The sequence below is a fragment of the Microbacterium hydrocarbonoxydans genome (assembly GCF_900105205.1).
Taxonomy (GTDB): domain Bacteria; phylum Actinomycetota; class Actinomycetes; order Actinomycetales; family Microbacteriaceae; genus Microbacterium; species Microbacterium hydrocarbonoxydans.
The window spans coordinates 394,553-619,088 of the sequence record NZ_FNSQ01000005.1; the positions used below are offsets into that span (position 1 = coordinate 394,553).

The window sequence follows — 224,536 nt, forward strand, 5'->3', positions numbered from 1 at the left end:
CGGCGGGCGGCACCCGAAACCCGGCCCCGAAACCCGGCCCCGAAAACCCGTCCCCGAAAACAGGAAGAACGCCCGAGGTCAGGAGAATCCGGTGGGATTCGTCCTGATCTCGGGCGTTCGTCCTGCGCTCAGCAGGATGCTGCGCGGCAGAAGGCAGAGCGGATGCGGCTCAGAAGCGCGCGCGCAGAGCCTCACCGAGCGATGCGTCGACGTTCGTCCAGTACTGGAAGAACCGCTCGCGGATCGCGTCGATCGTGATGCCCTGGCCCTGGCCGGTCAGGGTGTCGAGGAAGCGCGCCCGCTGCTCGTCGTCGAAGACCGTGCGGTACAGCGTGCCCGCCTGGCCGAAGTCGTCGTCGTCCAGGTGCAGGGTCGCCGCGGCGCGGATCAGCTCGCCGTCCGACTCCCAGCTCGCCTCGACGCCGGCGGCCGGGTCGGCCGTGGGCCCACCGGCCGCACCGTAGGAGTTCGGCGTGTAGACGCGGTGCTCGGCCGGGTTGAACTTGTACTGCATCTGGCCCTCGTGCATGTAGTTGCGCACTTCGGCCGCGTGCGGCTGGTTGACCGGCAGCTGGTTGTAGTTCGCACCGATGCGGTAGCGCTGAGCATCCGAATAGGCGAACACGCGAGCCATGAGCATCTTGTCGGGCGAGATGCCCGTGCCGGGAACCTGGTTGCCGGGCGAGAAGGCGGCCTGCTCGATCTCGGCGAAGAAGTTCTGCGGGTTGCGGTCGAGCGTGAACGTGCCGACCTTGATGCGCGGGTAGTCCTTCTTCGACCAGGTCTTGGTGAGGTCGAACGGGTTGAAGCGGTAGGTCTTGCCCTCTTCATACGGCATGACCTGCACGTAGACATCCCACGAGGGGGCGTCGCCGCTCGCGATCGCGTCGAACAGGTCGCGACGGTAGTAGTCGGCATCCGATCCGGCGAGCTTCTCGGCCTCTTCGGCGCTCATCGCCTCGACGCCCTGCTTCGAGAGGAAGTGGTACTGCACCCAGAAGCGCTCGCCGGCGGCGTTGACCCACTGGTAGGTGTGCGATCCGTAGCCGTTCATGTGGCGCCAGCTGCGCGGCAGGCCACGGTCGCCCATGAGGTACGTGACCTGGTGGGCGGACTCGGGGGAGAGGGTCCAGAAGTCCCACTGCATGTCGGCGTCGCGCAGACCGGAGTCGCCGAGGCGCTTCTGCGAGTGGATGAAGTCCGGGAACTTCATGGCGTCGCGCAGGAAGAAGGTCGGGGTGTTGTTGCCGACGATGTCGAGGTTGCCCTCGGACGTGTAGAAGCGCAGCGCGAAGCCGCGGACGTCGCGCCACGTGTCGGGGGAGCCCTGCTCGCCAGCGACCGACGAGAAGCGCAGCAGCGTCTCGCTCTGAGCGCCCGGCTGGAAGGCCGCGGCACGGGTGTAGGCCGAGACGTCCTCGGTCACGGTGAACGTACCGAAGGCTCCGCCGCCCTTGGCGTGCGGGTTGCGCTCCGGCACGCGCTCGCGGTTGAACGACGCGAGCTTCTCGACGAGGTAGCGGTCGTGCAGAACGGTGGGGCCGTCTGCTCCGACGGTGAGCGAGTGGGCATCGCTCGCGACGGGGGTACCCGTCTGGGTGGTGGTCGCCGGGGTCGGCGTGGTCGATGGGTCGGTCATGTTCTTCTCCTTCTGCGCGCAGGCACGACGACGATGCTCCCGGGGTCGGGAGAGGCGGCGGATGCTACTGCGCGGCGTTCTGGCAACTGGGGCACAGGCCCCAGAAGGTCACTTCGGCTGTCTGGACGGTGAATCCCCCCGCCGAAGACGGGGTGAGGCACGGCGCTTCGCCGACGACGCAGTCCACATCGCCGACCGCACCGCATCGGGTGCAGACGACGTGATGGTGGTTGTCGCCGATGCGCCGTTCGTAGAGCGCCGCGGAGCCTGCCGGTTCGATCCGGCGGAGCAGCCCCGCCGTCGTCAGGTCCGCGAGGATGTTGTGCACCGACTGGATCGACGTCGTCGGCAGCACCTCGGACACGGCGCGGTAGACCCGCTCCGCATCCGTGTGGGCCATGGACTCCATGACCTCGAGCACCGCGACGCGGCCGGCGGTCGCCCGCAGCCCCGCCTCATGCAGTGCGGAGTCGAAGTCGGTGTCCATGCCTCCACCGTATCCGTTCTTTTGAATTACTCAAAAGAACGGCGTGTCGGGCGCGGCGTGCGGGAAGATCAGGACTCCGACGGCGCAAGGGGCAGCTCGAGGCCGTAATTCCAGGTCAGGATCGCCGGCTGCTCGCGATAGAAGCTCAGCACAGACACCGATCCGGCATCCAGGGTGATCTGCGCACCGAATCGCGGAGCGAGGCGCAGGTAGACCGCGGTGAGGATGCGGAGGAAGTGGCCGTGCGCGACCAGTGCCACATCTCCGTCGACGAGTGCGGGCAGAACCCGGGTGAGCACGCGCGATGCCCGCGCTGCCACCTCCTCGACGGTCTCGCCGGGCGTCTTGCCCCGGATCACACCGTGGGTGAAGGCGCTCCAGTCGTAGCCGAGCTCCTCGCGGATGTCCTTCGTCGTGCGCCCCTCGTACCCGCCGTAGTCCCACTCGACGAGGAGCGGATCGACCTCGGCGTGCAGCCCGGCGAGCTCGGCCGTCCGGCGGGCGCGTTCCAGGGGCGAGCACAGCACGAGGGAGAAGTCGTAGTCCGCGACCAGCTGTCCCGCACCACGGGCGAGATCCTCGCCGCGGGGCGTGAGGGGGATGTCGGTGAGCCCGGTGTGGAATCCCGCCTTCGACCACTCCGTCTCGCCATGGCGCAGTAGCACCAGCTTGCCGGTCGGGTTGTCGGGCGAGGGGTGGTCGGGCAGCGGATCGTTCATGGTCACTCCGTCACCGTAGTCCGAACGCATCCCGGGCGGACACCCCTGCGTGACACGCCCACCACAGGACTCACCGCGTGATCGTGAAGCCTCCGCCGCGCACGCGCACCTTCCCGCCCTGCACGGCCTGACCGCGTGACGACCCCTCGGCGTCGTATGCGTGTCCTGACCCCGCAGCGAGGGGCGCGACCCGCTGATCGCGCCGCGTCCCGTTCGCATACAGCACGGCGGAACCGGATGTCGTGGCATACACGGCGTTCACCACAGCCGGCTGGATCACGAGGGCGTCGAGTCGCACATCACCGCGGCTCGTGCAGCGCACGGTGACCGGCTCCGCAGGCAGATCGCCGCCGAGCAGCTGCGGAACGAGCATGCCGTCGGCCTCGGTCAGGCCGCGGTCGCCGGTCCCGCCCGCAGGGATACGACTGCTCCACAGGCGTCGGCGCCCACGGAACACCTCCCACACGGCATCTCCGGCATCCGCCTTCTGCCTCCAGATCAGGCCGTGCAGGATGCCGCCCGCCTCGGTCACGTCGAACTCGACCGACTCGCCCGCGGGAACCCGCACGTACGCTCCGCCTGACAGGTTGCCCTCGCCGGTCCATGCGCCGCCCTCGGGACGAATCACTTCGCATCCGGCCGAGAGCCGCGCGTTCTCCGCGTCGATCACCCGCAGCCCCGAGAACGACGAGAGCCCCGTGATCGAGGTCGCGATGCGGGCGATGTCGCGGTTCGCGTCGAGCAGCAGCATCGTCAGCAGCCCGTGGATCGTCGATTCAGCGCCGGAGTTGCGATTCACGCGCCCATCCGTCTCGATGCCGTCGAATGTGACGCCGGTGGCCGGGTCGTAGACGGGGATGCCGGCCGTGTTGGCGCCGAAGAACCAGCCGGCCACGAGCCCGGCGAGCACTCGCAATCCCTCGCCGCCGACGGTGGCAGCCTGTACCGCACCGGCCACGCGACCGTGCGCGCCGTACGCGATCTGCGCTTCGGCGGGCAGTGGCGCCCAGGCATTGTGCGGTCCGCCGGAGGCGAGCACCTGAGGCGTGAAGCTCCCGGCATCCGACACTGCGGCGGCGGTCCAGGCTCGCTGCCGCAGCAGGGCACCGGCCCGAGCCAGAGCCTCCGGCGCGGCGGCGCCCCACGCGTGCCAGAACCCGAGTGAGCCGGTCCAGGGCAGGACAGCGCCGAACGGCCAGCCCTTCGCCGGGTCGGTCGCCATCGCGGCGACACCCTCGCCGTAGGTCTGCAGGGCGCGGCGACTGCGCGTGTCGCCCGCCTCGGTGGCCGCGGCGAGCCCGAGCATGGCCTCTGCCGTGGCATCCGCTCCGCCGGCGATCAACCAGGCAGGCAGCCGCCGGCCATCGCTGCGCACCCACTGTCCGGCTCGGGCGAGCGATTCTCGCTCGAGCGCGTCGAGGCACGAGTGCAGCCGCTCGAGCAGGAACGCCGCGAACGCCCGATCCTCGCGACGGAATGCCGCGTACCCCTCGCCGAACGCCCACACCGTGCGCGCCAGCCAGTACGACTCCGCCGAGTCCGACGGGTCGGGCAGCTCGACGGGGATCGCGCTGGGGGTGAGCGTGCCGTCCTCCTGCTGCCACAGCACCACCCGTCCGGCGTTCTCGCCGCTCGCCGTCTGCAGGAACGCCAGCGATCTCAGCACCTCACGCGCCTCCTCGCGGGCCTGCGCGTCGCCCGTGGCCTTCCACTCCCGCAGGAACACGACGGCGGCCCGGGCGATGTCATCCGCGTTGTAGGCACCCTGCGACCAGTAGCCGCTCGTCGGATCCTTCGTGCCCCCGCCGACCGGGCGGTATCCGCCGGCGCCATCGGTGTCGGCATACGTCCACGGTGCGAGCACGGTCGGCGAGGCGTCGATGTCGTACGTCGTGTGGGTGGCGGTCGCCGTGATCGGCACCTCGGCGAGCAGGAAACGCAGGTGAGCGAGGTTCGTCAGCCGCGCGCCTCGAGCTGACCCGGTCGGCAGGGTGCCGAGCGGCACGCGAGAAGCGGATGCCGAGGCCTGAGCTCCGGCCGGATCGAGGGGCAGCAGCGCCAGCGCCGAGGTGGCGGCAGCCGCACTCAGGAAGGTCCGTCGGGAGATGGCCATGGTCTCATTCCTCGCTCGTGCTCGCGCTCGTGCTCGTGCTCGTGTCGTCGCCCTCGCTGTCGCCTTCGCGGAGGGCGCGACCCCACGGCTGGGCGGGGTCGTGGATGGCGACGGCCAGTGTTGTATCGGACTGTCCGTAGTACGCGAACCACCGGCCCTGGAACTTCACGAGCCCCTCGACGAATGTCACGTTCGACACCAGACCGTGCATGTCCTCGAACGTCTGCGGGCGCAGCCACGGCTCCTGCAGACGGGCGATGACCTTCGTCGGCTCGTCGGGGTCGATCGCGATCTGTCCGCAGCGGTAGTCGACGTCGACCGAGCCGTCGTCGTGCACGGTGCGGGTCGCGCCGTTCGTGAGGAACACGAGCAGTCCGTTGTCGGCGAGCACGGGCGAGGTGCCGATCTCGACGAGCGCCTCGTCCCAGGTGCCCGGGGTCGGCGAGTACATCGGTTCGGTGTCGGCCGTCCCCGGCGTCCAGTGGATTAGGTCGTCGCTGGTCGCCCAGTAGATCGCCCCCTCGCCGAAGTACATCCACCACTTGCCGTGCATCTTCTGCGGCACGATGACGCCGGCCTTCGACCAGTTGAACCCACGCGGATCCATGGTCTTGAACGTGTCGAAGTCGTCGAACAGCGGACCGTGCTTCGTCCAGGTGCGCAGATCCGTCGAGGTGGCGAGGCAGAGCTGCGCGCTGCGCCGATCCCACCCGGTGTAGGTCAGGTAGTAGGTGCCGTCGATCAGCGCGATGCGCGGATCCTCGCATCCGTAGCGCTCGTAGTCCTCCGACGGCGAGAGGATGGGGGCGTCCTCGCGCGTGAAGTTCACGCCGTCGCGGGACCGGGCGATGCCGATGTGCGAGACGATGTCGTCGGCGTGCGCGCGGTACAGCAGCACGACCTCGTCGCCGTCGACGAGCGCGGCCGGGTTGTAGAGGTTCGCGGACTCCCAGCTGTCGCCCTTCGGACGCAGGATGGGGTTGCCCTCGTAGGGGGTGAAAGGGCCGAGGGGGAAGGATGCTCCGGTGAACATGGATGCCTTTCTGGCTAGCCTTTGACGGCCGCGCCGAGGTCGGTGGCTCGGAAGAAGCGCTGGAACACGATGAAGAGGATCACGACGGGGAACGCCAGGGCGGTCGCGCCGGCGAGGATCGCACCGTTGGGGTTGGCCGTCGACTGCGCGACGTTGGAGATGTAGTTCGCGAGCGACACCGCCAGCGGCTGCAGCGACGCATCCTTCGTGATGAGGAAGGGCCAGAGGAACTCGTTCCATGGACCGATGAAGGTCACGAGCACGACGGTCACCAGGACCGGTCGGATGAGCGGGATCGCGACGGAGATCAGCAGTCGGATCTCGCCGGCGCCGTCGATGCGGGCGGCCTCGAAGATCTCCACCGGCAGCGCCTTGAAGAACTGGGTGAAGATGAACACCGCCGTGGTGTTGATGAGGAACGGCAGGATCATGCCCAGGTACGAGTCGCCGAGGCCGTAGCTGCGCGTGATCTGCACGTAGAGCGGGATCATCAGCAGCTGGAACGGCACCATCTGCACGAGGAGCATCAGCACCCAGATCACGCCGCGACCGCGGAAGTCGAGTCGGGCGATCGCGTACCCGGCCAGCAGCCCGAACACGACGGTGCCCAGCAGCACGCCCGCGGTGAAGATCAGCGAGTTGAGCAGGGAGCCCGCAAGATCGATGCGGGAGTCGATCGCGAGGAAGTTGTCGACCGTCCATCCGCCGGTCGGGAAGAGCTCGCTGGGCGAGTTCGTCGGATTCTCCTGGAAGGCCCCGACCAGCATGAAGTAGAACGGGAAGGCGAAGCCGATGGCCGCGACCGTGAGCAGGATGAGGCTCAGGATGCGGGGCAGTGAACGCGTGCGTCTCATGGTCATCGCTCCCTGGTTGCGCGGTTGGCGGCGAGCGACAGCATCCCGACCAGGACCACGAGGATCATGCCGATGGCGGCCGCGGTGTCGGGGTTCTGCTGCTGGATGCCCAACTGGTAGATGAGCAGCACCGGCGTCGAGGAGGCGCCGTCGGGGCCGCCGCCGTTCGTCAGCAGGTACGGCTCGGTGAAGAGGTTCGCTCCCGTGATGATCGACAGGATGAGCACGAGCGTGGTGGCGCTGCGGACCCCGGGAACCGTGACGTTCCAGAAGCGCGAGAATGCTCCGGCGCCGTCGGTCTCGGCCGACTCGTAGAGCTCCTTCGGCACGTTCTGCAGCGCAGCGAGGTAGAGCAGGATGTAGAACCCGAGCTGCTTCCACGTCACGTAGAGCGCGATCATCGGCATCGCCAGGCCGCTGTTCACCAGCCACGACGGATCGGGGGCGAGCGGGCCGAGGATCGTGTTGATCAGACCGTTGCCCGAGAAGAGCAGCATCCACACGCCGACGAGCGAGACGCTGGCCGTCAGATACGGCACGTAGAACGCCACGCGGTAGGCGGCGACCCAGCGGATGCCGGTGTTCAGCGCCGCGGCCAGCACGAGGGAGAGCACGGCTGTCAGCGGCACGTTGATGACGAGGAAGATCAGGGTGTTGCGGAACGAGCCGAGGACCCGTGGATCCGTGAGCACGGTGACGAAGTTGTCGAAGCCCACGAAAGGGCGCTCGACCTCGACGTTCGGGGCGGTGAAGAAGTAGTCGTGGAAGGCGATGTAGACCGCGAACCCCAGGGGATACGCGAAGATCGCGATCACGAAGATGAAGTACGGCAGCGCGAAGAGGCCGCCGAGCGGTTGGGCACCCAGCAGGCGCGTGCGCAACCGCGCCTTCTGTGGTCGCCCCGTGGACGGGGCCGGGGCGGCAGTGCCCCCGGCCGCGTCCGCGACGGCGTCGTCTCGGAGCGTCATCGCAGGCTCATCACTCGGCGACGAGGTCGTCGATCTTGGTCGTGGCGTTCTTCAGGAAGTCGTCGACCGACTCCTTGCCGAAGATGACCGCGGCGGAGTACTCGTCGCGGAATGCCTGCCAGGCCTCCACCGAGTTCGGGATGCTGGGCACATCGGCGGTCGCCTCGGCCTGCTCGGCGAACGCCACATAGTTCGGGTTCGCGTCGAAGTAGTCGGCGTACGTCTCGGTGAGATCGGTGCGCATCGGCATCTGACCGGTCGCCTCGAGGAGCTGTCCGTCGCTGTCGACGCTCGTCGAGAACTTCAGGAACTCCCATGCGGTGCCCTGGTTCTCGCACGCGGTGAACATCGAGACGCTCTTCGAGTCGGCGAAAGTCGTCGGGTTCTCGCGGCCGTCGCTGGTCGGGACGGGCATGAACCCGACGTCGACCGTCTCGGCGTACGACGGGATGGCCCAGGGCCCTGCGAGCTGCATGGCGGTGGTGCCGGCGGACATCGCATCGTCGGTCGAGGCCTCGTTCGGCGAAAGCTTCTCGTCGTAGAAGGTCTTCCAGAACTCGGCGACCTCGCGTCCGGCATCCGAGTCGACCGTCGCCTTGCCGTCTTCGACGAGCATGGTGCCGTCTGTCTCGGCGAGGTAGAGCGGGTAGAAGTCGAACCAGGGCTGGTAGAACTCGCTCGTCGGCGCCGGCCAGATCGCGCTCTGCACGCCGGATTCGACGATCGCCCGCGACCCCTCGAGGAACGCGTCGTACGTATTCATCTGCGGGTCCTCGGGATCGATGCCCGCGGCTTCGAACAGCGCCTTGTTGTACATGACCATCACCGGGTTCGACTTCCACGGCAGCTGATAGAAGCTGCCGTCGGTGGCGTACGACTCGACGTCTCCACCGCGCTCGGTGATGTAGTCGCTGCCGCCCTCCATCGTGCTGAGGTCGACGAGTCCGCCCTGCTTGACCCAGCCCGAGACGGCGGCCGGGGCCACGTTGTAGACGAGGCAGGGCGCGGTGCCGGCGGTGATCGCGGCGGTGATGGCCTCCTCCGACGACGAGCCCGCAGGGATCTCCTGGGCGTTGACCTTCTCGTCGGGGTGCTCGGCGTTCCAGGCGTCGACGACGGCAGTGCCCCAGGCGACCTCCTGCTCGTTGTTCGACAGCCAGATGTCGATGGGGCCGGTGGCGCCGGCGGACTCCTCGCCGCCCCCGCCTCCTCCGGCCGAGCATCCGGTGACGATGAGAGCGGTGACTCCCAGGAGCGCAGCTGCGCGGATCTTCTTCTTCATGGTGTCCTCCTTGACGCGATGTTTTCGGGTGATCGTCTAGCGGGTCGTGCTCTCCGTGCTCGTGCTCGTGCCCGTGCTCGTGCTCGTGCTCTGGCTGCTCGTGGTCGTGCTCTGGCTGCTCGTGGTCGTGCTCGTGCTCTCGCGGAAGTGCACGACGTTGCAGTCGACGACCTCGGTGCGCGGGTCGGAGCCGAGGATGTCGGCCTGCAGCAGTCGGGCTGCCGCACGTCCGCGTGCGGCGGGCCCCGACGAGACGCTCGTCAGGGCGGGGGAGAGGTGGGCGGAGAGGTGGTCGTCGTCGAAGCCGGCGATGGCGAGGTCTCGGGGGATGCTCAGGCCGTTCGACCGGGCGTACGACAGCCCGGCGATCGCCATGGTGTCGTTCGAGTAGAGGACGGCGGTCGGGCGGTCGGCGAGCTCGAGGAGCTCTGCCGTGCGGGCACGTCCGCTCGCCGCGGTGAAGTCGCCTTCTCGCAGCAGGGCATCGGTTCCGACCGCGTCGGTGTAGGCATCCGCGCGGACTCGCGAGTGCACGTACTCGAGTGGGCCCGAGACGTGGGCGATGCGCTCGTGACCCTGAGCGCGCAGGTGGGCGATGATCTCGCGCACCGGCTCGGCGTCGTCGGTGCGGACGCAGGAGAACCGGGTGGGCTGTTCGTAGGCTCCGACCAGGACGGCCGGCAGGCCGAGCTCCTCGAGCAGCGGCACGCGCCAGTCGTCGGTGCGCAGGTCGAGCAGCAGGGCGCCGTCGGCGCGACCGTGGCTGAGTGCGCGGTAGGTGCGCTCCTCGGCGGCGCGGTCGGGCACGACCTGCAGGATCAGCGCCGTCTCGGTCTCGGCGAGCACCGATTCGACGCCGGCGATGAAAGCAGGGAAGAACGAGTCGTTGGCGATGACCTCGGGGTCGCGGGCCAGGACCACGGCGATCGCGTTGGCGGTCTGCGTCGCCAGGGAACGGGCACTCTGACTGGGCACCCAGTTCAGCCTCTCGGCGGCCGCGAGGACCTTGGCCCTGGTGTCGTCGGAGATGGGCCGCTTGCCGCTCATGGCGTGCGAGACGGTGGCCTTGGTGACGCCGGCCTCGCGGGCGACGTCGGCGATCGTCGTGCGGCTCATGCCACCTCCTCGTGGTGTAGGCCCTCGGCATCCGGTCGTGCATCTAACCGGTTTGACGAATGCGGGTGAGGCGAGTGTAAACCGGTTTGACGATCGGGGTCAAGGGGTCCTGTGTCGATCCCTTGCCCGTTGTTCCGGTTCCCGGTTCCCGGTTTCCGGTCCCCGGTCCCCGGTTTCCGGTCCCCGGTTTCCGGTTCCCGGTTCCGGTTCCCGGTCCCAGATCGCGGAGGTTGCCCCGATCTGCACAGGAAAACGCCGAATGGGTCCGCGAATCGGGACAACCTCCGCTGATCGGGACAAGCCGGAGAAGGGCCGGGACAGGCGAGACAGCGAGCCGGATGCCGGGATACGGCCGGGAGAGGACAGGCCTTTCCGCGGTCCGGGTCCCTGTTCCTGGTTCTCGGTCCCGGATTGCGGAGGTTGCCCCGATCTGCACACGGAATCGCCGCAAGGGTCCGCGAATCGGGACAACCTCCGCAGAACGGGACAGGCGAAGACGGGAGCGGCAGAGGCGGGGCCAGCGGGTCGACCGCCGGGGAGAGGGCCGAAGAGCGCAGAGGCCTTTCCGCGGTCCGGCTCCCTTTTCCCGGTTTCCGGTCCCGAATCGCGGAGGTTGCCCCGATCTGCACACGAAAACGCCGAATGGGTCCGCGAATCGGGACAACCTCCGCTGATCGGGACAGATCGAAGACGGGAGGGACGCGGGAAGCCGGGGCGTCAGACGAAGGTGACGGTCTGCTGCAGGCGGGTGCGGATGTCGAACAGCTCGTTGCCGCCGATCGCCCTGGCACCGGCAACGCCCTGGCGCAGCACCATCGCGAGCGCACTGCGTCGCACCACCACGACCGGGACGCCGCGGCTGCTGCCGAGGGGCGTGACAGCCTGGGCCAGGTCGTCGTCGGGAAGGACGACGATCACCCCTCCGAACTTCACGCGGGCGGCCTTGGCGACGGAGCGCATGCGCGCGAGTGCCGCGGTGACGGGCGCTCGGGTTCCGAGGCTCGGGCCGGTGATCTCGCCGCGGCGGAACCCGACGACCCCGCCGAAGTCCTCGGACATCACGGCATAGAGCCCGGACGGACTGAGCACCACGTGGTCGAGCTTGTCGTCGGCATCCCGGCCGGTCGCGACGTCGTGCCACACGGTGAACCCCATGCCCAGGGCGCTCACGGTGCGGGCGGTCGCCTCTTCGGCGAGGGCGTCGGCGAGCAGGCGACGCAGATCACGCGGCGCCGAGCGCACGAGCGCGGGGTCATAAGGGTCGGGAACCTCGACACCGCGGCCCGCCCATTCGCGGATGAGGGTCAGATAACGCTCGCGCCGCCAGCCGCCGGGGTGTCCGTAGGAGCGAGCCCGCGGACGGGTGTCGGTGCGGGTCGCCGCTTGAGGGCGCCAGCCGTTCCACTCGGGCTCTGCCGGGATGCCGGGGTGCGCCCCCGAGCGCCGGTCGTACGCCGCGCGGTCCTCCGGCGTGCCGATCAGCTCCCAGGCGCGCTGCACCTGGATGAACACGGCCGCATCCCCGCCGGTGTCCGGATGCGTCTGGCGGAGGCGCAGCCGGTAGGCGCGACGCAGCTCGACGTCATCGACGGCGGGATCCACCCCGAGGACCTCATACGCCGACGCGGAGAGCGGGCTGTCGAACATCGCTCTCCTTCCGAGATCGCGGCATCCAGGATATCCGGGCGCTGTTGTGGATCAGCCCGACGATGACGGAGGACCGGCGGGCACGTCGACGATGCGCTCCTCGCCCGTCACCGGCACGACGGAACCAGCGGATGCCGCGGCGAGGCCATCGGCGAGTTCGGTCACCTGTCCCGCGGGCACCCACGCCTCGAGGGTCACCGCTGCTGCGTACCGAGGTTCGCCGAGCGTGGCCCTGTGACGCGACACCCACTCGCGCAGGAGGTTGTCGTAGCGGCCGGCCTCGGCGTGCGGAACCTCGAGCATCACCTGCGTGAGCGACTCCCGCCGCAGCAGCGATGCGAGGTCGAGGGCCTCCGACACGGCCGAGGAGTAGGCGCGCACGAGCCCTCCGGCACCGAGCTTCACTCCGCCGAAGTATCGCGTCACCACGGCGACGACATCGGTCAGTTCGCGCCGCCTCAGCACCTCGAGCATCGGCACTCCTGCGGTGCCGGACGGCTCACCGTCGTCCGACGAACGCGCCTGATCGCCGAGGAGCCCGGTCACCATCGCGCTGCAGTTGTGTCGGGCGTCCCACCACCGCTTGCGGAGGCGGGCGATCACGGCATCCGCGTCCTCGACCGATCCGACGGGTTCGACGGTCGCGATGAACCGCGACTTCTTGACCACCAGCTCGTGCTCCACCGGCGCGGCGATCGTGGCCGGGTAGCTGCGGGGCGGGGTCATCCGCCTCAGACTACCCAGCGCACGCGCCGGCTCAACGATCCACGAACGACATCTGCTGCGGGTTGTACCGGTCCCCCTGGACCCCGACGCGCTCGGCGAGCTGATCGAGATCGGCGACCTCGTCCGCCGACAGCGCGACGCCCGTCGCCCCGGCGTTCTCGGCGATGCGCGAGGTGCGGCGGGTGCCGGGGATCGGCACGATCCACCGTTCGCGGGCGAGCAGCCAGGCGAGCGCGATCTGACCGGGGGAGGCGTCCTTCGCCGTCGCGAGGGCGGCGACGTGATCGACGAGGGCCACGTTGGCAGCGCGGTTCTCCTCGCTGAATCGGGGGATCGTGCCGCGGATGTCACCGTCGGCGAAGGAGGTGCTGGTGTCGACGGTGCCGGTGAGGAACCCCTTGCCGAGCGGGCTGAACGGCACGAAGCCGATCCCGAGCTCGCCGAGCACCGGCAGCACCTCGGCCTCAGGATCGCGCGTCCACAGCGAGTACTCGCTCTGCAATGCCGTGACGGAATGCACCGCGTGAGCGCGCCGGATGGTGGATGCCGACGCCTCGGAGAGCCCGAAGTGACGCACCTTGCCCTCGGCGATCAGCTCGCCCACGGTGCCGGCGACGTCTTCGATCGGCACATCGGGGTCGACGCGGTGCTGGTAGAAGAGGTCGATCACGTCGGTGCGCAGGCGTCGGAGCGACTCCTCGGCGACCCGGCGGATCTGCTCCGGCCGACTGTCCAGGCCCACGCTCTTACCGCCTTCGATGCGCCACCCGAACTTGGTGGCGATCACGACATCGTCGCGGATCGGCTCGAGCGCTACGCCGACGAGCTCCTCGTTGACGTACGGCCCGTACACCTCCGCGGTGTCGAAGAACGTGACGCCGAGATCGAGCGCCGACCGCAGCACTCCGATCATCTCGTCGCGGGTGCCGGGGTTGGGTCCGTAGCTCTGCGACATCCCCATGCAGCCGAGACCGACTGCGGAGACCTCGAGGCCCTGTCCGAGTGTGCGTGTGTGCATCAGATGTCCTTTCGTCAGGGCCGACGCTACGCGCGTGCGCCGCGGTGAGGGAGGGGCTGTCGGAACCCCTCTCACCCCTGCTCGTTCACTACTCAGCACGGCTGAACCCGAACACACGAGAACCGGCCGATTCTTCGGAGAATCGGCCGGTTCCTGCTGAGTTGTGAACGCGAGACGCGCGAGACTACTCCGCCGAGTCGTCTCGCAGGTGCGCGATGTGGGCGGCGTGTCGGGTGAGGTGGTTCTGCGAGCGCCGCACGAACAGCCACGCCACGAACAGCAGCACGAACCAGATCGGCGTGACGAGCAGGGCGGTGAGAGTGTCGGGCTGCGTCGTCAGCGCCCAGATGATGAAGACGAAGAACGCCAGCACGACGTAGACCATGAAGATCCCGCCCGGCATCCGGAAGCGCGAGGCGGCTGCCTTCTCGGGGCGTGTGCGCCGGTAGGCGAGGTAGCTGCACAGGAAGATCGTCCACACGAACATGAAGCACACGGCCGAGACGGTGGTGACCATGTCGAACGCCGTGCCGATGTCCTTGCCCGCGTAGAGCAGCACGACGCCGGAGAGCAGCAGGATGCACGAGAGGAACAGGGCGTTCTGCGGCACGCGTCGCTTCGACAGCCGGCCGAACACGCGCGGCGCATCGCCGTCCTGTGCGAGCCCGAACACCATGCGCGAGGTCGAGTAGATGCCGGAGTTCGCGCTCGACATCGCCGAGGTCAGCACGACCAGGTTCACCACGGTCGCCGCGATGCCCAGACCGGCGAGCGCGAACATCGCGATGAACGGACTCTCGCCCGCGACGTACTCGGTCCACGGCGTGACGGCCATCAGGATCACGAGCGCGCCCACGTAGAAGAGCAGGATGCGGATCGGGATGGCGTTGATCGCCTTCGGCAGATTGCGCTCCGGATCCTTGGTCTCCGCGGCCGCGGTGCCGACGAGCTCGACGCCGACGAAGGCGAACACGGCGATCTGGAAGCCGGCGACGAAGCCCATGAAGCCGTGCGGGAACATCCCGCCGTGGTCCCACAGGTTGGCGAAGCTCGCCGTGCCCGCGTCGTGCTGGAAGCCCGTGATGATCATGACGAGGCCCGTGATGATCAGCGCGACGATCGCGACGATCTTGATCAGCGCGAACCAGAACTCCATCTCGCCGAAGGCGGCGACGCTGGGCAGGTTCAGCGCGAGCAGGATCAGGATGACCAGCAGACCGGGGATCCACAGCGGGATGCCTGGGAACAGCGCGTCCGTGTAGCCGGCGATCGCGATGACGTCGGCGACACCGGTGACCACCCAGCAGAACCAGTAGGTCCATCCGGTGAAGAACCCCGCCCACGGGCCGAGGAGGTCGCTGGCGAAGTCGCTGAACGACTTGTACTTGAGGTTCGAGAGCAGCAGCTCGCCCATCGCCCGCATGACGAAGAAGAGCATGAAGCCGATGATCATGTAGACGAAGATCACCGACGGGCCGGCGACCGAGATCGTCTTGCCGCTCCCCATGAACAGGCCGGTGCCGATAGCACCGCCGATCGCGAGCAGCTGGATGTGGCGGTTGCTGAGCGCTCGCCGCAGGTGCTGCTCGTCGTCCGTCGTGGTTCCGTCCACCTCGACGGATCCTCCGGTCTTCTCTGTCGTCATCGATCGAACCTCCGGTGTTCCTGGCCGCGAGCCGTCGCGGCATCCTTCCGACCGTACTTGCCGATCGTGGATGGTGAAGAACCGAATCGATTCGATATCCTTGTTCGACCCCCGATCATCCCCCAGTACTGCGAGCCGCTTCCCTCATGGCCACCTCCCTCACCACGGGCCGTCCGTGGCGTGTCATCCTGTCGTTCTCCATCCCGCTGCTCCTCGGCAACGTCGTCCAGCAGCTCTACCAGTTCGCCGACGCCGTCGTCGTCGGACGCCACCTCGGCGTCGAGTCGCTCGCCGCGGTCGGCGCCACCGGCAGCCTGCTCTTCCTGCTGATCGGCTTCGCCTGGGGCCTCACCAGCGGTTTCGCCATCCCGATCGCGCAGGCCTTCGGCGCCGGCGACGGCGCGGCGGTGCGCAGATCGGTCGCGACCGGCGTGATCCTGACCGGCATCACGAGCGTGGTGCTCACGGTGGTCGCGCCGCTCATCGCCGCACCCACGCTCGCGCTCCTGCAGACTCCTCCCGAGCTCATGGCGGAGGCGACGACCTTCACGCAGATCAGCTTCCTCGGCGCGAGCGCGACCATGTTCTTCAACTACCTCTCGGCGATCATCCGCGCGATCGGCGACTCCCGCACGCCGCTGATCTTCCTCACCGTCTCGTGCGCCCTGAACGTCGGTCTCGTGATCCTGATGGTCGGCCCGCTCGAGTGGGGCGTCGGCGGGGCGGCTCTCGCCACGGTCGTCGCGCAGGCGGTGTCCGTGGCGCTGTGCCTTGAGTTCGTCCGCCGCCGCCTGCCGATGCTGCACCTGCGCCGCGTGGACTGGCAGGTCACCGGCGACGACATCCGCGAGCACCTGCGCCTCGGCCTGCCGATGGGATTCCAGGCTTCGATCATCGCGATCGGCACGCTCACCGTGCAGGTCGCGTTGAACACGCTCGGCTCGGAGGCGGTCGCCGCCTACACGACGGCCTCGCGAGTCGACGGACTGGCGGTGGCGTTCCTGTCGTCGCTGGGGCTGGCGTCGTCGATGTATGCCGCGCAGAACCTCGGCGGTCGTCGGCCCGACCGCATCCGCCGCGGCGTGGTCGAGGGAACCTGGATGGCCGTCGCCGCCGGCATCGCCCTCGGCGTGATCATCATCGCGTTCGGCACGCCCATGGTGCGCCTGTTCGTGGGCGAGGGGTCGGACGAGGTCGTCAGGCTCGCCCACCTCATGCTCATCATCAACGGATGCGGCTACTGGGCGCTCGGCGTGCTCTTCGTGCTCCGCGGCGCGCTGCAGGGCCTCGGCCACACCCTCGTCCCGACGGTCACCGGTGTGATCGAGCTGGTGATGCGCGTGGGCGCGGCGCTCGTGCTCGGGGCGTTGACCGGATTCGAGGGCGTCGCGCTGAGCAATCCGCTAGCCTGGCTCGGAGCGATCGTGCTGCTGGTGCCCGCGTACGTCCGCGCCCATCGCTCTCTCGCCCGTCTGCCCGTCGACCCGGTGGAGAGCACGGAGACCTCTGCCATGGCGATCGTCGGCCCGACCGACGGCTCGATGGTGGTCGATGCAGTGGTCACGCAGCCACTGCGGGTGGTGCGCGGCTCGCGTTTCGGGTGGTTGAAGCGCCGCTGAACGGCACGACACGATTTCAGAACATCATCCTTGAGATGGATGCCCCGCATACCGACACTTCGTAATGTTGGTTGTACGGAGGGTCCGTCGACCGGGGGGGTCATGATGACGTCATCAAGGGTGGCAAACGAACTGGCATCGATTCTGGTGCCGATCGGAACTGTGGGAGCGGTGCTCGCCGCGATCTGCGCGATCGTCGCCGGCATCGCGATCATGCGCGGCGCGGCGGGGTTGGTCGGTGGAGCGGTCGGACTCTGGATTCCGAGCGCCATGCTGAGCTCCACCGCCTCATTCGCCAGCCAGTGGCTGCCACTGGTGATCGCGGGAGCGTCGCTCGTCGCGATGCTGATCATCGGTGCGATCGGTCGCGGGGCGCTGGGCGCAGGTGCGCCGGCGCGGGAGGCCGCGCGTACCGCACGTGCACAGGCACTCGCCGATGCGCCGGAGACGGTGACGGCGCCACGCGTAACCGTGGCGCCGAGCACGGGCAGTCAGCCCGCGCTCGCCGGCTGACGTCTCCGCGACGCCGGGCGCCCGCGTCACCGACCGAGCAGGCCGGTGCCGTCGCGCAGCTCGAACACCAGCTGCGTCTCCGTTCCGCGGACGACGGGGTGGATCGTGATGTGCTCGAGAACGATGTCGCGCAGCGCCGTGGCATCCTGCACGGCCACGTGCACGAGGAAGTCGTCGACCCCGGCCACGTGGAACACCTGCAGCACGCGCGGGATGCCGGCGAGGGCGTCGAAGAGCGCGGTGACCGTCGGCCCCGTGTGATTGGCGAGCCGCACCTTAATCATGGCCTGCAGCGGGTAGCCCAGTGCAGCCTCGTCGACCCTGACCCTGGTGTCGCGGATCACGCCGCGCTCGCGCAGCGCGCGGACGCGATGCGCGCAGGTCGACTCGGCGAGACCCAGCGAGTGCGCGAGCGCCTTGTTGGTGATCTCGGCGTCGCGGGTGAGGGCGGCGAGGATCTCGAGGTCGACCTCATCGAGTTGTGCTTTCGTCAACGTCCGCGCCTCCTTCGGCGAGTAATCGACTCAGAATAGCGGGATCGGCGCAAAGAGTGACGGATCCTGTCGAATCGACGCGCGACCACCGCGTTTCGGGCAACGTGAGGGGATGACTGCACCGTGGCATCCCGACACCCTCGCTGTGCGCAGCGGCCGCTCCGACCTCGAAGGCCTCGGCGTGCATGCGCTCCCCATCGACCTGTCGACGACCAACCCGCTCCCGGACATCGAGCGCGGCGGCGACTCCTACGAGGCGATGGCCATGGGCGGCCGTCCTCCCGCCGACGGCAGCATGGTCTACGCGCGGCTCTGGAACCCGACGGTCGCGCGATTCGAGGATGCGCTCGCCGAGCTCGAGCACGCCGAGGCCTCGGTCGCCTTCTCGTCGGGGATGGCCGCGATGACCGCCGTCATCCTGGCGCACGGCCCCGCTGCCGGCAAGAGTCACGTGGTCGCGGTGCGGCCGCTGTACGGCGGCACGGACCATCTGCTGGGCTCTGGACTCCTGGGGGTGCAGACGACGTACTGCGACCCGACGGAGGTGGCGTCCGCGATCCGTCCCGACACCGGCCTGGTCGTCGTCGAGACGCCGGCCAATCCCACCCTCGACATCGCCGACATCGCTGCGGTGGTCGCACAGGCCGGGACCGTGCCGGTGGTCGTCGACAACACCTTCGCCACGCCGGTGCTGCAGAATCCGATCGCACTCGGGGCGGCGATGTCGCTGCACAGTGCCACGAAGTATCTCGGTGGGCACGGCGATGTCATCGCCGGGGTCGTCGCGTGCAGCGAGGACACGGCCGAGGCGCTGCGCCGAGTGCGCGCGGTGACCGGCGGGCTGCTGCATCCGCTGGGCGCGTACCTCCTGCACCGCGGATTGACGACCCTCCCGGTGCGCATGCGCGCCCAGCAGGAGAGCGCGCGGCGCGTCGTCGAGTGGCTGCTCGATCGCCCCGAGGTCGCCGAGGTGTTCTATCCCGGAGTCGACGGCGACCCGCAGGGCATCCTCGGTCGGCAGATGCGCGGGACGGGCGCGATGATCGCGATGCGGATGCGCGGCGGGTACTCCGCGGCATCCGCCGTCGTGACGTCCACCGCGCTGTTCACGCACGCGGTCTCGCTCGGCGGCGTGGATTCGCTGATCCAGCATCCCGCTGCTCTCACGCATCGGCCCGTGCCTGCGGATGCGCGGCCGGACTCGGACGTGCTGCGTCTGTCGATCGGCCTCGAGAACGCCGACGACCTGATCGCGGATCTTGCGGGAGCCTTCTCCACTCTCCCGCCTGCGGCGGACCCGATGAAGGACCGGTTTGTGGATCAGCTACAAGGAACTGAGTCTCAAGTCTGACGGGATCTGGTTCCACGGCGCAAACCTGTGCAGCACCTGAGAGCACGCCCATACACTCGCCGGTGGCAACGACGCCACTGACCCCCGGGAGTTCTCAATGACGAGTGCAAAGCCCCACGCGCACGGAATCGGCATGCGCATCGCCGTGATCGTGCTGAGCCTGCTATTGGCCGCGATGGTGATCCTGTTCTTCCTGACCACGGGCAAGATCGCGGCCGGTGCTGCCGAGCTCGCAGACGGAACGACCACCGCGAGGGACGGATCGGCGGATCTCGCGGCAGGTGCCGGTGATCTCTCGGCCGGCGTGGATGAACTCGCCGCCGGAAGCGAGAAGCTGGCCGCTGGAGCCGACAGCGCGCACACCGGGTCGGAGAAGGTGGCAGCCGGAGCGCAGAGCGCGTCGACGGGTGCCGCGGCTCTCGCCATCGGTGCCGACACACTCGCCGTTGGCGCCTCGAACGCTGCGGACGGAGCTGCTCGGCTCAGTGCCGGCACGACGTCGGCGCTCTCGGGCGCGCAGCGGCTCGACTCGGGTGCCGCGGATCTGGATGCCGGAGCGCAGCGCCTCGTCGACGGCGCGACCACACTCTCCGCGGGAGTGAACGGTGCCCACCAGGTCGCGAACAAGCTGCTCGTCGGAGCGAACGACTTCAAGACCAAGGTCGACGCCGCGGTCCCGGCCGCCGCCATCCCGCAGCTTCAGGCCCTTGCAGACCCCACGGCGGCGGCCGCCATCAAGGGTGCGGCAGGGGGTGCGCCGGTGAACTCGCAGAAGCTCGCCGACGCCCTGAAGCAGCTGGCCGCCAGCGACGGAGCCGAGGGCACTCAGCTCGACCAGCTCGCGATGCTCGCCGCCGGTCTGGATCAGCAGGTCGACGGCATCGCCGGTGCCGCCGCAGCGGCACCCGGGCTCGCCGGGGGGACCCTCGCTACGGTCGACGCCTCGAAGAAGTTGGCCGCGGGTGCGAACGCCCTCGTGAACGGCGATGCCACCCAGGGGTGGCCGGGCACCGTCGCGCTCGTGTCTCCGCGGGGCGCGCCCGCGCTCGTCGCCGGAGCGCAGGAGCTCAAGGCGGGTACCGGCACGCTCGCCGCCGGCACGGGCTCGCTGCTCACGGGGCTGGAGTCGCTGGCATCCGGCGCGACCTCGCTGCATGACGGATCCGTGCGTCTCAGCTCGGGTGCCGCTGACCTCGACGCCGGGGCCACCGCGCTCGCGCAGGGTGCGGAGACGCTGAGGGTCGGCGCCTTCGACCTCAGTACGGGTGTCGGGGATCTGTCCGACGGTGCGGCGACCGTGGCCGCCGGCTCCGGAGAGCTGGCCGCGGGCGGAGACAGGCTGGAGGTCGGCGCGGCCGACCTCGCCGAGGGCAACGGCCTCATCGCCGATGGCTCCGGCACGCTCGCGACGGCCACAGCCGGTGCGGCGCCGTCGATGCTGCCGTGGATGCTCGTCGTCGCACTGGCGGGACTCATCGCGGTCGGGTTCTGGGTCGGTCATCGCGTCAGCCACCGCCGCGCCGTGGCCTGAGGCGCGGCCCGGCACCCGCTGTCCCGGCATCCGCTGTCCCGGCATCCGCTCGCTGCGAAGGAGATCTCTCGCTCCGAAGGAGTCGATTCCCACTCGGGTCCTTCGCTGGATGAGTTCTCCTTCGCAAGGGATACAGGGGATGCAAAGGATGCAGGGGATGCAGGGGATGCCGACCATCCGCCTTCCGGCCCCACGCTACGGAAGGCGGATGGTCCCCGTGGCCAGCCGCTCGGTCGGCATCCGATCCCGGTTGTAGGTGATCTCGCTGTATCCGTGCGGGGTGGGGGCGCCGTCCTCGTCGAGGCTCACGAAGACGATCTTCTCGATCGTGAGGATGCGCTTGCGGGTGATCATGTTGCGCGCGACGGCGCGCATGGTGAGTGACGTGGTGCCGAAATGGGTCGCCTGCAGGCCGATCTCGATCAGGTCGCCCTGCACCGCGGAGGCCTCGAAGTTGATCTCGGAGATGTGCTTGGTGACCGCGCGGTAGTTCCCGAGCTGCACGATCGCGTAGATCGCCGCCTCCTCGTCGATCCACTTCAGGAGGCTGCCGCCGAACAGCGAGCCGTTCGCGTTGAGATCCTCCGGACGCACCCATTTGCGGGTGCGGAAGTTGATGCCGTCCTCGGACCACTGCCACTCGGGTGCCTTCTTCTTCGCCATGCCTCGAGGGTAGGAGTGCCGTGAGTCGCGGGTGTTACGCGGGGGTTCCGAGGGCTGCATCCTCTCCTTCTGCCGTGGGCTGATCCGCCTCGGGCAGAGACCGTCCCGATCGCGTTCATGGCGGCGGATGCTGGGGGCATGAGCGAAGACACCCCCATCCCGCGGTTCGGACCCGATGCCAGGCGCGCGCTGTTCCACGAGCGCATCCTCGTGCTCGACGGCGCCCTCGACGACGACAACGGCACCCTGCTGATGACGCAGCTGCTGACCCTCTCGGCCGAGGATCCGACCGCCGAGATCGCCCTGTGGATCCACTCGCCCGGCGGTTCGGTGCCGTCGATGCTGGCCATCCGCGACCTCATGACCCTGGTGCCGAACGACGTGTCGACCCTCGCCCTCGGCCTCGCGTGCAGCGCCGGGCAGTTCCTGCTCTCGGCCGGCACGAAGGGCAAGCGCCGGGCACTGCCGCACGCGCGCATCCTCATGCATCAGGGGTCGGCCGGCATCGGCGGCTCCGCGGTCGAGATCGAGACGCAGGCCGACGACCTGCGCCACATGCGCGACACCGTGCTCGGGCTCATCGCGGAGGACACCGGTCAGCCCAGGGAGCGCATCTTCGAGGATTCGCTGCACGACCGCTGGTACACCGCGGAACAGGCGAGGGAGTACGGGTTCATCGACGAGATCGTCGACTCGGCGGCCCATCTGCTGCCACGACGCCGGGCGAGGGTCGGATTGGGGGCCGGCGCATGAGCGGCTACACGATCCCGAACGTCATCGCGCAGCATCCGCGGGGTGAGCGGGTCATGGACGTCTACTCCCACCTGCTCGCCGAGCGGGTCATCTATCTCGGCACCGGGATCGACGCGGGGGTGGCGAACGCGCTCATCGCGCAGCTGCTGCACCTGGATGCCGACAGCCAGGATTCCGGCATCCAGTTCTACATCAACAGCGAGGGTGGGGATCCGGGAGCCGCGCTGGCGATCTACGACACGATGCAGCACGTTCGTCCTGCGATCGCGACGACGTGCGTGGGGCAGGCGATCGGGCCAGCGGCGCTGCTGGTCGCGGCAGGTGCCCCGGGTCAGCGGGCGGCGTTGGCGCACGCGCGCATCGTGCTGCACCAGCCGGCCGGGCAGTCTCGCGGGGCGATCCCCGACCTCATCCTCGCGGCCGACGAGGTCGTGCGCGTCCGCGCCGATATGGAGGCGATCCTCGCCAGGCACAGCGGACGTTCCCTCGCAGAGCTGCGCGCCGACACCGACCGGGACCGCGTCTTCACGGCATCCGCCGCCCTCGACTACGGCCTGATCGATACCGTGCTGGGCGAGCGGGTGGTGTGAGCCGGCGGTGCCGCCGCCCGCTCGGACGCAGGACGACAGCGCGGAGGCAGGACGATGTGGCCGATTTGGTCCTGCATCCGCGCTGAAGTCCTGCATTCGGACGGGGGCAGCGGGTGAGCGTCAGGCGGCGAGGGCGAAAGCGCCCCGCACCGAAACCGACACCGTCGACGACATCGAAGCGGACATCGAAGCGGATGCCGGAGCCGTCGCCGCCTGGCGCAGCTCGTCGGACACGGCACTCGTGAGCTCGATCAGTGACGTGTCGAGGGCTCCGGCGATCGCGGCGATCATCTCGCTCGACGGCTCCTTGAGGCCTCGCTCGACCTCCGAAAGGTACTGGGGGGAGACACCGGCCTTCTCGGCCGTCTCGGTGAGCGTCTCGTCGCGGTCGTGTCGTCGGCGTCGCAGCTGATCGCCCAGCAGCTGACGCCACAGGGGTTCGGGATCGCTGCGCCGGTGCCGAGCAGGACGAGGTGTGCGGGGGAACGGGACGAGGTCGGCCATGCCTCACGATAATCCGCACCGTCGGCCCGGTTCGAGGCGTTCTGCTCAGAGCAGAACGAGCGGGCGGGTGGCGGTGCCGGGGGTCTGACTCGAGGTCACGCCTCGGTGCGCTCCGCGGCAGCTGCAGGAGTCGCGGCAGCATCCGTCGCCGCCCAGCTGGCGAGCATCCGCAGCTTCTCCTCCGATGCAGACCCCGGCTCCGTCGTGTACGTCGACATCTGCAGGCCGGGATCGGCCGGCAGCTCGAACGCCTCGTAGGTCAGCTCCATCTCGCCCACGATCGGATGGTTGATCTTCTTGACTCCGCTGCGGTGGAAGCGCACGTTGTGCGCCGCCCACAGAGTGCGGAAGCGCTCGCTGCGGGTCGACAGCTCGCCCACGAGATCGGTGAGCTTGCGGTCGAACGGATTGCGGCCGGCTTCGCCGCGCATCGCCGCCACGAGTTCCTGGGTGTTGCGCTCCCATTCGGGGTAGAACTCCTTCGCGGTCGGGTCGAGGAACGCGAATCGCGCGCTGTTCGGTGCCGGAACCGTGAAGACGGGGGAGTAGAGCGCCCGGCCGAGCGCATTGGCGGCCAGATAGTCGAAGTAGTTGTTGCGCACGATCGCGGGCGCCTCCGTCATCGCGTCGAGCAGGCGCAGGATGCTGGGGCGCAGCGTGCCCGTCTTCTTGCGCGCAGTGCGCACGACGGGCGACGCGTTGGCCGTACGAGCGAGGTCGAACAGGTGCGCGGTCTCGGCCTCGTCGAGCTGCAGTGCGCGGGCGAGCGCGTCGAGGACGCCGTCGGACACGCCGGACAGATCGCCCCGCTCGAGGCGGGTGTAGTAGTCGACGCTGACGCCGGCGAGCAGCGACACCTCTTCGCGACGCAGGCCGGGCACCCGCCGTTGCGCACCGCCGAACGCGGGAAGGCCGGCCTGGTCCGGGGTGATGCGGTCGCGCCTCGATGTGAGGAATTCGCGCACCTCGCTGCGAGTGTCCATACCTTCGACGGTACGCCCGTCTCCCCGATCGAGGGAGGTACTGATGGACTCTCCCTCGTGCAGGAGCGTCAGCCGCACACTGAAGACATGGTCATCAACATCACCCTCAACAACGGCATCGAGATGCCGGCCCTCGGCTTCGGGGTCTTCCAGACCGCACCGGACGAGACGGTCGATGCCGTCAGCGCCGCACTCGAGACGGGCTACCGCCTCATCGACACCGCCGCCGCCTACGGCAACGAGCGCGAGGTCGGCGAGGCGATACGCCGCACCGGCATCCCGCGCGACGAGGTCTTCATCGAGACCAAGGTCTGGATCAGCGACTTCGGCTACGACGAGACACTGCACGCGTTCGAGAAGTCGACCGGCAAGCTCGGTGTCGACCAGCTCGACCTGCTGATCCTGCACCAGGCGCTGCCGACGCGCTTCGACCTCACGCTCGGCGCCTACAAGGCACTCGAGACCCTGCTCGCCGACGGCCGGGTGCGCGCCATCGGCGTCAGCAACTTCATGGTGGAGCACCTCGAGGAGCTGGCGGCCGAGACGAGCATCGTCCCGGCGATCAACCAGATCGAGGTGCACCCGTACTTCCAGCAGCGTGAGGTGCAGCAGGCGGACGCCGCGGTCGGCACCGTCACGCAGGCCTGGTCGCCGATCGGCGGCATCACGGCGTACCGCCCCACCGGCGCATCCGTCTTCGACGACGAGGCCCTCACCGCCATCGCTGCCGAGCACGGCAAGTCGCCCGCTCAGGTGATGCTGCGCTGGCACCTGCAGCAGGGACGCTCCGCGCTTCCGAAGTCGGTGCGGCCCGCCCGGATCGCCGAGAACTTCGATGTGTTCGACTTCGAGCTCACCGCCGATCAGCTCAGTGCGATCGATGCTCTCGACACCGGGGTGCGCCGCGGACCCGAGCCCGAAGACGTGACGCTCGAGACCTTCGGACGGGAGATTCCGGAGGCCTGAGTCAGAGAGCGGCGGCGACTCCGGGCGTCAACTTCGCGAGGATCGCGCCCAACTGCTCCCGCTCGGCGTCCGTGAGCGGATCGAGGATCAGCGCACGGATCTGCGCCACGTGCACCGGGGCAGCAGTGCGGAGCAGCTCGCGACCGGCCTCGGTGAGCGCAGCGGTCAGTGTGCGCCGGTCGCTGCTGCACGACGTCCGGGTCACCCAGCCTCGCTCCTCCAGCGAGTCGATCGCGTGGCTGAGTCGCGACCGGCTGAGGCCAGCGATCTGCGCGAGCTCGGTCATCGGGATCGCGCGATCGCCCTGGCCCGCGAGCGTCACGAGGATCGCGTAGTGCGAGTGCTTGAGACCCGTCTCGGCTTTCAGGGTGCGGTCGAGCACCTGCGGCAGCAGCTGTACGAAGCGGATGGTCGGCAGCCACGTCGCCATCTCGGAGTCATCCAGTCGGCGATCGCTCATGATGTCACTTCCGGTCGCGGCCCTCACGCGGCGGACAGGTCGAGCGTGTGCGAGGTGTGGTCGCGCTTGGCCTCGAGGTAACGGTGGTTCGCCGCCGAGAGGTGCACGCCCGTGCGGATCTGCTCGGTGACGCGGATGCCGAGCGATTCGAGCTGCGCCGCCTTGTCGGGGTTATTGCTCAGGAGCCGGATGTCGGAGGCGCCCACTGTGCGCAGCATCTGCGCTGCGACCGTGTAGTCGCGCTCGTCCTCGCCACGGCCGAGAGCGACATTCGCCTCGTAGGTGTCGAGCCCTGCGTCCTGCAGCGCATAGGCGTCGAGCTTGGCGTAGAGGCCGATGCCCCGTCCTTCCTGGCGCAGATAGAGGAGGAATCCGCCTTCCTCGGCGATGCGCTCGACGGCTTCCCGCAGCTGCGGACCGCAGTCGCAGCGCTCGGATCCGAAGACATCGCCGGTCAGGCATTCGCTGTGCGGGCGCACGAGAGGCGCATCCCCGCCGTCGGCTGCGCGCTCCAGCGCGCCCTTCCAATCGCCGAGTCCGAGCAGCAGGTGCTCGCGGCCGTCGACGAGACCGTCGAACGTGACGACATCCGCAGTGGTCGAGAACCCGTCGGCGAAGCGCATCGGGACGCGCACCCGCGTCCGCTCGGTCGCGACCGGAACGACGGTTGAAGTTTCAATCATGTCGAGTGAAACGCGACGGACGCTGCGGTATTCCCGAAAGGGGTGCTCTGTCAGTACCTCCCGCTCCCGGCGGATGTGGCGTCTACTGGAGGGACGAGACCGAAGGAGCACCACTCATGCGTGGAGTAGTCATGTACGCACCCGGCGACGTTCGCGTCGAGGACCGCGAGAAGCCGACCATCACCCGGCCGACGGATGCCGTGATCCGCATCGCCGCGACCTGCATCTGCGGATCGGACCTGTGGCCCTACCGCGGCGCGAACGACGTCGACCACGACCCGATGGGTCACGAGTACGTCGGCGTCGTCGAGGAGATCGGCGCCGAGGTGAAGACCGTGAAGGTCGGCGACTTCGTCGTCGGATCGTTCATGGCCTCCGACAACACCTGCGAGATCTGCCAGGCCGGCTACCAGTCCCGCTGCGTGCACGTCGTGCCGATGGGGATGTTCGGAACCCAGGCCGAGTACTCGCTCATCCCGCACGCGGACGGGACGCTCGTCGCGACGCCGGGGCAGCCCGACGCCGATCTGATCCCGTCGCTGCTCGCGGCATCCGACGTGCTGGGCACCGGCTGGTTCGCCGCGGTCGCCGCGGAGGTCGGCCCGGGCAAGACGGTCGCCGTGGTCGGAGACGGAGCGGTGGGTCTGCTCGGCATCCTCGCCGCACGCGAACTCGGCGCCGAGCGGATCATCGCGATGAGCCGTCATGCCGACCGCCAGGCACTGGCGAGGGAGTTCGGGGCGACCGACATCGTGGAGGAGCGCGGCGACGAGGGCGTGGCCCGCATCAAGGAGCTCACGAACGGGCTCGGCGCGCACTCGGTGATCGAGGCCGTCGGCACGCAGGAGTCGATGATGCAGGCCATCCGCGCGACCCGCCCCGGCGGTCACGTCGGGTACGTCGGCGTCTCGCACGACGTCGCGCTGCCCGGTGAGGAGCTCTTCTTCTCGGGCGTGCACCTGCACGGCGGTCCGGCGCCGGTACGCCGCTTCCTGCCGGAGCTGATCCAGCTCATCTGGGACCGCAAGATCGACCCCGGCAAGGTGTTCGACCTCACGCTTCCGCTCGAGGATGCCGCCGAGGGCTATCGCGCCATGGACGAGCGTCGCGCCACCAAGGTGCTGCTCACGGTCTGACCCGGCCGGCGACAGCTCGATCTCGCGACAGGAGACAAGACATGCACATCGAGGAACGCATCCCGACCGTGAAGAACCCGCCCGAATGGTTCACGGGCGACGTCTGGCTCGACCCGATCATCGCCCCGCATGATGCGGACCAGCGGATGTCGGGAGGGCTCGTCCGGTTCGCGCCCGGAGCCCGCACGGCGTGGCATTCGCACGCGCGCGGGCAGTACCTGCGCGTCACCGAGGGCACCGCACTGTGCGGCACACGTGACGGAACGGTCGTCGAGGCCCGGCCTGGCGAGACGATCTACACACCGCCGGGGGAGGAGCACTGGCACGGCGCCGACGAGGACTGCTTCATGCAGCACCTTGCGCTCCTCGAGGGTGCCGACGACCCGAGGGACACCACGACGTGGCTCGAGCACGTGACCGACGAGGACTACCGCCGCCGCTGAGCCGCTGAGCCGATCCCGGTGCCGGGGTCGGAGCCGGTCCTACTCCGCGGCCGGTGCCTCGTCCCGGCGGCGCACGAGCCGGAGCTCACTGGCCAGGATGCCGAGCACGACGAGTGCGCCGCCGATCAGCGCGGTGACGGGCAGGCGCTCCCCGGCGATGCGGCCGATCGCGGCCGCCCACACCGGCTCGCCCGCGTAGATGATCGTGGCGCGGGTCGGCGAGATCGACTTCTGCGCCCAGTTCATCGTGAGCTGGATGATGCAGCTCGCCGCCCCGAGCCCGACCGCGCATCCGACCCAGATCCAGGAGAACTCCGGAACCCCCTCTCCGACGACCGGCATCGTCAGGAGTCCGAGCACTCCCGCAGTGAGGAGCTGGACGATCGTGATCCGGCCGAGGTCGATCCGGCCGGCGAACACGCTGATGAGGATGATCTCGGCCGCGATAGGCAGCGTGCTGATCATGGTGAGGATCTCGCCCGATCCCAGCGTGAGCGCGAACGCGTCAGGACCCGCGATGAGGATCAGGCCGAGGAAGGCGAGTCCTGCACCCACGAACGCCATGGCCGGTGGGCGCTTGCGGAACACCGCCCACTGGGCCAGGGGCACGAGGGGGATGTACATCGCGGTGATGAAGGCCGACGTGCTCGAGTCGATGGTCTGCAGCCCGACGGTCTGCAGGCCGTAGCCGAGATAGATCATGACGCCGATCGCGATGCCAGCGCCGATGTCACGCCAGCGGATGCCGCGCAGCGCGCTGCGGAAGATCACGATACTGATGATGCCGGCCACCAGAAATCGGATGCCGACGAAGAACCACGGACCCGAATGCTGCATCGCCCAGTGCACGAGAAGGAAGGTGCTGCCCCAGACCGCCGTGACGGCGATGAGCGCGACCTCCTGCCGACGCAGGCTCATCCAGCGGAATCGGGTGGACATCCGGTCCTTTCTCGGCGCGGCCCGGCGGTCCCTTCTCGGCGCGGCCCGGTCGAGCCTAGCGGCGCCCCGGCATCCGCCTCGAATCGTGCGAATCGGCGATGTGACCCCCGGATGGGGTCCGGTGGGCGATTCCGACGTCGTCTCGATAGCCTCGCATCATGAGCAACTTCGTAAGCGTCGAGGAACTGGTCGAACTGCGCGCATCCGGCGGACCGATCCGAGTGATCGACGTGCGATGGCGACTCGATCGGCCCGACGGCCACGCGGACTATCTGGCGGGGCACATTCCGGGAGCGGTGTTCGTTCCGCTCCACACCGAGCTCGCGACGCACGGGGAGCCGTCAGACGGCCGGCATCCGCTCCCGACGACCGCGACGCTTCAGGAGGCCGCGCGACGCTGGGGAGTGCGGAGCGGCGACACGGTGGTGGCGTACGACGACGCCAAGGGGCTCGCGGCCGCGCGCGCGTGGTGGCTGCTGCGTCAGGCGGGCGTGAAGATCCGCGTGCTCGACGGCGGGCTGAGCGCCTGGGGCGCCGCCGGTCTTCCGCTCGAGACCGACGACGTGCACCCTGAGCCGGGCGACGTGGAGCTCGAGGAGATCGGGGCCGAGGCCATCTCGATCGACGAGGCCGCGGCGTTCCCGGCCGGCGGGGTCCTGCTCGACGTGCGCGCGGCCGATCGGTATCGCGGAGAGCATGAGCCGCTGGACCCGGTCGCCGGACACATTCCCGGTGCGCGCAACGTGCCGATGGCGGCGCACCTCGACGTCGACGGCAAGATCCTCGACACGCACACGCTCCAGGCGACCTTCGCCGCGGTCGGCGTGACAAACGGCACTCCGGTCGCGGCGTACTGCGGGTCCGGTGTCACGGCGGCGCATACGGCATTGGTCCTCGACGAGATCGGGATCGAAGCCAAGGTGTTCCCCGGCTCGTGGAGCCAGTGGTCGAACACGCCGGGTCGTCCGGTGGCGCTGGGCGATCAGCCCGGCTGACGCTCAGCGTCCGTCGGCGTAGCTCCAGCTGACGCCGAGGGCGCCCGGTCCGAACGCGCGGCGCACCTGGTGCACCGAGGTGCGGCCGTCCAGCGACAGCTCTGTCGTCTTGGCGCCGTCCGGCGTCTCGACGCGCTCTTCGAGCCGGTCGGGCAGGGCGTCGGGGTGGAACCTCGTCCACACCAGCAGCTCCCGGCACTGTCGAGCGACGGCGTGCCCCGTCTCGCGCTGCGGCGGGTAGTCGGCGGGGTACTCGACCGACCACTCGACCATCGCGGTGCTCGGAGCGGCCAACGGCACCTCCAGTTCGAAGAGGACGCCGTGCACCTCCCCGTTCGGGTGCGAATAGCGGGCGGAGATTCGGCCGCCGGACACGGCCGAGATGAGCGGTGGCGGAGTGCTGATGCCCGGCGTCATCTCGAGGAACGGGATCGAGGCGACGGTGCCGACCGTCGACTGGACGATGCTGCGGGTGATCGAATACGAGACGTTGCCGGCGGCGTCGACATCGGTGACGGAATGCGTCGTCAGCTCGCGGGATGTGTCGGGGTATTCGGCGCCGAGTGCGGCGAAGGCATCCTTCACCGCCTCCTCGAGTTCGCGCTCGTCGAGGGGGAAGAGGTTGGGGCCGAGCGGTCCGGTGCGATTCGTCGTGCCGAGCAGGGCGGTGAGGGAGCCGGGCTCGAGGTGCAGCAGCTGCTCGATGTCGGTGAGCGCGGCCATCGATTGCGCGCCCTCCGGGCGGCGGGCACCGGACCTCCAGTAGCTGAGGGTGGCCATCGAGACGCTGTTGCCGCGCGCTCGAAGCTGCTCGTGCAGTCGGGCCAAAGTCAATCCACGCGCATTGATCGCGTCGCGGAGGGACGCCGCGAACGCGTCGGCGTACCGGCGGATGCCACTTTCCATACTCATCACAGCACCCCCTCCGGTATGTGAAGAATCGAACTCTAGAGTGAGCTTACGACCACACCGGCATCGCGTAGGGGACGAGGTGCTATTTCTGGGGTCTGTGGGTTGAACAGTCGTGAGCAGGGTGCCCGACCTCACGATCGTTCGACCTGACGCAGTGTCGCCCCCGTCGCTGCGTACTTTCGCGGGGCCTGACGATCGATCTGGGGAGATCCGTCCGGCCCCGCGAAGAACCTCCGTCCGCGGGCGCCGCGCCCACTCCGCGCTCCCGCGTAGACTGGGATGAATACCCCGGAGGACTCTGGATCGTCATGTCTGCCCCTGCTCGCGCGTTCACCGCGCGCCACGTACAACTGCTGCGCGCGCTCTTCGCCGCGGCCGCGGCTGTGATGATCACCTTCTCACCCGATCACTCGGCGGCCGTCGGGCTCTCGGTGTTCAGCGGCTTCGTCCTGACCACCGCGCTCGTGTTGATCCTCGCCGCGTGGCTCGTCTTTCCGGCAGGACAGCGCTGGCCCTCCGTGGTCCTCGCCCTGGTGGGCTTCGTCGCGGGCATGGCAGCCGGTGTCCCAGCTTGGCGCACGGATGATGTCTTCTTCGTCGTGGTGACCGCGTGGGCCGCCGCGACCGGGACGGTCGAACTCGTCGTCGGACTGCGCGCACGCCGCGCGGGCGATCCGGCAGCCAGGGACTCCATCACCCTCGGAGCCTTCGGCTTGCTGCTCGCGGTGCTGCTGCTCGCGATCCCCGCCGGATTCGTTCAGCCGTATGCGATCGACGGTGCCGGGGAGTTCGAACTCACCGGCATCATCCTGGGCGTGGGGATGTTCGGGGGCTACGCCGCGATCGTCGCCGTCTTCCTCGCCATCGCCGGCCTGACGCCGCAGAGAGCGGATGCGGTGGCCACCGCCCCGGCATCCGGCAACGACCCGGCTCCTGCCGGGCATGGAGGAGAGCGATGAGCGACGAGAAGCCGACCCGACGCGACATCCTGCGCCCCCTGCACCTGCTGGCGATCGCCTTGGCGTGCGGCATCTTCGCCGCAGTCGTGACGCTCGTGTCGACGGGCGCCTTCACTGCTCGCGTCAACTCGGCGATCGCGAACGGGACCTACGAGGGCCTGACCCCGATCGCTCTCGGGCTCGTCGTCGGCGGCGGTGCGTTCATCGTCACGCTGCTCTTCCTCGCGATGCTCATCCTCGTCGTCGACCCCGCTGAGGTCACCAAGACGGTCGATCGTCCCGTGCTGTACGACCGGGATGCCTCCGACGGCGCGGGCGACACCGACAGCACCGACGAGACCGGTCGCGACGCGTCCTCCTGATCGCGGGTTCGTCGGCTTCCGGCATCCGTTCGGAATAGTCCCGGCCGTGTGCGGCTTGTCCCTGTAGTGACTGCCTCGATCGACCGCGCCTCCATCGGACTCCGGTCGGAGCGCGGGCCGGTGCTCGGCGCCCTGATGCTGGCGACCGGTCTGATCGCGATCGATGCGACGATCCTGGCGACGGCGGTGCCCAGCATCGTCCGCGACCTCGGCAGCTACCAGCAGTTCCCGTGGCTGTTCTCGGTGTATCTGCTCGCCCAGGCGGTGAGCGTGCCGATCTACTCGCGCTTCGCCGACACCGTCGGGCGCAAGCCGATCATCCTGCTCGGGATCGCCCTGTTCCTCCTCGGCTCGGTGCTGTCCGGCTTCGCCTGGAGCATGACGGCTCTGATCGTCTTCCGCATCGTGCAGGGGCTCGGCGCCGGTGCGGTGGCCCCCATGTCGATGACGATCGTCGGCGATATCTACACGGTCGCCGAGCGAGCGAAGGTGCAGGGCTACATCGCCTCGGTGTGGGCCATCTCGTCGGTGGTCGGACCCGCACTCGGGGGATCTTCGCCCAGCTCGACGCCTGGCGGTGGATCTTCTGGGTCAACATCCCCCTGTGCCTGGTGGCGGCATGGATGCTGCTGCGGCGCTACCACGAGCAGAAGCAGACGCAGCGGCACCGTATCGACTACGCCGGAGCCGTGCTGCTCACGATCGGGCTCACCGGACTCATCCTCGGGATGCTCGAGGGCGGCAACGCCTGGGACTGGATCTCCGTGCCGAGCGCCGTCTGCTTCGGCCTCGGCGCTGCGGCCCTCGTCGCCTTCGGCGTCGTCGAGCGGCGCGCCGCCGAGCCAATCGTCGACCTCCGCCTCGCGGCGCGCCCGTTGATCCTGACCACGACGATCGTCTCGCTGGGCATCGGCGCGCTCATGACTGGCGTGACGAGCTTCGCCCCCGCCTACCTCGAGGGCTCGATCGGCATCGCGCCGCTGCTGTCGGGGCTGGCGGTCGCTGCGTTGACGCTCGGGTGGCCGCTCGCAGCGGCGAACGCGGGGCGGCTGTATCTGCGGATCGGGTTCCGACGCACCGCGCTGACCGGGATGTCGATCACGGCCGTCGCGACCATCGCCCTCGCCGTCGTGTCGCCGTGGCCGAACCCCTTCGTGATCGCGGGCGTCGCCTTCGTCCTCGGCTTCGGCCTCGGCTGGAGCGCGGCTCCCACCCTCATCGCGGCCCAGGCGTCGGTCGGCTGGGGTGAGCGGGGCGCTGTCACCGGCATGAACGCCTTCGCCCGGTCCGCCGGCAGCGCGCTCGGGGTGGCGGTGTTCGGGGCGATCTCGAACTCGGTCATCGCGCAGGGCGCGGGGCCCGACGACCCGGCGACCATCATCTCGGCATCCGTCTGGGTGTTCATCGGCGCTGCCGTGGTGGCGGTGCTGACCCTGCTCGCCGCAGCTTTCATGCCGCGAGATTCCGCAGGCGCGCTCTCCGGCGAGCCGCGGGCCTAGTCCCTCGCGGAGCGCGTCGAGTCTCGCGCTCCGCCGCTCCCCTCCGGTGCGGGGTCAATTTCGCATCGGAGTCGTCGGTTTGGAATGCACTTTTGGCCCCGCAGTGCGCGGGCGGCGCGCTTTTGGCCCCGCAGCGCACGGGCGGCGCGCTTTTGGCCCCGCAGCGCACGGCGCGCGGGCAGGCGCGTCCGCGACGCCGCAGCCAGCAACGCCGCGAGCCGGCCCGGAAGACTACTTCGCGAGCTGCTCCGCGATGCCCGTGTAGCTCGCGGGGGTCAGCGCGAGCAGACGCTGCTTCGCCGCATCCCCGATCTCGAGCCCCTCGACGAACGCGGCGAGGTCAGCTGCGCCCACCCGGTGTCCGCGCGTGAGCTCCTTGAGGAGCGCGTAGGGGTCGGTGATCGACGAGCGGCCGGCCACCACCTCGGCCCGGATGACGGTCTGGATGGCCTCGGCGAGCACCTCCCAGTTGACGTCGAGATCGGCGAGCAGCACGTCGCGGGACAGCGAGATCGCTCCCAGGCCGCGCCGCAGGTTGTCGATCGCGAGCAGCGAGTGGCCGAAGGCGACGCCGATGTTGCGCTGCGTCGTCGAGTCTGTCAGGTCGCGCTGCAGGCGGCTGGTGACCAGCGTCTGCCCGAGCGAGGCGAGCAGTGCGCCGGAGATCTCGAGGTTCGCCTCGGCGTTCTCGAAGCGGATCGGGTTGATCTTGTGCGGCATGGTCGACGAGCCCGTCGCGCCGGCCACGGGGATCTGCGCGAAGTATCCGAGCGAGATGTACGTCCAGATGTCGGTGGCGAGGTTGTGCAGGATGCCGCCGGCGTGACGCACGCGGTCGTACAGCTCGACCTGCCAGTCGTGCGACTCGATCTGCGTGGTCAGCAGGTTGAAGCCGAGGCCGAGGCCCTCGATGTACTCACGGGAGATCGTCGGCCAGTCGGCGTCGGGGTCGGCCGAGAGGTGCGCCGACCAGGTGCCGGTCGCGCCCGAGAACTTGGCGAGGTAGTCGGATGCCGCGATCTGCGAGCGGACGCGCTCGAGGCGCCATGCGAAGACCGCGAGCTCCTTGCCCATGGTCGACGGGGTGGCGGGCTGTCCGTGGGTGCGGGAGAGCATCGCGGCGTCGGCGTGCTCCGCGGCGAGCTCGCGCAGCTTGGCGATGACGACGTCGAGAGCCGGGAGCCAGACCTCCTCGACCGCGCGCTTCACGGTCAGGGCGTACGAGGCGGAGTTGATGTCCTCGCTGGTGCAGGCGAAGTGCGTGAGTTCGGCGATCGCGTCCAGACCGAGGGAGGACAGACGGTCGCGCACCAGGTACTCGATCGCCTTCACGTCGTGCTGGGTGACGGCTTCCTTCTCGGCGAGCCAGTCGATCTCGGCCTGTCCGAAGTCGCGGTAGAGGGAGCGCAGGCGCTCCTTGTCGTCATCCGACAGCGGGCTGGTCTCGAACAGCGACCGGTCGGTGAGGGCGATCAGCCATTCGACCTCGACCTCGACCCTGGCGCGGTTCAGGCCGGCCTCGGAGAGGAAGTCGGCGAGGCCCGTGACGGCGCCGCGATAGCGACCGTCGAGAGGGCTGAGGGGCTGCGGCGGGAGCGAAGGCTGGAAAGTCAGGGGAGTCCTCCTGATCGGGCCCCAGGGCGGCGGGGCGTGCGGGGCTGGCGAAGAGCCGGCTCGAGCTGGCGGAAAAGCCCGCGAGTCGCCGTCTCAATCATACCGAGCACCGAATCGAACATCTCGGCGCCGGCGTAGTACGGGTCGGGGACGTCCTGGCTCGCGGCATCGGGGTCGAAGGCGAGCAGCAGGGTGACCTTGCCCTCCTCGTCCTCGTTGCCCGCCCACTCGCGCAGGATGCGCTCGTGCGTGCGGTCGAGGGCCACGACCAGGTCGTTCTCGGCGAAGGATCCGAAGGTGAACTGCTTGGCACGGTGCTGGGAGCCGTCGTACCCGCGCCGGGCGAGGGAGTCGAGCGTGCGGTGATCGGCGCGCTCGCCGAGATGCCAGTCGCCGGTGCCGGCGCTGCGCGAGATGATGCGCGACCCCAGTCCCTGCCGTTCGGCGAGATCGCGGAAGACGACCTCCGCCATCGGAGAGCGGCAGATGTTCCCCGTGCACACGAAGATCACGCGGAAGGGATCCGGGGATGTCACCGTCCTATTCTGCCGGTCGAGGACGGATCGCGCGACGCCCGCGTGCTGCGCGACGGCGGCGACCGTCTCTTTCTGCACGGATGACGGTGGCGACGGGCTGCTCACGATCCCTGCGATCGCGGGCCTTTTCGGCCTCCGCAGGCGGCACGGATCGCGGATGCTGAGCGCATGTACTCCATTGCACTCCCACAGACCGGCTCCGCCGACGGCGCGTGGGCGAAAGCCCAGGCCGTCGCCGCGCTCGGCACCGCTGTCGATGCGCTCGACGATGTCGGCGCGTCGCTCGCCGTCCTCGCCTCCGACACCGACTGGCATTCCGACGGAGTGCGCGCGATGCAGGAGTCACTCGATGACCTGCGCGTGCGGACCCGTGTCGAGGTCTCCGAGACGCGTAGCCGGGAATTCGAGGCAGAGGGAGCGGACTTCTCGTGACAGGGCTGACCATCGACCACGGCGGGGCCATCGCGGTCGACCCCGACGCACTCCGAGACGTCGCTCGTCGAATCGAGGGCGTCGCCTCGCGCTACGACGACGCGCGCTCCGCGCTCCTGCGCGCCCAACGGGTCATCCTCGACACCCCGGGCTTCAGCGCCCAGGTCGACACGGTCGAGCTGTGGTCGTCGGGGCAACGCCTGGCCCGCCTCCATTCGGATTGCCAGGACACCGCCACCTCCGCGCTCCTCATGGCCGATACCTACGAGTACGTCGAGCTGCGGGCCGAGGCCGAGATGCTGTCGCTCACCGACCCGAGCACGGCGCAGCGACTCATGCGAAGTGCCGATCGGCTGGCGGCATCCGATGATCGCATCGCCGGTCTGGCCGAGGAGCTCGAAACCCAGTGGCGGGCGGAGCGGTTCGAAGGGCTGATCGGCAACATCGTGACGCCCGATATCTACGATGATGCGTTCCGAATCGCAGCACTGGTGGGCATCACCTCGGGTTTCGGCAAGGTACACCCCGGCGAGACGCTGAAGGGCACGACCGATCGCGTCTCGGTCACACCGGTGAAGACCTCGTCGCCCAGCGGTGCACCGTCGGGCATTGCGGGCGCTCTGAAACGTATGCCGGTCACCGCGGGGGCGCAGATCGCAGTCGAGAAGTACTCCTTCGCGGATGGCAGCACGAAGTACGTCGCCTATCTGAAAGGGACGCAGAGCGTCGGATGGAGCGGAAAGGAGCCGTGGGACAGCGAGTCCAACTTCGAGCTGTACACCGAGCATGACTCGGCGTCGTATCAGGCCACGCTCGAGGCTCTCGATGCGGCGGGAGCCCAGCCCGGTGACGAGGTCGACGTCGTCGCGCACTCGCAATCCGGGATGATCGCCGCGCACCTCGGGATGGAGAGCGTGTACGACGTGCAGATGCAGATCACCGCGGGCAGCCCTGTCGAACCCACCCTCGACGATGACCAGACGATCATCCAACTCGTGCACACCGATGACCCGGTCCCTGGTTTCCGAGGCGGCGGATCGCCAGAGGGCACGGGATCGGCCGACAGCATGGTCATCACGACCCAGGGCAACCCGCTCGACTCACCCGAGGACTGGCTTGTCGACGCGCACCACCTTGACACGTATATCGAGACTGCGGAGGAAGCTGATGCCTCGAGTGACCCTCGCGTCGACGCCGCGGGCGAGTTCTGGCGTGACCTCGACACGGCGGAGGTGATCGAGCGCACCGAGTACCAGGCGCAGCGGGTCGGATGATCGCCCGCGGTCAGGCTGGACGCTCAATCGCGACGGGACCGCTTGCTCTGGGGGCGCAGGATGAAGCCGAAGACGCCGTTGATCAGCGAGATGATGAGCGCAGCGAGCACTCCCCACCAGAAGCTGCCGACGGTCAGGCCCCAGCCGAAGCCGCTCGTGATCCAGGCGGTCAGCCAGAGCAGGAACCCGTTGATCACGAATCCGATGAGGCCGAGCGTGAGGATGTAGAGCGGGAAGGCGACGATCTTGACGACGGTGCCGATGATGGTGTTCACCAGGGCGAAGATCGCGGCGACCGCCAGCAGGGTCAGCACCAGCTGCAGCGTCTCGCCCGGCGCGAAGGCCTTGATCTGCACCTGCAGTGCGGGGATCAGCGTCACAACCCAGAGGGCGAACGCGTTGACGACGACTCGGATGATGAAGCGCATAGTCCGATCAGTCTCCCATGCGAGTCACTCGATGTCAGTCGAGACTCCTGCGGTAGTCAACGGGTGTGCGCTCGGAGCGCCGCAGCGATTTCGTCGAGCGAAGTCTTGCTTTGTGCGGTGCTCAGCACCAGATCGAATGCCGCATCGAGACCCATGTCGACGAGGACGCCGTTCAGCTCGAGGAACGTCATGGTCATGATCCACGAGAACCTCTTGTTTCCATCGAAGAGGGGATGGTTCTGGCTCAGTGAGGACAGGAGCGAGGCTGCCTTCACCTCGATGGTGGGGTACGCCTCGACGCCGAACATCGAACTCGACGGACGAGCCAGCGCCGAAGAGAGAAGGCCGATGTCACGGATGTGGAGACCCAGATCCTCGAGGATCCCGACAGCCTGCGGGAGCTCGAGGTACCGGGTCACGCGTCTTCCAGCTTCTTGAGCAGCTCGGAGTACCGGTCTGCCACCCCCCGCGCGATCGTCACGGCCTGCTCGGTCGTGACCTCTTCGCGAAGGAAGCGATCAGCGGCCTCGATCAGAAGGGCGTGCTTCGACGTGTGCCGCCGCTCGGCGAGCGCAGTGAGCTGCGCATCGAGTTCTTCCGGGAGTCGCACAGTCATCGCCATACCAAAATGGTACTACTCCACTCACTTCGTCGCCAGGATGCCGCGGAATCTAGACTCATCACTGTGACCGACCCGATCCTGCCGCGCATCCGCCCCGCCATCGCCGCCCTCGCGCCGTACCGCCAGGGGAAGCAGGCCGGCCCCGACGCCTACAAGCTGTCGAGCAACGAGAACCCGTTCGAGCCGCTCCCCTCGGTCGCGGCGGCCCTGCAGCACACCACGCCGATCAACCGCTACCCGGACGCGACCGCAGGCCGCCTGCGTGCCCGGCTCGGAGCGCGCTACGCCGTGGAACCCGATCAGGTGCACGTCGCCGCCGGCAGTGTGTCGATCCTGCACCAGCTCATCCTCGCCACCGCCTCCGTCGGCGACGAGGTCGTCTACGCCTGGCGCTCCTTCGAGGCCTACCCGAGCCTCCCGCTCGTCGCCGGCGCGACGGGCGTGCAGGTGCCGCTGACGGCGGACGCCCGCCACGACCTCGATGCCATGGCGGATGCCGTGACCGAGCGCACTCGCGCGGTCATCCTCTGCACCCCCAACAACCCGACGGGGCCGATCATCACGAGCGACGAGTTCGCCACGTTCGTCGAGCGCGTCCCCACCGACGTGCTGATCATCCTCGACGAGGCCTACGCCGAGTTCGTCACCGCGCCCGGCGCCGTGGACGGACTCGCGGAACGGGTCTTCGAGCGGCATCCGAACGTCGTCGTGCTGCGCACGTTCTCGAAGGCCTACGGCCTGGCTGGACTTCGCATCGGCTATGCGATCGGGAACGAGAAAGTGCTGGATGCGGCGCGGACCACCGGCATCCCCCTGTCCGTCACCTCAGCGGCCGAGAATGCCGCGATCGCCAGCCTCGACGCCGAGGCAGAACTGCTCGAGCGTGTCGCGGTCATCGTCGAGCGGCGCACCCGCCTGGTGCAGGGCCTGCGCGCGCAGGGCTGGGACGTGCCCGATTCGCAGGCCAACTTCATCTGGCTGCCCACCGGCGAGCGCACCGACGACGTCGCGGCAGCGTTCGTCGCGGCGGACCTCATCGTGCGCCCGTTCTCCGGCGACGGCATCCGCATCTCCGTCGGCGAGGAGGCAGCGGTCGACCGCGTTCTGGAGGTCGCCTCGACCCTGCGGTGAGCGCCGCGATCCCGCCTGTTCTCCGGGTTCCCGGCAGTTACGAGGACGTCCTAGGTATGCGTGACCGGGCATGCGCGCGCGGGTAGCGTGGGGGTCGTGACCTCGTCAGAGACTGAACTCGTCCGCGTCCTGGATAAGGACGGCCGCTTCGCGCCCAGTGCGTCCGCCGAGCAGTACCTGCCGTTGATCGAGGCGATCAGCGACGCCGAGCTCGAGCAGTTCTACCGCGACATGGTGGTCATCCGTGCCATCGATGTCCAGGCGACCAACCTGCAGCGTCAGGGCCAGCTCGCCCTGTGGCCGCCGAGCAGGGGACAGGAGGCCGCCCAGGTCGGCTCGGCCCGGGCCGCCCGTGCCCAGGACACGATCTTCCCCTCGTACCGTGAGCACGCCGTGACCCGCATCCGCGGCGTCGACCCGCTCGACATCATCAAGCTCATGCGCGGTGTCTCGCACGGCGGTTGGGATCCGACCGACCCCAAGAACGGCAACACGCGCCTCTACACGCTCGTGCTCGGCTCGCAGACCCTGCACGCCGCGGGCTTCGCGATGGGCCTCAACTTCGACGGTCGCTCCGGCACCGGCGACCCCGAGCGTGACGAGGCCGTGATCGTCTACTACGGCGACGGAGCCTCGAGCCAGGGCGACGTGCATGAGGCGATGGTGTTCGCCGCGAGCTACCAGGCGCCCACCGTCTTCTTCCTGCAGAACAATCACTGGGCGATCTCGGTGCCCGTCTCGACCCAGTCGAGAGTGCCCCTCGTCGAGCGCAGCGCCGGCTACGGCATCCCCAGCGTCCGCGTCGACGGCAACGACGTGCTCGCCAGCTACGCGGTCTCGCGCACGGCGCTCGAGGAGGCGCGCAGCGGCGGGGGACCGCGGGCGATCGAGGCCGTGACCTACCGACTCGGCGCTCACACGACGAGCGACGACCCGACGAAGTACCGCGGGTCCGACGAGGAGCAGTCGTGGGCGGAGCGCGACCCGATCGACCGCATGCGCGCGTTCCTGGAGAACCGCGGCGCGGCAGGGCAGTTCTTCGCGGACGTGGATGCCGAGGCGGCCGACGCCGCCGAGGACCTGCGCGCCCGCACGGTCGAGCTCGGGCCGCCGACCGCCGACAAGATCTTCGATCACGTGTACAGCGACCCTCATCCACTCATCGCGGAGCAGAAGGCCTGGCGCGAGCGGTATGAGGCGTCGTTCGAAGGAGGCGGCCGGTGACTCTCGAGACGATGCCTTTCAGCAAGGCACTCAACGCCGGTCTGCGGGCGGCGATGGAAGCCGACTCCAAGGTCCTGCTCATGGGCGAGGACATCGGAAAGCTCGGCGGCGTGTTCCGGGTCACCGAGCACCTGCAGCGTGACTTCGGCGACCGTCGGGTGCTCGACACCCCGCTGGCCGAGTCCGGAATCGTCGGCACCGCGATCGGTCTGGCGATGACCGGGTTCCGGCCCGTCATCGAGATCCAGTTCGACGGCTTCGTCTTCCCCGCATTCGACCAGATCACCACGCAGCTGGCGAAGCTCACGAACCGTCACGAGGGCAAGCTGAGTCTGCCCATCGTCATCCGCATCCCGTACGGCGGCCACATCGGCGCCGTCGAGCACCACCAGGAGAGCCCCGAGGCGTACTTCGCGCACACCCCGGGCCTGCGGGTGGTCTCGCCCTCGACTCCCAACGACGCGTTCTGGATGATCCAGGAGGCCATCGCATCGAACGACCCCGTGATCTTCATGGAGCCGAAGAGCCGCTACTGGACCAAGGGCGAGGTCGACCTCGACGGATCCGCGGTCTCCCTGCACGCCTCCCGAGTCGTGCGCACCGGATCCGACGTGACCCTCGTCGGACACGGCGCGATGGTGACGACGCTGCTGCAGGCGGCGGCGCTCGCCGAGGCCGAGGGCACCAGCTGCGAGGTCGTCGACGTGCGCTCGCTGTCGCCGATCGACTACGAGCCGATCCTCAACTCGGTGCGCAAGACCGGACGCATGGTCTACGCCCAGGAGGCGCAGGGGTTCACCAGCGTCGGTAGCGAGGTCGCCGCCACCGTCATGGAGCGCGCCTTCTACGCACTCGAGGCCCCGGTGCTTCGCGTCTCGGGGTACGACACCCCGTTCCCGCCCGCGAAGCTTGAGGGCTCCTACCTCCCGGATGCCGACCGCATCCTCGAGGCCGTCGATCGTTCGCTCGCCTACTGACCCTCGTTCGATGTTCACAATTCAGCAAGAATCAGAGCAGGCCCGACGGGTTTGCCCCGTGCAGGTCACTTCTGCCAGGTTCATGCTGAGTTCTGAACGAGGCACTCTCCGAAAGGACCGCATATGAGCACGCAGAACTTCACCCTCCCCGACGTCGGCGAGGGGTTGACCGAAGCCGAGATCGTCGCGTGGAAGGTCGCCCCCGGCGACACCGTGGCGATCAACGACGTCATCTGCGAGATCGAGACGGCGAAGTCGCTGGTCGAACTGCCGTCGCCGCATGCGGGCGTCGTCGGCGAGCTGCTCGTCGCCGAGGGCACGACGGTCGAGGTCGGCTCGCCGATCATCACCTTCGTGACGGATGCCCGTGACGACGCCGGTCCCGGGGTCATCGCCACGGCCGAGGCGCCGGCTCCCGAAGAGGGCGGCGGCTCGGTGCTCGTGGGCTACGGCTCTGGCACCGGCGCGACCTCCCGTCGCAAGCGCCCGGCGGAGCGGCCCGTCCGCTCGTCGGTCGGCGTGATCGCGAAGCCGCCGATCCGCAAGCTCGCCAAGGACCTGGGCGTCGACCTGACGACCGTCACGCCGACCGGCGCCGACGGCGAGGTCACCCGCGACGACGTCGTGACGCACGCCTCGCAGGCCAGTGTCTTCCGCAACATCGAGACCCCCGAATGGGGAGAGGTCCGCGAGGAGACCGTGCCCGCGCCGCAGAGCGCACCGGCAGGGCTCGCCCGCGGGCTGTCGCCTGCTCCGGCATCCGCTCCCGCATCCGACGACCGCACCGAGTCCATCCCGGTGAAGGGCGTGCGCAAGGCGACCTCGTCGGCGATGGTGCAGAGCGCGTACTCCGCCCCCCACGTCACGGTGTGGAAGGAGATCGATGCGAGCCGCACGATGGAGCTCGTCAAGCGCCTCAAGGCGTCGCCGGACTACGCCGACATCCGCGTCTCACCGCTGCTGATCATGGCCCGCGCCGTGATCTGGGCTGCGCGCCGCACCCCGATGGTGAACGCCGCCTGGATCGAGACCGAGGGCGGCGCCGAGATCTCGGTGCGCCACTACGTCAACCTCGGCATCGCCGCTGCCACGCCGCGCGGTCTGCTCGTGCCCAACATCAAGGACGCCCAGGACCTGAGCATGAAGGACCTCGCTCGGGCCCTGAACCGCCTCACGCTCACCGCCCGCGAGGGCAAGACGAGCCCGGCGGACCAGCAGGGCGGCACGATCACGATCACCAACATCGGGGTCTTCGGGATGGATGCCGGCACCCCGATCATCAACCCCGGCGAGGCCGGGATCGTGGCCATGGGCACGATCAGCCAGAAGCCGTGGGTCGTCGACGGCGAGGTGCGCCCCCGCTGGGTCACCACGGTCGCCGGATCGTTCGACCACCGCGTGATCGACGGCGACGGCATGAGCCGGTTCATCGCCGATGTGGCATCCGTGCTCGAGGAGCCCGCGCTGCTCGTCGAGTGAGGACGGGTCACGCCGACCAGGCTTCCGCTCGTCGCTACGGCATCCTCAGCGTCGCGAGCGTCGTGATCGACGCCGGCACGGGATCCCAGCGACGCACGCCGCGGGCGTGACCCCGGATGTCACCGCCGACGAGCTCCAGCGCTTCCGCCAGGTCGGCGACCCGGAGCCTGCGGGCAAGGGCGACGTGCGGCATCCACTCTCCGGTCGCGGTGTGCGGCGCATCCGTGCCCGGACCGAGGGCGTCGTACACCGCGGTGCGGAGCGCGAGCAGCTCAGCGGTCGGCACGACGCTGCGGGCGAGTACACGTCGGTCGCCGATGCCGAACAGCAGGGGAGCGCCCAGCGTCACGGGGAACGCAGGGAGACCCTCGAAGACCTCCGCCCCCACCGCCGGCAGCCCGATCCGGGCCCCCAGTGTGATGTGCGGGCGGTTGCTCGCAGACGTGTGCGCGGCGAGGCTCGAGAGCCCGCGTGCGGCGAGAGCCTCCCATTCGGCTCGGATCGCGGACTCGGCCGCCGGGTCGAGGAGCAGTTCGATCGATGAGGGGGGGCGCCGCGGCTCGGGTTCGCGCATCTAGTCGTTCTCGCGGCGTCGCAACTGCTCCCAGATGACGGTCCAGATGAGCCCGAGCATGAGACCGGCGGGGGCGCCGACCGCAGCTCCGATACCCGGATCGCCCGCAGCGGCACCGATACCGAGACCGATGACCGCGCCGACGGGGAGACCGAGCAGCAAGGGCACGGAAGCCATGCCGCCTCGAGGTTCGCGTCTGGGTTCCATCACGCCAACATATACGCGAGCGCCGACGCATCACGGGTGCCAGGGCGGCCGGCCGTGACGGGGATGCCCCTCAGTCGACCGCGCTGAGCCGCCGCTCGGCCAGCAGTGGCACGGCCACCTCCCGGGCGGCACGGCGGGCCGTGGCGACGGCGCCGACCGAGACGACCTCGGCGCCCAGCGTCGAGGCGAGGATCTCGGGCGCCGGCAGGTGCAGCTGTGCAGGAAGCACCTCGCGGGCCGCATCCAGCACCGGGGCGATGCTCTCGGCCACCGCCCCGCACACGATCACGCGGGAGGGGTCGTACATGCTGCCGAGCACGCCCACCACGCGTGCGAGCGTCGCTCCGACGCGGGAAGTGGTCAGCAGCGCGTCGGCATCGCCTGCCGACGCGGCCGTCAGCACGGCTCGCGGATCGATGCGATCCGCGCCCGCGAGCCGACCGATCGCGGAGTCCGACGAGATCTCGCCGCTCTCCACGGCTGCTCGCACCTGGTCCTGCAGGGCGTACCGGAGGCCGAAGGCCGAGCCGACGCCGATGATGTGGTCGAACACGACCCCCTCGCCGACCCCGCCGTGGGCGCCGTGCAGCACATGGCCGTCGACGACGACACCGCCGCCGAAACGCTCGCTGGCGAGCAGGGCGACGTAGTCGCGGCATCCGACGGCTGCGCCCGCCGAGCCTTCGGCGATCGCCGCGAGCTGGGCGTCGTTCTTGATCTCGACGACCGGAGCCCAGTCGGCCAGGACTTCGGCGAGGCCGGGGTTGGTGCGTTCCCAGAAGCCCTCGGGATGCGGGGGAGAGATTCCGGCGCGGTTCACCGGGGCGGCGACGCCGATGCAGATCGCGAGCACCGCCTCTCGGGTGACGTCGGCCTCGGCGAGCGCGAGGTCCATCTGCCCGAGGATCGTCGCCCGTCGCTCGTCGGCGCTCTGCGTCGGATCGAGATCGACGCGGTGGTGCACGCGGGTGTGGTCCTGCAGCTCGGCGACGGTGACGGCGAGGTGGGTGTCACCGGCATCCACCCCGATCACGACGCCGAGATCGGATGCCAGCACGAACCGCCTGGCGGGACGCCCTGCCCGGTAGCTCCCGGCCGCGCGGGCGTTGGGGAGCTCGCGCAGCACGCCGGCGTCGACGAGCGTGTCGATGCCGTCGATGGCGGTGGAGCGGGTCAGCGAGGTGCTCGCCATCGCCTCGGTCGCGGTGAACTCACCGGCTGCCCAGGCGAAGTCGAGGATGGCGCCGACGCTCGCGCGCCCGGTGCCGAGCCCTGCGGAGACTTCTGTCACGGGCCTTGACCTCACTCTCGTCCAGATGAGAGAGTACCCTTCATCGAAGTAAATTCGCTCACTAGATTTAGTCTGCGGATCTACAGGACGAAAGGACGACGGTGTCTGTGAAACCCCCACGCCCGGCGAAGATCGTGGCCGGTGCGGCCGCGCTCGCCCTCGTCGGCGCCGCTCTGACCGGCTGCTCGACAGCCGGCGGACCCGAGACCATCCGCTTCACGTTCAGCAAACGTGAGGCGATCGAGTTCATGACCGGTCTGGTCGCCGACTACAACGCCTCGCAGGACGATGTGCGGGTCGAGATCGACACCTCTGGTGTCGACGTGGTCTCGGCGAGCTTCGTCCGGGGCAACCCGCCCGACATCATGCTCGCCAACTACAACTACGAGATCGCGCGGTTCGTGCAGCGCTGCGCGCTCACCGATCTCTCCGACACCGAGGCCGCATCGAGCATCCGCGACGACCTGCAGCCGCTCATGGAGCAGTACGGCACCTGCGCGGGGCGCACCAGCGCCCTGCCGTACTCGGTGATGGCGGCATCCGTCATCTACAACAAGCAGATCTTCGACGAGCAGGGACTCGAGGTCCCGCAGACCTGGGACGAGCTCCTCGCCGTCGCCGACCAGTTGAAGGATGCGGGCATCGACCCGTTCTACGCCACCTTCAAGGACGACTGGACCGTCGCGCAGGGCTGGTACGACTACACCGCCGGCGGATCCGTCGACGTGATCGACTTCTTCGACGCACTCGCAGAGGAGGGCACCGAGGTCGGTCCCGACTCCGAGCGGTCGTTTCAGAAGGACTTCGCCGAGCCGATGGAGCGCATGATGCAGCTCGCCGAGGACTACACGAACGAGGATGCCCCGAGCCGAGGCTACGGCGACGGCAACCTCGCTTTCGGCAAGGGCGAGGCGGCGATGTACCTGCAGGGGCCGTGGGCGTTCAGCGAGATCGCGAAGACCGCGCCCGACCTCGAGCTCGGTACCTTCCCGCTGCCCATGACCGACGATCCCGCCGACCTCGGCGTGCGCGTGAACATGGACCTCGCGGCGATGATCCCCGAGGAGTCACGGCACCAGGAGGCGGCGAGGGACTTCCTCGAGTACCTGTTCCAGCCCGAGAACATCGAGGAGTACAACGCCTCGCAGCTCGGCTTCACACCGACGAAGGATGCTCCGGCTCCCGACGACCCGCGGGTCGAGGGGATGATCGAGTACTACGAGAACGGTCAGATCTACCAGGGGCCCTCGGTGCTCGTGCCCAAGACGCTCCCGCTGAACAACTACGTGCAGGCCATGGTGCTCGGCGCGTCCCCGTCTTCCACCCTGCGCACGATGGATGCCGACTGGGCGAGGATCGCGTTCCGCGCTCCGATCCCGTCGACCCAGGACAACGCGTCCGGTGAGGACTCCGCATCCGGCGAGACAGAGGAGTCCACGCCATGACCAACATCACGAAGCCCAACACCCCCACGACCGACACGACGGCGATCGTCACCGGAGGTGCGCGCAAACTCGGCCGCCGCAAGGGCCGCGTCGAGCCGATCTACTACCTCTTCCTGCTGCCGACGCTCGTGCTCTTCACCCTCGCGATCACCGTCCCTGGGGTGATGGGGATCTTCTTCAGCTTCACCGACTCGATCGGCATCGGGGAGTGGAGCTTCAACGGACTGACGAACTACATCGCGATGTTCAGCGATCCGGCGATCCTGCAGAGCTACCTGTTCACGTTCGGGTTCTCGATCGCCACCGTGATCGTGGTCAACGTCATCGCCTTCCTGCTGGCGGTCGGGCTGACCTCCCGCATCCGCTTCAAGACGGGGCTGCGCACGATCTTCGTGATCCCGATGGTGATCTCGGGCATCATCATCGCCTACGTCTTCAACTTCCTGTTCTCGAACTCGATCCCGGCCGCAGGGGCCGCCACCGGCATCCCGTGGCTGTCGACCAGCCTTCTCGCGAATCCCGATCTCGCGTGGGTGGCGATCGTCATCGTGACCGCGTGGCAGGCGGTACCGGGGACTCTGCTCATCTACATCGCGGGACTCCTGTCGGTGCCGGGCGAGGTCTACGAAGCCGCCAGCATCGACGGCGCGAACAAGGTGCAGCAGCTCACGCGCATCACGATCCCGCTCGTCGCGGGGTATGTCGTGATCAACGTGATCCTCGGCTTCAAGGGCTTCCTCAACGCCTACGACATCATCGTCGGCCTCACCAACGGCGGCCCAGGCACCGCCACCCGCAGCGTCGCGATGACCATCATCGCGGGCTTCAACGGCGGTGACTACGCCTACCAGATGGCCAACGCGACGATCTTCTTCATCGTTGCCGTGCTCATCTCCCTGCTGCAGCTCTCGCTGACCCGCGGAAGGAACGCACTCTGATGTCGACGCAGACACTCACCACCATCCCGGCTTCGGGCAAGAAGCCGCGCGTGCGCATGGAGCGCGTCAACTGGTCGGGCACGATCATCCTGATCCTGTGCGCCGTCACCGTGCTGCTGCCGCTGTATGTGACGATCTCGATGTCGCTCAAGACCACCGGTCAGGCGGTCGACGGCAACGCGTTCTCGTTCCCCGCGCCGTTCAGCATCGACGGCTTCGTCCAGGCCTGGAATCTCACGAAGTTCCCGGTCGGAGCGGGCATCTCGCTGCTGGTGACCGCAGGCACCGTCGTCGCGACGATCGTGCTCGCGGCCTTCGCGTCGTACGCGATCGTGCGCAACTGGGACCACCGCCTGTTCCGGTACTCCTTCTTCTACCTGCTCGCGGCGATGTTCATCCCGTTCCCGGTCGTGGCGTTGCCGCAGATCCAGCTGACCGGCCGCGTCGGGCTCGACAACCCGTTCGGGGTGATCATCCTCGCGACGATGTTCCAGCTGAGCTTCAGCGTGCTGCTCTTCACGGCGTTCCTGCGGTCGATCCCGATCGAGCTCGAGGAGAGCGCCCGCATCGACGGTGCGACCACCTGGCAGACGTTCTGGCAGCTGATCTTCCCGCTGCTCGCGCCGATGAGCGCGACGGTCGGCATCTTCGCCTTCCTCTACGCGTGGAATGACTTCATGATGCCGTCGCTGATCATCTCCGACCCGGCGCTGCAGACGCTGCCGGTGCGGCAGAACCTCTTCCAGAACCAGTTCAGCAACAACTACAACGTCGCGTTCGCCTCGTATCTGATGGCCATGGCCCCCGCCATCCTGGCCTACCTGTTCACGCAGCGCTTCGTCATGGAGGGCGTCACGCAGGGCGCCGTCAAGGGCTGACCAGCCGACCAGCCGGCCGACCGACCGATCAGCCCCCGAACCAGACCGCAATCCGAAGGAGCAACACCCCTCATGACCGATGCGCTTCTCACCGAGACCCGCGACGACACCACCGCAGCATGGTGGCGGCAGGCCGCCGTCTACCAGATCTACCCCCGCAGCTTCGCCGACGCGAACGGTGACGGCCTGGGCGACATCCCCGGGATCGTCTCGCGCGCCGACTACCTGCGTGACCTCGGCATCGACGCGGTGTGGCTGAGCCCGTTCTATCCTTCAGCGCTCGCCGACGGAGGCTACGACGTCGCCGACTACCGCGACGTCGACCCTCGTCTCGGCACGCTGGACGACTTCGACGACATGGTCGCGGCGCTGCACGAGCGCGGCATCCGCGTGATCGTCGACATCGTGCCGAACCACTCCTCCGACCTGCACGAGTGGTTCCAGGAGGCGCTCGCCGCCGGGCGCGGCTCGGCCGCCCGGGAGCGATACATCTTCCGCGAGGGGTCGGGTCCTGACGGATCGGAGCCGCCCACCGACTGGACTGCGGCCTTCGGCGGCTCGGCCTGGGAGCAGGTGGAGGACGGCCAGTGGTACCTGCACAGCTTCGCCCCCGAGCAGCCCGACCTCAACTGGGACCACCCCGAGGTGCGCGAGGACTTCCTGAAGACACTCCGCTTCTGGTCGGACCGTGGCGTCGACGGATTCCGGATCGACGTGGCGCACATGCTCACGAAGGACCTGACCGAACCGCTGCCGAGCACAGCCGAGCTCGCGCTGCTCCCGCACGACGGCAACCACCCGCTGCATGACCGCGACGACGTGCACGAGATCTACGCCGAGTGGCGTCGGGTGTTCAACGAGTACGACCCGCCCCGCACGGCCGTGGCGGAGGCATGGGTGAGTACGCCGGAGCGGCGGGCGAAGTATGCGTCGGCGGAGGGGCTCGGGCAGGCGTTCAACTTCGATCTGCTCGTCGCCGATTTCGACGCGACCCAGTTCCGCACGATCATCGCCGACAACCTGGCGCAGGCCGATGCCACGGGCTCGTCGACCACCTGGGTGCTGTCGAACCACGATGTGACCCGGCATGCGACTCGGTACGGGCTGGCTCCGCTGGGTACTCGCACGGGGGTGAAGCAGGGCGTCGAGTGGGTGGCTGCCGGCGGACCGGCCGAGCAGCTCGACCGCGAGCGGGGACTCCGCCGCGCCCACGCCGCAACGCTGCTCCTGCTCGGCCTGCCCGGCAGCACCTACCTCTACCAGGGGGAGGAGCTGGGGCTGCAGGAGGTCGCGGAGATCGGCCCTGAGCACCGTCAGGATCCGGCGTTCTTCCGCGGTGCGGAGTTCGACGGCCTCGGGCGGGACGGATGCCGCGTGCCGCTGCCGTGGACCGCATCCGGTCCGTCCTTCGGCTTCGGCACTGCGGAGGCGCATCTGCCTCAGCCGGAGTGGTTCGGGCGGCATGCGGTCGAGATCGAGGCGGCGGATCCGTCGTCGACGCTCTCGCTGTACCGCGAGGCCCTGCGGCTGCGCCATGAGCTGCAGACCGCCGAGCGGATGGAGTGGATCGAGACCGGCCGCCCCGACGTGCTGCGCTTCGCCCGCCCGAACGGGTGGCAGGTCGTGACCAACTTCGGCACAGAGCAGTTCGACCTCGGAGCGGATGCGGCGGATGTCGTGCTCAGCACGGTCGCCCTGGTCGACGGCGCGCTGCCCGGCGATGCGTCCGCCTGGATCGCCCCTGCCCTCATCGGCTGACCCGGCCCCGTCCGGTCTTGACCGGGTGCCGAATGCAGGTCGAAATCACAGATGCAGGGCCAGAGAGGGTTTTCTGGCCCTGCATCCGTGTTCTGAGCATGCAGGTGACAGGTGGGCGCGACGAGCGCCAACTTGATAATGGTTCTCATTAGCGTTTAGAGTGGGGGACATGAAGAAGCCGTTCGTCGCCCTCGCCCTCGCATCCGTCGCCGCGCTCTCGCTGGCCGGATGCTCCGCCCCCGCATCGGGAGAGGGCGATTCGGGTGCGGTGACCGTCGCTGCGAGCACCAACGTCTACGGTTCGCTCGCTGCGCAGATCGGCGGCGACCGCGTCGACGTGACCTCGATCATCAAGTCCGCGACACAGGACCCGCACTCCTACGAGGCATCTGCCCGCGACCGTCTGACGGTGCAGAAGGCCGACCTCGTCATCGAGAACGGTGGCGGATACGACGGCTTCATCGACACCCTGCTGCAGGATGCCCAGGACCCGCACATCGTCAGCGCCGTCGAGTTCTCGCACGACTTCCCCGGCAACGAGGGGCACGATCACGAGGGCGAGGAGGGCGCTGCCGAGGAGGAGCACGACCACGACCATGCCGAGGGCGAAGAAGGCCACGAGGGTCATGATCACATCGAGGGCTTCAACGAGCACGTGTGGTTCGACCCGCACACGATGATCCACGTCGTCGAGGCCATCGCCGACGAGCTCGCCGCGATCGACCCCGACGGCGAGACGGAGTTCACGGCCAACGCCGAGGAGATCGTCGCCGACCTCGAGGGGTTCGAGGCTGACCTCGAGACCCTGAAGGCGGATGCCGCCGGCGCGAACGTCATCATCACCGAGCCGCTGCCCGGCTACCTCGCCACGGCCGCCGGCCTCACCGACGTCACGCCGGAGGGCTTCGCCGAGTCGGTGGAGGAGGGCAGTGACGTCGCCCCTGCGACACTGCTCGCCACCCTCGGGGTCGTCGAGGACGGAGACGTGGCCGCGGTGCTCACCAACGCGCAGACCGGTGGCGCCGAGACGCAGCGCGTCGAGGATGCTGCGACCGATGCCGGCATCCCGGTGGTCGCCTTCACGGAGCTGCTCCCCGACGGATCGTCGTACTCTGAGTGGATGAGTGACGCGATCCAGAGCCTCGCCGACGCGCTCCAGTCGTGAGCGGCGCCGCCGACGCGCGTGCAGGAGCCGACGGACAGACCCCCGTACTCGAGGTGCGAGGGGCCGCGCTTCAGCGTGGCGACCGGGAGCTGTGGTCTGGCCTCGACCTGACCGTCGAACCCGGCGAGTTCATCGCCGTGCTCGGGCCGTCGGGGTCGGGCAAGACCACGCTGCTGCGCAGCATCCTCGGCCTGCAGCCCCTGTCGACCGGCGAGATCACCGTCGCGGGCGGCCCGGTGCGCAAGGGCAATCCGCGCATCGGGTACATCCCGCAGCAGCGTTCGCTCGCGCCGGACACGAGCATGCGGGCCCGCGACCTCGTCGCCCTCGGCGTGCAGGGCAGCCGTTTCGGGTTCCCTATCCCGCACCGCGGAGACCGCGCGAAGGTCGACCGGCTGCTCGAGTCCGTCGGCGCCGCGCACTACGCCGATCGCCGCGTGGGGCTCCTCTCGGGCGGTGAGCAGCAGCGGTTGCGGGTCGGACAGGCACTCGCCGGCGAACCCACCCTGCTGCTCTGCGACGAGCCGCTGTCGAATCTCGATCTCGCGAACCAGCTGGCGGTGACCGACATCATCGATCGGCAGCGGCGCGAGCGCGGCGCCGCAGTGCTGTTCGTCACGCACGACGTGAACCCGATCCTCGGCCGCGTCGACCGCATCCTCTACATCGCAGGCGGACGCTTCGTGCTGGGCACCCCGGAGGAGGTGCTGCAGACCCGGGTCCTCACCGAGCTCTACGGCACTCCGGTGTTCGTGCTGCGGGCCGGCGACCGCCTGGTCGTCGTCGGGGTGCCGGATGCCGAGCCGCACCACCTGCACGATCACGACCACGGGAGCGCCGCATGATCGCCCTCACCGGTCTCGTCCCCGCGGTCGACTGGAGCGATGTCTTCTCCTTCCAGGACTACGGCGAGCTCGTCGCCCTGCTCGCCAACTCGATCGTCGCCGGCGCGGTGCTCGGCATCGTCGGCGGACTGATCGGCGTCTTCGTGATGCAGCGCGACCTCGCCTTCGCGGTGCACGGCGTGAGCGAGCTGTCGTTCGCCGGCGCCGCCGCGGCGCTGCTGTTCGGCGGGAGCGTGGTGCTCGGCTCGCTCGGCGGCGCCCTGGTCGCGGCGGTCCTGATCGGCGTGCTCGGAGCCAAGGCGCGCGACCGCAACTCGATCGTCGGGGTGCTGATGCCGTTCGGTCTCGGCCTCGGCATCCTCTTCCTGTCGCTGTACGACGGACGCAGCGCCAACCGCTTCAGTCTGCTGACCGGGCAGATCGTGTCGGTGTCGAGTCCCGACCTCGGCTGGCTGCTCGGCATCAGCATCGTCGTGCTTCTCGGTCTGCTGCTCATGTGGAATCCGCTGCGCTTCGATTCGCTCGACCCCGAGTCCGCCGCCGCCCGCGGCGTGCCCACCCGAGCGGTGAGCCTGCTGTTCATGGTGCTGCTCGGACTCATCGTCGCGGTCAGCGTGCACATCATCGGCGCGCTGCTCGTCATGGCGCTGCTCGTCACCCCGGCTGCCGCGGCGATGCGCATCACCGCCGGGCCGGTCGCCGTCCCGCTGCTGGCGGCGCTCTTCGGATTCGTGTCGGCCGTCGGCGGCATCCTGCTCGCCCTCGCCGGCACCCTTCCGGTGAGCCCGTACATCACGACCCTGTCGTTCACGATCTACGTCGTGTGCTGGATCGTTCAGCGCGCCAGGGGCGGCGTGCGCCGCGTGCGGGCCTGATCGGCTCACACGCGGGCGAGTGCCTCGATGTCCTCCAAGAACTCGGCGGCCGTCTCGGCCGACACCGTGATGCGGGTACCGGCTATCGACTCCAGATAGTCGCGGGTGCTCGGTCCGTCGGGTGCGGATGCCGTCGTGCCCGAGGCGATGGCCTCTTCGAAGGCTCGCTGAGACGCGCTGCGTGCCGCGAACTCGATGTCGGCGGGCGAGAAGCCCTCTGTGCGGTCGACCAGGACCTCGATGTCGATCGCACCCGACACCTGCGTCGGGATGTACCGCAGCCAGATCGCTGCGCGTGCCGCCCGGTCAGGGAGCCCGATCGGGATCACGTAGTCGAATCGGCCATGGCGCAAGAATGCACTGTCGAGTGCCCGGATGAAGTTCGTCGCGCACACGAGCAGCCTGCCCGGCTGCTCGCGGAAGGCGGGGATGATCTTCAGCAACTCGTTCGTGACACCCTGCAGTGGAGATGGCGGCTCGCCGGAGCGCTGGGCCGCGATCTCTTCGACCTCGTCGATGAAGACCACCGCGTGCTCGAGCTCGGCGATCTTGGTGAAAGTCTCACGCAGCGCGCCGGCGAGGCCCTTCGGGTCGGCGGCGAGGCGAGAGGGGAACACCTCGACGAACGACCACTCCAGACGCGAGGCGATGGCCTTCGCAAACGTCGTCTTGCCGGTTCCAGGGGGGCCGAACAGCACGACGGCCCTGGGCGGCACGACCCCGAAGCTCTCGGCGAGCTCGGACTCGGCGAGCGGGAGCACGAGTCGCTGCTCGAGGATCTCCTTCTCGCGGCGCATCCCTGAGACCGATTCCCACAGATCTCGCGGCATCAGGCGTCCGCCCAGCTCGGCGAGCGAGGTGAGCTCCTGCCGCTGCACCGGGGTGCGGCGCTCGAAGTACTTCAGGTGATGCTTCGACTCGAAACCGCGAGCCGCGAACGCGTCGAGCCGGGTCTCGACCTCTGGCACCAGCGCCGAGAGCTTGGTGAGACCGTGCGGAGCCATGCTCTTCTCGAGCGCCGCGAGCAGCGCCGAGCCGATGCCGCGGTCGCGCCAGGCGTCGTCGATCGCGAAGAACACGACCCAGCCCTGATCGTGCGCGGCTCGTCCGACCACGGCGGCGATCACCTCGTCACGGTGCACGGCGACGATCGCGTGGTCCTTCTGGCAGGAGGCGACGACCTCGCTGAGGTCGTAGACGGGCTCGATGCCCGCGCGCTTCAGCTCTTCCCACAGGTGCAGGATGCCGCCGAGGTCGTCGTTGTGGAACTCGCGCAGTCGCCAGCCGGTCATCGGGACTCCCTCGTCTCGGATGCGGCAACCATACCGGTCCGGGCGGTGGGCTCAGAACGCGTCGCGTAATGAGTCCTCCGCGGAAGGACGGCTCCCAGGGCCCGGCAAGGGCGGCGCGCCTAGAATCGTGGGTATGGCTCAGCGGAACACCTGGCAGCGCGACCGCGTGCGCGAAGCCCTCGCCGACGCGCGAGGGTTCGTCAGTGCGCAGAATCTGCATGCCTCGCTGCGCGACGACAACACCGGGATCGGCCTCGCCACGGTGTACCGGGCACTGGCCGGACTCGCCGCCGCCGGTGACGCCGACTCGCTGCAGAGCCCCGAGGGCGAGGCGCTGTACCGCGCGTGCACGACCCAGGGCCACCACCACCACCTGATCTGCCGCAACTGCGGGCTCACCGTCGAGATCGAGGCGACCGACGTCGAGCAGTGGGCGCACCGCACCGCGGCTCTGCACGGATTCACGGATGCCGCTCACGTCGTCGACATCTTCGGCCTGTGCGCCTCCTGCACCAACAAGCGCGACGCCGAAGAGGCAGCGAACGCGTGAGCGCTCAGACCGCCACCCGGCCGCACACGCATCGGCCGACCCGAGCGCCGCGGTCGCCGTGGATCGGGGTCGGTCTCGGCGCGGCGATCGTGGCCGCACTGTTCCTCGTCGACCGGTTCCTTCCCTCGCTCTTCACCGCAAGCCTGCCGAGCAGGGCTCAGGACGGACTGACCCTCGCCCTCAGCGTGCTCATCGAGGCGCTGCCGTTCGTGATCCTCGGCGTGCTGCTCTCGATCGTCGTGCAGGTGTGGCTGCCGGCCGACGTCATCCACCGCTGGCTGCCGAAGCGCGCCTGGGCGCGTCGTGCCGTGCTGTCGCTGCTCGGGATGCTGATCCCGGTGTGCGAGTGCGGCAACGTGCCCTTCGCTCGCGGACTCATGATGCGGGGGCTGGCCCCGGCTGAGGCGCTGACCTTCCTGATCGCGGCCCCGATCGTGAACCCGATCGTGATCCTCACCACCCACGCGGCGTTCGGCTTCGATGACGGCATCCTGGTCGCCCGTCTCATCGGCGGATACCTGATCGCGAACCTGATCGGCTGGATCTACAGCCGCCACCCCTCGCCGGACTCGCTGCTCACCCAGCGCTTCATCGACACGTGCGACCGCGTCACCCACGAGCACGGCACCCCTGTCCGCCGCAGCCTCACGCAGTTCTTGGTCGAGCTGCGTGCGGTGATGCCCGCACTCGTGATCGGATCGGCGCTCGCCGGAGCCGTGCAGGTGCTGGTCCCGCGCGACGTTCTGCTGGCGATCGGCTCGAACCCGGTGCTGTCGATCCTCGCGATGATGGCGCTCGCGATGACCGTCGCCATCTGCTCGAACGTCGACGCCTTCTTCGCTCTCTCTTTCGCCTCGACGTTCTCGTCCGGTGCTCTCGTGGCCTTCCTGCTCGTCGGCCCGCTCGTCGACGTGAAGATGCTCGCGCTGATGCGCACGACCTTCACCACCCGCACGCTCGCCGGTATCGTCGGCGTGGTCGTGTTCGCGGCCTTCGCGATCGGGATCGGGGTGAACGTCTTTGTCTGAGCACATCGAGCATGCTCCGTCTCGCGCCCGCGCACTGGGCACCCGCTGGCTGGGCATCGGCCTCGCCACGGTGATCTCGGTCGTCACGCTCGGCCTCGGTCTGACCGGACGACTGAACCTCTACATCAGCCCCGAGTCGGTGTGGTTCGCGTGCGCTGCCGCCGTCGTGACGCTGGCCGGCGCGATCTGGTCGTGCACGCTGCCGCTCGGCGAAGAGGGCGACCACGGGCACGATCATGGCCACGACCACGGGGGATCGACGGCATCCGGCGCATCCGCCGATTCGGATGCGGATGCCGTCGCCAGACCCCGTCGGAGCCTCGCCCTGGCCGGCACGGTGACCGGTGGAGTGGTGGCATCCGGTGTCGTGATCGCCGCCCTCGTACTGCCGCCGGCCTCGCTCTCGGTCGATCTCGCCATGTCGCGCGTGGGCGAGCAGACGGCCCTGTTCGCGGGCGCCGACGATGTGACCCTCGGAGTGGCCGACACGGCGACGTTCGGAGTCGGCGACTGGGCCAGCGTGTTCGCCACCGCCACGAACACCGCAGCCTACGACGGCAAGACCGTGACGCTGACCGGCTTCGTCACCCCGACGGACGCCGACGGCGTGAACCTCACGCGCCTCGTCATCACGCACTGCGTGATCGACGCGCAACCGGCGACGCTGCCCGTGACGATCGACGCCGGAGAGTTCGACACCGGTCAATGGGTCGAGGTCGAGGGCACCGTCAAGGCGGATGCCGACGGCTCGCTGCACGTCGAACCGACGACGGTGACTGCGATCGACGAACCCCGGGATCCGTATGAGTACTGACGACGAGCGCCCCGAGGTTCCGCGGACGCGCGCCGAGTTGCGGGCAGCCCGCGAGGCGGAAGCGGCAGCAGCAGCGCCAGCTGCCGCCGAGGTAAACCTGCCTCCGGCGCTGAGCGATGGCGGCGAGGGGGAGCCCTCCTCCGACTCGCCGGACGAGGGCGGCGAAGCCGAGCGACACGGAACGCCTCCTGGGACGGACACACCTGTGGTCTCGCCCGCCGCTCGCCCGACAGGCGGTGAGCGGCCGACGCGTTCGACCTTCGTCGCGCCTGACGCGGAATCCACGACGACGTTCGCGGCTCACTCCGCGACCGACTATGCACCCCCCGCGCCGGTGGAGCCGAAGGCCGAGAGGAAGCCGAAGGCCGAGAGGAAGCCGAAGGCCGAGAAGCAGCCCAAGCCCGAGAAGCAGCCCAAGTCCGCGAAAGCACCCCAGCCGCAGAAGCAGGCCGAGGCGCCGAGGGACGCGGAGCCCGCTGCTCCACGCGACCGCCGGTTCCTGCTGGCGCTGGGGGCCGTGCTCGGCATCCTGGTCCTGGTCGGTGCTGGTCTCGGCGTGGTCAGTCTGACCCAGGGGCCGCGCATCACGCAGGTGCAGGTGGATCCCGCCGAGGCGATCGAGGCGTCCGGCAGCCGGGTCATCCTCACCGCCAATCAGTCCCTGGCCGCGATCGACGAGTCCCAGGTGACGGTCGAGCCGGCCGTGCCGTTCACGCTCGACGCCGCGGGTCGCGGCGTCGGCATCCGCTTCACCGTGCCGCTCGACGACGACACCGACTACACCGTGAGCGTCGCCGACGCGGTGGGCGCGGGCGGCGGGCCGAGCGCGACGCTGACCACGACCTTCACGACGCCCGCCTCGACCATGTTCCTGCTGCGCCGTGACGCGGACGGCGACGACAAGATCTTCCGTACCGATCTGACCGGGGAGAAGGCTGTCACGGTGTTCGCCGCCGACAAGATCAACGACTTCCGCGCGACGTCGTCGCAGCTCGTCGTGTCCGTCGAGGGGGACGACGGCTCCCAGCTGCTCGTGATGGACCGCGAGGGCAAGAAGCAGCGCGAGCTGCCGCTCCCGGGCGTGGGCGATGTCCGCGACATCCAGGTCTCCGACCGCGGGGGGCTGGTGGGATACAGCTACTCCGACAAGGAGCTCAGCGACACCGAGGGGCGGGCGAGCGTGCTCGTCACCCAGTCGCTGAGCGGCGACGACGAACCGGTCGTGACCGAGGTCGGCGACAAGGAGGCCAACGTCTTCGTGTGGCAGTTCGTGCCGGACAGCGCCGCGGTGCTGTTCATCGACTTCGACGGCGCGCTGTCGCTGATCGACCGCTCGACGGATGCCGGTGTGCAGTCCCTCGGGCTGGCCACGACCATCCAGGGGATCTCGCGCGGCACGTACACGGCCATCGTCGAGCGGCTGGACGGCGCGGTCGCCGAGCTGAACCTCGCCGACGGCACCGAGGTGCCGCTGGAGGCCTCCGACCCCGACTACGGCACCGCGATCACGATCACGCCGTTCCCCGGCGGCACTCTGCGCCACGTCGTGGCGCGGGATGACAGCGGCGTGCCGAGCGGCCAGGCGATCGTGCGCGTCGACGACGACGGGAAGGCGACGCCGCTGGCCGAGGTCGACTCGACCGGTTCGATCCTGCAGGCGTGCGCATCGCCCAGCGGGCAGTACGCCGCGGTCGTGATCGCGCCGAACCTCGCCGAGAATCCGTACGACCAGATGCTGCTGCCCCTGCCCGAGAACCTCGAGACGCACCTGCTCGACCTGCGCACCGGCGACGAGATCGTCGCGCTGACGGGTTTCGACGCATCGTGGTGCCAGATGGCCCCCAAGTTCTGAGCCCATGCCGACGGATGCCCTGCACCGAGCGACCCGCGCCGAGCTGAGCGGGCTGCCGGTGCATGTCGCCCCGCTGCTGCTCGGGGCGGAGCTGCGCACGGTCGTCGCAGGATCCGAGGTCCGGCTGCGACTGACCGAGGTCGAGGCGTATCACGGTCAGGGCACCGGGCCCGAAGCCGATCCCGGGTCGCACGCCCGCATGGGACGCACTGCCCGCAACGCGACGATGTGGGGCGAGGCAGGGCACCTCTACGTGTACCTGAGCCACGGCATCCACTCGTGCGTCAATGTCGTCTCCGGCCCCGAGGGTCAGGCCGGCGGAATCCTGCTGCGTGCGGGCGAGGTGGTGGCGGGAGCGGATGCCGCCGCGGTGCGCCGCCGCGCGGCGCTTCCCCTCACCGCCCCGGCGCTGCGGGACCTCGCGAGGGGGCCGGGGCGATTCGGACAGGCGGCGGGGCTGCGGCATCCGATCCACGACGGCATCGACGCGATCACCGGTGCCGAGCACGAGGGGGCCCGCGCCGAGCTGTGGCTGCGCGACGACCCGGTGCACGACGTCGCGACGGGGCCTCGTGTCGGTGTGGCCGGCATCGCAGGCACGGCGGCGTTTCCGTGGCGCTTCTGGATCGCCGGTGACCCGACGGTCTCGCCGTTCCGATGGGGGAGAGGGGCTCACGCGGCGTCCCTCAGCATCCGCGAGGCAGGCGACGACAGGGGCTGAGTTCCTGCCGTGCTAAACTGACTCTTTGTCTGCGCACACTCCTGTGCGTAGTTCGCGTGCTTCCCTTTCTTCGGCCGAGAGATCGGCGATGTGGGGTGGCGCGCAGACAAGGGATCTTGGGTGGGGCCGTCCGGCCTCACGGTATAGAAGGAGTCACCATCATGGCAGCAGTGTGCCAGGTGACCGGAGCTGTTCCCGGCTTCGGTCACAACGTCTCGCACTCGCACCGCCGGACGAAGCGCCGCTTCGACCCGAACGTGCAGAAGAAGACCTATTTCGTCGCTTCGCTCGGTCGTAAGATCACGCTCAACGTGTCCGCCAAGGGCATCAAGGTGATCGACGTCCGCGGCATCGAGAACGTGGTCAAGGACCTTCAGGCGAAGGGTGTGAAGCTCTAATGGCCAAGAAGGCTCAGGACGTACGTCCGATCATCAAGCTGCGCTCGACGGCAGGTACGGGTTACACGTACGTGACGAAGAAGAACCGCCGCAACACCCCTGACCGCCTCGTGCTGAAGAAGTACGACCCGGTCATCCGTCAGCACGTCGAATTCCGAGAGGAGCGTTGATCAATGGCTAAGAAGAGCAAGATCGCTCGCAACGAGCAGCGCAAGGTCATCGTCGAGCGTTACGCAGAGCGTCGCGCCGAGCTGAAGAAGACCCTGGTCGATCCGAACGCCACCGACGAGGCCCGCGAGGCCGCACGCGTCGGCCTGCAGAAGCTGCCGCGCAACGCCTCGCCGGCTCGCGTGCGTTCGCGCGACGTCATCGACGGCCGCCCCCGCGGTGTCCTCACGAAGTTCGGCATCTCGCGTGTCCGCTTCCGTGACATGGCACACCGTGGCGAGCTGCCCGGTGTCACCAAGTCGAGCTGGTAAGTCTCAGCAGACAAGCAGGGGCGAGGATCTTCGGATCCTCGCCCCTTTTCTCGTCAGTCCTGCCGCCTCGTAGGGCGGACTTCTCCGTGTGGGGCGGATTCATCGGGCCGAATCCTCCGCCCGATGAGGAGTTCTCCTCCCGGCAGGTTCTCCTTCCCCTTCGGCCCTCCCCCTTCGGCCCTCCCCCTTCGGCCCTCCCCCTTCGGCCCTCCCCCTTCGGCCCGCCCCTTTCCCCTCGTAGGGCGGACTTCTCCGTGTGGGGCGGATACTTCGGGCCGAATCCTCCGCCCGATGAGGAGTTCTCCTCCTGACGGGTTTTCCTGCACATGCGGTGCGAAGTGGCTCTTCCCCCCTCCCGGTGGAATCGAGCGTGGAGAAGCATGCGGCGGATGCCGTGCTCTGGGCATCATCGACGGATGGATGTCGAAGGATCTTTGGCCGCGGGACAGGGGATCGCGCGCATTCGTGCGCTGCGCCGATCGGGCGTGACGGAGTACGCCGTGAAGCGAGCCGTCCGCAGCGGCGCGGTCATGTCGGTATGCAGAGGATGGGTCGCCCTCCGCGATGCCGACCCCATGCTCATCGCAGCCGCCAAGCGCGGAGTCGTGCTCAGTTGCGTCACGCTGGCGAAGCGGAAGGCGCTGTGGGTGACGTCAGCCGGAGAACCGCACGTGGCGGCACCGGCGAATTCGGGTCACGCGAACAGTGTTCGCGGCGTGGTGCACTGGAGCATCCCCACCTTCCCGAGGGATCCCGATCAACTCGAGGATTCCGTTGAGAACGCACTCGTCCTCGTCGCTCGTTGCCAGCCGCACGAGGACGCCCTCGCCACGTGGGAGTCGGCGATCAGGAAGCACCTCGTCGACGTGGATGTGCTCTCGAGAGCTCCGCTGCCGCCGGCGGCCCGGAGACTTCTGGACGACGCGCGACCGTTCGCGGATGCCGGAACCGAGACGATCTTGCGCACGAGACTCCGGTGGCTCGATGTGCCGATCACCCCGCAGGTCTGGGTGTTCGGTCATCGCGTCGACTTCCTGATCGGAGACCGGCTCGTCATACAGATCGACGGCCGTCATCACGTCGGACCCCAGCGATCGAGCGACATCGCGCATGACGCGGAGCTGGCGTTGCGCGGGTATCACGTGATGCGGGTCAGTTATGACCAGCTCATGAACCAGTGGCCGGCGGTGCAGAACAGGATCTTGGCCGCCATCGCTCAGCGCTTACATCTCGCGGCGGGACGCGCGTGATTGGGGCCAGCGAGGGGCAGGGCAGACAAGGGCGCCACAGCGCCAGGCATCACGCGACGGATGCTGTCGCGTGCGCCACCGCCCAGGTGAGCGCGTAGTCGGCGATCTCCTCCCAGCCGTCCTGGCTGACGAGGCGATGGGTGCGTCCCGCATACTCCTTGTAGTCGACGATGGCGGGGCTGCCGCTGGAGCGGTACTTCTTGACGATCGCGCGACCGATGGCCGGCGGCACCACGTGGTCGATCTCGCCGGTGATGACGAGCAGCGGTGCGCGGTCGGCGCGTGCGTAGTCGACATGCGTGACTCCGCCCTTCTCGTTGAGCACCGAGGTCACGCCTTCGAAGAAGACCCTGTTGTACGAGTTCACCGCGTACTCCTCCCACAGCGCGTCGGATGCCCTGCGCGACAGATCGTTGCCGAACGTGAAGTGGAAGTGGCGCTTTGAGAGCGGCTTGGCTCCGTTGATGCCGAAGGGGTTCGAGAGGATCGGGGTTCCGGTCCACAGGGTCGAGAGGGGCAGCGCGGTCACGCCGGCGGTCTGTCCCGGGGCCACGCCCACGTAGGCGGCGCCGAGGCCGCGGTCGGCGAGCATCTGAGTGAGGACGCCGCCGAAGGAGTGCCCCATGATGATGGGCTTGACGGGGAGCGCGCGGATGATGCGCTCGTAGTTGTCGGCGATCTCCTCGAGCCCGATGCCCTTGAGAGCCGACGGGTCGCGGCGGATGTCCTCGACCGAGCGGTCATCGATCCCTGGCCACCCCGGGATGATCACCTCGTGGCCCTGAGCGCGGAACCGCTCGGCCCACGTGTTCCAGCTCTTCGGTGTCATCCAGAGTCCGTGGATCAGGACGATCGGGGTCTTGTCGGTGCTGTTCATGGTTTCTTCTCCTGTCTTCGCCCCGCCGTGTGCGGATGCGATACGCTGATAGTAGACCGATCGTTCTATCTAGTGCAACCTATTCCCGAAAACCCGAATCGGATGACACGATGAGAGGGATCACCATGAAGACAACGACTCCCACCTCAGCTCCGACGACGGCTCCGAAGCGGCCCAGCGCAGCCCGCGCGCGGCTGATCGACACCGCCACCAGGCTCTTCTACGAGGAGGGGATCCACGCGGTCGGCGTCGATCGCATCATCGACGAGGCCGCGGTGACCAGGGCGACGCTCTACAACCAGTTCGGCGGCAAGGAGAATCTCGTCCTCGCGTATCTGCGCAACGAAGACGAGATGCTGCGCGCGATGTTCGCTGAAGCCGGAGAAGCGGTCACGGATCCGGACCAGCTCGTCGACGCCGTGATCGAGGGCATCGCCGCCGACATCCGTCTCCGGCACACGCGCGGCTGCCCGTTCATCAACGCGGCGGCCGAGTACCCGGATGCCGACGGCGCTGTCCGGCGACTCATCGACGAACACCGGGAGTGGTTCCGCTCGACCCTGCAGGCCGTGGCCGAGCAGGCCGGACTCGAGAGTGCCGCCGATGTCGCGGCATCCCTCGTGCTGCTGCGCGACGCTGCGCTCGTCGGCGGGTACCTCGACGGAGACGAGCGGGTCACGCCGGCGTTCGAGCGCACCGCCCGCTCGGTGGTCGCGGCCCATCGCCCGCTCTGACTCCGGCTCGACCGCGCAGCGGTGACCGCCGCGGGCTGACCTGCAGCGCTTCCTGTGAAGGAGATCGTCCCCAACGAAGGACCGGATGCCGGAATCAGTCCTTCGTTGCGCGCGATCTCCTTCGCAGCCAGCGGGTCGACGCACCGCCAGCACGTGTCAAGCGACCGCCTCACGAGTCACATTCGTCACTTCTGACCCACGACACGCCGCTGAATAGTCCAAAACCCGCGAAATGACGCGGAAATGTGGGCGCTGGTTGATACATTCAAGGCGGTCACTCGACCAACGGAGGGCAGTCGCCCCCCGGAATCACCAACGATGCGACGGGAACCTCGTCGCTGGAGGATGACATGGCTGACAAGTCCATCACCAAGACCGAGCTCGTCGCGAGCATCGCTTCTGCCACCGGCCAGAGCCAGGCCACCGTCTCGGGTGTCCTCGACGCGCTGTTCTCCTCGGTCTCCGACGCTGTTGCCAAGGGCAGCAAGGTCTCGATCCCGGGCTGGATCTCGTTCGAGCAGGTCGCGACCGCAGCTCGCACGGGCCGCAACCCGCAGACCGGCGCCGAGATCAAGATCCCGGCCGGCCACCGCGTCAAGGTGACCGCTGGTTCCAAGCTCAAGGCTGCCGTCAAGTAAGACCGCACCTCTTCGAAGGCCGCTCCCGATCCGTCGGGGGCGGCCTTCGTGCTCCCGCTCCGCCACAGCCGCTTAGGCTTGAGGGGTGAGTGTCCGCACCGTGCAGAATCCGACAGCCTCCGCGTATCGCGCGGGCGGCGTCGGCATCCTGCTCGCGGCGGGCCTGATCGGCGTGCTGATCGCGCTCCTGATCGGCGGAGGCGCGGCACCGCTGCTGCTGCAGGACCCCGGTCCCTTCGTGCGGTGGGCGACCCCGATCGTCAAGCTCGTGATGAACATCGCCTCGGCGGCGATGCTCGGCTCGCTCGTGCTCGCGCTGTTCGCGCTGCGCAGTGAGGAGAAGTCGTTCGACATCGCCCTGAACACGGCCTCCGCGGGTGCCGCCGTGTTCACGGTCTCTGCCGGGATCAGCGGGTTCTTCACGTTCATGGCGGCCTTCAACCCGCAGCTCAGCGCGGAACGCGAGTTCGGGGAGCAGCTCGGACGCTTCCTGCTCGAACTGCCTCTGGGTCAGTCCTGGCTGATCACGACGATCATCGGCGCCGTCGTCACGGTGCTCGCGTTCGCCTGGCGCACCTGGACGCCCACGCTCATCACGGCCATCCTCGCCGCGATCTCATTCCTGCCGCTCGCCACGCAGGGGCACTCCGGCGAGCTGGCCGGACACAACACGGCCGTGAACTCGATCCTGCTCCACACGATCGGCGCATCGGTCTGGCTCGGCGGCCTCCTGGTCGTCGTGATCCTGCGGGGCCGTTCCGGCATCGGCACCGCGAACCTCGTGAGCCGATACTCGAGCCTGGCGATCGCGGCGTTCGCCGTCGTGGCCGTCTCGGGTGTCGCGCGTTCCGTCGTGGCGCTCGGCGACATCTCCCAGCTGTGGACGCCGTACGGCACCATCCTCCTCGCGAAGGTCGTGCTGCTGATCGCTCTCGGCATGCTCGGCGCCTGGTACCGCATCCGCCTGATCCCTCGGCTGGAAGGCTCAGGGGCGGCGCGCTGGTTCTGGATGCTGGTGCTCGGTGAACTCGCGCTGATGGGCCTCGCCTCGGGCGCCGCCGCAGCGCTGGCGCGCACCCCGCCGCCCACCGGCGAGGAGAACGCCTTCGTGCAGACGCCGGCCGAGAACCTCACCCGCTCGCCGCTGCCTCCCGAGTTCACGATCGACCGCTGGTTCACGGCCTGGGACATCGACGTGCTCTGGCTCGTGGCGGCCGGCTTCGGACTCTTCCTCTACCTCGCCGGTGTCCGTCGGCTGCGCCAGCGCGGCGACCGCTGGCCGATCCATCGCACGGTCTTCTGGGTGCTGGGCCTGCTGCTGCTGATCTGGGTCACGGGTGGCCCGATCAACGCGTATCAGGAGTACCTCTTCAGCGTGCACATGCTCGGGCACATGATGCTGTCGATGGCGATCCCGCTGCTGCTCGTCTCCGGCGCGCCGATCACGCTGGCGCTCCGCGCGGTCCACAAGCGCGACGACGGCACACGCGGTGGTCGCGAGTGGATCCTCTGGGCCGTGCACTCGCCGTTCTCGCGGGTCGTCACACATCCGTTCGTCGCGGCCGGCATCTTCATCCTGTCGCTGTGGGCCTTCTACTTCACCGACCTGGTGCGCTGGTCGATGTACGAGCACCTGGGTCACGAGTGGATGGTCGCGCACTTCCTGATCTCGGGCTACCTGTTCGTGATGAGCCTGGTCGGTGCCGACCCCGTACCGTACCGGCTGCCGTACCCCGGTCGGCTCATCACCCTGATCGCCATCATGGCCATGCACGCGTTCTTCGGCATCGCGATCATGATGCAGGAGGGCCTCATGGTGGCCGACTGGTTCGGCTCGATGGGTCGCACCTGGGGGCCGACGCCGATCGATGACCAGTACATCGGGGGTGGCATCGCCTGGTCGATCGGCGAGATCCCGACTCTGATCCTGGCGATCACGGTCGCGATCCAGTGGAGCCGCAGCGACACGAAGCTGCAGAAGCGACGCGACCGGCACGCGGACCGCACCGGGGAGGCCGAGCTGGAGGAGTACAACGCCCAGCTCGCGGCCCTCGCCGAGCGGGATCGCCGTCAGGCCGAGCGCCAAGCGCGCTGATCGGCCTGAAGCGCGCTGACCGAGCCCGAGAACGCGCCGACCGGACCCGAGAGCGAGCGGACCTAGCCGGTCGGCTCGTCGTCCGGGGATCCGACGCGGATCGACACCTTGCCGTCGGGGAGGATCGTGATAGACCCGTTCACCTGGAACTCGACATCCTCGGACACGGGCTCCACGGAACCGTCGAAGAGCGATTGGATCTCGACCTCGACGTGCGCGACGGCATCCGTCGGTGGGATCTTCCATTGCCCGCCGTCCGGCACGACGCTCACCTGCGGCTGCGTGGCGATCGACCACTTCGGCAGCGATGCGAGGCGGTTGTACACCTCGAGCCCGAACGGGCAGGCGGTCGGCTGCAGGACCTCCTGCGTCGTGCATTCGGTGAGGAACTCCTCGACCCGCTGCTGCACGACCTCGACGAAGTCCGCGGTGGGCTCGGTCTGCACATCGACCGGTGTGGTGGCGAGAGGAGTGTCGGCGAGGACGCCGGCTCCCTCCGAGGTCGAGATCGGGGTGTCGACGGTCACGGAATAGAGGCCGGGGGTGAACACCAGCATCGGCAGGGGATCGAGCGGAGCAGCCTCCGCACCCGCAGACGACACCTGGCGGCGGTCCATCTCGAAGCCGTTGACAGCGAACTGGTCGGCGCCGCGCAGGGTGAGCTCGACCACCGCGAGCGGGCTGGTCGTGAAGCGCCAGTTCGGGGTGACGCCGGCCCAGCCGTCCTGTTCGACGGTGAAGGTCGTGGTGCCCGCGTGGCCCGCGGCCTTGTAGGAGACGGTGACGGCCGTCTTGTCGCCGTCGGGCTTCTCGGAGACGACCTCGACATCGGTGAGCGGCGAGAGCGCCGTGGTGCGCAGCAGGGCCTCGGATGCGGTGGCGCCGATGCCTGCGACCTCGAGCGTCTCGCGGTCGATCGCGACGCCAGGCACCTGCAGGGCGTCGGCCGCGCGCCCCTCGGAGAGCAGGTCGAGGTAGCGGACGACGAATGCGGAGGGGCCGTAGAACTGCCGGTACAGCGTGACGCCGCCTGCGGCGAGGGCGGCCACCAGGACGAGGCCGACGACCGCGAGCATCGCGAGGTCGGCGATGAGGCGCGAGCGCCGGGGCGCCTTCGTCTCGACCTGCTGCATGGCGCAAGTCTAGGAGTGCGTCCTGAGGGGATGCCGAGCAGTGCCCCGTAGCATGGGGGAGCGCGTGTTCCGCGCGCACCCCGCCGTCGCCCCGTGTGAGAGAACCGTGTCGCTTCCCGCCCTGTCCGAAGAGCAGCAAGAGCTGTTCCGGCTGATCGAGGACACCAGCGAGCACGTCTTCATCACCGGGCGCGCGGGCACGGGCAAGTCGACGCTGCTGCAGTACTTCTCATGGAACACGAAGAAGCAGATCGCGATCTGCGCACCGACCGGCGTCGCCGCGCTGAACGTCGAGGGTCAGACGATCCATTCGCTGTTCCGCCTGCCGATCGGCCTGATCGGCGATTCGGACATCGACCAGAACGACAACACCCGCCGCATCCTCAACGCGATCGAGACGCTGGTGATCGATGAGATCTCCATGGTCAACGCTGACCTGATGGATGCGATCGACCGCTCTCTGCGCCAGGCGCGGGGCAAGCGGGGCATCCCGTTCGGCGGAGTGCAGATCGTCATGTTCGGCGATCCGTACCAGCTGGCACCTGTACCGCCGCGCGGTGACGAGCTGCGGTACGTGAAGGACCACTACCGATCGTTCTGGTTCTTCGACGCGAAGGTGTGGGCAGGATCCGCCGGGGGAGAGGCGGAGGACGAGGACGGTGGGCTGTTCGCCGTCGACACCCGTGCCGAGCTCCACGTGCGCGAGCTCGTGCAGATCCACCGGCAGTCCGACGACGGGTTCAAGGCGATGCTGAACGCGGTGCGGTACGGGCGGGTCACCGCCGAGATCGCCGGCGTCCTCAACACACAGGGCGCGCGGACGCCCCCCGATCCCGAGCCCGGCGAGGTGCCGATGATCACCCTCGCCACGCGCAACGACATCGTCAACAGCATCAACAGCCGGCACCTCGCAGCTCTGCCGGGCAAGGAGCAGACCGCGCGCGCCGAGGTGAGCGGGGAGTTCGGCCGCGGTGAGGCGTCGCTTCCCGCCGAATCAGAGCTGAAGCTCAAGATCGGCGCCCAGGTGATGTTCCTGCGCAACGACACGTCGATGTCGGGGGAGCCGCCCCGGTGGGTGAACGGCACGATCGGCACCGTGGTCCGCATCCTCGGCGAGACCGTGCGCGTCGAGATCGACGGCGAGGAGGTCGACGTCGAACCGGCGGTCTGGGAACGGTTCCGGTACTCGTACGAGCCCAGCACGAAGAAGCTGACCCGCGACGTGGTCGCCGAGTTCACGCAGTTCCCGCTGCGCCTGGCCTGGGCCGTCACGATCCACAAGTCGCAGGGCAAGACCTACGACCGCGCGATCATCGATCTCGGCTCGGGAGCCTTCGCCCCGGGGCAGACCTACGTCGCGCTCTCGCGCCTCACCTCGCTCGACGGTCTCTACCTGTCGAGGCCGCTGCGCCCGAGCGACATCCGCGTCGACGAGGACGTGCGACGCTTCATGCGCGATGCGTGGCTCGCGGCATCCACCCCCGAAGTCGGCAAGGGCTGAGCCCGCTCGTCGTCAGGCGGCGATGCGCGCGCGGTCGAGGTCTTCGAACAACTCGGTGTTGAAGCGGTAGGCGAGCAGCACCTCGTCGATCACACGCTCCCGCTCGGCGTCGTCCCAGGGTGCGGCATCCAACTGCTCGCGATAGACGTCCTTGAATGCGGAGGGATCGGCGATGTCGTCGAACAGGTAGAAGCCGATGCCGTTGGTCTCGAAGCCGAAGCGGCGGGCCATCACGCGGCCGATGAAGATGCCGCCGGACAGGTCGCCCAGGTAGCGGGTGTAGTGGTGGGCGACGAATCCGCCCGCCCAGGTGGCACCGACCTGGCGGATGCGCTCGACGTAGCGCTGCGTGGTCGGCAGGGCGACGATCTGCTCCCGCCAGTCCGGCCCGACGAGGAATTCGAGGTCCGCCTCGAGAGCGGGAAGGCGGGTGAGCTTGTCGCTGATGAAGACGGATGCCACGGGGTCGTGGCGCATCCGCTCGCCTGCCCCTTCGAGCGCTTCGTAGATGAAGTAGTGCTGTGCGACGAGGGCGATGTAGTCCTCTCGTGACCCCTCGCCCTTGAGCAGGTCGGACATGAAGCCCGCGCCCTCACTGCGGGAGTGCGATCCGGAGGAGCGCTCACGGAGGGCTGCGGAGAAGGAGAGGATCTCGGACATGTGCCCAGTGTAAGGGTTGCCTAACCTGAAATGAAACCCTCGGTTCGGCGCCGTTCAGGCGTGCGGGCGCGGCTCCACGCCCAGTCGCTCACAGGCGAGGTCGTACAGCGCCACGACTTCGCGCCGGACGGCGGGCCGCTCGCTGATCGAGCCGGAGGGCCAGGCGACGCGCAGTTCCGAGGTCTCGTCCCCGCGGGTGACCTCCCAGGTGCCGCCCTCGCCGTCGAGACCGGTCATCACCGCGCCGGTGATCTCGCCGCTGTCCTCGGGTGAGAAGGCGCGGGCGATGAGGAGGTTGTCGTCGGTGTGGTCGCCGTTCATGTGGCTGAGGATGGCGGAGACGACGTCGGCATCGAAGATGTGGGGCATGCCCATCACCCTAAACGGGCCCACGCGATGCGGTCTTTCAGGATCCGCGTTCTAGACTCGGGAGACACGTCTTCCGGGGGTTCCCTTTCATGCAGCTTCTCTCGTCGCGCAGGTTCCGCGCAGCAGCGGCCGGCGTCGCCGTGCTCGGACTCTTCCTCACCGGATGCACCGCTGAGCCCGACTTCACCTATGAGCCGCCCGCACAGGTCGACGGCGCCCTGCCCGACGACACGGTCGCCGCGATGGAGGCGGCCGTCACCAACGCGCTGACCGCATCCGGTGCCACGGGCGCCGTGGTGGGCGTCTGGGTGCCGTGGAGCGGCAGCTGGGTGACCGGCATCGGCACGCAGGATCCCGGCGCAGGGGCGGAGATCAGCACCGACATGGCCTTCCGCGTCGCCGACGTCACGCGGCTGATGACGTGCGACGTGCTGTACGGCCTCGCCGACGACGGCATCGTCGAGCTCGACGCCCCGGTGCCCGAATACGTCTCGGGTGTCGCCGACATGAAGGACATCACGCTGCTCGACCTGTGCAACGGCACGAGCGGTGCCGGCTCCTCCGAGGGGACCGCGAAGTCGGCGTGGCTGAACACCCCCGAGCGGGTGTGGGCGCCTCTCGAACTCGCGTCGTACGGCCTGGGTGCGAGCCGCGGAACGCCGCACACGACCTACCGCAACTCCGATTCCGGGTACCTGATCCTCGGCCTCGCCCTCGAGCGGGCGTCGGGCCTCACGGCATCCGAGCTCATCGCCCAGTACGTGACCGAGCCCCTCGGTCTCGAGCACACGTCGCTTCCGGGCACGGCGGCGGCCAAGCCCGCCAGCTCCGGTCCGGTCATGAACGGCCACTACCTGTCGGCGGTCGAGGGCGGCTACAACTGCGCCGCTCCCGTCGACATCACGACCCTCTCGTCGAGCACGGGATACACCGATTCGGGCGTCGTCTCCACGATCGCCGACCTGGGTCGCTATGCGCAGGCCGAGGCGAAGCAGGCACTCCGCACCGAGAAGGAGCCTGACCGCTTCGGAGCGCCTCTGCCGGTGAGCGACAAGGCGCCCTCGTGGTACCAGGCGACCGGCGGCGGCCTGCTCGTCGGGTCGATGGTCGGGCAGTTCGGGTGGACGCCCGGGTATCAGACCGCCGCCTTCTCCGACCCCGAGACCGGATTCACGGTGGCGGTGTCGCTGAACGACTCCACCACCGGCGGGTCGACCGCGGCGTACCTCTCGTGGGAGCTCGCGGCGATCGCCTCCAAGGCACCTGCCGCGTCCGGCGAGACGGCTCCCGACTTCGGTCTGCCGTTCACCGCCGAGCAGTACCACAAGAGCATCACCGACTCGGCGATCGCCTGCGTCGCACCTCCTGCCGGCTGACCGCCGGGGGAGCGTCGCGGCCCGACCGCCCGAAGGGGAGCCGATGGCGATCATCGACAACGCGATCTACGTCGACGGCATCCGCACGGAGAATCCGCGGAGCCTGAGCGAGACCTTCGAGGCGCTGCGTGACCGCGGCGGGATGAGCTGGATCGGCCTGTACCGGCCGAGCGAGGCCGAGATCCGCGAGGTCGCCGAGGAGTTCGGCATCCACGCCCTCGTCGTCGAGGACGCGCTCTCCGGGCATCAGCGTTCGAAGCTCGAGCGCTACGGCGACGTGCTCTTCATGGTGCTGCGCTCCGCTCGGTACCTCGACGCGGCGGAGGAGGTCGAGTTCGGGGAGATCCATGTGCTCGTCGGACCGGACTTCGTCGTCACCATCCGCCATGCGGAATCGCCCGATCTCGGTCGTGTGCGCCGCCGGCTCGAGGGCGACCCTGCCCTGCTGAAGCTCGGGCCCGAAGCCGTCCTCTACGCGATTCTCGACGAGGTCGTCGACGAGTACGCGCCTGTTCTCGCAGGTCTCGAGAACGACATCGACGAGATCGAGAGCCAGCTGTTCGAGGACGAGGTCGACGCCACGCAGCGCATCTACGAGCTGGGACGCGAGGTGATCGACTTCCAGCGAGCGGTGCAGCCCCTCGCCGGCATGCTCGACGCGCTGCTGCGCGGCTCGACCAAGTACGAGGTCGACGAAGAGCTGCAGCGGTACCTGCGCGACGTCCTCGACCACACGCTGCGCGTCTCTGAGCGCGCCAACACCTTCCGCACGGTGCTCGACAACGCGCTGACCGTCGAATCGACGATCGTGGCCCGACGCCAGAACGAGGAGATGCGGCGGATGACCGAGCTCAGCATCCGCCAGAACGACGAGGTGAAGAAGATCTCCGGGTGGGCGGCGATCCTCTTCGCCCCGACGCTGGTCGGCACGGTGTACGGCATGAACTTCGACCACATGCCCGAGCTGCACTGGGTGCTCGGCTACCCGATGGCCCTCGGACTGATGATCGCCATGGGGTTCGGGCTGTACTGGGTCTTCCGGCGCAAGGGCTGGCTGTAAGCGCCTGCTGCCTCCCGGCGGTCAGGGGCTACTGCGCGTCGTCCTCGTCATCGGTCTCGACGCCGGGTCCTGGTCCCGGGCGCACCGGAGCATCCGGCGCGATGTCGATCCGCGTGTTGCCGTCGTGCTCCGAGACCTCGATGCGCGGCGCGGCGTCGGCCTCGGTGGCATCCGGTGCCGCGGTCAGCTGATCGTGACGCTTCTCTTCGCTGGTCATCGCGTCATCGGCGGGGTTCTGGTCAGGCGTGCTCATGGTTCTCCTTCGGAGTCTCGGACGTAGGGTCTTCGGTCGTGTGTGCGGCACGGGTGCCCTCGCTCCGCTTCCTGCCCCACCGTGCCAGCAGGTAGAGCACGGCGCCCACCGCCAGCAGGATCGCCCCGAACAGCCAGACGACGGGCCGCTGCTGGGTGAGGAGCAGGATGCAGGAGGCGATCCCGAGCACCGGGATCACGGTCCAGATGCGGAAGTGGTCGTGCTCGACGTGGTCGCGCCGCAGGACCAGGACCGACACGTTGACGCTCAGGAAGACGATCAGCAGGAGCAGCACCACGGTCTCGGCGAGGGTCGCCAGGTCGCCGACCAGGGTGAGGCCCATGGCGACAAGGGTCGTGGTGAGGATCGCGACCCACGGGGTCTTGCGCTTCGGGAGTACTCGCCCCAGCGCCGACGGCAGCAGGTTCTGCTCCGCCATCCCGTAGGTGAGCCGGCTCACCATGATCATCGTGAGGAGGGCGCCGTTGGCGACCGCGATGAGCGCGATCAGGCTGAACAGCCAGGAGGGGATGCTCGCGCCGGCGGCCTCGACCACCGAGAGCAGCGGTCCGCTGGACTCCTGCAGCTCGGATGCCGGAAGGGCGACGGAGCTCGCGATGCCGACGAGCACATACACGGCTCCGGCGGTGAACAGCGCACCGAACAGGGCGCGCGGATACGTGCGCCGCGGGTCCTTGACCTCCTCGATCATGTTGGCGGAGGTCTCGAAGCCGACGAAGGAGTAGTACGCGATGACGGCGCCGGCCAGGACGGCCATCGCGACCGGGGTGCCCTCGGGCGCCTGGGTGAGCCGCGAGGTGTCGCCACCGCCGCCGCCGACGAAGATCCCCACCACCACGATGACGATGACGAGACCGCTCAGCTCGATCGCGGTCATCACGAGGTTCGCGCCGAGCGACTCCCGGATGCCGCGGGCGTTCAGTGCGGCGACGATCGCGAGGAACACGATCGCGACCGGGATCGTCGGGAGGTCGAAGAACGTGCCCAGATAGTCGCCGGCGAACGCGATCGCGAGACCGGCGGCACTCGTGACTCCGGCGGCGAGCATGCTGAATCCCACGAGGAACGACACCACCGGGCTGTGGAAGGCGCGCTCGGCGAACACGGAGGCGCCGCCCGCCCTGGGGTACTTCGTGACCAGCTCGGCGTACGAGCCGGCGGTGAGCAGGGCCAGCAGCAGCGCGAGCAGGAGCGGAGCCCACAGCATCCCGCCGACCTTCTCGGAGAGCACGCCCATGAGCGCGTAGATGCCGGCGCCGAGCACGTCGCCGAGGATGAAAGCGAACAGGAGGGGGCCGGTGATGGCGCGACGCAGCCGAGTGGGCTCGTGCTGCGCCTTCGCGGTGTCAGAGGTCATCCTGGCACCGTAGCCACGCGGCGGCGTCGAGGGCGACGGGGTTGACACGGGACGGGAGGGCACTCAGCTTCTTCACAGGTGCCCGCGCGGCTGCGGCGAACGTCATCCGTGCGGGGGATGCCGCAGCGATGCGGCCCGTCATAACGTGGACGCATGCTGATCGTCGAGGAACTGCACATGCTGCTGCTGCGGCCTGATGGCCGCACCGAGAGCGCCGTGAGCGTGAACCGTCTGTACGGCGAGGTCGCCGCCGTCATCGTGGACCTCGCCCTGCACGGTCGTGTCACGGTGTCGGACGAGAAGAACCCGGTCGTCGAGATCGTGTCGATGGAGCCGACGGGCAACCCGATCCTCGACACGACACTGCAACGGCTGGTGCCCCTGCGCGGCAAGCGGCTGCAGTCGCTGGTCGCGCGACCGAAGCTCGATCCGCTCGAGATCGTGGTCGAGTCGCTCGTGATGCAGGGTGTGCTCGTGCGGGGAGAGCGCGGCTTCTTCGGATGGGGCTCCGCACGCACGCCGGAGTCCGACCCCGGACCCGAGCACCTGCTCCGGTCGCGGCTCGCTGCCGTCCTCGCCGGCACGGCCGCCCCCACCCAGGCCGATCTGGCGCTGCTGTCGATCCTGCAGAACCTCGATGCCGCGCACGCGATCCTCCGCGAGGAGAGCGGCGGCCTGTCGTCGCGGGAGCTGAAGAAGCGGATCACCGAGCTCACGGCCGGATCGGCGGCGGGGGATGCGGTCGCCAAGGCCGTGCACGATGCGATCGCCGCCGCCATGGTGGCCATCATGACGCCGACGATCGTGGCCGCGACCATCACCTGAAGCCGTCCCGGGGGCATCCGTCCGAAGCTGTGCCCGCAGCCCGGGCACAACTTCGGACTCCAGCGGCGACACGCCGGGCCGGGAGGATGCCGGGCGGCCCCGGCAGCATCCGTCCGAAGCTGTGCCCGCGGCAGGCGGATGCCTCAGAGGAGCACGGGCACGCGCGTCGCGAGCTCGTCGAGCACCGGATCGGTGACGAGCGGGTCGACGATGATGCCGGCGACCCGCTCGAGGTCGAGCACCGGGTAGCGCGACGTCGCGCCGATCTTCTCCTCGCTGCCCAGCACGAGCGTCTGCGTGCATCGGGCGGCGATCGCTCGCTTCGTCGCAGCGTCGCCCAGGTCGCCGGTCGTCAGCCCATGGACCGGATCGATCCCGGTCACGCCCAGGAAGAAGAGGTCGGCGGCGAGCTGCTGCACGGCTTCCATCGCGAGCGGACCTCCGGCGACCATCGAGAACCTCGAGAGCTCGCCGCCGATCATTACGATGCGCGCCTCGGAGTGCTCGGCGACGGCGAGGGCGACGGCAGGACTCGGCGTGATGACCGTGAGGTCGGGGCCGTGCGGCAGTATTCGCGTCATGGCGAGTGTGGTCGTGCCCGCGTCGAGCACGATCGTCGCCCCGGGCGTGATCTGCGTCGCGGCGAGCTGCGCCACCCTCTGCTTGCTCTCGGTCGCCAGGCTGGCGCGCTGATCGACAGGTCTGTCGGCGAGCGGAATCGGCAGCGCGCCGCCGTAGACGCGCACGAGCGCGCCGGCATCCGCGAGCTCGCGCAGGTCGCGCCGGATCGAGTCCTCGGAGACCCCGAGGGCGACCGCGACCTGCTTCGCGACGACCCGGCCGTCCTTGAGCAGGATTCCGAGCAGGTGATCTTTGCGCTGCGCACTCAGCATCCGCTCGCTCCATTCTATTGATTCACGAAGTTGCACGTTTCTGCACGGTTAACGTTACAGTCTTCTCCATGACGACACCACTCCTGATCCTGATCGCCGGCCCCTACCGCTCGGGCACCGGCGGCGACGCCGCCCTGATCGCCCGCAACCTCGAGACCCTCGAGGAGGCTGCAGCCCCCATCCATCGCCTCGGCCACGTTCCCATGATCGGCGAATGGGTGGCCCTGCCGGTGCTGCGCGGCATGACGGAAGCGGATGCCGCCGAGGGCGACGTCATGTACGAGACCGCCCATCGGCTGCTGAAGCACTGCGACGCCGTGCTGCGGCTCCCCGGCGACTCGGCCGGCGCCGACAAGGACGTCGAGATCGCCCTCGAACGCGGTCTGCCGGTGTATCGCTCGGTCGACGAGATCCCGAGGCGTGGGAGCGCCGCCGCATGAAGGTCGCCTAGACGCCGCCGGATCCGGTCACCACGACGATCTTGCCGGTGGCATGGCCCTCGATCGACCGGGCGTACGCCTCACGCACATCCTCGAGCGGATGGACCGAGTCGATCGGCAGCTCGGTCACGCCGTCGGCGAGCAGTCCCGCGATCAGCGCCAGCTCGGCTCGGCCGGCGGCGGCCCCGCCCACCCCTCGCACCGGGAGTCGCTGCCTGGCGGCGTAGTCGGCGACGGTGTTGATCCGCTCCGGAGCGATGCCGAGCGCGACCGCGAGGTCGACCGTGCCGTGACCCACCGTGTCGAGCACCACCGTGAGGCCGTCGGGCGCCGCCCGGCGGATCTCGGCCTCGAGCATCTCCTCGTATGCGAGCGGATGGATGCCGAGCCGCCGAAGGAGGTCGTGGTTGCGCGGGCTCGCCGTTCCCAGGACCCGCGCGCCGCGTCGCACGCACAGCTGCGCGGTGAGGATGCCGACTCCTCCGGCGGCGCCGCTGACGAGCACCACATCGTCGGGGCCGATCTCCTGCGACTCGACGCTCGCGACAGCGGTCCGGCCCACCACGTTCAGCGCGCCGGCGACGGTCAGCGACAGACCGTCCGGAACCCGCACCAGCAGACTCGGATCGATCACCAGGTGGTCTGCCTGCGCGTGATAGCGCAGCCCGCCGAACACCCGGTCGCCGACGCTCCAGTCCCCGACGTCCGCTCCGACCTCATCGATGACCCCCGCGAAGTCGTAGCCGTTGCCCGAGGGCAGCGAGCGCTCGTACGGATCGTGCATCGGCTGACCGCTGAACAGCTTCCAATCCACCGGGTTCACCCCGGCGGCGGCGACGCGCACCCTGACCTCGTCGGGGGTGGGATGCGGGGGCATCCGCTCCTCGATCTCGAGCACCTCCGGCCCGCCGAAACGGCGGAAGACGACTCGTCTCGAGCGATCGTCGTGCGGCTCAGTGGTCATGCGCTCAGCCTAGGAGCGGATGCGCCGCCGAGGGCCGCCGTCGTTGCCCCCGCGCAGGGAGCCTGTTTGACTGTCGCCATGACGGATGACCGCGACGCCTTCCCCCAGCACGTCTTCGATGCACTCGGGGCCGACCCCGTCGCCTTCGAGGACCTGATCGGGGGAATGATCCGGGCGGTGGAGAAGCGGCCCGTCGACGGCCCGGTGACGGTCATGACCTCCGGTGCGTCCCTGCTGCCGACCGACTCGGGAGAGCGAGTCGAGCTGGCGGTGGAGGTGCTCGACGGACAGCAGGGTGCGGCGCTCGTCGCGCTCGGCATCGTCTGCGACGACATGGCGACGAACCGCCGCGTGCCGCCGGTCGGCGCGCCGTGGCGCAACAGCGATCCCTTCCTGTCCGGGACCGGGATCTCGGCGATCCTGGTGACGCCGTCGCGGTGGGGCACGACGTTCGACGAGGTCCGCGCCTCCGACGGTTCGGTGCTCGGGCACGTGCGGACGCTTCGCCTGATAACGGATTCGGAGGCGGCGTACGCGGCCGCGAACGGGTGGGACGCGCTCGTCACGGCGGCGGGCTCGGTCGACGCGCTCCTCGATGTCACGAGGGGCGATGTGGTGTCGGCACCCGCGCTGCCCGGCAACGCGCCCGTGTTCCTGTCGAAGCTGCACGCCGAGCATCCGCCGCGGTGGGTCACCTTCACGGGTGGGGAGCTGCAGTCGGTCACCGGCCTCGAGTCCGAGGAGTACATGAACGACGCGGCGAACCACGAGGTGTGGTCCGTGGACTCGTTCCTCGCCCGGTTCCCCTGGGTCGCCGCCTTCGTGCGGGAGGTCCGGCCGGGGCAGACCGGACTGTTCACCGACGCCTCCGGTGCGTACGTGCTCGAAGACGACTGAGGTCAGTCCGCGAACCGCACGCCGGTCAGCTCTTCGGCGACCGACCACAGCGCGTCCCCGACCTCGGGGAGCGGACTCGGTCGCTCGCACGCACACGCGTCGGCATGCCGCGGAACTCCAGCAACCCGCCGGGTCCCCAGTAGTCGCCGCCGGTGGCGTCCGACGCGACCGCAGCATGCACGATCGGCGCGGCTCCCGCATCCTTCCCCTGCACGAGCGGGCGGCTGAGCGAGGAGAGCGCCCGGGTGAGCGGCGAGACCGCGGCGAGTCCGTCGCGGCGCGGCGTGAGCGGATCGACGGCATAGCCGGGATGCGCGCACAGCGCCGACCGCGCCGTGCCCCGCCACCGACGGTCGAGGGCGAAGGCGAGTGCCATGAGCGCGGCCTTCGAACGGCCGTACTGCCGCAGCGACGGGCCCGTCCACGGCTGGGCGAGGGTGGCCGGATCGATCTCGGCGAACCGATGCGCGAGCGATCCGACCGCGACCACGCGGGCATCGTCGGCGAGCACCGGCACGAGCTGCGCGAGGAGCGCGAAGTGTCCGAGGGCGTTCGTGCCGACCATCAGGTCCAGCCCGTCCGCCGTGCGGGCGCCGCGATCAGCCGCCTTCACCCCGGCGTTGCAGATCACGGCATCGAGGCGCTCATCCAGCGATGCTGCGGCCGAGGCGATGCTCGCGAGAGAGCCGAGATCCACGGACAGGATGCCGAGGTCGGCGCCGGGCGCGTGCGCATGGATCGAGGCAGCCGCGACGCGAGCGCGCTCCGCTGAGCGGCATCCGAGCAGCACCCGTGCGCCGTGTCCTGCCAGGATCTCGGCGCACCAGTAGCCGATCCCTGCGTTCGCCCCCGTCACGAGGATGGTTCGGCCGGTGAGGTAGGGGAGCGCGAGGGGGGCCATGCCCTCCAACCTAGGCCGAGACGCCGACCCGATCCGCGGTGCGGACGACGGTGGCGAACCCGCGGGACGAGAGGATGCTCTCGGTGCGCCGCATGATGTCATCGCCCGAGACCGGCGACAGCCCGTCGGCGGCCTCGATCGGCGAGGTCGTGGTGGCATCCGTCACGAAGAGGACCTCGAAGCCCAGGTCGGCAGCCACTCGGGCGGTCGTCTCGCAGCACTGCTCGGTGCGGATGCCGCACACGACCACCTGTCCGACGCCGAGCTGCCGCAGCTGCTCCTCGAGATCCGTCGACGTGAAGGCGTTCACCGTGGTCTTCGTGACGGCGAGCTCGTCGTCACGAGGTCCGAGTTCGTCCATCACGCGGACGAATCCGCGCGCGGGGTCGAACACCCCTGCCGTTCCCGGCTCGGCGTGCGTGATCCAGGCGACGACGTCTCCCCGTCGGCGCGCGTGCGCGACCAGCTGGATGATGTTGTCGATGGCGCCGGGGTTGGCGGTGGCCGCCCACTCGTCCGGCCGCTGCCGGAAGGATTCCTGGGCGTCGATCACGAGCAGAGCGGTGGCGGGGGAGTTCTGGTCCATCTGCTCATCCTCCCGGTCGGGGGTGCGCGAGGACAGGGGCTGCGCCGTCATCCTTCGCGTCTTCTCCGCCACCCGGGCAGCACCGCGCCGACGTCGGCGACGGATCTGTGACGAATCCCGCTCGGCATCCGTCCTATCTGTGAGCGACCCACACCCGCTCCCGGCGACGCCACACGGCCCGACCGGCACCCGTGAGACGAAGGACAAGTCATGGCAACTCAGGATCAGAACACCCCGGCCACCTCCTCTGCGACCGCCGGCGAGAACAACGGAGCACAGTCCTCGCGCGCCGCGCAGTCGAACACCTCGGCTTCGCGCGTCGATCGCACCTCGTCCTTCTCGGCCTCGCGGATCGGCGCAGACACCGGTGCCGCAGGCAAGACGGTCATCGCAGACGGTGTCGTGGCCAAGGTCGCCGGCATCGCCGCCCGTGAGGTCGCCGGCGTCTACGCGCTCGGTGGCGGTGGAGCACGCGCCTTCGGCGCGATCCGCGATGTGATCAACGCCACCGACCTCGCGCAGGGCGTCAAGGTCGAGGTCGGCGAGACGCAGGCTGCCGCAGACCTGACCATCGTCGTCGAGTACCCCGCGCCCATCCAGGAGGTCGCCGGCAACGTGCGCGCCGCCGTGGCCGGCGCCATCACGCGCCTCGTGGGTCTCGAGGTCGTCGAGGTCAACGTCGAGGTCAACGACGTGCACGTCCCCGGCGACGACACCCAGGAGAACGAGGAGTCGCGAGTCGCATGACCCCCACCACCACCGGCGCCCTCATCGGCGCGCTCCTGGCCCTGGCGGCACTGATGTTCGGATTCTGGGGGTTCCTCCTCATGGCTCTCTTCGCCGGCATCGGCGCCCTCATCGGCCGGATCGCCTCCGGAAAGCTCGACGTCCGCGGACTCGCCGACGCCTTCACAGGGCGGCGCACCTCCTGATGCGCGTCGACCAGCACCTCGCCGCCGGTGGCGACCCCACGCGGGTCGCCACCCGGAAGGCCGCCGTCCAGGGCCGCATCGTCGTGAAGGAGCGGGTCTACCGCACGGTCACCGAACAGGCATCCTCCGCCCTGATCGGTGTGCCTCGCGGCGACGTGAAGGTCGACGTGACCGAGCATCCTCGAGGGATCGCCGTCCGCATCGCGACGCCGCTCCCGGTGCCCGATCTCGACGACACCCTCGCGATCGCCCAGACGGTCCCCGTCCTGGAGCGGGCCGGACAGCTGCAGGAGCAGTTGCAGCAGCGTCTGACCGGCATCCTCGGTCGGGATGTCGTCCGGATCACCCTCACCATCACCGGTGCCACCCTCCCGGAAAGGAGACGAGTGCGATGAGCACCCCTGTTCTGCGTCGCGTCGTCCGACGCGAGACGCATTCCCCGCGCACCGTCGCGATGTTCGTCGCGGTCGTCCTCCTCATCCTCGCCCTCGCATACCTCGGGGTCGAGATCGTGCTGAGCCTCGCCGCGCAGCCCGCGCTCCTGTTCGGGCCCGCCGCGGCCGGGGCCTGGCTCGTGGGTCTGCCCACCGCGCAGCCACCGGCACTCGTGATCGCCGGCAGCGCGGTGCTCGCCCTGATCGGTGTTGTGCTCATCTGGTTGGCGGTCGCACCCGGTCGGCTGTCGAAGCACACCCTGGATGCCGGGAAGCGCGCGGTGGTCGTGGACAACGGCGTGATCGCGAGCGCCCTCGCCCAGCACCTCTCCGAGGAGACGGGACTCGCTCGCGAGGCCATCATCGTCGGGGTCGGCCACCGCAGCATCGACGTCACCGTGCGGCCGGGCGCAGGCATCCCCGTCGAGAGGAGCGCGGTGCAGTCCGCCGCCGAGACCGAGCTGCAGAGCTACCGGCTGACGCGCCGGGTCCGCACCCGGGTGCGCATCGAGCGCCCCGACCACACGGAGGACGACCTGTGAACAACACGAACCGCGCACTGAATCGCGCCCTGCTGCTCATCATCGGGCTGCTGTTCCTGGGCCTCGGCACCCTGGGCATCGCCATCATGAGCTGGCCGACCGCAGCCGACATCTGGACCTCTGCCGGCGCCGACGCCCGCACCTGGCTCGACCAGGCCCTCGCGGCGACGGCGATCGCCGGCGGCAGCCTGTCGTGGATCGGTCTCGGAGCGGTGGCCGCGATCCTCGTCGTCATCGTGCTCCTGATCGTCGCGCTCACGAGCATCGCCGGTCGGCGGTCGAAGACGGCGTTCCGGTCGTCCGGAGCGCAGAATCCGCTGGGACGCGTCACCGTCACCGAATCGTTCGTGTCGGATGCCGTCAAGAACTCGCTCGCCACGCGGGACGAGATCCTCTCGGCGCACGTCACGGCCAACGACATCCGTCGCGAGCCGGTGCTGCATGTCGCGGTCACGCCCCGGCAGAACACCGATCCACGGGAACTGGTCGACCAGGTCGACCGGCTGCTCGCGAACCTCGCCACGCTGACCGGTCGCGACACTGCGACCTACGTCTCCCTCCACACCGGCCTGCGAGCGCGCCTCGCCCACGACCAGCGGCGGCTGTCGTGAACCCAGACTCACCGTCGGTCGCGAACCGCCTCGACGATGAGACGTCGGGAACCCTCCCTACGTCCTGCACACCCCTCACGAAAGGAGCTCCTCATGGGACTCGATGACAAGATCAAGAACGCCGCTCAGGACATCGCCGGCAAGGCGAAGGAAGCGATCGGCAACGCGACCGACAACGACAAGCTCGCCGCCGAAGGCAAGGCCGACCAGGTCAAGGCCGACGCGAAGAAGGCCGGCGAGAACGTGAAGGACGCGTTCAAGAAGTAGACCTCCGACGGGCGGGTCGAGCGGCGTGACGCTCACCCGCCCGTCGTCGTGCGCGCGCGTCGGCACGTGCGGGGCGGCATCCGTCGTTCTCTCCAGCGTTCCCGTCGGTTCGTCACTGTCGCGGCCCCTCGGCCCTGCGTACGGTCGAAGAGTGACGACGGCGACGACGACGACTCAGACCGCGACGCGATACCGCGTGGATCTTCCCCGACCGGCGGCAGCGACGCCGTCGGGGCTCGACATCGGCGACCCGGTCGGCGTCGGACGCCGCATCGAGGTGACCGATCGCTACCTGAGCCGCGACGGCAGACCGTGGATCCCGGTGATGGGCGAGTACCACTTCGTCCGCGATCGCCGAGACGTCTGGGAGCGTGAGCTGCGCACCATGCGCTCCGGGGGGATCGACGTGCTCGCGACCTACGTGTTCTGGCTGGCGCACGAGGAGGTCGAGGGCGAGTTCCGATGGGACGGCGACCGCGATCTGCGGGCCTTCGTGCAGACCGCCGCACGGGTCGGCCTCGACGTCGTCCTGCGCATCGGACCATGGGCGCACGGCGAGACGCGCAACGGCGGCTTCCCGGACTGGCTTCAGGCCCGCGACCTCGCGCATCGCACCGACGACCCGGCGTATCTCGCGGCCGTTCAGCGCTGGTACGCGGCGATCGCGGGGCAGGTCGCGGACCTGGTGCACAGGCCAGATGATCCTGGCGCTCCGATCATCGGCATCCAGATCGAGAACGAGCTCTACGACCAGCCGAAGCACCTCGCGACCCTGCGTTCGATGGCGGAATCGGCCGGGCTGGCCGCGAGCCTGTTCACCGCGACGGGCTGGGGCGGAGCGCAACTGCCGCCTGGACACTTCCTCCCGGTCTACGCAGGCTATGCCGACGGGTTCTGGGAGGAATCGGACACCGGATGGCCGGACTTCGGGCGCCAGCACTTCACCTTCAGCGAGGTGCGCGACGACCTCACGGTGGGGGCGGACCTGCGGCAGACGCGAGCCGAGGCATCGGAGTCTGAATCGGGGGTGTCTGATCCGTGGCCGTACGCGACCTGCGAGCTGGGCAGCGGCATGGCGACGGCGTACCACCGGCGCCCGTTGGTCGATGCGGAAGATGTCTCGGCGCTCGCACTGACGAAGCTCGGCAGCGGCTCGGCGTGGCAGGGGTACTACATGTTCCACGGCGGACGGCACTTCGAGGGGGTCCGCTCGACGACGCAGGAGTCGCAGGAGACGGGATACCCGAACGACGTGCCGGTGCGGGACTACGACTTCTTCGCGCCGATCGGCGCCGCCGGATCCGTGCGTCCGCACTTCCACCAGCTTCGCCGTCAGCACCTGTTCCTCGCCGCCTTCGGGGACCGTCTCGCGACGTACCCCGCCCGCATCGGGCCGTCCGAGCCCGATGGTCTCCGCTGGTCGGTGCGCGGCGATCGCGACAGGGGCTTCCTCTTCGTGAACAACCACCAGCCGGCGCTCAGTCCGCTCGACCCGGTCGACGGCGTGCGGTTCGAGATCGGCGGGGCGGATGCTCCGGTACGCATCCCCGCAGCGGCGATCGACGTGCCCGCGGATGCCCGCTTCTTCTGGCCGATCCGTCAGCCGTTCGGCGATGTGGAAGCCGTGAGCGCCACCGCGCAGCCGATCAGCGAGATCCTCGTCGGCGCGCAGGCGGTGGTGCTCCTCGCAGCGGTCGACGGCATCGATGTCGAGCTCCACGTCGAGGGCGTGCACGCCGGGGATGTGCGGGGCGCGACCGCGACGCCGGGCGAGGAGGGTCGCCTCGTGCTCCGCCCGGAAGCCGCTCCCGGCATCGACTGCCGCGTGGTGATCGGCACGACCGTCTTCGTGATACTCGACTCTGATACCGCGGATGCCGTCTGGCGAGGTCCCGTCGGCGGGGTCGACAGCGTGGTCGTCTGGCCGCACGGCGGCTGGTTCGACGACACGGGCTTCGTGGTGGAGCGGCAGCAGGCGGATGCCGAGGTCCTGGTGCTCCGGGCATGGAACGACGCCGACGGCGCCGATGGCGTCGGGTTCGTGACGAGCACGGTCGCGGGTGCGAGCGGCACGCTCCCTCTCCCTGTCCCGGAGTTCGCGACCGCTCCGGTCGTCTCGCTGCGCACGGGCGGTCCGGCATCCCGATCCTCTGCGCCGACCGATGCGGACTTCGCCGACGCGGCGGTGGCGGAACTGCGGATCCCGAACGAGGTCTGGCAGGACGACGTCGAGCGGGTGGTGCTCGAGGTCGCCTGGACGGGCGATGTCCTCCGCGTGTACCTCGGCGACGAGCTCATCGCCGACCAGTTCTGGTCGGGGCGGAGGCTGGAGGTCGACCTCTCCGAGTACCGCGAGCGACTGGAGCAGCGGCCGCTGCGTCTCGCGGCGTTCGCGTGGAACCCGCGTGCACGCGTGTACGTGGATCCGCGGGTGCGGCCCGCGGCATCCGTCCCTGAGCTCTCCGTGCAGTCGGCGACGGTGCACGCTCGGCGGTACGCGCGCGCCTTCTGACGCGCCTCCGACGCAGGCTGCGTCCTAGCCCTTGTGCTGGGCGCGGTAGGCAGTCGGGCTGAGGTCGTGCACGCGGCGGAACTGCCGCGAGAAGTACAGCGGATCGGCGTAGCCGACGGCGGCGGCGACCTCGGCGACGGTGAGCGACGAGGTGTCCAGCAGCGCACGCGCCCTGCCCATCCGGAGCGAGGTGTGGAAGGCCGCAGGCCCGCTGCCGGTCGCCTGGCGGAACAGCGCGCTGAGGTGCGAGGGCGAGAGTCCGACCAGTGCCGCGAGGTCGGCGACCGGGATGGTGCCGTCGACCCGTGCCTCGAGGTAGCGGATGGCGCGCTCCAGCGGCGAGCCGTCTGCCGGCAGCGTGCTGTCGACCGTCAACCGCGTCAGCAGGTTCCAGGCGATGCCGGATGCCGCGACCAGATGTGCGGGGGAGATGCGCCGCTCGAGGAGCGTCACGAGCTCGTCGAACAGCGCGACGACCCGGTCTACCGCCCGCAGTCGCACGAGACGGGTGCCGCCTGCCGGAGCCGTCAGCTCGGCGGCATCGGTTCCGCCGACGTGCAGCCACCAGATCGTCCATGGGTCGGCCGTGGAGCTGCGATACTCGTGCGGGGCGCCCGCCGGGATCGCGATGCCGGTTCCGGGACCCAGTACGTACTCGTCGCCGCCGAATCGCACGTCGCCGGACCCCGCGATGCAGACCAGGACGATCGTCTCGGCGGCACCGTCCCGGCGCACACGGACGTGCCCCTCGGCGCGCGGGAAGAGCCCGGCGTCGGTCACCGTGAGGCGGCGCGTGACGGGGGAGGCGAGCGCGAGATCCACCTGCGGACGAGGCACGACGCAGAGTCGCTGATGTGCGAATCCCTCGGCCCGCTGTGTCGTCGTTTCGTCCATGTGATCCCTCGTTCTCACCATACCCGCCGGGCTCCGGCGCTCGTAGCCTCGGAGGGTGGCCGACGCGGGCCGCCCGGTCCGAGGAGAACCCATGACGGTCGATTCCCGAGAGCAGCTCCACCTCCCCGAGGTGCCGGAGCGGCTGCGGCCGACGCTCGATGCCGGACACCCCGTCGCCTGGCGGGAGCCTCTGACCATCACCACGTACGAGGCCGGCGCCCCCAGCCCCTACCCGATGTTCTTCGACCGGCGCGTCTACCAGGGCTCCAGCGGTGCGGTGTATCCGATCCCGTTCATCGAGAGCATCGACCGCGAGGCGAGCCCGCGGGACTGGGATGCGGTCCACATCGAGAACGAGTACGTGCGCCTCGTCGTGCTGCCCGAGCTCGGTGGCCGAATCCACGTCGGGTACGACAAGGTCACCGGCTATGACTTCTTCTACCGCAACACCGTGATCAAGCCCGCCCTGGTCGGACTCGCAGGTCCGTGGATCAGCGGCGGTGTGGAGTTCAACTGGCCGCAGCATCACCGTCCGGCGACCTTCCAGCCGGTGGAGGTGCAGATCGAGACGGATGCCGACGGCACGGTCACCGTCTGGTGTCACGACCATGATCCGTTCGCCCGCATGTCGGCGCAGCACGGCGTGCGACTGAGGCCGGGGAGCTCCGTGGTCGAGGTCGCGGTGCGGCTGCACAACCGCACGCCGCAGCGGCAGAGCTTCCTCTGGTGGGCGAACGTCGCAGCCCGGGTGCACGACGACTACCAGGCCTTCTTCCCGGAGGATGTGCACCACGTCGCCGATCACGCGCGCCGTGCGCTCACGGCGTTCCCTGCAGCTGACCGTCCGTATTACGGCGTCGACTATCCAGCGCTCGCTCGGGATACCCCTGGAACCGATCGGATCGACTGGTACCGCAACATCCCGGTGCCCACCTCGTACATGATCGTCGACTCGCAGCAGGACTTCTTCGGCGGATACGACCATGCGGCCGGGGCCGGGTTCGTGCACTGGGCAGAGCGTCGGGTCGCGCCGGGCAAGAAGCTCTGGACCTGGGGTGATGCGCCCTTCGGACACGCGTGGGACGCGCAGCTCACGGACGCGGACGGGCCCTACATCGAGCTGATGGCGGGGGTGTACACCGACAATCAGCCGGACTTCTCGTGGCTCCTGCCGGGTGAGACGAAGACCTTCACGCAGTACTGGTATCCGATTCCCGCGATCGGAGTCGTGCATCAGGCGACGCCGGATGCCGCCGTGCACGTCGACCGCGACGGAACCGCCGTGTCGGTCGCCGTCGCGGTGACGAGGCCCAGACCAGGGGCACGCGTCGAGATCCGCTCCGCGGGACTCGTCGTGCAGGATCAGCGCCTCGACCTCGAGCCCGGAGTCCCGATGCGGGTCAGCGCCGAGGGTGTCGCGGTGGAGGACGATCTCGACGTGCGGGTGCTCGACGCCGACGGACGCGTGCTGGTGCGCTGGGTGCCGGGCGAACCGGCGGACGCCGAGGAGCCCTGGGTGGCCGAGGAGCCGCCGGCCCCCGCGGATATCCGCTCGGTCGAGGAGCTGTACCTCACGGGGCTGCACCTGAGTCAGTACCGGCATCCGACGCGCTCGCCGATGCCGTACTGGCGCGCGGCGCTCGACCGTGATCCCGGTGATTCGCGCACCCACCTCGCCGTCGCCGATCGCCTGCTCCGGCAGGGACGGTACGACGACGCCCTCGGCCACGCCCGCGCCGCCGTGGCCAGGGTGACGCTGCGGAACGCGAACCCGACGGACGCCGAGGCCTTCTACCTGCTCGGCCTCGTGCTGGCCCGGCTCGGACGCACGGCCGAGGCGCAGCAGGCGTTCGGCAAGGCGGGGTGGGATGCCACCTGGGCGGCGCCAGCCGGCTTCGCGCTGGCGCAGTCGCTCGCCCACCAGGGGCGGGATCGGGACGCACTGCGGATCCTGGACGAGCTCGATGCCGTGGCCGCGCACGATCCGCGCCGCATCGCCCTGCGTGCGATCCTGCTGCGGCGCACCGGCCGCGACGACGACGCGCAGCGGGGGCTCGATGTGGCGCTCATCGACGACCCGCTCGCCGCGACCCTGCGGTTCCTCGCGGGTGAGGAGATCCACGACACCGGCATCCTGCTCGACGTCGCGCTGGAGGTGAGGGACGCCGGCGACACGGCAACCGCTCTGCTGCTCCTCGGCCGCGTCCAGTCGGCCGAGGTGACCCCGACCGGCAACCTCGGACCGATCGCCCACCATCTCGCGGCCGCGATCCACGAGGCGGAGGGGCGCCTCGACGACGCCGCCGCGCACCGTCGACGTGCCGAAGCGGCCGACCTCACCTGGGCCTTCCCCAGCGGGCTCGACGCGCTCGACGCCCTGGAGCGGACGGTCGCTGCCGACCCGGACGCGGCGACCGCGCGGATGCTGCTCGGCACGCTGCTGTACGCCTCGGGGGGGCGGCGGGCAGACGCCGCAGCGCAGTGGGATGCGGCGATCGGGCTCGGACTCCGGCATCCGGTGCTGCTGCGCAATGCCGCGCTGGCGGCTTTCAGCGTCACAGGGGACGACACCCGCGCCTGGGCGCTCTACGAGCAGGCCGTGGCACTCGCGCCGGACGATGCCCGGCTGCGCTACGAGCAGGACCAGCTCGCCGCCCGACTCGGGCAGGAGGAGGCCGAGAGGTTCGAGCGCCTTGAACCACACGAAGCGCTGGTGCTGACCCGCGACGACTTCGCGATCGCCTACGTGCGGGTGCTGCTCGCCGTCGGTCAGGCGTCCCGCGCGCACCGCATCCTGTGCGAGCGGGAGTTCCGGCCCTGGGAGGGCGGAGAGGGCGAGGCGCTCGCCGCGTGGGATGCGACTCTCGCCGCGCTCGACCTGCCACGGACGGATCCCCCCGCGAACCTGGGCGAGGCGCGCAACCCGTACACGCCGCCCATCGCACGTCACGCATCCGGCGAGACGGACTACTTCGCCACGAGCCTTCCTGAGCTGCTGCTGTTCACCCGGCAGCCCGTCGAGGACTGACGGGGAGCGTCGACGATGACCGAACGGTACCTAGGTACGGGGCACGAGGCGGATGCCGGGCCGCGCCTGCCGCTCGGCGTGCCCGCGCACCTGCCGCAGCGCCTCGCGATCACGCTCTGGGACTTCTCCTGGTACACCAGGGCGGGGGAGGGGGAGCCGTACGCCGACCTCGAACGGGCCTGCGCCGATGCCGTCGACCTCGGCTACAACGCCATCCGAATCTGCGCCGCACCCCTGCTGCTGTTCGGGCACCCCGAGCTGTCGACGCTCGCGCGGGATCTCGAGATCGAAGGTCTCGGCGCGGCGCCCGACGGCGGCTTCTACGGTCGGGGCACCCGGTGGTACGACGTGCCCGGCGGGTTCCGCATCGACCTGCTCGAGCGCCTGCGGCAGCTGCTCGAGGCGGCGAGGCGGCACGGTCTCGTGGTCATCCTCGCGAGCTGGGAGTATCAGCAGTCGACGAGCTTCGCGCGGTCGTCGGCATGGTTCGAGGCGATCGACGCCGTCCCGCTCGAGCGGCGCTATGCGCATCTCGCGACGGCATGGGGTCGGCTGATCGACTGGGTGACGGATCTCGGTCTCCGCGCGCAGATCGCGATGGTCGAACTGCACAACGAGGTGGACTTCTCGATCCTCCCCGCGCTCGCCGGCGAGGGTGAGCGGGCGCTGCGAGCGCTGCAGCACGAGCATCCGGATCTCCTGATCACGGCGAGCTACGGCAAGCCGCCCCATCTCGCGATGCACCGGGTGTCGGAGGCGCTCGGTGCCGCGCAGTTCCACGTCTACAGCTACGGCGTGCTCGATGCGCTGCAGCAGCGCATCGACATCCGCTCCGAGCACACCGAGGGCTTCCCGAACCCGACGCTCCGCTCGCTCCTGCTCGACGGGGCGCCGACTCCCGCCGAGTACGGCCGACCCGCCGACTGGAAGCTGCGGGCGACGGTCGTCACCGATCAGATGATCTACGGCTACGACTGGGTCGATCCGGGGCTCTGGGACGAATGGCTCGCCGAGCACGACGCTCCATATCGGCTCATGATGCGCCGCGAGATCGAGTCGCGCGTCGCGGCGGTCGCGGGGTGGGCGCACTGGCGGCAGGTGCCGGCGGTCATCGGCGAGGGATGGCTCGGCTACACGCCGCTGCACGCCTGGTACGAGGAGAGCGAGTACGGGCGGGCGTTCGCCGAGTGCGGGGTGGATGCTGCGCTGCGCGCCGGCGTCTGGGGCGTGGTGCTGTCGTCGAACGCCGCCCCGCATCATCCGATGTGGCAGCTGCGCGAGTGGCAGCGCATGATGAACGCCCGGGTGCTCGCGAGCTGAACCGCCATGCGGCCGACGTCGGGCGGGGTCGCGCGGGTGACGCGATCTCGTGAGACGATGCCGGAGATGGATGCTGCCGCCGACCGGGAACTGCGTGAGCTCCGTGCCCGCGCGTACGGCCCGCATGCCGACATCGCGTCGGATCCTGTCGCGCAGCTGCGGCTGCAGGAGCTGGAGTCGTCGCGGAGTTCGGCGGTGGCGGCGCGTGCATCCCGGAAGCCGGTCGCCGAGGACCGTGCCGCGGCGGCGGAACCGCACCCCCGCACGGACGTCGACGATGCACCCGCAGACCCGCGTGTAGACGACGACGCGTTCTGGGAAGGGGAAGATCCTCTCGCAGACGGCGCAGACGGCGCAGAGGGGGCCGGGTTCCTCACACGCTGGCGGGGGCTGCTCTGGGCGGCATCCGTTGTCGCGTCCGCCGCACTCGCCGCAGCCATCACCTACACGCTCGCCTCCATTCCGACCGTCTCCGCCTCCGCGGACGCGCCGCAGATCGCGGCCCTCGAACTGACGCGCACCGGCGCGGTGCCGCCGGGGTGGTTCGGTGCGGAGGAGGACGTGGCGGCGGCCGAGTTCTACGGCCTGACGATCTACGAGACGCCAGGCTGGGTGTCGGAATCGGGGGATCGTTCATCGGAGAACCGCTGCCTCAACATCCTGCGCACCGAAGACCTGCCGGCGGACGACTGGGATCCGGAGGGCATATCTCAGGGGGCGGTGATGTCCGCCGGATGCAGCATCGCGGCGTTCCCCGCCACGGTCGAGATGCCGATCGACGGAAACACTCCGGACGAGCTCATCGAGAAGTATCCGTCTGGCACCGCCCTGCAATTCGTCCTCGACGGGGATCGTGTCGGTGTCTTCCTCGACCGCGGGAAGGACTGATCCGCGGAGAGGACAAGGTCGCGGGCATGACTACGGCGCGAGCGCTGCCGTTGCCAGGCCGTCCGCCGGCACCCGCGGCACCGCCGCATAGCCGGGTCGTGTGAACCACGACGGCAGCGCTCGCCGCAGGTGGCTCGGGCCGGTGGTCGTGGCATCCTCGGCGACCAGCAGCGTCGTCCACTCGATGTCCCCGCGCCAGAATCGGGTCAGCGCTCGCAGCGAGCATCGCACGCCGACCGACACGTCGTAGCCAGGATCGGCGTCGCACACGTCGGCGTCGCCGTCGTGGATGACCAGCCACCAGCGGCGCTGCGCCGGAGTCGCATCCGTGAAGTGCAAGGAGATCACCGTGCGCACCGGCGGTACTGCTGTGTGATCGATGTTGCGGTGCATGTCCCAGAGCAGCAGCTTGGGGTCGAGGTCCGCGTCGCCGAGCTCCCCGATCCAGCGCACGCCCCACGCGGAGAGCTGCTCCACGACAGGACGCAGCTCAGCGCCGGCCGGCGTGAGGATGTAGCGGACATCGGAACCCTCAACCAGCCGCTCGAGGAGTCCGGCGCGCTGCAGCTGATCGAGGCGATGCGACAGCAGTGTCGGAGACATTCGGGGAAGACCGCGACGCAGCTCGTTGAAGTGCTCCGTCCCGAGCAGCAGCTCGCGCAGAAGGAGCATGGTCCATCTCTCATCCAGCAGCTCCATCGCCTTGGCGACGGGGCAGAACTGATAGTAGGGGGCGCCCACGGACCTCACGATAGACCCGGTACAGATCGGATACTAGAGCGGTCCGCGAGGGCTTCGTAGCGTGAGGAGCACAAGGCAGAGGAGCCCATCATGAACACCACCACCGACCTCCAGGCCGACGCCGACCGTGCGCTGAAGGCGAAGCACAGAATCGTCTGGGCGCTGGGAGACTATGCGGCTGTCGCCCGCGAGGTGATCCCCGAGCTGGGGCGCGTGATCGTCGCGGAGAGCGGAGTCGGACCAGACGACCGAGTGCTCGACGTGGCCGCGGGCACAGGCAATGCATCGATCGAGGCCGCGCGCACGGGCGCAACGGTGATCGCCAGCGACCTCACGCCCGAACTGCTCGAGATCGGGAGGACGGATGCCGAGACGCAGGGCGTCGACCTCACCTTCGAGGAGGCGGACGCCGAGGCCCTGCCCTATGAGGACGACTCGTTCGACGTCGTGCTCTCGTGCGTCGGGGTGATGTTCGCTTCGCATCATGCTGTTGCGGCGCAGGAGCTGACCCGGGTGGTGCGACCTGGCGGCCGGCTCGCGCTGATCAACTGGACTCCCGAGGGATTCGTGGGTCAGCTGTTCGCGACGCTGAAGCAGTTCGTTCCGGCGCCTCCCGCCGGCGTCCAGCCCCCGCCGCTGTGGGGCGACGAGGAGCATGTGCGTGAGCTCCTCGGCGAGCGGGTGCGGGACCTGTCTCTGCGGCGCCGAGTGCTGTCCGTCGACCGATTCGCGTCGGGCGAGGAGTTCCGCGACTTCTTCCGCGACTTCTACGGTCCCACGGCTGCCGCCTATCGGAATGTGGGTGACGACGAGCGACGCCGGGCGGAGCTGGATGACGCGCTCGCCGCCCTCGCCGAGAGGCACCTCGACGGCGGCACGATGCCGTGGGAGTACCTCCTGGTGACGGCGAAGGTCGTCTGACGCGGCGCCGGTCAGTCCTCGCCCTCGAAGAGGCCGCCGTCGAGCAGCCAGTTGTAGCGGAGGCGCAGCGCACGCTCGGTGCTCGCGAGGAGCGCGCCGACGACGAGGGAGATGTTCGCCCACGGCGCGAGGTGGATGGGGCTCTCGAAGGTCCCGATCGCAGCTGGCTCAGCCTGCCGGCGCTCGCACTGCTCGTCGTCGGCGCGATCTACGAGGCCTTCTCGCTCCTGTACTTCGTCTACCCGCTGCAGCAGTGGCTGCTCGGGTAGCCCGATCTGAGAAATCTTCCTCCTGCTGCATCCAAAACCGCGGTCCTAGGAGAACTACTCCTATGAAGGGCCGCACTGGGCGGTCCCGGGTTCAGGAGGAAGAAGATGCGCAAGACAGTCGCCGCCGGCCTCGCCGTCGGAATGATCACCGCTCTCGGGCTGGCACTGCCGGCCACCGCCGCCACCGGTCAGGCGGCGCAGCTCTCGGTGCTGCACGCGATCCCGGACACCCCGGTCGACGTGTACGTCAACGGTGAGCTCACCCTCGATGACTTCGCCCCCGGCGATCTGGCCGGGCCGCTCGAACTGCCGGCCGGCGACTATGAGGTCGCGCTGACGGCTCCGGATGCCGCCGATGCGAGCACCCCGATCCTGGGCCCGGCGACCCTCACCCTCGAGGCAGGAGCCAACTACACCGCGGTCGCGCACCTGACTGAGGCAGGCGACCCCGGACTCAACCTCTTCACGAACGACATCTCCCAGACGGCCCCTGGTGAAGGACGGCTCACGGTGCGGCACACGGCAGCGGCTCCGGCCGTCGACATCCTCGCCGGAGGATCGCCCGTGATCGAGGATCTCGCGAACCCCGATGAGGCGACGCTCGACCTCGCCGCGGGAACCGTCTCGGCAGCGGTCGCCCTCGCCGGCACGACCGACCCCGTCATCGGACCGACGGATGTCGAGATCCAGGAGGGCGTCAACACGATCCTCTACGCGTGGGGCAGTGCCGAGGACGGCAACCTCGCGATCGCGGCCCAGACCATCACCGGTCTGCACTCCAACCCGGACGGCGTTCCGTCCGGCACGGCCGGCTACCTCGCTCAGCAGGATGCGTCCGTGGTCACCCTGGTCTCGGCGGGGGTCATCGCTCTCGCGATCGCCGCGGCCGTCGGATCCGCAGTGGTCGTCCGTCGTCGCCAGTCGGTGCGCTGATGCCCCGAGGCACGTCGTGGAAGGGCGGCCTGCACCGCGTCGTCGTGACGCTGTGCGTCGTGACCGCCGCGGCGTGCCTGGTGGCATGCACACCGGGAGGGGCGGGCGAGGATCCCCCTCCGTCCTCGGAGTCGTCCCCCACGACTCCGACGCCCGTCCCTCCCACACCCACGAGGCAGGTTGAGGTGCGTCCAGGCACGCTTCCCACCCCGGTTCCGGCGGTCGCGCCCGTGCAGCTCAGCATCCCCTCCCTGGATGTCGAGATGCCGATCACCGACGTCGGGGTGGAGGGCTCGGGTCAGATGCAGCTCCCCGTCGACCCGGCCATCGCAGGGTGGTATCGATACGGGGCGGATGCTGTGAGCACGAGTGGCCGGATCCTGATCGCCGCGCACGTCGACGCGATCGACTATCCGATCGGGCCACTCGCTCGTCTGCGGGACGTGCCCGTGGGCGAGTCCGTCCGGCTCGCGGCTGAGGGCGGGGAGACCCGTGAGTTCGTGATCCAGTCGCTCACCTACTACGAGAAGTCCGCCCTGCCCGCCGATGAGCTGTTCGCCCGCGGCGGTCCGTCCGCCCTGGTCCTCGTCACCTGCGGAGGACCTTTCGACAGCCGCACCGGCCACTACCGCGATAACGTGGTGGCCGTGGCAGTCCCGCGATGATGCGGGGCGATCACCATGGAGAGGAGACTCCGGGTGGATGACCCCACCGACGCCGAGACCGCGCTCGATCGACGATTCGTCGCCGGCGACGAGCAGGCGCTCGCCGAGCTGTACCGGCGATGGTCGCCGGTGGTCTTCACGCTGGCCCTGCGCTCGCTCGGCGATCGGGGCGATGCCGAGGATGTGACTCAGCGCACGTTCGTGTCGGCCTGGAACTCCCGCGCCGGCTACGACGCGTCCAAGGCGCGTCTGTCGACCTGGCTGATCACCATCGCCCGACGCCGGATCGCTGACACCTTCGAGGCTCGCGCCAAGGTGCAGCAGCTCCAGGCCGAGATGGAGCGCCTCACCCCGCCAGACGCGCTGGTGACGGAATCCATCGATCTGTCCGAGACGCTCCTGCTCTCCAGCGAGATGCAGCAGCTGACACCGGATGCGCGCGCCGTCATGCGGCTCGCCTTCTACGACGACCTCACCCACGAAGAGATCTCACGCAGAATGGGGATGCCGCTGGGCACCGTGAAGAGCCATATCCGCCGCAGCCTCGCCCGAATGCGCGACCGATTGGAGGTGGACCGTGTCACATCTCGATGATGACCAGATCGCCCTGATCGCGATGGGCGAACCCGTCGACTCCGAGGCCGACGCGACGCATCTCGCGGAGTGCACGGCGTGCGCCGCGGAGGTCGCCGAGATGTCCCGGGTCGCACTCGTGGCGCGCTCCAGCGTCGCGGATGGCGACCTCGAGACCCCGCCGACAGGCGTCTGGTCGCGGATCCACGGAGAACTGCATCTCAGCGACGCGGTGGCCGACGACCCGGCATCTCCGTCGGCGGAGGTTCCTGCTGTGCACACGCCGCCGACGTCTGCGAACGTGCCGGCGCAGGAGACGGTGCCGGCTCAGGAGACGGGGCGGTTGCGCCCGCGCACGCGACGTCGATCGCGGGCGACGATCTGGGTGCTCGCGGCATCCCTGGCCGTGATCGTCGCGATCGGAGCCGGCGTGTGGATCGCTCGCACGCTCGCCCCGACGTCTGCGGTGATCGCGTCGGCCGAGCTGGTCGCGTTCCCCGATCACCCCGACGCCGTCGGGCAGGCAGAGGTGGATGCCGACGATGACGGCAGGCGCACGCTCACCGTGCGGCTGGAAGGCGACCAGCTCGTCGACGGCGACTACCGCGAGGTATGGCTGATCCGCGACGACGGGAAGGCGCTCATCAGCCTGGGCGTGCTCGATGACGAGTCGGGGACCTTCCGCGTCCCGGACGGCGTCGACCTCGATGAGTACCGCCTCGTCGACATCTCGTTCGAGCCGGTGGATGGCGATCCGGCGCATTCCGGGGACTCGATCGTGCGGGGCGAGCTCGACTTCGCCTGAGGCGTCGTGCCCAGCGCTGCGCGGCACCTCCCACACCGAGGCTCAGCCGGAATCGCCGCCCGTCGTGCGCGCGCGCATCCGTCCGGTCTGGTGCGCCCAGATGGCGATCTCGACGCGGTTGCGGGCGCCGAGCTTGGTCATGAGGCTCGCGACGTGCGTCTTCACCGTGCTGACGGTGATGAAGAGCTCGCTCGCGATCTCGCCGTTGCTCAGGCCCCGCGCGACGGTCGCGAGCACCTGCTCCTCCCGCTCGGTGAGCGGCTCGACCGGCTGCGGAGGCGGTGCTGCTGGGCGATCCCCGGCGAAGGCTTCGAGCAGCCGCACCGTGACATTGGGCGCGATCAGCGCCTCGCCGGTCGCGGCGGCGCGGATCGCCTGGGCCAGCAGCTCGGGTCCGGCGTCCTTGAGCAGAAATCCCTTGGCGCCGGCCCGCAGAGCCGCGAAGACGTACTCGTCGAGATCGAAGGTGGTGATGACGACGACGGCCATCGGGTCGTCCACCCCGGGACCTGCGAGGGCGCGGGTCGCCTCGATGCCGTCGAGGCCGGGCATGCGGATGTCGAACAGGCAGACATCCGGTCGCAGACTGCGGGCGAGCGCCACCGCCTGACTTCCGTCGACGGCCTGCCCCACGACGTCGATGTCGGGTTGCGCGTCGACGATCATGCTCAGCCCCGTGCGCACGAGCTCCTGATCGTCGGCGATGAGCACGCGGATGGTCACAGTGCCCATCCAACACGAGGGAGGACAGCGGTGACAGCCCATCCGCCGCCGGACATGGGACCTGCCTGGCAGGTGCCGCCGAGCAGGGCAGCGCGCTCCATCATCCCGATGATGCCGAACCCGGGCGCCGGCGACGCGGCGAGGTCTCCGTCGTTCGTCACGCTCACCCGTACCCCGCCGTCGTCCGCCACCACGAGCACATCGACACGACTGACCTGGCGAGCGTGCCGGAGGGCGTTGGTCACGGACTCCTGTGCGAGACGGAAGACGGCGGCAGCCACCGGCGGCGGGATGCTGCTGTCGTCACCCTCGACCGTCACGGAGACGGTCGTGCCGCCGGGTCTCGTGCCGGCTAGCTGCTCGATGTCGCCCAGCCGCGGGCTCGGTGCGAGCTCGGCGGCATCGTCCTGGCGGAGCACTCGCACCATCGACCGGAGTTCGCTCAGTGTCGTGGCGGCCTCCGCTTCGATGACGCGGAGCGCGTCCTCCGCAGCACGCGGATCTCGCGGCGCCACGGCGAGCCCGGCCTGAGCGCGGATCGCGATGGCCGAGACGTGATGGGCGACCGTGTCGTGCAGGTCGCGTGCGAGGTGCTCGCGTTCGCGCATCCGGATGCGTTCGAGGCCGCGATGGCGGGAAGCCGCCCGGAACCGGAACGTGATGCCGAGCAGGACCACCGAGACGAGCAGTCCGAAACCGCCGATGAGGTCTTCGAGGCCTCCGCCGCGCACGAACGTGAGGCCGAGACTCGCTGCCAGAGCAGCTGACCCGAGCACGAGGTCGCGTCCCGATCCCCAGCGGAACAGCGCGTAGACGTTCACCATGACGAAAAGGCTCGTGTAGAGGGTCGAGTCCGGCAGGAGAAGGGTGAACGGCACCATCGCGAGTACGAGCATCGCGAGCGGCAGGATGCGGCGCCACAGCACGGTGGGCAGCGCGGCCAGCACTGCGATCACCGCGAGCAGTGGCTGCGGCAGCTCCGCTGATCGGAGGACGCCCTCGACGACCGCCAGCACGGCGATGAGGGCCACGAGAGCCCAATCCCGCCACACCCGACGTGGCGGTGGGGGAACGGCGCTCGGCGCCCTCCACGCGGAACGCAGGAGCCCGGTCACCTCGTCAGGATACAAGCGCGCCCCCGCCGGGCACGCCGCGCTTCCGCCCGCCCGACCGTCTTCGGCTCGAGCGTCTCCGGATCAGCAGCTCCGCCACGGCGCTGTTGATCACGAAGGCCACCGCGACGAGCCAGGCCTCGCCGAACGCGTCGACCTCACCGAGGGGGATCGTCCACAGCGCGAAGACGAGCGCCTGCGTGCCGCCGGAGACGGCGATGGCGAAGGCCCTGGTCATCCATGCCCCGTGCGCGGCGAAGTCGCGGCGTCTGATGGCGATGATCCCGCGTGCGAGGAACACCGTCATCGCCACGGCGAAGACGAGACGGATCATCGCCAGCGCGAGCGCATCGGGGTGGCCGCCGAAGAAGACCGCGAGCCACGTGGCGGACAGGGCGGCGAGGATGCCGACCGGGATCAGCACACGGCCGGCGGCACGGTGCCATCGGCGCCGTGCGCGCAGAGCGGGGGAGAACTGAAAGGCCCCGAGGAGACAGAACACGGTCATCGCCACGATGTGCACGACCAATGCCACCGTCGACGGCAGGGGCAGCATGCCTCTGGGCTCGGCGCTCAGTTCCGTCAGGCGGAACACGCCGCCGAGTACGGGGAGCGCGGCGAGGAGCAGCAGGCCGGTGATGGCCGGCCATCCGCTCTTCGGCCGCCGACGCTGTTCGTTCTGCCCGGCCGTCGGCGGAACGGCGTTCATCTGTGTGTGCGACATGATTCGATGCTGGCGTCAGCGGTCGCCGACGACATCGGTCCTGCGCATGGACCCGAAGCCGTACTTTCGGCCGATCGGATCCTGAGCTGTCGGCCGATGACGTGCATCCCCGAGATCGAAAGCATCGAATCATGAGAACCGACACGACCATGACCGCGGCCGTCTACCGTCGCTTCGGCGCCCCTGAGGTGGTCCGGCTCGAGCAACGCGCCATCCCTACGCCGAGACCCGGTGAGGTGCTGATCCGAGTGCACGCGAGCACGGTGAGCGTCGCCGACCACCGGGCCCGCGCTCGGGATGTCCCTGCCGGTCTCGGGCTGCTCGCCGCCGTCGGGCTCGGTGTCTTCCGGCCCAGCCGGCCCATTCTCGGAATGGATGCCGCGGGCGTCGTCGCTGCGGTCGGCTCGGGCGTCACCGACTTCACCCCGGGAGACCGCGTCATCGCGGCGATGGGTGGAGCGTTCGGAGGGCATGCCGAGTACGTGTGCGTGCCCGCCGACGGTGCGATCACCCGCGCTCCGAGCACCATGTCGCTCGACGAGGCCGTGACTTTGGTGTTCGGCGGTATCACGGCGATGGGCTTCTTCGCGCAGGCGTCGATCGGACCCGGCACCTCGGTGCTCGTCAACGGAGCATCCGGCGCGGTCGGGACCGCCGCCGTCCAGCTCGCGAGTCAGCTCGGCGCCGATGTCACGGCCGTCACCAGCGGTGGCAATGCCGCGCTGGTCTCGTCACTCGGCGCGGCCCGAGTCATCGACTACACCCGAGAGGACTTCACCGCGGGAGGCGAGACGTACGACGTGATCGTCGACTGCGTCGGCAACGCACCGTTCGGCCGAGCCGAAAGATCGATCGCCCCCGGCGGAGCACTCCTGCTGGTCGTCGGCGACCTGCGGGCCATGCTGCGCAGCCACGGACAGAGCCGTCGTTCCGGCAAGCTCGTCACCTGGAACGTCGGCACGCCGAGTGCGGATCACCTCGCGCATCTCGTGAGCCTTGCGGACTCCGGCCGCTACCGGGCCGTCATCGACCGCTCCTTCGATCTGGCCGACATCGTCGAAGCGCACCGCTTCGTCGACACCGGGCGCAAGCGCGGCAACGTCGTGCTGCGCATCGCATCATCCGAAGAGGATGCGGGTCGGCGCTGATGCGTGTGGAGGGGCTGACGGGAATCGAACCCGCGCTGTCTGCTTGGGAAGCAGAAGTTCTACCATTGAACTACAGCCCCGAACCTGCATCCGAGGAGCAGGTGATCGCAAGCCTACCCGTCGGATCCGTCACGTCCAAAGTGTCGCGGGCGTGCGGCAACTAGGCTGGTGCCGTGCTTCTCAGCGACCGCGACATCAGAGCAGAACTCGCATCCGGCCACATCGGCCTGGAACCGCACGAGCCGGAGATGATCCAGCCGTCGAGCATCGACGTGCGCCTGGACCGGTACTTCCGCCTCTTCGACAACCACAAGTATCCGTTCATCGACCCGTCGGTCGATCAGCCGGAGCTCACCCGTCTCATCGAGGTCGACCCCGAGGAGCCGTTCATCCTGCACCCGGGGGAGTTCGCTCTCGGCGCGACCTTCGAGCAGGTGACGCTGTCGGATGACATCGCCGCACGGCTCGAGGGCAAGTCATCGCTCGGCCGACTCGGCCTGATCACGCACTCGACGGCCGGATTCATCGATCCCGGATTCACCGGCCACGTCACGCTGGAGCTCGCGAACGTCGCGACGTTGCCGATCAAGCTGTGGCCGGGGATGAAGATCGGTCAGCTCTGCTTCTTCCGGCTCACGTCCCCGGCGGAGAACCCCTACGGCTCCGGCCCGTACGGCAACCGCTACCAGGGGCAGCGCGGCCCGACGGCATCCCGCTCGTTCCAGAACTTCCACCGAACGAACGTCGGCACGACCGACGTCGGAGCCCTAGGAGGCTGACATGAGCGGCGACAGCACCGACCCGCAGAACCCGGAGATCCCGTCCGCGGATGCTGTCATCCCGCCGCCTCCGTCGGAGTCGTCTGTTCCGGATGCGGTGATTCCGCCGCCTCCGCCGGAGTCGTCTGTTCTGGATGCGGTGATTCCGCCGCCTCCGCCGGAGTCGTCTGTTCCGGATGCGGTGATTCCGCCGCCTCCCGCTGAGGCGATGCTCCCCGCCACGCGCCGTTCCCGCCCGAAGCCGGCGATTCTGACCGGCGATCAGCCCGCCCCCGTCGCCGACGACTGGGCCCAGCCGTCCGTGGCGCCCGAGGTGCCGACCTCCGGCGGATACCGCGCGCTGTCTGTGGTGATCTTCGGATTCCTCGTGCTGCTGCTCGCGGCGGCGATCGCCGGGGCCGTCTACCTCGGCACGACGACGTCGTTCGCATCCGTGGCCGATGCCGACGCGATCGCGGTCCTCGCCTCCCTGCGGCATGGGTGATCTCCGCTACGACCCCGAGGTCGACGCGGCCTACCTGACCGTCGGCGGCCCGATCGCCGATGGCGCGGTCGCGCAGACGCTCCCGATCGCGCTCCCGGCTGATGCCCGGGGAGAGCTGTTCCTCGACCTCGATGCCGACGGGAGGCTTCTCGGAATCGAGATCCTCGGAGCATCCCTGATCCTCCGGCCGGAGGCGATCGGCTGACGCCGTCCCGTCCTGTTGCGGCGCGTTGCCCTGGTGCCGACCTCCGGAAAAATGCTAGACACGCAGGCATGACCGACTATGCGCAGGAGCATCGACTGGGACGCATCGACGTCGTCGAACTCGACGACACCGCGGCGCTGAGCAGGGATGTCCCGCTCGACGTCGAGGCGGTGCAGGAGGCGTGGCCCGACTTCGAGGGTGGATTCGACTCGCTGCAGGGGCGACGGATGATGGGCCTCGTGTTCGGCGGAAGCGATGTCTATCGGTTGACGTCGGTGCGTCTGGACCGGGATGCGGAGAATCCGCTCGGTCTCGATGAGACAACGATCCCCGGCGGCCCGTATCTGCGGCTGCGGCTTCGCGGCGAGGCTCCCGAGATCTACGGGCAGATCTCGTCCGCGTTCGACGCCCTGTTCGCGCTGGCCGACCACGATGCCGCGCGACCGCACATCGAGTATTACCGTCGCGAGGGGGAGGTCGACTGTCTCGTTCCGGTGGTGCGCTCGCACGGCTGACGTTCGGGGCGCCGGGCTGGCAAGGCGGACGCCCAGGGTGCGGCCGGAGCTCCCGGGACCGGGGGTGGCCGGGGCTCCGCGGCGGCCGAGGCTCCGCTCCACCTTCTGAAAACAGGAAGACACCCCCAGTTCAGGACGAAATGCGGCAGATCGTCCTGACCTCGGGCTGTACTCCTGCACTCCGCTGGAGAACCCCCGCGGATCCGCCGCTGGCCGCATCAACGGCATCCGCCGCATCCGCCGCATCCGCCGCATCGCTCGCCTGACGCTCCGCTCGACAACAGGAGGACCGTCCCAGATCAGGACTAAATGTGGCGGATCGTCCTGATCTCGGGCTGTTCTCCTGCGCTCGGCTGTCGCGTCTCCGCCGCATCCGCCATCCGCCGCATCCGCCGAAGGCGACGTCCTGGGCCTCACATCCCTTTCGACGCCCAGATATATGCCGGGACCGCGACGGCCACGACGACGACATGCATGACCATGAGTCCGATGACGGCGCTCACCGTCGTGCCCGGGATGAAGTGGAACACGAGCAGCAGGATGTCGGGGATGAACGACGCCACGGTCACGATCGGCACGAGCATCGACAGGGTGCGACGCGGGTCACGGGCGTGTCGGCGCACGAGCGACCAGCCCATCCAGCCGATCACGATGCCCAGAGTCGTGAACAGCGTGTAAGCGGGGAAGGTCAGCGGCCCATATGTAGCCGGGGCGCCAGAGGCGACGGCGATGAGCGCGACGACGGAGTTCGCCGCGACGGCGACGACGATCGCAATGATGAGGATGAGAGCGTGGCGCAGCCGAGATCGGGTGGCGTTCCCATCTGAGCGGGCGGCGGTGGTGGTGACCATGACAGCTCCTTGCGGTTGATGAGTCGATCCGGTACTGAGTGGTACCGGATATAACGGTACTGCTCAATCCCGGAATGTACAATGAGTCCGATGCGTGCAGATGAGATGGCCAAGCCGACGGGGCGTCCTCGCGACCCCGGCGTCGAGGCGTCGATCCTCGCGGCGGTCCAGGACCTCCTGATCGAGAGCGGCTACGCGGGGACGACGATCGGTGCCGTGGCAGACCGAGCCCGTTGCGGACGATCCGCCATCTATCGCCGGTGGGAGACGAAGGCCGAGCTCGTCGTCGCGGCGGTCGGCGCATTGCAGATCGCGGCTGATGCCCCCGACACAGGCACGCTCAGAGGGGACCTCCTCGGAGCGGCCATGCACTTCGCGCGGGCGGATGACCGTACGGCGCGGGTGCTCGCCAGCATCCTGAGCGAGATCGGGCGCGACGAGGAGCTGCGCGACGTCGCCTATCGAGTGGTCGGCGGGCCTCCGGTCGCTGCACTCACGGCTGTGATCGAGCGGTGGATCGAGCGAGGTGAGGTGCGTGGGGACGCTCCGGTCGCCCTGATCGCCGGCCTCGTGCCGACCGCAGCGTTCGGCAGCGTCAGCCTGCGGCGGCGCGCGCTCGAACCGGATGCCGTCGTGCAGCTGGTCGACGAGGTCGTGCTGCCCGCTCTGCGTTAGACGCCTGACCGCTTCGCCGTTGCCCCCTGAGAACAGGAGGACCGTCCGAGATCAGGACGGGATGCGGCGAATTGTCCTGATTCCGGACTGTTGTCCTGCGTTCGGACGACGGGGATGGGGGACCGTCTGAGAAGGGGGGGGCTGAGGTCTGGCTGTTTGAGAACAGGAGGACCGTCTGAAATCAGGACGGAATGCGGCGATTTGTCCTGATCCCGGGCTGTCGTCCTGCGTTCGGACGATGGGGATGGGGTGTCTGAGAAAGGGATGCCTGAGGTCCGGCTGTCTGAGAACAGGAGGACCGTCCGAGATCAGGACGGGACGCGGGAAATGGTCCTGATTCCCGGCTGTCGTCCTGCGCTCGGCAGGGTCGGTGTCCGGACGCGGCGCGGGTGCAGGAGCGCCCCGGTCGCCGAAGCGAACGGGGCGTCCTGGTGCAGCGGATGCCGGGATGCGGATGCGTCAGGCGTCCCGACCACGTGAGAACCCCGCGTCGAAGCCACGCTCATAGGCGTGCTGAGCCGCTCGCGCGACACGGTGCTCGCCGCGACCCGAGTGGGCGGGGTGCCCGTGACCGCGGCCGTGACCGTGCTCGCGGTTGAAGTCACGGTCGTGGCCCGACTGTTCGGCGTGCTCGTGCCCCTGCGGGCCGGAGGAGCGGTCGTGTCCCGGGTGGCCCCGGTGCCCGCATCCGTGCTCGTCGGAGAAGCCGTGACCGAAGTGGTCCGGACCGAATCCACGGTGGAAGCCGCGAGGCCCGAACCCCGGCCCGAACCCCGGCCCGAAGCCCCGACCGAAGCCCCGACCGAAGCCGGGTCCGAAGCCGTGGCGCCGACCGAAGCCGTGGCGACGTCCGCGTCCGCGGGGGAGAGGGGTCTCCTCATCCCACCCGAACGAGCGGGCGATCTGCTCGAGTGTCGCGAGCGTGGTCTCGAAGTCGTCGGGGGAGACGGCGTCGGAGACCTGGGCGCGGATGCCGTCGACGATGCCGCCGAGGCGTTCCTTGGCCGCCCGGCCTTCGTCGGTGAGCGTCCAGGTATCGCCGTCGGCGACGACCCATCCGCGCTCGACCAGGCCGTGCACCTTGTGTGCGGTCAGAGGGCGGCGAGCCGGCACGGTCCCGTCGACGATGTTGAGGAGTCGCCAGTCGCGGCGGCTCGCGCCCTCTCGGTCGAAGGCCGAGTCGAACTCGGCGGCCATGAGGCGGTCGACCGCCTTCAGCCAGTAGCCGAACGGGCGAGGGGTGCTGTCTGTGTTCTGAGTGTCAGAGGTGTTCATGGTGAAGTCCTTAGATGTCATGGAGCATGTGCTTGTCACAATACATGTATATGTAGTGTGACATGTGTATCTGATCCATGTCAAGTCGCATGTAAAATCGAATCGTGAGCAGCGCAGAGAACGACCCCGCCGAGGCCATCGCCCTCGCCCTGTCCCGCCTCCGAGGACGAAGATCAGGCGACCGCGGCCTGGGCCCCCGGGGCATGGGCGGTCCCCACGGATGGCACGGGGGGCCGCACTCCGAACACTTCGAGGAGGGTGCGCACGGAACCGCGCACGGGAACGCACACGGGCACGGCCGACCGGCCGGGCCGCCGTGGATGACAGACCCGACCGGACGGTTCGGCGGACCGGCGCGGATGCGGATGCTCGAGGCGCTCGCCGCGGCATCCGCTCCGCTGAGCGTCAGCGATCTGGGTGCGGCGATCGGAGTCGATCAGCCCCGGGCATCGAGGCTGGTGCAGCAGGGTGTCGCCCACGGCTTCGTCCGCCGAGAGGCCGACCCCGATGACGCGCGACGCACGCGCATCGCCCTGACCGATGAGGGGCGGAAGATCGCGCGCGGCATGCGGGGCGAGCGGAGGGAGGCGCTGAACACGGCGCTCGCGGCCTTCACCGACGAGGAGCGTGCGCAGCTCGCCCATCTGCTGAACAAGCTCGCCGACAACTGGGAGCAGTGACGCGGCTCAGGAGGGTGTACCGAAGTCGAGGGACGCCTCGTCGTCGACCGACAGCGAGAGCACCACGGTCTCGACGACGGGATGCTGCTCGATCTGCTGCTCGATCGCGCGCAGACTCCTCGCGACGTCGTGCTCGCGAGCGTCTCCCGTCAGGTCCACCTCGGCGACGATGAACAGGCGGTTCGGACCGACATACTCGATGTGCAGATAGGTCACCCGCTGGATCTGCTCCGACGACAGCAGCGCCCTGCCGACCCGGTCGCGCAGCGAGGGCGATGCGTTGGACCCGACGAGGAACGCGATGTTGCGTCCGATCAGGATGATCGCGACGACCCCCAGCAGGATGCCCACGAGGATCGAACCCACCGCATCCCACGCGGCGACGCCGGTGATCTGATGCAGCGCGATCGCGCCCGCGGCGATCCCGAGTCCGATGAGCGCCGCCATGTCCTCGAAGAACACCGCGCGCAGGGTCGTATCGCTCGTCTCCAGCACATAGTCCCAGGTCGAGGAGCCGCGCTCCTTCGCCAGCCGCCGAGACTTCACCATCGCCTGCGTGAACGACGCCCCCTCGAGCACGAACGCGATGCCGAGCACCGTGTACGCCACGGCCGGACTCTCCACCGGCCCCGTGTCCGACAGCTCCTGCACGCCATGCATGATCGACACGATCGAGCCGGCGGTGAAGATCCCGAACGCGGCGATCAGCGACCACACGAACGCAGAGCGGCCGTACCCGAGGGGGTGTCGCGCATCCTTGGTCCGTGCCCCGCGACGGTCGGCGATGAGGAGGAACACCTCGTTGCCGGCATCCGCCCACGAATGCGCGGCCTCGGCCACCATCGACGCCGACGAGGTGATGACGGCGGCCACCGTCTTGGCGAGGGCGACCAGGATGTTGGCGAGGAAGGCGATGACGACGGTCATCGCGTCGCCTTCACCGGAAGCAGCAACAGGAAGCCGGCGATCAGCACGAGCACGATGCCCAGGATGCCGAACGCCGTCGACTGGGTGAGCACGATCAGGAGGGTCCAGGCCCCCGACGCCATCCAGCTCGCGGCCCGCCCCGTCGTGGCGTACAGCCCGAAGATCTCACCCTCGCGCCCCGCGGGCGTGATGCGCGCGAGGAACGAGCGCGACGCCGCCTGGGCGGGCCCGACGAACGCGCACAGCAGCAGACCGCCGATCCAGAACACGATCGTGCCGCCCTCGACCAGGAAGAACACGGCGAGACCCGCGACGACCATCGCGGCGAGGGAGACGAGGATGATCCGCTTCGGGCCGAAGCGGTCGTCGAAGCGGCCGGCGATGATCGTCGACACCCCGGCGATGAGGTTCGCCGCGATGCCGAAGATCACCAGGTCGAGGAAGGCGAAGTCGAACACCTGGCCGGCGATGATCGCGCCGAATGCGAAGACCCCGCCGAGGCCGTCGCGGAACACGGCGCTGGAGAGGAGGAACCAGAACGTCTGACGGGTGTCGGGGTTGCGGTACAAGCCCACGACGTCCGTGACCAGCAGGCGGTACGAGGCGAAGAAGCCGACCTTGCGCTCCGGTCGGCCGAGCGAGGGTTCCGGCACGGCGAGGAAGATCGGGATGGAGAACACGATCGCCCAGATCGCGCAGCCGACCGCGATGAGACGGAACGGCAGGCCGCTGTCCTCGGGGAGTCCGAACCAGTCGAACGTGTAGAAGATGACGACGAGGACGAGAGCGAGGATGCCGCCGATGTAGCCGAATCCCCAGCCCAGGCCCGAGATGCGTCCGACGGTCTTGGGGTTCGCGATGCCGATCAGCATGGCGTTGGAGTTCACCGCGGCGATCTCCCCGAACACGGATCCTGCGGAGATCAGTGCCACTCCGAGCCAGAACAGCGTCGGGGTCGGCTCGACGAACCACAGCCCGAGCATGCACACGACCAGCGCGCCCGTGCCGATCCCCAACCAGAGCTTCTGGCGACCCGCGGCATCCGCCCGCTGTCCGAGCACGGGCGCGATCAGCAGGATCGCGATGCCGGCGATCGTCGACCCCATCCCGAGCCCAGACGCGAGGTCGGCCTCGGCGGCTTCGCGGATCGGGTCCTTCGGGTCCAGCCCCGCGATCGAGGCCGGCAGGAACGCCTCCGTCGTCAGATACAGCGCGGTGAAGATGAAGGTGAGGATGACCGTGTTGAAGGGCTGCGTCGCCCAGTCCCACAGCGCCCAGGCATAGACCTGCTTCTTGGGCGCCGGCGTCTCGCCCCGCAGGTCGAGACCGACCACGCCGACCGCGCCGCTGTTGGCCGTCGCGACGGGCTCCGGGACATCGCCGCTCTGGGAGGTTTCGCTCATGCTCGCAGTCTGGTGGCGTGCAGTGAACGGAGGGTGACGGCACGCCGCACGCGGCCAGCCACCGCACAGCTCAGCGTCGACCTGCTGAACGCGGCTCTGCGGGTCGGCTGAAGCCCGGCTCTCGCTCCACGACTCCGGAGATCCACCGGGCTCGCACCCGATTCGGCCGCGCTGCGGCACTGCGCTCGCCGACTTCCGGAGTTGTGGAGCGGCAGAGTTGTGGAGCGGCAGAGTTGTGCAGCAGCGACTCACGCGTACGACGCGGCGATCAGCTCGGCGAAGAGCTCCTCGGCGTCGCAGTCGACCCGGCGGCGGGTGAACCAGTCGCAGATGTTGACGCAGTCGCGGTGCAGGAGGTCGAGCCCCTGCGGATTCGCGATGATGTCGACGATCTGCGGCAGGTCGATCACCCGCACCCGTCCGTCGTGCACGAGCAGGTTGTATGCCGACAGGTCGCCGTGCGCGAAGCCGGCAGCGGCGAAGGTGCGCATCAGGTCGACGATCTGGCCGTAGAAGCCGCTCAGCTCGGCACGGCCGGAGCGCACTGCCGCCAGTCGAGGCGCCGCGACGCCCGTCTCATCGCCGATGAACTCCATCAGCAGCTCGGTGCCGTCGACCTGCACCGGGTACGGCACCGGTGCGCCGAGCTCCCACATCCGACACAGCGCCTCGAACTCGGCGAACGACCACTGTGCCGCGGCGACGGCCCGCCCGTGCTCCGACTTCTTGGCGAGCGCGCGGGTGTCGCGGGTGTTCCTCGTGCTCCGCCCCTCGGTGTAGACGCCTGAGCGGTGGAAGCTGCTGTGGTCGGAACTGCGATAGCGCTTCGCCGCGAGCAGGGTGCGTTGTGCGGGGTCGTCGGGGACGGCTCGCTCGAGCAGGAAGACGTCCGCCTCCTTGCCGGTCTTGAGGATGCCGAGCTCGGTGTCGAGTGCGCCTGCGCTCGTCACCACCCACGCAGGGCGGGGCAGCGGGCCGCGCTCCGACGGGGTGACGGTCGGCCAGGTCGTCCAGCGCTGGTGCTCGCCGGGCTCGACGTCGGCGAAAGTCGGGACGACCTCGAAAGGAGAGGCGTCGAAAGAAGAGGCGTCGAAGGAGAGCGAAGGGGATGCTTCGGAAGAAGCGAAGAGATCAGACACGGTGTGGCTCCGGGAGAGGGAGGCCACGCGCGGATCAGGAGCGGGCGGCCTCGAGAGGAAGGATGTCGGCGAGAGGCGCGACAGAGACGGTGTTCATGTCTTCTGCTCCTCTCGCTCGGCCTTCCGGGAGAACCCCGGTGCGTCGTCGAGCCTAGGGGGCGGGAGCGGATGCTGTCCAGACCCGATCAGGACGAATGGTCGGATGCGGGGGACGCCGCGTCGGGTGCGCGGTGCGCGCGACTGTCAGTGTGGAGGGATGACCACGACCGCGCCCGTTCCCGTGACGATCGACCGCACCGACCGCATCCGCTACGGCGGACTCATCGTGCTGATGCTGATGGGGTTCCTGCTCGTCACTGCCGAGTTCCTCCCGAACGGTGTGCTCACCGAGATGGCGGATGCCCTCGGGGTGACCCCCGGCCAAGCGGGGCAGACGGTCACGGTCACCGCACTGGTCGGACTCGTCGTCGCCCCCACGGTCGGTCTGATCTTCCCGCGGCTCGACCGCCGCTCGCTCCTCGTCTGGATGGCGCTCGCCGCCGCCGCGTCGAACCTGATCGTCGCGATCGCGCCGAATCTGCTCATCGTGCTGCTCGCCCGATTCCTGCTGGGTGCGGCGATCAGCGCGTTCTGGGCCATGTCGATCACGGTCGCCGTGCGGCTCGCCGGCCCCGAGCATCTCGGGCGCGGGGTCATGTTCACCTCCGCCGGGGTCTCGCTCGCCACGGTCGCCGGAGTGCCGCTCGGGGTGATGCTCAGCGAGGTCGTGGACTGGCAGACGGTGTTCGCGATCGCCGGAGTGCTCATGGTGCTCCTCGCCGTCGCGCTGCGGCTCGTGCTGCCGTCGGTGCCGGCCGAGCAGGCGTCGAGCATCCGTCTCCTCGTCGACACGCTGCGTCGACCGGGGATCGCGATCGGGATGGTCGGCCACGTGCTCGTGGTGCTCGGTCACTTCCTCGCCTACACGTACGTCAGGCTCGCGCTCGAGCGCATCCCGGAGGTCGACGCGTCGACCATCATCGTCCTGCTCGCGCTGTTCGGGGTCGGCGGTCTCGCCGGCAACCTCGGACTCGGATTCGTGATCGACCGCACGTTCGCGTTCTTCGCCGTGTTCGCCCCGCTCGTGATCGCCGTGTCGGTGCTGGCGATGATCTTCCTGGCCGGATCGATCTTCGGCGTCGGTGCCGTGGTGCTCGTGTGGGGCTTCTTCTTCTCGTCGTGGCTGCTCGTGGCCAACACCTGGGTCGGACACCGCATGCCCGATCGCCTTGAAGCCGGCGGCAGCCTCGTCGTCGTGGGGTTCCAGGGCGCGATCACGCTCGCCGCGGGCCTCGGCGGTCTGCTGGTCGACACGCTGAGCGTCGAGTTCGTCTACGTCCTCGGGGCGGCGGCGCTGCTCGTCGGAGCGGTGCTCTTCGGCATCTCGAACCGCCGGAGCACCGCGGCCGCGCTGCTCGTCTGAGCGCTCGGCTGGTGTGAGCGCGGCCGGGCTTGTACGACCCCCCGGGCACAGCTTCGGATCCGGCATCCGACACCCCGTTGTCGTCCGACCCACCCCGGGCACAGCTTCGGATCCGGCATCCGACACCCCGTGGCGTCAGCGCACCAGGCGGCGTGTCGGGCCCGCGGTCCGAAGCTGTGCCCGGGGAAGGGCCCACGGGGGGCAGGGCAGGGGCAGGGCAGGGGCTAGGCCGGGACGGCGGTGAGCTGCGCGGCGCGCCAGGTCGACGGGGTCATCCCGGTGCGTCGGCGGAACGCACGGCTGAATCCCTCATCCGAGGCATAGCCCAGCACGCGCGAGGTCTCGCTGACTGAGCGGCCTCCCGCGAGCATCCGCTTGGCCGCGTCGATGCGCACCTCGGTGACGTAGTCGGCGGGCGAGCGGCCGATCGCACTGCGGAAGCGCTCCGCGAAGACCGAGCGCGACATCGCGCCGATGCTCGCCAGGCGTTCGACGGTCCAGTCGCGTCCCGGCTCCTCGTGGATGGCCTCGACGACCCGGTCGAGGAAGGGGTCCTTCGACACGGAGGGCCAGCCGGCGGGGGCGCAGCCGTTCGCGGCCCACGCCCGGATGACGCTGAGCAGCACGGTCTGGGCCATCATGCGGCAGATCACGGGGTCGCCCTGGCGCACCGGGCACGACGGCGGACCGGCCGGACCCATACTGCCGGCCAGCGCGGCCGCAGCCGGCTCCAGGGCATCGAAGGACATGACCGTGATCGGATCGGGAAGGAGCGCGGTGAGCTGGGTCGCACTGGCGGAGAACTCCAGATCGACCACCACGAGGTCGGCATCCGCCTCGGCCTCCAGGGCGATCGTCGCGCGCCCCAACGTGAGGAACGCGTCTCCCGAGACGAGAGCGGCGCTCAGCGGGCGGTCGTCGACGGCGACGAGCTGCGCGGCGCGGTCGACGTCGAGTCGGCACCCGGTGGTCAGGGGCGGGTGTCCGCTCAGCGCACCGCTCACGATGTACACGAGAGTGGCGGATCCCGAGGGGATCGGCAGCAGGTCGCCGGCGGTCAGAGCCACACGCCTCGCGATGCCGACGCGCAGCTCGACGGAGTCGAGCACCTGCCCGAGCGCTGCGGAATCGACGGTCACCATGCCTTCGGCAACACCCGGGGAGTCATAGCTATTCCGGATACGCTGAACGGACCCCCACCCGAGGAGTCCCGTGTTCCGCACACCCGAGCGCCTGTTCCGAGTCCTCGCGATCGCCGAGGCGATCACCTGGACGATCCTCATCTCGGCGATCATCGCCCGTGCCGTCGGCGCTCCCGGCGTCGTCGTGACGGTGGGCGGCGGCATCCACGGGTTCGTGTTCCTCGCGTACGGTGCGACCGCGGTGCTGGTCGCACTCAACCAGCGCTGGCATCCCGGTGTCGCGATCCTGGCGGTCGTGAGCGCTGTGGTCCCCTACGCGACGATCCCGATGGAGATCTGGCTGCACCGCACGGGGCGCCTGGCCGGCGACTGGCGGCTGGAGCAGACCGCCGACCCTCGCGACGCGCGCTGGTACGACCGGCTGATGCGCTGGTTCCTCCGCCGGCCCTGGGTGCTCGCGATCCTGCTCGCGGGCGGCATCGTCGCTCTCTACGTGATCCTGCTGCTCGTCGGTCCGCCCGGCGGCAAGTGACCGCAACCCGAAGGCGGGCGGTCACTCCACGACGACGGCGTTCTTGTCGACGACCTCGGCCAGGGTGGCCGCGACGTCCCCGCCGGTGCAGTCGACGATGACATACAGGCCGACACCGGTCGCCGTGAACGCCCGCGCGGCGATGCTCCACTTCCGCTCCCCGGCGACGCCGTCGAGCTGCCGGTTCTCGACGTCGGCATTGCCCCCGATCTGATAGCTGAACGCGCCGGTGGTGGCGGCCGGGGTGATCTCAGTGGCGTCGTCTTCACCGAGGATGACGGCGAGCATCGCGTCGGAGCTCGCGGCGTCATCGCCGGGGACTGTCGGGACATCCGGGATGAGTCCCTGCCAGAACTGCGCGGTGCAGGTGTCGTCCACCGTGCCGTACGTCCAGCCGCCCTCCCCGTCGTCCGGCTTCACGACCTTCCAGCCGTCGTCCGCGATGAGCCCGTCGCCCCACTGGATGTAGGCCGTCGACGGCAGGTCCGCCCCCTCGTCAAAGGACAGCGCGGCGGGCAGATCGCCGGAGGGCTCGTCCGTCGGCTCGGCCGTCGGAGACGGATCGGGTCCGTCGCCGTCCGGGACGTTCACCGGGATCTGTGCGTACAGGCATCCGCTCAGCGGCAGCATGGCCAGGGCGACCACCGAGACGGCGGCGAGACGGGCCAGGGGTGAGACCGGCGAGATGCGCGTCATGCCGGTCAGCCTAGTCCGCAGGCGTGGCGCGCACCTCTCCGATCCCGACCACGTCTCCGGCAGCGACCACGTCTCCCACCCCCACGACGTCGCCGACCACCACGACAGCGGGGGAGCGCACATGGCGGGATGCGGCCAGGTGCGCGATGGTGCCGAGCGTGCCGACGGTGATGCGCTGGCGGGGGCCGAACCCGTCTTCGATGATCGCCACCGGGCAGTCGTCGCCCCGGCCGCCGGACGCCAGCACGTGTGCGGAGTGGGCGAGCGTGCCCACTCCCATGAGCAGCACGACGGTGTGGTCGCGGCCCCCAGGCAGGTCGCCGATCTGGTCGTGGGCGCTGGCGACGGTGAACGTCTCGGCGACGCCGCGCTGGGTGAGCGGGATGCCGGCGATCGCCGGGACCGCCACCGCGCTGGTGACGCCGGGGATCACCTCGACCGGGACGCCTGCTGCTTCGCAGTGCAGCTGCTCCTCGCGTCCGCGTCCGAAGACGAAGGGGTCGCCGCCCTTGAGCCTGACGACGTGGCGTCCCTGGCGGGCGAGCGTCACCAGGAGCTCGTTGATCCCGTCCTGCGGCACCGAGTGGTGGCCGGGCAGCTTGCCGACGTCGAAGATCTCCCCGAGCCGCACTCCCTCGGCGGCGAGCTGGCTGAGCACGGCCCGCGCGCCGAGACGGTCGGCGACGATCGCATCCGCCGCCTCCAGGGCGCGCCGGCCCCGCACGGTGAGCAGGCCCGCATCGCCGGGGCCCGCGCCGACGAGCGTCACCCTTCCGGTGACGCCCTCTCGACCGCGCGCGGTCATGGCCGTCCGGCTCCCGCGAGCAGCAGAGCAGCGGCGTCCTCGTAGCGCTCGACGACGAGGTCGATCAGCGGCTGCGGCACCGTGACGCCGTCGAGCAGCGGCGGGGTGAGCGGTGCACCGGACGCGTGACGCACCGTGAGGTCGAAGAAGTAGCCGCGGGCGAAGAGGTACGTCGAGACGACGGCATCCGGATGCGCGGCGAGCGCAGCGGGGAGGTCCGGCTGTCGCGCAGCCAGGTAGGCGAGCTCGACGGGGGCAGCGATCCGGTCGGCGAGCAGCGCCGCCATCGCGTCCGCATCTTCGAGTGAGGCGGGGTCGCGGGAGCCGGCGACGGCGAGCACGACGGGGCGCGGATGATCCGGAACGGAGGCGGCGAGGTGGTCGGCGAGCACCGCGGCGAGGCGCGGGTCGGGGCCGAGGGCGGCGCTCACGACCGCATCCGCCTTCTTCGCCGCCATGCCGTGGAGGTCATGATGCACGTGGAAGCCGCGAGACAGCAGCAGGGGGACGATGACCACGGGGCCGTCGATGGTCGGCAGCAGATCAGCGGCGTCCGGCTGCTGCACGTCGACGAATGCGCTGCGCACCTCGACGTCGGGGAGGGTGGCGGCCACGGCGGCGACCAGGTCGGCGATCGCGCGGGCACCTTCGGCGTCCGATGTCCCGTGCGACACGGCGAGAAGGGTGGGGTGGCGCATGCCGGGACTCTAAGGGAGTCGTGTGACGGAGATGTTTCGAGGACCTGCGAGCAAAGTTGAGCCTGCTCGTATCAAGTTTGTTTGACAGCGTTCCGAGGTCGGAGTACAGTTGAGTCATCGCGACTCAGGTTTCCCTGATCGCCCCTGGTTTTCAGACCACATCAACCTCAGCAACAAAGGAGAATCACATGGCACGTGCTGTTGGAATCGACCTCGGTACGACGAACTCCGTCGTCAGCGTCCTCGAGGGTGGCGAGCCGAAGGTCATCGCCAATGCCGAGGGCTTCCGCACCACCCCTTCGGTGGTCGCATTCACCAAGGACGGCGAGGTGCTCGTCGGCGAGACCGCCAAGCGCCAGGCCGTCACCAACGTCGACCGCACGATCGCGTCGGTCAAGCGCCACGTCGGCACCGACTGGACGTTCGACGTCGACGGCAAGAAGTGGACGCCGCAGGAGATCTCCGCGCGCATCCTCCAGAAGCTCAAGCGCGACGCCGAGTCGTACCTGGGCGACACGGTGACGGATGCCGTCATCACCGTCCCCGCGTACTTCAACGACGCCGAGCGTCAGGCCACCAAGGAGGCCGGTGAGATCTCGGGACTCAACGTCCTGCGCATCATCAACGAGCCGACTGCTGCGGCTCTCGCCTACGGCCTCGACAAGGGCAAGGAAGACGAGCTCATCCTCGTCTTCGACCTCGGTGGCGGAACATTCGACGTCTCGCTGCTCGAAGTGGGCAAGGACGACGACTTCTCGACCATCCAGGTGCGCTCCACCGCCGGTGACAACCGCCTCGGCGGCGACGACTGGGACCAGCGCCTCGTCGACTACCTGATCAAGCAGTTCAAGGAGACGACCGGCGTCGACGTCTCGGGTGACAAGATCGCCCTGCAGCGTCTGAAGGAGGCTGCGGAGCAGGCGAAGAAGGAGCTCTCCTCCTCGACCAGCACCAGCATCAACCTGCCGTACCTGTCGCTGACCGAGTCGGGCCCCGTCTCGCTGAGCGAGACCATCACCCGCGCGAAGTTCGAGGACCTCACCAAGGACCTGCTCGACCGCACCAAGAAGCCGTTCGAGGACGTCATCCGCGAAGCCGGCATCAAGGTCGCCGACATCGATCACATCGTGCTCGTGGGTGGATCGACCCGTATGCCCGCCGTCGCCGAGCTCGTCAAGCGCGAGACCGGCAAGGAGGCGAACAAGGGCGTCAACCCCGATGAGGTCGTCGCGGTGGGCGCAGCCCTCCAGGCCGGTGTCCTCAAGGGCGAGCGCAAGGACGTCCTGCTCATCGACGTCACCCCCCTCAGCCTCGGCATCGAGACCAAGGGCGGCATGATGACCAAGCTCATCGAGCGCAACACGGCCATCCCGACCAAGCGCAGCGAGACCTTCACCACGGCAGACGACAACCAGCCGTCCGTCGCGATCCAGGTCTTCCAGGGCGAGCGCGACTTCACCCGCGACAACAAGCCGCTCGGAACGTTCGAGCTCACCGGAATCGCCCCGGCTCCCCGTGGCATCCCGCAGATCGAGGTCACGTTCGACATCGACGCCAACGGCATCGTGCACGTGTCCGCCAAGGACAAGGGCACCGGCACCGAGAAGTCGATCGTCATCTCGGGCGGCTCCTCGCTGTCGAAGGAGGACATCGAGCGCATGGTCCGCGAGGCCGAGGAGCACGCGGCCGAGGACAAGGCACGCCGTGAGGCCGCCGAGGTCCGCAACCAGGCCGAGACGCTCGCGTACTCGATCGACAAGCTGATCACCGAGAACGACGACAAGCTGCCCGAAGACGTGAAGACCGAGGTCAAGGCCGATGTCGACGCTCTGAAGACGGCACTGGCCGGCGATGACGACGAGGCCGTGAAGACCGCGTTCGACAAGCTGAACCAGTCGCAGGGCAAGATCGGCGAGGCCATCTACTCGCAGTCCCAGGCCGAGGGCGCCCCGAGCGCCGACGCCGCGGGCGAGGCTCCGGCCGATGACGCCTCCTCCGACGAGGACGTCATCGACGCCGAGGTCGTCGACGACGAGGACGAGAAGAAGTAATCATGACGGACAAGAACTTCGAAGGTGACGACGAGGTTCGCAGCGAGGGGTCGGATGCGCAGGCATCCGGCCCCGCGTCGCAGAACCCCGACTCGCGCGAGGCCGCGGCCGCAGAAGGATCCGATGAGACGCCGGTCGACGGCGCCCCTGACGATCTGACGGTCGACGACATCCTCGGCGCCACCCAGACCGGCGAGGCCGCGGCAGAGGATGCCGTGCTCGCCGACCTGGAGTCGACGCTGCTGAACGACCTCAAGCGTCTCCAGGCCGAGTACGCCAACTACCGCCGCCGCACCGAGGAGCAGCGCCAGGTCGAGATCGAGCGCGCGAAGGGCGAGGCCGCCAAGGGCCTCATCCCCGTGCTCGACGACCTCGACCGTGCCGCTCAGCACGGCGATCTGGTGGAGGGCACGCCCTTCGCCGTGATCGCCGACAAGGTACGCACGGTGGTGGAGCGGCTCGGTGTCGTCTCGTACGGCGAGAAGGGCGAGGAATTCGACCCGCAGCGACACGAGGCGATCTTCCAGCAGCCCACCCCGGGCGCCGACAAGACCACGGTGCTGGAGGTCGTCGAGGTGGGTTACCGCCTCGGTGACGTCGAGCTGCGTCCCGCGAAGGTCGTCGTCGCCGTACCCGCAGAGTAGGTGATCGATGGCTAGCCAGGACTGGTTCGACAAGGACTTCTACAAGATCCTCGGGGTCTCGAAGGACGTCAGCGACGCTGATCTCAAGAAGACGTACCGCAAGCTCGCCCGCAAGTATCACCCCGACTCCAATCAGGGTGATGAGAAGGCCGAAGCGAAGTTCAAGGAGGTCAGCGAGGCGTACTCGGTGCTCTCCGACGCCGAACAGCGCAAGGAGTACGACGAGATCCGCGCGATGGGTTCGGGTGCCCGCTTCACGGCGGGCGGCTCGGGTGCGGGCGGCTTCGAAGACGTCTTCAGCCGGTTCGGGCAGCAGGGCCGCGGGCAGCAGCAGTCCGCCGACTTCGAGGACATCTTCGCGATGTTCAACCAGGGTCAGAGCGGCACGTTCGGCTCCGGCCGATTCGGGCAGACCTCCGGCGGATTCCGTGGCTTCGGCGGCCCGCAGAAGGGTGCGGATGTCACAGCGCGCACCACGCTCGATTTCGCCACGGCCGTGCAGGGGGAGACGATCACCCTGCAGGGCGACGACGGCAAGCCGTTCAAGGTGAAGATCCCCGCCGGCGTCGCCGACGGGCAGAAGATCCGGCTCCGCGGACGAGGCCGCCCCTCGCCCGACGGCGGGGAGAACGGCGACGTCGTGGTGCAGATTGCGGTGCGCCCGCACCCGGTGTTCACCCGCGAGGGACTGAACCTGCGTGTGGTCGTTCCCGTCACCTTCACCGAGGCGGCACTCGGTGCCACCATCGAGGTCCCGACGCTGGGCGGCGATACCGTCAAGCTCCGCGTCGCGCCCGGGACACCGTCCGGTCGCGTGCTCCGCGTCAAGGGGCGCGGCGTGACCACCTCGAAGGGCACCGGCGACCTGCTCGCCGAGCTGCAGATCGCGGTGCCGTCGCACCTCGATGAGGCGGCGCGCGAGGCTCTGGAGAAGTTCCAGGCGCTCGAGCCGTCGGAGAATCCGCGAGCCGACCTCATGGCCAAGGCCCGCCGATAGAGAATCACCACTGAGGACGAAGACGATGACGATCGCGAACACCGAGGAAGAGGTGAAGCATCATGGCTGATCAGCGCATGGACGCGGACACCCCGGTGTTCGCGATCGCCGTCGCGGCCGAGCTGTCGGGGCTGCACCCGCAGACGTTGCGGCAGTACGACCGCATCGGGCTCGTCGTCCCCGGGCGCACGTCCGGTGGCTCGCGGCGCTATTCGACCCGCAACATCGAGCAGCTCCGCGAGGTCGCCCAGCTCTCGTCCGAAGGCGTGAGCCTCCCGGCCATCGCCCGACTGCTCGACCTGGAAGACGAGAACCGGATGCTCCGGCGTCGCGTCGCCGAGCTCGATGCCGCCCTCCGTGCCGAGCGTGAGAACCGCCCGGGCGTCCGCATCTTCGCGGCTGGATCCGCCGGCGTCATCCCGATGCCCGGCGGTCGCCGCCTGCGCCGTTCCACCGACGTCGTGCTGTGGCACCCCGGCATCGGACGCGGCTGACCTCGGTCGATCTCTGCCCGTCCTCAGGCGAGCCGATCCGTCCTACGACGAGCGCCAGAACCGCTCGGCGATCGTGGCGACCTCTTTGTCGAGCGTGTCGATGCGACCGCTCAACTTCGCATCGAGGGCGTCGATCCGGCCCGAGAGTCGCCCCTCCACGGATTCGATCTGGCCCGTGAGCTTGCCGTCGAGCGCTTCGATCTGGCCTGTCAGCTTTCCGTCGAGCGCTTCGATCTGGCCTGTCAGCTTTCCGTCGAGCGCTTCGATCTTGCCGGAGAGTGTTCCGTCGAGCGCCCCGATCTGGCCGGAGACGGTTCCGTCGAGCCGTCCGATCTCGGCACGGATCACGCGACCGAAGTGGGTGGTCACCAGAGTGAAGCCGCCGAGGAGAGCAGCGCCGAACACCCCGATGAGGGTCCAGATCTGAGGGTCGTTCATCGCCATGGATCCATTCTGTGAGCGTCCGGCCAGAATGGCAGTGTGGCATCGTCCCCGCGGCGCGGCCCCCGCTGGCCGCCGTCCGCTGTGCAGTCCGCCTCTGAGGGGGCTTCGGTGCAGAGACGGTCACGCGACCAGACGCCGGCGGCAGCGGAGGCAGCCGAGTCGCCGCTCCGCGCTCGTCGGGCGACCGCGCGCGCGGTATCGTTGCGACACGATGAGGATGACGCGTCGCACACTGTTGATCGGCGCCGGAGCCGGTGTCCTGGGAGTCCTGCTGGCCTCCTGCACGCCCGAGCCGGCGCCCACTCCCACGCCGGACGGATCCCCGACCCCGCAGCCGACGGCGGGGCCGATCACCCCTGCCGCGTTCGCCCGGAGCTCCTGGGCCACGGACTCCTTCGCCCTGGGTGCGGCGAGCTTCACGCCGGTGGGCGCGCAGGCCAGTGCTCGAGAAGCGCTGGCCGAGCCGATCGATGACCGCCTTTTCCTCGCGGGCGAGGCGACCGACGTCGAGGCACCGGGGACGATGGCCGCCGCGGTGCGCTCCGGCGAAAGGGCTGCGGGCGAACTCCGGCGCGCCGCCGACGAGGGTGAGCGCGTCGCCGTCGTCGGTGCGGGTCTGGCCGGGGCGACCGCCGCGGCACTGCTCGTCGCGGACGGGCTGCAGGTCACGGTGTTCGAAGCGCGCGACCGCATCGGCGGGCGCATCCAGTCGGTGGTGGACGAGAAGGCGTGGCCGTTCCCGGCGCAGCTGGGCGGCTGGCTGCTCGGCTCCTCGGATGCGGCGCTGCTCGACGACCTCGACCGGCTCGACGTCCGCACCGCTGCGCTCTCGGGAGACGTGTGGCGTTCCGCCGAGGGAGACGTCGCCGCCGTGAGCGCGGAGCCCGTGCAGGCGGCGATCTCCACCGCGCAGCAGGGGCTCGAGGACACCTCCCTCGAAGACGCGCTCACGGCCGCCGGCGCAGACCCTACGGAGCCCGGCCTCGCGGCGCTGCTCGCCTCGATCTCGGCGTCGGCGGGGGCCGATGCCGCACAGCTCTCGACCTGGTTCCCTCCGACCCTGCCCCCGGCCGAGAGCACCGCTCCGCTCGGGGACCTCATGCCTCTGATCGACGGACTCCTCGAGGGGGCCAAGCTGAGCCTGTCGTCGCCGGTGAGCCGGGTCGCATACGACGAGGCCGGCGTCAGCCTCGGCATCGCCTCGGGGGAGTCGCTGTCTTTCGGTCGCGTCCTGATCACGGTGCCGTTGGGTGTGCTGAAGAGCGAGGGCCTGCAGTTCGCCCCCGCCCTCCCGTTCGCGCATCGTGGCGCCATCGCCGAACTCGGCATGGGTCACATCGAGACGGTCTGGCTGCGATTCGATGAGCCGCTCATCCCCGAGGCGCCCGAGAACGCCGACGGCGACGGAGATCCCGCGGTCGCGACCGACCCCGAGGCGATGATCTGGCACGTGGTGGGCGGCGACGCGCTGATCCGCACCTGGCTCAACCTCGCTCCGGCGACCGGCGAGAACATCGTCGTCGGCATCGTGGGCGGACCGGATGCCGAGGCGTTCGCCGATCTCGACGACCAGGAGGCGCTGGAAGCCGCCATCGCCTCGCTCGCGCCGTTCCTCCCGGCGCCGGCCTGAGGCGCGTCAGACCTCTGGGCGCTCCCGGCCGCGCCGGCGCATCCGGCTGACGAACACGATCACCGTGGCGACGAGCGCGAAGATCGCCAGGGCGATGGCGCTGGTGAGCAGGAACTCCGGGGGCCCCGACACCTGGCGGGGGTCGAGGAAGTAGTAGGGGTACCAGCCCACCGACGGACCGCGCCACAGGGTCACGCCGCCCCACGCCAGCGGGAAGGCGAGCGCCGTCGGCACCACCCACCACGGCACGCCGCGATGACCGGGGGTGAAGACCCAGGCAAGGGCGGTGCACGCGGGCAGCCAGAAGTGCAGCACCTGATCGGACCAGGGGACGTCGACGCGGATGCCGCGCAGCCCCGCCTGCCAGACGATCAGCGCGAAGGCGAGGCCCGCGGTGATCGTCCAGGTGAGCACGAGAGCGAGCGCGACCGTGAACCAGCGAGGGTCGCTCGCGCGGAGGAACGCGAGCACGGCGCCGATCAGCAGCACCACGACGAGCGCGCAGTTGGACTGCACGGTCAGATAGGCGAAGAAGTTCTCGCCGGCGATCGTGCGGGAGCTGAGCCCCCAGAGCAGTCGGTGCACGAGGGCGACGGTGCACACGGCTGCTGTCGCCAGGCGCAGCACGCCGAACACGGATCGTGCCCTCACCTTGTGTCCCTGCTCCCTTCCGGCCACGCGATTCGCGCCACCCGGCGAGTCTACGGAAGGCGGCCGGCGGCAGGCGTGCCCACGGCGGCACTCAGGAGATGGAAAAGCGTGCTTCCTGGCCTGAAAGGAGGGATCGAACCTGCTCCGCGCCTGGCGCGCGGTGTCCTGCCACGAAGGCATGGGGATCCCCCTGCCAGAGATCGCCGCTCCCGTGGTCGCCTTCATCGAGCTGATTTGCGGGACCCTGCTCATTCTCGGGCTGTTCACTCGCCCGGTCGGCGTGCTCCTGGCCGTCGACATGATCGTCGCCCTGATCGCGGTGCACCTGCCCGCAGGCCTCTGGGTCGGCGAGGGCGGATACGAGTTCGTCGCCGTGCTGGGCGTCGCGTCCCTCGCGCTCGCTCTCACCGGCGCGGGCCGTTTCTCGCTCGATGGCGCCTTCCTCCGCGGACGCGCGCCCGCCTGGCTCAGCTGAACCAGGGGAACCGGAGGGAGGATGGAACCATGTCCCCCACCCCGTACGAATCCCGACCCTGGCTCGACTCCTACGCGGACGGCGTCCCGGCGGAGATCGAGACACCGGCCCAGACGCTGCCGGAGATGATGGCCGCGAGCGTCACGGCCTTCGCCCGGCGCCCCGCTCTGGAGTTCTTCGGCTCGGTGACGACCTACCGCGAGCTCGGTGCGCAGATCCTGCGCGCAGCCGAGGGGCTGCGGCGGCTCGGAGTCGGGCGCGGCGACAGGGTCGCGCTCGTGCTGCCCAACTGTCCGCAGCACGTGGTGGCCTTCTATGCCGCGCTCCGCCTCGGCGCGATCGTCGTCGAGCACAACCCGCTCTACACGGCCAGGGAGCTGCGGCACCAGTTCGAGGATCACGGCGCCAAGGTCGCGATCGTCTGGGACAAGACCGTCGACACCATCGCCGAGTTCCCCTCGGACCTGCGCGTCGAGCACATCGTGAGCGTCGACCTCACCGAGGCGATGCCCGCCGGTCAGCGGCTGCTGCTGCGACTGCCGGTGCCGAAGGCACGCGCGGCACGGGCGAAGCTGACCGCCACGCCCCGCACGCGCCATGCGTTGGCCTGGCGGAAGCTGATCGATCACCGGCCGCTGTCGCGCCGGGTGCCGGGGCCGACGCTGGATGACACGGCGCTGCTGCAGTACACCAGCGGCACGACCGGCGATCCGAAGGGCGCGATCCTCACTCACGCCAATCTGCGGGCGAACGCGATGCAGGGACGCGCGTGGGTACCGGGACTCGTCGACGGCGAGGAGACGTTCTACGGCGTCCTGCCGCTCTTCCACGCCTACGGGATGACGCTCTGCCTGACGTTCGCGATGAGCATCGGCGCGAAACTGGTGCTGTTCCCGACGTTCGACCTCGGCCTGGTGACGAAGGCGGCCAAGACCAGCCCGCCCACCTTCCTGCCCGCGGTCCCGCCGATCTACGATCAGCTCGCGCGGGCGGCATCCCGCGGCACGATCGACCTCTCGACCGTGCGGTTCGCGATCTCCGGCGCGATGAGCCTGCCGGTGGCGACCGTGCAGCGGTGGGAGGAGGCGACCGGCGGCCTGCTGGTCGAGGGCTACGGCATGACGGAGAGCTCTCCTGTCGCGCTCGGCAACCCGATGGGCAGGACACGGCGCCCCGGCACGGTCGGGGTGCCCTTCCCGAGCACCGAGATCCGCGTGGTCGACCCCGCCGACACCGACGTCGACCTGCCGGTCGGGGAGCGCGGCGAGCTGCTCATCCGGGGTCCGCAGGTGTTCACCGGGTACTGGCGTCGCCCGAGCGACACGGCCGACGTGCTGCTCGCCGACGGGTGGCTGCGCACCGGGGACATCGCCGAGGTGTCGCCGGACGGATTCGTCACGATCGTCGACCGCCTCAAGGAGCTGATCATCACCGGCGGCTTCAACGTGTCGCCGAGCGAGGTGGAGGATGCGCTCGAGGCTCATCCCGACGTCGTCGCCGCGGCGGTGGTGGGCCTGCCGCGGTCGAACGGCGGCGAGGAGGTGGCCGCCGCGGTGGTGCTCCGCGAGGGCGCGGCCCTGGACTCCGCCGCGCTGCGGGACTTCTGCCGCACGCGGCTCACGCCGTACAAGGTGCCGAAGCGCGTCGTCGCGGTGGACGACCTGCCGCGCTCCCTCATCGGCAAGGTGCTGCGCCGGCAGGTGCGCGATCGGATGCTCGCCGAGTGACCTGAGGCGCGACGGTCGCCGGGACTGACCCTGGCTTCTTGAAATCGATTTCGCTAGATTCGGGGTGACCGCAGACCGCTGATCGAGGAGGATCATGCCCCGTGTCCCGTCTTCATCCCGCCGCGCCATCGCCCTCGCGGCATCCGCTGCGCTCGTCCTCGCCCTCGCGGGATGCACGGGCGGCGACGCCGTGAGCATCGACATCGACCAGGACAGGCCTTTCGTGCTGGAGGGCGTCTCCGGCCTCACCGAGATCGCCCAGCTGACCGGTCCCGACGCCATGAACGACACTGCGGCGGTGTCGGTGGCCGGCACCGATCTGGGGTCGATGACCAATGTGGGCGACCGCACGTACTTCTTCTTCGGCGACACCTTCGGGGAGCGCGACCCCGAGTCGATCGGCGGGCAGGGCGGGTTCTGGCGCTCGAACGTGGCCGCCTGGACCACCGACGACGACCCCTCGGACGGGATCGAGTTCGAGGGATGGGTGGAGGACGACATCGGCCTCGCCGGCGCCCTGATCGAGGGGGATCACGACGCCAACGGCGCCGAGGGGGAGGTCACCAAGATCCCCACCTACGGGTTCGCGATCGGCGAGACGATCTACGTCTCGTACATGTCGGTGCGCTTCTGGGGAGAGCCGGGGGCCTGGGATGCCAACCATGCCGCGCTGATCGTGTCGCGTGACGACGGCGCGACCTGGTCACCCGTGGAGGGCGTCGAGTGGCCGGGCGACTCGAACTTCGTCCAGGTCGCGACCGCCGAAGTCACCGACGGCGGGGAGGGCTGGATCTACTTCTGGTCCATCCCGTCCGGACGGTTCGGCGGCGTGCAGCTCATGCGCGTGCCGGCGACGGAGGAGGCCGTCGAGGATCAGTCCGCGTACTCGTACTTCGCGGGCGTCGATGGGGAGACCCCGCAGTGGAGTTCGGACATGGCCGACGCCGAGACGATCGTCGAGGGCACGATCGGCGAGCTGTCGGTGATGTGGTCGACCTACCTCGAGCGATGGATCATGACCTATTCGGATGCCGGCAGCGCCTACATCCGAGAGGGGATCACCCCGTGGGGGCCGTGGGGCGAGCCGATCGAGCTCGTGTCCGGCAGTGAGTACGAGGGGCTGTACTCGCCGTACCTCAACCCCCGCTATGTCACGGAGGGTGGGCGGCGCATCCACTTCGCACTCTCGCTCTGGGGGCCGTACAACGTGTTCTGGTTCTCGGCCGATCTGGACCGCGTCGGCGGATGATGCCCGGTTCGATCTCTTGCGCATGAAATCGATTTCGCATACTCTGGCGCATACCCGGTCACCGTCGATCGTCTGGCACGGCCGGTGATCTTCAGCAGCCCGAGCACACAGCAGCGACTCGATGACGAGTCCGTTCCTGAGGAGGAACCATGACAATCACCACACGCACACGCAGGGCGGCGGTCACCGCCGTCGGCGTGCTGACGGTCGGAGCGATGCTCGCGGCCTGCGGATCCGGCACCCCCGGCGAATCCGCCGGAGGCGACGGCGGAGAGGGCGGCGTCACGACCGTGCAGTTCTGGCACCGCACCTTCACCCCCGTCGAGAACGAGTGGTACGCCGACATCGTCAAGAAGTTCAACGCGTCGCAGGACGAGATCAAGGTCGTCGACACCGAGGTCCCCGCCGACGCCTGGGATCAGAAGATGAAGGCCGCGCAGGCCGCGGGCAAGGCGCCCGACATCTACACGAGCTCGGCCAACCTGCTCGATCTCGTCAACGCCGGCTCGGTGCACGAGCTCGACTCGATCGTCTCCGAGGATGCGCTCGGCGAGATCCTCGACAACGCGAAGTCGATCTCGGAGGTCGACGGCACGCACTACGCCTACCCGCTGCTGCTCGAGCCGCAGACGGTGCTGTTCTGGAACACCGACATGCTCGACGCGGCAGGTGTGGACTCCTCGAGCGCTCCCGAGACGTGGGACGACCTGCTCGACGCCTGCGCGAAGATCCAGCCGACACTCTCGGACGGCCAGTACTGCATCTCGCCGGCGCAGGATGCCGTGACCTTCGCCTGGTCGACGGTCGGTCAGCAGTACAACTTCGCCGGCCACCTGGCCCTGAGCGACGACTGGACCGCCCCCGACATCGACAACGACGAGTACCGCTCGCTGATGGAGCAGTACAAGGAGCTGTGGGACAAGGGATACATGCCCAAGCAGCCCCTCGCTGCCTATGTCGCGGGCGAGGACTTCGGCCAGCAGAAGGTCGCCTTCAAGGTCTCGGGCTCGTGGATGATGTCCGAGATCGGCTCGGACTACCCCGACCTGCTGAGCAAGACGGGCGTGGGTGCGTTCCCGAGCTCCTCGGATGCCGACGGCCGCACCGCCACGACCATGGGCAACTTCACGTGGGTGGTCGATGCGAAGAGCAAGAACCCGGATGCCGCCGGCGAGTTCCTCTCCTGGGCGATCGCCGGTGACCCCGAGAACCTCGTGCCGTTCTTCGTGGACACCCAGTTCACCAAGGTGCCGGTCCGTCAGTCGGTGCAGGACGCCGTCGCCGAGAGCGAAGAGGCCGCGGACGCGCCGTGGTCGAGCGTCATCGTCGACGACATCGCCCCCGACGCCATCGCCGGCGCGACCTACCCGTGGGACGTCAACCTCGCCGTCGGCACCGCGATGGAGTCGGTCATGAAGGGATCGGCCTCCGTGGACGATGCCATCAAGACCGCGACCGCGGCGATCCAGACCGTGATCGACCGCGACGGACTGCCGGACAAGGCGCCGAAGAACTGACCGTGTCGACCGTGCGGGGGCGGGCATGTCCGCCCCCGCACGGTGACGCGACCGACATCACCGACATCACGACGAGGTGGAAATGGCCAGTCAGGCTGTGCAGGAGCGCCGGGAGATCCGGCTGAGACAGAATCGCTACCGCTATCGCGACAACAGGACGGCCTACTGGTTCCTGCTGCCGGTGGTGGTGCTGCTGGGGATCTTCGTGATCTGGCCGGCGGTGTACGCGGGGTATCTGTCCTTCCAGGACTGGAGCTTCTACAAGGATCCGGAGTTCGTCGGCATCCGCAACTACTCCAACGTCCTCAAAGATCCGCTGTTCCTCGCCACCATCGGACGAGGATTCGCGTTCGTGCTCCTCACGGTGCCGGTGATGCTCGTGCTCGCGTTCCTCTTCGCCAGCCTCGTCGTCGCGGTGTCGCGTCGCGCAGCCAGCATCCTCAAGGTCAGCATCTACATCCCGACGATCATCTCCGCCGTGATCGCGTCGATCATCTTCGTGCTCATCTACAACTACTCCGGCGGGCTGCTCAACGCCTTCCTGGGTACGTTCGGCATCGAGCCCATCGCCTGGATCGGCGACCCGAAGTGGGCGCTGATCGCCATCGCCGTGCCGGCCATCTGGCTCGGCATGGGGCTGACCTCCCTAATCATGGTCGCCGCGATGGTCGACATCCCGGCCGAGTACTACGAGGCGGCCGCGATGGAGGGCGCCAACTGGTGGCAGAAGACCTCGTACATCACCCTCCCGCAGATGAAGAACGTGGTGCTGTACCTGCTCATCACCGGGTTCGTCGCCGCGATCCAGCAGTTCGAGCTGCCTCTCGTGATGACCCAGGGCGGTCCGCTGGACTCGACCACACTGCCCAACCTCTTCATCTTCAACCACTTCCGCAACGACGTGAACGTGGGCTATTCGATCGCGGCCGCGCTGCTGCTGTTCGTCGTGCTCGGCACGATCTCGGCCCTGGTGTTCAAGTTCGTCAACTCCGAGAGGCTGGTGGACTGAGATGGCCGTCATCCAGGAGACCACTCGTATCGTGCTCGCCGGCAAGGAGCCGAGGTCGCCGCGCGTCCCGCGCAGCACCGGCGGCTGGCTGGTGCTCGTCGGCAAGACCATCGTGGGCGCGCTCTTCGTCGTCGCCTCGCTGTTCCCGCTCGCGTGGATGGTGATCGCCGGATTCAAGTCGAAGACCGAGGTCGTCGAGACGCCCTTCCAGTTCTTCCCCGAGGTCTGGCTCTGGCAGAACTACGCCCAGATCCTGGCGGACCCGACATTCCTCCGCACGCTCATCTGGACGTTCTTCGGTGCCGTCCTGTTCACCGTCGGCAGCCTCGCGGTCAACTCGCTGGCGGCCTACGCGTTCGCCAGACTCGACTTCCGGTTCAAGGGCGTGATCTGGACCGTCGTGATCACGACCATGTTCATCCCCGGGATGACGATCCTGCTCACGAGCTTCATCGTCGTGACGCGGCTGTCGATGCTCGACACCCTGGCCGTGCTCGTGATCCCCGGGCTCGCGAGCGCCGGGATGGTCTTCTTCATCCGGCAGTTCTATCTGAACATCCCCAAGAGCCTCGAGGAGGCGGCGATGCTCGACGGCTGCGGTCGCTTCGGGATCTTCCTGCGGATCTTCCTGCCGCTGTCCAAGCCGCCGTTCGTCGTGATGGGCATCACCGCGTTCCTCGCGTACTGGAACTCCTACGTGTGGCCCATCCTCACCATCACCTCGCCGGAGCGGTTCGTGCTGCAGCAGTACCTCGCGACCTTCCGCTCCGAGCGCTCGACCGAGCTGGGACTCCTGATGGCCGGGTCGGTGCTGGCGGCCGCGCCGGTGATCATCCTGTTCCTGATCTTCCAGCGCCAGATCATCGGCAACATCAAGATGGCGGGACTCAAATAACACCCATGCGGTAGCGCTCCAGGTCTGCCATCTGGCGCCGTGTGTCCCCCGAAATTGGCCATGGCGGCTGCAGTAGGTCTGGCCGCGTCGTCATTCGGTGCGGTTGCCGCTCACGCGGACAGCAGCGAGGAGCCTGATGCCGCGACTTTCGTAACGCAGATCGTTCCGGAGGCTCTCGCCTCCACGGCTCCTCTCAACGCATCGGCGGAAGGGCTCGAGGCACACGTGGGAGATGTGGACGTGGCGATTCCTTATGGTGCGACCGAGCCGATTCAGCTGGTGTCCGACGGAGCCGAGATCTCTGTAGGGATCGATGCGGCCGTGTCGGGCGCATCGCTCGCAGTGGGAGGTCATGCGGCTGCTTTCGCCCACGCAGATGGGGACGCATCCGTGGTGAACCTGAATGATGATGGCAGCCTGCGGATCACGTCGGTGCTCCAATCCGCTCAGAGTCAGGACTCCTTCTCCTACACCTACACGGGCGTGGACCTCGTGCTGTTTCAGGACGGCGGGGTGGTCGGGTACGACGAAAGCGGCGCGGTGCAGCTGGTCGTCGACCTCCCGTGGGCATTCGACGCCTCAGGAGCCCCTGTGCCGACGTGGTACGAGCTGGACGGGAACGTTCTGACCCAGGTGGTTGACCACTCCTCGGGTTCTTTCCAGTACCCGATCGTCGCGGATCCGACCAACTATGGCGGTAACACGATGTACAAGAACATCTCCGCAGCCGCGGATCCCGCCGGCGGAGACAGGGTCTCGGTGACCGTCGGGACCTACAACTTCAGCCGTGCCAGCGACAGCGCCATCTGGGAGTCGTACAAGAGCCTGGTGCCCTCCAAGTACGAAGCCGAGACGATGAGGAAGCAGCTGATCTGTCATGCGAGGAATATCGGCGCCGTCAAGAACCCCTGGAATCTGGAGACTCGTCGTCCCAACGTGAGCTACGCGGACTTTGTTCTCAACCTTTGCAACCCCAACTAGGCTGCGACCATGATGACTCGAAAAGCCGCCTACCTCATCGCGGCAGGGGCAGGGCTCCTCGTTGCTGTCTCCGTCGCCGTGTACATCTTCACGCTCGGGGTCCTCGCCGACTCCTCGACCGAAAGCGTTGTTCTCCCCATCTGGGCCGTCGTTCTTGGGGTGGCCGCAGTCATCGTTTTCCTCGTGTTCCTGATCAAGTGGGGGCTCCTCCGCACCCGATCATGAACCACCGACACATCTGAGAAGGGCCCGCACGGAAACTCGCGCGGGTCCTTCTCATCCTCGCTTCTACCCTCGGTCGGCGCTCCGTTCCTCCCGGCCGTGGATCGAACGGCTGAGCGCCTCGGACGATCAGCGCGGAGGGGTCGCTCCCAGGTCGGGCACCGGAGCGGTTCCTAGGTGCACCTCCAGGTCGTCGGCCGAGGGCGTCCTTGGTCGACGTGCGGTCGGGCGATCGAGGTAGAACACGGCCGTCGAGGCGATGTCGTCACGCAGCGGCAGGTAGCGCCATCCGCTCCGCCAGCCGAGGGCCTGGATGTCGACCTTCGGGATCCCGGTCGAGAAGTGGATCGGGTCGAGGAGGTGCCAGCGGTACATCCCGAAACGCTGCTGGCTCACATACAGTCCGTCGGGCTTGATGACCTGCGGCATGCCCAGGTAGGGCGTGGAGAACTGGGTGTATCCGCTGCCGGGGATGTCGAAGTTCCAGGCGCCGCCGAAGTAGTCCTCGGTGCCGGTGCCGGCGATCGTGGGGTAATCGCTGTCGTCGTCGAGGTAGAACTTGATCTCGCCCTCGCCCCACCAGCCGTTCGAGTTGACGCCCCACGCGATGTAGGTGCCGACGTACTGGCCCTGCCCCTCGATGCCCTCGAGGATGACGTGCGGGGTCAGCTCCTCGAGCGGGTTCGATCGCCGCCACTGCGCGTGGAAGTAGGCGTCGTTCGAGTGGTCGCCCCCGATCTCGTAGGTCACCTGGTAGTAGATGCGCACGTCGACGACCGAGGTGTTCTCGATGGTCAGGCGGGCGCCGTCCTTGAACGGCATCGGCCAGTAAGAGTTGAAGCCGCCGTGCGGGTTCGCGGCGATCGTCTGCGAGTTCACCTGAGCGAACACGCCCCACCCGTTGCAGAAGAAGTCGCCGTACGGCACCTCGACCGCGGGTTCCTCGGCGCCGTCCCAGTACGCGCGCAGCAGGAGCGTGCGCCAGTTGTCGGTGTGCGTCGTGATCCAGATGTGCGTGATCTTGCCCGCACCCTCGATCTTCGCGAGGTCGAAGGTCTCGCCGGCCTTCACATCGACGCTGGGGGAGATCTTCCAGCCGGGGCCGAGGTCACGGGCGCAGGAGGCCCCGGTACCCTCGGTCGCCCGGCCTCCGCCCCCAGCGGATCCGTCGAAGTTCTCGGGGGAGATGGAGCGGGTCTGCACGGGTCGCAGCGCTGCGAGGCTCGCCAGATCGGAGGGTGCGTAAGTCATGGGCGCTAATGTAATCGATTTCAGAACGAAGCGCCAGAGATCAAGGGTGGGCGCGATACTGTTACTTCAGATCCGGCGCAGCCGGACGAGGCAGTGAGGTTCGAATGGCCACGATCTACGACGTCGCGGAGCTGGCGAAGGTCTCTCCCGCCACCGTGTCGCGCGTCTTCAACGGCACGAGCGTGTCGGAGGACAAGGTCGCCGCCGTGCGCGACGCCGCGGCGAAGCTCAACTTCACGCCGAATCGCACGGCCAGGACCCTGCGACGTCAGAGCTCCGAGGTCATCGCGCTCGTGATCCCCGACATCGAGAACCCGTACTTCACCGAGATGGCGCGAGGCGTCGAGGACGTCGCCTCGGAGGCCGGATACTCGGTCGTCCTGTGCAATTCCGACGCCCAGGTCGAGAAGGAGGCGACGTATCTGCGGATCGCGATCGCCGAGCACATGTCGGGCATCATCATCGCGACGGCGGATGAGAACTCCAACCTCGACAGCATCCTCGCCACCGGACGTCCCGTCGTGGCCGTCGACCGCAGCACGACCTACGACATCGACGGCGTCGTGATGGCGAACAGGGCGGCTGGCACCTCGGCCGCCAAGGACCTGCTCGACGCCGGGTACCGGCGTATCGCCTACATCGGCGGGCCCGAGCACATCGACACGGCGGCCGAGCGCGCCGCAGGATGGCGCGCGGCGCTGAGCGCCGCCCGCCCCGAGCTCGACCTCGACGAGCTCGAGCGCTTCGCGACCTTCCGCGTCGACGGCGGACGTGCGGCGATGGAGGAGCTGCTCGCGCTCCCCGAACCGCCGGATGCCGTGGTGGCCGGCAACAACCTCATCGGCGTCGGAGCGATCCAGGTGCTCACCGAGCGCGGCCTCACGCCCCCGCAGGTGGGCGTCGCGGTGATCGGCTCGCTGCCGTTCACGACGCTGTCGCCCACCGCGGTGACCGTCGTGCGACTGCCGGCGCGGCACATGGGCGTGACGGCGGCGCGGATGCTGCTGGACCGCATCGGCGGCGACGCCCAGCCCTCGCGCACCGTGGTGCTGCGCAACGAGATCCAGCCCGCGAGCGCCGTCCGGAGCTGACCCGCCGCGCGAGGTCGCTCCGCCCTTCCCGGCGTCCGGGCAGCCCGCGATCGGCATCCGCAGGAAACCTGCGTACAGCTCCTTGCGCCGTGAAATCGATTTCGCGTACAGTTGCGAGAGATTTCAGAATCACGGGCATCGGTTTCAAGGAGGACGCCATGCGCTGCACCCTCGGGGTGGACATCGGCACATCCAGCAGCAAGGGCGTGCTCGTCGACGCGACCGGCGCGATCGTCGCCTCGGCGACGAGAGCGCACCGGGTCAGCCGTCCGCGCACCGGCTGGGTGGAGATGGATGCCGACGTCTGGTGGGAGGAGTTCACGCAGCTCTCCCGCGAGCTCCTCGCCGCTGCCCCGGAGGCGCAGGTCGCCGGCGTCGGCGTGAGCGGGATGGGGCCGTGCATCCTGCTCGCGGATGCCGACGATCGACCCGTCCGCGAGGCGATCCTGTACGGGGTCGACACTCGCGCCGGCGACCAGATCGAGCGCCTGACCGCCGAGCTCGGCGAGGACGAGATCGTCAGGGTGGGAGGCTCCTCGCTCACCTCTCAGGCGGGTGGCCCGAAGATCGTCTGGATCGCCGACGAGGAGCCGACGGCCTGGTCGCGCGCCGAACGGCTGTTCATGCCGGCTTCGTGGCTCGTGCGTCGACTCACGGGCGCGTACGTGCTCGACCACCAGTCCGCGAGCCAGGTCTCACCGCTCTACGACATCGACCGCGAAGCCTGGCACGACGAGTGGTGGCAGCGCTACGCGCCGACGATCGCCCAGCCGGAGCTGCGCTGGGCGGGCGACATCGCCGGAGCCGTCACCGCGGACGCGGCGGCAGCCACCGGCATACCCATCGGCACCCCGGTCATCACGGGCACGATCGACGCCTGGGCCGAGGCGGTGAGCGTCGGCGCGCACGGAACCGGTGACCTCATGCTGATGTACGGCACGACGATGTTCCTCGTCGCCACGGGCTCCGAGACGCTGCGCAGCCCCTCGATGTGGACGACGGCCGGCGCCTTCGCCGGCACCCGCAATCTGGCGGGAGGTCTGTCGACCTCGGGTGCCCTCACGGCATGGCTCGCCGATCTGACCGGCGCCGACTACGGGCAGCTTCTCGCCGAGGCGGTCGAGTCCGGCGCGGGTGCGCGCGGACTGCTGATGCTGCCGTACTTCGCGGGCGAGCGCACGCCCATCCAGGACCCGAATGCTCGGGGCGTCATCGCCGGACTCACCCTCGCGCACACCAGAGGTGACCTGTATCGGGCGGCCCTCGAGGCCACGGCGCTCGGCGTGCGGCACAACGTCGAGACGATGCGCGCGGCCGGAGCCGACATCCGTCGCATCGTCGCGGTGGGGGGCGGCACCCAGGGCGCACTCTGGCTGCAGGTGGTCTCGGACGTCACGGGGCTCGTGCAGCAGGTGCCGGAGACGACCTTGGGGGCGAGCTACGGCGCCGCGTTCCTCGCCGCGAAGGCGACCGCCGAGCACGGCGACGCACCGGCGATCGAGGACTGGAACCCCGTCGCCCGGACGATCACGCCCGACCCGGGGGCGCGCGCCCGCTACGACGCACTGTTCGACCGCTACCTGCGCCTGTACGACGCCACCGCGACGGTGTCGCATGAGCTCGCCGCCGACCAGAGAGGAGCTGCCGCATGACGCGTCGCGCCCCCGGCATCCCGCACACCTCGCAGGCCACCGCCTTCCCGCTCGGCGGCATCGGCACCGGCAACGTCTCGATCGGCGCGCGGGGGGAGTTGCGCGACTGGGAGCTGGAGAACCTGCCGGACAAGGGCAGACGGAACCCGCACTCGTTCTTCGCGATCCATGCCGCCCCCGCCGGGGGCTCGCCCGTGACGCGCGTGCTCGAGGCCCGCCTGACCGGGCGTCACGACGCGGATGCGGGGTACGCCTTCGACCAGCTCGCCGGGCTCCCTCGTCTCGCCGGGGCGACCCTGCACGGCGAGTACCCCGTGGTCGACGTCGACTTCGACGACGACGTGCTTCCCGTCGACGTCTCGCTGCACGCGTTCACTCCGCTGGTGCCGCTCGACGCCGACGCATCCGGCATCCCCACCGCGGTGCTGCGCTACCGCGTCACCAATCCCGCCGACGTGCCGATGACGGTCACGATCGTCGGGAGCGTCTCGCACACGGCCGGTCGAGGGACGCCCGGCCCTGACGCGCCGTGGGGGATGCGCGCGACCCAGACGGTGCGCTGGCGCGACGACGGTGACGTGCGCGGCCTCGACTTCGGCATCGACCTGCCCGACGACGACCCCGGCTACGGCACGCTCAGCCTCACCACGACGGATGCCGCGACCACCGTCAAGCCCCAGTGGGTGACCAGCTACTGGCCGGACGGGGCTCGCCTGTTCTGGGACGACCTCACAGCCGACGGCCTGCTGCAGGCGGAGCCGCGACTGACTCTCGAGGACCGCCCGCGCGGGCTGTTCGCCGAGCTCGATGCAGACCCGGACGCCGCCCCGCTGACCGAGGAGGAGATGCTCGCGAAGCTCCCGCGACTGCGCACCGGATCGCTCGGGCTCGTGCACGAGATCGCGCCGGGGGAGAGCCGGGACTTCGAGTTCGTGCTGTCCTGGGGCTTCCCGAACCGGCGGCGCGGATGGCACGGGCACATCGTGTTCGCCGACCCGCCGGGCGACGAGATCGTCCACAACCACTACGCGACGCTCTGGCCGGATGCCTGGGCCGCCGCGCGGCACCTGCATGCGAACCTCGACGAGCTCGAGCGCTCGACGGATGCATTCGTGGACGCCCTCTACGGGGGGAGTCTGGATCCGGTGCTCGCGGATGCGATCGGCGCGAACATCGCCGCGGCGCGCTCGACCACCGGCTTCGTCCTCGATTCGCCCACGCCCGAGCTCGGAGAAGGACCGGTGTTCGCCGCCTGGGAAGGATCCTTCGACCACGGCGGGTCCTGCGAGGGCACCTGCACGCACGTGTGGTCGTACGCGCAGACGCTCGCGTGGCTCTTCCCCACGCTCGAGCGCAGCGCGCGGCGGGCCGAGTACCTGCTGGAGACCGACGACGAGGGCGCGCAGAAGTTCCGCGGCAACCGCATCTTCGGCGGGCCGTCGTGGTTCATGGGCCCCGCCGTCGACGGGCAGCTCGGCACCCTGCTGCGACTGCATCGCGAATGGCGGTTCAGCGGCGACGACGCGTTCCTGCGCGAGCTCTGGCCCGCTGCCTCCCGCACGCTCGACTACGCGATCCGCGAGTGGGACCGCGACGGTGACGGGCTGCTCGACGGCGAGATGCACAACACCTACGACATCGAGTTCCACGGCGCGGAGCCCCTCGCGAACGGCGTGTACCTCGCCGCTCTCCGGGCCGGGGCGCGGATGGCGCGCCATCTCGGTGAGACGGAACGCGCGACGGCGTGGGATCGGCGGGCCGACCACGTCGCCGCCGCGATCGACGAGACGCTGTGGAACGGCGAGTACTACCGGCAGGTCATCGACGACCCTGATGCGCACCGTTACCAGTACGGCGACGGCGTGCTCTCCGACCAGCTGCTCGGGCAGTTCCACGCGTACCTCAACGGGCTCGGCAGCATCCTTCCCGCCGAGCGCGTCGAGTCCGCGCTGACGGCGATCGTCGCGCACAACTTCCGAGATGACCTCACCGCCCACGAGAGCACGCAGCGCGTCTACGCGCTGAACGACGAGGCCGGGCTCCTGCTCGCCTCCTGGCCGCACGGCGGGCGTCCGAGCATCCCGTTCGTCTACTCCGACGAGGTGTGGACGGGGGTGGAGCACCAGGTCGCCGCCTCTCTGCTGTTCGCCGGGCGGACGGAGGAGGCGCTGCGCATCGAACGTGCCGTGCGATCCCGATACGACGGGACCCACCGCAACCCCTGGAACGAGATCGAGTGCGGCAATCACTACGCGCGCTCCCTCGCCTCCTGGGCGCTGCTGCTCGGCGCGAGCGGTGCGCAGTGGGATGCACCGACCGGCGTCCTCTCCTTCGCCCCGGCATCCGAGGGCGCCTTCCGCAGTCTGTTCACCACGGGCACGGGGTGGGGGCGCGTCGAGATCGATGGCGACTGCCTGACGCTCCGTCTCGACGGCGGCACGCTCGACGTCGACGACCTCCAGCTGCGCGGCCGGAGCCTCGGCCGCGGCATCCGACTCCGAGCGGGCGAGACGCAGCTCTTCCCGCCCGACACCACCACGACCATCCGACCGACCAGCACCACCCGCACCAGCGAAGAGGCATCATGAGCACCTACACCCTCCCGGCACAGGCATCCCGTCCGGCATCCGCACCCCGGACCGCCTACCTGATCGCATCCGGCGACCTCCGCGAGGCCGCGAACACCGGCGGCTGGCCGGTGCAGGTCGAACTCGAGGCGGGTGTCACCGGCGTCTTCGCCGACCTCGGCTGGACCGTGATCCGCGCCAACGACGTCGACCCCGAGACAGGGCACGGCTTCATCTCCAGTCAGCGCATGGGTCTCGAGGTCTTCAAGAACATCCCCACGGATGCCCCGCTGATCGTCGCCGAGGCCGTGTGGCAGTACTCGCACCACGTGCTCGCCGGACTCCGCACGCATGAGGGGCCGATCCTCACGGTCGCGAACTTCGCCGGGGACTGGCCGGGACTCGTCGGGCTCCTCGGGCTCAACGCGGGGCTGACGAAGATGAACAAGCCCTACTCGACGATCTGGTCGGTCGATTTCACGGACGACTGGTTCACCGCCGGCATCAGGGAGTGGACCGAGACCGGCTCGATCACGCATGACGCCTCGCACGTGCGCCCGCTGCCGGCACTGCCGGACAGCCCCGAGAAGGCGCTAGGGGAGGCGCTCGCCGCGGAGCTGCTCGCGGAGAAGGCCATCATCGGCGTGTTCGACGAGGGCTGCATGGGCATGTACAACGCCATCTTCGACGACGAGCTGCTCAACGGCACCGGCATCTACAAGGAGCGGTTGTCGCAGTCGGCTCTCTACGCCGAGATGCTGAACGTGACGGAGGAAGAGGCGGATGCCGCCTACGACTGGCTGATCGAGCGCGGCATGACGTTCCGCTACGGCGAGGATGCCGTGACCGAGCTGACCCGAGAGCAGGTGCAGTGGCAGCTGAAGATGTACATCGCGGCGCTGCGGATCGCCGACGACTTCGGCCTCGACGCCGTCGGCATCCAGTATCAGCAGGGCCTCAAGGACCTGGTGCCGGCATCGGACCTCGCCGAGGGCATCCTCAACTCGACGGAGCGGCCGCCGGTGACCTCGCGCGACGGCTCGCGGGTGCTGCACGAGGGTCGTGCCTTCCCGCACTTCAACGAGGCCGACGAGGGGGTCGCGGTCGACGCCCTGGTGACCGACCGCGTCTGGCGGGCGATGGGACTCGTGCCGGACAACACCCTCCACGACGTGCGCTGGGGCGAGGACTACGACGGGCAGTTCGTCTGGGTCTACGAGATCTCGGGCTCGGTGCCCGCCTCGCATCTCGGCGGGTGGCAGAACGCCGAGGGCTGGCGACAGGGCCACGTCTTCTTCCCCGCGGGAGGCGCCACGATCAACGGCGTCTCGAAGCCGGGCGAGATCGTGCTCTCGCGTGTGTTCATCGCCGACGGCATCCTGCAGGCCGACATCTTCCGCGCCTCCGTGGTCGAGCTGCCGGAAGAGGAGACGCAGCGACGCAAGGACGCCACGAACCCGGAGTGGCCGATCGCGCACGTCGTGCTGCACGGCGTCTCCCGCGACCAGTTCATGGCCAGGCACAAGGCGAATCACGCCCAGCTGGTCTACGCGCCCGACGCCGAGACCGCGGACAAGGCTCTGATCGCGAAGGCCGCGATGTTCGCCGGCATGGGGATCCGGGTCAACCTCGTCGGAGACGTGAACGTCTGAGCGGAGGGATTAAGGCGGTCGGGAAGGGGCGGATGCTGCGGCATCCGCCCCTTCTTCTCTGCCTTCCGATGAGATCACTTAAGCGCTATAGTCGGCGTCAGGTCGCGACGGCGCGACCGGATTCGACAACGACGCCGAAGGAGACGATCAGTCATGAACCAGAACGTCAGGAATCACCGGTTCCGAAAGGGCATCGCCGGTCTCGGAGCGCTCGCCACCGCTGCTGCCGGCCTATTCGTCGGGACCGCGGGTGCCACCGCCGACACGACCGAGCCGGTCGATCCGCAGCTCGCGGTCTACGTGGAGGTGAACTCGAACGATTTAGCGAACGTCGCCGACTACACGCTCGCGGAGTCGGGCGAGGCCGCGATCGACATGGCGATGATCTTCGCCGCCAACATCAACTACGACGGCGAGAAGGCGTACCTGCACTTCAACGAGCGCGTCACCGAGACGCTCGAGAACGCCCAGACGCAGATCCGTCCGGTGCAGGCGAAGGGCACCAAGGTGCTGCTCTCGGTGCTCGGCAACCATCAGGGTGCCGGGTTCGCGAACTTCTCCTCCTTCGAGGAGGCCGACGCCTTCGCCGCCCAGCTCGAGGATGCCGTGGACACCTACGGTCTCGACGGCATCGACTTCGACGACGAGTGGACGGAATACGGGGCGAACGGCACGCCGCAGCCCAACGCGCAGTCGTTCGGATGGCTCGCGACGGCGCTGCGCGATCGGCTCGGACCAGACAAGATCATCAGCCTGTATGCGATCGGCCCCACATACACGACGACCGACTTCTCGCTGTTCGACGCGGCCGGCGTGCTCGACTACGCGTGGAACCCGTACTACCCGACCTATGACGCCCCGACGGTGCCGGGACTCGACGACAGGGGGCGGCTCGGCGCGGCCGCGATCGACCTCTCGAACACGAGCGCGGCGACGGCGGCGGACTTCGCCGAGCGCACCGTGGCCGACGGTTACGGCGTGTACGTGGCCTACAACCTGACGGCGACCGATCAGTCGGCGTACCTCTCGGGCATCACCGAGGCGTTGAAGGGGGAGTCGACCGTGTACCGGGCAGCGCCCGGCGACACGACGCCTCCGACGGTCACGATCAAGTCCGGCGCGAAGTACACCAAGGGCGACGCGGAGGACGGGTACAAGCGCATCAGCTTCGGACTGCACGACGAGGGGCAGATCGACCGGCTCTACGTCAACGGCGTCCTCAAGGACCTCACCGACGACCGGTGGAGCGACCTGAACTTCGTGAAGTCGGGCGCGTTCGGTGCCGTGAAGGGCGAGAACACGCTGCAGGTGCTCGACGTCGCCGGCAACACCACGGAGGTGTCGTTCGTCCTGACGAAGTGATCAGCCGAGGTCGAAGACCTCGAGCTGACGGATCGTGACCTCGGCCTCCGCCCGCACGCGGATGGCCGAGGTCACGACTCGTGCGGCCAAGGTGAACGGCGTCGTACGGTCGCGGGGCAGGTCGCTCTCCTGCGTCACCGGGGCAGGGGTCCAGCCGCCGTCCTGGCGCTCGACCTCCCACCGCAGATGCGATGACGATGCCTCGGCGGCCATCGTCACGGTCAGGTCGCTCACCGCGCGGGGTTCGGTGAACCGCCACCCGATCCATTCCCCCGCCGAGAGTGCCACTCCCTCACGGCCGGCCGGATCGCCGTCGTCGAAGGCGTGATCCGCGTGCGCGACAGAGGCGGATGCGATCGCGCCGCCCCCGCCCGCGGTCAGATCGGGTCGCCAGGCGACGACCTCCGAGCGCGCCGGGACGCCCGACTCGAGCGCGGTCGCCGGATCGGTGCCGAACACGAGTTCGAGCTCGGCATCCTCCGTCCCGACGAGGAGGGCGTCGACGGCCAGGTCGGCCGAGGTCAGCGAGACACCGTTCAGTGCCGCGGCCTGCAGGACGGATGCTGCCGGGTCGCTGCTGCGTCGCGAGCGGATCCGCAGCGAGCGGCCGTCGCCCCGCTGCACGCGGATGTCGTCGAAGAGGGGCGAGCCGATGCGCAGCACTCCCGAGGCGAGCTCGAGCGGGTAGAGGCCGAGGGCCGCCCACAGCCACCAGGCGCTCATCTCGCCGTTGTCCTCGTCGCCGGGGAAGCCCTGGCCGATATGGGCACCGGCGAACAGGCGGCCGGCGAGGTCGTGCACGATCTCGCCGGTGCGCCACGGCCGGTCCGTGAACGCGTACATGAAGGGGATGTGGTGTGCCGGCTGGTTCGAGATGGCGCACATGCCCGAGCGCAGCGCCCGCGCCTCGCGCTGCTCGTGGATGACGGTGCCGTAGGCGCCGCCGAACCGTTCGTCGGCGGTCTCGGGCTCCGCGAACAGAGCGTCGAGGTGACGACCGAGACCCTCAGGGCCGCCGTGCAGCTCGGCAAGACCCGCGCCGTCGTGCACGATGCCCACGGACATGCCCCAGGCGTTGGTCTCGACGTTGTCACCGCCCCAGACCCTCGGGTCGAAGTCCTCGGCGAACGCCCCGGCCGAGTCCCTGCCACGGAAGAAGCCCGACTCGGCGTCGAACAGCGTGCGATACGACAGCGCGCGATTGGCGAAGTAGCGCGCGAACGAGCGGAAGCGCGCGGCATCCGACTCCGACTCCGCGTCCTCGGCGAGCTGCGCGGCGAACCGGCCGAGAGCGGCATCGCTCACCGCGTTCTCGATGCTCCAGCTCATCCCCTCGGGGACCTCCAACGGGATGTAGCCCGTGAAGCGACCCCTGGCGATGCCTTTGCGACCGCGCAGGGCATCCGGACCCGGTTCGCAGGCGTTGCGCCATCCGCTCTCGAAGGCGGCGGTGCGGTCGAAGCGCACCCCCCAGCGGGCGGCGTCGGCGAAGATCTGGTCGCTGGAGGTGCCCACCATGCTGTCGACGTAGCCCGGGGCGCTCCATCGGGCCATCCAGCCGCCTCGGCGGTACTGCGCGAGTTGACCGTCCAGCAGTCGACCGGTCAGTGCGGGATCGAGCAGGGCGAGCGCCGGCCACTCGGTGCGGTACGTGTCCCAGTAGCCGTTGTTGACGACGAGCTCTCCGTCGACGATCGGCGCGCTGGTCATCTCCTCACCGAACGGCAGTCGAGCTGTGTACACGTCCGCGAAGCGCGGGCGCGGGTGCGCCGCGGTGCCGGATTCCTCCGCCGCCGTGTTCGGATACAGGTGCATCCGATGGAGGGCGGCGGCGATCCTGGCTCGGTGCTCCTCGTCGGCCAGCCTCCGGAACGGCGCCTGCGATGGGGGGAGCGCCGGGATGCTCACGCGCGACAGCACCCGGTCCCATGCCGCCGCGGCTCGGGAGCGGAGGTCGTCGTATGTCACGTCCTCCGGTGCCTCGAGCTCCAGGCTGCGCCTGGCCTGCTCCACGGAGAGGAAGGACACCGCGACCCGCACCTCGAGGGAACCGCGTCCGCTCACGTGTCCGGCGACGCGGCCGCGCCCGTCGTCGTCGAGCATCCCGTGTGTGCGGGACGCATCCGTCGCGTCCGCACCTGCATCACTGCGAGGCCGGCGCACGACACCCGCGAAGTAGCCGCGGGGCGCGTTGCCCCAGTCCTCGGTGCCCTCCGGCAGCCATCCCTCGAAGCGATCGGGAGAGGTCCACCGCAGCAGCCCCTCGTCGGTGGGCTGATCGATCACGAAGCCGACGGTCGCCTCGGGATCCGTCGCGGTGACGCGGAACGCCGCGGTGTGCGAGGCCGCGGTCATCGAGGCCGACAGCCCGCCGTTCAGCTCGACCGCGTACTCGTGCGGCCTCGCGCGCTCGGACCCCGGGGTGATCCACCGACGGCGCGTCGAGCGCTCCGACGCCGGCCGCCCCGCGAAGGGCATCAGCTGCAGCACCGAGCGGTCGCCGATCCAGGGACTCGGCTGGTGCGAGAACTGCAGCGCCTCCAGCCGTCTGCCGTCGGGGTCGTCGTGGATGCTCGGGCGATACGGCCAGCGCGTGTCCGAGGCGTCGGTGGCCGCGGTGACGAAGGCGAACCCGTGCGGCACCGCGACCGCGGGGATCGTGTTGCCCCGCGAGAACCTCGGCCCGGAGTGCGTGCCGCGGCGGGTGTCGACGCGGTCGACCGGCCGAGGCTCGCCCGATGCCGTCTGCTCTTCGAGGACGCACTGCACGAAGCCGGTGACCACGGGAGGGAGGTTCGGATGCGCGGCCAGCGCGTCCGTGCCGAGGACGATCTCGACCGTGGCCGTGCCGCCCTGCAGCGGCTCGAGTGCGACGGTGTCGGCGTTCCACTGCTCGGGCATGCTCCAGCGGGCGTCGAACTGCGTATCCGCGGTGAGGGCGACGTCGTAGCGATCGCGGACGGCTCCGATGCCGCTCAGTCTCGTCCCCTCCCCGCCGCGCACATCGCCCGTCCGCACATCGACAGTGACGGCGAGTGCCGCGTGCGGAGCGAGGGCGGCCGCCGCGCCGTCGGCATAGAACGCCCAGTGCAGCACCGTCTGCGGCGTGATGTCGACGTCTGTCAGCCCCGGCACCTCGACCCGCTGCTCGCCGGCGGCGGGGTCGAAGGAGAAGGCGAAGACCCGACCGGAGAGCACGCCGGCACGAGGCCGGGACGAGGGAGGATCCGCCGGACCGTCGGCTGGCGTGAGATGCGCGGTGCTCACCCCTTGATCGCGCCTTCCTGCACGCCCTTGAAGAAGAAGCGCTGGGTGAAGGAGAACATGATGACGATCGGCACGAGGGCGATCATGGTGCCGGCGGCGATCAGGCGCGGGTCGACCGAGAAGCTGCTGTTGAGGTACGCCATGCCGACGGTCAGCGTGTACTTCGCGGGATCCGAGAGCACGATCAGCGGCCAGAGGTAGTCGTCCCACGCGCCGATGAAGGCGAAGATGGCGACGACGGAGACCATGCCGCGGATGTTCGGCCACACGATGTGCCTGATGCGCTGCCAGGTCGTCGCCCCGTCGACCGTCGCCGCATCCAGGACGTCCTTCGGGATCATCCGGCACGCCGTGGCGACGAGCAGCACGTTCATGGCGCTGATCGCACCGGGCAGGAACACGCCCCACAGGGTGTCGGCGAGGCCGAGGGCGCGGATGGTGAGGAAGTTGCTCGTCACCGTGACCTCACCTGGGAACAGCAGGGTCGAGAGGAGGATGGCCATGACGATCCACTTGCCGCGGAACCGCATGCATCCGAGGGCGTAGCCGGCGAAGGTCGCGAGCACGACGTTGCTGACGACCGTGCCGACCGAGACGAGCAGTGAGTGCCACGCGTAGAGGTACACCGGCACGATCTCGGCGACGGTGGCGTAGTTCTGCAGCGTCGGCTCGCGGGGAATGAGGTTCGGCGGGAAGGAGTAGATGTTCTCCTGCGGGCCCTTGAACGACGTCGACAGCTGCCACAGGAACGGGCCGATGACGAGCACGAGCACGAGCAGCAGCAGCGCGTATCGGCCGATCAGACCGCCGAGTGTGGGCTTGCTGAAGTCTCCCGAGCCGCGGCGACGGAAGATGGGTTCGCGCGTGGTCGCAGCCGGCTGGTCGTCGGGGCGACGCTCGTCGTCGATGCGGGGCGGAGTCAGGGTGCTCATGCGGAGACCTTCGCCTTCTTCTCGCGATTCATGAAGGCGATCGCGGCCAGCGGGATGAGGGTGAGCAGGAACAGGGCGACGCTGATCGCCGAGGCATAGCCGATGTTGCCGTTGAGTCCGGAGCCGACCTGACGGATCAGCATGACCAGCGACATGTCGTAGCCGCCCGGCCCGCCCGTGCTCTTGGAGAGGACGTCGAGCTCGGCGAACACCCTCATGGCCGACACCGCGATGAGCACGGCGATCAGGAGCATCGCGCCTCGCACCGAGGGGATCGTCACCGAGAGGAAGCGACGGAAGGATCCGGCGCCGTCGAGCATCGCGGCCTCGTGCAGCTCCTTGCCGACGTTCCCGAGGGCTGCCAGGTAGACGACCATGTAGTAGCCGAGGCCCTTCCACACGGTCAGCAGGATCGCGCAGCCGAGCAGCAGCCAGCGATCGACGAGGAACGCCATGGGCTTGTCGACGAGTCCGAGGAACTCGAGCGTCTGGTTGATGATGCCGCGGCTGTCGAACAGCCACGTCCAGATGAGGGCGACCACGACCACAGAGGCGATGACCGGGAAGTAGAAGGTGGTGCGGAAGAACGCGATGCCGGGGAGCTTCTTCTGCACGAGCAGGGCGAGCAGCAGCGGGAGGATCGTGAGCAGCGGGACGCAGACCACCACGTAGATGATGCACGTGGTCAGCGCGTTCCAGAACATCTCGTCCCCGAACATCCGCTCGTAGTTCGCCCCGCCCACGAACTCGGGGGTCCGCAGGGGGCGCGCGTCGGTGAAGCTCAGGAACACGGTGTTGAGGAACGGCCAGAGCGCGAACACCAGCACCCAGATGACAGCGGGGCCGAGGAGGAGCCACGGGGTGAACCACCGGTGCGATCTCATGGTGGTCCTCCTGGTCCGGGTGCTGGTGTGCGCGCTCATGGCTTACTGGTCCACGCGGTTCGCGTTGGCGTACTCGACGATCTTGTCGAGCTGCTCCTTCGCGTCGGCCTCGCCGTTGACGGCCAGCGCGATCTGCTGGGTCATGTACGTCGCCATGTCCGAGGTCCACTGGAACGGGATGGCCTTGGCATCCTCCATCGCGGTGAACACGGTGTCGATCGCGGCGAGCTGCTTCTCATCGGTGATCGACGACGAGATGTTCTCGACGACGGCGTCCCCGCCGCCCGAGGTGCCGGGCGCCGTGCCGACGGCGAGCGATGAGAAGGCCACCTGGTTCTCCTCGTTCGTCGCGAACTCGGCGAAGGCGAGGGCGGCTTCCTTGTTGTCGGAGTCGGCCGAGACGTTGAGTCCCTGCACGTAGAGCGGCGGGATGCCGAGTCGCTGCGTGGCGACGGTGTTCTCGAGCAGCGCGGGGGCGTCCTTGGCGAGGTCGGTCGTGAAGCCGGTGCCGCCGGTCGTGAATGCGACCTTCTCCTGGATGTAGGCCTCGGCGTTCCCGCCGTAGTCGCCGGTCAGCGCCTCGGCCGGCATCGCGCCCGCGGCGTAGGCATCCGCGTACTTCTCGATGATCGCCGCCGCCTCATCCGTGTTGAAGTCGAACTCGCCCTTGTCGTTGATGACCTCCATGCCTGCGGAGGTGAAGGTGTCGAGGGCCGGGATCGACGAGAGCAGCTGCACCTTGCCGCCGGACTCGGTCGCGACGTCCTCGGCGAGGTCGAGCAGCTCGTCGACCGTGGTCGGGAGGTTGTCCTCCGTGACGCCGTACGGCGCCAGCTGGGCGAGGTTCCACCACGACGCATCGCTGGAGAGGTACCAGGGCAGACCGTAGGTGCCCTCGACCTCGGGGTACTGGCTGTACGCGTCCCACGCCCCGGCGTTGTACTCCGACTTCAGGTCGGGGTCGGCCTTCTCGAGGTCGAGGAGCTTGCCGGCGGCCACCAGCGGGTAGGCGATGTCCGGCGGCAGGTTCAGCACGTCGGGCAGGGTGTCGGCGTTGGCCTGGCTCAGGATCTTCTCCTGGTAGCCGTCACCCGGCTGGTCCAGCCACTCGACCGTGACGTCGGGGTGCTCCTTCTCGAAGGCGTCGATCAGGTCTTCGAAGTACGGGGTGAACTTCTCGTTCTTCAGCGACCAGGTCTGGAACTGGATCGTTCCGCTCAGTTCGCCGGAGGTGTCGATGGGGCCGTCTGAGCCTGTGGGGGCGCCGCCCCCGGTGCAACCGGCGAGCGCCATGGCGCCGATCGTGAATGTTGCCAGAGCGACAATGCGTGCGGGAACTTTCATCGTGCTTCTTCCTCGAGGCGGGCGATTGGCGGTGTCCACTCCCGTGGACTACAACGCTTTAGCAGATGAAACCATCGGAAGCCGCCTCTGTCAAGGCTAGCCATCGTGTCGTCAATCGAGAGAGTGAGAGACGGGTAGGGCTCTGGTTGCTCAAGCGTTATAGTGGTGCGACCTGTCCTCGTCGGAGGGCTCTCTCGGAAAGGTCCGGACACATGACGCAGCGCCGCGCTCTCGATGCTCCACTGAGATTCGGGGCGAACTACACGCCGTCGAAGGAGTGGATGCACTCCTGGCTCGACTTCACCCCCGACGATGTGCGGCGTGACTTCGCAGCGCTCGCGGAGCTGGGCCTCGACCACGTCAGGGTCTTCCCGCTGTGGAACGTGCTGCAGCCGAACCGCACCCTGATTCGCACGAAGGCCGTCGACGACGTGCGCGCCATGGTCGACATCGGCGCGGAGTTCGGCCTGGACGTCAGCGTCGACGTCATCCAGGGCCACCTGTCGAGCTTCGACTTCGTGCCGTCGTGGCTCTACACCTGGCACGACCGCAACATGTTCACCGACCCGACGGCGCTCGAGGGGCAGGCGGCTCTCGTGCGCGCGCTCGCCGGGTCGCTGCGCGATGCGCCCAACTTCCTCGGGCTGACCCTCGGCAACGAGGTCAACCAGTTCTCCGCCCACACGCACCCCTCGCCCTGGCCGGTGACGACGGATGAGGCCGGGCGATGGATCGAGACGCTGCTGGCCGCTGCCGAAGAGGCGGCACCGGGGCTCCCTCATGTGCACAGCGAGTACGACGCCGTCTGGTACATGGACGGGCACGGCTTCACCCCGGCCCACGCGTCGCGTCTCGGCGCGATGACCACCATCCACTCCTGGATCTTCAACGGCACCGCCCAGCGCTACGGCGGAAGGTCTGTCGCGGCCGACCGTCATGCCGAGTACCTCATCGAGCTCTCCCGCGCGTTCGCGACCGAGAGCGACCGACCGGTGTGGCTGCAGGAGGTCGGCGCCCCCTCGAACTGCCTGGAGGAGAGCGAGATGCCCGACTTCCTCGAGGCGACGCTGCGTTCGGCGGTGCGCACCGACGATCTCTGGGGGGTGACGTGGTGGTGCTCGCACGACGTCAGCCGCGACCTCGGTGACTTCCCCGAGCTGGAGTACTCGCTCGGGCTCATCGACCAGAGCGGAGCGGCCAAGCCCATCGGACGCCGCTTCGCGGAGCTGATCCCCGAGCTGCGTGCGCGGACGGCTGCTCCCGCCCGCGACACCGCGATCGTGGTCGAGGTCGACGAGCACGAGGTGCCTGTGAGCCGGGCGGCGCTGAGCCCGGGCGGCGCGGTGTTCCAGGCCTGGGTGGATGCCTGCTCCGCTGGCGTGGATCCCGCGTTCGTCACCTCGCGGGCGGCGCTCGATCCCGCGGCGCTGGATGCGCGCGGCATCCGCTCGCTGATCCGTCCTGATCTCGCGGCCGGCGAGGTCGACCGCTACGGCTCGGTCAACACGGTTCTGAACGGCTGAGGCGGGCCTGAACGGCTGACGCGGGCCTGAACGGCTGACTCGGGCGCGGCCGGAATCCGAGCGCGTCAGGAAGCCGCGGTGGGTGGCGCGGTGCTCTCGCGTGCGGTGAGGGTCGGAGTCGGTCCCTGGATGCTGGGCAGGGTGGTCCCTGCGACGATCTGCTCCAGGAGCAGCGTGGCCGCGCGCTCGCCGAGCTCGAACGTGTCGCGGGTCATGGCCGTGATCGACGGGTTGATGAGACCCGCGATCACGGAGTCGTCGAACGACGCGATCGAGACGTCGCGGGGCACGGAGCGTCCCATCTCCTGCGCGACCCGGAGGCCCGCCACCGCCATCACGTCGTTGTCGTAGACGATCGCGGTCGGGCGCACCCTCCCCGAGAGCTGTGCCCTGGTCACGGCCGACGCGCGGGCGGGGGAGAAGTCCGTAGTGATCACATCGCCGGTGACGCCATCGGACGCCATGCGTGCGAGCACCTGCGCCCGCAGATGTGTGTGCTCGAGGTCGTCGGGACCCGCGACGTAGGTGATGCGCGTGTGGCCGAGGGCGGCGAGGTAGGAGAACAGCGTCTCGGCGACCTCGTCATCGGCGATCCAGACACTGGGGACGGCGCCGACGGGCGAGGGCTTCGAGCCGATCAGCACCGCGCGGGCGTCGAGGGCCGTGATGCGGTCGCTGCGGGGGTCGTCGTCGCGTGGGTCGATCATGATGATGCCGTCGACCTGGTTCGACGAGCGCCATTGCCGGTGCACCTCCATCTCCTCGGCGATGTCCGAGACGAGCCGCAGCTGCAGGCTGACCTTGCTCTCCGAGAGTCGCGACTCGATGCCGGCGATGAGGTCGGTGAAGAAGGCCTCGGATCCGAGCGAGCGGGCAGGACGCGCGAGCGCGAATCCGACCGTGTTGGCGCGTGCGCCGACGAGCGCTCTGGCGGCGGAGCTCGGCTGCCAGTGGTTCTCCTCGACGATCGAGAGGATCCGCTGCCGGGTCTCGTCGCTCACGCCGGGACGACCGTTGAGGGCGAACGACACGGCACCGGGGGAGACACCGGCCATACGCGCGATGTCCGCGATTGTGACGCGTTTGCCGGAAGTCATGGGCATCACCCTACTTGATCGGTTTAGAGGCCAGGAAGTGCGAGTCGGAGCGCGGATCGCGAGTGGTGCTAGATCGCTTTAGTAAATCCGATAGCATTGTCGGCACCCCGTCCGCGCAGCGGACGTCCGTCGAGCCCCCTCTCACCGTCGAGCCCGGAGAACAGACCATGCATGACGACACCTCCCTCACCGTCGGCCGCGTCAAGCGCGTGCTCGACGAGCGCATCCGCCCGGCCGTCCATTCGGCCTCGGTCCCGCTGACGATCGAGGTGAACGAGCTCCCGGGAGAGCCCATCAGCCCCGCCGAGGGGCTGGCGCTGGACTTCGCGCCGGCATCCGTCCCCGCCCTCTGGGGACCCGCCTGGTCGACGACCTGGTTCAAGATCACCGGACGGGTTCCCGCCGAGTGGTCGGGACGCCGCGTCGAGGCGGTCATCGACCTCGGATTCGATATCAACATGCCCGGCTTCCAGTGCGAGGCGCTGGTCTACCGACCGGACGGCACGCCGGTCAAGAGCATCAACCCGCGCAACCAGTGGCTGCCGATCACCGAGACGGCGCACGGCGACGAGCCGGTGGAGCTGTACCTGGAGGCGGCAGCCAACCCGGTGCTGCTCGACTACCACCCCTTCCTCCCGACGCAGGAGGGCGACATCCAGACGTCCTCGCGCGAGCCGCTGTATCGCACACGCCGCATCGACCTCGCCGTGTTCGAGCAGGAGGTGTTCGAGCTCTCCCTCGACCTCGAGGTGCTGTTCGAGCTGCAGGCCGAGCTGCCGGCGACCTCGCCGCGGCGCATGCGGATCCTGCAGGCGATGGACGACGCGCTCGACGTGCTCGACCTGCAGCGCATCGTCGAGACCGCGCCCGATGCGCGCGCCAGACTCGCCCCCGCTCTCGCGGCTCCGGCCGAGGCCAGCGCCCACCGCATCTCGGCCGTCGGACACGCGCACATCGACTCCGCCTGGCTGTGGCCGGTGCGCGAGACCATCCGCAAGGTCGCCCGCACCACCTCGTCGATGACCACGCTGATCGAGGAGCAGCCCGACTTCCTCTACGGCATGTCCAGCGCCCAGCAGTACGCCTGGATCAAGGAGCACCGGCCGGAGGTCTACGTCAGGGTCAAGGCAGCCGTCGCCCAGGGGCGCTTCCTGCCGCTCGGCGGCATGTGGGTCGAATCCGACACCGTGATGCCGTCCGGCGAGTCGCTCGTGCGGCAGTTCTCATTCGGTCAGCGGTTCTTCGAGCGGGAGTTCGGCATCCGCTCGAAAGGCGTCTGGCTCCCCGACAGCTTCGGCTATTCGCCGGCGCTGCCTCAGCTCATGCGGCGCGCGGGCTTCGAGTGGTTCTTCACGCAGAAGATCTCCTGGAACCAGCAGAACGTGTTCCCGCATCACACCTTCCTCTGGGAGGGCATCGACGGTTCGCAGGTGTTCACGCACTTCCCGTCGATGGACACGTACAACTCGCAGCTCAGCGGCATGGAGGTCGCGAAGGCGTCTCGCCAGTTCAAGGAGAGCCGGATCACCTCGCGCTCGATCGCGCCGGTGGGCTGGGGCGACGGCGGCGGCGGGACGACCCGCGAGATGACCGGCAAGGCGAAGCGTCTCGAGAACCTCGAAGGCAGCGCCCAGGTCGTGTGGGAGCACCCGGACGACTTCTTCGACGCCGCCAGAGCCGAGCTCCCGAACCCGGCGGTCTGGGTCGGCGAGCTGTACCTCGAGCTCCACCGCGGAACCCTCACCAGTCAGCACGCCACGAAGGCGCTGCACCGCTGGGCAGAGCACGCGCTGGTCGAGGCGGAGCTGTGGGCGGCGACGGATGCCGTGCGCACCGGCACCGCCTACCCGCAGGCCGAGTTCGATCGACTGTGGGAGACCGTGCTCCTGCACGAGTTCCACGACATCCTCCCCGGCACGTCGATCGCGTGGGTGCACCGGGAGGCCGTCGAGGTCCTCTCGAACGTGCTGTCGGATGCCCGCGACCTCGCGGATGCCGCCCGCCGCTCGCTCGCGGGCGAGGGTGACCGTGCTCTGCGGTTCGTGCCGACCTCCGTCGGCACCTCCGTCGGCGGCGGCCATGCACTCGGTGCATCCTTCGCGGATGCCGAGAGCACTGCCGAAGCGGCATCCGTCCTGCTCTCCGGCGAGGACGGCGGATGGCGACTCGAGAATGAACTGGTCTCGGTGCTGGTCTCCGCCGAGGGGCTCATCGTCTCGGCTGTCGACAAGGCGACGGGGCGCGAGGCGGTCGCCGAAGGCCGAGCCGCCAACCTCTTCCAGCTGCACCAGGACTTCCCCAACATGTGGGACGCGTGGGACATCGACAAGTACTACCGGAACAGTGTCGACGACGTGACGGCCGCCGCATCGATCACGGCCTCCGTCGTCGATGGCGTCGCGAGCGTCGTGGTGACGAGGTCGTTCTCGGAGTCGACGATCGAGCAGACGATCACCCTCGCCCCCGGAGAGCGCACCGTGCTGCTGCGCAACGACGTCGACTGGCACGAGACGGAGAAGCTGCTCAAGCTCGCCTTCCCGCTCGACATCCAGGCCACGCACACCGAGGCGGAGACGCAGTTCGGGTACCAGTCGCGTGTCACGCACACCAACACCAGCTGGGAGGCGGCGAAGTTCGAGACGTCGATGCACCGTTTCGTGCTGGTGCGTGAGCAGGACTTCGGCGTCGCCCTGGTCAACGACTCGATCTACGGCTACGACACGTCGCGCGAGGTCTCGGACGACGCGGTGTCGACGACGGTGCGGCTCTCGCTGCTCCGCGCGCCGCGGTTCCCCGACCCCGACACCGATCACGGGCACCACGAGATCACGATCGGCTTCGTGATCGGGGCGGATGCCGCGGTCGCGACGACCGAGGGCATCCGGCTCAACACCATGCCCTCGCTGGTGCGTGGTGCCCGCGAGGTCGCCCCGCTCGTCTCGGTCCAGGGCGACGGCATCGTCGTCTCGGGCGTGAAGCTCGCGGACGACGGGTCCGGTGACGTGATCGTGCGCCTGTACGAGGCGCTCGGACGCCGTGCCGTCGGCGCGCTCACGGCGGACTTCGAGCATCGGGAGATCCGCGAGGTCTCCCTCATCGAGGATGAGATCGCGGAGCCCCGCACGGGCGGTGAGCTGCGGCTGCGGCCGTTCGAGGTGCGGACCCTGCGCATCGCGCGCTGAGGCCGGGGCGCCGGTTCCTGGCACCCAGGGCGTTCCGCGTCGAGATCAGCTCGCGGCGCGGAACGCCTCGTAGTCGGCGAGCGATACCGCCGCATACGCGTGCGCCCACTGCAGGAGGGATGCGGCGACGCTGCGTCCGCCGCCGATGTAACCGGCGACCTCGGCCGCGGTGACCGACTGGCTGTGGGCGCGTGCGATGACCGCCGCGCACGCCTGCGCGTACGTGACGAACGGTCCGTCGTCGAGCTCCTCGACCTCCACGCTGCCCTTCATGTCGTGGAACTGGCGGGCGTAGAAGTCTGCTGACGGGCTGCGCAGATGACCGAGGAACGGATCGGACAGTGCCTGCAGGATCCGCTGCATCGAGACGACCCTCGCCCCCTCGCCGTGTGCGTCGATCAGGTCGCGCAGCGACGCGGGCTGCTCGATGCGCCCGTACTCGACGAGAACGCTCTGCGATGCCTGCTTCGGCTGCATGAGCAGAGTGCCGTCCTCTCCGTCCTGGAAGAGCACGAGGTAGCAGCGCGTCCCGACGCTGCCGACGCCGACCACCCGTCGGGCGACGTCGCTGACGGCATAGTGCTCGAACAGGAGGGCGATGTCGGCGTTCGCCGTGCGCCGGTACTGCTCGACGAGGTCGTGCACCAGGAGGCGCAGGTCGTCGTCGATCGGCGTCGTGGTCGGTGCCTGATGCACGAAACGACGACGGCCGGCGGCATCCGCTTCCGTCAGCCGTCGTACCGCGCGCTCGCCGGTGCGGCGCTGGGCCTGGGCGACGGCGGCGCTGATCGCGCGCCGCGAGGGCTTGTCGAGCATGCCGCGCGTGGACTCCACGTCGAAGTGGGTGAAGTAGCGCTCTTTCGGGCTGAGGGCGGTGATGCGCCGGATGCCGCGCGCGTAGGAGTCGACGGCGGCGAGCACGGCCTGGTCGATCACGGCATCCGCGCGCCCGGTGGCTCGCCCTCCGACGACGATGCTGGCCGCGAGGCGTTTCACATCCCACTCCCACGGAGCCCAGGCGGCCTCGTCGAAATCGTTGAGATCGAACATCAGGCTCCGCTGCGCTGAGGCGTAGAAGCCGAAGTTCGACACATGGGCGTCGCCGCAGGACGCCACCAGGATGCCGCTGTGCGGCGCGTCGCCCAGGTCGGCGGCCATCAGCGCGGCCGTACCGCGGTAGAAGGCGAACGGACTGGCCGCCATCCGTTCCGCCCGCAGGGGCACGAGCTCGGGGATGCGTGTGCGGTCCTGTCGTGCCAGGATGCCCAGCGGATCACGCTCACCCGCGCCGAGGTCGGCGAGGGCGCGACGTGGAGTGCTGCGGCGCGCATCGGCCCCTCTGGCGCGGAGCCGGGCGGGGGATGGCGGCGCTGACCACTCTGTGCTCATCGGGCCATTGTGGCAGTCGGTCTGCGGGAGGACGATAGGCGGATGGCGACCATCGACGACGTCCGTGAGATCGCTCTCACGCTCCCCGGTGTGACGGAGCGGGTCGGCGGTCACACCGGCGAGCCGTCCTGGCGGCTGCCCAGCGGGCAGATCGCCTGGATCCGCGGACCCAGCAAGGTGGATCTGCGTCAGCTCGCCGACCTCGGCCTGGAGTGGCCGGACGGGCCCGTGCTCGGCGTCCGAGTCGGAAGTGTGGAGGAGAAGGCCGCGCTGCTCGCCGCCGAACCGGACGGACTGTTCTCCATCCCGCACTTCGACGGATACCCGGGGCTGCTCGTGCGGTTGGACGCCGTCGAACGCGACCGGCTGGCCGAGATCCTCGCGGACGCCTGGCTCGTCAGGGCACCCGTGCTCGTGGCGAAGAAGTGGCTCGCGGAGCGCGGGCTGGACTGATCGCGGGCGAGGGCTGGCAGGCTGGATGCCAGTGCTCAGGGTGCCACTGCGCGGTCGGGTCGGGGTGCGGGATGTCAGTGCCCCGGCGGGCAGTGCTCAGTCGGGCAGGAGGAGGGGGCGTGCCGCCGCCAGGAAGGCGCGTGGATCGTCGGCCCAGAGCCGGACTCGATCGACCACGTGGATCCCGCCCTTCGGCGCGAGTCCTGGCAGGCGGATCTCGACGGGGCGCTCGAGCTCGATGTTGGTCTCGTCCTGCATCCGCTCCGCATACTCCGAGCCGGTGACGCGGCGCTGCTTCGGTTCGTCGACGCGTCGGTCGATCGCGACGGAGGCGATGTCGCTCCAGGCGAGGGGGACGTCGAGTTCCAATCCGCTGCGCACGCGCACACCGTCGGGGCCGACGGTGTGCGGCCGCATCAGCATCGCGCAGAGGAGTCCGAGCATCCAGGTGACGCCCCAGATCCCGAGGATCAGGAGTGGGATGCGGACGGCCGGCCACGGGTGCACGATCAGATCGGTGATCGGGATCTCCACGGCGGAGAGGCCGATGAAGATGGACAGCACCGTCAGCACGGGGCGGTGGTAGCCGATTCCCGTCGCGCCTTTCGCCACGGCGGGGCGGCGCGCGATCGCCCGGCCGATGCTGGAGTACACGCGAAGCTCGGCGATCCATGCTCTGCGCAGGAAGTCGAGTGCGCGGGCGAGCGGCGTCGGGTTGGGTGCCGGGGTGGGTGTCGTGGCGTGCAGTTGCTCGGTCATGGCGTCGCGGGGGTGTCGGGGGCGGTTGGGGTGGGTGGTGTGGTTGGGGTGGCCGGTGCTGTGTCGTTCGTGGCGGCGTGGACGAGTCGCTCGAGGTGTGTCGCCACCGCGGTCAGGCCCCTCTCGAGAGCGGGCCGGTCCTCCGGTGCGACCGCCTCGAGAAGGGAGGCATTGAGTTCGGCGTGCTCCTCCTGCATCCGAGCCATGGTCGCCTTCGCGTCATCGGTCAGCTCGACCAGGACGGCTCGTCGGTCGGTGGGATGCGGCGTGCGGCGGACATGTCCGGAGCGCTCGAGGGCATCGACGAGCCCGGTGATGTTGCGCGGGGTGACCTCGCACAGTGTCGCAAGGGTCTGCTGGGTGGAGGGGCCGGAATGCTGCAGAACCCAGAGCAGATGGACCCTGGTCGGCGTCAGGTCGGTGCCCGCGAAGGCTCGCGCCATGTCCCTCTGGAACAGGTCGCCGATCTGCAGGAGTCGGTCGACGAAGAGGATGTCCATGATTGTGATGGTACTACATTGTTACCTATATTCACTATTTTGGCTTCGGTGGGTGACCGTTAGGGTCGATTCCGCACCGGGAGGCGGTGGCGGGGTCGATTCCGCACCGGTGCCGCTAGCGCGGTCGATTCCGCACCGTGCGTCGCTGGCGGGGTCGATTTCGCACCGTGCGTCGCTGGCGGGGTCGATTTCGCACCGGGAATGGCCTCCAGCGGTGCGAATTTGACCCCGCACTGAGCGGGCGGTGGATTTCGGCGTTCGTCCATGGTTTCGGAGCGCCATCCCTCCCTGTCCTCACGGGCCCCCGCTTCGCGTCCGTGCGCTCTTGTTCATCTCCTCTGATCCGTCCTCTGCGCTCTGCCTCGGTTGTTCACTCCGTTGTGTCTGGTCCGGTTCGGGCGCTCCGGTCCGTCTCGCGTTCCCCTGGTCGGGTTCTCCGGTCCCCCTCGCGTTCCCCTGGTCGGGTTCTCCGTTCCCCCTCGCGTTCCCCTGGTCGGGTTCTCCGGTCCCGTTCGCTCTCCCCAGTTCAGGCTCTTTCGCGTGCTATGCCGGGAGATTGGAATACGGGGTCTGATCTGGGGTTCTGGGGGGTGGTTTCGGGGGGCGAATGTCGGTGGGGTGGGGTTGACTGGCGGGTATGAACAGCACCGTGCAGCGTTTGGATCAGGTCATCAGTGACCTGTCCGGGGTGTTGTGTGATGACGTGTTGGCGGGGTTGTCAGACGCGGAGCGGGTGGAGGTGCTGCAGCGGGCGGGGGCGGCGTTTCGGCGGGCGGAAGCGGTGGTGGTGGAGACGCTCGCGACGGCGGATGCGGTGGGGTTCCCGCATGCGGTGGGGTGTCGGAACGCGACCGAGTTGTTGCAGCGGACGGTGCGGGTCGAGGTGCGTTCGGCGACGCGGGTGGGGACGACGGTGACGCGGGTGCGTCGGGAGTCGAGTCTGGTGTCGGGGGAGCGGCTCCCGGCCCGGTGGCCGCATATGCGGGAGGCCCTGTTGGATGGGGTGGTGGGGGTGGCGGGGTTCTTGGCGGCGACGGGTCCGATCGAGAAGGTCTGGGACCGGCTGAGCACCGATCAGCGTCTCGCCGCGGACCTCGCCCTGGCCGGTGCTGCCCGCGGGCACGGTCTCGCCCCGGTCGATGACCCCGACGGTGACGACCCCGACGCGAGTGACGTGGATGACGCTGACGAGGCTGCGGATGCGGAGGCGGGCGTCGATGACGATGGCCCTGCTCCGACGACGGATGATCTGTCGAGCCTGGGGGAGGGTCTTGCGTCGATCTTCGATCCGGATGGGGAAGAGCCTAAGGATGAGGATGCGCGGCGTCGCCGGGGTGTGACGATCGGCCGGTTGAAGAACGGCTTGCACGCGATCCGCGGGTATCTCACCCCGGAGGTCGCAGCACAGTTGCTGCTGATCATGGACGCGATCCTGAACCCCAAAGGCCCGGGAGCTCCGATGCCCGGGGTGTTCTTCACCCCCAGTGACACCAGCACTGCCACCGACACCAGCACTGCCACCGACACCAGCACTTCCACCGACACCAGTGACACGGGCGCGAACTTCGAGTCGGCTGACTCCGCTGACGCTGACGCTGACGCTGACGCTGACGCTGACGCTGACGCTGACGCCGGCACGGATGCGACAGATGCTCACGATGGGGAGGATCCGTTCAATTCGGATCCGCGGAACGTGTTCGATGACCGCACGACGGAACAGAAACGCCATGACGCTCTCGCGGCTGCGCTCGCGATCGCCGCCCGCCACACGGACATGCCGACCCTGGGAGGGGCGGCGCCGACCGTGGTCGTCACCGTCGACGCGACCGATCTCGCCACCGGGACCGGGTGGGCGACCATCGCCCGCACGGGCGCACACCTGCCCGTCTCCGTCGCCGCACAGGCCGCATGTTCGGGGGCGATCCAGCGGGTCCTGTTCGATGAGGGCCGCATCATCGGGATCACCAGCACCGACCGGGTCTTCACCGTCCACCAACGCCGCGCGATCATCGCCCGCGACAAGGAATGCCTCATCCCCGGCTGTCACGTCCCCGCCTCCTGGTGTGAGATCCACCACGTCACCGAGCACGCCCGGGGTGGCCCCACCCACACCGACAACGGTGTCCCGTTGTGTTGGTGGCACCACCGCTCCCTGGGCACCTCCCTCTGGGAGATCCGCATGAACAACGGCCTCCCCCAAGTCAGAGGACCAGGATGGTGGGACCCCGCCCACCACTGGCGCACCCCACGACACAGCACACCAGCCGACTCGGGGAGCCCGCCGGGCAACACCCCACAACACGGCACCGTCGAACCGACACTCCGTCGCGCCGGCTGACCCAGCGACCGCCGGACTCGATCGTCAACGCACAATTCGCTCGTCAAAGGAGTACAACAGCACCATGAGCACAGACGTCGCAGGGATAGGTGGACTCTTCTTCCGCAGCAGAGATCCGGAGGCGCGCGCCGAGTGGTATCGCGAGCACCTCGGCATCGGCGCCGGGGACGAAGGCATGTGGAACCAGGAAGCCGGGATGACGGTGTTCGCCCCGTTCGCCTCGGACTCCGACTACTTCGCGGCCGATCAGCAGTTCATGATCAACCTTCGCGTGAAGAACCTCGAAGGCCTCGCCGCGCGACTCGAGGCGGCGGGGATTCCCGTCGAACGCAGAGACGAATGGAACACCGACGAGTACGGCACGTTCGCGCGGATCCACGATCCCGAGGGGCTGGCGATCGAACTCTGGGAGCCGCCGACGACAGCCGACGAGAGCTGACCAGCCCGCCCCGAACCTGACCAGCCCGCCCCGAACCTGACCAGCCCGCCCCGAACCTGACCAGCCCGCCCCGAACCTGACCAGACCCCCCGAGCCCCGATCAGGCCGGGTCGAGTCGCAGCACTTCGGGCGACTCGCCGCCGGTCAGCTCGTCGGCGATGCGGATGCTTCGAGCCAGGTCGTCGAGCGCACCGTCGAGGGCTCCGAAGCGCTCGCGGTCGCTGCTGACGGCGGTCAAAGTCACGAGGTGGGTACCGGTGTCCCAGGTGTACGTCACGAATGGAGGCGTCGCGGGCGTCGGCGGCATCGCCACCACGAGCTTCTCCCCGGTGCCCAGCCAGCGACTCGAAAACGACTGCGTGTCGTCGTAGTCCATCGGCATCGAGGCTCGGGCGATGCGCACCTCCGGAGTCAGCGCCTGCACCGTCGCCATCGCGACCACCAGCTCGGGGTCGGCCTTCCACGTCCACACCAGCACCCGGGCGTCGGCCCGCCGCATCAGCAGCGGGGCGGCCTGGCTCATCGCCCACGCACCCAACCGGGACCCCGGTCGCTCAGTGACACCGATGGCCGAGTTCACCTGTCCCAGCAGCATCCGGATCGCCGCCTTGCGATGGCGGCGCCCCCGCCACCCCAGCGACTCCGTCACGGGGATCCACAGCTGGGGGTCGGCGTCGGCAGTCAGTCGCATGGCTCCACGCTAGAGGGTGAGGCTGAGGGATGCCGGTAAGCCTCGGCCGCCCGATCAGGGCCCTCGGGTAGAGTGGCCAGCGCCCGATCGGGCTCCCTGGCCGCCGTACCGTAAGGCAGAATGTCCTCCTCTACCTCCGATCCGACGAGTGCTCCCGACGTCGCCCCCGACTCCGGACAGCGCCCGCTGCGCATCCTGATCGGATGCGACACCTTCGCACCCGACATCAACGGCGCCGCCCGCTTCGCCGAGCGTCTCGCAGCGGGTCTGGTGCAGCGCGGACACGACGTGCACGTCTCTGCGCCCAACCAGGCGTACCGCCGCACGACGCCGCGCACCGAGGTGATCGAGGGCGAGCCGATGACGCTTCACCGGCTTCCGTCGGTGCGCTGGTTGCCGCACGACTGGCTGCGCTTCGTCTGGCCGTGGCGCGCCAAGCACTACGCGCGGAAGGTGCTCGACCGAGTGCAGCCTGATGTCGTCCACATCCAGTCGCACATCGTGATCGGTCGCGGCCTGGCTCGGATCGCCCACCAACGGGGCATTCCTGTCATCGCCACGAACCACGTGATGGCCGAGAACATCCTCGACCACTCTGTGTTCCCCGACTTCATCAATCTCCCGATCATCAAGCTCGCCTGGGCCGATGCCGCGCGCACGCTCAAGCTCACCCGCGCGGTCACGACGCCCACGCGCCGAGCCGCGGACTTCCTCGAGAAGACGATCGACCTCACCGGTGTCATCCCTGTCAGCTGCGGCATCGACCGCACGCAGTACTTCCCGGTGATCGGTCCGCGCGAGCGGAACCGCCTGATCTTCGTCGGCCGCCTCACGGCGGAGAAGGAGATCGAGGTCATCCTGCACGCGATGACGAAGCTCGACCCCGCGCTCGAGACGACCTTCGACATCGTCGGCGGCGGCGATCAGCGCAAGAAGCTCGAGCACCTGGCCCACGATCTCGGCCTCGATGAGCAGGTCGTCTTCCACGGCCGCACCACCGATGAGGAACTGCGGGCGCTGCTCTCGCGCGCCTCGGTCTTCACGATCGCGTCGATCGCCGAGCTGCAGTCGATCGCGACCATGGAGGCTATGGCCTCGGCCCTGCCGATCGTCGCGGCGAACGCGGTCGCGCTGCCGCACCTCGTGCATGACGGTGAGAACGGGTACCTGTTCGAGCCGGGCAACGCCGACGCCCTCGCCGCACGGCTGACCGATGTGCTGACTGCCGACCGTGCGGAGTTCGAGCGGATGCAGCAGGCATCCCTCGACGGCGTCGTGATCCACGACATCAACCGCACACTCGACACCTTCGAGGCGCTCTACCGCGACGAGCCGCTGCCCGAGTGACCTCGCGCGCCATGCACATCGTCTTCTTCGCCGACCAGCACCTCGACTCGCTCGGCGGAGCGCAGGTGTCGATGCGACTGCAGCGCGAGTTCCTCGAACGGGCCGGGCACACCGTGACAGTGGTGGCGCCCCGGATGCACGGCGCGCGCGCCGGTCGCAGTGGCACCCTCTCCTCCATCGATCTGCCATCCGTGCCGATCACCGTCGACCGCGAGTACTCGATGAGCTGGCCCGGACGAGCCACGGATCGTTTCCTCGACCGTGCGATGACCCGCCGTCCTCCGGTGGACCTCGTCCACGTGCAGGCCGACTTCTGGGGCGCGTTCATCGGCCGCCGCTACGCTACGCGGCACGGCATCCCCGTCATCGTCACCATGCACAACCGGGTGGATGTCGGCATCGCCGCCGTCACTCCGCTGCACCGGCCGGTGCTCGCGGCGCTCAACCTCTGGCGCCGCGCCACGCTGCGGGACGCCGTCGAGAAGGCCGCCGGCAGCGACAGCGTGCGCGGGGTCGAGAACGGGCGAGACAGTGAGAGCGTGCGCGGCAGCGACGGCTGGGCGTTCCTGCGCGGCCTCGCCCGCGGAGCATCCGCCGTGACCGCGCCATCGACCCACTTCGCCCGTCGCCTCGAAGAGCACGGCGTCTTCACTCCGGTCGACGTCGTCTGGAACGGCATCGACGACGACATCCGAGAGGCGACGCTGGCCACAGCACCGTCGGATCGCGAACCGGGCCGGCCGCGCTTCGTGTGGCTCGGGCGTATGAGCCCCGAGAAGCGCCTGTTGCCGTTCCTCGAGGCGTTCGTGGACTCAGGGGTCGACGCCGACCTCGAGATCATCGGCGGTGGTGCGCAGCGTCCTGCCGCCGAGAGGATCGTCGCCGGTACGGCGAATGTCCGCTTCGCCGGCAAGCTCAGCTACGAGAAGACCCTCGCTCGCATCGCCGCGGCGGACGCGCTCGTCCAGACGTCCATCGGATTCGAGACGCAGGGGATGACTCCGTTCGAAGCGGCGACCCTCGGTACACCGTCCGTCATCAGCGACCCCGACATCGCGGCCGAGCTCGGAGGAGGACTCTGGGCGGTCCCGGGAGCCGAGGGCAACGAGGAGCAGCGCAAGGCGGGTCTCGTGGAGGTACTCCGACGCGCCGCCTCCGACATCGCCGCAGGCACAGCGCCCGTTCCGATGCGGGAAGTGGCGGAGGCCTTCCGCCAGTCGTCGCGCACCGCGGCCATGATCGAGGTGTACCGGCGCGTGCTCGCGCGCTGAATGCGGCCCGCGTCGGTCGGCTGATCATCGCGTGCCCGTGCAGGGATGACGGCGCGTGCTCTTGTCGTGCTGCAGAGTGCGAGCGTTGAGTGTCGGCGGCGTGCCCGAAGCCGGAGTATCAGAAGCCGATGTAGTACATCAGGCTCGACATCCACGACACCAGAACGGTGGCGACGGTGCTGCCGGCGAGACCGACGGCGATCGCGGCGAGCAGATGCGGTGCCGGGCGGCGCAGCGCGATGAGGCCGAGCACGAGTCCGGCGACGGCGGCGATCAGGACGACGACCAGGATGAGGTTCGACACCACCTCGACGGCGTCGTATCCGACGCTGGAGTACAGGAACGGGGTGATCAGCAGCACGAACAGGTCGGCCGCGACCGCGAGCAGTGCGACGATGAACGCCGTGCGCCCGAGGTTGCCGCGGGCGCCCGGGCCGGTGGTGCCCTGCGGGACGCCGGCGGCGGGCGAACCGTACGGCTGGCCGGGCTGAGCGTAGGGCTGGCCGGGCTGAGCGTAGGGCTGGCCGGGCTGAGCGTAGGGCTGGCCCGGCTGCGAGTAGGGCTGGCCGGGCTGCGAGTACGGCTGACCCGGCTGGGCATACGGCTGGCCGGGATGGGAGGACGCCTGGCCGGGGCGCGGCTGCCCCTGATGGACAGAAGACTGGTCTGGCTGGGCATACGGCTGGCCGGGCTGCGAGTACGGCTGGCCGAGCTGCGGGTCGGGCTGGGGCTGCTGCGGATCTGTCATGGATGTCTCCGGGCTCAGAACGTGAAGGCGTAGAAGAGGTTCGACACCCAGGAGATGACGATTCCGGCGATCTGCGTCGCCGCGATGCCGATCGCGATGCCCGCCAGGATCGGCGAGCCCGGACGGCGCACCGCCATGAGGCCCAGAATGAGCGCGACGATCGCGACCACGAGCACCAGCCCGTTCCCGACCGCGCTGACGAGCCCGATGGCGTAGGTGTCCTGAAGCGTGCGGATGATCACGGGGAACGCGAGGGCTACGAGGAACCCGATGGCCAACGAGGCGAGCGAGAGGATGAGGGCGACTCGGCCGAGACCGTTGCCGGGGGCTTTCGCCGGCGCGCCCGGGTACGAGTGCGTCTGGCCCGACAGGTACGGCTGCCCCGGATGCTGCGGCTGCCCTTGATACTGCTGATTCTGCTGCTGCTGGCCAGGAATCCGGTGCGGCTGGTCAGGATGCTGCTGCGCGGGTGGCTGCTGCGGCTGGCCTTGATACTGCTGTTTCTGCTGCTGCTGGCCAGGAGTCCGGTGCGGCTGGTCAGGATGCTGCTGCGCGGGTGGCTGCTGCGGCTCGCTCATGTCACGAGCGTAGCCCGCGCTGTCGGGTCCGCGGGAGACCCTTGCGCGAAGCGGGTGAGGGGGCCTCCGCTTCAGCGGTAGAGGTGGCCGGCTTCGGCGCTGTCCAGACTGTCGCGTCGGCTGACGCGGGACCAATCGGTGGGGATGGGGCGGTAGCCGTCGCGACGGAGCTCGACGATGGTGGCGACGAGCGCCCACAGGCCGAGGGCGAGGAGTGCGATGAGAATTATCATGGCAGAAACGCTACGTTCACTCTTGATCTGCCACGAGTGGCCGAATAGACTCTGAACGTAGGAAATCTGCCAAACCCCGGGAGTGCCTCATGCTGAAGACCGTCGCCTGCATCATCCAGGACGGTTTCGCGCCGTTCGAGTTCGGTCTCGCGTGCGAGGCTTTCGGACTCGACCGATCGAACGACGGGGTGCCGAACTTCGACTTCCGCGTCATCGCTCCGCATCCGGGGGTCGTGACCTCGAAGCTGGGGTTCTCTCTGAACGTCGAGCACGACCTGTCATTCGCCTACGAGGCCGACCTCGTCATCTTCTGCCCGGTGCCCAGGGAGTACTGGGGCCAGATCGACCCGTTGCTGCTCGAGGTCGCGCGGGATGCCGTCGCGCGCGGCGCGTGGGTGCTGACGATCTGCAGCGGCTCGTTCATCCTGGGAGCGGCGGGAGTGCTCGACGGGCGACGCGCGACCACGCACTGGATGTACTCCGAGGTGATGGCCGAGATGTACCCGCAGATCGACATCGACCCCGATGTGCTCTTCGTGCAGGACGGGCGGATCATCACGAGTGCGGGCACTGCGGCGGGCATCGATGCCTGCCTGCACCTGCTCCGCCAGGAGCTCGGGGCCGAGCTCACCAACCGCATCGCCCGGCGCATGGTCGTGCCGCCGCAGCGCGACGGTGGCCAGGCGCAGTTCATCGACCGCCCCATCCCGGTCGTGCCGAGCGATTCGCTCGCCGCCGTCGCCGACTGGGCCGTCGAGCATCTGCGCGATGACCTGGGTGTCGATCAACTCGCCGCCCGTGCGCTGATGTCGCCGCGGACCTTCGCCCGGCGGTTCAAGGCCGAGTACGGCGCGACGCCGGCGGCGTGGCTCGCCCGGCAGCGGGTGCTGCATGCGCAGCGGCTGCTCGAGCGCAGCGACCTGCCGCTCGAGCAGATCGCCGACGAGTGCGGCTTCGGATCAGCCGCTGTGCTGCGACAGAACTTCTCGCGAGTGCTCGGGACGACGCCGACGGCCTACCGCGCGCGCTTCTCGTGTGCGGACGACGCCGAGTCGTCTGCGGCCTGACCGCCCGGTGCCGCATCCCAGTGCCCGGGGCTCGGCAGCGCCTGATAATCGACTTCGACTGCTGCTGGCGTGATCTCCGCCGTGCAGTACAGCAGCGACTGGGTCGGGTAGCCGTGCGGGCGGTTGTCGCGGATGATCGCCCGATCGTCTTGCGGGTCGAGTCGTGCGGACGACGCGAGAAGGCCCGTCCACGCGCTCGCCCAGTCCGCGCTCTCGGCCGTCGGACCCAGCGCGCGGAACTCGGGCAGCCAGGCGGCGATGCGCGCTGTGCCAGGGTCGTCGACATCGTCGTGGGCGATCATGTGGATGCCGTCGGCGAGTGCCGTCTCGCGCAGGTCGGCGCCGTCCCAGCTGAGCACCCGCGCTCCGTCAGGACCGACCTCGAGCAGGTTGAACCCATGCATGGGCAGCGGGGCGACAGGGGAGCGGCCCAGAGCGGATTCGAGCACGAGGGAGCCGCGGGACACCGCTGCGTCCGCGGCGAGGTCGCCCACGTCTGCCCTGTTCAGCAGGACGGCGAGCCGTCTCTCGGAGGCGTTCACCGCCATCCAGGCGCCACCGGCCCGACGGTCGCGGATGCCCGAGACGCCGGGGTACGCGTCCGGCCACCAGTCGCCCAGAGCATCCCATTCGCGCTGCGGATCCTCGTCGCGCACGGCGAGCAGCCGGGCGTCACCGGTCCCTGCCACGTCGATCACCACTGTGCACACGGCCCTCATTCTACGAGCGGGGCATGGGTGCGGGCCCGACGAGCGGGCCGGACGAGCGGACCGGACGAGCGGGGTGCGAGAGCGGGCCCATGAGACCGGATGCTGCGGCAGAATCGAATCGTGAACATCGTCGTCGGGGTTACGGGTGGCATCGCCGCATACAAGACAGTGCACCTGGTGCGGCTGCTGACCAAGGCGGGTCATGACGTCACCGTCGTACCCACCGAGGACGCACTGCGCTTCGTGGGCACCCCGACCTGGGAGGCGCTGAGCCGGCATCCCGTCACGACCAGCGTGCACGACGATGTCGCCCGCGTCCGTCACGTCGCGCTCGGTCAGGGCGCCGACCTCGTCGTCGTCGCACCGGCGACCGCCAACTCGATCGCGAAGATCACCGCCGGCATCGCCGACGACCTGCTCGGCACGACGCTGCTCGCCACCGAAGCTCCGGTGCTGCTCGCCCCGGCCATGCACGCCGAGATGTGGCGGAACGCCGCCACGCAGGCCAACATCGCCACGCTCCGGAGTCGGGGCATGCACCTCGTCGGCCCCTCGGACGGCGAGCTCGCCGGCGGCGACAGCGGGCCGGGGCGCATGGCGGAACCGGAGGAGATCTTCGACAGGGTCGTCGCACTGCTCGGTCCGCGTGACTTCGAGGGGCTGCGCGTCGTGGTCTCCGCCGGAGGCACGCGCGAGCCGATCGACCCGGTGCGCTTCCTCGGCAACCGCTCCAGCGGACGCCAGGGGGCAGCGCTCGCCGCGGATGCCGCCGCACGGGGAGCCGAAGTGACCCTGGTCGCGGCGAACATCTCCGCCGACGTGCTGGCCGAGGCCCGGCATCCGTCCGTCCGGGTGGTGGCCGTGGGCACGGCCGCGGAACTCGCCACCGCGATGAAGGGAGCCGCCGCAGCTGCCGACGTCGTGGTCATGGCGGCGGCCGTCGCCGACTACCGTCCCGCCTCGGTCGCCGCACATAAGCTCACGAAGGAGCAGGGCGTACTCACCCACCTCGACCTCGTCGAGAACGAGGATGTCGTCGCCGCTCTCGCCTCGGCGCGTGCGCAGGGCGGGGCGCCGAGCGGGCAGACCATCGTCGCGTTCGCAGCCGAGACCTCCGAGGATGCCGAGGAGCGCCGCGACCGGGCCCGCCGCAAACGCGAGCGCAAGGGCGTCGACCTGCTCGCGGTCAATCTCGCCAACGCGGAGCGGGGGTTCGAGCGACTGGACAATGCGGTCGAGATCGTGGGCGAGGGGGGTGCCGTCGTGCGGGCAGCGGAGGGAACCAAACACCAGGTCGCGGCAGCGATTCTGGACGTTGTGCTCGGCGTGCGCTAAACTTGAGTCAAGTCCACTCAACTTTTCGGACGCTCATGCTGCGAACGCTGAGCCATCCGTGACCAGAAGGAGTCTCCCAGGAGGAACGCATGCCAGGCCCACAGAGCGCGCAGAACGATGACCAGCAGTCCGCCCTCGAGCAGTTCGGGATCAACCTCACCGACCGTGCCCGGCAGGGCAAGCTCGACCCGGTGATCGGTCGTGACAGTGAGATCCGCCGGGTCAGCCAGGTGCTCACCCGTCGCACGAAGAACAACCCCGTGCTGATCGGCGAGCCCGGCGTCGGCAAGACCGCCGTGGTAGAGGGGCTCGCGCAGCGCATCGTCGCCGGTGACGTGGCCGAATCCCTCAAGAACAAGGAACTGGTGTCTCTCGACATCTCGGCCCTCGTGGCCGGTGCGATGTACCGCGGCCAGTTCGAGGAGCGGCTGAAGAGCGTCCTCAAGGAGATCACCGAGTCCGAGGGGCAGATCATCACCTTAATCGATGAGCTGCACGTGCTGATGGGGGCGGGTGGTGGCGAGGGATCGGTCGCCGCATCCAACATGCTCAAGCCCATGCTCGCTCGAGGCGAGCTGCGTCTGATCGGTGCGACCACCCTCAACGAGTATCGCGAGTTCATCGAGAAGGATGCCGCCCTCGAGCGGCGCTTCCAGCAGGTCTACGTCGGCGAGCCGACCGTCGAGGACACGATCGCGATCCTGCGCGGACTCAAGGGGCGCTACGAGGCGCACCACGGGGTGACCATCTCCGACAGCGCCCTGGTCGCTGCCGCCGCCCTCTCGAACCGCTATCTGCCCGCCCGGCAGCTGCCCGACAAGGCGATCGACCTGATCGACGAGTCGATGTCGCGGCTCAAGATGGAGATCGACAGCTCGCCGGTCGAGATCGACCAGCTCAAGCGCCAGGTCGATCGGATGAAGCTCGAAGAACTCGCCCTCAAGCGCGAGAAGGACGCCGCGTCCAAGGAGCGCCTGAGCGCCCTGCGCGAGCAGCTCGTCGGCATGGAGGCCCAGCTCGCCGAGCTCGAGGCCCGCTGGGCGCGCGAGCGCCAGGGGCTGAACAGGGTCGGTGACCTCAAGAAGCAGCTCGACGATGCGGTCACGCAGCGCGATCTCGCGATGCGCGAGGCCGACTACACCCGCGCGTCGAAGCTCGAGTACGAGACCATCAAGCGCCTCGAGCGCGAGATCGCCGAGGCGGAGCAGGCCGAGGCCGCGGTTTCGACCGAGGGCCGCATGGTCAACGAGCAGGTCACGGACGAGGACATCGCCGCCGTGATCGCCGCATGGACCGGCATCCCCGTCGGTCGGCTGCTGCAGGGTGAGAGCGAGCGGCTGCTGCACCTCGAGTCCGAGCTCGGCCGGCGCCTCATCGGACAGAAGGATGCCGTCAAGGCGGTCTCGGACGCGGTCAGGCGCTCGCGCGCCGGCATCAGCGACCCCGGACGTCCGACCGGCTCGTTCCTCTTCCTCGGCCCCACCGGCGTCGGCAAGACCGAGCTCGCCAAGGCGCTCGCGGACTTCCTCTTCGACGACGAGCGCGCCATGGTGCGCATCGACATGTCGGAGTACGGCGAGAAGCACTCGGTCTCCCGGCTCGTCGGCGCCCCTCCCGGCTACGTCGGCTACGAGCAGGGCGGTCAGCTGACCGAGGCCGTGCGGCGGCGTCCGTACAGCGTCGTGCTGCTCGACGAGGTCGAGAAGGCGCACCCCGAGGTCTTCGACGTGCTGCTGCAGGTGCTCGACGACGGTCGCCTGACCGATGGCCAGGGGCGGACGGTCGACTTCTCGAACGTCATCCTGATCCTGACCTCGAACCTCGGATCGCCGATCCTCATCGACCCCATGCTCTCGCCCGATGAGAAGCGCGAGCAGGTGATGGCGCTCGTGCGCCAGGCGTTCCGTCCGGAGTTCCTGAACCGTCTCGACGACGTGGTGATGTTCTCGACGCTCACCGAAGACGACCTCGCGCAGATCGTCGAGCTGTCGATCGACCAGCTGCATCAGCGTCTGCACGATCGCCGGCTCACGCTCGCGGTCACCCCCGACGCGCGGTCGTGGCTGGCCGAGCGCGGCTACGACCCGGTGTTCGGCGCGCGGCCGCTGCGCCGCCTCATCCAGACCGAGGTGCAGAACAAGCTCGCCACCGCGCTTCTCGCGGGCGGGGTGCACGACGGCGACACGGTGCGGGTCGACGTCTCGGTCGACGGCAACAGCCTGGTGCTCACCTCGACCTCGCCCGAACCCGAGCCCGGCTCCGACGATGATGTGATCGAGGCCGAGCTGCTCGACGAGTAGCGGACCCGGGTATGACGAGAGGGGCGGATGGTGTCGCATCCGCCCCTCTCGTGTGTCGCCCGCGGGCGATGCGTCAGGCGCTGAGGACGACCGTCTCGGCGATCGGGCGGCGGACGCGCGGGGCGACCTCGCGCTCCTGCAGGACCTCCGGAAGCGTCTCGACATCGCCGAACTCGCCGACCGCGATGACGGTGGCAGGCACGAAGCGCTCGTCGAGATCGGCGAACTCGCGGACGACCTCGGGGTCGAAGCCGCTCATCTGGTGCACGACGAGTCCGTCGTGGTGCGCCTGCACGGAGAAGTGCGCGACCGCCTGGCCGAGGTCGTAGAAGGCGTGGGTGATCGGGGTGCCGTCTGCGGCTGCCGTCTCGGCGATCGCGACGACGAGCACGGCCGCGTTGCCGGCCCAGGCCTGGTTGAAGCCCATCAGTGAGTCGACGACCTGTGCGTGCAGAGCGGTGCCGCGGCGGGCGACGATGAAGCGCCACGGCTGCGAGTTGTTGGCCGAGGGGCTCCAGCGGGCGGCTTCGAGAGCGGTGGCGAGCTTGGCCTCGTCGATCGCGTTCTGCGCGTCGTAGGCGCGGGGGCTCCAGCGCCCGGCGAGGACGTCGAGGACGGGGTGCTCGGTGGGGGCGGTGCGATCGATCACGGGAGTGCTCACGGGTATGCCTTTCGACAGGAGTTTTCGACTGGGGTGGATCGGACTCCGTCGTCCGCGTACGAGGATCTCAACGAATGCATGTGAATGCATATTCCCGGCGATGACGGGTGTCGCCGCCTGCTCGTCGAAAGCGGTCAGGAACGGGTCGGGCAACCCAGCTGCTCGGCGACCGCGCGCATCGCGGCGGCGGCCTTCGGCACCGTCATAAGGGCGTTGCCGCCGACGATGTGGAGGCCGTACGCGTCTTCCAGGGCGACGAACGTCATGGCGAGCTGCTCGTCGTCGAGGCCAGGGTTGAAGACCCCTGCCTCGCGTCCGGCGGCGATCACGCCCCGGTACGTCTCGAGCTGGCGCACGTAGAGCTTCTGCACGAGCTCGTCATGCAGGGCGGAGTTGCCCGCGAGGACGTCGAACTCGTACAGCAGGCTCATCAGGGCGTCGTCCGGGCCGTCGGGGAGGCCGGCATCGATCGCGGCGCCGAGCCGGGCCCGAGGGTCGTCGATGCGGGCGAGCACGGCGTCGCGCTCGTCGCAGAAGCGCTGGATGCCCGCCGCGTGCGCCTCAACGAGCAGGGCGTCGAGGTCCTCGTAGTAATACAGGATCGCCCCGCGGGTGAGGCCGGCGGTCGCGGCCACGTCGGTGAGCGAGAGCGAGCGGAGTCCGTGCTCCTTGCCCGCCGCATAGGTGGCGTCGATGAGGGCTGCGCGCCGCTCCTCCTGTCGCCTGGGTCGTGCCATTCCTTGACACTACCGGAGCGCCGTGTCACACTCGGGGAGTTCTTTGACGTTGGAGTCAAAAAACTACCCGCACGACTCGGACCGCGACGAAGAGAGCCCGATCATGTCCCACCCGAACCCCGCAGCGGGGCTGCCCCCGCTGGACACCGCAGCGTCGACGACCCACGGCGGTCAGCTCTCGCGATCGGAGTCGGCGGCAACGTGCTCATCACGCTCTCCGGCATCTCGCCGGCCTCGAGCGTCTTCATCCTGGGCGGCGCCGCATTCGCCGGCTACGGCACCGGCGTCTTCTGGGGGTTCATCCTCGCCGGAGTGATCAGCCTGCTGGTCGCGCTCTGCTACGCGGAGCTCGGGTCGCGGCATCCGCTCGCCGGCGGTGACTACACCCTCGTCAGCCGCGTCCTCGGACCCGCCGCCGGGTCGGCCGTCTTCTTCATCAGCCTCATCTCGCTGCCCCTGATCGTGGCCATCTTCGCCCTCGGCGTCGCGGACTACCTCGGCGTCGCGATCGCGGGCCTCGACCCGCTGTGGACGGCGGTCGTCGTGATCGTGCTCGCCACGGTCACCGCGTGCTTCAACATCCGCACCAACGCCTGGGTGACCGGGGCGTTCCTGTTCATCGAGATGGCCGCGCTCGCCTACCTCACCGTCCTCGGGGCCATCCACATCGAACGCCCGCTCAGCGACCTGCTGAACCCGCAGGCGCTGAACGACGCCGGCGGCCTCGCGCCGCTCGGCATCGCGGGGCTCGTGCTGGCCGTGACGCAGGGCATCTTCTCGTACAACGGCTACGGCGGAGCGATCTACTTCGCCGAGGAGACGAAGGACGCCCGTCGCACCATCGCGAAGGCGCTGCTGTGGAGCGCGGTCATCACGGTGCTGGCCGAGATCATCCCGCTCACCGCGATCATGCTCGGTGCCGACACGCTGGAGGAGCTGTTCGGAGCGGACCTCCCGGTTGAGTCGTTCCTCTCCGCGCGTTCCGGCGATGCGGTGTCGACGGTCATCCTGATCGCGATCGCCCTCGCGATCGTCAACGCCATCATCGCCATCGTCCTGCAGGCAGGTCGCCTGCTGTTCGCGGCCGCTCGCGACGGAGCGATGCCGCCCGCCGTCGCCGGGAGGCTCGCCCGCGTCTCGCCGCGCACCCGGATGCCGGTCGCCTCGACGATCACGATGGGGGTCATCGCCCTGATCGGCTGCTTCGTCCCGTTCGACGTGCTGCTGAACGCGACAGGCTCGACCCTCGCCTTCTCCTACGGGTTCATCGCGCTCGCCGCCTTCGTCGTCCGCCGCCAGCCCGACGTCGCCGGCGGCAGCTACCGGATGCCGTGGTGGCCGCTTCCGCCCGTGATCGCGATGGTCGCGATCGCGACCATCTTCGTGATCGGCATCCTCGACCCTGCCCAGTGGCTGAGCCTCGGCATCTCCGCGGGGATCATCGCCGCAGGGTTCCTCTACTACGCGCTGTACCTGCGGGCGAACCCCGGCGCGATCCATCTGCTCGAGGCCGACGACGATGAGCGCACCGCATGAGCGTCGACACCCTGATCACCGGCGCCCGCGTTCGGACCTTCGATCCCGCGCAGCCCTGGGCGGAGACCGTCGGCATCGACGGGGACCGGATCGCCTATGTCGGACCGGCATCCGAGGCTCCGGTGGCCCGGCGCACGGTTCACGCGGAGGGGCGCCTGCTGACCCCGGGCATCATCGACAGTCACAACCATCTGCTGCTCGGCTTCGATGAGGACGCGGTGTCGCTGGAGGGGGCGCACACGCTGGACGAGGTGCGTCGCCGCATCGCCGAGTTCGCCGCCCGCCGCGCCGATCTGCCCTGGATCTGCGCGGAGAACGCCGTCTACTCGATCGTCGAGGGACGCCGCCCGAACGCCGCCGACCTCGCCGGGGTCACCGACCGCCCGGTGTTCGTCACGACCTATGATCAGCACTCGGTGTGGCTGAACGCGCAGGCGCTGCAGGTGCTGGGCATCGCGGACGGGCACGACATCGCCTGGGGACGCCCGGAGCGGGATGCGGCGACAGGCGCGGCGACGGGATGGGTGACCGACTTCTACACGAGTGCCATGACGATCGCCGGCCTCGCGGAGCTGCAGCGCGACATCCCGATGTACTCGCCGGAGCGTCGCTACCGCAAGCTCCTCTCGAGCATCCGGATGGCCACCGCGAGCGGCATCACGACCGCCGTCGAGCCGCAGGTGCCGCTGGCGGAGATCGGGCTGTTCCAGCGCGCGCTTGCCGCGGGCGAGCTGACCTCTCGAGTGATCACCGCCCTGTTCCACCCGGTCGGCGCCGACGGAGCGTTCCGGCAGCGGCTCGTCGAGGCCGTGCGCGAGGCGGCGTCGGATGCCGACGCCGAGGGGATGCTCCGGCTCGGACCGCTCAAGCTCTACGCCGACGACGTGATCGAACCGCACACCGCACTCATGCTCGAGGACTACGCGAATCGCCCTGGAGTGCGCGGGCGGCCGAGCTATCCCGGTCGAGAGCTCGTCGAGGTGATCTCCGAGCTCGACAGGCTCGGCTTCCAGACGCACACGCACGCGACGGGGGATGCCGGTATCCGCCTCGCCCTCGATGCGATCGAGCAGGCCGGTCGTCGCAACGGCACCGTCGATCGCCGACACGGTGTCGTGCACGTCGAGTGCCTGCATCCCGACGATCTGCCGCGATTCCGGCAGCTCGGTGTCACGGCGGCGATGCAGCCGAGGCACTGCTCGCCCGACCTCGTGGCCGGCACCTGGATGGAGAACATCGGCGAGGACCGCTGGTCGCGGGCGTGGCGGTTCCGGAGTCTGCTCGACAGTGGTGCGACCGTGGCCTTCTCCAGCGACTGGCAGGTCGGCGAGATGGACCCCCTGGTCGGGCTCTACTCCGCCGCGACCCGCGCGGGACTCGACGGAGCGGAGGCCTGGACGACCGGAGAATCAGTGGGCCTGGACCGATCGCTCGAGGCCTACACGGTCCACGGCGCCCGAGCCTGGCACGCCGAGGGCGACCGCGGCCGCCTGCGCGCAGGGATGCTCGCCGATCTGGTCGTGTGGTCGGATGATCTCTACCGTCACGCCGAGGATCCGGCCGGTCTCCTCGACCAGCACGCCGAACTCACGGTGGTCGGCGGGCGCTTCGCCCACTCTGCGGGAGCGCTCGCCGCGGCCACCGGTGCTCGTGCCGAAGACCCCGTCGCGGCCGGCATCGGCGTGGGGGACCAGCACGTGCACACGCACTGATCTCTGCTGTCGGACGAGCAGGAGCCGTCGTGCGACACCTGGCCGTCGTCCGGAAAGCTCAGGCGTCGTCCGGCAGGATCACGGCAGCAGCCTCCGCGAGCGCCTGGCGGACGGCTCTGATCGCGGGGGATGCCGCAGACACCCGACGGGCCGAGGAGAAGACCTCGCGTCGTGGTGCGCCAGGCAGCGGAGTCACGGCGACCGTCGGGTCATCGCCCGCCCAGACGAGCTCGGGCAGGAGGCCCACTGCGAGTCCGGCCCTGATCAGCCGGATGTGCGTGGTGAGGTCGGCGACCTCGAAGTGCACGTCCGGCTCGAAGCCGGCGGTGCGGCACAGCTGCTCGGCCCACGCGCGGGACGCCGTCCCTGCGGGCTCCAGCACCCAGGGCTCGTCCCTCGTGGCCCAGAGCGCCGCTGCGGCATCCGAGGCGGGTGTGCTTCCGGGGCGCCGGGCGAGCGTGATGGCGTCATGCGTGAGGACCACGCGATCGAGGTCGGCGTTGATCGGGCGGGTGCGTCCGGGGTACTGCTCGGCCAGCATGAGGTCGAAGTCGCGGCTCGCTACGCCGTCGAGGCTCGTCTCCGGATCGCACTCCGCGACGTCGACTCGGAGTGACGGATGCTGCTGCTGGAGAGCGAGCAGCGCCGGGGGCAGCAGCGCATGCGCAGCCGTCTGGAACACGGCGATGTGCACGGTGCCGGTGACCTCGGTGAGCGATTCCGCGACGGCCACCTCGGCGTGCTCGAGCTGGTCGAGGATGCCGATCGCCTGCTCGACCAGGACCGCGCCCTGCGGGGTGAGCTGGACGCCGCGGCCGACGCGCCGGAGCAGCGGCACGCCGACATCGCGCTCCAGTGCGCTCAGCTGCTGGGACACCGACGCCTTGCTGTAGGACAGCGCGTCAGCGACAGCCGACAGGGTGCCGCGGCGCGACAGTTCGACGAGCATCCGCAGTCGGTTGATGTCGAGCATCGCAGTCGTTCTCCCTGGGCGGGTCTGTTCAGTACGACTGAACAGAAAGCATCCAAATCGGTTGATAGACGTAGCCTACTCGCGGACCTGAGAATGATCGAAGCCGCACACGAACCCGGGTGTGCGATCTCCTGGAAGGTCCCCCGATGACTGTCGCCGCCGACACCACCACTCCGGCCACCACCCCGGCCGCCGCACCCACCACCGCCGAGGTCGCCGCCCTGGTGCAGCGCTGGCTCGCGGAGAGCGAGACCCACCCCGTCGAGCCCGCCGCCCAGCGCCTCGCCGAGGTTCTGAAGGACCCGAACGGACTCGCCTTCACGGTCGGCTTCGTCGACGGCGTGATGCGCCCGGAAGACCTCCGTGTCGCCGGTCGCGCGCTCGCCGACCTCTCGGAGATCACGCCGTCGCTGCTCCCCGGCTACCTCCGTGCGGCCATCAGGACGGGTGGATTCTGGGCGCCCAAGCTCCCGGGTGTCGTCGTGCCGATCTCCCGCCGCGTGCTGCGCGCGATGGTCGGGCACCTCGTGCTCGACGCGACCCCGTCGAAGCTCGGTCCGGCGATCGCGAAGCTGCGCAAGACCGGCAACCGCCTGAACCTCAACCTCCTCGGCGAGGCCGTGCTGGGAGAGCGCGAAGCCGGTCGTCGCCTGCAGGGCACGTACGACTTCCTCGCCCGCAAGGATGTCGACTACGTCTCGATCAAGGTGTCCAGCGTCGTCAGCCAGCTGTCGATGTGGTCCTTCGACGAAGCCGTCGCCGATGTGGTGACCAAGCTCACCCCCCTGTACGAGCTCGCCGCGACCTCGGAGGCCGCCGGCCGGACCAAGTTCATCAACCTCGACATGGAGGAGTTCCGCGACCTCGACCTCACGATCGCGGCCTTCACCAGCATCCTCGACCAGCCGGGCTTCGAGAACCTCGAGGCGGGCATCGTGCTGCAGGCGTACCTGCCGGACGCGCTCGGTGCGATGCAGCAGCTGCAGGAGTGGGCGACCGCCCGCCGTGCGAAGGGCGGCGCGCCGATCAAGGTGCGTGTCGTCAAGGGCGCGAACCTGGCGATGGAGGAGGTCGACTCGAAGGTGCACGGCTGGCCGCTGGCCACCTACGGCACCAAGCAGGACTCCGACACCAACTACAAGCGCGTGCTGGACTGGTCGATGACTCCGGAGCGCCTGGATGCCGTGCGCATCGGCGTCGCCGGGCACAACCTGTTCGACATCGCCTACACCTGGCTGCTCGCGCAGGCACGCGGGGTCACGGATGCCGTCGAGTACGAGATGCTGCTCGGCATGGCGACGGGGCAGGCCGAGGCCGTCCGCAAGGACGTCGGCCAGCTGCTGCTCTACACACCCGTCGTGAACCCCGCCGAGTTCGACGTGGCCATCGCGTACCTGGTGCGCCGACTGGAGGAGAACGCCAGCCCCGAGAACTTCATGTCGGCCGTGTTCGAGCTCGCCTCCGATCCCGCTCTGCTGACGCGGGAGCGCGAGCGCTTCGAGCGCTCGCTGGCAGGGCTCGAGGCCGACCGCTCGGTGCCCTCCTCGAATCGCGTGCAGGACCGTGCGGCCGAGGCTGCGGCCGGCGCAGGCGATGACCCCACCACCGGCTTCGAGAACCAGCCGGACAGCGACCCGGCGATTGCGGTCAACCGCGCCTGGGGCCGCGAGATCCTGCAGCGGTCGGTCGACTCGACTCTCGGCGTCGACGCGATCGCCGCGGCGCGGGTCGAGAGCGACGAGCAGCTCGACGACATCTTCGCCGCCGCCTCCGCCGCCGCGACGGCCTGGGCCGCGCGCCCCGCCGCTGAGCGCGCCGCCGTGCTGCACCGGGCCGGCGACGAGCTCGCCGCCCGACGCGGCCAGCTGATCGAGATCATGGCGCACGAGGCGGGCAAGACCATCGCCGAGGCCGACCCCGAGGTCTCAGAGGCGATCGACTTCGCGCACTACTACGCCGAGCGCGCCCTCGACCTCGAGAACGTCTCGGGTGCGGAGTTCGTCCCGTCGAAGGTGACCGTCGTCACGCCGCCTTGGAACTTCCCGGTCGCCATCCCCGCCGGCGGAGTGCTCGCAGGTCTCGCCTCCGGATCCGGTGTGATCATCAAGCCGGCGAAGCTGACGCAGCGCTGTGGCGCGGTCATGGTCGAGGCGCTGTGGGCCGCCGGAGTGCCGCGCGACCTGCTCGCCCTCGTCGACCTCGCGAACCGCGACCTCGGCACGCGTCTCGTCGCGAGCCCCGAGGTCGACCGGGTCATCCTCACCGGCGCCTACGAGACGGCGCAGCTGTTCCGCTCATTCCGATCCGACCTGCCGCTGCTCGCCGAGACCAGCGGCAAGAACGCGATCATCGTCACGCCGTCGGCCGACCTCGACCTGGCGGCAGCGGACGTCGCCCGCAGCGCGTTCGGCCACGCGGGGCAGAAGTGCTCGGCGGCATCCCTCGCGATCCTCGTGGGCTCGGTCGCCGACTCGCAGCGCTTCGAGCGTCAGCTCGTCGACGCGGTCACCTCGATGCGCGTGGGTCTGCCCGAGGACCCGGCGACGCAGATGGGCCCGATCATCGAGCCGGCGAACGGCAAGCTGCTGACCGCGCTGACGACCCTCGAGCGGGGCGAGCGCTGGCTCGTCGAGCCGAAGAAGCTCGACGACGAGGGCCGGCAGTGGACGCCCGGCGTCAAGATCGGCGTGGCCCCCGGCTCCACCACCCACCTGACCGAGTTCTTCGGACCCGTGCTCGGCATCATGCGCGCGAAGGACCTCGACGAGGCCATCCGCTTGCAGAACGCCGTGGACTACGGCCTCACCGCCGGCATCCATTCGCTCGACTCCGACGAGGTCGCCACCTGGCTCGACCGCGTCGAAGCCGGCAACCTCTACGTCAACCGCGGCATCACGGGTGCCATCGTGCAGCGTCAGCCCTTCGGCGGCTGGAAGCGCTCGGCCGTCGGCGCCGGTGCGAAGGCCGGTGGACCCAACTACCTGTTCGGACTCGGCGAGTGGGCTCCGGCCGAGCTCCCCGCCGCCGCCCCCGGTGCGGCGGTCGATTCCGCGGTGGACGCGGTGCTCACGGCAGCCGGATCCGACCTCGGCGCCGTCGAGATCGAATGGCTGCACCGTGCCGCCGCCTCCGACGAGCGCGCCTGGGTCGACGAGTTCGGTGCCGTCAGCGACAAGTCCGGTCTGGGAGTGGAGCGCAACGTCTTCCGCTACCGCCCGGTCGCTGTCGACGTGCGCATCGGCGAGGACGCACCTCTGGGCGACGGCATCCGCGTGATCGCCGCCGCGCTGCGCAGCGGCAGCCCGTTCACCGTGTCGGCATCCGCTCTGCCCTCGCGCGTCGAGAAGGCCCTGCGCGCCCAGGGTGTGACCCCGAAGATCGAGAATGATGCCGCGTGGGTCGCGCGCTACGCGAAGGCCGCGGCGAAGGCCCAGCACACCTGGCAGCGGGTACGACTGGTCGGCGGAGACGCTTCGGCACTGTTCGCGGCGCTCGGCGGAACCCCGGATGTCGCCGTCTGGTCGCACGCCGTCACGGGTGCGGGTCGCGTGGAGATGCTGCCGTTCCTGCACGAGCAGGCCGTCTCGATCACCAACCACCGGTTCGGCAACCCGACGACGCTGTCCGACGGCCTGATCTGACCCTGTCCTGATCTCCCCCTGTCCTGGTCTCCTCACCGGGCACAGCTTCGGAGCTGACGACCGACACGCCGCAGAAACGACGGATGCCGCGGCGTGTCGGCCGCGGCATCCGAAGTTGTGCCCGCAGAAGCGGGCAGGTGGAGGCAGTGATCAGCCGCGCAGCGCCTCGCCCAGCTTCACCCGCGAGCCCATGCGCAGCAGCGAGTTCTCGTAGATCTTCGCTCCGACGACGATGGCCGCGACGCAGCTGGCGAGCAGGATGACCAGGCTCAGCAGCGGCTCCCACCACTGCGCCTCGCCCACGAACAGCCGCATCGGCATCCCCACCGGAGCGGAGAAGGGCACGTACGACATGATCGTCAGCACCAGCGGGTTGTCGTTGAAGACGATCACGAGCACGTACGGCGCCATGATCAGCATCGTGATCGGGGTCGTCGTGGAGCCGATGTCCTCCTGACGCGACACCATCGATGCCGCGGCCGCGAAGAGCGCGGCGAGCAGGATGAAGCCGAAGAGGAAGAAGACGGCGAACCAGATGATGGGGGCGCCGAGCGTCGACAGCACCTCGCGTTGCCCCGTCACGATGAGCCCGATGGTCGCGACCGCCGCGAGGGCGAGGATCTGCCCCATCGCGAGGATCGTGTTGCCGATCACCTTGCCGGCCAGCAGCGTGCGGGCCGAGATCGTCGACAGCAGGATCTCGACCACGCGGGTCTGCTTCTCCTCCACGATGCTCTGCGCGATCGTGCCGCCGAAGGTCGCCGCCGCGCCCATGAACACGATGCCGAACGCGATCGCGATGAAGTATCGCAGCAGCGGGTTTGTCGTCGCCGGCTCCAGGATCTCGATCTCGGGAGACTGCGACAGCGCCGAGACGAGGCTCGTCGGGGCGTCCTTGAGCGCGACGACCGTCACACCGGTCGGACCGTCGCCGGGGAGTACCGCTGCGTCGACCTTCTCCGCGCGCAGGAGCTCTTCGGCCTCGGCCTGATCGGACACCTCGGTGATCTCGATATCGGGCAGAGCTGAGACGATGGACGCCGTCTCCGAGGTCACGGCCACCGGCATGGTGTCGGTGTTCTTGCTCGCGAATCCGCCGATCACGATGCCGGCGAGGGCGATGAGGAGCAGGATGCCGGTGGAGATCAGGAACGCCTTGCTGCGCAGCTTCGATCCGATCTCGCGCTCGGCGACGAGCCAGATCATCGACGCCTGCGACGGCGAGGCGGGGGTGTTCGAAGTGCTCACTGGATGACCTCCTTGAAGATCTGGGCGAGGGACGGATGCTTGGGGGCGAAGCTGGCGACATCGCCGCGGTCGACGGCGGTGCGCAGCACGCGCTGCGCGGTGTCGGCGTCTTCGGCGTCGAACAGGGCGTACCCACCCTCGAAGTCGACGACGGTCACGCCGGGTTCTGCGCGGAGCCAGCCGGCGTCCCCCGCGGAGACGAGCTCGTAGCGGCTGCCGGCATGCTCGGCGCGCAGGCCGTCGCGGGAGCCCGCGGCGCGGATCGTGCCACCGGCGAGGATCACGAGGTCGTCGCAGAGTCGCTCGACGACATCGAGTTGGTGGGAGGAGAACAGGATCGAGGCGCCCTTCGCGGCGGACGACTGCAGCACAGACGCGACCACGTCGACCGCGAGCGGGTCGAGTCCGGAGAACGGCTCATCGAGGATCAGCACCTCCGGGTCGTGCACGAGGGCGGCGGCGATCTGGGCGCGTTGCTGGTTGCCGAGCGACAGTGACTCGATCGTGTCGTCGAGCCGCTCCCCGAGGCCGAGCTCGGTGAGCAGCGCGGTCGCGCGCGTCGCGGCATCCGCCTTGCTGAAGCCGTGCAGCCGGGCGAGGTACACGATCTGCTCGAGCACCTTCATCTTCGGGTAGAGCCCGCGCTCCTCCGGCATGTAGCCGAAGTGGCGGCGGTCCGCGCTGCCGAGCGGGCGGCCGTCGAGCTCGACTCGGCCGCCGTCGGAGCTGAGCAGCCCGAGGACGATCCGCATGGTCGTGGTCTTGCCGGCGCCGTTGCCGCCGACGAACCCGGTGAGGCGTCCCGGGGACACCTCGAAGGAGACGTCGTCGAGCACGCGCCGAGAGCCGTAGCTCTTGGTGATGCCGGTGAGTACGAGCTTTCCTGTGGTCATGCCCTCACGCTAGGGCGGGCGATACGGGCACGACATCCCCCGTACGGCGGACTCCGGGGGGATCTGCCGCTCGCCGAGGCGCGTGGTCGTCAGCCGCGCGGGGGAGGGCGCGCGGGGGAGGGCGTGCGAGGGAGCGCGTGCGGGGGAGCTTCGGGAGCAGTGCGCCTCAGCGCAGGAAGATGACCGAGAAGATCCCGATCGCGAACGGTGCCGTGGTCACCACGAACATGACGCCGACGATGATGCCCACGATCAGCCAGGGGCTGCGACGGCGAAGGCGCTGACCTGGGGGCGCGACGCCGGGCGGCGGGGGCGTGAGGAGTCCCGTCGGTGCCGCGAACGGCAGCGCGGGCGCGCCGGGGATGCCGGGTGCCGGTGCAGCGGGGAGGCCGGGCGCACCGGGAGCGCCGGATGCCGCGACCGGCAGGCCCTGGTGTCCACCCTGGTGTCCGCCCGGCTGCCCGATCATCCGCAGTCGATCGTCGCGCCACCGTGCCCATTGATCGAGCTTCGTGAGCAATGCTCCGACCGCGCCGAACAGCCACGCCCACGTCGCGGGGTCGAGGGTGGACAGCTCGCGACGGGCGTAGAGGAAGAGCCAGTCGTCGACGATCTCGACGTCGAGCTGGGCTGCATGGTCGATGAACCGGGCCATCACATCCGGCGTGAAGAGGTAGAGCGCGTCGACCTCGTAGCCGCTCGGGCAGTACAGCGAGAAGTAGCGGTCGAAGTCGCCTTCGAGCGAGAGGCGCTGGTCGCTGCGGAAGGCCGCGGCGATCGTGCTCCCCAGGGTGTTGTTGCCGAGGGCGTCGAGCACGATGTTCGGCAGCGGGACGTCGAGCTTGACGGCGACGTAGCCCCAGCGGTGCGTCGTCGACTGCTTGCCATTGCTGGTCGTGTACTGGTAGTTGCCGAACTCGACGAATCGGGGTTCGACGCCGCGCAGCACATCCGTCGACATCCGGCTCGACCCGGAGGAGAAGATCATGCCGGGCAGCGGCGGGGCGTCGATGCGCTCGAGGTAGGTCATCGCATTCGCCTCGGCGAAGTGCGCGAGCCGGAATCGCGTGAGGTTGCGGAGGCGGATGCTGCGGCGTACGAGCAGCACGATGCCGACGACGACGCCCGCGAGCAGGAGAATGGCGAGCACAGCGGCGACCGCGACCCCGGTGCCGCGACCGATCGCGTAGCCGAGGCCGAGGATCATGATCCCGACCACCGGCAGCACGCACACGAGCGCAAAGATCGCTGCGACCCAGGCCACGATCTGTCCGGTCGACGTCGGATTCGCGCTGCGGCGGGCGCGGGTGAACGCGTCGACGTCGGCCGGATTCACGGGGGCCAGCAGTGCGCGCGCGTCGAAGGACCCGGCTGGCGCTGCCGGCGGACGCGAGGCTGAGGCGGGAACGGTCACGCGTCCACGGTAGCCGAGGGGCTGCCCGGTGCTCTCAGTGACGCCCTGTGTTCTCAGTGACGCCCTGTGTTCTCAGCGACGGCCGACGTGCAGAGCGGTGCGCACGAGCAGACCGGCCACGAGAGCCCAGAATGCGGCGCTGACGCCCAGCGCCGTGACACCGGATGCCGCCACCAGGAAGGTGACGACGGCGGGGATGCGCTCGCCGGGGTCGTCGATCGCCTGCTGCACCGAAGATCCGAAGGCGGCGAACAGTGCGAGCCCCGCCACCGCCGGGATGACCGCTTCGGGAGCGAGCAGCACCAGGGCGGCGAAGGCCGCCGAGAACCCGCCGAGCACGAGGTAGGAGACACCGGTGGAGACGCCCGCGACCCACCGGCGTCTCGGGTCGGGGTCGGCGTCGGGAGAGGCGGCGAGGGCGGCACTGATCGCCGCGAGGTTGATGGCGTGACCGCCTGCCGTCGCGCCGAGCGCGGTGCCGACACCCGTCACGAGCATCGCCGGACGCCAGGGCACCTCGTAGCCGAAGCTGCGCATGATCGCGATGCCGGGCACGTTCTGCGAGGCCATCGTCACGATGAACAGCGGCAGCGCGAGGCCGACCAGAGCGCCGACCGTGAACGTGGGGGCGGTCAGCTCGATCCGGGGGACGAGGAGTCCGGCATCCACAGCCGTGCTCTCCTGCACCAACGAGACGGCCACCACGACCGCTGCCGCGACGAAGGCGAGCGGCACGGCCCACCGCGGCGCGAGGCGCGCGAAGACGAGCCACGTGATCACCACCGGAATGACGCCCCACGGATTCGCCACGAGCCCGGTGATCGGTGCAAGACAGAGGGGCAGGAGCACTCCGGCGAGCATCGCCTGCGCGATGGACGGAGGGATGTGGGCGATCAGGGTCCCAAGGGCGGGCCAGAGCGCTGTGAGCAGGATGAGCGCGGCCGTGACGAGGAACGCGCCGACCGCGGCCGACCACCCGCCGTCGACGATCCCCGTGGCGGCGAGCAGGGCGGCGCCGGGAGTGGACCAGGCGACGGTGATGGGCATCCGGTACCGCCAGGCGAGCACGACGCAAGCGAGCCCCATCGAGAGGCTGACCGCGAGCAGTCCGCTGGCGGCCTGCTCGGGAGTCGCTCCGACGGCGCTGAGCCCGGTGAGCACGACGGCGAACGAGCTCGTGAACCCGACAAGCGCGGTGACCACCCCGGCGAGGATGGGGCGGGAGAGGGGTGCGGCGGGTGCGGACGGCGCGGGAACGGACACCATCCGAGGGTATCTATGCCCCGAGCAGGCGCCAGCCCAGATGCTCGGACGCCCTTCGATCGAATGTCACCGTCGTCGAAGCGCCGAACTGCTCCATCGTGCCGTGGATGAGGGCGTCGGCGAAATCCGCGCCGGCATCAGCGAATGCGAGCGCGCGGACGACACCCTCACCATCATCGAACTCCATCGACTCCGACTCGACCAGCCTGCGAAGAATGGGGAGCCGCCTCCCGGCAGACACGAGAGCGCAGTACCCAGAACACCTCGGCAAGAGATATCCCTGTGATGAAAGCGGGCGATTCTGGGGTGCGATCACCCGAGGCCTGTCGAGCGAGCGAGGATTGTATGGCGTCATCGCCCAGAACCGCGCGGAGAATGATGTTGGTGTCGACTCCGAGCAGCATGCCGCTCGTGAGCGGCGTCATATGTTTCGGGTGCGCTGGTCGCTTTCGACCGCGCCGTCTCGCACGATCGCGTCCATCTCTTCGAGCGACAGCGACGATTCGACAGGGACTGCTCCGAAAACATCTGAGATCCGGCCCGTGCGCGGGATCAAGGAGTACCGACCATCCGGCATCCTCACGAACATCACCTTCGAACCCGCGATGAGACCGAGCTCATCGCGAACCACCTTCGGCATCGTGATCTGTCCTTTGCATGTCATCGTCGCAGTGGGCACAGTCTCACTCCTCTCGCTTCTACTCCTTCAGCTTGTCGAGGCGACAGGAGTATGGCGATATGAAAGGAGTCAGGCGAGACCCATCCGGTGGGCGAGCACGACGGCCTGCACCCGGTCGCGTGCCCCGAGCTTCTGCAGGATCCTCGAGACGTGCGTCTTGACGGTCGCCTCGCCGATGTACAGCGCTCCGGCGATCTCCGCGTTGCTGCGGGCGTCGGCGAGCAACGCGAGTACGTCCGCCTCCCGATCGGTGAGCGGCTCGACGAGCGCAGTCGAACCCTGGGGTGAGGGCGAGGGCGAGGGCGCGGTGGCGAGCGCGGGGACGGATTCCGATGCCCTCGTGAAACGCGCGAGCACGCGGCGGGTGACCTCCGGGGCGAGCATCCCGTCTCCGGCGGCGAGGGCGCGCACCGCCGCGATCAGGTCCTCGGCGCCGGCGTTCTTGAGCAGGAATCCGCTGGCTCCGGCATCCAGCGCCTGATACAGGTAGTCGTCGCGATCGAACGTCGTGATGATCGCGATCGCCGCTTCGACCTCGTGATCGGCGACGATGCGCCGGGTGGCCTCGATGCCGTCCATGTCGGGCATCTGCACGTCCATCGTGATGACGTCCGGTCGCAGCGTCGACGCCTTGGCCACGGCTTCGGCACCCGTCGCCGCCTCGCCCACGACGGTGATGTCGGGCTGGCTGTCGAGGATGGTCCGGAAGCCCGCCCGCAGCATCGCGTGGTCGTCGACGAGGAGGACGCGGATGAGCGCATCGGTCCGGTTCATGAGGCGACATCCGTCTCGATCGGCGATACGGTCTGCGCGCCACCGGCCAGCGGTACACGGGCCCGCACGCGCAGTCCTCCCGAGGGGCGCGGCGTCACGTCGAGGGTGCCGCCGGACGCCGCCGCGCGCTCGCGCATGCCGAGCTGGCCCAGCCCGGGGCGCAGCGCCGTCACACTGCGGCCGGTGTTGACGACCTCGACCTCGACGCCCTCGTCCTCGTACCTCACCCGCACGTCCGCGGTCGCGCCGACGCCGGCATGGCGACGGGCGTTGGTCAGCGACTCCTGGGTGATGCGGTACAGGTTGACGGCGACGAGCGAGGGGACGGAGACGGGCTCGCCGATCACGGTGTAGTCGGTGGGCAGCCCTGCATCCGTCGAGGCCTCGACCAGGGAGCGGATGTCATCCAGAGTGACGGTCGATGCGGCATCCGTGGTCTCGCCGCCGGGAGAGCGGAGGGTCTCGAGCAGTTGGCGCAACTCGTGGATGGCATCGCGGGCCGACCCCTCGACACCGCTGAGAATGCTCTTCGACCGCTCGGGATCCTGGTCGATGACGAGGCGTGCGGCGCCGGCCTGCACCCCCATCACCGACACGTGGTGGGCGACGACGTCGTGCAGCTCGCGGGCGATGCGTACGCGGTCGAGCGCGACGGCCTGAGCGGCCGTGACCTCGCGCTCCTGCTCCAGCTCCGCGGTGCGCTGCTCGAGCACCTCCCGTTCCTGCGCCGCGTTCCAGGAGCGCTCGCCGAAGTAGTAGGCGCCGCCGAAGTACAGCACGTTCAGCAGCAGCTGGATCATCATGAAGGCCAGGTATGGCGAGAGCAGGCCTGCGGCGACCTCGGCCTTGTCAGCCTCCTCGATCGCCTCCCGGTACATCGTGATGATGAGCCAGACGAACATGCCGAGGATGATCGAGACCCGCACGATCAGCGCGGCCCTGCGGTTGTTCATCCAGGCGCCCACCGTGTACAGCGACACGAACATCGCGATGTTGCCGACGTAGATCTCGGGCACCTGGAACGAGATCGCGAGGAAGTACGCGACGCAGACGGCCACCGCGACAGGGCCAGGCCATCGGCGTCGGACGGCGAGAGGCGCGGTGACCGCGACGGCGTAGACGAGGGCGGTCCACGGCTCCGCCCTCGTGTCTCCGTAGATGTCGGCGACGGTCGAGAGGGCGGCGCTCAGCACGGCACCCACGAACATGACGGCGGCCAGGACCAGGTCGCTGCGCTGCTCGCGGATGCTGGGGACGCGGGTGAACGACACGGCGGACATCCTCTCACCGTAGGGCGCAAAGGAGTGCGCGGCATCCCCCGTGCGGCGGATCAGGCGGACGCGAGAAGCCCTTGACGGCGCACTTGTATTTTGCAAGTATCAGCACATGAGCCTCTTCATCACCTGCCCCGTCGAGAGCGTCGACCGGGCCACCGCGTTCTACACCGCTCTCGGCTGGACCCTCAATGCCGAGATGTCCGATCACAACGTGTCGTGCTTCGCGATCGCGCCCGAGCAGTACGTCATGCTCGGCAGCCGCGAGATGTACGCGAGCGTCGGCGGCACCGAGGACGTGATCGGCGGCCCAGACACCCCCTCGAAAGTCACCGTCTCGTTCGACCTCGACAGCCGCGAGGCCGTCGATGAGATGGTCGAACGGGCCACAGCTGCGGGTGGTCGGGTCGGCGACACCGACGACTATCCGTTCATGTACCAGCGCCAGTTCGACGATCCGGACGGCTACCACTACTCGCCGTTCTGGATGAAGCCGGACGCCGATCCGAGCGCGTGAGAGACCTCGCCACCGCGCTCGAGGTCGTCGGTGCCCGCTGGGCGCTGCTCATCGTCGAGAAGCTGCTCGACGGGCCGCAGCGCTACGGCGATCTGCAGCGTGAGCTCGGGGCGCCGACGAACATCCTCGCCACCCGTCTCCGGGAGCTCGAGGCTGCGGGAGTGCTGCGGCGGCTGCCCCTGCGGCACAACACGCGGGCGTACGCCCTCACCGATCGTGGCCTCGCGCTGCGGGACGCGATCGGCGCGCTGGCGCGCTGGGGTGCGGAGGGGTCGGGGCCCGTCGGACAGACACCCTCCCGCGATCTCGGATGAGCGCCTAGTCTGGGCCGTGTCATCGCGCAGGACCTCTCGGGCGAAGGAGCACTCTGATGGCCGGACGCATCGTGATCGACCTCTTCATGACCCTCGACGGTGTCGCGCAGGGGCCGGGCGGAATCGGCGAGGATCCCTCGGGCGGGTTCGAGTTCAGCGGCTGGCAGGCGGGGTACCCCTCCTCCGGGGTCGGACCTCAGGTGCAGCAGGGGATGCAGCGGCTCGACGCGCTGCTGCTCGGGCGTCGCACGTACGACATCTTCGCCGGCTACTGGCCTAACCACACCGACGGCCCGTCGGGCGAGATCGGCCGCCTCTTCGATCGGGTGCCCAAGTACGTCGCCTCCCGCGACGCCGACATCGCGCTCGACTGGCAGCACAGCTCCCGCATCGGCGGCGACCTCGCCGCGGAGATCGCCGAGCTGCGCGCCCGGCACGACGAGGTGCACGTCATAGGCAGCGTCGACTTCGCGCACTCGCTGATCGCCGGCGGGCTGTTCGACGAGCTGAATCTGTGGGCCTACCCGATCCTGCTCGGACCAGGCAAGAAGGTCTTCGACGACGGCGCGATGCCGTCGGTGCTCCGTCTGATCGAGCCCCCGGTCGCCGACGACGCCGGCGTGATGCTGCTGCGGTACGCGCGCACCGACCAGGTGCCTCAGGTCGACACCTTCGAGGATTGAACCTTCGAATCGACTATTCCTTTCCTGTGCGGTGATCGCCTAGATTCGGAACCGACGGTGCCGCGTGATCGGCAGAGCAGCCGAGGCCGAGCAGCACAGCGACGACGTCGCGCGAGGTCTCCCTTCGGAGGGTGGGACCATGGCGCGACGGCGCGCATTCATTCGAGCGATCGTCGCGGGGGCGGCGGCGCTCGCGCTCGCGATCGGCGGCGCGACGACAGCGATGGCAGCGGACGACGATCCGGTGACAGGCACTGGATCTATCTCGGGAGTCGTGACCGAGGTCGGCGGGGCGGCGCTCGCGGGTGCCGTCGTGCATGCTGAGACAGACGACGGGAGTGCGACTGCGGATGCCGTCACCGATTCCTCCGGCGCCTACACCCTGACCGACCTGGTCGACGGCGACTACACGGTGCGATTCGCCACTCCCGACGACGCCCATCTCGCCGAGTACTGGAACGACACGCGGGAGCAGTGGCGCGCCGAGCGGATATCGATCGTCGATGGCGCGGCCGTGTCCGGCATCGACGCGGCGCTCGCGACGCCACCGACCGGGTCGATCAGTGGAACCGTCACCCGGGACGACGACGAGACCCCGGTCGCCGGCGTCACCGTGTCGGCGAGCGGTGCCAGCGGTGCCTGGGACTCGACGGTCACCGATGCGAACGGGGAGTACACCCTGAGCTCGCTCTTCGATGATTCGTACGTCGTCGGCTTCTACGCGTCCGGTACCGATCTGAAGCGCGAGTACTGGGAGGACACCGAGGACTTCGGTGCGGCGACGCGCATCGCCGTGTCCGGAGGGCCGGTCACGGGCATCGACGCCGCGCTCAGCGTGGGCTCAGGGATCGAGGGCGTGATCACCCGCGCCGACGACGGCGCTCCGGTCGAGGGGGCGTACATCTCCGCTCTCGACCCGAACAACGAGATCGTCGGAGCTACCGAGACGGATGCCGCGGGGGCATACAGCCTCGGCGGTCTGCCCGCCGGGACGTATCGGATCCGTTTCGGGTCGCCCGACGAGGAACTCGGTTCCGAGTACTGGAAGAACGCCTATCTCTGGGAGGACGCTCTGCCGATCACCCTGGCCGCGCAGGAGCTGATCTCGGGCATCGACGCCGACCTCGATGTCGTCGGATACATCAGCGGAACGGTCACCCGAGGCAGCGACGGGGCACCGCTCAGCGCGATGGTCCTCGTCTACGGCGAAAACACCCCTGTGCTCGATCCCTGGGGCATGACGGATGCTCAGGGGGACTACCGCATCGCCGTCGCTCCCGGGACGTACAGGGTGCGGTTCCGCGCCCAGGAGACGGGCCTCCTGGAGGAGTGGTGGAAGAACGCGCGGTCGTGGGACGACGCCACGGTCGTCACGGTCGCCCCGGGTCACGAGGTCGCCGCCATCGACGCGGAGGTCGAGGTCTCCTCGAAGATCTCCGGCACGGTGGAGCTCGATTCCGACGAGCAGCGCACCGTGACCGTCGAGGCGTGGGCAGACGGAGAGATCAAGGGCACGGCGACGGTGCATCGGACCAATGGCACCTACACCCTGTACGTGCCGGAGGGGACGTACATCCTGAAGGCCTCTGCGGTCTTCCCCGGGAGCAGCACGACGGCCGCACCGCAGTACTACGACGGCGTCGCCACCGCGGCGGAGGCGACGCCCGTCGTCGCCGAGGGCCGGGGTGCCCTCACCGGTGTCGACTTCACGCTCGTCACGGATGCCACGCCGGCGCCCAAGCCCGTGCTGACGCTCTCCGCCGGCTCGATCGTCGCCGGCAAGGACATCACCGTCGCGGGCACCGGGTTCGCCCCCGGGCAGAAGCTGGCGTTCGAGCTGCGGTCCGACCCGGTGGCACTCGGCTCTCTGACCGCCGATGCGAGCGGTCGACTCGGTGGCACGTTCCGCATCCCCGCAGGCACCCCGGCGGGAACGCACACGCTCGTGGCGCTGGACGCGTCGGGGGCGATCGTCGCTCGTGCCACCATCCAGGTGACGGCGGCGTCCGGCGGGGCTGTGTCCGGTTCCGTAGGCGGCGCGCTGGCGACCACCGGTGCCGACCTGCCGACGTTCGCGGTGATGGCGGCCTCGGGGCTGTTGCTCGCCGGTCTGCTGCTCGTTCGTCGCCGCCGCATCCACGGCTGAAGTCGCGCCGGAGCGGTCGTCCCGCGTCGGCGGCCCTGCCTTCGGCGTGCTCAGCCGCGCGCGAGCAGCCGCTCGATGACGCGCGCCACGCCGTCGTCGTCGTTCGAGGTGGTCGTCTCGTCGGCTGCGTCACGCACGACGTCGTCGGCGTCCGCCATCGCGACTCCGTGGCCGGACCACCGCAGCATCTCCACGTCGTTGAGTGCATCGCCGAAAGCGACGACGTCGCCCCGGTCGATGTCGAGATGCTCGCAGAGCCGCGCGAGCCCGGTGGCCTTGGTCACGCCCTCGGCCATCACCTCGACGAAGGGCGCCCCTGAGAGGGTCGCCTCGAACCCCGTGAGTCCGAGTGCCTGGAGCGTTCGGAAGAGCTCGGCGGGGGCGAGTTCGGGATGCCGGATCACGAATTTCAGGCTCGGCGCGTCCAGCACCTGATCGAGGGCGACCCCGCCCATAGTGCGAGGGTCGCGCTTGTGATCAGAGAGGTCGGCGATCTCGGCGTAGCCGTGCTGGGCGACGAAGGTCTCGCCGCCCTCGCGCACACTCGCGAACAGCAGGTCGGGGATGCTGGCGCGCAGCGCTTCCGCCAGAGTGCGGATCGTCTCGGCCGGGAGCTCTTCGGCGAACAGCATCCGCCCGTCCGTGAGGTGGGTGGCGTAGGCGCCGTTGCTGCACAGCGCCCAGCCGTCGAACCCGGCCCCCGCGGCGATCGCGCGCAGGCCGATGGGCTGACGGGCGGTCACCGGGACGACGGGGATGCCCCGTTTCCTGGCCGCATCGAGGGCCGTGCGTGTGCGCCGCGTGACCGACGACGAGGAGTCGAGCAGAGTCCCGTCGAGGTCGGTCGCGATCAGGCGCACGGTCAGGAGAAGATCATCGGCATGTCGTCGTCTTCTTCAGCCCCGCCGAGATCGAACTCGACGACGACCGGGACGTGGTCGCTGGGCTGCTCGCCCTTGCGCTCCTCGCGGTGGATCGATGCACCGGTCACGGACTCGGCCAGTGTGCGGGACCCGAGGACGAAGTCGATGCGGATGCCCTCGTTGCGAGGGAACTTGAGGCGCTGATAGTCCCAGTAGGTGAAGCCCTCGGGGATGAGTGGACGCACGACGTCGGTCAGACCCGCGTCGGCGAACGCGAAGAACGCCTGTCGCTCCAGGGGCGAGACATGGGTGGAGACGCCCTCGACGATGTCGGGATCGCCGTTGTCGACGTCGAAGGGGATGATGTTGAAGTCACCGACCAGGGCCAGCGGCAGATCGGGATTCGCCGACAGCTCCGCCGCGGTGGCCTTCTTCAGCTCTTCGAGCCAGTGCAGCTTGTAGGCGTAGTGCGGGTCGCCGAGCGAGCGGCCGTTCGGCACATACAGGCTCCAGACGCGCACACCGTCGACCAGCACCCCGAGCGCACGCGCCTCGAGCGGAGCATCCGGGCCCTCGTGTCCCTTCGCGAAGCCGGGCATGCCATCGAACGCCGTGCGCACATCGGTGATCGGGAGGCGGCTGGCGATCGCGACGCCGTTCCACTGATTCAGACCGTGGACCTCGACGTGGTAGCCGGCCTCTTCGAACGGGGCGTAGGGGAACTGCTCGGGCTTGCACTTGATCTCCTGCATCGCGAGCACGTCGATGTCCTCTCGGACGGCGAACTCGACGGTGCGGGTGACGCGGGTGCGGATGGAGTTGACGTTCCAGGTGGCCAAGCGCATGCGTCAAGCCTAGGGCTTGCCTCCTACACTGGATGCCGTGACCGCACTCGACACAGACCGCCAGACCCTCCTCGACCTGATCAAGGACGAGGCCGTGTTCCACGGAGACTTCACGCTCTCTAGTGGCAAGAAGGCGACGTACTACGTCGACATGCGCAAGCTCACACTCGATCACCGCGCAGCTCCAGCGATCGGCCGCATCATGCTCGACCTCATCGGCGATCTCGACGTCGTGGCCGTCGGAGGCCTGACCCTCGGCGCCGATCCCATCGCGAATTCGGTGCTGCACGCCTCCGTCGCCACCGACAAGCCGCTCGACGCGTTCGTCGTGCGCAAGGAGCCGAAGGACCACGGACGCGGCCGCCAGATCGAGGGCGCGGACGTCAAGGGCAAGCGCGTCGTCGTGCTCGAGGACACCTCGACCACCGGTCAGTCGGCGCTGAAGGCGGTCGAAGCACTGCGCAAGGAAGGGGCCGAGATCGTCGCCGTCGCGGTGATCGTCGACCGCAAGACCGGCGCTCAGGCGGCCATCGAAGCCGAGGGACTCGAATGGCGCGCCGCCTTCGACCTCGACGACCTCGGACTCGACCCCCAGTGACCCGCTACGCCCTGGCCGTCGACGTCGGCGGCACGAAGATGGAGGCCGCGCTCGTCGGCGATGACGGCGTGCTCGTTCCGGGAAGCCGCGGCCGCCGGGCGACGGGCCGCGACGCCACTCCCGCGTCCCTCGACGAGGCGATCGCGACCGTGATCGCCCACGCTCTCGCCCATCTCCCCGAGGACGCCGAACTCATCGGCGCCGGCATCGGCAGTGCTGGCCCGATCGACCGGAACGTCGGCCAGATCCTCCCCGTGAACATGCCTGCAGCCCGCGGGTACGGTCTCGCGGATGCGGTGCGCTCCACCGCCTCCGGCATCCTCGGCCGCGCGCTGCCCACTGTCTTCGGCCACGACGGGGGTGCGCTCGCGCTCGCCGAGTCCTGGCTCGGTGCCACGAAGGATGCCCGATCCTCGCTGTCGATCGTCGTCTCGACCGGCGTCGGCGGCGGATTCGTCGTCAACGGCGCGTACATCCCCGGTGCGACCGGCAACGCCGGGCATCTCGGACAGGTGCGTCGCGAAGGCGGGCTCACGCTCGAGGAGATCGCCTCCGGACCCGCGAGCGCCGCGTGGGCGCAGACACAGGGCTGGACGGGCGCGACCGGTGAGGACCTGGCGCGGGATGCCGCCGCGGGCGACACCATCGCCCGTGCCGCGATCGAGCGCTCGGCGAAGGCCGTCGGAGAAGCACTCGCGGATGCCGCGACCCTGGTCGACCTCGACATGGTCGCGATCGGCGGCGGGTTCTCTCGCGTGTCGGCCGACTACATCGACCTCGTGCAGCAGGCGCTCACGGCGAGTGCCGCACACGAGTACTCGCGGCGCACCCGGGTCGTGCGCTCGGGACTCGGCGACGAGGGGCCGCTCATCGGCGCTGCGGCGCTCGTCCTGCGCTGACTCTCGGCACCGACCAGGTCAGCGGGCCGCGACGATCAGGTGACGCTGTGGCCCTTCGATGCGGGCCATCGCGATCTTGAGTTCGGTGGTGTCGGCCGCGACTCCGTCGATGCGGGCGCCCAGCGATCTCTCGACCTCGGCGAGGTCGGATCGCACTCCGTCGATGCGGGCGCCGAGATTGTCCTCGACGCCGTCGATGCGGGCGCTGAGCTTGTCGTCGAGGCCGTCGATGCGGGCGCTGAGCTTGTCGTCGAGGCCGTCGATGCGGGCGCTGAGCTTGTCGTCGAGGCCGTCGATGCGGGCGCCGAGTCTCTCTTCGAGGCGGTCGGTTCTACGGATGCACCAGCCGAAGCCCGCGACCATGGTGCCGCCCAGCGTCAGCAGAAGGCCGACGGCGCTGAGGACGATCGTGATGATCTCTGCGGACACGAACATGCTCCCATTCTGCGGGTGGAGGGTGGGGTCTCGCAGAATGCTACGCGCGTGACGGATACAGGACGGAGCGATGGTGAGGATGGCGCCGATGAGTGTGCACGACTCGGTCAGGCTATCGACGGTGCAGGAGAGGTCCTCTCTTCCGTTCGCCTCCCTAACAAAAGCGGCCTACGCTCTTAGCAGGCGACGGAAGGAACACACGCATGCGCGTACTCGGACTGCTCTCGGGCACCTCGCACGACGGCATCGACGTCACGGTCGTGGACTTCGACGAGAGCGACGGCGCGCTGCGCGGCACCGTCCTGCACGAGGACAGCGTGCCGTATGCCCCCGAGCTGCGAGCCCGACTGGTCGCCGCCCTCCCGCCGGCGCCGACGACGCTCGCCGAGGTCTGCGAGCTCGACACCCTGATCGGACAGGCCTTCGCCGAGGTCGCGGCCACGGCCTCCGATGCGGTCGGCGGAGTTGATGCCGTGTGCACGCACGGCCAGACGGTGTTCCACTGGGTCGCTGACGGTCACGCTCTCGGCACCCTGCAGATCGGTCAGCCTGCCTGGATCGCCGAGCGCGTCGGAGCGCCGGTCGTCTCGGACGTGCGCATCCGCGACATCACCGTCGGCGGACATGGCGCCCCGCTCGTGTCGTTCCTCGACGAGCTGCTGCTGCGCGGCCGTGCAGGCGTCTCGGCCGCGGTGAACCTCGGCGGCATCGCCAACATGACCGTCGTCGGTCCTCACGGCTTGACGGCCTACGACATCGGCCCGGCGAACGCGCTGGTCGACGCAGTCGTCGTGGCCGAGGGGCTGGACGCGCGCGGCTACGACGCGGATGCCGTCATCGCCCGCACCGGCACCGTCGACGAGGTGCTGCTCGCCGAGATGCTCGCCGACCCGTATTACACCCAGCCCGCCCCGAAGAGCACGGGCAAGGAGCACTTCCATCTCGACTACGTCCGTGCCCACGTCGACCGGATGCGATCCGGCATCGCGCCGGCGGACCTCGTCCGGACCCTGACCGAGCTCACGGTCCGCACCGTGGCGCAGGACGTCCGGGCCGCCGGCATCCGCTTCCTCGCGGTCTCCGGCGGGGGATGTCACAACCCGCTGATCATGCAGGGTCTCCGCGACGCGCTCCCCGAGGTCGAGGTGGTGCTGGCCGACGAGCTCGGCGCCCCGGTCGACAGCAAGGAGGCGATCCTGTTCGCCCTGATCGGGTGGTGCACGATGAACGGCGTCGCGGCTGTGACGCCGGGCGGGACGGGAGCGCGGGAGCCGCGGATCCTCGGTACGATCACGCCGGGCGCGGGGCCGCTGCGGATGCCGGAGCCCGTGGATCGCGTGCGCAGCCTGACGCTGCGCTGAACCCGGTCGACAGGGCGCTGGCTCCGGAGCGCTCAGCGCTCAGCGCTTGCGGTCGTCGTCGTCCCAGGGGCCTTCCCACCATCCGGTGCGACCGTCGCCTGTGCTCCCGTCGCCGCGGCGACGGGAGCGGAGCAGCTGCACGACGATGACGGTCAGCGTGCTCAGGGTGATCAGGATCAGCACCAGGAACAGCAGGTCGGATTGGTTCACGGGCGCTTCCCCTCCGTGGCATCCGCCACGATCTTGGCGATCCGGGCGGATCGCGTCTCGTCGCGCTTGGCCATCGCGATGTGCGTGAGTCCGAACTTCTTGACCGACTTCGGAAACGAATCCCAGTGCGCTCGGGCGGCGGGCACCGCATCCAGTGCGGCGGTGAGCTCGGGTGGCTCGACTCCGGCCTCCGGGCCGTCCAGCAGTGTCCAGGACCCGTCGGCCTTCGCGGCTTCCAGGACCCGGATGCCGGCGGGAGCGAGCAGCCGGGCCGCATCGAGCTCGACCAGGCGCGCCTTGTTCGTGGCCGCCCAGCCGCTGCCCCGGCGTCGTGGCGAGAACCACTGGCCGACGGTCCGGTCGTCGAACCTGCGAACGGGGCCGTCGATCCAGCCGAAGCACAGCGCCTGCCGGACGGCGTCGTCGTAGCCGACGCCGCCGGCGTCCTTTCCTCGCACGCTCAGCAGCCAGACCCCGGCCGCGCGCTCGTGGTTCGCTTCGAGCCAGGCGCGCCAGAGCGCGGCATCCGCCGCCGTGACCCGTTCGCCCTCGTCGAGTGCGCCCATCTCAGTCTTCGTCGAGCGTGGGGATCGACTGGGTGACGGTCGGCAGGAGGTCGGCGACGGAGTCGACGATCTCATCGGGGCGGAACGGGTACTTCTCCACCTCTGCCTGATCGCTGATGCCCGTCATCACGAGCACGGTGTGCAGCCCCGCCTCGATGCCGGCGATGATGTCGGTGTCCATGCGGTCGCCGATCATGCCGGTCTTCTTCGAGTGCGCGCCGATCTTGTTCAGCGCCGAGCGGAACATCATCGGGTTGGGCTTGCCGACCACGTACGGCTCTTTGCCCGTGGCCTTGGTGATGAGAGCGGCGATCGCCCCGGTGGCCGGCATCACTCCGTCGGACGACGGACCGGTGGCATCCGGATTCGTGACGATGAAGCGCGCGCCCTTGATGATCAGACGGATGGCCTTCGTGATCGCCTCGAACGAGTAGTTGCGGGTCTCGCCGACGACCACGAAGTCGGGGTTCGTCTCGGTCATGATGAACCCGGCCTCGTGCAGCGCCGTGAGGATGCCCGCCTCGCCGATCACGAACGCCGAGCCGCCGGGCAGCTGCTGCGCGAGGAAGTCGGCGGTGGCGAGCGCCGAGGTCCAGATCCGCTCCTCCGGGACGATGAGGCCGCTCGCGCGGAGACGGGCCGAGAGGTCGCGCGCCGTGAAGATCGAGTTGTTCGTCAGGACCAAATACGGGATCTCGTTCTGCTCCCAGCCGGCGAGCAGTTCGGATGCTCCGGGGATGGCGTCGTTCTCATGGACGAGGACGCCGTCCATGTCGGTGAGCCAGCATTCGATGTCGTCGCGGTGTGCCATGTGCACAGCCTATTGGGCCGCCGTTACGGGCAGGTGTCAGGTTCTGACGAGGTTCTCAGGCACTGAGCCAGACGACGTCGGCGGCGCCCGCGGGCAGCTCGGTCTCGGTGCCGTCGAGCGTGATGCCCGACGTCGTGGTCGTCACGACCGCCGCCACGACGACCCCTGCGGCCTCCAGGGCGCGGAGCAGTTCGGGGTCGCGGTCGTCGACGCGCAGGATGCGTCCGACGTGACCGGCCGGGGCATCGGCGAGGAGGACGAAGGGCTCGCGGTCCACGGCGCCGGCGGCGTCGGGGATCGCGTCGCCGTGCGGGTCGAAGCGGGGGCGTCCGAGGCGCTCGTCGATGCCTTCGAGCAGTCGATCGCTGATGGTGTGCTCGAGGACCTCGGCCTCGTCGTGCACCTCGTCCCAGCCGTAGCCGAACTCCTGCACGAGCCAGGTCTCGATCAGACGGTGGCGGCGCACCATGGCGAGCGCTCGCCTCGTGCCCGCATCCGTCAGACGCACCGCGCCGTAGGGGACGTGCGAGACGAGTCCGGCTGCGGCGAGCTTCTTGACCATCTCGGTCACCGACGACGGCGCGATGCCGAGCTTCGCGGCGAGCACCGAAGGGGTGATCGGCGCATCCTGCCATTCGGTGTGCGCGTAGACGGTCTTGAGGTAGTCGTCTGCTGCCGGGGATGCCACCGGTCCAGCCTAGATCAGAGGAGGGTTGTGATCAGAGGGGGCTGTGATCAGGGGTTCGCTACATCGACGAGGATGCCGAAGGCGACCTGCCCCGCGAAGAACACGATGAGGAAGCCGAGCAGTGCCGCGAAGAGCGAGAGGCGGCCGTCGAATCCCTCGATCTCGGCGATGCCGATCCGGCGCGCTCGGAAGGCCAGCACGAGCGTGGCGATGCCCAGCGCGAGCTGCACCCAGGGGCCGCCGACCGGCAGCACGGAGGGGAAGGCGACGAGGAGACCGCCGGCGACGCCGGTCGCGAGCCCGATCCAGGTGAGGATGCGGATGCGACGGGGCGCGGTTTCGGCAGACATTCTCCGAGCCTAATCGCCCGGCCGGTCTCCCGAGACCGGCTGAATCGTGTCAATTCGAGCCAGTTTCCTTGACGCGATCCCTCGCGGAGGGTAGCTTCGACCGGGCACGGGAAAACGCTATCCGAGCGGGCATCATGCCCAGAGATGGATTTCGACGATGAACATCCGACACCACTCGTTCCGCGCCGTCGTGGCGGTCGCCGCGGTCGGCTGCCTCCTGGCGGGAGGCGCGCAGAGCGCAGGAGCGGCCGCGCCGATCGCTCCCGACGCCAGCCGACACGACCACGGCGCGAAGACCCCTCAGCTGGAGGCGCTTGACCGCGGGCTCGTCGCCGTGTCGACCGGCGACGGGGTCTTCCTCAGCTGGCGGCTCCTGGCCACCGAGGCGACCGGCGCCACCGCGACGGGGCTCACCGGGCCCGACTTCGCCGTCTATCGCGATGGCACGAAGATCGCGACCGTGACCGACAGCACGAACCACGCGGATGCCGAGGGCGCCGCCGACTCGGAGTACTCCGTCGTGCCGGTGGTGAACGGCGTCGAGCTGGCCGACTCGGCCTCCGCTCCCGTGACGGCGTGGGCGCAGGGGCACCATGACCTGCCGCTGCGCAAGCCCGCCGACGGCGTCACCCCGAAGGGGGAGTCGTACACGTACTCGGCGAACGACGTCTCCGTGGGCGACGTCGACGGAGACGGGCAGTACGAGTACGTCGTCAAGTGGGATCCGTCGAACTCGAAGGACGTCTCGCAGCGCGGTTACACCGGACCGGTGTACCTCGACACCTACGAACTCGACGGCACGCTGCTGAATCGGCTCGATCTCGGCGTCAACATCCGGGCGGGCGCGCACTACACGCAGTTCCTCGTCTACGACTTCGATGGCGACGGCCGGTCCGAGACGATGCTGAAGACGGCACCAGGCACCAAGTCGGTGCAGTTCGCTGCAGACGGCTCGGTGAAGAAGGAGTCCTACATCACCTTGCCGAAGTCCGATCGCAAGGCCGGCTACTCGAACGACGACGACTACCGTCTCAGCGCCGCCGACTACGAGGAGCACCTCGTCGAGTTGTTCCTCGGATGGAGCGAACGCGACGAGGTCGTCTCCGGACAGTGGCCCGCGACTCTCGAAGAGGCCTGGGGCATGCCGGTCACCCATGACTACCCGCTGAGCAGGGAGAGTGCCGAGGAGCTCGCCGACACGTTCCTCGACGTGTACGCCCCGAGCCGGAGCAGCCGCAACCTGCTGCGCGAGTTCGAGGGCTTCATCATCGACGGGCCCGAGTATCTGACCGTCTTCGACAGCGCGTCGGGCAAGGAGCTGCAGACGATCCCGTACCCGACCGAGCGCGGAGACGACGGCCTGCTGTGGGGCGACTACGCGATGTCCCGCATCGAGCCGGGCAACAGGGTGGACCGCTTCCTCGCCGGTGTCGGATACCTCGACGGGCAGCATCCGTCCGCCGTGTTCGCCCGCGGGTACTACACCCGCACGACGGTCGCCGCCTTCGACTGGGACGGCAAGCGACTGAAGGAGCGCTGGGATGTCGACAGCGGTCACGTCCCTCTGTCGAATCCGTTCAACGACTCCCCGCACGGACGCGACGGCACCGATCGCGAGTTCGGCACGATCACGACGCAGGGCGACCACTCGCTGAGCTTCGCCGACGTGGATGCCGACGGACGACAGGAGCTGGTCTACGGGTCGGCGACGATCGACGATGACGGCGGCCTGCTGTACAGCTCGTTCGACGTGCTGCCTGAGGGCAGCGCCGATCCCGGCGCGACGGTGCGACTCGGTCATGGCGATGCGATGCACGTCACCGACATCGACCCCGCCCGACCAGGGCTCGAGATCTGGACCGCCCATGAGGGTGCGACCAGCGCACCCTACGGATCGGTGATGCGGGATGCCGCGACCGGCGAGTCCCTCTTCGGGGCGTACTCGGGACGCGACACCGGCCGCGCCATGATCGGAGATGTGCGTCCGGACGTGCCGGGGATCGAGGTCTGGTCGAGCATGCCCGGGGGCACCGAGGGCAGCGGCCTGCTGAGCGCCTCCGGTGCGGTGCTGCAGCTGGAGACACCCGGCACGAACATGTCGATCCGCTGGTCGGGCGACCTCACCACGCAGCTCGTGAACGGCAGCGGCACTCAGATGCCGACGATCGACGACTGGACCAGGGGCACGCTGCTCACTGCGACCGGGACCCTCACGAACAACGGCACGAAGGGCAACCCCTCACTCGTCGCCGACGTGCTGGGCGACTGGCGTGAGGAGCTGCTCGTGCGCACGGCCGACTCGATGGCGCTGCGCATCTTCACGACGACCGAGCCGACGACGCATAAGCTCACGACTCTCATGCACGACGTGCAGTACCGGGTCGAGACCGCGCGTCAGCAGACGACGTACAACCAGCCCGCGTACACCTCGTTCTACCTCGCGAGCGATGTCGACTGGTCGACCGTGCCGGTGCTCACGACGCCCACCACGCCCAAGGCGCCGACGTTCACGGACAAGCGCGGCACGTCCCGCGACGAGGTGAAGGTCCCGACCGGGGTGAAGGGCGTCACGTACTACGTGAACGGCGAGAGGGTCGAGGCGCGCAACGGCAAGGTGCGGGTCACAGGCGAGGTGACGGTGATCGCGGTCCCCGACCCCGGCTATCGCCTCGCGGACGGCGTCGCCTCGCAGTGGACCGAGACGCTGCGGAAGCGCTGACGCGGCGCGGTCGCTGACCGAGCGCCGAGAAGCCCCACCTCGAGTCGACTCCTTCCCGTGCCGACTCGGGGTGGTTCTCTGTCCGGCGGCCGACCCGGCGTCGGCGTCGCGCTCTCAGGCTCCGGTCAGCACGAGCCAGAGCAGCGCGCCGTTGAGCGCGATCAGCAGGACCGAGGCGATGATGCCGGCCGCCGTCGTCCATGCACGGTTCACCCACGGGCCGAGGGTACGACGCTGGGCGGTCAGCGCGACGAGCGGGATCAGGGCGAACGGGATGCCGAACGAGAGCACGACCTGGCTGAGCACGAGCGCCAGCGTCGGATCGACGCCGATGCCGAGGATCACGAGCGCAGGGATCAGCGTCACCAGGCGGCGGGCCAGCAGCGGGATGCGGACATGCAGCAGGCCGTGCATGATCTCCGCCCCGGCGTAGGCGCCGACGGAGGTGGAGGCGAGGCCGGAGGCGAGCAGGCCGACGGCGAAGAACGTCGCCACGACGGGGCCGAGACCGGCTGCGAGCGCTGCGTGGGCGCCCTCGAGAGAGTCGGTGCCCTCGACGCCGGCGAGGTTGGCAGCGGCGAGCAGGAGGATGCCGAGGTTCACGGTCCCGGCGATCAGCATCGCGATCGACACGTCCCACCGTGTGGCGGTCAGGAGTCGTCGGATGCGTGAGGTCTCGGTGCGCGCCGCCTCGGTCGCGGCGTGCGTCCCGAGCGACCCGAACCTGTCGCGTGTGAGAGAGGAATGGGCGTAGATGGCATGCGGCATGATCGTCGCGCCGAGGATCGAGGCGGCCAGCAGCACGGAGCCGGTGTCCTCGAAGCGGGGGACGAGGCCCGCGACGACACTGCCGGCATCCGGGGGAGCGACGAAGAGCCCTGCGACGAAGCCGACCGCGATGATCACCATGAGGCCGATGATGACGAACTCGAAGGGGCGTGCGCCCCGGCGGCTCTGCACCGTGAGCAGGATCATCGACACAGCCCCTGTGATCACGCCGCCGAGCAGCAGCGGCACGTCGAACAGGAGGTTGAGGGCGACGGCACCGCCGATCACCTCGGCGAGGTCGGTCGCCATCGCGACGAGTTCGGCCTGCAGCCAGTATGCCCGTCGGGCCCACGGGCGCCTGAGTCGGGTGCCGAGCACCTCGGGCAGGCTCTGCCCTGTGACGACGCCGAGTTTTGCCGAGAGGTACTGGATGAGCCAGGCCATCACGTTCCCGGCGACGACGATCCAGACCAGGAGGTATCCGTACTGGGCGCCGGCGGTCATGTTGCTGGCGACGTTGCCGGGGTCGAGGTACGCGACGCCCGCCACCAATGCAGGACCGAGCAGCCACAGGCTGCGCGACGGCGTGACGCGGACCGCGGGGACGCCCCGGTCGAGCGACGCATTTTTAGGCATGCCGAAATAGTAGCGGATATTTCGGCGCACCTAAATATCTGTATCGGGGGTGGCGGATAGCCTGACGGGATGGATGAGCAGACACCCCCGGACGAGCGACGGTCAGACCAGGCGTCCGCGCAGCCGGGGTACGGGGTGGGTCCATGGCCCGGGGGACCCTCCGCGTGGCCGGACGGCGCGCAGTACGACCCTGAGCTGCTCGCGGTCGGCGACACCCGCAACGTGATCGACCGGTACCGCTACTGGCGGATGGAGGCGATCGTCGCGGACCTCGACACCCGACGGCATCCGTTCCACGTCGCGATCGAGAACTGGCAGCACGACATGAACATCGGCTCGATCGTGCGCAGCGCCAACGCCTTCCTGGCCGACACCGTGCACATCATCGGGCGTCGACGGTGGAACAAACGCGGCGCCATGGTCACCGACCGGTATCAGCACGTCGTGCACCATGAAGACGTGGAGAGCTTCGCCGCGTGGGCTGCCGGCGCCGGTGTGCCGATCATCGCCGTCGACAACGTCGACGGCGCCGTGCCCGTCGACCGCGCCGACCTGCCGCAGCGCTGCGTGCTGCTGTTCGGGCAGGAGGGCCCCGGCCTCTCCGAGGCGGCGCTCGCCGCGGCATCCGCCCATATCGAGATCACCCAGTACGGATCGACACGATCGATCAATGCGAGTGCGGCCGCCGCCGTGATCATGTACGAGTGGTGCCGGCGGCACGCGGGCTGAGAGGCTCTCCGCTCACGACTCCCCGCCATCCCTCGACACGGTGGGGCAGCAGGCGTAGCGTGAGTGCCGATCCGAGGAGGCCGTCATGGCAGACATCCGTTCCATCCGCCCGTTCCTGTGGTTCGACGGTCGGGCGCAGGAGGCGATGGAGTACTACGTCTCGGTGTTCCCGAACTCGTCGATCGATCAGGTTGTGCTCTACCCGGACGAGTCCCTCGATCGTCATTTCGAGGGGATGACCGGCAAGGTGCTCACCGGTGAGTTCACGCTGAACGGCACGCCCTTCGGATGCCTCGACGGCGGGCCGCAGTTCACGTTCAACGAGTCGATCTCGTTCGTGATCGGGTGCGACGACCAGGCGGAGATCGACCACTATTGGGCTGCTCTGTCCGCTGTTCCGGATGCGGAGGCCTGCGGCTGGTGCAAGGACCGTTTCGGTGTGAGCTGGCAGGTCGTACCTGCGGGGTTCGATCTGCTCCAGCAGCGTCCGGAGCAGATCCAGGCGCTCATGCACATGAAGAAGATCGTGATCGCCGAGCTCGAGAACGCCTGACTCTCAGCGGCCCGCCTCACCCGTCGGGCTCACGCGACGCCCGCGGTCACCCAGCGACCGCTTCGCACTCGCCAGCCGAGCGTGCCGAGCCGCGCGAGCAGGTAGACACCGAAGAAGGCGACCGCGAGCCAGACGAGCCCCGGGGCGTCGTCCACTCCCGTCGCCGCGATGATCCAGAGCGCCGGGAGGAAGGGCAGCAGATTCAGCCCGCCGGCGAGCGCCAGGTAGCGCGCATCGTTCGCCCCCATCAGCACGCCGTCGAGCACGAACACGACCCCGGCGATCGGCTGCGCCACCGCGAGCACGAGGAGAGCGGGCTGGACGAGCGCCGCGATCGTCGCGTCGCCGGTGAACACGATGCCGAGCACACCCGAGAGAGCCGCGATGAGCGCGCCGACGACCACGCCGAACCACGCGCCCCATGCCACAGTACGGCGGAGCACCCGGTGCACCTGGCGTTCGTCGCCGGCGCCGAGCTCCTTGCCGATCAACGCCTGAGCGGCGATCGCGAGGGCGTCGAGCGCGAAGGCCGCAGCGGAGAAGATCGTGAAGACGATCTGCCACCCGGCGAGCTCGTCCGTGCCGATGCCGGTGGCGACCGCGACCGTCGCGAGCAGGGCAGCCCGCAGGCTCACGGTGCGCAGGAACAGCCAGCCGCCGGAGCGGGCGGTGCTGCCCATGCCCTCTCGTCGCACCCGCAGGGAGGCGTCGTGCGTCGCGGCGAGGCGGCGGATCACGAGCACGTACGCGCCGACCATGCCCCACTGGGCGACGACCGTGCCGGCGGCGGAGCCGGCGATGCCCCAGCCGAGCCCGTAGATGAAGAGCACGTTCAGGAGCGCATTCGCGCCGAAGCCCAGACCGGCGATCCACAGCGGTGTCATCGTGTCCTGCATCCCGCGCAGGAGTCCGGTCGCGGCGAACACGATCAGCATCGCGGGCAGGCCCCACATCGAGACGACCAGGTAGGCGTTGGCCTCGGATGCCACGGCATCGCCGGCGCCGAACAGCGAGACGAGCCAGGGCGAGGAGGCGGCGCCGGCCGCGGCGAGCACCGCGCCGATCGCCAGGGCGAGCCACATGCCGTTGATGCCCACCGAGACCGCGGCGCCGGGGCGTCCGGCGCCGAAGAGCCTGGCCACGGCCGGGGTCGTCGAGTAGGCGAGGAAGACCATCAGCCCGACGATCGTCTGCAGCACGGCGCCCGCGATGCCCAGTCCGGCGAGCGAGGTGGTGCCGAGGTGCCCGACCAGGGCCGCGTCGACGATCAGGAACGCGGGCTCGGCGATCAGCGCCCCGAGGGCGGGGACGGCCAGGCGCAGGATCTCGCGGTTGAGGGTGCGCTCGGTCATCCTCCGAGCCTATGGGCTGGTGACGCGAGGCGGTCGTACCCTGGAAGGGAACCCGGATGCGACGGAGGTGCATCATGACGGATCCCCGAGAGGCCGCTGCGAGGTATCGCGCGCGGCAGCGGAGCAGGAGCGCGGGTGAGGAGGATGCCGAGGAGAAGGCCGAGCCCGGCATCGCGGCGGCCACCGACCGTGCGGCCTTCATCGAGACGGCGATCCAGGTCGCCATCCGCCGCGGAGATTTCGACGACCTGCCCGGGGCGGGCAAGCCTCTTGAGGGGCTCGGCACCCATCACGATCCCGATTGGTGGATCCGCCGCAAGATCGAGCAGGAGAACCTGACCGGCCTCGGTCCGCCCGCGATCCTGCTGCGCACCGAGGACCGGGAGCTCGACGACCAGCTCGATCTGCTCGGCCGCGAATCCGACGTGCGCGACGTGCTGGAGGACTTCAACCGTCGGGTGAAGGAGGCGCGCCGTCAGCTGCAGGGCGGTCCACCCGTGGTCACCTCTCCGCGCGACATCGACGCGGAGGTCGCGGCGTGGGCGGAGCGCAGGGCGGCGCGGTTCGCCGCACGCGCACCGGAGGAGCCGGAACGGCCGCGGCGCCGTCGGCTCGGCCTGCGCCGCCGGGCCTGAGTCGGGCACGATCCCTGCCCGATGTCGGAGGGGCGCATAGGCTGTTGGCATGACCGACGTGCTCCTCTCTGGCCTTGAGACCTCCGAGTTCAGCTCCGACATCCGCCCGCAGGACGACCTGTATCGCCACGTCAACGGCGCCTGGCTCGCGCGCACCGAGATCCCCGGCGACAAGGCGCGGTGGGGGTCGTTCCACCTTCTCGCGGAGCAGGCCGAGAAGGACGTCCGCGCGATCATCGAGGAATCGCAGGATGCCGAGCCCGGCACCCTCGCCCGCAAGATCGGCGATCTGTCCGCGAGCTTCATGGACACCGATCGCATCGCGGCGGCCGGCGTCAGCCCGCTCGCGGAGACGCTCGCCGAGATCGAGGCGATCGACAGCATCCCCTCGTTCCTGCGCACCGTCGGCGCTTACGACCGTGACGGACGCGCGCACCTGATCGGGTTCTACGTCGACGGCGACCCGGGCAATCCGGAGCGGTACGTCCCCGTCGTCGTGCAGTCGGGCCTGTCGCTGCCCGACGAGAGCTACTTCCGCCTCGACACCTTCGCCGACACGCGCGCCGCGTACCGTGCGCACCTCGAGCGTCTCCTCGCCCTCGCCGGCATCGCGGATGCCGCAGCGACCGCAGAGCGCTCGATCGCGCTGGAGACCGAGCTCGCCGGACACCACTGGGACAACGTGCGCAGCCGCGATGCGGTCGCGACTTACAACCTCAAGACGTGGGCCGAGATCCAGGAGCTCGCAGGCATCGACCTCGAGCCGTGGCGTGACGCCGTCGCGCCCGCCCACTCTGAGGCATTCGCCGAGGTCGTCGTCTCGCAGCCGAGCTTCCTCGAAGGCCTCGGCTCCCTCCTCGTCGCCGAGCGGCTCGACGACTGGAAGGCCTGGCTGCGCGCTCAGGTCGTGCATGCGGCCGCTCCGTATCTGACCGACGACTTCGTGCAGGAGAACTTCTCGTTCTACGGCACCGAGCTCACCGGCGTTCCCACCATCCGCGAGCGCTGGAAGCGCGGCGTCTCCGTCACCGAGGGGGCACTGAGCGAGGCCATCGGCAAGATCTATGTCGAGCGCCACTACCCGCCGACGGCGAAGGCGGCGATGGACGAGCTCGTCGACAATCTCATCGAGGCCTACCGGCAGAGCATCACCGACCTCGAATGGATGACGGCCGAGACGCGCGAGCGCGCCCTCGCGAAGCTCGACTCATTCACCCCCAAGATCGGCCACCCCGCCGTCTGGCGCGACTACTCGAGCCTCGAGATCGACCGATCGGACCTGTTCGGAAACGTGCGCCGTGCGGCGATCTTCGAGCACGACCGCAACGTGGCGAAGGTCGGCAACCCGATCGACCGCGACGAGTGGCACATGCCCCCGCAGATGGTCAACGCGTACTACAACCCGTCGATGAACGAGATCGTGTTCCCTGCGGCCATCCTGCAGTACCCGTTCTTCGACGTGGCACGCGACGCCGCGGCCAACTACGGCGGCATCGGCGCGGTCATCGGCCATGAGATCGGTCACGGCTTCGACGACCAGGGCAGCCGGTACGACGGCGACGGCAAGCTCGAGGACTGGTGGACGGATGCCGATCGCACGGCGTTCGAGGAGCGCACCAAGGCGCTCATCGCGCAGTACGACGAGCTGGTGCCCGAAGGGCTCGACGCCGGACACCATGTCAACGGCGCTCTGACGATCGGCGAGAACATCGGGGACCTCGGTGGACTCGGCATCGCCCTCAAGGCGTACGAGCTCTCGCTCGGTGGCGCCGAGGCTCCCGTCATCGACGGCTACACCGGAGTGCAGCGCCTGCTGCTGTCCTGGGCGCAGGTGTGGCAGCAGAAGAGCCGGGATGCCGAGACCCTGCGACTGCTCACGATCGACCCGCACTCGCCGAACGAGTTCCGCTGCAATCAGATCGTCCGCAACATCGACGCGTTCTACGAGGCCTTCGACGTGGCGGAATCCGACGCGCTGTGGCTGCCGCAGGACGCGCGCGTGACGATCTGGTGACCAAACTCCGCAGTATGTAGGGCATCCTCACCTGCGAGGGTTACGATATCCGTGCTGCGGGGGACGGACCCCGCAGCATCCCGCCAATCCAACCCCCCTTTAAGGATCACGCGTGGGTGCTTCGGAGCCTGTCGATGGGCCGTCACTGGCCTCGCTGCGCCGGTCTCAGCGGACCAGCCGGCGCTTGCCGCGCCGCGCTGCCGCCGGGCGCCGGTCGTTCACCTCGACGCTGCGGGCGCTCGAGGAGCTGGCGGATGCCGGGGCTCAGGTGTCGGTGCACGTCGTCGACCTCGACAACCATGTGCACGTCCTCGCGGGCGACGACCACGTCACGATGCCCGTCGCCGGCCTGGGTGTCGTCCCGCTGCTGATCGAGGTCGCCGCCGCCTTCGAGACCGGCGCCCTCGATCCGCTTGAGATCGTCGATCGGGCCGCGGTCGAGTCCGTGTCGACGTCGGGGTTGTGGCGCCATCTGCATGCACCAGCTCTTCCGCTCGAGGACCTCGCGGTGCTCGCGGCGACGGCCGGCGATCCGATCGCGGTGAACGCCCTGCTCCAGCGCGTCGGGCACGACCGCGTACGGGAGCGGATCGAATCGCTGGGGCTGCGTCGCACCGCGCTCCTGGATCGGTTCCGCGACGAGCGAGGACCGGACGATGCGCCGCAGGTGGCCGTCGGATCGGCGCGCGAGCTCGCCGGCCTGTTCTCGGCGCTGGTGAACTCGCAGGTCGTCGGCGCCTCGGTGAGCGCTCAGGTGTCGGAATGGCTGAGCCTGAACCAGGACCTGAGCCTCGTCGCGGCGTCGACGGGCCTCGATCCGTTCTCGCACGACCACGATGCCCATGGCCTCCTCTTCATCAACAAGACCGGTCGCGACCGGGGCGTGCGTGCCGAGGCCGGCGTCCTCGCCGGACCCCGCGCCGGCGTCGCCTACTCGCTGATCGTGTGCTTCGACGACCTGTCGATCACGCACCGCCTGCGCGCGCATGACGCCTTCCGCGTGCTCGGTGTCGAACTCATGGAGTACACGCACTGATCTAGCATCGAGGCATGCCGCGAACCGACTGGACTCCCCATCGCCGCGACGACGGCGAGCTGCTCGGATGGATCCACCCCGACGGCGACGCCTGGGTCGCGGTCGACGTGCTCGGCCGTCGAGCGTCGGACGCCGTCGACTGGCTGGATGCCGAGGCGGCGCTGGAGGAGCACGGGATCGGCTGGCTCGCCGACCCCTGGATGCTGGAGGGCGAGAGCGACCGCGCGCTGCGCGTCCGCATCCTCGAGGTGACGCCGGATGAGGAGGGGGTGCCGGGACGCATCCTGGTGAAGGTCGACGACTTCGGCGATGTCACCCGACCGCAGACGCAACAGTTCTCTCTGCCCTGGCCGATCCCCGACCGCCTGCGCGCGCCGTCGCAGGGCGACCCCGACCCGCGCGTGTTCTGATCCCGCTCAGCCGGGCAGTGAGGGGTGCTGCTCTGCAGAGCGCTGGCGAGGGATGAACAGCGACAGCACGAGGGCGACGATGCCCGCCGCGATCGCCAGCCAGAAGCACAGGTCGAACGCCGCCCGCGACGGCACGGCGACCCCGTCGACGTCGATGCTCATGGCGGCGAGCACTCCTCCCATCACGGCGGAGGCGCTCGAGGTGCCCACCGATCGGAAGAGCGCGTTGAGGCCGTTGGAGGCGCCGGTCTCGTTCGCCGGGACCGAGCGCATGATGATCATCGGCATCGCGGCGAAGGTGAATCCGATGCCGACGCCGATCAGCAGGTTGCCGACCAGGATGTGCCAGACCTCGCTCGACCACAGCAGCACGAAGACGTAGGCGAGCACGATCGCCGCCGCGCCGACGGTGAACAGCGGGCGGGGGCCGACGGTGCGCTCCAGCCATCCCGACAGCGGCGAGATCACCATCATCACGAGGCCCGCCGGCATGATCACGAGCGAGGCGGCGACCATGTCGAGGCCGAACCCGGAGCCTGCGGCGACCGGCATCTCGAGCAGCTGGGGGAAGGTCACGTTCGACGCGAACAGCGCGAATCCCATGCCGATCGCGGCGATGTTCGTGAACAGCACCGCGGGGCGGGCGGCGACGCGCAGGTCGAGCAGGGGATCCTTCGTGCGCAGCTGGTACCAGCCCCAGACGAGGAGCACTCCGACGCCGCCGATGATGCAGGTCAGGGTCAGCGGTGCGGTCCAGCCCCATTCGGCTCCACGCGAGACGAACAGAAGGATGCCGGTGAGGCCGATCGCGAGGCCGATGGCGCCGATCACGTCCAGGCGCCCGGGGAAGCGCAGCACGTCTTCCGGGATCACGAGCAGCACCAGCGCGAGTCCGACGCCTCCGAGTGCGGCGGCGAGCCAGAAGAGCCAGTGCCAGTCGGCGTTCTCGGCGAGCAGCGCCGCGACGGGCATCCCGACCGCACCGCCCACGCCCATCGTCGCGCTCATCAGGGCCACGGCGGTGCCGAGTCGTTCGGGCGGGAGGACGTCGCGCATGATCGCGATGCCGAGCGGGACCACGCCCGTCACCGCGCCCTGCAGGGCCCGCCCGATGATGACTCCGACGATCGAGCCGGAGAGCGCCGCGATCAGCGATCCGACGATCAGCAGGGCGAGCAGCACGATCACCACGCGGCGCTTGCCGTACATGTCGCCGAGCCGGCCCGAGATCGGGGTGGCGACGGCGGCGACGAGCAGCGTGATCGTGACGACCCAGGTGGTGTCCTCGCGCGAGGCGTTCAGCAGTCGGGGCAGCTCGGCCTGCAACGGCACCACGAGCGTGAACATGAACGACGAGCAGAGGCCGGCGAAGGCCAGCACCGCGACGATCGCCCACTTCGGCGATGTCCGGGAGAGCCGTCGGCGTGCGCGATCCTCGTTCTCTCCCATCCCTCCAGGCTATCGGCGCCCGCGACTCCCGAGGGTCAGCTCACACCCTTCATGAGTCGGAGGACGGGCTTGACCGAGAACAGCAGCCCTGCGCCGACCAGGATCGCGATGCCGCCGAGGATCGAGAAGTACGGCACCTCGTTCGTCGGGTCGTAGAACTGCACCAGCCAGCCGGAGATGGCCGTGCCGAGTGCGATCGAGAGGAAGAACAGCGCGACCATCTGGGTGTGGAACGCCTTCGGGGCGAGCTTCGTGGTGACCGACAGCCCGACAGGTGAGATGAGCAGCTCGGCGATCGTGAAGACCAGGAGGATGCCGACGATCGCGAGGAGCGGCGTCGAGTTCGCGCCGCCGCCTGCGAACGGCAGGAACAGCAGGAAGGCGGCGCCCATGACGATCGCACCGAGGGCGAACTTCACGGGTGTCGACGGCTGCTGCGTGCCGAGGCGGGTCCACACGGCCGCGAAGACGCCGGACAGGATGATGATGAACACCGGGTTGATCGACTGCACCCAGGGGACGGGCATCTCGAAGCCGAGGATGTTCCGATCCAGGCGCTCGGAGGAGTACAGGGTGAGGACGGTGAACTGCTGCTGGTAGAGCGACCAGAAGGCGACGCTCGTGATGAACAGCGGCAGGAATCCCCACACGCGCGAGCGCTCGGTGGCGTCGATGCGGCGGCTGCTCAGGATCACCGCGAAGTAGGCGATGGTGGCGGCGACCGTTCCGAGGATGACGATCGTCGACAGGTTGCCGGCCTGGATGACGCCGACGAGCACGAGCACGGCGATCAGAGCGATCGCGGCCACGGCGATGATCGCCACCAGCGGATAGCGGCGTGCGGGCAGCGGGTTCGGGACGCGGCGGGCTTCGTCCGGCAGTGCCTTGCGCCCGAACGAGTACTGCACGAGTCCGAGCGTCATTCCGATCGCTGCCAGCCCGAATCCGTAGTGGAAGCCCAGCGAGGACTGCAGGATGCCGGTGAGGATCGGACCCATGAACGCGCCGAGGTTGATCCCGAGGTAGAACAGGGAGAACCCGGCATCCCGGCGGGAGTCGTCCGCGCTGTAGAGGGTGCCGACGACCGACGTCGCGTTGGCCTTGAGGCCGCCCGAGCCGAGTGCGACGAGCACGAGTCCGACCCCGACACCCACGAAGCCGGGCAGCAGAGCGAGGGCGACGTGCCCGGCGACGATGACGATTGCGCTGAGGAACAGCACCCGTTCGGAGCCGACCATCCGGTCGGCGACCCATGCGCCGAGGATCGTGGAGAGGTACACCGATCCGCCATACGCGCCGACGATCCCGCCCGCCACAGCCTCCGGAAGCCCGAGGCCGCCCTCGGTGGCCGAGTAGTAGAGGTACAGGAGCAGGATGCCCTGCATGCCGTAGAAGCTGAACCGCTCCCACATCTCGACGCCGAAGACGTGGACGAGAGCCCAGGGCTGGCCGAAGAACCGGGTGTCCGCTGTCGTGGCGGATGTCTCGCTGGATGCCATCCCTCCACGGTACGCCCCGTCGTCGCAGGCTTCAGACCGTGTTCGTGCTTCCATGGGGGCATGAACGCGGACTTCGATCAGCACCCGGCCGACACGCCCTTCCACCGCCGACTCGTCTACGGCGAGCGTCCGGACGGGTCGTGGATGACCCGCGGACCCGCGAACGCGTTCGAGTCGGTGGTCATGCGACCGCTCGATCCGATGCTCGTCCCCGAGAGGCCGAGACAGGGAGAACTCGATCCGCAGGAGTGCGGCCACTGCGCGCCCGATCCGCACACCATCTGGCGCGACGACGTGTGGCAGGTACGTGGAGGATGGGAGCCGGGAGGTCTTCCGTTCATCGGAGCGATCTCCCCGCGCGCGCACTGGCTGCTCGAGGACGCTCCGGTCGCCGTGCTCGCAGGTCTCGGCCCGCTGATGCAGCGGATCTCCGAGGCGGTCAAGAGCATCCCTGGTGTGGCGCGCTGTCATTTCAGCCGCTTCAACGACGGATCCGCGCATCTGCATCTGTGGGCGTTCGCGCGGCCGGCGGGGATGATGCAGGGGCGTGGGTCCGTGCTCCCGTACTGGGACGGAATGCTGCCCGAGATGCCCGCCGACATGACGGAGGAGTTCTTCGAGATCGTCGCCACGTCCCTCGCCTCGGGAGGGGGCACGGCCTTCCCCGAGCGCGAGCAGGCGTGAGCGCCGTGTTCGATTCCGCATTCCGCGGCGAGAGGGGCAGACTGGGGATCGTGCGAACCATCCGTGATCTCGACACCGTTGAACTCATCATCGATGCGCAGGGCCTGCTGGATTCGATCCGCGGCCCCGAGCGCGTGATCGACGCCGGCACGCTCAGGGCGCTGCAGCAGTCAGGCAATTACGTCGTCGGCCTGTTCGACGCCGATGATGCCGAAGGCGGCGAGGAGCGCATGGTCGGTGCCTCGATCGCCTTCTTCGGAGCGCCGGGTCGCCGGGCGATGCACTCGCACATCACGGCGCTGCTGCCGGAGTACCGTGGTCGCGGCTGGGGCAGGGAGCTCAAGGAGCACCAGCGTCAGTGGGCGTTCTCCAACGACGTCGGACGCATCACCTGGACGTTCGACCCCCTCGTCGCGCGCAACGCGCACTTCTTCCTCACGGTGCTCGGCGCCAGGGCGACCGGCTACTCGGTGAATCGCTACGGCATCTTCGGCGGCGGGGATGCGGGCGACGAGAGCGACAGGCTCGACGTCGAGTGGGCGCTCGCCGACATCGCGAAGCCCCCGGCATCCGATGCCGTCGTGGAGACGCTGCAGATCCCCTCCGACATCGAGACGATGCGCGTCGAGGACCCCGAGGCCGCTCATGAGTGGCGCACGCGGCTGCGTGCCCAGATGGAGGGGCTGCTCGGCAGTGGGCTGACGCTCTCCGGATTCGACGTCGAGCAGGGGTATCTCTTCACGGCGTGAGAGGGCCACGCTGGGGTCTTCGCGTGAACGGGTCGCGGATAAGATTGACGTACCCGTGATCACGGGTCCTCCCGCAGCCGACCATTGGAGCCACCGTGGCCGAACAGTCCCGTCTCGATAAGGTCATCGCCCTTGCCCGCCACCGCGGGTTCGTCTTCCAGGCGGGTGAGATCTACGGCGGTTCGCGGTCCGCGTGGGACTACGGGCCCCTCGGTACGGAGCTCAAGGAGAACATCCGCCGTCAGTGGTGGCAGACGTTCGTGCGCGGTCGCGGTGACATGGTGGGTCTCGATTCCAGCATCATCCTGCCCAAGCGCGTCTGGGAGGCGTCGGGCCACGTCGCCACGTTCACCGACCCGCTGGTCGAGTGCCTGAGCTGCCACAAGCGCTTCCGCGCCGACAATCTCATCGAGGACTTCGAGGCGCGCAAGGGCCGCAAGGCAGAGAACGGGCTCGCCGACGTGCCGTGCCCCAACTGCGGCACGAAGGGCCAGTACACCGAGCCGAAGTCGTTCTCGGGTCTGGTGAAGACCTACCTGGGTGTCGTGGACGACGAATCCGGCCTGCACTTCCTGCGCCCCGAGACCGCTCAGGGCATCTTCGTGAACTTCTCCAACGTGCTGACCGCGAGCCGCAAGAAGCCGCCGTTCGGCATCGGCCAGGTCGGCAAGGCGTTCCGCAACGAGATCACGCCCGGCAACTTCATCTTCCGCACTCGCGAGTTCGAGCAGATGGAGATCGAGTTCTTCACACCGCCCGCCGAGGCGCAGCAGTGGTTCGAGCACTGGGTGGAGGCCTGCTGGAACTGGTTCATCGACCTCGGGATCGACCCCGAGAACATGCGTCAGTTCGACGTCCCGGAAGACGACCGCGCCCACTACTCGGCCGGCACGATCGATGTCGAGTACCGCTTCGGCTTCACGGGCAAGGAGTGGGGCGAGCTCATGGGCGTCGCCAACCGCACCGACTACGACCTGTCGAGCCACAGTGAGGCGTCGGGGCAGAGCCTGACCTACTTCGACCAGGCCACCGGCGACCGCTACACGCCATACGTGATCGAGCCCTCGTTCGGCCTGACGCGCGCCATGATGGCATTCCTCGTTGACGCCTACCGGGAAGAGGAGGTGCCGAACGCCAAGGGCGGCACCGACGTGCGCACGGTGCTCAAGCTGGATCCGCGCCTCGCGCCGATCAAGGCCGCGGTGCTTCCGCTGAGCCGCAACGAGCGCCTGTCACCGCTCGCGCGCGAGGTCGCCGACACCCTCCGCAGCTCGTGGGCCGTCGACTTCGATGACGCGGGCGCGATCGGTCGCCGGTATCGCCGACAGGACGAGATCGGCACGCCGTTCTGCGTGACGGTCGACTTCGACTCGCTCGACGATCGTGCGGTCACCGTGCGGGATCGCGACACCATGGCGCAGGAGCGCGTGTCGATCGACGAGCTCCACGCCTACCTCGCGGAGCGTCTGCAGGGCGCCTGAGGTGGACGATCCGAGCGAGAGGCCCGCTGCCCGAACGGGAAGCGGGCCTTTCTCGTCAGCCGGTGACGGTCAACTGAATCTGATCGGTGCCGCCGGCCTCCACCCAGGAGAGCGAGCGCTCGAGGATGCCACGCAGCACGTCGAGGTCGACCTGCTCGAGGTCCTTGATGTACAGGCAGCCGGCCCCGGCGGTGTGCGGGCCGAGCTTCTCGAGTGCGTCCGCGTGCGCATCCACGCCATCGAGGAGGTAGATGGTGGTCGCGGACTTCCTCGGTGCGAAGCCCAGCAGGCCGCTGTCGCCCTCGGTGCCGGTCGGATAGCGGTAGTGGCAGGTGCCGAAGCCGATGATCGTGCCCCAGGTCTGCGGAGGGCGGCCGGTGATCTCCTGCATCATCGCGGTCAGGGTCTCGGCATCCCGACGGCGGGCCGCCGGGGAGGAGCGGGCGATGAGGCCGGCGACGTCATCGCCGGTCGGCTTCATGCCTTCGCTTTCGCCGCGGCCTTCATGGCCTTCTTGTGCTCACGCACCTTCGTGAGCGATTCGGGCGAGACGATGTCGGCGACGCTGCGGTACGAGCCGTCAGTGCCGTAGTCACCCGCAGCCTCCCGCCATCCGGCGCCGGTGAAGCCGTACTGCTTGCCGAGCAGCGCGACGAAGATCTTCGCCTTCTGCTCTCCGAAGCCGGGGAGGTCCTTGAGCCGCTTGAGCACTTCGGCGCCGGTGGGGTCGCCTTCGGTCCAGATCGCCGAGGCATCGCCGCCCCACCGATCGACGATCTCCTGGCAGAGCGTCTGCACGCGGGCGGCCATCGAGCCGGGGAACCGGTGCACCGCGGGGGTCGTCTTGAAGGCCTCGAGGAATTCGTCAGGGTCCATCGCCGCGATCGTGGTGGCGTCGGACGCTCCCGTCCGCTGTTCGATCTTGAGGGGACCGGCGAAGGCGGTCTCCATCGGGACCTGCTGGTCGAGGAGCATACCCACAAGCAGGGCGAGCGGGTTCTCGGTCAGCAGGTCGTCTGCGGCGGTGTCTCCGGTGATGTGAAGGGCCATGACTCCAGTCTGGCATCCCGCGTGTTCGGATCAGATGCGCTGCAGTTTCGGGAGAGGACCTTCGAGACGCGCGATCGAGACGCGCACATCGGCGATGTCGGCCTTGAGTTCGGTCTTCAGGTCGGCCATCTCGGCTCTGACCTCGGCGATGTCGCCCTTGAGTTCGGTTCTGAGTTCGGCGATGTCGGCTTTGAGTTCGGTCTTCAGGTCGGCCATCTCGGCTCTGACCTCGGCGATGTCGCCCTTGAGTTCGGTTCTGAGTTCGGCGATGTCGGCTTTGAGTTCGGTCTTCAAGTCGGCCATCTCGGCTCTGACCTCGGCGATGTCGCCCTTGAGTTCGGTTCTGAGTTCGGCGATGTCGGCTTTGAGTTCGGTCTTCAGGTCGGCCATCTCGGCTCTGACCTCGGCGATGTCGCCCTTGAGTTCGGTTCTGAGATCGGTGAGCCCCGTCTCGACTTTGGTGAAGCGCTCATCGATCCTGTCGAAACGGATGTCCAGCCCACGGGTCTGCCGTGCGAGCATGCGCGAGACGCCGCCGAGCACGGTGGCCGTGAAAGCGAAGAGGGCGATGACGATGCCGATCACATCCGGGTCCACGAGCATCCTCCCAGTCTGCGCCGGTCACCGGACGCTGTCATGGGTTCGACGATATGAAGCAGGAACGATCGGCGGGCACCGCGACGGGGCGAATCCGAGCATGGGGGAGAGATGCCCCGGTGGGGCTCCTGTGCAGAAGGAGCGGGTACTCAGGCCGTCGCGACGTCGTCGACGTCATCCGCACCGACAGCAGGAGCCGGCTCGATGCCGTACAACGTCGTCAGGGCAGCGGCGAACTCGTCTGCGCGCCCGCCGGCGGCGAGCTCGTGCGCTCGGGTCGTCGGCGTGTGCAGCAGGACACCCGTGAGGTGGCGGAGCGCCTGCTCGACGCGACCGTCCTCATCGCCACGCGCGCGGGCGCGGCCGATCTCGGACTCGAGCAGCGAGAAGATGTGCGACCGCAGTGCCACGACCGACGGGGTAACGCTCTGCCGACTGCCGACGACGTGGAAGGTGTCGGCCGCTTCGCGCACGACGGTGCGCGCGGCATCCGTCGCCTGCAGCTCTTCGAGCGGGGCGTGCAGGCTGATGGTCTCGAGATCCAGCAGCGCGACACCCTCGAGTGCGGCGACGGCGGGGTCGACATTGCGGGGCATGCCGAGGTCGACGACCAGCTGGCTGTGCGAACCGACGGGGCATCCCTCGACGGCGATCCCGGTGGGTGCCTGCAGGTGCTCAGGCGTGAGCACCGGGGCGGCGGCCGTCGTGCAGGTGATGAGCAGGCTCGAGCGCGACGCGACGCGAGCGTAGTCGTCTGCGGCGACAGCGCGGATGCCGTGCTTCGCAGCGAACTTCTCGGCACGGCCGGAGGGCGAGTACACCGAGATGTTGACTGCGCCGCGCTCGCGCAGAGTGGCGAGCGTGACGGCTGCGTATGCGCCGGTGCCCACGAGCAGTACACGCTCGGTCGACCAGTCCGCGATGCGGCTGTCGGCGAGCTCGAGAGCGAGACGCACGAGCGAGCGCCCTGCGCGGCCGAGAGCCGTGACGTTCTTGACCTTGCGCTGCGCCTGGCTCGCGCGCTGGAAGAGGCGCTCGAGCTCCGGGGAGGTCGTCCCCTCCTTGCGCGCGGACTTCAGGGCGCGGCGCACCTGGCCCGCGATCTCGCCTTCTCCTGAGACCACGGATTCGAGTCCGGAGGCGACGGAGAAGAGGTGCTCGGCCACCCGACGACCGGAGTGGACGTCGTACGCGCCCTCGAGCTCGGAGGCGGAGATCCCGGTGGAGGCCTCGACGGCCTCGAGCACCGCTTCGACGCCGATCGCGCCGGCGGCGGTGACGGGCTCGTCCATCTCGACGTACGCCTCGAACCGGTTGCAGGTAGCAAGAACGACCGCACCCTGCACGCAGGACGCCATGTCCACCACGGTGGAGGCGACGTCATCGGGGGTGCGGCTCAGGCGTTCGAGCAATTCGAAGGAGGCGGTCTTGTGACTCGCCGTGACAACCAGCAGCACGCATCGATTCTACCTGAGGCTTCATGCAGGTCGGCCCAGGAGCGGATGGGAGGATGGATGCATGGCCCTCTCCGACGCTCCGCTGCTGCGTGCCCTCACCGGACCCCGCCCCGAGCACGCCCCCGTCTGGTTCATGCGTCAGGCGGGCAGGTCGCTGCCCGAGTACCGGGAGCTGCGGGTCGGGACGCGGATGCTGGACGCCTGCCTCACGCCCGAACTCGCGGCCGAGATCACCCTGCAGCCGGTCCGCCGGCACGGGGTGGATGCGGCCGTGTTCTTCAGCGACATCGTGATCCCGCTGCGTCTGGCCGGTGTCGACGTCGAGATCGAGCCCGGCCGCGGGCCGGTGTTCGCGAACCCGGTGCGCTCTGCGGCGGACGTCGACCGCATCACCGCCATCGATCCGCTGTCGCTCGACGGCACCGCGATCGCCGAGGCGGTCGGCATCGTCACCGCCGAGCTCGGCGACACCCCGCTCATCGGCTTCGCGGGGGCGCCTTTCACACTCGCCGCCTATCTCGTCGAGGGAGGCCCGTCGAAAGAGCATCTGCGGGCCCGCGCCCTGATGCACTCCGATCCCGAGTCCTGGAATCGCCTCGCCGGCTGGCTGGCGCAGATCTCGCGCCGCTTCCTCGAGATCCAGCGCGACGCCGGAGCATCCGTCGTCCAGCTGTTCGACTCGTGGGCCGGGTCGTTGAGCGTGGCCGACTACCGGGCCTTCGTCGCGCCGCACTCTCGGGTCGCGCTCGATGCGATCGGCGTCCCGAGCATCCACTTCGGCGTGGGCACCGGGCCGTTCCTCGCGGACATGCGCCTCGACGGCATCGCCGACGGCGTGGGCGTGGACTGGCGGATGCCGCTGGACGAGGCCGCAGCGATCCTCGGAGACGAGGTCTCGGTGCAGGGCAACATCGATCCGGCGCTGCTCTCCGCTCCGTGGCCGGTGCTCGAGGCGCACGTGCGCGATGTCGTCGAACGGGGCCGCGCAGCCAGGGGGCACATCGTCAACCTCGGACACGGGGTGCCGCCGGAGGCCGACCCCGACCAGCTCACTCGGATCGTCGAGCTGGTGCACTCGCTCTGACGGCACGGCGGCGCCACCGGGCAGCGCGGAGCGGGTCCGGCGATCGCTGCACGGACGCCAGGGGCCGTATCTAGCAGCAGTGCTATATTGCAACCATGGCAGATAGCGCGTCAGACATCTTCGCCGCGTTGGCCCATCCGACCAGGCGTCAGATCCTGCAGGACCTGAAAGAGGGAGAGCTCGCGGCGGGGGAGATCGCGTCGCGGTTCTCGTCGAGCGGTCCCACCATCTCGCGGCACCTCAGCGTGCTGCGTCAGGCCGGCCTCGTCAGCGAGCGACGCGATGCCAACCGCATCCTCTACTCACTCGTCGGCGAACGGCTCGCCCTCTCGGTCGGGGACTTCCTCTCGACCGTCTGTCCCGAACAGATCGTGTTGCGCGAAGTGCGCAAGCGTGGCACGGGTCGCGGAGCATCCGCTGCGGTCGACGCCTGACGCGTTTTCTCCCGCCCCGCAGTGCGCGAGCACGGACGCCGGGTGAAAGGATCGACGTATGACGTCAGCCCCCGCGAACAGTGATGGCTCCTCCGCCGACCGGACCTCTGGCTCTGCTCGGCCCGAACCCGCAGCGCTCGCGGCGAGGGCCGCAGAGCAGCACATCGTCGTGGTCGGCGGCGGCATCGGCGCGCTGATCGCGGCCAGAGAGTGCGTCAAGGTGGGGATGCGCGTCACGGTGCTCGAGCAGTCGGATGCGGTCGGCGGCGCGATCCGCCGTGCGGAGCTCGACGGCATCGTGATCGACGCCGGTGCGGAGAGCTATGCCACGAGGGGCGGCCGCGTGCGCGCCCTGCTCGCCGAGCTGGGACTCGAGGACCGAATCGTCGCCCCCGCGGCCGGGAGCGCCTGGCTCGCGGGGATCCCCGGGGTCGGCGCCGCCCCGCTGCCGGTCGGCGGCATCCTCGGCATCCCCGGCAATCCCTTCCAGGAGGACGTGCGGCGCATCATCGGCTGGTCGGGAGTGTGGCGCGCGTACCTCGACCGGATCCGTCCGCCGCTCACGATCGGCCACAATCGCAGCCTCGGCGCCCTGGTCTCCTCGCGCATGGGCGCGAAGGTGCGGGATCGCCTCGTCGCTCCGGTGACGACCGGCGTCTACTCGGCCTCACCAGAGGATGTCGACGTCGATGTCGCCGCACCGGGACTCAACGCCGCGCTCACGAGCGTCGGCTCGCTCTCCGGAGCAGTGCAGGCGCTTCGTCAGGAGGCGGTGGACCGCGCGGCTCGGGCGACCGGCGGTGGCGACGGCGGGACTCCGGCTCGAGCGCCGGGGGCCGCAGTCGAGGGCATCGCCGGCGGGATGACGGTTCTCGTCGACGCCCTGGTCGCCGACATCGAGAAGCTCGGCGGTGTCGTCCGCACCGGAGTACGCGTGACGAGCGTGGCGCGGGACGGCGATGGCTGGACCGTCCTCGTCGAACCCGGCGCGGATGCTCACTCGGCTGCCGATCCGGACGCTGACGCCGACGCGACGGAGTACACGGCGGACGGTGTCGTCATCGGGACGCCGGAACGCGCGGCGCGGGCGCTGCTCGAATCCGTCGTTCCGGCTCTCGCGGAGACGGAGCAGGCCGATGCTCCGGAGATCGAGATCGTCACCCTGCTGCTCGAACCTTCTGCGCTCACCGGAGCCCCCCGAGGCACCGGTGTGCTGACTGTGCCGGGCAGCCACACCGCCAAGGCGCTGACCCACTCCACCGCCAAGTGGGAGTGGCTGCGTGCCGCGGCCGGCGACCGACACCTCGTCCGCGTCTCGTTCGGTGCGCAGGGCGAGCCGGCCGCGACGGCAGCGCTCGACGACGACCAGGCTGCGCGGCTCGCGCTGCGCGAAGCATCCGCACTGCTGGGGGTGCCGCTCGCCGACCGCGACCTCATCGCCGCGCACCGAGCGCGCCACGTGCAGTCCCAGCCCGCCTCGATCATCGGCTCCGCCGGACGCCGCGATGCAGCGCGTGCCGCGATCAGGGCCGTTCCGGGCCTCGCGGCCGTCGGCGCATGGCTCGCGGGCACGGGTCTCGCGCAGGTCATCCCAGACGCGCGGGACGAGGCCGCCCGTCTCCGTCGGGAGCTCCTCTGGGAGTGACAACCCGAAGATCGGCCATCTGTCAACCCTCTGCGGCCGTAGATGCCGAATCGGGCATACGGGGCTACGCTGGACACCTGGCAGGCGGCGCCGAGCCGCCGGTTCGCCCCAGGCGTTCACACCCGGAACAACGTGAGGAGACCCCATGAAGGGGAAGATCGGACTCGTCGTAGGACTTGGCGTGGGATACGTTCTCGGAACGCGCGCAGGACGCGAGCGCTACGAGCAGATCAAGACGCAGTGGCTCAAGGTCTGGAACCTCGACCCGGTGCAGGAGCAGGTCGACAAGGTCAAGGGCTACGTCGGCGACAAGGCGGCCGCGGTCCCCGGTGCGATCTGGACCGGAGTGCAGAAGGTCGTCAAGTCGGCATCCGGCGGCGACAAGACCGCCGGTCAGCGATTGGACTCCGCCGTCGCCGCAGGCAAGAAGGCCGCGGACGACATCGTCGACGCGACCGAGGACGCTCTCGACGAGGCCAAAGATGCCGCGAAGTCGGACGCAGCGAAGAAGCCGTCAGCCAAGAAGCCCGCCGCTTCGAGCACGACCGCCGCGAAGTCTGGCAGCTGACATGCCCCGCGGATATCGTGACCGCGCGGAAGACAGCCTGCTGTCGCTCATCGGCGACCTCCCCGAGCTGATCAGCAGCCTCGTCAAGGCGGAGATCAACGCTGCGAAGACGTGGGTGTCGAGGACGGCGAAGGATGCCGGTATCGGGTCCGTCTGGTTCCTGGTCGCCCTCTTCTTCCTGTTCTGGGCCGTACCGGTGATCCTGGTCTTCGCGATCGCCGGGCTGTCGTCGTGGTGGCCCGTGTGGCTGTCCGCGCTTGCTGTCTTCGGCATCCTGATCCTCGCCGTGCTGCTGTTCGCGCTGCTCGGCATCCTGAAGTTCCGCAAGGTGCTCGCCCGCAAGAACCCCGCACAGGCGGTGGGCGAGGACATCCGACTCGTGAAGGAGGCCGGCGATGACGAACTCTGACATCACGAGGTCGCTGCCCAAGACGGCGGTGCCCGCCGGCATCGTGGACCCCGTCGAGTCCGCTCGGGCGGAACTCAAGGCCGCTCTCGCGGCGATCGAGGTGAAGGGCAACTTCCCTCGACGCATCGACAAGGCATCCAAGCGCGCTGCCGCTCAGGCCCGGGTGTTCGCCGACCGCAACCCTGCGGCCGCCATCGCCGGCGCTGTCGGCATCGCCGTCGTCGTGGGCGGAGCCGTCTGGGCGATCGCCCGCGCGCTCTCCCGCTGACCGCGCGCTCTCCCGCTGACCGCGTTCTCCCGCTGACCGAAGGCCGACCTCTCGCAACCCCACTCCGTTCGCGAGCTCTCCACAAAGGGGGCAGACTGGATCCATGTCCGAAGTGCGCGAAGAGAACCCGTCCGGCTTCACCCTCTGGGCCGTCTGGCGACGAAACCCCGATGTCCCCGTCACCGAGTCCGACTCCACGGAACTCGAGACGATCGTCTCGTACATCGAGGACTCCGGAGTCACGGTCCGCGGCTTCTACGACGTCTCGGGCCTGAAGGCCGACGCGGATCTGCTCGTCTGGTTGCACGGCGACACCGCCGAGGAGCTGCAGAAGGCGCTGCGGCGCCTCCGCCGCACCGAGTTGCTGCGCTCGCTTCTGCCGGTGTGGAACGTCATGGGCGTGCACCGTGACGCGGAGTTCAACCGCGCGCACGTGCCGGGATTCCTCCGCGGCGTCGAGCCGAAGGACTGGCTGTGCCTGTACCCATTCGTGCGCACTCCGGAGTGGTACCTCGCTCCGGAGGAGGAGCGCCGCAAGATGCTCGCCGACCACGGGCGCAAGGGCGCGGCGTTCACCGGCGTCATCGCCAACACGGTCGCCGCATTCGCACTCGGCGACTATGAGTGGATCCTGCCGCTCGAGGCCGACGAGGTTACCGAGCTCGTCGACCTGATGCGCGACCTCCGCTATACCGATGCGCGTCTCTACGTGAAGGAGGAGGTCCCGTTCTACACGGGACGCCGCCTCCGGTTCGACGAGATCGCGGACGTGCTGCAGTAGGTCGACCATGAGCACTCCGATCAACCGGTCCACCCCGATCCGACTGGGCACCCGCCGCAGCGCGCTGGCGCAGGCCCAGTCCGGTCACGTCGCCGCGGCGCTCGAGAAGGTCTCGGGGCGTGCGGTCGAGCTGGTCCCGATCACCAGCGAGGGCGATACGAATCGCGCCTCGCTGTCGGAGATCGGCGGTCAGGGGATCTTCGCCACGCGCCTCCGCGAGGCGCTGCTGGCCGGCGAATGCGACTTCCTCGTGCATTCCCTCAAGGACCTGCCGACCGCGATCCCCGACGGGCTCGTGATCGCCGCGACTCCGGTTCGCGAGGACGCCCGCGATGTCGTCATCACGCGGGGAGGCACGCCCCTGCACCAGCTGCGAACGGGCAGCACGGTGGGAACCGGCTCTCCTCGCCGCATCGCGCAGGTCAGGCGCCGTGCCCCGCACGCCGAGGTGGTCGACATCCGCGGCAACGTCGATTCTCGGCTGCAGCGGGTCGCCACGGGGGAGCTGGATGCCGTCATCCTCGCTGCCGCCGGTCTGTCGCGCCTCGGCACGGATTCGCCCCTGCGCCGTGAGGAGCTCGGGCTCGCAGAGTGGCCGACCGCACCAGGGCAAGGGTCGCTGGCCGTGGAGACGCCGACGGATGCTCCGGAGGAGCTGCTCCGCGCACTCGCAGCCCTCGACGACCCGGACACTCGCCTCGCCATCACCGTGGAGCGCGGTGTGCTCGAGGGACTGGATGCCGGATGTCAGGCGCCGATGGCCGCGCACGCGCAGGTGGAGGGTGACGAGATCCGCGTCAGGGCGGTCGTCTACGCACCGGACGGCGACCGCCGGATCGGCCTCGACGTCACCGAACCCCTGAACAGGGAGTATATTCGTCGGAACGGCAGCGGCAACGGAGCGGATGCTGCCGATGGTGCATACCCGATGCGCGCAGCACGCGAGCTCGGGTTGGTTGTCGCCCATCGGCTGCTCGAGCAAGGGGCGGCCGACCTCGTCTCCCGAGAGCATTCCTCATCATGACCAATTCGAAGCAGGACAGACCGCTGGACGGCTGGCGCATCCTCGTACCCCGCGGAGGCCCGTGGGGCGACGGTGTCGCCGCCAGCCTCCGTTCGCGCGGTGCGGTGCCCGTCGTCGCGCCGCTGATCAACTTCGCAGCGACCACCGACCAGGCGGCCCTCGACCAGGCGCTGGCACGCCTCGCGGCCGGCGAGTACGACTGGCTGACCGTCACGAGTGCGACCACCGTGGACGTGATGTTCGCCCACCGCGCCGTCGTGCCGCGCCGCACGAAGATCGCCGCCGTCGGCGAGACGACAGCCGCCGCGCTGCAGGCCGTGGGCTACGAGGTCGCGATGGTCCCGGACGAGGACAACTCGGCCGGCGGCATGGCCGAGCAGCTCATCGCCCTCGAGACGGAACCCCGGCGCATCCTCGCCCTGCGCAGCGAGATCGCGAAGCCCGTGCTCAGCGTCCTGCTGCAGGAGGCGGGGCACGACGTCGACAGCGTGGTGGCGTACCGCACGGTCGGCGTCCCGGTCACCGAGCGCATCAAACGCGATGTCGAGAACGGCCGCATCAACGCGATCCTGATCACCAGCGGCTCGGTCGCCGAGCAGGTGCGTGAGCAGTTCCCGCGGATCCCGGATGAGACGCTGCTCGCAGCCATCGGACCCCGCACGGCGAAGGATGCCGACAGGGCCGGACTGCCGATCACGGTCGTCGCCGACCGTCAGACGGTCGACGCGCTGATCGATGCGGTCTCGAGCTTCACCCTTCCGCACGCGGCGGATGAGCTGGCGCCATGAGCTTCCCCGAGGTGAGACTGCGTCGACTGCGCCAGTCTCCGGCGGTTCGAGGCCTGGTGCGAGAGACGTCGCTGGAGCCGCGGCAGCTGGTGCTCCCGATGTTCGTGCGCGAGGGCCTGACTGAGTCGCTGCCCATCGGGTCGATGCCGGGGGTCGCGCAGCACTCGCTGGATTCGCTGCGTGCGGCAGCGACCGAGGCGGCCGAGGCCGGAGTCGGCGGCGTCATGCTGTTCGGCGTCCCTGCGGTCCGTGACGCCCGGGGCTCGGGTGCGGATGACCCCGAAGGCATCCTCAACGTCGCCACCGAGGCTCTTGCCGCCGAGGTGGGCGATGCCCTCGTGGTGCAGACCGACCTCTGCCTCGACGAGTTCACCGACCACGGTCACTGCGGAGTGCTCGCGGCGGACGGCTCGGTCGACAACGACGCCACCCTGGAGCGCTACGCCTCGATGGCGCTCGCCCAGGCGCGCGCGGGATCGCAGCTGCTCGGCCTCTCGGGGATGATGGACGGCCAGGTCGCCGTGATCCGCCGGGCGCTCGATGCCGAAGGCTTCACCGACACGCTGCTCCTCGCGTATGCGGCCAAGTACGCGAGCGCGTTCTACGGCCCGTTCCGCGAGGCCGTCGACTCCCAGCTCACGGGCGATCGCCGCACGTACCAGCTCGACCCCGGCAACCGCCGCGAGGGCGTACGCGAGGCGGTCGTCGACGAGGAGGAGGGCGCGGACATCGTCATGGTCAAGCCGGCGATGGCCTTCCTCGACGTGCTGCGCGAGGTCAGGGATACCGTCAGCATTCCGGTGTGGGCCTACCAGGTGTCCGGCGAGTACGCGATGATCGAGGCCGCCGCTGCCAACGGCTGGATCGATCGCCGTGCCTCGGTCCTCGAATCGCTGCTGTCGATCCGGCGCGCGGGCGCGGACGTCGTCCTCACCTACTGGGCGACCGAAGCCGCACGCTGGCTGCGCGGCTGACCTCGTCTCGGTCGAGTGCCCGGAGAGCACCCGGCATCTGAGTCCTGTGCTCAGGTGTGCGGGATAGCCTGGAGGGGATGCCGGGAGAGCTCCGCGCATCGTTGAGGAGTGTGCTGTGACCGACCGCAATGACGACCTGTTCTCCGCTGCCCGCGAGGTGATCCCCGGCGGTGTGAACTCGCCGGTGCGCGCATACGGCTCGGTCGGCGGGACGCCGCGTTTCCTCGCGTCCGCGTCGGGTGCGACGGTGACGGACGCGGCCGGGAACGAGTACGTCGACCTCGTCGCGTCCTGGGGTCCTGCGCTGCTCGGTCATGCGCAGCCTGAGGTCGTCGCCGCGGTGCAGGAGGCCGCGACCAGAGGCCTGTCGTTCGGTGCCCCCACCGAGGGAGAGGTCGAGCTCGCGGCCCTGATCGCCGACCGCGTGCGCGTCGGCGAGGCGCGGCCCGTGGAGCGCGTGCGCCTGGTGTCGACCGGGACCGAGGCCACGATGACGGCGATCCGCCTCGCGCGCGGCGCGACAGGCCGCGATCTGCTGGTGAAGTTCTCGGGCCACTACCACGGGCACTCCGACGGGCTGCTCGCCGCGGCGGGTTCGGGTGTCGCAACGCTGGCGCTTCCGGGCTCGGCCGGCGTTCCTGCCCCCATCGCCGCTCAGACGCTGGTGATCGATTACAACGACCCCGATGCTCTCGCTGCCGTGTTCGCGGAGCACGGTGAGCGCATCGCCGCCGTCATCGTCGAGGCCGCGGCGGCCAACATGGGCGTCGTCCCGCCCCTGCCCGGCTTCAATCGTCTGCTCGCCGACACCGTCCACGCTCATGGCGCACTGCTCATCCTCGACGAGGTGCTCACGGGCTTCCGCGTGCATCCGGCCGGCTTCTGGGGTCTCCAGGCCGAGGCGGGCGAGGAGTACCTGCCTGACATCATCACCTTCGGCAAGGTCGTCGGAGGTGGGATGCCGCTGGCTGCGCTCGGCGGCCGGGCCGACGTCATGGATCTGCTCGCGCCGTTGGGACCCGTCTACCAGGCGGGGACGCTGTCGGGCAATCCGCTCTCGGTCGCCGCAGGTCTTGCGACCCTGCGGCTCGCGACGCCGGAGGTCTACGCCACGGTCGACGCGGCCGCGGCCCGTGTTTCCCGCGCCCTCGACGAGGCTCTCACCGATGCCGGTGTGACTCACGCGGTCGCGCACGCGGGGAACCTGTTCAGCGCGTCGTTCCGCGCGACGGCGCCGCGGACGTACGCCGAGGCCCAGGATCAGGAGTCGTTCCGGTATGCCGCGTTCTTCCACGCGATGCGGGAGCAGGGCGTCGCCCTGCCGCCGAGCGTCTTCGAGGCCTGGTTCCTCACCGCCGCGCATGGCGAGGAGGAGCTGCAGCGCATCGAAGCCGCTCTGCCCATTGCAGCGCGCGCTGCGGCTTCTGCCACGCCCGGTGCTGCCGCTTCTGCGGGGGCGTCTGCCGCGCCTTCTGCTGAGGATGTGGCTCAGTAGGCCGAAGCACCGACCAGGTTCGCAGAACTTGGCTGCTTCAGACGAACATGACCCGTCGCTTGGCGTCGTCTCGATAGGTCCGACCGAGGGGACTCGTCCAGTCGATCGCGCCGTCTGGGAGCTGGATGGCCGTCCACCGGTGTGCGTCTGCGATATCGGGATGCTTCAGCGCGTGATGTCCGGCGCACAGGTGAGCCAGATTGTGGATCGCGGTCCGGCCGCTTTTGGCGTGGTCGAAGGTGTGGTCGATCTGACACCGGTGCACCGGCATCCGACATCCGGGGAATCGGCAGTGCTGGTCTCGGGCGCGGAGGTGTCTGCGCATCGCCTCGGTCGGCGAATAGCTGTCGGTCTCGACGACGAGGCCCGTGGGATCGAGGAACAGCCGTGACCACCCGGGCATGCGCCCGGCGAGGTCTCTGGCGACGTCTGGATGCAGTGGCCCGTGCCCGTCGAGTTCGGCCGGACGGTCGTCGCACCCGCTGAGAGTCGTCGCTGCGACGGTGACGTGGATCCGACCGCGGATGTTGTCGAGTCCTGAGCCGTTCTCCGCACTCGGTTCCGCCGCCAGGAGCAGATCCATCAGCAGATCGGCCCTGACCTGATCGATCGTGCGAGTGTCGGCCGGGACCTGCTCGAC

General features: G+C 69.2%; 225 protein-coding genes, 1 tRNA gene and 1 pseudogene (1 of these 227 only partly in view). 128 read left to right on the plus strand and 99 right to left on the minus strand.

The annotated features are described in order from the left end of the window. Positions 1-169: 169 nt before the first annotated feature. The 13 genes from BLW44_RS02170 to cycA all read right to left on the minus strand — a co-directional run bounded on the left by BLW44_RS02170 (position 170) and on the right by cycA (position 15,247). On the minus strand, positions 170-1,639 hold the full coding sequence (locus BLW44_RS02170) for a catalase (protein ID WP_060927717.1): 1,470 nt from the start codon (positions 1,637-1,639) through the stop codon (positions 170-172). A gap of 64 nt (positions 1,640-1,703) precedes the next feature. After that, positions 1,704-2,126 carry a Fur family transcriptional regulator gene (locus BLW44_RS02175; protein WP_060927716.1) on the minus strand — a complete coding sequence of 141 codons (423 nt, stop codon included), beginning with the start codon at positions 2,124-2,126 and terminating at the stop codon, positions 1,704-1,706. Positions 2,127-2,194: 68 nt separating this feature from the next. Beyond that, positions 2,195-2,845 carry a histidine phosphatase family protein gene (locus BLW44_RS02180; RefSeq protein WP_060927715.1) on the minus strand — a complete coding sequence of 217 codons (651 nt, stop codon included), beginning with the start codon at positions 2,843-2,845 and terminating at the stop codon, positions 2,195-2,197. A 70-nt stretch (positions 2,846-2,915) separates the two neighbouring features. Continuing rightward, positions 2,916-4,958, minus strand: coding sequence for a hypothetical protein (locus BLW44_RS02185; RefSeq protein WP_060927714.1), 2,043 nt, complete (start codon positions 4,956-4,958; stop codon positions 2,916-2,918). A gap of 4 nt (positions 4,959-4,962) precedes the next feature. Further along, positions 4,963-5,991 (minus strand): glycoside hydrolase family 130 protein, encoded by a 1,029-nt coding sequence (locus BLW44_RS02190; protein ID WP_060927713.1) that lies wholly within the window; start codon positions 5,989-5,991, stop codon positions 4,963-4,965. Positions 5,992-6,005: 14 nt separating this feature from the next. After that, positions 6,006-6,845, minus strand: a complete 840-nt coding sequence (locus tag BLW44_RS02195) for a carbohydrate ABC transporter permease (protein ID WP_060927712.1) — start codon at positions 6,843-6,845, stop codon at positions 6,006-6,008. Between the two features lie 2 nt (positions 6,846-6,847). Beyond that, positions 6,848-7,813, minus strand: coding sequence for a carbohydrate ABC transporter permease (locus BLW44_RS02200; protein ID WP_060927711.1), 966 nt, complete (start codon positions 7,811-7,813; stop codon positions 6,848-6,850). 10 nt (positions 7,814-7,823) lie between these two features. Further along, positions 7,824-9,095, minus strand: a complete 1,272-nt coding sequence (locus tag BLW44_RS02205) for an extracellular solute-binding protein (protein WP_060927710.1) — start codon at positions 9,093-9,095, stop codon at positions 7,824-7,826. 36 nt (positions 9,096-9,131) lie between these two features. Continuing rightward, a complete protein-coding gene (locus BLW44_RS02210; protein WP_082724581.1) occupies positions 9,132-10,211 on the minus strand; it encodes a LacI family DNA-binding transcriptional regulator in 1,080 nt (359 codons plus the stop codon). 717 nt (positions 10,212-10,928) lie between these two features. Continuing rightward, on the minus strand, positions 10,929-11,858 hold the full coding sequence (locus BLW44_RS02215; RefSeq protein ID WP_060927709.1) for a DnaJ domain-containing protein: 930 nt from the start codon (positions 11,856-11,858) through the stop codon (positions 10,929-10,931). A gap of 51 nt (positions 11,859-11,909) precedes the next feature. After that, a complete protein-coding gene (locus BLW44_RS02220; protein ID WP_060927708.1) occupies positions 11,910-12,584 on the minus strand; it encodes an IMPACT family protein in 675 nt (224 codons plus the stop codon). A gap of 31 nt (positions 12,585-12,615) precedes the next feature. After that, positions 12,616-13,602 (minus strand): aldo/keto reductase, encoded by a 987-nt coding sequence (locus BLW44_RS02225; protein ID WP_060927707.1) that lies wholly within the window; start codon positions 13,600-13,602, stop codon positions 12,616-12,618. Positions 13,603-13,786: 184 nt separating this feature from the next. Beyond that, positions 13,787-15,247 carry a D-serine/D-alanine/glycine transporter gene (gene cycA / locus BLW44_RS02230; protein WP_060927706.1) on the minus strand — a complete coding sequence of 487 codons (1,461 nt, stop codon included), beginning with the start codon at positions 15,245-15,247 and terminating at the stop codon, positions 13,787-13,789. A gap of 146 nt (positions 15,248-15,393) precedes the next feature. Between cycA and BLW44_RS02235 the strand changes: the two genes are divergently transcribed. Further along, complete coding sequence (locus BLW44_RS02235; RefSeq protein WP_060927705.1) at positions 15,394-16,866, plus strand: MATE family efflux transporter; 1,473 nt, start codon at positions 15,394-15,396, stop codon at positions 16,864-16,866. A gap of 120 nt (positions 16,867-16,986) precedes the next feature. Continuing rightward, positions 16,987-17,379 (plus strand): hypothetical protein, encoded by a 393-nt coding sequence (locus BLW44_RS02240; RefSeq protein WP_060927704.1) that lies wholly within the window; start codon positions 16,987-16,989, stop codon positions 17,377-17,379. Between the two features lie 26 nt (positions 17,380-17,405). Here the strand turns inward: BLW44_RS02240 and BLW44_RS02245 are convergent, their stop codons facing one another. Further along, positions 17,406-17,873, minus strand: coding sequence for an Lrp/AsnC family transcriptional regulator (locus BLW44_RS02245; protein WP_060927703.1), 468 nt, complete (start codon positions 17,871-17,873; stop codon positions 17,406-17,408). A 112-nt stretch (positions 17,874-17,985) separates the two neighbouring features. On the opposite strand from BLW44_RS02245, the gene BLW44_RS02250 reads away from it, so the two are divergent. Further along, positions 17,986-19,224, plus strand: coding sequence for a trans-sulfuration enzyme family protein (locus BLW44_RS02250; protein ID WP_060927702.1), 1,239 nt, complete (start codon positions 17,986-17,988; stop codon positions 19,222-19,224). Between the two features lie 97 nt (positions 19,225-19,321). Next, complete coding sequence (locus tag BLW44_RS02255) at positions 19,322-20,755, plus strand: hypothetical protein (RefSeq protein ID WP_139305223.1); 1,434 nt, start codon at positions 19,322-19,324, stop codon at positions 20,753-20,755. Positions 20,756-20,950: 195 nt separating this feature from the next. Here the strand turns inward: BLW44_RS02255 and BLW44_RS02260 are convergent, their stop codons facing one another. Beyond that, complete coding sequence (locus BLW44_RS02260; protein WP_074731543.1) at positions 20,951-21,418, minus strand: acyl-CoA thioesterase; 468 nt, start codon at positions 21,416-21,418, stop codon at positions 20,951-20,953. Positions 21,419-21,556: 138 nt separating this feature from the next. Here BLW44_RS02260 and BLW44_RS02265 point away from each other — a divergent pair, with 138 nt between their 5' ends. Both BLW44_RS02265 and BLW44_RS02270 read left to right on the plus strand, forming a co-directional pair. Beyond that, a complete protein-coding gene (locus tag BLW44_RS02265) occupies positions 21,557-22,171 on the plus strand; it encodes a ClpP family protease (protein WP_060927700.1) in 615 nt (204 codons plus the stop codon). Then, positions 22,168-22,761, plus strand: a complete 594-nt coding sequence (locus BLW44_RS02270; RefSeq protein WP_060927699.1) for a ClpP family protease — start codon at positions 22,168-22,170, stop codon at positions 22,759-22,761. The genes BLW44_RS02265 and BLW44_RS02270 overlap by 4 nt, the downstream gene beginning before the upstream one ends. A 120-nt stretch (positions 22,762-22,881) precedes the next feature. Here the strand turns inward: BLW44_RS02270 and BLW44_RS02275 are convergent, their stop codons facing one another. Both BLW44_RS02275 and BLW44_RS02280 read right to left on the minus strand, forming a co-directional pair. Beyond that, positions 22,882-23,265 (minus strand): helix-turn-helix domain-containing protein, encoded by a 384-nt coding sequence (locus BLW44_RS02275; RefSeq protein WP_060927698.1) that lies wholly within the window; start codon positions 23,263-23,265, stop codon positions 22,882-22,884. Positions 23,266-23,360: 95 nt separating this feature from the next. Further along, positions 23,361-24,248 carry a helix-turn-helix transcriptional regulator gene (locus tag BLW44_RS02280; protein WP_060927697.1) on the minus strand — a complete coding sequence of 296 codons (888 nt, stop codon included), beginning with the start codon at positions 24,246-24,248 and terminating at the stop codon, positions 23,361-23,363. An 87-nt stretch (positions 24,249-24,335) separates the two neighbouring features. Here BLW44_RS02280 and BLW44_RS02285 point away from each other — a divergent pair, with 87 nt between their 5' ends. Next, positions 24,336-25,214 carry an aldo/keto reductase gene (locus BLW44_RS02285; protein WP_060927696.1) on the plus strand — a complete coding sequence of 293 codons (879 nt, stop codon included), beginning with the start codon at positions 24,336-24,338 and terminating at the stop codon, positions 25,212-25,214. A gap of 1 nt (position 25,215) precedes the next feature. Here BLW44_RS02285 and BLW44_RS02290 read toward each other — a convergent pair whose 3' ends face one another. Both BLW44_RS02290 and BLW44_RS02295 read right to left on the minus strand, forming a co-directional pair. Continuing rightward, entirely contained in the window at positions 25,216-25,674 is a 459-nt protein-coding gene (locus BLW44_RS02290) for a MarR family winged helix-turn-helix transcriptional regulator (RefSeq protein WP_060927695.1), read from the minus strand. 23 nt (positions 25,675-25,697) lie between these two features. After that, positions 25,698-26,357, minus strand: coding sequence for a GTP cyclohydrolase II (locus BLW44_RS02295; protein ID WP_060927694.1), 660 nt, complete (start codon positions 26,355-26,357; stop codon positions 25,698-25,700). Positions 26,358-26,473: 116 nt separating this feature from the next. Here BLW44_RS02295 and BLW44_RS02300 point away from each other — a divergent pair, with 116 nt between their 5' ends. Both BLW44_RS02300 and BLW44_RS02305 read left to right on the plus strand, forming a co-directional pair. Continuing rightward, a complete protein-coding gene (locus tag BLW44_RS02300) occupies positions 26,474-27,493 on the plus strand; it encodes a zinc-dependent alcohol dehydrogenase family protein (RefSeq protein WP_060927693.1) in 1,020 nt (339 codons plus the stop codon). Positions 27,494-27,534: 41 nt separating this feature from the next. Continuing rightward, positions 27,535-27,936, plus strand: coding sequence for a (R)-mandelonitrile lyase (locus BLW44_RS02305; RefSeq protein WP_060927692.1), 402 nt, complete (start codon positions 27,535-27,537; stop codon positions 27,934-27,936). Positions 27,937-27,975: 39 nt separating this feature from the next. On the opposite strand, the gene BLW44_RS02310 is transcribed toward BLW44_RS02305, so the two are convergent. Further along, positions 27,976-28,875, minus strand: a complete 900-nt coding sequence (locus BLW44_RS02310) for a DMT family transporter (protein WP_060927691.1) — start codon at positions 28,873-28,875, stop codon at positions 27,976-27,978. A 158-nt stretch (positions 28,876-29,033) separates the two neighbouring features. Here BLW44_RS02310 and BLW44_RS02315 point away from each other — a divergent pair, with 158 nt between their 5' ends. After that, a complete protein-coding gene (locus BLW44_RS02315) occupies positions 29,034-29,870 on the plus strand; it encodes a sulfurtransferase (RefSeq protein WP_060927690.1) in 837 nt (278 codons plus the stop codon). Positions 29,871-29,873: 3 nt separating this feature from the next. Here BLW44_RS02315 and BLW44_RS02320 read toward each other — a convergent pair whose 3' ends face one another. After that, on the minus strand, positions 29,874-30,782 hold the full coding sequence (locus BLW44_RS02320) for a hypothetical protein (protein WP_060927689.1): 909 nt from the start codon (positions 30,780-30,782) through the stop codon (positions 29,874-29,876). Positions 30,783-31,090: 308 nt separating this feature from the next. On the opposite strand from BLW44_RS02320, the gene BLW44_RS02325 reads away from it, so the two are divergent. The 3 genes and pseudogenes from BLW44_RS02325 (at position 31,091) to BLW44_RS02335 (ending at position 33,602) form a co-directional block, all read left to right on the plus strand. Beyond that, complete coding sequence (locus BLW44_RS02325) at positions 31,091-31,741, plus strand: hypothetical protein (protein ID WP_060927688.1); 651 nt, start codon at positions 31,091-31,093, stop codon at positions 31,739-31,741. Next, complete coding sequence (locus BLW44_RS02330) at positions 31,738-32,103, plus strand: hypothetical protein (protein WP_060927687.1); 366 nt, start codon at positions 31,738-31,740, stop codon at positions 32,101-32,103. Before BLW44_RS02325 ends, BLW44_RS02330 begins: the two co-directional genes overlap by 4 nt. 66 nt (positions 32,104-32,169) lie before the next feature. After that, positions 32,170-33,602 (plus strand): annotated as a pseudogene (locus BLW44_RS02335) (MFS transporter). 231 nt (positions 33,603-33,833) lie between these two features. On the opposite strand, the gene purB reads toward BLW44_RS02335, so the two are convergent. Next, on the minus strand, positions 33,834-35,216 hold the full coding sequence (gene purB, locus BLW44_RS02340; protein WP_060928644.1) for an adenylosuccinate lyase: 1,383 nt from the start codon (positions 35,214-35,216) through the stop codon (positions 33,834-33,836). Further along, positions 35,213-35,752 carry a low molecular weight protein-tyrosine-phosphatase gene (locus tag BLW44_RS02345; protein ID WP_174521389.1) on the minus strand — a complete coding sequence of 180 codons (540 nt, stop codon included), beginning with the start codon at positions 35,750-35,752 and terminating at the stop codon, positions 35,213-35,215. Before BLW44_RS02345 ends, purB begins: the two co-directional genes overlap by 4 nt. 168 nt (positions 35,753-35,920) lie before the next feature. On the opposite strand from BLW44_RS02345, the gene BLW44_RS02350 reads away from it, so the two are divergent. Next, positions 35,921-36,184, plus strand: coding sequence for a hypothetical protein (locus tag BLW44_RS02350; RefSeq protein ID WP_060928643.1), 264 nt, complete (start codon positions 35,921-35,923; stop codon positions 36,182-36,184). Then, a complete protein-coding gene (locus tag BLW44_RS02355) occupies positions 36,181-37,458 on the plus strand; it encodes a hypothetical protein (protein ID WP_060928642.1) in 1,278 nt (425 codons plus the stop codon). Before BLW44_RS02350 ends, BLW44_RS02355 begins: the two co-directional genes overlap by 4 nt. A 23-nt stretch (positions 37,459-37,481) precedes the next feature. Here BLW44_RS02355 and BLW44_RS02360 read toward each other — a convergent pair whose 3' ends face one another. Genes BLW44_RS02360 through BLW44_RS02370 form a run of 3 tightly spaced genes read right to left on the minus strand, consistent with a single transcriptional unit; the run spans position 37,482 to position 38,508 of the window. Next, positions 37,482-37,886: a phage holin family protein gene (locus BLW44_RS02360; RefSeq protein ID WP_060928641.1), complete on the minus strand. Its 405-nt coding sequence runs from the start codon at positions 37,884-37,886 to the stop codon at positions 37,482-37,484. 56 nt (positions 37,887-37,942) lie between these two features. Continuing rightward, positions 37,943-38,305, minus strand: a complete 363-nt coding sequence (locus BLW44_RS02365; protein ID WP_060928640.1) for a type II toxin-antitoxin system death-on-curing family toxin — start codon at positions 38,303-38,305, stop codon at positions 37,943-37,945. Then, positions 38,302-38,508 carry a ribbon-helix-helix protein, CopG family gene (locus BLW44_RS02370; protein ID WP_060928639.1) on the minus strand — a complete coding sequence of 69 codons (207 nt, stop codon included), beginning with the start codon at positions 38,506-38,508 and terminating at the stop codon, positions 38,302-38,304. The genes BLW44_RS02365 and BLW44_RS02370 overlap by 4 nt, the downstream gene beginning before the upstream one ends. Before the next feature lie 63 nt (positions 38,509-38,571). Here BLW44_RS02370 and BLW44_RS02375 point away from each other — a divergent pair, with 63 nt between their 5' ends. The 4 genes from BLW44_RS02375 (at position 38,572) to BLW44_RS02390 (ending at position 43,319) form a co-directional block, all read left to right on the plus strand. Further along, positions 38,572-39,639: a histidinol-phosphate transaminase gene (locus BLW44_RS02375; protein WP_060928638.1), complete on the plus strand. Its 1,068-nt coding sequence runs from the start codon at positions 38,572-38,574 to the stop codon at positions 39,637-39,639. Positions 39,640-39,735: 96 nt separating this feature from the next. Next, entirely contained in the window at positions 39,736-40,863 is a 1,128-nt protein-coding gene (gene pdhA, locus BLW44_RS02380; RefSeq protein ID WP_060928646.1) for a pyruvate dehydrogenase (acetyl-transferring) E1 component subunit alpha, read from the plus strand. An 11-nt stretch (positions 40,864-40,874) separates the two neighbouring features. Next, positions 40,875-41,840 carry an alpha-ketoacid dehydrogenase subunit beta gene (locus tag BLW44_RS02385; RefSeq protein WP_060928645.1) on the plus strand — a complete coding sequence of 322 codons (966 nt, stop codon included), beginning with the start codon at positions 40,875-40,877 and terminating at the stop codon, positions 41,838-41,840. A gap of 123 nt (positions 41,841-41,963) precedes the next feature. After that, positions 41,964-43,319 (plus strand): dihydrolipoamide acetyltransferase family protein, encoded by a 1,356-nt coding sequence (locus BLW44_RS02390; protein WP_060928637.1) that lies wholly within the window; start codon positions 41,964-41,966, stop codon positions 43,317-43,319. A 34-nt stretch (positions 43,320-43,353) separates the two neighbouring features. On the opposite strand, the gene BLW44_RS02395 is transcribed toward BLW44_RS02390, so the two are convergent. The 3 genes from BLW44_RS02395 to BLW44_RS02400 all read right to left on the minus strand — a co-directional run bounded on the left by BLW44_RS02395 (position 43,354) and on the right by BLW44_RS02400 (position 45,391). After that, complete coding sequence (locus BLW44_RS02395; protein WP_060928636.1) at positions 43,354-43,893, minus strand: 2'-5' RNA ligase family protein; 540 nt, start codon at positions 43,891-43,893, stop codon at positions 43,354-43,356. After that, positions 43,894-44,070 (minus strand): hypothetical protein, encoded by a 177-nt coding sequence (locus tag BLW44_RS17920; protein WP_157519652.1) that lies wholly within the window; start codon positions 44,068-44,070, stop codon positions 43,894-43,896. Positions 44,071-44,170: 100 nt separating this feature from the next. Next, positions 44,171-45,391 (minus strand): ROK family protein, encoded by a 1,221-nt coding sequence (locus tag BLW44_RS02400; RefSeq protein WP_074731545.1) that lies wholly within the window; start codon positions 45,389-45,391, stop codon positions 44,171-44,173. Between the two features lie 101 nt (positions 45,392-45,492). Between BLW44_RS02400 and BLW44_RS02405 the strand changes: the two genes are divergently transcribed. The 7 genes from BLW44_RS02405 (at position 45,493) to BLW44_RS02435 (ending at position 53,295) form a co-directional block, all read left to right on the plus strand. Next, the gene (locus tag BLW44_RS02405; protein WP_060927110.1) at positions 45,493-46,836 is read left to right on the plus strand and encodes an ABC transporter substrate-binding protein; all 1,344 of its coding nucleotides are present in this window, start codon (positions 45,493-45,495) and stop codon (positions 46,834-46,836) included. Next, the gene (locus BLW44_RS02410) at positions 46,833-47,774 is read left to right on the plus strand and encodes a carbohydrate ABC transporter permease (RefSeq protein ID WP_060927111.1); all 942 of its coding nucleotides are present in this window, start codon (positions 46,833-46,835) and stop codon (positions 47,772-47,774) included. Before BLW44_RS02405 ends, BLW44_RS02410 begins: the two co-directional genes overlap by 4 nt. Beyond that, complete coding sequence (locus tag BLW44_RS02415; RefSeq protein ID WP_060927112.1) at positions 47,774-48,652, plus strand: carbohydrate ABC transporter permease; 879 nt, start codon at positions 47,774-47,776, stop codon at positions 48,650-48,652. The genes BLW44_RS02410 and BLW44_RS02415 overlap by 1 nt, the downstream gene beginning before the upstream one ends. Positions 48,653-48,724: 72 nt before the next feature. Further along, positions 48,725-50,410, plus strand: a complete 1,686-nt coding sequence (locus BLW44_RS02420; RefSeq protein ID WP_060927113.1) for a glycoside hydrolase family 13 protein — start codon at positions 48,725-48,727, stop codon at positions 50,408-50,410. 169 nt (positions 50,411-50,579) lie between these two features. After that, positions 50,580-51,575 carry a metal ABC transporter solute-binding protein, Zn/Mn family gene (locus tag BLW44_RS02425; protein WP_060927114.1) on the plus strand — a complete coding sequence of 332 codons (996 nt, stop codon included), beginning with the start codon at positions 50,580-50,582 and terminating at the stop codon, positions 51,573-51,575. Further along, positions 51,572-52,420, plus strand: coding sequence for a metal ABC transporter ATP-binding protein (locus BLW44_RS02430; protein ID WP_060927115.1), 849 nt, complete (start codon positions 51,572-51,574; stop codon positions 52,418-52,420). The genes BLW44_RS02425 and BLW44_RS02430 overlap by 4 nt, the downstream gene beginning before the upstream one ends. Further along, positions 52,417-53,295 carry a metal ABC transporter permease gene (locus tag BLW44_RS02435; protein ID WP_245647411.1) on the plus strand — a complete coding sequence of 293 codons (879 nt, stop codon included), beginning with the start codon at positions 52,417-52,419 and terminating at the stop codon, positions 53,293-53,295. The genes BLW44_RS02430 and BLW44_RS02435 overlap by 4 nt, the downstream gene beginning before the upstream one ends. 5 nt (positions 53,296-53,300) lie before the next feature. Here BLW44_RS02435 and BLW44_RS02440 read toward each other — a convergent pair whose 3' ends face one another. Continuing rightward, positions 53,301-54,587: an ATP-binding protein gene (locus BLW44_RS02440; RefSeq protein WP_060927116.1), complete on the minus strand. Its 1,287-nt coding sequence runs from the start codon at positions 54,585-54,587 to the stop codon at positions 53,301-53,303. Between the two features lie 133 nt (positions 54,588-54,720). Between BLW44_RS02440 and BLW44_RS02445 the strand changes: the two genes are divergently transcribed. The 9 genes from BLW44_RS02445 (at position 54,721) to BLW44_RS02485 (ending at position 61,679) form a co-directional block, all read left to right on the plus strand. Continuing rightward, positions 54,721-55,137: a Fur family transcriptional regulator gene (locus BLW44_RS02445; protein WP_042540517.1), complete on the plus strand. Its 417-nt coding sequence runs from the start codon at positions 54,721-54,723 to the stop codon at positions 55,135-55,137. Continuing rightward, positions 55,134-56,165, plus strand: a complete 1,032-nt coding sequence (locus BLW44_RS02450) for a permease (protein WP_060927117.1) — start codon at positions 55,134-55,136, stop codon at positions 56,163-56,165. Before BLW44_RS02445 ends, BLW44_RS02450 begins: the two co-directional genes overlap by 4 nt. Beyond that, the gene (locus BLW44_RS02455) at positions 56,158-56,979 is read left to right on the plus strand and encodes a TIGR03943 family putative permease subunit (RefSeq protein ID WP_245647412.1); all 822 of its coding nucleotides are present in this window, start codon (positions 56,158-56,160) and stop codon (positions 56,977-56,979) included. Before BLW44_RS02450 ends, BLW44_RS02455 begins: the two co-directional genes overlap by 8 nt. Beyond that, positions 56,969-58,831, plus strand: a complete 1,863-nt coding sequence (locus BLW44_RS02460) for a hypothetical protein (protein ID WP_060927118.1) — start codon at positions 56,969-56,971, stop codon at positions 58,829-58,831. The genes BLW44_RS02455 and BLW44_RS02460 overlap by 11 nt, the downstream gene beginning before the upstream one ends. Positions 58,832-58,835: 4 nt before the next feature. Next, the gene (locus tag BLW44_RS02465) at positions 58,836-59,552 is read left to right on the plus strand and encodes a DNA-3-methyladenine glycosylase (RefSeq protein ID WP_060927119.1); all 717 of its coding nucleotides are present in this window, start codon (positions 58,836-58,838) and stop codon (positions 59,550-59,552) included. A gap of 161 nt (positions 59,553-59,713) precedes the next feature. Further along, positions 59,714-59,950, plus strand: coding sequence for a 50S ribosomal protein L28 (gene rpmB / locus BLW44_RS02470; protein ID WP_042540533.1), 237 nt, complete (start codon positions 59,714-59,716; stop codon positions 59,948-59,950). Further along, positions 59,950-60,120, plus strand: coding sequence for a 50S ribosomal protein L33 (rpmG, locus tag BLW44_RS02475; RefSeq protein ID WP_017203558.1), 171 nt, complete (start codon positions 59,950-59,952; stop codon positions 60,118-60,120). Before rpmB ends, rpmG begins: the two co-directional genes overlap by 1 nt. Positions 60,121-60,123: 3 nt before the next feature. Then, positions 60,124-60,429: a 30S ribosomal protein S14 gene (gene rpsN, locus BLW44_RS02480; RefSeq protein WP_017829734.1), complete on the plus strand. Its 306-nt coding sequence runs from the start codon at positions 60,124-60,126 to the stop codon at positions 60,427-60,429. Positions 60,430-60,845: 416 nt separating this feature from the next. Continuing rightward, positions 60,846-61,679: an endonuclease domain-containing protein gene (locus tag BLW44_RS02485; protein ID WP_060927120.1), complete on the plus strand. Its 834-nt coding sequence runs from the start codon at positions 60,846-60,848 to the stop codon at positions 61,677-61,679. Positions 61,680-61,728: 49 nt separating this feature from the next. Here the strand turns inward: BLW44_RS02485 and BLW44_RS02490 are convergent, their stop codons facing one another. Continuing rightward, positions 61,729-62,556, minus strand: coding sequence for an alpha/beta hydrolase (locus BLW44_RS02490; RefSeq protein WP_060927121.1), 828 nt, complete (start codon positions 62,554-62,556; stop codon positions 61,729-61,731). Between the two features lie 125 nt (positions 62,557-62,681). On the opposite strand from BLW44_RS02490, the gene BLW44_RS02495 reads away from it, so the two are divergent. The 3 genes from BLW44_RS02495 (at position 62,682) to BLW44_RS02505 (ending at position 66,023) form a co-directional block, all read left to right on the plus strand. Next, positions 62,682-63,290, plus strand: coding sequence for a TetR/AcrR family transcriptional regulator (locus BLW44_RS02495; RefSeq protein WP_060927155.1), 609 nt, complete (start codon positions 62,682-62,684; stop codon positions 63,288-63,290). Positions 63,291-63,640: 350 nt separating this feature from the next. Continuing rightward, the gene (locus BLW44_RS02500) at positions 63,641-63,928 is read left to right on the plus strand and encodes an HU family DNA-binding protein (RefSeq protein ID WP_042541574.1); all 288 of its coding nucleotides are present in this window, start codon (positions 63,641-63,643) and stop codon (positions 63,926-63,928) included. An 85-nt stretch (positions 63,929-64,013) separates the two neighbouring features. Continuing rightward, positions 64,014-66,023: a bifunctional copper resistance protein CopD/cytochrome c oxidase assembly protein gene (locus tag BLW44_RS02505; protein WP_245647413.1), complete on the plus strand. Its 2,010-nt coding sequence runs from the start codon at positions 64,014-64,016 to the stop codon at positions 66,021-66,023. 62 nt (positions 66,024-66,085) lie between these two features. On the opposite strand, the gene BLW44_RS02510 is transcribed toward BLW44_RS02505, so the two are convergent. After that, positions 66,086-67,156: a hypothetical protein gene (locus tag BLW44_RS02510; RefSeq protein WP_060927122.1), complete on the minus strand. Its 1,071-nt coding sequence runs from the start codon at positions 67,154-67,156 to the stop codon at positions 66,086-66,088. A gap of 106 nt (positions 67,157-67,262) precedes the next feature. Here BLW44_RS02510 and BLW44_RS02515 point away from each other — a divergent pair, with 106 nt between their 5' ends. Further along, entirely contained in the window at positions 67,263-68,657 is a 1,395-nt protein-coding gene (locus tag BLW44_RS02515) for an ATP-dependent DNA helicase (protein WP_060927123.1), read from the plus strand. A gap of 12 nt (positions 68,658-68,669) precedes the next feature. Here the strand turns inward: BLW44_RS02515 and BLW44_RS02520 are convergent, their stop codons facing one another. Further along, positions 68,670-69,317 carry a biliverdin-producing heme oxygenase gene (locus tag BLW44_RS02520; RefSeq protein WP_060927124.1) on the minus strand — a complete coding sequence of 216 codons (648 nt, stop codon included), beginning with the start codon at positions 69,315-69,317 and terminating at the stop codon, positions 68,670-68,672. Between the two features lie 54 nt (positions 69,318-69,371). Beyond that, entirely contained in the window at positions 69,372-69,686 is a 315-nt protein-coding gene (locus tag BLW44_RS02525) for a DUF2470 domain-containing protein (protein ID WP_060927157.1), read from the minus strand. A gap of 89 nt (positions 69,687-69,775) precedes the next feature. On the opposite strand from BLW44_RS02525, the gene BLW44_RS02530 reads away from it, so the two are divergent. Continuing rightward, positions 69,776-71,062, plus strand: a complete 1,287-nt coding sequence (locus BLW44_RS02530; protein ID WP_060927125.1) for a serine hydrolase domain-containing protein — start codon at positions 69,776-69,778, stop codon at positions 71,060-71,062. Positions 71,063-71,105: 43 nt separating this feature from the next. Then, positions 71,106-72,122: a magnesium/cobalt transporter CorA gene (corA, locus tag BLW44_RS02535; RefSeq protein ID WP_060927126.1), complete on the plus strand. Its 1,017-nt coding sequence runs from the start codon at positions 71,106-71,108 to the stop codon at positions 72,120-72,122. Positions 72,123-72,150: 28 nt separating this feature from the next. Here corA and BLW44_RS02540 read toward each other — a convergent pair whose 3' ends face one another. Together BLW44_RS02540 and BLW44_RS02545 are read right to left on the minus strand one after the other, a co-directional pair. Next, complete coding sequence (locus BLW44_RS02540) at positions 72,151-72,375, minus strand: hypothetical protein (RefSeq protein WP_060927127.1); 225 nt, start codon at positions 72,373-72,375, stop codon at positions 72,151-72,153. Next, a complete protein-coding gene (locus BLW44_RS02545; protein WP_060927128.1) occupies positions 72,362-73,753 on the minus strand; it encodes an APC family permease in 1,392 nt (463 codons plus the stop codon). Before BLW44_RS02545 ends, BLW44_RS02540 begins: the two co-directional genes overlap by 14 nt. A gap of 153 nt (positions 73,754-73,906) precedes the next feature. Here BLW44_RS02545 and BLW44_RS02550 point away from each other — a divergent pair, with 153 nt between their 5' ends. Beyond that, positions 73,907-74,578, plus strand: coding sequence for a GOLPH3/VPS74 family protein (locus tag BLW44_RS02550; protein ID WP_060927129.1), 672 nt, complete (start codon positions 73,907-73,909; stop codon positions 74,576-74,578). A 143-nt stretch (positions 74,579-74,721) separates the two neighbouring features. On the opposite strand, the gene BLW44_RS02555 is transcribed toward BLW44_RS02550, so the two are convergent. Further along, entirely contained in the window at positions 74,722-75,471 is a 750-nt protein-coding gene (locus BLW44_RS02555) for a DeoR/GlpR family DNA-binding transcription regulator (protein ID WP_060927130.1), read from the minus strand. Between the two features lie 68 nt (positions 75,472-75,539). Here BLW44_RS02555 and BLW44_RS02560 point away from each other — a divergent pair, with 68 nt between their 5' ends. After that, positions 75,540-75,911 (plus strand): TIR domain-containing protein, encoded by a 372-nt coding sequence (locus BLW44_RS02560; RefSeq protein ID WP_174521357.1) that lies wholly within the window; start codon positions 75,540-75,542, stop codon positions 75,909-75,911. A 7-nt stretch (positions 75,912-75,918) separates the two neighbouring features. On the opposite strand, the gene BLW44_RS02565 is transcribed toward BLW44_RS02560, so the two are convergent. Further along, positions 75,919-76,875: an NADP-dependent oxidoreductase gene (locus tag BLW44_RS02565; protein ID WP_060927131.1), complete on the minus strand. Its 957-nt coding sequence runs from the start codon at positions 76,873-76,875 to the stop codon at positions 75,919-75,921. Between the two features lie 78 nt (positions 76,876-76,953). On the opposite strand from BLW44_RS02565, the gene BLW44_RS02570 reads away from it, so the two are divergent. Next, complete coding sequence (locus tag BLW44_RS02570; RefSeq protein ID WP_139305224.1) at positions 76,954-77,772, plus strand: suppressor of fused domain protein; 819 nt, start codon at positions 76,954-76,956, stop codon at positions 77,770-77,772. A 25-nt stretch (positions 77,773-77,797) separates the two neighbouring features. Here the strand turns inward: BLW44_RS02570 and BLW44_RS02575 are convergent, their stop codons facing one another. After that, positions 77,798-78,673, minus strand: a complete 876-nt coding sequence (locus BLW44_RS02575; protein WP_254775107.1) for an SDR family NAD(P)-dependent oxidoreductase — start codon at positions 78,671-78,673, stop codon at positions 77,798-77,800. A gap of 10 nt (positions 78,674-78,683) precedes the next feature. Continuing rightward, positions 78,684-79,310, minus strand: a complete 627-nt coding sequence (locus BLW44_RS02580) for a cysteine hydrolase family protein (protein WP_245647414.1) — start codon at positions 79,308-79,310, stop codon at positions 78,684-78,686. Positions 79,311-79,469: 159 nt separating this feature from the next. Between BLW44_RS02580 and BLW44_RS02585 the strand changes: the two genes are divergently transcribed. The 7 genes from BLW44_RS02585 to BLW44_RS02615 all read left to right on the plus strand — a co-directional run bounded on the left by BLW44_RS02585 (position 79,470) and on the right by BLW44_RS02615 (position 84,557). Then, positions 79,470-80,006 carry an Asp23/Gls24 family envelope stress response protein gene (locus tag BLW44_RS02585; RefSeq protein WP_060927134.1) on the plus strand — a complete coding sequence of 179 codons (537 nt, stop codon included), beginning with the start codon at positions 79,470-79,472 and terminating at the stop codon, positions 80,004-80,006. Beyond that, the gene (locus tag BLW44_RS02590; protein WP_056512003.1) at positions 80,003-80,191 is read left to right on the plus strand and encodes a DUF2273 domain-containing protein; all 189 of its coding nucleotides are present in this window, start codon (positions 80,003-80,005) and stop codon (positions 80,189-80,191) included. Before BLW44_RS02585 ends, BLW44_RS02590 begins: the two co-directional genes overlap by 4 nt. Then, positions 80,191-80,586 (plus strand): hypothetical protein, encoded by a 396-nt coding sequence (locus BLW44_RS02595; RefSeq protein ID WP_060927135.1) that lies wholly within the window; start codon positions 80,191-80,193, stop codon positions 80,584-80,586. Before BLW44_RS02590 ends, BLW44_RS02595 begins: the two co-directional genes overlap by 1 nt. Continuing rightward, positions 80,583-81,167, plus strand: coding sequence for an Asp23/Gls24 family envelope stress response protein (locus tag BLW44_RS02600; protein ID WP_060927136.1), 585 nt, complete (start codon positions 80,583-80,585; stop codon positions 81,165-81,167). The genes BLW44_RS02595 and BLW44_RS02600 overlap by 4 nt, the downstream gene beginning before the upstream one ends. After that, positions 81,164-81,778, plus strand: coding sequence for a hypothetical protein (locus BLW44_RS02605; RefSeq protein ID WP_060927137.1), 615 nt, complete (start codon positions 81,164-81,166; stop codon positions 81,776-81,778). Before BLW44_RS02600 ends, BLW44_RS02605 begins: the two co-directional genes overlap by 4 nt. A gap of 93 nt (positions 81,779-81,871) precedes the next feature. Further along, the gene (locus BLW44_RS02610; protein ID WP_053098095.1) at positions 81,872-82,045 is read left to right on the plus strand and encodes a CsbD family protein; all 174 of its coding nucleotides are present in this window, start codon (positions 81,872-81,874) and stop codon (positions 82,043-82,045) included. 151 nt (positions 82,046-82,196) lie between these two features. Further along, positions 82,197-84,557 (plus strand): beta-galactosidase, encoded by a 2,361-nt coding sequence (locus BLW44_RS02615; protein ID WP_060927138.1) that lies wholly within the window; start codon positions 82,197-82,199, stop codon positions 84,555-84,557. Positions 84,558-84,581: 24 nt separating this feature from the next. Here the strand turns inward: BLW44_RS02615 and BLW44_RS02620 are convergent, their stop codons facing one another. Further along, positions 84,582-85,451 carry an AraC family transcriptional regulator gene (locus tag BLW44_RS02620; RefSeq protein ID WP_060927139.1) on the minus strand — a complete coding sequence of 290 codons (870 nt, stop codon included), beginning with the start codon at positions 85,449-85,451 and terminating at the stop codon, positions 84,582-84,584. A 91-nt stretch (positions 85,452-85,542) separates the two neighbouring features. Here BLW44_RS02620 and BLW44_RS02625 point away from each other — a divergent pair, with 91 nt between their 5' ends. From BLW44_RS02625 to BLW44_RS02635, 3 genes are all read left to right on the plus strand, one after another. Then, positions 85,543-88,479 (plus strand): DUF5107 domain-containing protein, encoded by a 2,937-nt coding sequence (locus BLW44_RS02625; RefSeq protein WP_060927140.1) that lies wholly within the window; start codon positions 85,543-85,545, stop codon positions 88,477-88,479. Positions 88,480-88,494: 15 nt separating this feature from the next. After that, positions 88,495-89,799 carry a cellulase-like family protein gene (locus tag BLW44_RS02630; RefSeq protein WP_060927141.1) on the plus strand — a complete coding sequence of 435 codons (1,305 nt, stop codon included), beginning with the start codon at positions 88,495-88,497 and terminating at the stop codon, positions 89,797-89,799. A 66-nt stretch (positions 89,800-89,865) separates the two neighbouring features. Next, positions 89,866-90,687 (plus strand): hypothetical protein, encoded by an 822-nt coding sequence (locus BLW44_RS02635; protein WP_139305225.1) that lies wholly within the window; start codon positions 89,866-89,868, stop codon positions 90,685-90,687. Between the two features lie 30 nt (positions 90,688-90,717). Here BLW44_RS02635 and BLW44_RS02640 read toward each other — a convergent pair whose 3' ends face one another. Next, on the minus strand, positions 90,718-91,428 hold the full coding sequence (locus BLW44_RS02640) for a winged helix-turn-helix transcriptional regulator (protein ID WP_060927143.1): 711 nt from the start codon (positions 91,426-91,428) through the stop codon (positions 90,718-90,720). A 90-nt stretch (positions 91,429-91,518) separates the two neighbouring features. Here BLW44_RS02640 and BLW44_RS02645 point away from each other — a divergent pair, with 90 nt between their 5' ends. The 6 genes from BLW44_RS02645 (at position 91,519) to BLW44_RS02665 (ending at position 95,594) form a co-directional block, all read left to right on the plus strand. Next, complete coding sequence (locus BLW44_RS02645; protein ID WP_060927144.1) at positions 91,519-92,349, plus strand: class I SAM-dependent methyltransferase; 831 nt, start codon at positions 91,519-91,521, stop codon at positions 92,347-92,349. Then, positions 92,313-92,618 carry a hypothetical protein gene (locus tag BLW44_RS17925; RefSeq protein WP_174521358.1) on the plus strand — a complete coding sequence of 102 codons (306 nt, stop codon included), beginning with the start codon at positions 92,313-92,315 and terminating at the stop codon, positions 92,616-92,618. The genes BLW44_RS02645 and BLW44_RS17925 overlap by 37 nt, the downstream gene beginning before the upstream one ends. A 105-nt stretch (positions 92,619-92,723) precedes the next feature. Beyond that, entirely contained in the window at positions 92,724-93,551 is an 828-nt protein-coding gene (locus tag BLW44_RS02650; protein ID WP_060927145.1) for a DUF4397 domain-containing protein, read from the plus strand. Then, on the plus strand, positions 93,551-94,216 hold the full coding sequence (locus tag BLW44_RS02655) for a class F sortase (RefSeq protein WP_082724543.1): 666 nt from the start codon (positions 93,551-93,553) through the stop codon (positions 94,214-94,216). The genes BLW44_RS02650 and BLW44_RS02655 overlap by 1 nt, the downstream gene beginning before the upstream one ends. 33 nt (positions 94,217-94,249) lie before the next feature. After that, complete coding sequence (locus tag BLW44_RS02660; RefSeq protein WP_139305226.1) at positions 94,250-94,810, plus strand: RNA polymerase sigma factor; 561 nt, start codon at positions 94,250-94,252, stop codon at positions 94,808-94,810. Beyond that, positions 94,794-95,594 (plus strand): anti-sigma factor, encoded by an 801-nt coding sequence (locus tag BLW44_RS02665; protein WP_060927148.1) that lies wholly within the window; start codon positions 94,794-94,796, stop codon positions 95,592-95,594. The genes BLW44_RS02660 and BLW44_RS02665 overlap by 17 nt, the downstream gene beginning before the upstream one ends. Positions 95,595-95,636: 42 nt before the next feature. Here BLW44_RS02665 and BLW44_RS02670 read toward each other — a convergent pair whose 3' ends face one another. The 3 genes from BLW44_RS02670 to BLW44_RS02680 are packed head-to-tail and all read right to left on the minus strand — an operon-like array spanning position 95,637 to position 98,153. Further along, complete coding sequence (locus BLW44_RS02670; protein WP_060927149.1) at positions 95,637-96,317, minus strand: response regulator; 681 nt, start codon at positions 96,315-96,317, stop codon at positions 95,637-95,639. After that, a complete protein-coding gene (locus BLW44_RS02675) occupies positions 96,314-97,432 on the minus strand; it encodes a sensor histidine kinase (RefSeq protein WP_060927150.1) in 1,119 nt (372 codons plus the stop codon). Before BLW44_RS02675 ends, BLW44_RS02670 begins: the two co-directional genes overlap by 4 nt. Positions 97,433-97,436: 4 nt before the next feature. Further along, a complete protein-coding gene (locus BLW44_RS02680; RefSeq protein ID WP_245647415.1) occupies positions 97,437-98,153 on the minus strand; it encodes a DUF2306 domain-containing protein in 717 nt (238 codons plus the stop codon). Between the two features lie 131 nt (positions 98,154-98,284). On the opposite strand from BLW44_RS02680, the gene BLW44_RS02685 reads away from it, so the two are divergent. After that, positions 98,285-99,301 (plus strand): NAD(P)-dependent alcohol dehydrogenase, encoded by a 1,017-nt coding sequence (locus BLW44_RS02685; protein ID WP_060927151.1) that lies wholly within the window; start codon positions 98,285-98,287, stop codon positions 99,299-99,301. Positions 99,302-99,307: 6 nt separating this feature from the next. On the opposite strand, the gene BLW44_RS02690 is transcribed toward BLW44_RS02685, so the two are convergent. Next, positions 99,308-99,381: transfer RNA gene (locus BLW44_RS02690), tRNA-Gly, on the minus strand. A gap of 93 nt (positions 99,382-99,474) precedes the next feature. On the opposite strand from BLW44_RS02690, the gene dcd reads away from it, so the two are divergent. From dcd to BLW44_RS02710, 4 genes are all read left to right on the plus strand, one after another. Continuing rightward, positions 99,475-100,080, plus strand: coding sequence for a dCTP deaminase (gene dcd, locus BLW44_RS02695; protein ID WP_060927152.1), 606 nt, complete (start codon positions 99,475-99,477; stop codon positions 100,078-100,080). Between the two features lies 1 nt (position 100,081). After that, on the plus strand, positions 100,082-100,564 hold the full coding sequence (locus tag BLW44_RS02700; protein WP_074731548.1) for a hypothetical protein: 483 nt from the start codon (positions 100,082-100,084) through the stop codon (positions 100,562-100,564). Then, positions 100,557-100,769: a DUF2283 domain-containing protein gene (locus BLW44_RS02705; protein ID WP_060928474.1), complete on the plus strand. Its 213-nt coding sequence runs from the start codon at positions 100,557-100,559 to the stop codon at positions 100,767-100,769. The genes BLW44_RS02700 and BLW44_RS02705 overlap by 8 nt, the downstream gene beginning before the upstream one ends. A gap of 68 nt (positions 100,770-100,837) precedes the next feature. Beyond that, positions 100,838-101,284: a GyrI-like domain-containing protein gene (locus BLW44_RS02710; RefSeq protein ID WP_060928475.1), complete on the plus strand. Its 447-nt coding sequence runs from the start codon at positions 100,838-100,840 to the stop codon at positions 101,282-101,284. Between the two features lie 413 nt (positions 101,285-101,697). On the opposite strand, the gene BLW44_RS02715 is transcribed toward BLW44_RS02710, so the two are convergent. Continuing rightward, the gene (locus BLW44_RS02715) at positions 101,698-102,135 is read right to left on the minus strand and encodes a DUF6069 family protein (protein ID WP_060928476.1); all 438 of its coding nucleotides are present in this window, start codon (positions 102,133-102,135) and stop codon (positions 101,698-101,700) included. 90 nt (positions 102,136-102,225) lie between these two features. On the opposite strand from BLW44_RS02715, the gene BLW44_RS02720 reads away from it, so the two are divergent. Further along, positions 102,226-102,810, plus strand: a complete 585-nt coding sequence (locus tag BLW44_RS02720) for a TetR/AcrR family transcriptional regulator (RefSeq protein ID WP_060928477.1) — start codon at positions 102,226-102,228, stop codon at positions 102,808-102,810. A 459-nt stretch (positions 102,811-103,269) separates the two neighbouring features. On the opposite strand, the gene BLW44_RS02725 is transcribed toward BLW44_RS02720, so the two are convergent. After that, positions 103,270-104,085 carry a MarR family winged helix-turn-helix transcriptional regulator gene (locus tag BLW44_RS02725; RefSeq protein WP_060928478.1) on the minus strand — a complete coding sequence of 272 codons (816 nt, stop codon included), beginning with the start codon at positions 104,083-104,085 and terminating at the stop codon, positions 103,270-103,272. 320 nt (positions 104,086-104,405) lie between these two features. Between BLW44_RS02725 and BLW44_RS17460 the strand changes: the two genes are divergently transcribed. Further along, the gene (locus BLW44_RS17460; protein ID WP_254775108.1) at positions 104,406-104,765 is read left to right on the plus strand and encodes a MarR family winged helix-turn-helix transcriptional regulator; all 360 of its coding nucleotides are present in this window, start codon (positions 104,406-104,408) and stop codon (positions 104,763-104,765) included. Between the two features lie 6 nt (positions 104,766-104,771). Here the strand turns inward: BLW44_RS17460 and BLW44_RS02735 are convergent, their stop codons facing one another. From BLW44_RS02735 to BLW44_RS02745, 3 genes are all read right to left on the minus strand, one after another. Then, the gene (locus tag BLW44_RS02735) at positions 104,772-105,692 is read right to left on the minus strand and encodes a cation diffusion facilitator family transporter (RefSeq protein ID WP_060928479.1); all 921 of its coding nucleotides are present in this window, start codon (positions 105,690-105,692) and stop codon (positions 104,772-104,774) included. Continuing rightward, positions 105,689-107,095, minus strand: a complete 1,407-nt coding sequence (locus BLW44_RS02740; protein WP_060928480.1) for an MFS transporter — start codon at positions 107,093-107,095, stop codon at positions 105,689-105,691. Before BLW44_RS02740 ends, BLW44_RS02735 begins: the two co-directional genes overlap by 4 nt. Before the next feature lie 248 nt (positions 107,096-107,343). Next, positions 107,344-108,234 carry a serine protein kinase RIO gene (locus BLW44_RS02745; protein WP_060928481.1) on the minus strand — a complete coding sequence of 297 codons (891 nt, stop codon included), beginning with the start codon at positions 108,232-108,234 and terminating at the stop codon, positions 107,344-107,346. Between the two features lie 256 nt (positions 108,235-108,490). On the opposite strand from BLW44_RS02745, the gene BLW44_RS02750 reads away from it, so the two are divergent. Beyond that, complete coding sequence (locus tag BLW44_RS02750) at positions 108,491-109,696, plus strand: MFS transporter (RefSeq protein WP_060928482.1); 1,206 nt, start codon at positions 108,491-108,493, stop codon at positions 109,694-109,696. Positions 109,697-109,920: 224 nt separating this feature from the next. Here the strand turns inward: BLW44_RS02750 and BLW44_RS17465 are convergent, their stop codons facing one another. Beyond that, positions 109,921-110,838: a helix-turn-helix transcriptional regulator gene (locus tag BLW44_RS17465; protein ID WP_060928483.1), complete on the minus strand. Its 918-nt coding sequence runs from the start codon at positions 110,836-110,838 to the stop codon at positions 109,921-109,923. Between the two features lie 70 nt (positions 110,839-110,908). Between BLW44_RS17465 and BLW44_RS02760 the strand changes: the two genes are divergently transcribed. After that, positions 110,909-111,370 (plus strand): DUF3817 domain-containing protein, encoded by a 462-nt coding sequence (locus BLW44_RS02760; protein ID WP_060928484.1) that lies wholly within the window; start codon positions 110,909-110,911, stop codon positions 111,368-111,370. A gap of 21 nt (positions 111,371-111,391) precedes the next feature. Here the strand turns inward: BLW44_RS02760 and BLW44_RS02765 are convergent, their stop codons facing one another. Genes BLW44_RS02765 through BLW44_RS02775 form a run of 3 tightly spaced genes read right to left on the minus strand, consistent with a single transcriptional unit; the run spans position 111,392 to position 113,569 of the window. Further along, on the minus strand, positions 111,392-112,066 hold the full coding sequence (locus BLW44_RS02765; RefSeq protein WP_060928485.1) for a hypothetical protein: 675 nt from the start codon (positions 112,064-112,066) through the stop codon (positions 111,392-111,394). 10 nt (positions 112,067-112,076) lie between these two features. Then, positions 112,077-112,871 carry a uroporphyrinogen-III C-methyltransferase gene (gene cobA / locus BLW44_RS02770; protein ID WP_060928486.1) on the minus strand — a complete coding sequence of 265 codons (795 nt, stop codon included), beginning with the start codon at positions 112,869-112,871 and terminating at the stop codon, positions 112,077-112,079. Then, on the minus strand, positions 112,868-113,569 hold the full coding sequence (locus tag BLW44_RS02775) for a sirohydrochlorin chelatase (protein ID WP_060928487.1): 702 nt from the start codon (positions 113,567-113,569) through the stop codon (positions 112,868-112,870). The genes cobA and BLW44_RS02775 overlap by 4 nt, the downstream gene beginning before the upstream one ends. Positions 113,570-113,757: 188 nt before the next feature. Between BLW44_RS02775 and dnaK the strand changes: the two genes are divergently transcribed. From dnaK to BLW44_RS02795, 4 genes are all read left to right on the plus strand, one after another. Next, complete coding sequence (gene dnaK, locus BLW44_RS02780) at positions 113,758-115,620, plus strand: molecular chaperone DnaK (RefSeq protein ID WP_060928488.1); 1,863 nt, start codon at positions 113,758-113,760, stop codon at positions 115,618-115,620. A gap of 2 nt (positions 115,621-115,622) precedes the next feature. Then, positions 115,623-116,264, plus strand: a complete 642-nt coding sequence (locus BLW44_RS02785) for a nucleotide exchange factor GrpE (RefSeq protein WP_060928489.1) — start codon at positions 115,623-115,625, stop codon at positions 116,262-116,264. Between the two features lie 7 nt (positions 116,265-116,271). Further along, positions 116,272-117,261 (plus strand): DnaJ C-terminal domain-containing protein, encoded by a 990-nt coding sequence (locus BLW44_RS02790; protein ID WP_060928490.1) that lies wholly within the window; start codon positions 116,272-116,274, stop codon positions 117,259-117,261. Positions 117,262-117,323: 62 nt separating this feature from the next. Further along, the gene (locus tag BLW44_RS02795; RefSeq protein ID WP_060928491.1) at positions 117,324-117,755 is read left to right on the plus strand and encodes a heat shock protein transcriptional repressor HspR; all 432 of its coding nucleotides are present in this window, start codon (positions 117,324-117,326) and stop codon (positions 117,753-117,755) included. A 42-nt stretch (positions 117,756-117,797) separates the two neighbouring features. Here BLW44_RS02795 and BLW44_RS02800 read toward each other — a convergent pair whose 3' ends face one another. Next, the gene (locus BLW44_RS02800) at positions 117,798-118,199 is read right to left on the minus strand and encodes a hypothetical protein (RefSeq protein WP_060928492.1); all 402 of its coding nucleotides are present in this window, start codon (positions 118,197-118,199) and stop codon (positions 117,798-117,800) included. Between the two features lie 217 nt (positions 118,200-118,416). On the opposite strand from BLW44_RS02800, the gene BLW44_RS02805 reads away from it, so the two are divergent. Next, positions 118,417-119,829, plus strand: a complete 1,413-nt coding sequence (locus BLW44_RS02805; RefSeq protein WP_254775109.1) for a flavin monoamine oxidase family protein — start codon at positions 118,417-118,419, stop codon at positions 119,827-119,829. A 6-nt stretch (positions 119,830-119,835) separates the two neighbouring features. On the opposite strand, the gene BLW44_RS02810 is transcribed toward BLW44_RS02805, so the two are convergent. Then, entirely contained in the window at positions 119,836-120,480 is a 645-nt protein-coding gene (locus BLW44_RS02810; RefSeq protein ID WP_245647451.1) for a Pr6Pr family membrane protein, read from the minus strand. A 178-nt stretch (positions 120,481-120,658) separates the two neighbouring features. Here BLW44_RS02810 and BLW44_RS02815 point away from each other — a divergent pair, with 178 nt between their 5' ends. The 8 genes from BLW44_RS02815 (at position 120,659) to BLW44_RS02850 (ending at position 128,558) form a co-directional block, all read left to right on the plus strand. Beyond that, positions 120,659-120,955 (plus strand): DoxX family protein, encoded by a 297-nt coding sequence (locus BLW44_RS02815; protein WP_082724597.1) that lies wholly within the window; start codon positions 120,659-120,661, stop codon positions 120,953-120,955. Positions 120,956-120,984: 29 nt separating this feature from the next. Further along, positions 120,985-122,682: a long-chain-fatty-acid--CoA ligase gene (locus BLW44_RS02820; RefSeq protein WP_060927850.1), complete on the plus strand. Its 1,698-nt coding sequence runs from the start codon at positions 120,985-120,987 to the stop codon at positions 122,680-122,682. A gap of 94 nt (positions 122,683-122,776) precedes the next feature. Further along, complete coding sequence (locus BLW44_RS02825) at positions 122,777-123,931, plus strand: DUF4185 domain-containing protein (protein ID WP_060927849.1); 1,155 nt, start codon at positions 122,777-122,779, stop codon at positions 123,929-123,931. Positions 123,932-124,080: 149 nt separating this feature from the next. Continuing rightward, entirely contained in the window at positions 124,081-125,448 is a 1,368-nt protein-coding gene (locus tag BLW44_RS02830) for an ABC transporter substrate-binding protein (RefSeq protein ID WP_060927848.1), read from the plus strand. An 82-nt stretch (positions 125,449-125,530) separates the two neighbouring features. Next, positions 125,531-126,457 (plus strand): carbohydrate ABC transporter permease, encoded by a 927-nt coding sequence (locus tag BLW44_RS02835; RefSeq protein ID WP_060927847.1) that lies wholly within the window; start codon positions 125,531-125,533, stop codon positions 126,455-126,457. 1 nt (position 126,458) lies between these two features. Beyond that, complete coding sequence (locus BLW44_RS02840) at positions 126,459-127,352, plus strand: carbohydrate ABC transporter permease (protein ID WP_060927846.1); 894 nt, start codon at positions 126,459-126,461, stop codon at positions 127,350-127,352. 60 nt (positions 127,353-127,412) lie between these two features. After that, positions 127,413-128,333: a DUF2599 domain-containing protein gene (locus tag BLW44_RS02845; RefSeq protein WP_060927845.1), complete on the plus strand. Its 921-nt coding sequence runs from the start codon at positions 127,413-127,415 to the stop codon at positions 128,331-128,333. 9 nt (positions 128,334-128,342) lie between these two features. Next, positions 128,343-128,558 (plus strand): hypothetical protein, encoded by a 216-nt coding sequence (locus tag BLW44_RS02850; RefSeq protein ID WP_060927844.1) that lies wholly within the window; start codon positions 128,343-128,345, stop codon positions 128,556-128,558. Between the two features lie 126 nt (positions 128,559-128,684). Here the strand turns inward: BLW44_RS02850 and BLW44_RS02855 are convergent, their stop codons facing one another. Beyond that, the gene (locus BLW44_RS02855) at positions 128,685-129,806 is read right to left on the minus strand and encodes a glycoside hydrolase family 172 protein (RefSeq protein WP_060927843.1); all 1,122 of its coding nucleotides are present in this window, start codon (positions 129,804-129,806) and stop codon (positions 128,685-128,687) included. A 104-nt stretch (positions 129,807-129,910) separates the two neighbouring features. Here BLW44_RS02855 and BLW44_RS02860 point away from each other — a divergent pair, with 104 nt between their 5' ends. The 5 genes from BLW44_RS02860 (at position 129,911) to BLW44_RS18160 (ending at position 138,130) form a co-directional block, all read left to right on the plus strand. After that, positions 129,911-130,897: a LacI family DNA-binding transcriptional regulator gene (locus BLW44_RS02860; RefSeq protein WP_060927842.1), complete on the plus strand. Its 987-nt coding sequence runs from the start codon at positions 129,911-129,913 to the stop codon at positions 130,895-130,897. A 158-nt stretch (positions 130,898-131,055) separates the two neighbouring features. Then, positions 131,056-132,549 (plus strand): FGGY-family carbohydrate kinase, encoded by a 1,494-nt coding sequence (locus BLW44_RS02865; RefSeq protein WP_060927841.1) that lies wholly within the window; start codon positions 131,056-131,058, stop codon positions 132,547-132,549. Next, positions 132,546-135,137 carry a GH116 family glycosyl hydrolase gene (locus tag BLW44_RS02870; RefSeq protein WP_060927840.1) on the plus strand — a complete coding sequence of 864 codons (2,592 nt, stop codon included), beginning with the start codon at positions 132,546-132,548 and terminating at the stop codon, positions 135,135-135,137. The genes BLW44_RS02865 and BLW44_RS02870 overlap by 4 nt, the downstream gene beginning before the upstream one ends. Further along, entirely contained in the window at positions 135,134-136,768 is a 1,635-nt protein-coding gene (locus tag BLW44_RS02875; protein ID WP_060927839.1) for a fucose isomerase, read from the plus strand. The genes BLW44_RS02870 and BLW44_RS02875 overlap by 4 nt, the downstream gene beginning before the upstream one ends. A gap of 153 nt (positions 136,769-136,921) precedes the next feature. Further along, positions 136,922-138,130 (plus strand): endo-beta-N-acetylglucosaminidase H, encoded by a 1,209-nt coding sequence (locus tag BLW44_RS18160; protein ID WP_245647450.1) that lies wholly within the window; start codon positions 136,922-136,924, stop codon positions 138,128-138,130. Here BLW44_RS18160 and BLW44_RS02885 read toward each other — a convergent pair whose 3' ends face one another. Genes BLW44_RS02885 through BLW44_RS02900 form a run of 4 tightly spaced genes read right to left on the minus strand, consistent with a single transcriptional unit; the run spans position 138,131 to position 144,557 of the window. Next, entirely contained in the window at positions 138,131-141,397 is a 3,267-nt protein-coding gene (locus BLW44_RS02885; RefSeq protein ID WP_060927838.1) for a GH92 family glycosyl hydrolase, read from the minus strand. Then, complete coding sequence (locus tag BLW44_RS02890) at positions 141,394-142,329, minus strand: carbohydrate ABC transporter permease (protein WP_139305227.1); 936 nt, start codon at positions 142,327-142,329, stop codon at positions 141,394-141,396. Before BLW44_RS02890 ends, BLW44_RS02885 begins: the two co-directional genes overlap by 4 nt. Beyond that, positions 142,326-143,213 carry a carbohydrate ABC transporter permease gene (locus BLW44_RS02895; RefSeq protein WP_060927837.1) on the minus strand — a complete coding sequence of 296 codons (888 nt, stop codon included), beginning with the start codon at positions 143,211-143,213 and terminating at the stop codon, positions 142,326-142,328. The genes BLW44_RS02890 and BLW44_RS02895 overlap by 4 nt, the downstream gene beginning before the upstream one ends. 42 nt (positions 143,214-143,255) lie before the next feature. Then, a complete protein-coding gene (locus BLW44_RS02900; RefSeq protein ID WP_074731557.1) occupies positions 143,256-144,557 on the minus strand; it encodes an ABC transporter substrate-binding protein in 1,302 nt (433 codons plus the stop codon). 212 nt (positions 144,558-144,769) lie between these two features. On the opposite strand from BLW44_RS02900, the gene BLW44_RS02905 reads away from it, so the two are divergent. Further along, entirely contained in the window at positions 144,770-146,080 is a 1,311-nt protein-coding gene (locus tag BLW44_RS02905) for a glycoside hydrolase 5 family protein (RefSeq protein WP_060927835.1), read from the plus strand. Positions 146,081-146,145: 65 nt separating this feature from the next. Here BLW44_RS02905 and BLW44_RS02910 read toward each other — a convergent pair whose 3' ends face one another. Then, entirely contained in the window at positions 146,146-147,177 is a 1,032-nt protein-coding gene (locus tag BLW44_RS02910; protein WP_060927851.1) for a LacI family DNA-binding transcriptional regulator, read from the minus strand. A gap of 167 nt (positions 147,178-147,344) precedes the next feature. Between BLW44_RS02910 and BLW44_RS02915 the strand changes: the two genes are divergently transcribed. After that, a complete protein-coding gene (locus BLW44_RS02915; RefSeq protein ID WP_060927834.1) occupies positions 147,345-150,359 on the plus strand; it encodes an alpha-mannosidase in 3,015 nt (1,004 codons plus the stop codon). 45 nt (positions 150,360-150,404) lie between these two features. Here the strand turns inward: BLW44_RS02915 and BLW44_RS02920 are convergent, their stop codons facing one another. Further along, positions 150,405-151,748 (minus strand): DUF2252 domain-containing protein, encoded by a 1,344-nt coding sequence (locus BLW44_RS02920; RefSeq protein WP_060927833.1) that lies wholly within the window; start codon positions 151,746-151,748, stop codon positions 150,405-150,407. A gap of 42 nt (positions 151,749-151,790) precedes the next feature. Here BLW44_RS02920 and BLW44_RS02925 point away from each other — a divergent pair, with 42 nt between their 5' ends. Then, positions 151,791-152,201, plus strand: coding sequence for an MmcQ/YjbR family DNA-binding protein (locus tag BLW44_RS02925; RefSeq protein WP_060927832.1), 411 nt, complete (start codon positions 151,791-151,793; stop codon positions 152,199-152,201). A 96-nt stretch (positions 152,202-152,297) separates the two neighbouring features. Here the strand turns inward: BLW44_RS02925 and BLW44_RS02930 are convergent, their stop codons facing one another. Next, complete coding sequence (locus BLW44_RS02930) at positions 152,298-152,960, minus strand: hypothetical protein (protein ID WP_060927831.1); 663 nt, start codon at positions 152,958-152,960, stop codon at positions 152,298-152,300. Further along, the gene (locus tag BLW44_RS02935) at positions 152,957-153,460 is read right to left on the minus strand and encodes a MarR family winged helix-turn-helix transcriptional regulator (RefSeq protein WP_074731560.1); all 504 of its coding nucleotides are present in this window, start codon (positions 153,458-153,460) and stop codon (positions 152,957-152,959) included. The genes BLW44_RS02930 and BLW44_RS02935 overlap by 4 nt, the downstream gene beginning before the upstream one ends. Before the next feature lie 637 nt (positions 153,461-154,097). On the opposite strand from BLW44_RS02935, the gene BLW44_RS02940 reads away from it, so the two are divergent. Both BLW44_RS02940 and BLW44_RS02945 read left to right on the plus strand, forming a co-directional pair. After that, positions 154,098-155,798: an HNH endonuclease signature motif containing protein gene (locus BLW44_RS02940; RefSeq protein ID WP_074731562.1), complete on the plus strand. Its 1,701-nt coding sequence runs from the start codon at positions 154,098-154,100 to the stop codon at positions 155,796-155,798. 64 nt (positions 155,799-155,862) lie between these two features. Beyond that, positions 155,863-156,237 carry a VOC family protein gene (locus BLW44_RS02945; RefSeq protein WP_060928494.1) on the plus strand — a complete coding sequence of 125 codons (375 nt, stop codon included), beginning with the start codon at positions 155,863-155,865 and terminating at the stop codon, positions 156,235-156,237. Between the two features lie 100 nt (positions 156,238-156,337). Here BLW44_RS02945 and BLW44_RS02950 read toward each other — a convergent pair whose 3' ends face one another. After that, positions 156,338-156,928: a hypothetical protein gene (locus BLW44_RS02950; protein ID WP_060928495.1), complete on the minus strand. Its 591-nt coding sequence runs from the start codon at positions 156,926-156,928 to the stop codon at positions 156,338-156,340. Positions 156,929-157,048: 120 nt separating this feature from the next. On the opposite strand from BLW44_RS02950, the gene BLW44_RS02955 reads away from it, so the two are divergent. After that, on the plus strand, positions 157,049-158,275 hold the full coding sequence (locus tag BLW44_RS02955; RefSeq protein ID WP_060928496.1) for a glycosyltransferase: 1,227 nt from the start codon (positions 157,049-157,051) through the stop codon (positions 158,273-158,275). A gap of 11 nt (positions 158,276-158,286) precedes the next feature. Continuing rightward, positions 158,287-159,546, plus strand: coding sequence for a glycosyltransferase (locus BLW44_RS02960; RefSeq protein WP_060928507.1), 1,260 nt, complete (start codon positions 158,287-158,289; stop codon positions 159,544-159,546). Positions 159,547-159,664: 118 nt separating this feature from the next. On the opposite strand, the gene BLW44_RS02965 is transcribed toward BLW44_RS02960, so the two are convergent. The 3 genes from BLW44_RS02965 to BLW44_RS17930 all read right to left on the minus strand — a co-directional run bounded on the left by BLW44_RS02965 (position 159,665) and on the right by BLW44_RS17930 (position 161,105). Next, positions 159,665-160,294 carry a hypothetical protein gene (locus BLW44_RS02965; RefSeq protein ID WP_060928497.1) on the minus strand — a complete coding sequence of 210 codons (630 nt, stop codon included), beginning with the start codon at positions 160,292-160,294 and terminating at the stop codon, positions 159,665-159,667. Positions 160,295-160,308: 14 nt separating this feature from the next. After that, positions 160,309-160,872: a hypothetical protein gene (locus BLW44_RS17705; RefSeq protein ID WP_139305228.1), complete on the minus strand. Its 564-nt coding sequence runs from the start codon at positions 160,870-160,872 to the stop codon at positions 160,309-160,311. Positions 160,873-160,943: 71 nt separating this feature from the next. Beyond that, the gene (locus tag BLW44_RS17930) at positions 160,944-161,105 is read right to left on the minus strand and encodes a hypothetical protein (protein WP_167347496.1); all 162 of its coding nucleotides are present in this window, start codon (positions 161,103-161,105) and stop codon (positions 160,944-160,946) included. Between the two features lie 89 nt (positions 161,106-161,194). On the opposite strand from BLW44_RS17930, the gene BLW44_RS02980 reads away from it, so the two are divergent. Next, complete coding sequence (locus BLW44_RS02980; protein ID WP_060928500.1) at positions 161,195-162,172, plus strand: GlxA family transcriptional regulator; 978 nt, start codon at positions 161,195-161,197, stop codon at positions 162,170-162,172. Here the strand turns inward: BLW44_RS02980 and BLW44_RS02985 are convergent. After that, complete coding sequence (locus BLW44_RS02985; RefSeq protein ID WP_060928501.1) at positions 162,121-162,882, minus strand: NRDE family protein; 762 nt, start codon at positions 162,880-162,882, stop codon at positions 162,121-162,123. The two genes, BLW44_RS02980 and BLW44_RS02985, sit on opposite strands and share 52 nt — an antisense overlap. 120 nt (positions 162,883-163,002) lie before the next feature. On the opposite strand from BLW44_RS02985, the gene coaBC reads away from it, so the two are divergent. Further along, entirely contained in the window at positions 163,003-164,217 is a 1,215-nt protein-coding gene (coaBC, locus tag BLW44_RS02990) for a bifunctional phosphopantothenoylcysteine decarboxylase/phosphopantothenate--cysteine ligase CoaBC (RefSeq protein WP_060928508.1), read from the plus strand. An 89-nt stretch (positions 164,218-164,306) separates the two neighbouring features. Beyond that, the gene (locus BLW44_RS02995; protein ID WP_074731564.1) at positions 164,307-166,517 is read left to right on the plus strand and encodes an ATP-dependent Clp protease ATP-binding subunit; all 2,211 of its coding nucleotides are present in this window, start codon (positions 164,307-164,309) and stop codon (positions 166,515-166,517) included. A 73-nt stretch (positions 166,518-166,590) separates the two neighbouring features. Here the strand turns inward: BLW44_RS02995 and BLW44_RS03000 are convergent, their stop codons facing one another. Both BLW44_RS03000 and BLW44_RS03005 read right to left on the minus strand, forming a co-directional pair. Next, positions 166,591-167,178 carry a nitroreductase family protein gene (locus BLW44_RS03000; RefSeq protein WP_060928502.1) on the minus strand — a complete coding sequence of 196 codons (588 nt, stop codon included), beginning with the start codon at positions 167,176-167,178 and terminating at the stop codon, positions 166,591-166,593. A gap of 134 nt (positions 167,179-167,312) precedes the next feature. Beyond that, a complete protein-coding gene (locus BLW44_RS03005; RefSeq protein ID WP_060928503.1) occupies positions 167,313-167,915 on the minus strand; it encodes a TetR/AcrR family transcriptional regulator in 603 nt (200 codons plus the stop codon). A 201-nt stretch (positions 167,916-168,116) separates the two neighbouring features. On the opposite strand from BLW44_RS03005, the gene BLW44_RS03010 reads away from it, so the two are divergent. Next, the gene (locus BLW44_RS03010; protein WP_060928504.1) at positions 168,117-169,451 is read left to right on the plus strand and encodes an APC family permease; all 1,335 of its coding nucleotides are present in this window, start codon (positions 168,117-168,119) and stop codon (positions 169,449-169,451) included. Then, complete coding sequence (locus BLW44_RS03015) at positions 169,448-171,163, plus strand: amidohydrolase (RefSeq protein WP_060928505.1); 1,716 nt, start codon at positions 169,448-169,450, stop codon at positions 171,161-171,163. The genes BLW44_RS03010 and BLW44_RS03015 overlap by 4 nt, the downstream gene beginning before the upstream one ends. 58 nt (positions 171,164-171,221) lie before the next feature. On the opposite strand, the gene BLW44_RS03020 is transcribed toward BLW44_RS03015, so the two are convergent. After that, entirely contained in the window at positions 171,222-172,136 is a 915-nt protein-coding gene (locus tag BLW44_RS03020) for a LysR family transcriptional regulator (RefSeq protein ID WP_060928506.1), read from the minus strand. Positions 172,137-172,282: 146 nt separating this feature from the next. Between BLW44_RS03020 and BLW44_RS03025 the strand changes: the two genes are divergently transcribed. Continuing rightward, complete coding sequence (locus BLW44_RS03025) at positions 172,283-175,777, plus strand: proline dehydrogenase family protein (RefSeq protein WP_074731566.1); 3,495 nt, start codon at positions 172,283-172,285, stop codon at positions 175,775-175,777. Between the two features lie 150 nt (positions 175,778-175,927). Here the strand turns inward: BLW44_RS03025 and BLW44_RS03030 are convergent, their stop codons facing one another. The 8 genes from BLW44_RS03030 to BLW44_RS03060 form a co-directional block, all read right to left on the minus strand. Continuing rightward, positions 175,928-176,983 carry an ABC transporter permease gene (locus BLW44_RS03030; RefSeq protein WP_060928577.1) on the minus strand — a complete coding sequence of 352 codons (1,056 nt, stop codon included), beginning with the start codon at positions 176,981-176,983 and terminating at the stop codon, positions 175,928-175,930. Positions 176,984-177,021: 38 nt separating this feature from the next. Further along, positions 177,022-177,918, minus strand: a complete 897-nt coding sequence (locus tag BLW44_RS03035) for an ABC transporter ATP-binding protein (RefSeq protein ID WP_060928576.1) — start codon at positions 177,916-177,918, stop codon at positions 177,022-177,024. Between the two features lie 166 nt (positions 177,919-178,084). Next, positions 178,085-179,332 (minus strand): hypothetical protein, encoded by a 1,248-nt coding sequence (locus BLW44_RS03040; RefSeq protein ID WP_060928575.1) that lies wholly within the window; start codon positions 179,330-179,332, stop codon positions 178,085-178,087. A 72-nt stretch (positions 179,333-179,404) separates the two neighbouring features. Continuing rightward, positions 179,405-180,595, minus strand: coding sequence for a benzoate/H(+) symporter BenE family transporter (locus tag BLW44_RS03045; protein WP_245647482.1), 1,191 nt, complete (start codon positions 180,593-180,595; stop codon positions 179,405-179,407). A gap of 13 nt (positions 180,596-180,608) precedes the next feature. Further along, positions 180,609-180,782, minus strand: coding sequence for a hypothetical protein (locus BLW44_RS17935; RefSeq protein ID WP_157519648.1), 174 nt, complete (start codon positions 180,780-180,782; stop codon positions 180,609-180,611). 234 nt (positions 180,783-181,016) lie between these two features. After that, on the minus strand, positions 181,017-181,274 hold the full coding sequence (locus tag BLW44_RS03050; protein ID WP_074731568.1) for an AbrB/MazE/SpoVT family DNA-binding domain-containing protein: 258 nt from the start codon (positions 181,272-181,274) through the stop codon (positions 181,017-181,019). A 69-nt stretch (positions 181,275-181,343) separates the two neighbouring features. After that, positions 181,344-182,048, minus strand: a complete 705-nt coding sequence (locus BLW44_RS03055) for a response regulator (RefSeq protein ID WP_060928572.1) — start codon at positions 182,046-182,048, stop codon at positions 181,344-181,346. Next, positions 182,045-183,328 (minus strand): sensor histidine kinase, encoded by a 1,284-nt coding sequence (locus BLW44_RS03060; RefSeq protein WP_060928571.1) that lies wholly within the window; start codon positions 183,326-183,328, stop codon positions 182,045-182,047. The genes BLW44_RS03055 and BLW44_RS03060 overlap by 4 nt, the downstream gene beginning before the upstream one ends. 106 nt (positions 183,329-183,434) lie before the next feature. Here BLW44_RS03060 and BLW44_RS03065 point away from each other — a divergent pair, with 106 nt between their 5' ends. The 4 genes from BLW44_RS03065 (at position 183,435) to BLW44_RS03080 (ending at position 186,982) form a co-directional block, all read left to right on the plus strand. Continuing rightward, positions 183,435-183,839, plus strand: coding sequence for a VOC family protein (locus tag BLW44_RS03065; RefSeq protein ID WP_060928570.1), 405 nt, complete (start codon positions 183,435-183,437; stop codon positions 183,837-183,839). Beyond that, positions 183,836-184,153 carry a winged helix-turn-helix transcriptional regulator gene (locus BLW44_RS03070; RefSeq protein ID WP_060928569.1) on the plus strand — a complete coding sequence of 106 codons (318 nt, stop codon included), beginning with the start codon at positions 183,836-183,838 and terminating at the stop codon, positions 184,151-184,153. The genes BLW44_RS03065 and BLW44_RS03070 overlap by 4 nt, the downstream gene beginning before the upstream one ends. A 56-nt stretch (positions 184,154-184,209) precedes the next feature. Beyond that, a complete protein-coding gene (locus BLW44_RS03075) occupies positions 184,210-184,836 on the plus strand; it encodes a dihydrofolate reductase family protein (RefSeq protein WP_060928568.1) in 627 nt (208 codons plus the stop codon). Positions 184,837-184,975: 139 nt separating this feature from the next. Next, entirely contained in the window at positions 184,976-186,982 is a 2,007-nt protein-coding gene (locus BLW44_RS03080; RefSeq protein ID WP_139305230.1) for a carboxypeptidase-like regulatory domain-containing protein, read from the plus strand. Between the two features lie 50 nt (positions 186,983-187,032). Here the strand turns inward: BLW44_RS03080 and BLW44_RS03085 are convergent, their stop codons facing one another. Further along, complete coding sequence (locus BLW44_RS03085) at positions 187,033-187,842, minus strand: Cof-type HAD-IIB family hydrolase (protein WP_245647481.1); 810 nt, start codon at positions 187,840-187,842, stop codon at positions 187,033-187,035. Positions 187,843-187,844: 2 nt separating this feature from the next. After that, complete coding sequence (locus tag BLW44_RS03090) at positions 187,845-188,690, minus strand: exodeoxyribonuclease III (RefSeq protein WP_060928565.1); 846 nt, start codon at positions 188,688-188,690, stop codon at positions 187,845-187,847. A gap of 37 nt (positions 188,691-188,727) precedes the next feature. On the opposite strand from BLW44_RS03090, the gene pyrE reads away from it, so the two are divergent. Together pyrE and BLW44_RS03100 are read left to right on the plus strand one after the other, a co-directional pair. Beyond that, positions 188,728-189,288: an orotate phosphoribosyltransferase gene (gene pyrE / locus BLW44_RS03095; protein ID WP_060928564.1), complete on the plus strand. Its 561-nt coding sequence runs from the start codon at positions 188,728-188,730 to the stop codon at positions 189,286-189,288. Then, complete coding sequence (locus tag BLW44_RS03100) at positions 189,285-190,187, plus strand: ROK family protein (protein ID WP_060928563.1); 903 nt, start codon at positions 189,285-189,287, stop codon at positions 190,185-190,187. Before pyrE ends, BLW44_RS03100 begins: the two co-directional genes overlap by 4 nt. Positions 190,188-190,205: 18 nt before the next feature. Here BLW44_RS03100 and BLW44_RS03105 read toward each other — a convergent pair whose 3' ends face one another. Continuing rightward, positions 190,206-190,622 (minus strand): apolipoprotein A1/A4/E family protein, encoded by a 417-nt coding sequence (locus BLW44_RS03105; protein WP_254775110.1) that lies wholly within the window; start codon positions 190,620-190,622, stop codon positions 190,206-190,208. 203 nt (positions 190,623-190,825) lie between these two features. Between BLW44_RS03105 and BLW44_RS03110 the strand changes: the two genes are divergently transcribed. Continuing rightward, complete coding sequence (locus BLW44_RS03110; RefSeq protein WP_060928325.1) at positions 190,826-191,983, plus strand: anhydro-N-acetylmuramic acid kinase; 1,158 nt, start codon at positions 190,826-190,828, stop codon at positions 191,981-191,983. Positions 191,984-192,022: 39 nt separating this feature from the next. On the opposite strand, the gene BLW44_RS17940 is transcribed toward BLW44_RS03110, so the two are convergent. The 5 genes from BLW44_RS17940 to BLW44_RS03130 are packed head-to-tail and all read right to left on the minus strand — an operon-like array spanning position 192,023 to position 194,608. Then, positions 192,023-192,193 (minus strand): hypothetical protein, encoded by a 171-nt coding sequence (locus BLW44_RS17940; RefSeq protein ID WP_167347494.1) that lies wholly within the window; start codon positions 192,191-192,193, stop codon positions 192,023-192,025. After that, complete coding sequence (locus tag BLW44_RS03115; RefSeq protein ID WP_060928324.1) at positions 192,190-192,759, minus strand: YdeI/OmpD-associated family protein; 570 nt, start codon at positions 192,757-192,759, stop codon at positions 192,190-192,192. The genes BLW44_RS17940 and BLW44_RS03115 overlap by 4 nt, the downstream gene beginning before the upstream one ends. Position 192,760: 1 nt before the next feature. Then, entirely contained in the window at positions 192,761-193,570 is an 810-nt protein-coding gene (locus BLW44_RS03120; RefSeq protein ID WP_060928323.1) for an HAD-IIA family hydrolase, read from the minus strand. 55 nt (positions 193,571-193,625) lie between these two features. Beyond that, a complete protein-coding gene (locus tag BLW44_RS03125) occupies positions 193,626-194,258 on the minus strand; it encodes a metal-dependent transcriptional regulator (protein ID WP_060928322.1) in 633 nt (210 codons plus the stop codon). 47 nt (positions 194,259-194,305) lie between these two features. Further along, positions 194,306-194,608, minus strand: coding sequence for a hypothetical protein (locus BLW44_RS03130; RefSeq protein ID WP_060928321.1), 303 nt, complete (start codon positions 194,606-194,608; stop codon positions 194,306-194,308). Positions 194,609-194,765: 157 nt separating this feature from the next. Between BLW44_RS03130 and BLW44_RS03135 the strand changes: the two genes are divergently transcribed. Next, on the plus strand, positions 194,766-197,327 hold the full coding sequence (locus BLW44_RS03135; protein ID WP_060928320.1) for a rhamnogalacturonan lyase: 2,562 nt from the start codon (positions 194,766-194,768) through the stop codon (positions 197,325-197,327). Between the two features lie 114 nt (positions 197,328-197,441). On the opposite strand, the gene BLW44_RS03140 is transcribed toward BLW44_RS03135, so the two are convergent. Beyond that, positions 197,442-198,731 (minus strand): Nramp family divalent metal transporter, encoded by a 1,290-nt coding sequence (locus tag BLW44_RS03140; protein WP_060928319.1) that lies wholly within the window; start codon positions 198,729-198,731, stop codon positions 197,442-197,444. Positions 198,732-198,800: 69 nt separating this feature from the next. Between BLW44_RS03140 and BLW44_RS03145 the strand changes: the two genes are divergently transcribed. Beyond that, positions 198,801-199,460, plus strand: coding sequence for a TrmH family RNA methyltransferase (locus tag BLW44_RS03145; RefSeq protein ID WP_060928318.1), 660 nt, complete (start codon positions 198,801-198,803; stop codon positions 199,458-199,460). Positions 199,461-199,545: 85 nt separating this feature from the next. Next, complete coding sequence (locus BLW44_RS03150) at positions 199,546-200,013, plus strand: VOC family protein (protein ID WP_139305231.1); 468 nt, start codon at positions 199,546-199,548, stop codon at positions 200,011-200,013. Between the two features lie 29 nt (positions 200,014-200,042). Here the strand turns inward: BLW44_RS03150 and BLW44_RS03155 are convergent, their stop codons facing one another. After that, positions 200,043-201,365 carry an MATE family efflux transporter gene (locus tag BLW44_RS03155; RefSeq protein ID WP_060928317.1) on the minus strand — a complete coding sequence of 441 codons (1,323 nt, stop codon included), beginning with the start codon at positions 201,363-201,365 and terminating at the stop codon, positions 200,043-200,045. A gap of 74 nt (positions 201,366-201,439) precedes the next feature. Here BLW44_RS03155 and BLW44_RS03160 point away from each other — a divergent pair, with 74 nt between their 5' ends. From BLW44_RS03160 to BLW44_RS03175, 4 genes are all read left to right on the plus strand, one after another. Continuing rightward, the gene (locus tag BLW44_RS03160; RefSeq protein ID WP_245647475.1) at positions 201,440-202,000 is read left to right on the plus strand and encodes a DnaJ family domain-containing protein; all 561 of its coding nucleotides are present in this window, start codon (positions 201,440-201,442) and stop codon (positions 201,998-202,000) included. A gap of 49 nt (positions 202,001-202,049) precedes the next feature. Then, positions 202,050-204,014 (plus strand): M13 family metallopeptidase, encoded by a 1,965-nt coding sequence (locus BLW44_RS03165; RefSeq protein WP_060928315.1) that lies wholly within the window; start codon positions 202,050-202,052, stop codon positions 204,012-204,014. Between the two features lie 112 nt (positions 204,015-204,126). Beyond that, complete coding sequence (locus tag BLW44_RS03170; RefSeq protein WP_060928314.1) at positions 204,127-205,050, plus strand: serine hydrolase; 924 nt, start codon at positions 204,127-204,129, stop codon at positions 205,048-205,050. Positions 205,051-205,064: 14 nt separating this feature from the next. Continuing rightward, positions 205,065-205,460, plus strand: coding sequence for a hypothetical protein (locus BLW44_RS03175; protein WP_060928313.1), 396 nt, complete (start codon positions 205,065-205,067; stop codon positions 205,458-205,460). A gap of 6 nt (positions 205,461-205,466) precedes the next feature. Here the strand turns inward: BLW44_RS03175 and BLW44_RS03180 are convergent, their stop codons facing one another. After that, positions 205,467-206,909, minus strand: coding sequence for an MFS transporter (locus BLW44_RS03180; RefSeq protein ID WP_060928312.1), 1,443 nt, complete (start codon positions 206,907-206,909; stop codon positions 205,467-205,469). Between the two features lie 35 nt (positions 206,910-206,944). Then, the gene (locus BLW44_RS03185; protein WP_060928311.1) at positions 206,945-208,408 is read right to left on the minus strand and encodes a peptide MFS transporter; all 1,464 of its coding nucleotides are present in this window, start codon (positions 208,406-208,408) and stop codon (positions 206,945-206,947) included. Positions 208,409-208,468: 60 nt separating this feature from the next. On the opposite strand from BLW44_RS03185, the gene BLW44_RS03190 reads away from it, so the two are divergent. From BLW44_RS03190 to BLW44_RS03200, 3 genes are all read left to right on the plus strand, one after another. Next, a complete protein-coding gene (locus BLW44_RS03190; protein ID WP_074731570.1) occupies positions 208,469-209,092 on the plus strand; it encodes a hypothetical protein in 624 nt (207 codons plus the stop codon). Positions 209,093-209,142: 50 nt separating this feature from the next. After that, positions 209,143-209,841 carry a GNAT family N-acetyltransferase gene (locus BLW44_RS03195; RefSeq protein WP_060928326.1) on the plus strand — a complete coding sequence of 233 codons (699 nt, stop codon included), beginning with the start codon at positions 209,143-209,145 and terminating at the stop codon, positions 209,839-209,841. 95 nt (positions 209,842-209,936) lie between these two features. Next, positions 209,937-211,322 (plus strand): glycine--tRNA ligase, encoded by a 1,386-nt coding sequence (locus BLW44_RS03200; protein WP_060928310.1) that lies wholly within the window; start codon positions 209,937-209,939, stop codon positions 211,320-211,322. 55 nt (positions 211,323-211,377) lie between these two features. Here BLW44_RS03200 and BLW44_RS03205 read toward each other — a convergent pair whose 3' ends face one another. From BLW44_RS03205 to BLW44_RS03220, 4 genes are all read right to left on the minus strand, one after another. Continuing rightward, positions 211,378-211,803, minus strand: a complete 426-nt coding sequence (locus tag BLW44_RS03205) for a DUF1801 domain-containing protein (RefSeq protein WP_060928309.1) — start codon at positions 211,801-211,803, stop codon at positions 211,378-211,380. Further along, positions 211,800-212,372: an HhH-GPD-type base excision DNA repair protein gene (locus BLW44_RS03210; RefSeq protein WP_060928308.1), complete on the minus strand. Its 573-nt coding sequence runs from the start codon at positions 212,370-212,372 to the stop codon at positions 211,800-211,802. Before BLW44_RS03210 ends, BLW44_RS03205 begins: the two co-directional genes overlap by 4 nt. A gap of 30 nt (positions 212,373-212,402) precedes the next feature. Then, positions 212,403-212,915, minus strand: a complete 513-nt coding sequence (locus BLW44_RS03215; protein ID WP_217632037.1) for a coiled-coil domain-containing protein — start codon at positions 212,913-212,915, stop codon at positions 212,403-212,405. Positions 212,916-213,118: 203 nt separating this feature from the next. Next, positions 213,119-214,426, minus strand: a complete 1,308-nt coding sequence (locus BLW44_RS03220) for a glutamyl-tRNA reductase (RefSeq protein ID WP_060926342.1) — start codon at positions 214,424-214,426, stop codon at positions 213,119-213,121. 61 nt (positions 214,427-214,487) lie between these two features. Here BLW44_RS03220 and hemE point away from each other — a divergent pair, with 61 nt between their 5' ends. From hemE to hemL, 11 genes are all read left to right on the plus strand, one after another. Further along, a complete protein-coding gene (gene hemE / locus BLW44_RS03225; protein WP_060926341.1) occupies positions 214,488-215,510 on the plus strand; it encodes a uroporphyrinogen decarboxylase in 1,023 nt (340 codons plus the stop codon). Between the two features lie 95 nt (positions 215,511-215,605). Then, the gene (locus BLW44_RS03230; protein WP_060926340.1) at positions 215,606-215,944 is read left to right on the plus strand and encodes a metalloregulator ArsR/SmtB family transcription factor; all 339 of its coding nucleotides are present in this window, start codon (positions 215,606-215,608) and stop codon (positions 215,942-215,944) included. 58 nt (positions 215,945-216,002) lie between these two features. Further along, positions 216,003-217,589 (plus strand): protoporphyrinogen oxidase, encoded by a 1,587-nt coding sequence (hemG, locus tag BLW44_RS03235; RefSeq protein ID WP_082724490.1) that lies wholly within the window; start codon positions 216,003-216,005, stop codon positions 217,587-217,589. A 145-nt stretch (positions 217,590-217,734) separates the two neighbouring features. Further along, positions 217,735-218,157 carry a hypothetical protein gene (locus BLW44_RS03240; protein WP_060926339.1) on the plus strand — a complete coding sequence of 141 codons (423 nt, stop codon included), beginning with the start codon at positions 217,735-217,737 and terminating at the stop codon, positions 218,155-218,157. Position 218,158: 1 nt separating this feature from the next. After that, positions 218,159-218,566 carry a phage holin family protein gene (locus BLW44_RS03245; RefSeq protein WP_060926338.1) on the plus strand — a complete coding sequence of 136 codons (408 nt, stop codon included), beginning with the start codon at positions 218,159-218,161 and terminating at the stop codon, positions 218,564-218,566. Beyond that, positions 218,553-218,834, plus strand: coding sequence for a hypothetical protein (locus BLW44_RS03250; RefSeq protein WP_082724489.1), 282 nt, complete (start codon positions 218,553-218,555; stop codon positions 218,832-218,834). The genes BLW44_RS03245 and BLW44_RS03250 overlap by 14 nt, the downstream gene beginning before the upstream one ends. 103 nt (positions 218,835-218,937) lie before the next feature. Beyond that, the gene (gene hemQ, locus BLW44_RS03255) at positions 218,938-219,615 is read left to right on the plus strand and encodes a hydrogen peroxide-dependent heme synthase (RefSeq protein WP_060926337.1); all 678 of its coding nucleotides are present in this window, start codon (positions 218,938-218,940) and stop codon (positions 219,613-219,615) included. A gap of 7 nt (positions 219,616-219,622) precedes the next feature. After that, complete coding sequence (gene hemC, locus BLW44_RS03260) at positions 219,623-220,639, plus strand: hydroxymethylbilane synthase (RefSeq protein ID WP_060926336.1); 1,017 nt, start codon at positions 219,623-219,625, stop codon at positions 220,637-220,639. Next, the gene (locus BLW44_RS03265) at positions 220,636-221,427 is read left to right on the plus strand and encodes a uroporphyrinogen-III synthase (RefSeq protein ID WP_060926335.1); all 792 of its coding nucleotides are present in this window, start codon (positions 220,636-220,638) and stop codon (positions 221,425-221,427) included. The genes hemC and BLW44_RS03265 overlap by 4 nt, the downstream gene beginning before the upstream one ends. Continuing rightward, positions 221,424-222,401, plus strand: coding sequence for a porphobilinogen synthase (hemB, locus tag BLW44_RS03270; protein WP_060926334.1), 978 nt, complete (start codon positions 221,424-221,426; stop codon positions 222,399-222,401). Before BLW44_RS03265 ends, hemB begins: the two co-directional genes overlap by 4 nt. Positions 222,402-222,516: 115 nt before the next feature. After that, on the plus strand, positions 222,517-223,896 hold the full coding sequence (hemL, locus tag BLW44_RS03275; RefSeq protein WP_060926333.1) for a glutamate-1-semialdehyde 2,1-aminomutase: 1,380 nt from the start codon (positions 222,517-222,519) through the stop codon (positions 223,894-223,896). Positions 223,897-223,933: 37 nt separating this feature from the next. Here hemL and BLW44_RS03280 read toward each other — a convergent pair whose 3' ends face one another. Further along, on the minus strand, positions 223,934-224,536 hold the end of the coding sequence (locus BLW44_RS03280) for an HNH endonuclease signature motif containing protein (RefSeq protein ID WP_060926332.1). 828 nt of this gene lie beyond the right edge of the window; only the last 603 of its 1,431 coding nucleotides appear in the window; its start codon lies off the right edge, out of view; its stop codon occupies positions 223,934-223,936.

Bases quoted from the DNA above. Each gene is read 5' to 3' on its own strand.
- BLW44_RS02945 (WP_060928494.1), top strand. From the start codon at position 155,863: ATGAGCACAGACGTCGCAGGGATAGGTGGACTCTTCTTCCGCAGCAGA.
- BLW44_RS02740 (WP_060928480.1), bottom strand. From the start codon at position 107,095: ATGAGCGAAACCTCCCAGAGCGGCGATGTCCCGGAGCCCGTCGCGACG.
- BLW44_RS02215 (WP_060927709.1), bottom strand. From the start codon at position 11,858: ATGTTCGACAGCCCGCTCTCCGCGTCGGCGTATGAGGTCCTCGGGGTG.
- BLW44_RS02865 (WP_060927841.1), top strand. From the start codon at position 131,056: ATGCGCTGCACCCTCGGGGTGGACATCGGCACATCCAGCAGCAAGGGC.
- BLW44_RS02435 (WP_245647411.1), top strand. From the start codon at position 52,417: ATGATCGCCCTCACCGGTCTCGTCCCCGCGGTCGACTGGAGCGATGTC.
- BLW44_RS03190 (WP_074731570.1), top strand. From the start codon at position 208,469: ATGAACGCGGACTTCGATCAGCACCCGGCCGACACGCCCTTCCACCGC.
- BLW44_RS02910 (WP_060927851.1), bottom strand. From the start codon at position 147,177: ATGACTTCCGGCAAACGCGTCACAATCGCGGACATCGCGCGTATGGCC.
- BLW44_RS02950 (WP_060928495.1), bottom strand. From the start codon at position 156,928: ATGCGACTGACTGCCGACGCCGACCCCCAGCTGTGGATCCCCGTGACG.
- BLW44_RS02210 (WP_082724581.1), bottom strand. From the start codon at position 10,211: ATGAGCCGCACGACGATCGCCGACGTCGCCCGCGAGGCCGGCGTCACC.
- BLW44_RS02280 (WP_060927697.1), bottom strand. From the start codon at position 24,248: ATGGACACTCGCAGCGAGGTGCGCGAATTCCTCACATCGAGGCGCGAC.
- BLW44_RS02820 (WP_060927850.1), top strand. From the start codon at position 120,985: ATGTCCCCCACCCCGTACGAATCCCGACCCTGGCTCGACTCCTACGCG.
- BLW44_RS02180 (WP_060927715.1), bottom strand. From the start codon at position 2,845: ATGAACGATCCGCTGCCCGACCACCCCTCGCCCGACAACCCGACCGGC.
- BLW44_RS02995 (WP_074731564.1), top strand. From the start codon at position 164,307: ATGCCAGGCCCACAGAGCGCGCAGAACGATGACCAGCAGTCCGCCCTC.
- hemG (WP_082724490.1), top strand. From the start codon at position 216,003: ATGACGTCAGCCCCCGCGAACAGTGATGGCTCCTCCGCCGACCGGACC.
- BLW44_RS02415 (WP_060927112.1), top strand. From the start codon at position 47,774: ATGTCGACGCAGACACTCACCACCATCCCGGCTTCGGGCAAGAAGCCG.
- BLW44_RS02915 (WP_060927834.1), top strand. From the start codon at position 147,345: ATGCATGACGACACCTCCCTCACCGTCGGCCGCGTCAAGCGCGTGCTC.
- BLW44_RS02420 (WP_060927113.1), top strand. From the start codon at position 48,725: ATGACCGATGCGCTTCTCACCGAGACCCGCGACGACACCACCGCAGCA.
- BLW44_RS02855 (WP_060927843.1), bottom strand. From the start codon at position 129,806: ATGACTTACGCACCCTCCGATCTGGCGAGCCTCGCAGCGCTGCGACCC.
- BLW44_RS17935 (WP_157519648.1), bottom strand. From the start codon at position 180,782: ATGGAGTTCGATGATGGTGAGGGTGTCGTCCGCGCGCTCGCATTCGCT.
- BLW44_RS02830 (WP_060927848.1), top strand. From the start codon at position 124,081: ATGACAATCACCACACGCACACGCAGGGCGGCGGTCACCGCCGTCGGC.
- BLW44_RS02775 (WP_060928487.1), bottom strand. From the start codon at position 113,569: ATGCGCCACCCCACCCTTCTCGCCGTGTCGCACGGGACATCGGACGCC.
- BLW44_RS02980 (WP_060928500.1), top strand. From the start codon at position 161,195: ATGCTGAAGACCGTCGCCTGCATCATCCAGGACGGTTTCGCGCCGTTC.
- BLW44_RS02650 (WP_060927145.1), top strand. From the start codon at position 92,724: ATGCGCAAGACAGTCGCCGCCGGCCTCGCCGTCGGAATGATCACCGCT.
- BLW44_RS02225 (WP_060927707.1), bottom strand. From the start codon at position 13,602: ATGCACACACGCACACTCGGACAGGGCCTCGAGGTCTCCGCAGTCGGT.
- BLW44_RS03240 (WP_060926339.1), top strand. From the start codon at position 217,735: ATGAAGGGGAAGATCGGACTCGTCGTAGGACTTGGCGTGGGATACGTT.
- hemQ (WP_060926337.1), top strand. From the start codon at position 218,938: ATGTCCGAAGTGCGCGAAGAGAACCCGTCCGGCTTCACCCTCTGGGCC.
- BLW44_RS02685 (WP_060927151.1), top strand. From the start codon at position 98,285: ATGAGAACCGACACGACCATGACCGCGGCCGTCTACCGTCGCTTCGGC.
- BLW44_RS02580 (WP_245647414.1), bottom strand. From the start codon at position 79,310: ATGACGGCGCAGCCCCTGTCCTCGCGCACCCCCGACCGGGAGGATGAG.
- BLW44_RS02875 (WP_060927839.1), top strand. From the start codon at position 135,134: ATGAGCACCTACACCCTCCCGGCACAGGCATCCCGTCCGGCATCCGCA.
- BLW44_RS02795 (WP_060928491.1), top strand. From the start codon at position 117,324: ATGGCTGATCAGCGCATGGACGCGGACACCCCGGTGTTCGCGATCGCC.
- BLW44_RS02545 (WP_060927128.1), bottom strand. From the start codon at position 73,753: ATGACCTCTGACACCGCGAAGGCGCAGCACGAGCCCACTCGGCTGCGT.
- BLW44_RS02560 (WP_174521357.1), top strand. From the start codon at position 75,540: ATGACGACACCACTCCTGATCCTGATCGCCGGCCCCTACCGCTCGGGC.
- BLW44_RS03105 (WP_254775110.1), bottom strand. From the start codon at position 190,622: ATGTTCGTGTCCGCAGAGATCATCACGATCGTCCTCAGCGCCGTCGGC.
- BLW44_RS02790 (WP_060928490.1), top strand. From the start codon at position 116,272: ATGGCTAGCCAGGACTGGTTCGACAAGGACTTCTACAAGATCCTCGGG.
- BLW44_RS02585 (WP_060927134.1), top strand. From the start codon at position 79,470: ATGGCAACTCAGGATCAGAACACCCCGGCCACCTCCTCTGCGACCGCC.
- BLW44_RS17465 (WP_060928483.1), bottom strand. From the start codon at position 110,838: ATGGTGACCGTCGATTCCGCAGCGCTCGGGCAGGTGCTCGACTCCGTC.
- BLW44_RS02835 (WP_060927847.1), top strand. From the start codon at position 125,531: ATGGCCAGTCAGGCTGTGCAGGAGCGCCGGGAGATCCGGCTGAGACAG.
- BLW44_RS03185 (WP_060928311.1), bottom strand. From the start codon at position 208,408: ATGGCATCCAGCGAGACATCCGCCACGACAGCGGACACCCGGTTCTTC.
- BLW44_RS02725 (WP_060928478.1), bottom strand. From the start codon at position 104,085: ATGAACACCTCTGACACTCAGAACACAGACAGCACCCCTCGCCCGTTC.
- rpsN (WP_017829734.1), top strand. From the start codon at position 60,124: ATGGCTAAGAAGAGCAAGATCGCTCGCAACGAGCAGCGCAAGGTCATC.
- BLW44_RS02895 (WP_060927837.1), bottom strand. From the start codon at position 143,213: ATGAGATCGCACCGGTGGTTCACCCCGTGGCTCCTCCTCGGCCCCGCT.
- BLW44_RS02765 (WP_060928485.1), bottom strand. From the start codon at position 112,066: ATGACGCGCATCTCGCCGGTCTCACCCCTGGCCCGTCTCGCCGCCGTC.
- BLW44_RS03075 (WP_060928568.1), top strand. From the start codon at position 184,210: ATGGCCGGACGCATCGTGATCGACCTCTTCATGACCCTCGACGGTGTC.
- BLW44_RS02460 (WP_060927118.1), top strand. From the start codon at position 56,969: ATGAGTACTGACGACGAGCGCCCCGAGGTTCCGCGGACGCGCGCCGAG.
- BLW44_RS02390 (WP_060928637.1), top strand. From the start codon at position 41,964: ATGAGCACGCAGAACTTCACCCTCCCCGACGTCGGCGAGGGGTTGACC.
- BLW44_RS02825 (WP_060927849.1), top strand. From the start codon at position 122,777: ATGCCCCGTGTCCCGTCTTCATCCCGCCGCGCCATCGCCCTCGCGGCA.
- BLW44_RS02800 (WP_060928492.1), bottom strand. From the start codon at position 118,199: ATGGCGATGAACGACCCTCAGATCTGGACCCTCATCGGGGTGTTCGGC.
- BLW44_RS02840 (WP_060927846.1), top strand. From the start codon at position 126,459: ATGGCCGTCATCCAGGAGACCACTCGTATCGTGCTCGCCGGCAAGGAG.
- BLW44_RS02255 (WP_139305223.1), top strand. From the start codon at position 19,322: ATGACGAGTGCAAAGCCCCACGCGCACGGAATCGGCATGCGCATCGCC.
- BLW44_RS02705 (WP_060928474.1), top strand. From the start codon at position 100,557: ATGGGTGATCTCCGCTACGACCCCGAGGTCGACGCGGCCTACCTGACC.
- BLW44_RS02440 (WP_060927116.1), bottom strand. From the start codon at position 54,587: ATGACCGGCTGGCGACTGCGCGAGTTCCACAACGACGACCTCGGCGGC.
- BLW44_RS02315 (WP_060927690.1), top strand. From the start codon at position 29,034: ATGAGCAACTTCGTAAGCGTCGAGGAACTGGTCGAACTGCGCGCATCC.
- BLW44_RS02530 (WP_060927125.1), top strand. From the start codon at position 69,776: ATGCAGCTTCTCTCGTCGCGCAGGTTCCGCGCAGCAGCGGCCGGCGTC.
- BLW44_RS03060 (WP_060928571.1), bottom strand. From the start codon at position 183,328: ATGTCCGCCGTGTCGTTCACCCGCGTCCCCAGCATCCGCGAGCAGCGC.
- BLW44_RS02250 (WP_060927702.1), top strand. From the start codon at position 17,986: ATGACTGCACCGTGGCATCCCGACACCCTCGCTGTGCGCAGCGGCCGC.
- BLW44_RS17930 (WP_167347496.1), bottom strand. From the start codon at position 161,105: ATGATAATTCTCATCGCACTCCTCGCCCTCGGCCTGTGGGCGCTCGTC.
- BLW44_RS03210 (WP_060928308.1), bottom strand. From the start codon at position 212,372: ATGGCCCTTCACATCACCGGAGACACCGCCGCAGACGACCTGCTGACC.
- BLW44_RS02285 (WP_060927696.1), top strand. From the start codon at position 24,336: ATGGTCATCAACATCACCCTCAACAACGGCATCGAGATGCCGGCCCTC.
- BLW44_RS03145 (WP_060928318.1), top strand. From the start codon at position 198,801: ATGGATGAGCAGACACCCCCGGACGAGCGACGGTCAGACCAGGCGTCC.
- BLW44_RS02600 (WP_060927136.1), top strand. From the start codon at position 80,583: ATGAGCACCCCTGTTCTGCGTCGCGTCGTCCGACGCGAGACGCATTCC.
- BLW44_RS03115 (WP_060928324.1), bottom strand. From the start codon at position 192,759: ATGGGCGCACTCGACGAGGGCGAACGGGTCACGGCGGCGGATGCCGCG.
- BLW44_RS03090 (WP_060928565.1), bottom strand. From the start codon at position 188,690: ATGCGCTTGGCCACCTGGAACGTCAACTCCATCCGCACCCGCGTCACC.
- BLW44_RS02965 (WP_060928497.1), bottom strand. From the start codon at position 160,294: ATGACAGATCCGCAGCAGCCCCAGCCCGACCCGCAGCTCGGCCAGCCG.
- BLW44_RS02235 (WP_060927705.1), top strand. From the start codon at position 15,394: ATGGCCACCTCCCTCACCACGGGCCGTCCGTGGCGTGTCATCCTGTCG.
- BLW44_RS02265 (WP_060927700.1), top strand. From the start codon at position 21,557: ATGAGCGAAGACACCCCCATCCCGCGGTTCGGACCCGATGCCAGGCGC.
- BLW44_RS02495 (WP_060927155.1), top strand. From the start codon at position 62,682: ATGAAGACAACGACTCCCACCTCAGCTCCGACGACGGCTCCGAAGCGG.
- BLW44_RS02635 (WP_139305225.1), top strand. From the start codon at position 89,866: ATGGATGCTGCCGCCGACCGGGAACTGCGTGAGCTCCGTGCCCGCGCG.
- BLW44_RS02905 (WP_060927835.1), top strand. From the start codon at position 144,770: ATGACGCAGCGCCGCGCTCTCGATGCTCCACTGAGATTCGGGGCGAAC.
- BLW44_RS02395 (WP_060928636.1), bottom strand. From the start codon at position 43,893: ATGCGCGAACCCGAGCCGCGGCGCCCCCCCTCATCGATCGAACTGCTC.
- BLW44_RS02290 (WP_060927695.1), bottom strand. From the start codon at position 25,674: ATGAGCGATCGCCGACTGGATGACTCCGAGATGGCGACGTGGCTGCCG.
- BLW44_RS02550 (WP_060927129.1), top strand. From the start codon at position 73,907: ATGCTGATCGTCGAGGAACTGCACATGCTGCTGCTGCGGCCTGATGGC.
- BLW44_RS02220 (WP_060927708.1), bottom strand. From the start codon at position 12,584: ATGACCCCGCCCCGCAGCTACCCGGCCACGATCGCCGCGCCGGTGGAG.
- BLW44_RS02500 (WP_042541574.1), top strand. From the start codon at position 63,641: ATGGCTGACAAGTCCATCACCAAGACCGAGCTCGTCGCGAGCATCGCT.
- BLW44_RS02350 (WP_060928643.1), top strand. From the start codon at position 35,921: ATGTACTCCATTGCACTCCCACAGACCGGCTCCGCCGACGGCGCGTGG.
- BLW44_RS02805 (WP_254775109.1), top strand. From the start codon at position 118,417: ATGACGCGTCGCACACTGTTGATCGGCGCCGGAGCCGGTGTCCTGGGA.
- BLW44_RS02275 (WP_060927698.1), bottom strand. From the start codon at position 23,265: ATGGCCGACCTCGTCCCGTTCCCCCGCACACCTCGTCCTGCTCGGCAC.
- BLW44_RS02735 (WP_060928479.1), bottom strand. From the start codon at position 105,692: ATGACCGTCGTCATCGCCTTCCTCGCCAACATCCTGGTCGCCCTCGCC.
- BLW44_RS02720 (WP_060928477.1), top strand. From the start codon at position 102,226: ATGCGTGCAGATGAGATGGCCAAGCCGACGGGGCGTCCTCGCGACCCC.
- BLW44_RS02610 (WP_053098095.1), top strand. From the start codon at position 81,872: ATGGGACTCGATGACAAGATCAAGAACGCCGCTCAGGACATCGCCGGC.
- BLW44_RS02750 (WP_060928482.1), top strand. From the start codon at position 108,491: ATGACCACGACCGCGCCCGTTCCCGTGACGATCGACCGCACCGACCGC.
- rpmB (WP_042540533.1), top strand. From the start codon at position 59,714: ATGGCAGCAGTGTGCCAGGTGACCGGAGCTGTTCCCGGCTTCGGTCAC.
- BLW44_RS02195 (WP_060927712.1), bottom strand. From the start codon at position 6,845: ATGAGACGCACGCGTTCACTGCCCCGCATCCTGAGCCTCATCCTGCTC.
- BLW44_RS02935 (WP_074731560.1), bottom strand. From the start codon at position 153,460: ATGGACATCCTCTTCGTCGACCGACTCCTGCAGATCGGCGACCTGTTC.
- BLW44_RS02955 (WP_060928496.1), top strand. From the start codon at position 157,049: ATGTCCTCCTCTACCTCCGATCCGACGAGTGCTCCCGACGTCGCCCCC.
- BLW44_RS03245 (WP_060926338.1), top strand. From the start codon at position 218,159: ATGCCCCGCGGATATCGTGACCGCGCGGAAGACAGCCTGCTGTCGCTC.
- BLW44_RS02900 (WP_074731557.1), bottom strand. From the start codon at position 144,557: ATGAAAGTTCCCGCACGCATTGTCGCTCTGGCAACATTCACGATCGGC.
- BLW44_RS02325 (WP_060927688.1), top strand. From the start codon at position 31,091: ATGTCTGCCCCTGCTCGCGCGTTCACCGCGCGCCACGTACAACTGCTG.
- BLW44_RS02370 (WP_060928639.1), bottom strand. From the start codon at position 38,508: ATGGCGATGACTGTGCGACTCCCGGAAGAACTCGATGCGCAGCTCACT.
- BLW44_RS03150 (WP_139305231.1), top strand. From the start codon at position 199,546: ATGGCAGACATCCGTTCCATCCGCCCGTTCCTGTGGTTCGACGGTCGG.
- BLW44_RS17920 (WP_157519652.1), bottom strand. From the start codon at position 44,070: ATGGCTTCCGTGCCCTTGCTGCTCGGTCTCCCCGTCGGCGCGGTCATC.
- BLW44_RS03025 (WP_074731566.1), top strand. From the start codon at position 172,283: ATGACTGTCGCCGCCGACACCACCACTCCGGCCACCACCCCGGCCGCC.
- BLW44_RS02170 (WP_060927717.1), bottom strand. From the start codon at position 1,639: ATGACCGACCCATCGACCACGCCGACCCCGGCGACCACCACCCAGACG.
- BLW44_RS02700 (WP_074731548.1), top strand. From the start codon at position 100,082: ATGAGCGGCGACAGCACCGACCCGCAGAACCCGGAGATCCCGTCCGCG.
- BLW44_RS17705 (WP_139305228.1), bottom strand. From the start codon at position 160,872: ATGAGCGAGCCGCAGCAGCCACCCGCGCAGCAGCATCCTGACCAGCCG.
- BLW44_RS02330 (WP_060927687.1), top strand. From the start codon at position 31,738: ATGAGCGACGAGAAGCCGACCCGACGCGACATCCTGCGCCCCCTGCAC.
- BLW44_RS02260 (WP_074731543.1), bottom strand. From the start codon at position 21,418: ATGGCGAAGAAGAAGGCACCCGAGTGGCAGTGGTCCGAGGACGGCATC.
- BLW44_RS02845 (WP_060927845.1), top strand. From the start codon at position 127,413: ATGGCGGCTGCAGTAGGTCTGGCCGCGTCGTCATTCGGTGCGGTTGCC.
- BLW44_RS03080 (WP_139305230.1), top strand. From the start codon at position 184,976: ATGGCGCGACGGCGCGCATTCATTCGAGCGATCGTCGCGGGGGCGGCG.
- BLW44_RS03250 (WP_082724489.1), top strand. From the start codon at position 218,553: ATGACGAACTCTGACATCACGAGGTCGCTGCCCAAGACGGCGGTGCCC.
- BLW44_RS02620 (WP_060927139.1), bottom strand. From the start codon at position 85,451: ATGGACGAAACGACGACACAGCGGGCCGAGGGATTCGCACATCAGCGA.
- BLW44_RS02565 (WP_060927131.1), bottom strand. From the start codon at position 76,875: ATGACCACTGAGCCGCACGACGATCGCTCGAGACGAGTCGTCTTCCGC.
- hemE (WP_060926341.1), top strand. From the start codon at position 214,488: ATGGCCCTCTCCGACGCTCCGCTGCTGCGTGCCCTCACCGGACCCCGC.
- BLW44_RS02555 (WP_060927130.1), bottom strand. From the start codon at position 75,471: ATGCTGAGTGCGCAGCGCAAAGATCACCTGCTCGGAATCCTGCTCAAG.
- BLW44_RS02850 (WP_060927844.1), top strand. From the start codon at position 128,343: ATGATGACTCGAAAAGCCGCCTACCTCATCGCGGCAGGGGCAGGGCTC.
- BLW44_RS02175 (WP_060927716.1), bottom strand. From the start codon at position 2,126: ATGGACACCGACTTCGACTCCGCACTGCATGAGGCGGGGCTGCGGGCG.
- cycA (WP_060927706.1), bottom strand. From the start codon at position 15,247: ATGACGACAGAGAAGACCGGAGGATCCGTCGAGGTGGACGGAACCACG.
- BLW44_RS03120 (WP_060928323.1), bottom strand. From the start codon at position 193,570: ATGGCACACCGCGACGACATCGAATGCTGGCTCACCGACATGGACGGC.
- BLW44_RS02200 (WP_060927711.1), bottom strand. From the start codon at position 7,813: ATGACGCTCCGAGACGACGCCGTCGCGGACGCGGCCGGGGGCACTGCC.
- BLW44_RS02320 (WP_060927689.1), bottom strand. From the start codon at position 30,782: ATGAGTATGGAAAGTGGCATCCGCCGGTACGCCGACGCGTTCGCGGCG.
- BLW44_RS02625 (WP_060927140.1), top strand. From the start codon at position 85,543: ATGACGGTCGATTCCCGAGAGCAGCTCCACCTCCCCGAGGTGCCGGAG.
- BLW44_RS02385 (WP_060928645.1), top strand. From the start codon at position 40,875: ATGCCTTTCAGCAAGGCACTCAACGCCGGTCTGCGGGCGGCGATGGAA.
- BLW44_RS02925 (WP_060927832.1), top strand. From the start codon at position 151,791: ATGGCGACCATCGACGACGTCCGTGAGATCGCTCTCACGCTCCCCGGT.
- dnaK (WP_060928488.1), top strand. From the start codon at position 113,758: ATGGCACGTGCTGTTGGAATCGACCTCGGTACGACGAACTCCGTCGTC.
- BLW44_RS02630 (WP_060927141.1), top strand. From the start codon at position 88,495: ATGACCGAACGGTACCTAGGTACGGGGCACGAGGCGGATGCCGGGCCG.
- BLW44_RS02715 (WP_060928476.1), bottom strand. From the start codon at position 102,135: ATGGTCACCACCACCGCCGCCCGCTCAGATGGGAACGCCACCCGATCT.
- BLW44_RS02710 (WP_060928475.1), top strand. From the start codon at position 100,838: ATGACCGACTATGCGCAGGAGCATCGACTGGGACGCATCGACGTCGTC.
- BLW44_RS03110 (WP_060928325.1), top strand. From the start codon at position 190,826: ATGCGCGTACTCGGACTGCTCTCGGGCACCTCGCACGACGGCATCGAC.
- BLW44_RS03015 (WP_060928505.1), top strand. From the start codon at position 169,448: ATGAGCGTCGACACCCTGATCACCGGCGCCCGCGTTCGGACCTTCGAT.
- BLW44_RS02445 (WP_042540517.1), top strand. From the start codon at position 54,721: ATGGCTCAGCGGAACACCTGGCAGCGCGACCGCGTGCGCGAAGCCCTC.
- BLW44_RS03155 (WP_060928317.1), bottom strand. From the start codon at position 201,365: ATGACCGAGCGCACCCTCAACCGCGAGATCCTGCGCCTGGCCGTCCCC.
- BLW44_RS03230 (WP_060926340.1), top strand. From the start codon at position 215,606: ATGGCAGATAGCGCGTCAGACATCTTCGCCGCGTTGGCCCATCCGACC.
- BLW44_RS02360 (WP_060928641.1), bottom strand. From the start codon at position 37,886: ATGCGCTTCATCATCCGAGTCGTCGTCAACGCGTTCGCCCTCTGGGTT.
- BLW44_RS02485 (WP_060927120.1), top strand. From the start codon at position 60,846: ATGGATGTCGAAGGATCTTTGGCCGCGGGACAGGGGATCGCGCGCATT.
- BLW44_RS02205 (WP_060927710.1), bottom strand. From the start codon at position 9,095: ATGAAGAAGAAGATCCGCGCAGCTGCGCTCCTGGGAGTCACCGCTCTC.
- BLW44_RS02410 (WP_060927111.1), top strand. From the start codon at position 46,833: ATGACCAACATCACGAAGCCCAACACCCCCACGACCGACACGACGGCG.
- BLW44_RS03005 (WP_060928503.1), bottom strand. From the start codon at position 167,915: ATGGCACGACCCAGGCGACAGGAGGAGCGGCGCGCAGCCCTCATCGAC.
- BLW44_RS02570 (WP_139305224.1), top strand. From the start codon at position 76,954: ATGACGGATGACCGCGACGCCTTCCCCCAGCACGTCTTCGATGCACTC.
- BLW44_RS03130 (WP_060928321.1), bottom strand. From the start codon at position 194,608: ATGTCTGCCGAAACCGCGCCCCGTCGCATCCGCATCCTCACCTGGATC.
- BLW44_RS02310 (WP_060927691.1), bottom strand. From the start codon at position 28,875: ATGTCCACCCGATTCCGCTGGATGAGCCTGCGTCGGCAGGAGGTCGCG.
- BLW44_RS02300 (WP_060927693.1), top strand. From the start codon at position 26,474: ATGCGTGGAGTAGTCATGTACGCACCCGGCGACGTTCGCGTCGAGGAC.
- BLW44_RS02540 (WP_060927127.1), bottom strand. From the start codon at position 72,375: ATGAGCACGCCTGACCAGAACCCCGCCGATGACGCGATGACCAGCGAA.
- cobA (WP_060928486.1), bottom strand. From the start codon at position 112,871: ATGACCGCGCGCGGTCGAGAGGGCGTCACCGGAAGGGTGACGCTCGTC.
- BLW44_RS02520 (WP_060927124.1), bottom strand. From the start codon at position 69,317: ATGTCCGAGATCCTCTCCTTCTCCGCAGCCCTCCGTGAGCGCTCCTCC.
- BLW44_RS02645 (WP_060927144.1), top strand. From the start codon at position 91,519: ATGAACACCACCACCGACCTCCAGGCCGACGCCGACCGTGCGCTGAAG.
- BLW44_RS02940 (WP_074731562.1), top strand. From the start codon at position 154,098: ATGAACAGCACCGTGCAGCGTTTGGATCAGGTCATCAGTGACCTGTCC.
- BLW44_RS02655 (WP_082724543.1), top strand. From the start codon at position 93,551: ATGCCCCGAGGCACGTCGTGGAAGGGCGGCCTGCACCGCGTCGTCGTG.
- BLW44_RS18160 (WP_245647450.1), top strand. From the start codon at position 136,922: ATGAACCAGAACGTCAGGAATCACCGGTTCCGAAAGGGCATCGCCGGT.
- BLW44_RS03065 (WP_060928570.1), top strand. From the start codon at position 183,435: ATGAGCCTCTTCATCACCTGCCCCGTCGAGAGCGTCGACCGGGCCACC.
- BLW44_RS02295 (WP_060927694.1), bottom strand. From the start codon at position 26,357: ATGATTGAAACTTCAACCGTCGTTCCGGTCGCGACCGAGCGGACGCGG.
- BLW44_RS02815 (WP_082724597.1), top strand. From the start codon at position 120,659: ATGGGGATCCCCCTGCCAGAGATCGCCGCTCCCGTGGTCGCCTTCATC.
- BLW44_RS02525 (WP_060927157.1), bottom strand. From the start codon at position 69,686: ATGCCCCACATCTTCGATGCCGACGTCGTCTCCGCCATCCTCAGCCAC.
- hemB (WP_060926334.1), top strand. From the start codon at position 221,424: ATGAGCTTCCCCGAGGTGAGACTGCGTCGACTGCGCCAGTCTCCGGCG.
- BLW44_RS02490 (WP_060927121.1), bottom strand. From the start codon at position 62,556: ATGAACAGCACCGACAAGACCCCGATCGTCCTGATCCACGGACTCTGG.
- BLW44_RS03165 (WP_060928315.1), top strand. From the start codon at position 202,050: ATGACCGACGTGCTCCTCTCTGGCCTTGAGACCTCCGAGTTCAGCTCC.
- BLW44_RS03265 (WP_060926335.1), top strand. From the start codon at position 220,636: ATGACCAATTCGAAGCAGGACAGACCGCTGGACGGCTGGCGCATCCTC.
- BLW44_RS02510 (WP_060927122.1), bottom strand. From the start codon at position 67,156: ATGCAGCAGGTCGAGACGAAGGCGCCCCGGCGCTCGCGCCTCATCGCC.
- BLW44_RS03205 (WP_060928309.1), bottom strand. From the start codon at position 211,803: ATGAAGCCGACCGGCGATGACGTCGCCGGCCTCATCGCCCGCTCCTCC.
- rpmG (WP_017203558.1), top strand. From the start codon at position 59,950: ATGGCCAAGAAGGCTCAGGACGTACGTCCGATCATCAAGCTGCGCTCG.
- BLW44_RS03020 (WP_060928506.1), bottom strand. From the start codon at position 172,136: ATGCTCGACATCAACCGACTGCGGATGCTCGTCGAACTGTCGCGCCGC.
- BLW44_RS02960 (WP_060928507.1), top strand. From the start codon at position 158,287: ATGCACATCGTCTTCTTCGCCGACCAGCACCTCGACTCGCTCGGCGGA.
- BLW44_RS03030 (WP_060928577.1), bottom strand. From the start codon at position 176,983: ATGATCTGGCTCGTCGCCGAGCGCGAGATCGGATCGAAGCTGCGCAGC.
- hemC (WP_060926336.1), top strand. From the start codon at position 219,623: ATGAGCACTCCGATCAACCGGTCCACCCCGATCCGACTGGGCACCCGC.
- BLW44_RS03140 (WP_060928319.1), bottom strand. From the start codon at position 198,731: ATGCCTAAAAATGCGTCGCTCGACCGGGGCGTCCCCGCGGTCCGCGTC.
- BLW44_RS02575 (WP_254775107.1), bottom strand. From the start codon at position 78,673: ATGGCCCCCCTCGCGCTCCCCTACCTCACCGGCCGAACCATCCTCGTG.
- corA (WP_060927126.1), top strand. From the start codon at position 71,106: ATGGCGATCATCGACAACGCGATCTACGTCGACGGCATCCGCACGGAG.
- BLW44_RS03160 (WP_245647475.1), top strand. From the start codon at position 201,440: ATGACGGATCCCCGAGAGGCCGCTGCGAGGTATCGCGCGCGGCAGCGG.
- BLW44_RS02890 (WP_139305227.1), bottom strand. From the start codon at position 142,329: ATGAGCACCCTGACTCCGCCCCGCATCGACGACGAGCGTCGCCCCGAC.
- BLW44_RS02305 (WP_060927692.1), top strand. From the start codon at position 27,535: ATGCACATCGAGGAACGCATCCCGACCGTGAAGAACCCGCCCGAATGG.
- BLW44_RS02930 (WP_060927831.1), bottom strand. From the start codon at position 152,960: ATGACCGAGCAACTGCACGCCACGACACCCACCCCGGCACCCAACCCG.
- BLW44_RS02870 (WP_060927840.1), top strand. From the start codon at position 132,546: ATGACGCGTCGCGCCCCCGGCATCCCGCACACCTCGCAGGCCACCGCC.
- BLW44_RS02465 (WP_060927119.1), top strand. From the start codon at position 58,836: ATGCCGACGGATGCCCTGCACCGAGCGACCCGCGCCGAGCTGAGCGGG.
- BLW44_RS02590 (WP_056512003.1), top strand. From the start codon at position 80,003: ATGACCCCCACCACCACCGGCGCCCTCATCGGCGCGCTCCTGGCCCTG.
- BLW44_RS02785 (WP_060928489.1), top strand. From the start codon at position 115,623: ATGACGGACAAGAACTTCGAAGGTGACGACGAGGTTCGCAGCGAGGGG.
- BLW44_RS02680 (WP_245647415.1), bottom strand. From the start codon at position 98,153: ATGTCGCACACACAGATGAACGCCGTTCCGCCGACGGCCGGGCAGAAC.
- BLW44_RS02425 (WP_060927114.1), top strand. From the start codon at position 50,580: ATGAAGAAGCCGTTCGTCGCCCTCGCCCTCGCATCCGTCGCCGCGCTC.
- BLW44_RS03135 (WP_060928320.1), top strand. From the start codon at position 194,766: ATGAACATCCGACACCACTCGTTCCGCGCCGTCGTGGCGGTCGCCGCG.
- BLW44_RS02860 (WP_060927842.1), top strand. From the start codon at position 129,911: ATGGCCACGATCTACGACGTCGCGGAGCTGGCGAAGGTCTCTCCCGCC.
- BLW44_RS02270 (WP_060927699.1), top strand. From the start codon at position 22,168: ATGAGCGGCTACACGATCCCGAACGTCATCGCGCAGCATCCGCGGGGT.
- BLW44_RS02920 (WP_060927833.1), bottom strand. From the start codon at position 151,748: ATGAGCACAGAGTGGTCAGCGCCGCCATCCCCCGCCCGGCTCCGCGCC.
- BLW44_RS03180 (WP_060928312.1), bottom strand. From the start codon at position 206,909: ATGGGAGAGAACGAGGATCGCGCACGCCGACGGCTCTCCCGGACATCG.
- BLW44_RS02185 (WP_060927714.1), bottom strand. From the start codon at position 4,958: ATGGCCATCTCCCGACGGACCTTCCTGAGTGCGGCTGCCGCCACCTCG.
- BLW44_RS03035 (WP_060928576.1), bottom strand. From the start codon at position 177,918: ATGACCACAGGAAAGCTCGTACTCACCGGCATCACCAAGAGCTACGGC.
- BLW44_RS03055 (WP_060928572.1), bottom strand. From the start codon at position 182,048: ATGAACCGGACCGATGCGCTCATCCGCGTCCTCCTCGTCGACGACCAC.
- BLW44_RS17460 (WP_254775108.1), top strand. From the start codon at position 104,406: ATGACAGACCCGACCGGACGGTTCGGCGGACCGGCGCGGATGCGGATG.
- BLW44_RS02595 (WP_060927135.1), top strand. From the start codon at position 80,191: ATGCGCGTCGACCAGCACCTCGCCGCCGGTGGCGACCCCACGCGGGTC.
- BLW44_RS03175 (WP_060928313.1), top strand. From the start codon at position 205,065: ATGCCGCGAACCGACTGGACTCCCCATCGCCGCGACGACGGCGAGCTG.
- BLW44_RS02190 (WP_060927713.1), bottom strand. From the start codon at position 5,991: ATGTTCACCGGAGCATCCTTCCCCCTCGGCCCTTTCACCCCCTACGAG.